This window comes from Paenibacillus sp. FW104-T2, from assembly GCF_058789975.1.
Genome location: NZ_JBYTCE010000006.1, coordinates 1 through 230686, shown reverse-complemented (window position 1 = coordinate 230686; position 230686 = coordinate 1). Strand labels below are relative to the sequence as shown.

Genomic DNA, 230686 nt, shown 5'->3' with positions numbered 1-230686 from the left:
TCTGTCCGTGGTTTGGTTGTGGGGCGGTGTGCTCGTAGGTAGTGCCGTTGTGGCATTTGCTGCCGGGATTGCCAGTTCGTTTTTTGCGTCGCATGCGAGTCTGGGGTTCGGATATGACCTGAGGGAGAAGCTGTATGACAAAGTGCAAGCGTTCTCTTACGCCGTATTTAACCGATTCGCCACGTCATCGCTGATTACCCGATTAACCGGGGACGTGACCCAGGTGCAGGATACGGTATTCATGAGTTTGCGATTCATGACCCGTGTGCCGCTGGTGGTTATCGGAAGCATGATTATGGCTGTTATCGTGAATCCAAGGCTCGGGCTGCTGCTTGTGGTGATGGTGCCTGTACTGCTCGTATTTGTCGTTTGGATGATCAAAAAGGCCGCGCTGCTGTTCCGCAATGTGCAGCGCAGACTGGATGCCGTCAACGGTGTCATCCAGGAAAATCTGACAGGCATCCGGCTCATCCGTGTCTTCGTCCGGATGGGCCATGAGATCGAGCGCTTTGCCGGATTCAGCGGCAAGCTGATGAAGGGTACAATCTCCGCGCTGCGCCTGACGGAAACCACAATGCCATTCATGCTGCTCATGATGAATGGCTGCATCATCGCCGTCCTCTGGTTTGGACGACGTGACATCTCCACCGGCAGCGCAAGCGTTGGTGAAGTGGTCGCGGTCATCAATTATTTGCTTCGCACCATTGGGGCCATGTCTGCCCTGTCCTGGATTCTGGTGACCTTCTCCCGAGCCAGTGCCTCGGCACAGCGGCTTAATGAGGTGTTTGATACGGAGGATGGTTCGGAGACTGTTCAGAATACAACTTCAGCACAAAATTCCGTGACTGGCGAGAAGGTTAAACGAGCTAACCCTGTTCAAGGTGCCGTTGAATTTCGGGGTGTAGGATTCAGCTATCCGAACAGTGATATTACGGTTTTGGAGGATATTACGTTTTCCGCCAAACGAGGGGAGCGCATCGCCATCATGGGAGCGACAGGATCAGGTAAATCCTCACTCGTACAGCTGATTCCAAGGTTGTATACCGAGGATCAGGGCAAGGTGTTCATTGATGGCAGGGATGCAGACCAACTGTCCATACCTACATTGCGGGGTGCAATCGGTTACGTGCCGCAGGAGGTGGTTCTCTTCACGGGCTCTGTGCGGGATAACATTGCCTGGGGACGGGAGGACGCAACGCTGGAAGAGATCAAGGAAGCCGCGAAGCGCGCCCAGATTCATGACACGATTGAGAAGCTTCCGAATGGGTATGATACCCAGCTGGGTCAGCGCGGGGTGAACTTGTCCGGTGGTCAGAAGCAGCGTCTGTCCATTGCACGCGCATTGATCAGACGTCCGAGCATTCTGATTTTGGATGACAGCACCAGTGCACTCGATGTGGCAACCGAAGCCAGGCTGCTGGATGCGCTGGAAGAGCTGTCATGTACAACCTTTATCATCACCCAGAAGATCAGCTCAACGACCTCTGCGGATCTGATTTTGCTGCTGGACGATGGACGGTTGATTGGACAGGGAAAACACGAAGACCTGATGGATTCGTCCGAGCTGTATCGCCGAATCTATGGATCACAATACGGGGAGGGTACACCGCATGTTCAAAGCGTTCATTGAACCTTTCCGTCAGCCTCCGCCGCCACTGGACCCCGAAGCCCTAAAAGCAGGGGGAGGTCGTAAGCCGAAGGCACGGGCCAAGAACTGGTCCGGTACACTGGGCCGGATCTGGACATATCTGGCCCGCCGCAAAGTGAAGCTGACGCTGGTGCTGCTGATGGTATTCGCCAGTTCCGCACTGGCGTTGCTTGGTCCGTACATGGTCGGTGTGGCCGTGGACAATTATATGGATGGAGAAGCGATAAGCTCCAGCTGGATGATGTTTCTGCTGGGTCTTGCTGCGGTGTATGTGCTGTTCTCGCTCACATCCTGGCTGCAAAATATATGGATGATCGAGATTGCTCAGGAGACCATTTTCCGGATGCGTTACGATCTGTTCTCCCATCTGCATAAGCTGCCGATTCCATTCTTCGGCAAACGTCAGCAGGGTGAGATCATGAGCCGGGTTACGAATGACATCGAGAATGTCAGCGGTACGCTGAACAGCTCGGCCATTCAGATTTTCTCCAGTGTGTTGACGCTGCTGGGAACGTTTGGCGTGATGCTCTGGTTAAGTCCATTGCTGACCTTGCTGACATTTATCGTCGTACCGCTGATGGCGATTGGCATGCGCTGGATTACACGTCGAACCGGACCGCTTTTCAAAGAACGTCAGCGTAATCTGGGTGAACTTAACGGGTATATTGAGGAGACCTTGTCCGGACAACGAATCATCAAAGCCTTCTCCCAGGAGGAGCGGGTGATTCGCGGATTCGAAGAGCGGAATACCCGAATCCGGGTATCCGGTTTTTGGGCGCAGACCATTTCCGGTTTTATCCCCAAACTGATGAATGGATTGAACAACCTGAGCTTTGCTATCGTTGCAGGGATCGGTGGTATTTTGGCCATCCAGGGTACGGTTACCGTTGGGGTCATTATCATCTTCGTGGAGTATGCTCGTCAGTTCACTCGTCCGCTCAATGACCTGGCGAACCAGTGGAACACACTATTGTCCGCGATTGCAGGAGCGGAGCGAGTGTTTGAAGTGTTGGACGAGGATGAGGAAGCGAAGGATGAAGGTGCTGCGGTTTCTCTGAACAAGGTGGAAGGAGCCGTGCGCTTCGATCGGGTTTCCTTCGGATATGATGAGGGACGCAACATTTTGCATGAGATCAGCTTCGAGGCGAAGCCGGGTGAGATGATTGCCCTCGTGGGGCCGACGGGAGCCGGGAAAACAACCTTGATTCAGCTGTTGTCCCGCTTCTATGATCCGACAGCGGGAATGTTGACGGTTGATGGACGGGACATTACGACCATTCGGCGTGAAAACTTGCGCTCCCACATGGCTTTTGTTCTTCAGGATTCATTTCTGTTCCAAGGGACCATACGGGAGAATATCCGTTTTGGCCGTCTGGATGCTACAGATGAAGAAGTGGAGGAAGCTTCAAGACTGGCCAATGCTCACTCATTCATTATGCGTATGAAGGATGGGTATGACAAAGTGCTTCAGGCAGACGGGAGCGGCATAAGTCAGGGACAGAAACAGCTGCTTGCCATTGCCCGGGCAATTTTGGCTGATCCGTCCATTCTGGTATTGGATGAGGCGACCAGCAGCATTGATACCGTTACAGAGATCAAGATCCAAGAAGGGCTGCAGCGGCTGATGCAGGGACGTACCAGCTTCGTCATTGCTCACAGGCTGAACACCATACGGCAGGCAGACCGGATTCTGGTGCTGAAGGACGGGCAGCTGCTGGAACAAGGCTCGCATGATGTGCTGTTGGAGCAGGGCGGCTTTTACAGTGAACTGTATTACAGCCAGCTGCGTAAGAAAGCACAATAAAGTCTATGGGACAGGGGTTCATACCATAGTAGATATTTTATTATTACAGAGAAAGAGCAGGGAGTAGGGGCATGAAGCCTTGCATTCCCTGCTCTTTGCCGATTTGTCAAAGGTGTGGAAAAGCGCGGCGCAGAGCCTGCTAAGGGCGAAGATGGAAAATATATACAGAAGACCGTATTGAATTTTCTGGAAAATACATCCGTGACGATATGTCATCTTAGGGATATACTGGAACGAGATATTTTTCAGGAGGTACTTGTTGGATGAAGAATGCAAAAGTTGCTTACTCGCTCTTCTTTTTCAATGCGGTCTATCTAATCACTTTGCTTGGATACCCGGTGGTGCTGATGCTTTGTGTGTTTATGTTTGATGCGCCGACTTCGCATGACTATGTATCCAACTATATAACCGTCTATATTATGGCTTCATATCCTGTGGCTGTTCTCTTGTCACTCAGCTGTTGGATTTTTTATCATGTACGCAAATTCAAATGGGCCCTGGTTGTCGGTAATTTATTGTTGTTCTGGGTTGCGGCAATCATATTAGTCGGCATTGCCTCCAGTATTGTTTCGTTTTAGGTCATAGCTAGAATCCAATGAAATGAGATTGTGTTTCCGGGAGGTCGTTAATTGTGAAAAATCGTACCGTAGCATACTGGCTTTTATCCATCAACGCAATCAATTTGATTACTCTGGTAGCCTATCCCTATATGCTGTTTATCAGCTTTTATATGTTTGCCAGCAGCAACACAGATGATTACATACTGGAGTACATTGCCGCAGGGGTGCTGGCTACGTATCCGGTTCCCGTCCTTGCATCATTCACTTGCTGGGCGTTCTATAAGAACTATAAGTTCAAAGCTGCATTAATAATGGCGAATTTGGTACTGGTTTGGGTGGCGGTCCTGCTGCTTGCTGCGCTTGCTTCCTCCCTGATATAGGTTAAACAAATTGGAAAGGCAGAACCTTCATACGCGAAGGTTCTGCCTTTTTTGACTATCCGCCGATTACACGCCAATTATTTACCTGTTCCACTTTCAGAGGTTGATGTCTGCGGATATGATCCTCAACCAATGCCGCCATATCTGTGGCGCCTTCATGTAGTACCTTTTTGCCAGGATACATGGCGTAATCTCCGCCACCTGCCGCACGGTAACTGTTCATCACCACGGAATACGTATCCTTCATCCCAAGCGGTTTATCTTCACGTTCCAGTCGGACTACACGATTCCCCACAGGCTTTGATATATCCAGCTCATATTCGATGCCTGCCCACATATCGTAGTTGTAATGCTGTGGTTTCGGGGTCATATACGCTGGATTAACTACCACTTTACCGGAAGCATCCACTTCAAAATAACGTGCCGTTTGCTCCAGCGCATCCCGGATGTCCTGACCGCTTAACTCCAATACAGTCAATGTATTGGGGTATATAAAGTTGGATAACACATCCCTCACCGTAATGCGACGTCCGAAGCCGCGGGCTTCTTCACTGAGCAGTGCCGTATTGGAAATTTCGGCCCCGGTTGCTTCCATCTGTACCTGATGTACAAAGGCAATAAAGGGATGGGACGAGAGCCGTAGAGCAGTGACATCGTTGATGGACAAGTCCCCGGCTACTTCGCCAATCGGCTGGTCGAGCCATGCCTGAGCTGCGGCTTCCAAGTCTTCCGTGAGCTCCATGACAACAGCATCCGGCTGTACATGGCTGTTCTCATCCAGAAGCAGCAAACGAGCTTCTTTTCCCGTAATCTTCCACATACCATCTGAATGCTGTGCTAACTGAACGGATACCTGTCCTGCACCGCTGCCGCTGAAACCCGGCTGAATGACGGTCACGCCATGAATCTCGGCGGTAAGCTGACGATGCTGATGCCCTGTAAGAAGTACATCAATGCCTTCGATGTCACGGCAGATGGCATAACCCTGGTTTTCTCCGGTTAACCGCTCAGCAGGCTCACCCGTCTCCAGATCACACTCAAACCCGCCATGATAGCTGACGACCATTACGTCCGGCCGTTCATGCTCGTGAATGTAGGCAACCCATTTCTGAATGGTCTCCAATGCGTCAAGGAACTGCAAGCCTTCGATATTCTTAGGATGCTCCCAGTTCGGGATATAGTGAGTGGTTGCACCAAGCAGAGCTACTTTCACACCCGAAGATAATGCCTTGATGAGATAAGGAGGACCATACGCGGGTACATCCGGCTGTTCGCTGCTTACAATATTGGCGGACAACCATGGGAATTGGGAGGCATCAACGGCTCCGCGCAGCAACTCCTGACCATAGTTAAATTCATGATTGCCCATTACAGCAGCATCATAGCCCAGTTCATTCAGAACCGTGACGAAGGGATGAACATGGCTACCCGCCGTATCGAAGGAAGCAGCATAGGACGCCAAGGGAGAGCCTTGCAGCAAATCGCCGTTATCCACCAGCATGAGTTCGGGTGATCGTTCACGCTCCTTGCGAATCAGCGAAGCGAGCAGAGCTAGTCCTGCCGGACGGTAAGCATTGGTATTGTAATGAATGGGACGGATGGCCCCGTGAAGATCACTGGTGAACAGGATGTCGAAGTTAGACGTGCGGGTTACGGATGTCATTTTACAATCTCCTCTAATATATAAATATGAATATATGGAATCACAGGCTGTTTTGCCAATGATTAACGAGTGAAGATCAGCCTCTGTACCTATATCTTCAACCATAATGAGCCTATTCTAACAGATGAAACTTCGTCTGACAGCCTGACAGGAAACTTTACAAAACTCCAAATTTCGTTTCACATCGCGCAAATATTTGCCAATTATAGTAGACAAGTATTGAAAAATAGAAACTCTTTGGAGGGTGTTCGCTTGAAGAAGTCCGCTTTATTTTTACCATTGTTGATTTTGGTTCTGTTTCTAAGTGCTTGTGGGTCTAGCAGTACAACGGGTTCGGCTAACGAGACGAATTCGAGCTCCAATGCTTCCGGTGCATCTACCGAAACGGCAGAAACAGACAAAGAAGCCGAAGGGTATGTACCAACCGAGTTGACTGTACAGTTCGTTCCATCCCAGAATGCAGACACGCTTGAAGCCAAAGCAAAACCGCTTGAGAAATTGCTGGGCGACAAACTGGGCATTCCGGTAAAAGTCAGCGTATCCACTGACTACAACACAATCATCGAAGCGATGGCTTCCAATAAAGTAGACGTGGGCTTCCTGCCACCAACGGCTTATGTACTGGCAAAAGAAAAAGGTGCAGCACAGGTTATTCTCCAGGCACAACGTTTTGGCGTAAATGATGAGACAGGTGCTCCAACGGAAGAACTGGCTGATTCCTATAAATCCATGTTTATCGTGAAAAAAGATTCGCCGATTCAATCCATTGAAGAGCTGAAAGGCAAAAAGATCGCTTACCAAAACGTAACTTCTTCCGCAGGTTATGTATGGCCTGCAGGTTTGCTGCTCGATAGAGGCATTGACCCATTGAAAGATGTAACTCCTGTAACGGTAAAAGGTCATGACCAAGGTGTTATTGCTGTACTGAACGGTGACGTTGATGCAGCTGCCATTTTCCAAGATGCACGTAACACGGTTTCCAAAGACTACCCAACGGTATTCGAAGATACACGTGTACTGGCGTTCACAGAGCCGATTCCTAACGATACGATCGCTGTACGTACAGATATGAATGCGGACTGGACAAGCAAAATCAAACAGGCGTTCATTGACATCGGTACAGATCCGGAAGGTCATGAAATCATCAAGGAAATCTATACGCATGAAGGTTATGTAGAGTCTGATGACAGCAAGTTTGAAATCGTTCGTCAATACGGCGAAAAAGTAAAAACCGAGTAGTCTTTGACACAAGTAGACATTTGAAATATGTAGATAGTGTCATTCGTTTCTAATGGATGTTACAGATGTATTCGCAGTGCGGACAGGCCAGTTCAGCGTGATATACGCTGCGCTGGCTTGTCCCGTTACTGCATGCAACGAAATAGAACTCTATTAATGAAAGAAGGATTAATGTCATGATTGAGCTTCGCAACGTAACCAAAACGTACGCCAATGGCACCAAAGGCCTGAATAATATCAATCTTACCTTTAAGCAGGGTGAATTCATTGCGGTTGTAGGCTTGTCCGGTGCAGGTAAATCCACGCTGCTGCGTTCCATCAATCGTCTACATGATATCAGTGAAGGAGAGATTTTGATTAACGGCAGTTCTATCACGAAGGCACAGGGCAAGAGATTGCGCATGATTCGCCGGGATATCGGGATGATCTTCCAGAGCTTTAACCTGGTTAAACGCTCGAGTGTCCTTCGTAACGTTCTGGCGGGCCGCGTCGGTTATCATTCCACGATGCGTACCATTATAGGGCGTTTTCCCAAAGAAGATACGGAACTTGCATTCGAAGCGCTCGAACGCGTGAACATTGCAGAGAAGGCTTATTCCCGTGCAGATCAGCTGTCCGGCGGACAGCAGCAGCGGGTGGCCATTGCCCGCGTACTCGCACAGGAAGCGAAAATCATTTTGGCAGATGAACCGGTTGCCTCACTAGACCCGCTCACCACGAAGCAAGTGATGGATGACTTGAAACGCATTAATCAGGATCTCGGCATTACGACCATCGTTAACCTTCACTTTATTGATCTGGCTAGAGAGTATGCGACACGTATTGTTGGTTTGCGTGCAGGTGAAGTGGTGTTTGACGGTCCTGTGGAAGAGGCAACAGATGAGCGTTTTGCGGAGATCTATGGCAGACCGATTCTCGCAGATGAATTGTTGGACAAACAGGCTGTACCCGAGCAGGGAGAAGTACTGGTATGAAGGGGCAGTCTGGCGCTTCACTTCATACACCACTGACGGGGGCAGGGAAGGAACCCGGTTCCGGCCCAGGGCAGGTTGTTAATCGTCCCAAGCCACCCGGCCGCACCAAACATCTGCTCACGCTAGTTATCATCTTGCTGCTGCTGTGGGCCAGTGCCAAACAGACGGATGCGAGCTTCAGCGAGCTGATCGAAGGATTCCCTAACATGTGGGATCTGCTGAAGGACATGTTTCCACCGAGATGGACCTATTTCGATAACATTGTTCAGGGCATGCTGGAGACCATTCGTATGGCTCTGATTGGCACCACCATCGGCGCAATTATTGCCATTCCGATTTCAATAATTTGTGCAGGCAACCTGATGCCAAGCCGCTGGATCTACTATCCGGCCCGGTTTGTACTGAACCTGATTCGTACCGTGCCCGATCTGCTGCTCGCTGCACTGTTTGTTGCTGTATTCGGTCTCGGCCCAATCCCGGGTATTCTGGCACTTGCCGTATTCTCCGTCGGACTGATTGCCAAGCTGACCTATGAAACGCTGGAAACGATTGACCAGGGGCCGCTGGAAGCGATGACCGCTGTCGGCATGAACCGGATTCAGCTGATCGTTTATGGCGTGGTGCCACAGCTGGCTGCTCAGTTTACGTCCTATGTCCTGTATGCCTTTGAGATCAATGTGCGCGCGGCTGCCATACTTGGATTGGTCGGTGCGGGAGGTATCGGGCTTTATTATGAAGCAACACTTGGATTCCTGGAGTATGACAAAACGAGCGTGATCATTCTCTTTACCCTTGCGATCGTCCTGATCATCGATTATGTAAGTACTAAGCTGCGGGAGAAATTGTTATGATGAAAAATGAAACGAGCGTCATCCGGCGCAAACCTCGAAAGAACCCGCTTCGCTGGGTCATTGTTCTGCTGCTCATCCTGGTATATGCCTGGGCACTGGCAGGCGTACCGTTTACCGGCTTCAAGGAAACAGCCGGACAGATTATGAAGGCGATCATCGCCGGGATTTTCTCGCCTGACTGGGACTTTGTCTATTTGCCGGAAGGTGAAGATTTGCTGCGAGGATTGCTGGACACGCTGGCGATCTCGATCCTGGGAACCGTTATTTCGGCCGTGCTTTGTATTCCGTTTGCTTTCTGGTCTGCCAGAAACATGAGCCGTTTCCGCGGCATATCGGGTGCAGGGAAAATGGTGCTGAGCTTCATCCGTACCTTTCCCGAGATCATTATGGCTTTGCTGTTTATCAAGGCTGTAGGGCCGGGTTCCTTTGCGGGTGTACTTGCACTTGGACTGCATTCCATCGGGATGCTGGGTAAACTATTTGCTGATGAAGTGGAAAATATCGATTATGGCCCTTCAGAAGCATTGCTCGCTTCGGGAGCGACTCGTATGCAGCAGCTGTGGTTTGCCGTGCTGCCGCAAGTATTGCCTGGATTCCTCAACTACACGTTGTATCGCTTCGAGATTAACGTACGTTCTGCAACCATTCTGGGTGTTATTGGGGCAGGGGGAATTGGTACACCACTGATCTTTGCACTCAGCACGCGGAACTGGCCGCGAGTAGGGATTATTCTGCTGGGGATCATCGTGATGATCACGATCATTGACCTGATCTCGGGGTATATCCGGAAGAAGCTGGTGTAAAGGGGCTAGAATAGGAATAAGAAGAAGATAAAGCATATTAAATAGAATAGAGACTGAATATAGGATTGGATAAAAGAATGAAGCAATATGGAAAAGGGCTATCTTGTGCCGGATGTAGTGGCAAGAGGTAGTCTTTTTCTGTTGGTTTTAAATTCACTGGCCCTAAATGAGAAGAAAAGAAATAAAGCCATTTATTAGTACTCTATAAAGGCCGCGAACCTGAGAAGCCTTACTTTGCCTCATAAGGAATCCATGGAATTCTAACGAATCGTGGTGACGCTATTTATTCAATTTAGTCTGTTTTAACTCTCGTACAATCGAAATCCAGCTAGATAGCGACGTTGAGGTTCGTTAGATTTTGTAATTAGGCAAAAAGGGCCGAATAAGGTCTGTCAGGTTCATTAGCGTCGAGAGAGTAAAGTAATTTGCGGGTGCGCAGTATCATTAGTCTCATAAGTATCTAAGTACGTAAGCGTCAAAAGTATTAAAGCGTCATGTGTACATACTTACCGTAACTGTCAGAGTATCATAGGTGCATAACTGTTTAATGCATACGTTTATGTTCTTGGTGCACTAGGGTAGCGGGCGTATTTACTTTGGATTAAAGTCTTATGTTTCGCCGGAGTCTAATTTACTTTCCAAAGTCCAACTTGGCTCATCAAAAAAACCGAAACCATGTTGCCCGGCATTGAGGCAGCGGTTGGTTTCGGTTTTTTTGTAATCTCTTAGCTAGCCAAAGGCAGTGCTTTGGTAACTTGAACCGTAATCGTTTCGGTGCTTGTCACACCGGCTGCATTCACCAGCTCAGCACGGTACGTGTACGTTCCGTTGGCACGACCGGACAGGTCTGTTGCCGCACTTTGAGCAGATGGTGTTGCAGCTTTCAAGGCTTGAGTATCAATCAATACATCATTCTCATAGAGGCGATACTCGGTTGCATTTGTACCCCACCAGAGGTTCATCGTTACTTTGTAGCTGCCATCTCCATCCCAGTTGTCCTGGGAGAGGACTGCTTTGCCTGGAGCAGCATTGGCAACTTGAACCATCAGCACTTCACTGCGAGTGGAACCGCTGGAGTTCGTCAACTCAGCCACATACGTATAGGTACCGTTGGCTTTGCCTGTAATTGTCGTTTTGGCCGATTGTGCTTGCGGAGAAGCACTGGTCAGCGTTTGCGAATCGATCAACACACCGTCTTCGTACAATTTGTAGCTTGTTGCGTTTTCACCCCACCAGAGGTTCATGCTAACAGTATAGGATCCTTCAAGAAGACCATTGGTATGGCCATTATTGGAGGAAAGCACGGGTTTACCCGGTACACCCGCCGAAGGAATCGAAGGCTCTTCACCGCCGCCTTCTTCCTCGGCAGCAGCAAAATCATTCAGGTTTCTCGGTTTCAATTGATATACATCCTTGAAGATGGCAGCTACACCGGTAACATTGATTTTGTCGCCTGCTGCGTAAGGGAAGCTCGATTCAGTTACCCCTGTGCGTGTATCGACACGTACATGAGTGCTTGTCCCGTCGGCTGCAACTGCGTCGAATTCAAACGATCCAACAGGTGTTGCGCTGACCATGTTTTCAACCGTTACGTCTTTCAGTTGGATCAATTGTCCCTGATTGTTATCCGTTACTGTCGATGCTTCAACAGGAGCAGGGATATCAGCTGTTCCTGTTTTCTCGATGGCAACAATATCAGTCAGTTCGAATTCGGAGTTATACAGCGCCGTAGCTGCAGTAACCTTAACCTTGTCTCCGGCATGGAAACCACTTGTGCTCTGGAAGACATACAGTCCACCCGTTTCATCCTGCAAGTAGAAGGATTGTCCGCCAAATGCGCCTGGTTCGGTAGTTACAATGCCTTCAACAGTTACGGTTGTTCCAGCTGTTTTGGCACGTGCTTCAGCAATGGTAATGGCTGCAGGAATCGGGCCTTCCTCTTCAGGAAGCTGCTCGGCTGGAACGTTGCCGATGGTCACGGCATTGGTGATCAGGTTGCTGCCGTTCAGGCGAAGACGCAAGTTCGCGGCACCGGATGTTCCTGGCTTGATGCGAACGTTCAGATCCTTGATTGCCCGGCCTTTGCTGTCGGAAGTTACGCTGAATGTGGAGCTGTAGCCATAGGAAGTCGGCCAAGTGCCGCTCTCATTCTGAATCATCGCTACTTGAGTTCCGCCAGTCAGATAAATTCCTGCACTGTATCCGGATACCGTTGTGTTGGCAGGCATGTTTTCCACGACAACGCGAATCTGGAAGTCCTCTGCGTTAGGCAGTGTATCCTGTTTCACGAAGCTGTAGGAGGCATTAGCGCTGGAAGCAGGTCCGCCATAGGAACCTGGTTTGAAGGTGGAGCTGTCATACCATTTGTAACCTGCAGCTGGTGCAGCCCAAGGTTCAGCCTGTGGCTCGGTGGAAGCTGCTGGTTCTTCGAATGCCAGCAATGCAGTTGGATTATCCAGTTCCAATCCGTTTACCTGGGTAAAATCGGTATAGTTTTCTTGCGTAGCGAGCCAGTTCACTGTGTTAACGAGCAGCGCAGCATCGTCAGCTTCTTTGAAACCATCATAGGTTGTTTTGCGCGCGCCCGTTTCTTCACGCAAATATTTAGGTGATGCATCTTCTACTGGGGAGGAGTCTCCGATGAAGGCTGCTTTACCTGCACCCAGCTTGGATACGGCTACGTATGGACCTTCTTCGATCCCGCCGCCGTTGTAAACGCCTTGATCCACCGCGTTATTCCATTTTGCATTGGTTTTTGGCAGGTAGACGATACCTTTTGCTTTTTCCGGATCAGTAATAGCGAGAGTAGAACCGGCATGCATGGCTACAGCCGATACTCCTTCCGTGATCCCGAAGGCTTGATCTGCCGGGACAATGATGTTTGCGTCGATATCGCCAAGTGCGTTATAGCGGAATCGTACGCCAAAATTATCGGACAACCAGTCTGTACTGGCTACATTTTGCATGGCTTCAGAGTTACGCTCATCAGTGCTCATGCCCTTGGCCGGATCTTCAAATGCACCGCGGCGATAGCCGTTGAACGCTTCCGAACCGTCCCAACGGTTTTTGTTACGGTCGGCATTGTAGTGATCTCCTATGAAGAAGATGCTGCCGCCATTTTCCACATATTCTTTCATCGCTGCCTGCTCTGACGTTTTGAATGGAACGTTAGGTTCAGCGATAACAAATACGTTATACTCTTTGAGATCGTCGTAGGTAAAAGGGGTGGTCTTGCGCAGTTCTTTTACATAATACCCGTCATTTGCAAGTGCATTACCGAAGTCCGAGAAGCCGCCATCGATAACCCAGTCTGCCGCACCAGCCGTCTGTGCATGCGTATTGTCGAACAATACCTTTTTGCCGGCATTTTCATTCACCACTTTTGCCTGGATGAACGGTGCCGGATCGGTCGGTCCTTCTGCGTGAACAGCAGCATTCCCATGCCATAATCCGACCTGAAGCGGTAAAGCCATGGACAATGCAAGGAGTGATTTCAACCATACTCCGCGCATGCTAGTCAATTTACCCAACCAAATCCCTCCCAAATATTAGTTGATTCATAAGTTCGTCCATATTTTATCACACCAAAATCTCACATAGTCATAACAATTTGTAAAAAATACCTCGAGTTTTGTAAAATTGAGCCATTAGTCATACGTCAAAAAGTGAATATTCGATAAAAGCTTACATCCTCTGTATATTGTTGCTCTTGCATATTCTGAAAAAGCCATCTCTTAGGAGATGACTTTGGCACGTATGCGATTTACAGCATGGAATACCGAAGACTTGATCATGCCTTCGCTGCGGTTAACGAGCTGAGCGGTTTCCCTGATGCTGTATCCATGAATGACGCGCAGCTCCAGGATTTTGCGATGTTCCGGATTACTGACGACAGAGAAGAGGTCGTTGACACTCTCGGTGATCTCGAGTTCGGATATGTCATAGTGGTACGTTGGCACGTCAAGCCTGCTATCCCGCTTCATGGTTCGCGTTCGTTTGCGGAAGGTGTCCAGAGCGAGGTTGTATGCAATCTTTTTGAGATAGTAGAGCAGTCGATCTTCAGGGATGTCTGCGTGAACGTTCATGAGCCGAATGAAGCATTCCTGCGTCAGATCTTCCGCATCTTGAGGCTGCTTGACGATATGGGATAAATACCGTGTGATATCCGATTTGTAGTTAACATATGCGTTGTTAATTGTTGCGCTGTTCATGTGATGGGGGTCTCCTTTGATTACCGTCTGCATATCCGTTCCGGTTGGTGCTATTCGAATGTCAGTATAGCGAGATGATGTTTCCAAATTCGCCAAACTTGTATCTAAGTTGTAACAATCGGAGCCTAGCGGCTTTTACTACCCGTATCAAGATTGAGGCTACCAATCTTAAATGAGACTTCGATGGACATGTGAAAGGTAGTGGAGGAGACGAAGTCGATTCTGGACTTTTTTGAAATGAGTCTCAATAAAACACTGAATATTGATCGTTTTGAACGGATATTTGCCTATGTCGCAGCGGAAAGGATGTCTATAATAGTACCCGTTGGGAGGGAATGCTTGCTCCGAATTCAATGAGGAATGGAAGGAGGACAGTACTCTGAAAATCCGTTAAGTGGTGGATCGACGCTAATTATGTAAGCGTAATCATTATGAGATGGCGGCCTGTTCAAAAAAAAGATAAGCATCACCTATTCTGTCTCAAGGAGAGTGAAGGTTGATGAATTCCAAAACAACAGTAAAGGTACATAAGGAAGAGTTTCCCCGTGTACAGACTAATCGCCGAAAGGTGCGTATGCCGCTTGCGGCCAAGGTGTTATCCTCGGCACTCAGCGTAGCCTTGCTTATTGCGGGAACCGCGGGGACAAGCGGCGCAGCGGCTTCCAATGGCAGCAGTGCAGCAGAGGCTAGCCTTCAATCACACAAGGGGGGCGGTTCATTGAAAGATATTCAGCTCGAATATTTGGATCGGGGGTTAGTAGCCGCATCCACGTCCGAAGGTGTTTTTCTAAGCTGGAGGTTACTTGGGGATGAGGCAACGGGGTACAGCGACAAAGGGCTGACAGGCACGAACTTCAACGTATACCGCGATGGCAAGAAGATTGCCACTATCACGGACAGTACGAACTATATTGATCCCACAGGAAAATCGTCTTCTCGTTATGAAGTGGCCGCTGTTAACAGCAAGGGAAAGGAAAGCAAGCGCAGCAGCTCCGTCAAGCCTTGGGCGAATGGCTATATGGATATTCCTCTGCAAAAACCCGCTGATGGGGTTACACCTGCTGGCGAAGCCTATACGTACTCCGCGAATGACATGAGCGTAGGTGATGTGGACGGAGACGGCCAATATGAGTTTTTCGTCAAATGGGACCCTTCCAACGCCAAGGATGTATCTCAAAAAGGCTACACCGGTAAAACGTACGTCGATTGCTACACCTTGGACGGCCAGTTGTTGTACCGGATTGATCTCGGGGTCAACATCCGTGCGGGTGCTCACTATACACAGATGCTGGTTTATGATTTTGACGGAGATGGCAAGGCAGAATTGATGTTCAAGACCGCTCCGGGAACCAAGATTATCAAATATAACAAAAAAGGAAAAGTGACATCTGAGAAGTATATAACCCTGCCAAAAGAAGACCGCAAAGCAGGGTACTCCAACGAAGATGACTATCGTTTAAGTGCTGACGGTTATTATGATCATGTGGTCGACATGTTCAAAAACTGGCACAAACACGAGGAAGTTGTGAAGGGGAACTGGCCTGCTACGCTGGAGGAGGCTTTTGGCATAGAGAAGAAGTATGCCTATCCGTTGTCCCAGCAGGATGCCGAGAGTCTGGCTGATTACTTCATTGATGTCTATGCGCCAAGCCGCAGTGACAAGAACGAGCTGCGCAAATTTGAAGGTTTTATCGTAGATGGACCTGAGTATGTGACCGTGTTTGAAGGGGAATCTGGCAAAGAGCTCGAGACCATTCCTTACGAGCCGGAGCGCCATGATGATGGTCTGATGTGGGGCGATTATGCCATGGCACGGATCGAGCCGGGTAACCGGGTGGATCGTTTCCTGGCAGGCGTGGCGTATCTGGATGGCAAGAGGCCATCGGCTGTCTTTGCACGCGGGTACTATACACGCTCGACGATGGTTGCTTATAACTGGGACGGCAAAAAGCTCAAACGCGAATGGAAAGTGGACAGTGGCTGGACACCGATGAAAAATCCGTTCAACGACGGACCACATGGTGTAGATGGCACAGATCCGGAGTACGGCTCCATTACGACTCAAGGCGCTCATTATTTCAGTGTGGCTGATGTCGATGGAGATGGTAAGCAGGAAATTATTTATGGTTCGGCCACGATTGATCATGATGGCAGTGTGCTGTACAGCTCAACGGACCTGATGCCTGCCGAAAGTGCTGCACCGGGAACGATTGCCCGCCTGGGTCATGGGGATGCACTGCATGTGGCAGATATTGATCCGGACCGTCCGGGACTTGAAATTTTCATGGTACATGAAGGCGGTCCGTGGGCTCCATATGGCTATTCCTTGCGGGATGCCAAAACGGGAGAAGTCATCTATGGCGGCTATACAGGGAAAGATACCGGGCGTGGGATGGTCGGGGATGTAGATCCTACTCGCCGGGGCTTGGAGACATGGGCCGTAGGATTGTGGACAGCCAGCGGTGAGAAAATAAGTGATAAGGCGCCTGGCACGAATATGAATATTCGCTGGGCAGCAGATATGACCACTCAGATTGTAGACGGCGCGATTGATGTTACTCCAACCATCAAGGATTGGAATCGCGGCACGCTGCTGACGGCCACAGGTACATTAACCAACAATCACACTAAAGGCACGCCTTCTCTGGTGGCAGATATCTTCGGGGATTGGCGGGAAGAGATGCTGGTGAGAACCGCGGATAGCTCGGCGATCCGCATCTATCTGAGTACGGAGAAGACGGACCGGAAGCTGTACACGCTGATGCATGACGCCATGTACCGCGTGGGTATTGCCGGACAGAACAGTGGCTATAACCAACCTTCCTATCCGTCCTTCTACATGGCATCGGATATCGACTGGTCGAAGGTAACACTGCCAAAGTTCTCCACTCCCCAATCAGGTAAGGGTGGAAAATGAATAGGCTTAGGATGATGAAAAAAGGTTTCTAATATAGAACCAAGCTCTGGAATATCCCGGTGTGTCTCGGCACATGAGGGGTTCCAGAGCTTTTTCACGTAGGAACGGAAGAAAAATGAGAACTGGATCAAAAACTCATCCAATCGAGGGCACTATATCAGAGCTATATCCTTATCTTCATGTCAAATGTTCTATGGACGCGAATGCTTCAATTGTGCGGTTTCCTTTATCATAAATTAGCTTTGTTATGGAACATTCGGGAATAAGACGGTTTTGTATGGATTTAAAATCAGGATGCCAGACGTCAAGCTCCCGCTCGTTGAACGTCTGAACTAGGAAATCAGTAATAAGTCCGCCATGTGTGACCACGATGATGTTACGGTTTGCGGGCTCTTCATTGTGCAATTCGGCCAGTAGGGAGCCCAGACGCTGACCCGCTTTTTTGGTCGAATCGCCCACAGGCGGGATGTAATCCGGATCAGACGTGCATTGATCCCACATCGCGATAAATTGCTCAAAGGTCTGATGAGGGCAATCCCCCCAATTGGCACGCTCTCGTAAGCGGGAATCTTCGGCTACAGGACAACGAGTGTACAAGGCAATCCTTTCGGCAGTTTCTTTTGCTCTTCGAAGGGGCTGGTAACGATTTTGGTGATGGGGAAAGCAGCCTGGGCCAAATGCCTTGCTGTTGACTCCGCTTGTAGGGTCCCTTCAGGAGTAAGGGAGACATCACCGATGCGCCTTTCTTTTAAACCGTGTCTCACGAGATGGAAGATGGTACTCATCATACTCGACCTCCTTATAGCATGGAAAATAGGTACGGAACGAATTAGATGTTTAGCTAATTATATAATCACCTAATAAAAATAAGCAATCTATTTGTAGCAATGGAGTTTAAAACCACTTAGCAGAATTGCTACAATGGAGAAAAGTGAGGATCGCTGCATCAATGGAGGTATGGACATGAGCACGAAACGTTTTACGGGAAGCCTGTTTCAGGAGGAACTGCTAACGGAGGATTACGGGCCGCGCTTCTACGCGTACTATTATAAGCAATGGGACAATTACAGTATGGCCTACCATCATCATGATTCGACTGAAATCATGTATATCATTTCGGGGATGTGCAGGGTGGATGTGCAGATGCCGGGTGGGGATTCGGAGCAGGCTGTGTTGAAAAAGGGGCAGTTCATTCTGCTGGATGCAGGTGTTCCGCACCGTTTGCTTGTCGAGGATGGTGTTCCTTGCCGAATGTTAAATGTGGAGTTTGGCTTTGCCGGCTCGGCGCCTGGACAACCCTCTATTCGGCAGCTCGCTCAGGAAGAGGAGGAAGTCGGTACCTTCTTAACGTACGCTTCCCCTTACATGGTACTGCCTGATCCGGAAGAGGTATATCACATTATGAAAAGCCTCGTACTGGAGCTGGATCAACGCGGTCTTATGAATCACAGCGGGTCTGCGATCCCGATGCGAATCATTCCTTCTGATGAACGATTACACCATCGCGAAGCCAGGAATCTCAAGTCACCGGAACAGGGTACGCTGGTGCGTACACTGTTTATCCAGCTGCTGGTCCGGGTTGCGCGGCTGCGTGGGGAGATGAGCCGGAGTGCACCGGATCAGTCGGAGCTATATGTTAAACGAACCATTGAGTTCATGCATCATAATATGGATTGCAGCATTCAGATGAAGGATATCGCGGCAGCGGTCAATCTGCATCCCGGCTATCTGCATCGCATCTTTCGTCAGCACACCCGGCGGACCCCAACGGATTATCTTACCATGCTTCGAATGGAGAAGGCCAAGATGCTGCTGCAGCAGACCAATATTCCGATCTCGGAAATTTCGGAGTATGTGGGCGTGGGCAGTCGTCAGTACTTCCACATGTTATTCAAAAAATATACAAGCCGGACTCCGGTTGAATATCGATCCATGATGGAGAGACATGTCAGCCAGTATCCACCAGAGGAATGAGAGGAGTATGCTATTTTTAGCCAAGTGAAATGTATTTCATTTGATAATAGAAGTTAGGATTTTTGACAACCTAATCTGGAACAGGTCATGATTTTGATAACGCTTCCTCATTTTCCGTTGATACAATGATCTCATGAAGTGAGGTCATTAACCGAAACGAATCATTTCGGATTACGGGAGGACATGCGAATGTCGTTTAAAGTGGCATTTATCGGGGCAGGAAGTATCGGTTTTACAAGGGGTTTGCTGCGGGATTTGTTGACGGTACCGGAGTTTAACAACATAGAGATTGCGTTCTGCGATATTAATCAGCACAATCTGGACATGGTGACAGAGCTATGCCAGCGGGATATTCGCGAGAATGGACTAAATATTCAGATTCAGCCTACCACGGATCGAAAAGAGGCGCTTAAGGACGCGAAGTATGTACTGTGTACAATTCGTGTTGGAGGGCTGGAGGCTTTCGCAACCGATGTGGACATTCCACTCAAATATGGGGTGGATCAATGTGTCGGCGATACGTTGTGTGCTGGAGGCATTATGTATGGGCAGCGCGGAATTGCCGAAATGCTGGACATCTGCAAAGATATTCGTGAGCAGAGTGCACCGGACGTGCTGCTCCTGAATTACTCCAATCCGATGGCCATGCTAACGTGGGCTTGCAATAAATATGGCGGCGTACGTACCATCGGATTGTGTCACGGTGTGCAGCATGGACACCATCAGATTGCGGAAGCATTCGGATTGAAGATGAATGAAGTGGATATTGTGTGCGCAGGTATCAACCATCAGACCTGGTACATCAAGGCTTCTCACGAAGGCAAAGACCTTACAGGTGATTTGCTTGAAGCTTTTGAGAAACATCCGGAGTACAGCCGTACCGAGAAAGTCCGGATCGATATGCTGCGCCGCTTCGGCTACTACAGCACGGAATCGAACGGACACCTGAGCGAATATGTGCCATGGTACCGCAAACGTCCAGAAGAGATTCAGGACTGGATTGATCTGGGCAACTGGATTAATGGAGAGACGGGCGGGTATTTACGCGTGTGTACAGAGGGCAGAAATTGGTTCGAGACTGATTTTCCCAATTGGATGAAGGATGAACCGATGCAATTTGTTCCGGAAAAACGTGGCGGAGAACATGGTTCGTACATTATAGAAAGTCTGGAAACGGGACGTGTATATCGCGGACACTTTAATACAGTGAATAACGGCGTGATCTCCAACCTGCCGAATGATGCAATTATTGAAGCACCAGGATATGTGGATCGAAACGGGATCTCGATGCCGCATGTCGGTGATCTGCCACTGGGTCCGGCTGCGGTATGTAATGTAAGCATTTCGGTCCAAAGGCTTGCGGTTGAAGCAGCTGTACACGGAGACGACAAGCTGCTTCGTCAAGCATTCATGATGGATCCGCTTGTTGGTGCCGTATGTAATCCAAAAGAAATTTGGCAAATGGTTGACGAAATGCTGGTTGCTCAGGCGCAGTGGCTGCCGCAATATGGTGAAGCCATTGCAGCCGCAGAAGCCAGACTTGCTGCCGGTAATCTTATTCCTACGAAGCAATATGAAGGGGCAGCACGTCTCAAGGTAAAAACGATTGAAGAGATGCAGCAGGATCGTGATGCAGCGAACAAAAATGCGGGTGAGTCCGATAAGGGGAAAGACCGCGAGAAAGTGCAGCAATAATCGTAAGATTCATCTGATCAGAAGATAAGGTGAACGTTAACCATGACAAGGCCCACTCCAATGTGTTGGAGGGGCCTTGTTTTTTTATTTTTTCTCCACGAGATGAACGGCAAAAGCAAATGAAGTATCCCCCAAGGAAACATTCGAATCTGTGGGAGAGGACCAGCGGGCAAACGCTCCATAATAGTGAATGCCGGTTTCCTGTGCCAGCTGGAATGATCCCGCTGTCAATGAGACGCTATGAGCTTTTCCATCCACATATTCGACTAGATTAAATTCATCCGGGGCAACGTCAGTCCCCATATCAATGGATGCATCCTCTCCCACAAGTAGAGTAACAGGTGTTATTCCTTCCAGCAGCTCCAAGATTCCTGCGTAGTCGACACACAAGCCCTCCCAGCAATAACTCCCCTGTACGGTCGGGATGGGGCTGCCGCTCACAGATTGGATGATGGGTTTAAGAAGTTCCGTTGGCAAGTTATTGTGCTGGCTCGTTCCTGAAGGAGGATTTTCCACGTTGTTCATGTTGTAGTGGTTGGTATTGCATCTGGACAATAGGAACACAGATCCAAGCAGCATAAGGGTAGTCCAAACTCTCACTGAATGTATGAAGTTAATCTCAAACACCTCCCCAATATATTCCAGACGAAAAGCAGGGGAGGAATGTTGCTCAGAAGAATGAGTGTTTACATCACAACACATATTACCTTTACACACATAGTAATATGTCTTATAGTATACAAAGGAAAGAAGAAAGTCGGTGAGTGGGGCAGATGGATGAGCAAGTCATTAACAGTGATTTAATTCGGGGTAACATTGATCCCATTATTCTAAGTGTACTTATACCGGAGGATAACTATGGATACAGCATTATCAAGGAGATCTATCGGAAGAGTGGAGAGCGGTTTGAACTCAAGGAACCTACGCTGTATTCCAGTCTGAAACGTCTAGAAAAGGGTGGTTATGTTGAATCCTATTGGGGGGGAGAGACACAGGGAGGACGGCGTAAATATTATCGGATTACCCTGGATGGACGTGAAGTTTATAAGCAGCAGGTCCAAGCTTGGCAAGCAGCCAAATCGCTTATCGACTGCATGATTATTTCCGCTCAAGAAGGAGATGAAGGAATATGACAATGGAAGCTCGTATTACGCGCCATGTGAATCGTCTTTTTGAACAAGCACAGGACACCCAGGCCAATCGCGAATTAAAAGAAGAGATTCAGAGTAATCTTACGGCTAGAATTGAAGATTATGTGGAACAGGGAATGAATGAGGACCAGGCGTTTCAGAACGCAATTCAACATGTAGCCGGCTTAGATGATATCTTTACCGGTAACCACCGGGTGCAGCGGGTTCCTTATTGGACGGCTGTTTTACAGTCGGCTTTGATCTACAGTCTGATCGCCTGGATTATTACGATTCCAATGAGAGTACTTGTGGAAGGGAATGTATTAAACAACTTGCTCATGATCCTCAGCCTATTTGTTGGTGGAACGTATGTATTTTACATGTTGAAGAACAAAAACAATCATCAAAACAGGGAAGACACCACGGTTATTCGCACGCCACTCTTATTGCAGTGGGCAAGAGGATTGTGGTGGATATGGGCTGGCTTCATCTTGGTGTTATGGGGCACACAGGCTGCAGTACGCTTTGGCAGTAACCTATGGTATAGCAGACCGATTCATGTAGAAGGACCGTACCAGTTTGCCGTAATTGCAATTGCATTCGCCATTCCCTTATTAAGTATTATTATTCCTCTAGTCGTGCACAGAGCATATCGGATCGTTAGCAAGTATGAGGTGGGTGATGTGGTATGACGATAAAGAATAAATGGATTATATCTCTCGTTGCAATTGGTATCATTGGCTTCATTATTGTAGAAGGTGTGGTTAATCCGAAATTGGAAGCCGAACAAGCGGGGTACGAAGCGGAGCAGCAGCATCCAATGACTCATGACTTTGCCGCATTGAAGAAATTTCACAGTCCATACATGGGGGATTTCTCCAATCTCAGTCATTTGAATCAGGCATTGCCTTTACATGATCAATTGAACGGGTACCAACTGTACCCGGAAACATTCACGGCTCAAGTCAACTATAGCCTGAATACGAGTGAGATGGACACGGAAGATCTTGAGCAAATACTCGTATATAATGCGACTGCCAATTTTGTGCTAATTGATAATCTGGAGCAGGTTGTATATCAGTTCGAGGATACCAGCCTTGCATTAAGCCGTGAAGCAGCTCAACAATGGGCAGGCGCGGAATTAAATACACTTCAGGACCCTGTCCAATGGGATTCCGTGGTACGTTCGAAGCTGGAGAAACCAGCAAACGTCCAAGAGGCATTTTCACAAATTGTTGACAATTGAGCTGCATGAAATCGTAGGAAATAGGCAAGACACTCGACTCTTCTCCCATGCTATGTTATTATAAGGCTCTGATAACGTGGTAACGAACTAAAGCGTTTGGGTTTTGGTTACAGACATGGAGGGGTTCTAGAGATGAGAAAAAAAGCGATATTCCTATTATTCATCAGCATATGCATGATCGTTGTAGCAGGTTGTTCCAGCTCGGGAAGCAAGGAAGACAACTCCATTATTGTGGGGATTGATGACAAGTTCGCTCCAATGGGATTCCGGGATGAACAAAATGAAATTGTCGGCTTCGATATTGATTATGCCAGAGCTGCAGCGGAGAAAATGGGTAAAGAAGTTACCTTTCAGCCGATCGACTGGTCTTCCAAAGAATCAGAGTTGAACAGCGGTCGTATTGACATGATTTGGAACGGGTACACGATTACGGACGAGCGCAAGGAGAAAGTGCTGTTCACGAAGCCGTATTTGGAAAACAGTCAGGTTGCGATTACACTGGCCGATTCCCCAATTACGAAGCTGGATGAGCTGGATGGCAAAAATGTGGGATTGCAGGCTCTGTCTTCAGCAGCAGATGCACTCGCAGCCAGTCCCCTGAAGGACAAAGTGAAGGCTTCCGAATTCAAGGATAACGTTCTTGCACTGACGGATCTGAAGACGAAACGTCTGGATGCCGTTATCATTGATGAAGTGGTGGCAAGATACTACATGTCGAAGGAAGAGGGTACGTTCAAATTGCTGGATGAATCCCTTGCACCGGAGCAATATGGTATTGGTATCAAAAAAGGCAACGAGGAACTGCTCAATCAGCTGCAAAAAGCACTGGATGAACTGAATGCAGACGGAACGGCTGCCGAGATCTCAACCAAGTGGTTGGGTGAAGACAAGGTGTTGAAATAGACAGGTTAGCGCCTGACATACGATCAGAAACCAATATGACCCCGTATTCCTCTTGGAGCATCGACTCCATTGGAGTGCGGGGTTAACAGATTAGAGGAGACAAAAAATCATGAGTTGGGATTATATATCTACTATTTTGAAGCCTATGCTTGAGGGAGCCCAGACAACGATCTTTATGTTCTTGCTCGCCATCGTGCTGTCCATACCGCTTGGATTCGTGGTCACCCTGGCGATGAGAAGCCAAATTAAACCACTGGCATGGATTGCACATACGTACGTCTATGTCATGCGGGGAACACCACTGCTTCTGCAGGTATTATTCTTCTGCTTCGGTCTTCCGCTGCTTCCTGTCATTGGCGATTACCTGGTGTTTGATCGTTTTGTTGCTGCGGCAATTGCATTTATTCTGAACTATGCGGCGTACTTTGCCGAAATTTTCAGAGGCGGGTTGCTCTCCATCGACAAAGGGCAGCATGAAGCTGCACAGGTTCTCGGTTTAACCAAGTGGCAGACGATGACCAAAGTCATCATTCCACAGATGATTCGGGTGGTACTGCCTGCAACGGCGAATGAGTCCATTACGCTGATTAAGGATACGGCTCTGCTCTATGCGGTTGCGGTTCCTGAATTGCTGTATTACGCCCAAGCCGCGGTCAACCGGGATCTGCAGCTCATCCCATTTTTCGTTGCAGCGATCATGTATCTGCTGATGACATTGGTGCTCACACTGCTGTTTAAAGCGCTGGAGAAGCGGTTTTCATTTGAATAAATTAAATCTGATTAATTAAAGGACTGTCTGCATATGACACATATTATAGAAGTGAATCAGTTAAGAAAATCATTCGGCACACTTGATGTACTGAAGCAGGTAACCTTCAATGTGACACCGGGTGAAGTCATTGCCGTGATTGGCCCTTCGGGCTCGGGCAAGAGTACGATGCTGCGCAGCCTGATTCATCTGGAGGATATCTCTGGTGGAACGATTCGTATTCAGGATCAGACACTGGTTGATAACGGCCGTTATGCGGGGACTGCCGAGATCCGCAAAATCACGGATCGGATGGGGATGGTATTTCAGCACTTTAATCTGTTCCCGCATCTGACTGTACAAGCCAATCTGGAACTGGCACCGAAGACGTTGAAAAAGGAAGGTAATGCAATTATCCGCCAGCGAAGCCTGGAACTGCTCGGTAAAGTAGGACTGTCCGATAAGGCGGACGCCTACCCGGCCAATCTGTCCGGTGGACAGAAACAGCGCGTAGCGATTGCTCGTGCATTGATGATGCAGCCGGACATTCTGCTGTTTGATGAGCCGACGTCAGCACTCGATCCCGAGTTGACTGGAGAAGTGCTGCGAGTCATTAAAGACCTCGCACAGGAGAATATGACGATGATGATCGTTACCCATGAGATGAGCTTCGCTCGCGATGTTGCGGACCGGGTTTTCTTCATGGACAATGGCGAAATTGCTGAAGAAGGCCCGCCGGAGCAAATCTTCGGCAACCCCAAGCTGAATCGCACCCGCACCTTTCTTCAGCGGGTGGAAATAGATTCTTAAATCGAATTAAAAGTGGTGCTCCAGTAAACATGGAGCACCACTTTTTTTAAGTTCATTTTATGAAATGTACCCGTCGAACAACCACTCCCGCCAGGGGGAGAGGGTATAACAAGATTGCATAATTACAAATTTATTAATATATATATTTATTTTCCATAACGACATGAATCCCCTTACTTCGACAAGGAAATGCATTTATTATGAGGTGGAGTATAGTGTTCGAATCCGGAGTTGCTATACAGCTTATCATTATGAGGGGAGGTTAATATATCCATTCATAAAGTAACAAAAGTATGTTCCACTTAAAAATGGATTGCAAAGAGAGAGAAATTATTTTTCATCATAAATATGAAAGCGCTTTACTTATTGAGTATGCAGAGAAACATATTGTTAACTCGCAATATAAGCAGCCTACTATGAAGGGAGATCAATCCAATCATGCAACGTGTATACAAGTTATGGAACAAGCTTAGCACGATGATGCTCGTATTTGTGCTATTGGCTGTCAGCATGGGCAGTGGAAATGCACTGGGGGCAGCAAGTTCATCAACAACCTCGAATACAACCCGGGTGTCTGTACATGACCCTTCCATTTATTATGATTCGTCCACAAACAAATACTACATTTACGGATCTCATCTGGCTCAAGCCAGCAGCACGGATCTCCGAAACTGGTCTTACGAGGGAACGCAGGGGTATGCCAACAATACCTTGTATGCACCCTCAACCTTCGAAGGGTATTATTACATCAAAAATAAAAACAGCAACCTCTACCTGGATGTTACCGATGGCTCATCTGCCGATGGGACAGGCATTCGGCAGTGGTCCTATAATGGTTCCGACGCACAGAAGTTCAGAATTATGCATTACGGCAACGGGGATTACTATCTCCTTACAGCCAACTCGGCCTATAAAAGTGCCATCGACGTGAATAGCGGTTCGGCTGCCGATGGAGCTCTCATTGAGCAGTGGACCTATTGGGGCGGTACGATGCAGTTGTTCCGGATTCAGCAAAATGCGGATGGTTCCGTTGCTTTCTTAACCAAGGCATCCGGATATGCTAGTGCACTGGATGTGGCGGGCGGCAGCACGACTGTTGGAGCCAATATACAGCAGTGGAATTACTGGGGTGGAGAGATGCAGAAATGGGAGCTGGTCAAGGCAGGCGGCACCGGTAATGCCTCCCGCAGCTCGGGAGCTGCCTTGACATCCGCCTTGGCTGTTTCTTATGCATGGGCTGGATATAATGACCAAGACAGCTCTGGTGGTCATGCGGTATGGGCGCCGGCATCGCCAATTTACAATGCTTCATACACATGGGCGGACGGTTCCAAGGGAGCCTACATGCTGTATTACTCCACTTCTTCCACCTATATCCGCTCAGCTATCGGATTCGGTGTATCCAAATCCGTGAAGGGGCCGTACGAATACATCGATACGATTATCTATTCTGGATTCACAAATGGGAGCAATCCAATTACGACCACGTCCTCACTTGGAACCAAAACCGTAAACACATGGTATCAGCATACCAACATTCCTGAGCTGATCGACAAAGGCAGTCTGTCCGGCACGCGGAGCGGCTGGTTCTTGAGCAATGGCGGCTTTAACAACACCCTGTTTCCGAATGCCATCGACCCTACCTTGACATACGACAGTTCCGGAAAGTTGTGGATGAGCTACGGGTCATGGTCAGGAGGAATTTATATTTTGCAAATTAATCCGGATACCGGACAGCCCATCTAACCGGGATCGGATAACGGCAATACCGACCGTTATTTTGGCAAGCGCATAGCCGGAGGTTACGGTAAAACAGGAGAAGCTCCCTATATCGTTTATGACAAGGATGCAGGATATTACTACCTCTATGTAACCTACGGTGGACTGGCTAATGAAGGTGGTTACCATATCCGCTTGTATCGTTCTAACACAATTGACGGAACGTATACCGACGCTGCGGGCAATCAGGCCGTATATGCCTCTGCTTCAGTCGATCAGTCGACTCGTGGCATAAAGCTGTTTGGTAACTATGCCTTCTCAGGCATACCGCTCGGTTACAAATCAGGCGGGCATAACTCCGCTTTTCTAGATACGGATGGTGCAAGGTATCTGATCTACCACACCCGGTTTAATAATGGAACCGAGTATCATGAGGTTCGTGCACATCAGCAATTCCTGAACGCTGACAAATGGCCGGTGACGGCCGTATACGAATTTTTGGGAAGCAGTATCTCGTCCACAGGTTATAGCGCAAGCGATATGACGGGAACGTATCAGTTCGTCAACATGGGATTGGATGCTTCCATCAGCGGTGTGGGCATGCTGCCTACCCAAAGCGTGACGCTGAATTCCAATGGTACGATCACCGGTGCAGTAACCGGTACGTGGTCCAATACCGCTGGTACGTATTACTGCACGATGGTGATTAACGGGGTGACTTACAAGGGCATATTCTTCAAACAGAAAAATGAGTCGACCAGTCATAATGAAGTCATGACCTTCTCGTTGATCGGTTCCAACAATCAATCGATCTGGGGGTCCAAATAGGATCACCACCCCATTAGACGATATAACATCGGACACATTTAAGATTCATTAAAGGTTTGTCCTCTACCATGGTTCCTATAAGCCTCAGGTGCTTAACAGAAACCAAGAAGGAGGATGTATCATTTGAATAACTTACTACAAAAATTTGCAGTAACGGCACTGTCTGTGACAATGGTAACGTCATCATTTGGCCTGATCGTTAGCCCTAACGCTGCGTATGCGGCAGAGGATACGGCGGCTACAACGACCAGCACAGACGTTACGCAAGCATACGAATCATTATTCCAGACAGATAATGTCATTGATATCAACGTTACGATTGATGATGCGGATTGGGAGAGCATGCTTGAAAGTCCGCTCGATAAGGATTATAAGAAGGTCAGTGTGGAAGTGGATGGCAACAAGCTGGATAATGTCGGTTTTTCTACCAAAGGCAATCTGACACTGAAGTCCGTGGCATCCATGGAAGATTCGGACCGCTACAGCTTCAGACTGAAGTTTGATAAATACGATAAAACGCAAACCCTGCTTGGCCTCGATAAAATGGTATTGAACAACAACTACGCGGATCCATCGTACATGCGTGAAGTTCTTCACTATGAAGCGCTGCGCAGTATTGGTATGGATGTACCGATGACGAACTACGTCAACCTGTATGTTAACGGCGAATTGGTTGGTTTCTATACGGGTGTTGAAGCGGTGGATGACAGCTACCTGGAGCGGAACTACGGTGAAGATTACGAAGACGGTGTTCTCTATGATACTGACGAGAGAAGTTATCTTCAATATGAAGAGGGCAGCGAATATAGCACACTCACTGAAGATTTGGGTACGGACGAGAATAAAACCAAACTCAAAAACTTTATCAAAACGCTGAATGACATGCCTGAAGGAGAAAAAGGCGATATCGAGAGCGTACTCGACGTTGATTCCGCACTTCAGTATATCGCGGGGAACATGGTCTTCGGCAACTATGACAGCTATAACGGCGACAAAGGGCATAACTACATGCTCTACAGCGATGCCGATGGCAAGTTCACGGTTGTACCGTGGGACTTCAACATGTCCTTCAATGGGTATTCGGGTGGAGGCGGACGTGGAACAACGACAACCGGATCAACTACGACCAACACCAATGCAACGAACGTATCCGTGGACGAGCCTGTACTTGGCATAAGCATGGAAAATGTACCGATGATTAACAACCTGCTTGCCGTGCCGGAGTATAAGGAAAAATACTTGAGCTACGTCAACGAGCTGACGGATTACCTGGAAGGTATCCAGGGCCGTATTACAGAACTTGCTGATGTCATCCGTCCTTATGTAGAAGCAGATCCAACCAAATTCTACACAACCGAACAGTTCGAATCCAATATCGCTTACTCTGCTAACTCAGATGCAGCAGGCAGTATGGGTGGAACACCACCGGAAGGATTCGAAGGCATGACTCCGCCAGAGGGCATGGAGGGAATGACACCTCCGGAAGGTTTTGAAGGAATGACACCTCCAGATGGAACGACATCACCTTCGCAGCCGGATGGCACCAGCGGAACAGAACCAACAGATGCAGCAGGGGGGACAGGAAATACACAGACACGTCCCGGCGGTAACTTCGGCGGTGGCAGAGGCATGGGCTCCATGGCAGCAGGATCGCTGACGACGTTTGCCCTGAACCGACTTGCGAACTTGCAAGAGCAGCTCGGACGCGAAGTGACACCGCTGCCTGAGACTACGGAAGATGCAGGCTCGGAAACTTCTTCTGAAACGGGAACAACAGACCCAACCATTTCCGTTACTTTGGATGGCCAAGCGATTTCGTTCCCGGATCAGGATCCGCTGGAGCAGAGTGGCCGGGTAATGGTACCTGTTAATGCCATTCTTGAAGCGCTGGGTGCAGAAGTGACTTGGGACAAAACGGCGAAGACGGTAACTGCTGTTCTGAACGACCAGACACTTGTACTCCGGATTGGAAGCAGCACGGCAACGGTTAATGGGGAGACGCTTGATATCGATGCACCAGCCATTGTCCTAAACAACCGTACACTGGTGCCTGTACGCTTTATCTCTGAAGGATTGGGACTAACTGTCGATTGGGACCAAACGGCAGCACAAGTAAGTCTTACATCCCAATAATCTAGAATGGAAAAAGGGACTCGATGCGCACATCGGGTCTCTTTTTTGTTCCTTTTTTCCATGTGTTATGTTCAGTAATCCCTATATTAAAACCGTCCTTGTATTCTTCTAGTGAGTATGAATATATGAATCCAGACATATTAATTTGATCTATTCATGACATCAGAATTTCCAACCGGAAGGACATTCGCACATGATTACGGAAAACACGGAAATGTTTTGGTTTTTTCATTGAATAATTGTGATAAATATCACTGAAAACTTATAAATAATGTGAATGTACCTACCGATAACTCTATATGTGATTATCGAAATCGATTCGAAATTCGCTTCGGTATCACCTAATTACAAAGGGAAATGGGTGGCTCAACACATGCGAAGCATGAGCATAGGTACCAAAATCAGTTTGATCGTTATCAGCATATTTATCGTATTCTCCTCAGCCGTGGCGGTAAGTGTAATTCTGGAAATGAGACAGGGAATTACGTCATTTGCAACGGAAAAGGCGAAGCGGGATTTGGAGATGGCGGATCGAATTATTACATACAAACATCCCGGCGACTGGGCCATCAAGGCTGGTGAGCTTTACAAAGGTGAAACCGCAATGGAGGGCAACTTCGAACTTGTGGATGAAATTGGGGAGGCATCGGGAGATACCGTTACCATTTTTCGCGGGGAAGAGCGCGTGGCCACCAATGTGATGATGGATGGAGAGCGTGCTGTCGGGACGAAAGTATCGGAACAGGTCGCCCAGGCTGTGTTGCAGCAGGGAGAGAAATTCTACGGTGAGGCCGTTGTCGTTGGACAGAAGGTACAGACGGCATATCAACCGATCAAGGATGCAACCGGGGAAATCATCGGGATTCTCTATGTAGGGGCATCTCAATCGCTGATTGATGTCATTATTTCTTCATTTTTGAAGACATTTCTGATCGTATTTTTGCTCGCGATGGGGGTAGCAATTACAGCCATTATTCTGTATGTCCGCAGAGTGAAATTAAGGATCGAACGGGTGTCTATGGCCATCAAGCGTGCAGGCACGGGCGACTTCACTGAGCCGGTCATCGATCACGTCCAGGACGAGATTGGCATGCTGGGTGCCGGATACAACGAGATGAGAAGCAGCCTGCAACTGATTATTCAGGGCGGTCTTCAAGCGGGGGAGAAAGCTAAGCATTCGACCGGAATACTCTTGACCATTGCGGAACGCACAGCACAAGAATCCGAACAGATTGCTTCGTCGGTAGAACAAGTCGCGAGAGGGGCAGAGAGCCAGACCATTAGTACCGAAGAGAACCTGCAGGCCATGGAAGAGGTGGCCATTGGAGTGCAGCGGATGGCAGACAAGGCCTCCAGCATCTCGGAATCTGCCCTGTACTCCCGGAAGCAAGCGGAAACCGGAGGGGAAGCAGTGCAGCTGACGGTTCAGCAAATGTCGACGATCGAATCATCCGTTACAACAACGGATGAAGTCATTCGTACGCTGGAAGAGAAGTCTGCCCAGATAAGCCAGATGGTTACCACCATTCATGAGATTGCGAATCAAACCAATCTTCTCGCTCTTAATGCATCCATTGAAGCTGCCAGAGCAGGGGAGCATGGCAGAGGCTTTGCCGTTGTATCTACCGAGGTTCGCAAATTGGCTGAACAGGCCGGGGACTCTTCGAGCCGCATTGAGGAACTGGTCAAAGCCATGGAGCAGGACATGCTGCTGTCACTAACAGCCATGTCTCGAGTGAAGGATGAGGTGCAGGAAGGGATGCGCTTGACCCGTGTAACGGAACAAAACTTCAGCCTGATCCGGGACACAAACTTAAGGATCGCAACGGAAATTGAGGACATGGCAGCGACGAGTGAGGAGATGTCCGCCGGCGTAGAACAGATCGTTGCTTCCGTGCACGAGATTGCACGCCATGCGCAGACGGCCAGTGCCAATTCGCAGCAGGCTGCCGCTTCGGTTCATGAACAGCTCAAGTCGGTGGAACAGATTAAGGCGTCCGCAGCGGTGCTGTCCGATGTTTCCTCGGAGCTTCAGGCATCGCTCAGCCCGTTTAAGATCTAATATCTGTTACAATGGTGGAAAAAGGAGGAATAAGTATGGCTCCCGATAAATCAAAACTTTTCCCCAACGAGAATATTCGCACCGTTTGTTATATTCAAAATTTGCCGCCTCGCCCCAATGTGGACATCGGTGACTATACCTACTATAGCGACAATAGTAATCCGCCTGAACATTTCTATGACCGAATTCTGCATCATTATGATTTTCTTGGGGATCGCCTGGTGATCGGCAAGTTTTGTGCGATTGCAGAAGGTGTGACCTTCATTATGAATGGTGCAAACCACCGGATGGAGGGCATGACGACCTATCCTTTCAATATTTTCGGTGGAGGATGGGAGAGAGTGACGCCCACTCTGGATCAGCTGCCATTTAAGGGCGATACCGTACTGGGTAACGACGTATGGCTTGGGCAAAATGTAACGATTATGCCAGGCGTCACGATCGGCGACGGAGCCATCGTTGCGTCCAATTCGACGGTAACACGGAACATCGAGCCGTATGTCATTGTGGGTGGCAACCCAGCCAATCCGATCAAAAAGCGCTTTGACGACGAAACGATTGAGCTGCTGCTGGAACTGAAATGGTGGGATCAGGATGAAGAGTGGCTGGATACCCATTTGGAACAATTGGTTTCCACATATGACCTGAAGACATTGAAGGAACTTTTAAATAGCAGATAGGATTGGTTTTCAAAAAAACAAGGCAACAGCTGGTTCCTGACGGAGCCGGCTGTTTTTATTTGGACACCATATGCCTACACCCTTTGGCCTAGCCGCAAAAAAATAATGTCTCGACATTGAGGAAAGAGATGGAATGTTTCATGTGATATATCTCATAGAATATCGTTAAGTAAGCGCTTCCAAATACCAATATGAATTCACGGAGGGGTTCAGGATGCGAGTCAAGAGTGCTGCAAAACCGCTCATCGCCCTGTTATTGTCGGCTGCTCTATTGGCCGGATGCCAAAGTGTTCAGCCACCGTCGGTAAGTGAACCGCAAGGAACGGTAGATCCACCAGCTGCAACGACCCAAAATGAACCGGCCCCACAAACCAATAAGGAGACTCCGCGCAACGAGACGCTGTATGTCAATGGATTGCAGTGGGGCCCCCCCACCAATTTCAATCTGCTCAGCGGCAATCCCGCCTTCCCTGTGAATTACGGAAACTCCAGGGAGCTCCTGTATGAGACCTTATTTATGGTGAACCAGCTGGATGGAGCACTTGAGCCGCTGCTCGGCAAGTCATACGAATGGACGGATGACACGACGCTGCGGATCGAGCTGAACGCGGATGCCAAGTGGAGTGACGGGAAGCCTTTTACCGCAGATGATGTGGTGTACACCTATGAACTGGGCAAGAAATACGACATTAACTGGAGCAGTTTCTGGACCTATATTCAGGAAGTGAAAGCTGATGGAACCCAGTCCGTGGAAATCAAGCTGAACCCTGATAATCCCAACAAACTGACCGTACTGGATAGCATTGAATTAATCCCGATGCTGCCGAAGCATATCTGGGAAGAGATCGAGAAGAAAAATAATAATGATCTGACAGCGATCCGCAAAGAAATCAACGATAACCCGGTGGGCACCGGAGCTTACAAGCTGCACTTCTACAATGATCAGAAAATTACCATTATTCGCGACGATAACTACTGGGGACAAAAGCTGTTCGGCAAGCTGCCAGCACCGAAGTATATCACCCATGTGATCTATAAGGATAATGCGGCAGGTGATCTGGCGTTCAAGAGTGGGCAAGTGGACGTCTCCCAACAGTTTATCCCGCAGGTGTGGAAAATGTGGGAAGGCGGCGCTCCGGTCAAAACCTATTTGAAAGATGCTCCTTACTATCTCCCTGGTTCCATGCCGAGCATATTCTTCAATCTCTCCAAAGCCGGACTGGATAACGCAGATGTCCGCCGGGCCATTGCCATGAGCATCAACTATGACAAGATCTCCGAACTGGCAATGAGCGGTTATTCTGCACCGATGCAGCCTTCGCTGACCTTGAACTCGGATGCCGAGTCCAAGTATATTGATCAGAATGCAATCAAGTCTCTGCAGTGGACCACCGATGTGGAAGGGGCCAATGCGCTGCTTGATTCGATTGGGGCTGCCAAAGGCAAAGATGGCATTCGTGTACTGAATGGTACCCGTCTCGGACCGTTTGAAATTGAGTGTCCATACGGCTGGTCTGACTGGAATGCGGCGCTGGAGATTGTTGCACAGAGCGCCAAAGCAATCGGTATTGAAATTCGAACCAAATTCCCGGAATCCCCGGTATGGACCAATGATCTGCAGACTGGCAAATTCGATATTATCATGAACACGCCTGCGGGCGGTGTGAGTCCGAGCCAGCCGTGGAACCGTGCCATGACCATCATGTATTCAAAAGGCGTCGCACCACTCGGGGAGATGGCATTCTGGAACTGGGGCCGTTACCAGAATGACCGTGCAGACGCAATCATTGAAGAGATTCCTTCCGTATCCGATGAGGCAAAACTGAAAGCACTGTACACAGAGCTTAATACGATCTGGCTGAAAGACATCCCGTCCATTCCTCTGATGTATAGACCGTGGGTTTTTGATACCGTAAATGAGTCCGTCTGGAAAGGCTTCCCTTCCGAAGGGGACGGTACCAATATTCCACCGCAGATTTCCATGGATGGCGCAGGTATCAAGGCACTTTACCAAATTCATAATTAGGAGATACAAGAGCGTTCTCACCTTAGTACAAATATGGCCTTATCCGTAAAATTCGGGGGGTGCTGGATCCAATGAATGCCTACGCCAGATATGTAGCGAAAAAAGTGTTCTGGTATGGCCTGACCCTGATCATTGCCGTCGGATTGAATTTTATTCTGCCAAGACTGATTGAAGGCAACCCGGTGAGCATGATCGCTTCCAAAATGACCGCAGGCATGACTGATTCGGACTCCATCAAGCGGGTGTATGAGACATTTACCGTTGAATTTGGTATCGATCAGCCCCTGTGGACCCAGTTTGGCATTTACCTGAAAAATCTCTTCACAGGCAATCTCGGCACGTCCTTCGGATTGTATCCGAAGCCTGTAACGGACATTCTGGCCTCCGCCGTCCCTTGGACGGTGGGGCTTCAGCTCCCAGCTATCCTGGTGGGCTGGTTGATCGGCAATTTGCTCGGTGCCATCGCGGCGTACCGGAAAGGTGTTTTTGATAAAGTGCTGTTTCCTGTAGCGCTGTTTATTAATTCCATTCCTTTTTTCACTCTGGCTATTATTATGCTGTATGTCTTTGCTTTAACACTGAAATGGTTTCCGCTGTCCGGTGGATACGACTTCCAGATGGTACCTCAGCTAAGCTTCGACTTTATCATGTCGGTCATACGCCACCATACCTTGCCGTTCCTGTCCATTGTGCTCGTAACCATTGGCGGTCAGGCGATAGGCATGCGGGAGATGTCGATCTACGAGCTGAATTCGGACTATGTGCTGTACAGCAAACTCCTTGGTATCCGGGACGGCCGCATTGCCCGCTATGTGTTCCGCAATGCCATGCTGCCGCAGATCACGGGACTGGCGCTCTCCATTGGCACCATGGTTGGTGGATCCCTGATCTGTGAAATTGTGTTCAGTTATCCGGGCATTGGCACCTGGCTGTTCACCGCCATACGTCAGCTCGATTATCCGCTCATTTCAGGATGTACACTGCTGATTGCCGTTGCCGTGCTGCTGGCCAATTTCACGATTGATGTAATCTATGGCTTCATTGATCCGCGCATCAAGGCTGCTCAAATGGAGGAACAATGACATGAAGCATTCGATCTCTATTTTGCTGAAGTCGCCCAAGTTTATGATCGGTGCGGTGACTTTTGTAGGCATGCTGCTGCTTGTTACCATCTATCCGCTCATCAATCGCAGTGATCCGCTGGAAATGATTGCGATGGCGTTCCAGCCTCCGGGGGATGGATTGCTGCTGGGATCAGACAACTTTGGGCGCGATATCTTTCTGGAATTGATGTATGGCATCCAGACATCCATACGGGTGGGGCTGATCGCGGGCGTTTTTGCAACAGTCATAGGTCTGATTATGGGCTTGGTATCCGGATATATCGGGGGCATGCTGGACAATTTCCTGACAGCAGTTACGAATATTTTCATCGTGATTCCTTCTTTTATCATTTTGATTCTCATCTCGGTCAGTATCGATTCCCGCAGTTCGCTCGTAACGGCCATTATTATTGGCATCACGAGCTGGCCCTGGACAGCCAGGGCGGTACGTGCACAGACAACATCCCTGCGGAGCCGGGATCATGTGCATATTGCGAAAATTTCAGGACATAGCACTCCGCGTATTATTATCCATGAGATTCTGCCGTATATTGCGTCTTATGTTGTCATGGCCTTTGTGCTCCAGACCGCCTCGGGCATTCTGTCCGAAGCCTCCATTTCGATGCTGGGGCTCGGTCCGTATAACACGATATCACTCGGCATTCTGATGAACTGGGCACTGGTATTTGAAGCTCCGGTAGCAGGAGCATGGTGGGCATTCATTCCTGCGGCAATGGCCATTGCCGTCATTACGTTCTCGCTCTATCTGATGAATACGGGCATGGACGAAATCTTTAATCCGAAAATAAGGAGCTAAGACCATGGACCAACCTATACTTCAGGTCAGCGGCCTCAAAACTTATTACCGTACCCGGCTTAAAGAGAATGTTTATGCGGTTGACGGGGTAGAGTTTGGATTGAAAGAAGGGCAGACGCTGGGCATTGCGGGGGAGTCCGGCTGCGGCAAGTCAACACTGGCACTCAGCCTGATGGGCTTTTATTTCCCGCCCCTGCATTATGGCAGTGGTTCGATCCGGATCAATGGCACGGACATTATGCAGCTGAACAAGGAGCAGCTGCGCTCCCGCATTCTCGGAAAGGAAATTGCCTATATTCCGCAGGCTGCGATGAATGCACTTAATCCAACGCTGCGCATTATCCGTTTCATCGAGGATATTATGAAAGAGCATCGTCCGGAGATGAAGCGTCAGGAAGTGCGGAGGATGGCAGCCGAGCGTTTCCAATCGCTGAATCTGTCCCCGGATGTGCTGGATATGTATCCAAATGAATTGTCCGGTGGCATGAAGCAGAGAACGGTCATTGCCATCTCAACCATTTTGAATCCAAAAGTGCTCATTGCGGATGAACCGACATCCGCTCTGGATGTGACTTCACAGAAGGCGGTCATCCGTCTACTGAAGGATTTGCTGAAACGCGAAGTGATCAAGTCCCTGGTGTTTATCACCCATGAGCTGCCGCTTCTGTATCACGTCACGGATGAGATTATGGTCATGTATGCCGGCGAAATTGTGGAACGGGGAACGGCGGACCAGATGATCTTCAATCCACTGCACCCCTATACCCGTAAACTGATGGGGTCCATCATTGTACCGGAAGAGGGGATGAAGGAACATAAGCTTGCAGCGATACCTGGCGCTCCGCCGAATCTGAAGCATGTGCCTGAAGGCTGTAGATTCGCTGAGCGCTGCACGCTGGTTACAGATGAATGTCGTCAGGGCAAGATTGAGAATATCCAAGTGCAAGAACGGATCTATCGCTGCCTGCTGACACCGGAGATCCTGGAGCAGATCAGGAAAGAGGAGCAGCTTGATTCATGACTCCCGGAAGGAGTGAACCCGCATGGCGATGGGAAAGGTGCTGATCAGCGGCCGTCATTTGACGAAGGTATACGGTACAGGCAACCGTAAAAAGGCGGCAGTAGACCATGTCAGCTTCGATTTTCACGAAGGCGAGATTATTTCGATTGTTGGAGAGAGCGGCAGTGGCAAGACCACACTTGCGAAGATGATTATGGGCCTGCTTAAGGAAACGAGTGGCGCCATCGAATATAACGGAAAACCGAGGCAGCTTGGACGATATCGTGAACGCAAAGCCTATTGGAAGGATATCCAGGCCATTTTCCAGGATCCGTTTTCCTCGTTCAATGTTTTTCACCGGGTAGAGAAGCTGCTCGTGGATTGCATTAAATTGCAAGGGTTGAAGCTCAGCCAGGATGAGGCGTACATCAAAATGAAGGAAGCTTGTTCCTTCGTGAATCTGAAGTTTGAGGAGTTGTACAACAAATATCCGTTTGAGCTGTCCGGTGGACAGATGCAGCGGTTAATGATTGCAAGAATTTTCATGCTGCACCCGAAAGTGCTGATCGCCGATGAGCCCACTTCCATGGTAGATGCCTGTTCGCGCTCCACCATTTTGGATATGCTGCTCAAGCTGCGTGATGAGAACCGGATGACCATTGTGTTTATCACCCATGACGTGGGTCTCGCTTATTATGTGAGCGACACGATCTGCATTATGGAAAACGGGCGGATGGTGGAGACAGGAAAAGCGGAGGAAGTCATTCACCAAGCGGAGCATCCCTATACAAGGCAGTTGATTAATGATGTCCCCAAGATACACTCCCCCTGGGTATTGGAGTAAACATAAATCAAGCCCTGGACCGTTTATAAGCGGAGCAGGGCTTTTTGTTGTCCAATATGAAAGGGTCTGTTAGCGAGTGGGTGATGATGAAGTGTGTTCAGACTCTGCTGAAGGGGCTGTTGAATGGGTGTGATCCTTTGCGTTATCCTGGTTGGTCTTCTTGTCGGAATAATAGTTAAGAATGTCATCAACCGTAGAAAATGTTGCATGTGCATTATAATTATTGTTGTTCGTTTGAATAAAAACCTTCTTTCCGATACTGTGGTGTGCTGCCTTAATTCAAAGCTTCTTTCATCATCAATCCTGCCGTGAATACAGGGACTTTCCCTGCCGGAAGCTGAATTTCCTTGCCGGTTCTTCGGCTTTTGCCCATACGTGCCTCACGCTCACGCACTTCGAATTTTCCAAACCCGACAAGCTGAACTTCTTGACCTTCCTTTAAAGCTTCCAAAATCGAATCAAGTACGACGGTGACAGCCTTTTCAGCGTTCTTTTTGGAGAATCCGCCAGACTTGGCTACTTCTGCAATCAATTGTTCCTTATCCATGTGTAATCCCTCACTTTGGTTTGATGGAGTATTCGGTTGGTCGAAAGATCTGATAGGACAGGAATCGAATAAAAATAAAAAGCTGCCTGTTAAGGCAGCTTGAATATATTAGATGACTGTAACGTTCTCAGCTTGTGGTCCACGGTTACCTTGGGTTACTTCGAATTGAACGCGTTGTCCTTCATCCAATGTTTTGAACCCGTCACTTTGGATAGCGCTGAAATGAACAAAAACGTCATTTCCTTCTTCAATTTCGATAAAACCGAAACCTTTGTCCGCGTTGAACCATTTCACTGTACCTGTTTGCATGTAATTCCTCCAGAAAATAAGTTTTTAAACGACCATTTTGATTAGGGTTAATAAGAAATTAACACTGATCAGGTATATTCAAACCACAGACTTGATGTCCGCTAATGTATCGATTAATATGATAATACCATGTCCGCTAATATAAGTCAAGATTTGGAGGTTTTTTCTAATGGATAAGGTATCTGGTATGTCGGTACATGGGGAAATGGTTGTTCAGGAATTCATACATATGCTTACCATTCAGGCTAAATTAACTCCCAAAACATTAAAGGAATATGCGAGTGATCTGAAGCATTTTCCTGAATGGTGCAAAGGAAGTACAGCATTTGGAGAAAAGGATATCAGTATTGAAAACATGGATACATCCACGTTAATGAGCTACCGTGATTATTCACACAACGTTTTGCAGCTGAAGCCAGCTACGATTAACCGCAGACTGATTACACTGAAGCGCTTATTCAAATGGGCTGCAGCAGAGTCCAAAATTAGCGTTGATCCTTCCAAAACTTTAAAGTTCATTCCGGAAGACAAGGTGAGTCCTCGCCGCATGACACCAGGAGAAGAACAAGCTTTTCTCTCTGCGATCGAACAGGGGAATTCCCTGCGTGATCAGACCATCTTGATCTTGATGTTTCATACGGGGCTGCGGACGATGGAGATATGCAATCTGGAGCCAGTCGATATTGAACTGGGCAAGCGAAGCGGGCAGCTTACGGTGCGGGCCGATAAACGAAACGGACAACGGAGAATTCCGTTGAATACGGTGTGTGTTACGATGTTGAGAAAGTATATGGAAGGTCTGAGTCCAGGTAGCCCTTACCTGTTCCCTTCGGAGAAGACTAATGATCGTTTGACCGAGAGGGCGCTTCGCCATTTGATTAAAAAAGTAATGACCGCAGCCGGATTGGAAGGATTAAGTTCACATGATCTGCGTCATCGGTTTGGCTATGCCATGGCTGAGCGTGTTCCACTGCATCGTCTGGCTGAAATGATGGGACATACGAATCCAGACCGAACGATGATATATGTAAAAGAGTTAAATGCCAATCCCGTAGAGCAGGAGAAGGAATCTCACCATTTGGATTAGATAAAAAGATATAAAGAGTTCTATGCAACCGTAATTAGTATTGCGTTGATCTTAGACTTCATACGAATGATAGCCCTGATCTGCTGTTGAGCGGATCAGGGCTTATTGATGATCTGTGCACCACTTTCAAGCCATTTGCGCGTTCCATCCTCATCTAAACGCTTCTCCATTGTTATGATTGCATACGTTCCATCATGCTTTTCCCAGAACTGAATGGCTTTAGAATGATCAGGATCCAGAAGCAGCGCAGGCATGAAATCTCCATTTTCAAGCAAGGATCTTCGGGCATCCCCGTAATAGACCTGAATGAAAGAGGAGTGCTCTTTGCGGGGAATCTGGTGTTTGGCATGCTCCCAATCATAATATAGCTTCCACTTGCTTAGGTTTTCCTTATCATTATCCTGACCCATAACCTTATGGATTGCCTCTAATCCCCCGCTCCACGAACGTGTTAATTTATTCCTTAGATCCTGAGAATAATCTTCCCACATCAATGTTTCCGTAGGCGAATGAAGCTGATCAGATCGAATGGTTTCGGTGATGGCTCCGCTACAAAGCAATACGGTGCCGATCCCTGTGGTTAACAATCCGGCTTGTAATCTGTTCATTTGAAATAACATGTTCCTTTCTCGCAATTTCTCGGACCGTCTTAACTATAATTTACCATCTTTTCAAGAAGAGTGTGATATAAATTTAATCCTTGCCCCTTTAAAAAGTAAGCGGTTACACAAATGAAATAATATTGTATAGTATGATGGCAACCTTGGATCGAAACGACATATACATGAGGCATCTTGCATTATTCCAAAGAGCTGGGGAGGAATTCGGACGTGTACCGGGTATTGCTGGTGGATGATGAAGAAGACGTACGCGAAGGATTAGTCATAGAGGTGGATTGGGAGGCCCTGGACCTGCGAATCGTTGGTTTGGCAGAGAATGGCCGTGAAGCGTTGGAGATGGCCGAGAGGGTTGAGCCCGATATTGTAGTAACCGACATCAGCATGCCGTTTATGGATGGACTGGAACTTGCGCGAAGGCTGCGGGAACGCAACCCGCTCGTGAAGGTTGTCATTTTGACAGGGTATGATGAATTCGATTATGCCAGGCAGGCCGTCTCACTGAGTGTGGATGAATATTTGCTGAAGCCGTTCTCAGCCGGGCATCTGACCGAACTGCTTACACGTCTGCGAGCGCAGATGGCATCTGAAGTAGCAGAACGTGAAGATGTCCGGCAGCTGCGGGATCATTATTATACAAGCTTGCCGCTGGTGCAGGCCGATCTGATGGCTACACTGCTGCATCGGCAGAAATCGCCGGCGTACATTCATGACAAAGCCAAACAGTGCGGTCTGGACCTATACGGTGAACGGTATGGGGTATCCGTTCTGACGCTGCACATGGAGGGTGACGGGAAGAAGAATGGCAATCAAGTTGGAGTGAATACTCAGGAATCGGTCAGGGCAGACAACGTATCGGAGAAACAGGGTAACCACGGTTCCGGGGGATCACTGCGTCACTCCGAGGATGCGGAACTGAAGCAGTTCGCTGCGCTTAACATTGCCGAAGAAGTATGGAAGGAACACGGGGCGGGACATGCTTTTATGCACCAGGAAGCCATTGTTCTGCTTTTTATTGATCGCTGGGGTCAGGGTGAAGGGGAGAAACGTCAGCAGTATGCCCTTGAAAATGTCATCCGCAGCATTAATCACTACTTGCGTATCCCGGCCACGGTGGGATCTGGGTCCATGGTCGATACCCTCTCGGATGTGAAACATGCCTATGAGGATGCATTATTGGCGCTCGACTACAGACTGGTACCGGGGACGGATTCGCTTATCTATATTGCAGACGTGGAGCGGCAGACTGCAGGCAAGCTGCGTTTTGACGAGCTAAAGCAGCAGACGCTGACCCGTACGCTCAAGGCAGGAACCAGAACAGAGCTTGAAGATGCACTGGATATCATTTTCCGGGAAATTACGGTGGAGCATGGTCGAGGGGACATCCAGCTGTACCTGATTGAAGTGTTGACGACGGTATGGAAGGCAGCGCAGGCATCTGGTGAGGATATGGAGGATATCTTCGGTTCCGGTTTCCAATTGTATGCGGATATGTTCCGATTGCCGGGACTGTCTGAGGCACAAGACAAAGTGAGGGAAGTCTGCGTGCTCGTACAGCACCGGATTGCCAGCGGGCGCCAGCATGTATACAAGGATATTGTGGAGCAGGCGCTGCGGTTTACGAAGGAACATTATGCCGATCCCGATCTGTCCATACAGAAGGTATGCGGATATCTGCATATCAGTTCAGGTTATTTTTGTGGCATTTTCAAAAAAGAAGTACAGCTTACCTTCCTGCAATATTTGATGCAGATCCGTATGGAGGCGGCCAAGGAACTGCTTCGCTCTACGGAGCTGAAGTCGTTTGAGATTGCGGAACGGGTAGGCTTCGCCGAACCGAATTATTTCAGCTTTTGCTTCAAGAAACATATCGGCGTCTCGCCCAAAGAATATCGCAAGCAGTCCGGGATGATAACGGGTGAAGGTGCAGAACGATGAGAACGATAGCCGGATGGATGGGACAGTTATGGCTCCGGCTGCGTTTCCGTCTTCGATCCTCGAAGGTCAGCAGTATTCGGTCTATTATCACGTGGTCCTTTTCCATCTTCATTGTACTTGTGCTCACCATCATGGCCCTGCTTCTGCATGACAAATTCACCCAGGCTGCCGAACGAAGCGCCGAACTGACAACGAGGCAGATTGTCGATCAGGTCAGCTACAATTTGGAGGACTATGTCCGGAGCATGTCGCATCTCTACAGAGCCATCGAGGAGCATATGCTGCGGGACGGAACCTGGGAAGGGGAACAGGTGGACAAACAGCTGGATACACTGCTTAGCAGCAGGGAGGACATTATCTCCATTACACTGCTCGACTCCAAGGGCGAACTGCTCAAGAACAGACCTTCCGCCGAGTTGAAATCAAGCGCCCATGTGACACAGCAAGGGTGGTTTCAATCTGCGCTCCGAGTGCCGGACCACCTTAGCTTTTCACTGCCTCATATTCAGAACATGTACTCAGGCCCCTATAAGTGGGTCGTATCGATGAGCAAAGGCATTACTGTACGGCAAAATGGTCAGGATCGACAGGTCATTCTGCTGGTGGATATCAATTTCAAACAGATGGATGAACTGAGTCGCAGGGTCAGTCTGGGGCAGCGGGGTTATGTCTACATCATCGACGAGAGCGCAGGCAACATTGTTTATCATCCTCAGCAGCAGCTGATGTATATGGGACTCAAAAGCGAAAATATCGAACAGGCCTTGGTGGCTACAGGCAGTTATGAAGATGAAGCGGATGGACAGAAAAGACTGAATACCGTGAAGTCTGTAGCCAATATTGGATGGAAAATTGTCGGTGTGGCCTACCTGGATGAAATCATGACAACCCGGCAGGAGGTCAATGGCTATCTTGTCCGGGTACTGCTGGTTGTGTTAATACTGGTCATTCTCGTGTCCATGCTGCTCTCTTCCAGTCTGACACGTCCGATTCGGCGGATGGAGCGGAAGATGAAAGCCGTGGAGAGAGGGGACTTCAATGTTGAGCTGCCCGTTCAGGGACCGCTTGAAGTGGAGCGGCTATCCCGTCGGTTTAACCTGATGGTGTACAAGATTCGTACCCTGATGAATGAGATCATCCATGAGCAGGAACAGAAACGGCGTCTCGAGCTGGAAGCATTGCAGGCCCAGATTAATCCTCATTTTCTCTACAATACATTGAATTCTGTCGTACGTATGGTGGGCATGAGTCGTAATGAAGAAGTAATCACCATGATCACATCGCTTTCACGCCTATTTCGCATAAGTCTCAGCCAAGGGAAAACCATTATTACCGTCCGTGAAGAGCTGGAGCATGCGCACCATTACCTGACCATTCAGCAGATGCGGTTCAAACGCAAATTCCGGTTCAGCCTGGATGCGGATGAGGATACATTGGACTGTCTGACACTGAAGCTGGTCCTTCAGCCGTTAATTGAAAATGCCATCGTGCATGGGATTGAGTATCACACGGATGAAGGCTGCATTGAGATCCGCGTCTATCGGGAGAGCGGCCAGCTGGTATTCCGCATATCAGATAATGGTGTCGGCATGACGGAGGAGCAGGTGGCAGGACTGCTTCAGGGCAGTCCCATCGTGAAGAGTGGTGCTGGATCAGGGGTAGCCGTGCGCAATGTGCATGACCGGATTCAGCTCTATTACGGGGAAGGGTGCGGTCTTGAATTTGAGAGTGAGCTGGAGGAAGGAACGACGGTCTGGATTCGGATACCGGTTCAATATGAACGGGAGGATGGCGATTTTTATGATAAAAGGTAATGAAGATAAAGCAATCATCCGGAGGATCTTTCGTCCAGACTCCATCAAGAAGTTCAGTCAGCCCCTCCTTCGTGTACGTAGATGGATGGGGATCGCTGCGGCAGGCTGCTGTTTATTTCTGAGTACGGCATGTGGCATTTCCAATGCTGATTCTGTGCTGCCGCCACCTCGTGTCGCTCTGATTACCCCTGCTGGGACAGGTGAACTTGCTGAAGCGATAAGGCTTGGGGCAGAAGCAGCAGCCAAGGAACATGGGGCTGAACTGCTGACGGTGGAGGCATTTCCATCCGAGGCAGCAACGTATGCACCATCCAATCCTGATTCGACGATCCACCGAGCCAGAGATCCGCAGGAGTTGTCCGGGCGGGATGACTCGGCTTACAGTCAGCGCGAACAGGCACAGATCCGAGCAGTGACGCAGGCATTGGAACAGGGCGCTTTCGCTCTGCTTGTTGATCCACTGAGTGAGAAGGTACTTGGCGATATTATTCAGAAGGCCGAAACGATGAATAAGAGCGGCATGAGTGTTCCGGTGGTTGTTCTCAACGATGAGTTCCCTGTAGAAGGCATTACAAGTGTCATTTCCATGGATAATGTGGAGGCTGGGCGGCAGGCAGGTGAAGCGATGGCCGAGCTTCTGGGAGGCAGAGGCAGTGTAGCCTTGCTGGGGCCCGATCCTGTGAATCCAGGGCTAATCCACCGGGAGCAGGGGGTCATGGAAGCGCTGGTACAGTATCCGGGTATCCAGGTTGAACCCAAGTCCGTATGCAGCACCCGCGAAGTCTGCTGGCAGGCAGCAAAGCAGCTCCTGGACGAGCAGCAGGTAGACGGCTTCATTGCCTTGCAGGAGCCTGCGTCTCTGGGAGCGGCGGATGAACTGCATCGCCGCAAGTTGGAGCATCAGGTCAACATTGTAGGCTTCGGGAGTGAGCAGCAGCAGCTGGAGCAGCTGCAGGAAGGGGTATTCCAGTATCTTATTGTGCAAAATGGCTTCAGCGCAGGGTACCTTGGTTTGAATCAGGCCGTGGCACGGCTGAATAATCAGCAGGTGCAAGCCAGAGTGACGCTGGAAACGAAGCTGGTCAGTACGGACAATATGTTCTGGATGGATAACCAGAAGCTGCTGTTTCCGTTTGTTCAATGAAGATAGAAGACATGAACCGAAGAGAGGAAGATTTCGATAAAACAGATGAAGATATTGTATTCGAAAATGCTGTAAACCCTTTCATAATAAAGACATCGGTGAAGCCGAATGAACTTGGGGGAGGTCATTAGGATATGAAGAAAACGTGGATGACACTGCTGCTAACCGCTTTCATGGTTGCTGCGGCTGGGTGCAGCAGCGGCGGAGACAGTGCGGGTGGAAGTACAGGAACTGACACAGGAGAGCAGGCAGCAGGCGGAACGGAGACGCCGAAAATTGGTGTTGCGATCTACAAATTCGATGATACGTTCATGACGGGCGTACGGAATGCGATGACGGCAGCAGCAGAGGGCAAAGCCACACTCGATATCGTGGATAGCCAGAACGCACAGCCGACCCAGAATGAGAAAGTGGATCTCTTCGTATCCAAGAAATACAGTGCCATGGCCGTAAATCCGGTAGACCGTACTGCAGCGGGTGTAATCATCGACAAGGCCAAGGCTGCGAGCATTCCTGTTGTTTTCCTTAACCGTGAGCCGGTTGCCGAAGACATGAATAAATGGGATAAGGTGTACTACGTCGGTGCCAAGGCGGAAGAGTCGGGTACGATCTCCGGCCAGCTGATTGTAGATTACTGGAAAGCACATCCCGAAGCGGACAAAAACGGGGACGGCAAACTGCAGTACGTCATGCTGAAAGGGGAGCCGGGGCACCAGGATGCAGAGCTGCGGACCAAATATTCCGTACAGGCGATCCAGGATGCAGGTATTGAAGTAGAGGCGCTGGCGGAAGACACGGCGATGTGGGATCGGGTCAAAGGCCAGGAGAAAATGCAGGCATTCCTCGCTTCCCACGGCGACAAGATTGAAGCTGTACTTGCCAACAACGATGACATGGCACTCGGTGCCATCGAAGCATTGAAGGCAGCAGGATACTTCAAGGACGGCAAGGCGATGCCTGTCGTTGGTGTGGATGCAACGGCTCCTGCCATTCAGGCGCTTCAGGATGGCACGATGCTGGGCACCGTATTAAATGATGCGAAGAACCAGGGCGCAGCAACAGTGGCTTTGGCTGCGGCACTCGCCAAGGGCGAGACGCCGACGAAGGAAAATACGGGGTATGACATTACGGATGGCAAATATGTCTGGATTGCCTACAAGAAAATTACGAAAGACAACATTGCCGACGCCCAATAACAGCAGCAGAGAGGGACGTCCGTCTTACCGGTGGCGTCCTTTTTTTCTGGGCATATGGAAGGGAGGAACCCAAATGGCATCACCTTATCTGCTGGAGATGGACGGAATTTCGAAGGGGTTTCCAGGTGTGCAGGCACTTAGTCAGGTTACCCTGAAGGTGAAGCCCGGATCGGTCCACGCCCTGATGGGAGAGAATGGGGCGGGCAAATCGACACTGATGAAATGTTTGTTCGGCATGTACCGACCGGATGAAGGCACGATTCGAATCGATGGAAAAGAGGTCGACATTCCGAATTCCAAAGCAGCACTGCAGCAAGGCATATCCATGATCCATCAGGAGCTGAATCCGGTGCCTCATCGTCCCGTGATGGAGAATATATGGCTGGGACGTTTCCCGATGAGAGGGTTACTGGTCGACGAGAAGAAGATGTATGCCGATACCTTGGCCTTGTTTAAAGACCTGAATCTGGATATCGACCCGAAGGCACAGGCAGGAACATTATCCGTATCCAAAATACAATCCATGGAAATCGCCAAAGCGGTCTCTTTTCAATCCAAAGTCATTGTTATGGATGAGCCGACCTCATCTCTGACAGGCAAGGAAGTAGAGCAGCTGTTCGCTATCATTAACGAGCTTCGCAGCCGAGGCGTATCGATTATCTACATCTCACACAAAATGGAGGAAATCCTCACGATTTCGGACGAAGTCACCATTATGCGTGACGGGTTTGTTGTCGGTACCTGGGATGCTGCTGATCTGACTACCGATCTGATCATCACCCGCATGGTTGGACGGGATCTGGACGAACGTTTTCCGGAGCGGACCAACGTTCCTGGCGAAGTGATTTTGAAGGCAGAAGGGTTAACATCCAGCCAGGCCCACTCTTTCAAGGACATTACGTTTGAGCTCCGAAAAGGGGAAGTACTCGGTATTGGCGGGCTCGTTGGAGCGCAGCGGACGGAACTGATCGAATCCCTGTTCGGACTGCGAGGGTTTGCTTCGGGCAGAATCTCGATTCATGGACGCAAGGTGAAGATCAACTCACCTGCCGCAGCGAAACGTCATCATATGGCGCTGCTGACCGAGGAACGGAGGGTTACGGGCATATTTCCGGTGTTGTCCGTATATGAAAATACGATCATTGCGAGTCTGGGAAGGTACCGGAACCGGGTTGGGCTGCTGGATGAAAAGAAGGGACGCGAAGAGGCAAGGGAGCAAACTCAGAAATTCAGAACTAAAACGCCTTCCGTTAACACGCTGATTCGCAACCTTTCAGGGGGGAATCAACAGAAAGTGCTTCTGGCACGGTGGCTATTGACCAGCCCAGAGATTCTGCTGCTTGATGAACCGACGCGGGGCATTGATGTGGGGGCCAAGTTTGAAATCTACACCATTATTACGGAACTGGCTCGTCAGGGCAAAAGCATTATCATGATCAGCTCGGAGATGCCTGAACTGCTCGGGATGTCCGACCGGATCATGGTGATGAGTGAAGGAAGGCTGACCGGCATTGTAGACGGAGCCGACGCCACAGAGCAGGAAATTATGAGGCTGGCCGCTCAGCAGCGGATGGCTTAGACAGGAGGAAACAGATGAATACGCAAGTCATCAATCAGGTGAAACAGTATGTAACGCAGCGAGCCATCTTTATCGTACTTATTCTGCTTGTCATCGGCATTGCCATTGCGGACCCGAACTTCCTTGCTTTCTCTACCCTACGGGATATATTGCAGCAGTCCTCCACAAGGGCCATCATTGCACTCGGGGCGGCCTTCATTCTCGTCACTGGCGGGGTCGATCTGTCTGCTGGCCGGGTGGTGGGTCTGACGGCTGTGGTATCCGCGTCCATGCTGCAAATTGACGAATATGCCAATCGCTTCTTCCCGGATCTGCCGCATTTATGGGTAGGGCTGCCTATTATTATCGGAATTGTGGCTGGTCTGATTGTCGGATTGGTTAATGGAATTATAGTCGCCAAGCTGCATGTACCTCCATTTATCGCCACACTGGGAACGATGGTAGCCGTATATGGTTTGAACTCGATTTATTTTGATACAGAGCCCAACCAGTCACAGCCGATTGGAGGACTTAGACCGGACTTCACGGTGATCGGATCAGGCTATATTGATCTGGGTGGGGGCTACTCGATCCCTTATATTGTACTGATTGCGATTGCAGTAGCCTTAATCTGTTGGGTCGTTTTTAACAAAACCCGCCTCGGTAAAAATATGTACGCCATTGGCGGCAACATCCAGGCCGCGCATGTGTCGGGAATTCATGTCGCACGTAATTTGATTGCCCTGTATTCCATTGCGGGCGCGTTGTATGGACTGGGGGGTGTGCTGGAGGCAGCGCGCACAGGCGGAGCGACGAATAACTACGGCAATATGTATGAGCTGGATGCCATTGCGGCGTGTGTTGTTGGTGGCGTTTCAACAGCAGGAGGCATCGGAACAGTGCCAGGTGTTATGGCCGGTGTGCTCATCTTCGGGGTTATCAACTACGGCCTTACCTTTATCGGTGTAAGTCCCTATTGGCAGCTGATAATTAAAGGATTAATTATAGTTGCCGCTGTTGCATTTGATATCCGCAAATATATGGCGAAGAAATAGATATGTGGAGAGGAAAGAATAAAGCCAGCGCTCTGGAACGTTAGAGCGCTGGCTTCTTTTTTCTTTATGAATTGACGATCCAATCCAACATAGTAACCAAAGGGCCTATGAAACAGATGATCAGCATAGCACCGGCCACGATTGAAGCTGTTTTTGTACCATAGTGTACGTTGTGTTTTCTTGCAATGATGATGGCAGGGATCCAGAAGATGGCAGTTATTACTGTTGGAATAATCAGTCCTTCGTCACCCTTGCTATAGATTGGCCAATTCATCTGATGAAACAGGTAATACCCGAACCTAAAATCATCAGGCCCCCATGCATAATTAAATGCAAATCCCAAAGCCACAATGAGCAGCGAAAATGTACCAATTCCGAATGGTCTTCTACGTTCCACCAAGAGAATCACCTGCAACTTCCAATTTTATTGAAAATAAATCCATTACTGTATTATAACATACCAGAAAAAGGGTGGATGATGTGCAGGAACGCTATTCAAGATGCTAAATAAATGGTATATAATCCATGAGCCCTATCCATTCCAATTTGGAGAGCTTCCATTAATCGACAACATTAGCTAATCATAATCGATATAATGCATGTAAATGAAGTGTTAGATATGAGTAGATTGTCAAGGGGGGCGAGGCTGTTTGCTAACGTACACGATGAAAAGGGTTATTTTTCCGCTGGGTTGCCTGCTTGTAATCCTGTCCTCTTATTTTCTGGGCCGCACTTCCAGCCTCACATGGATGATCCTTGCCGGAGCCTTATTTGTTGCCAGCATTTATGGAGAAAGACGATATCCTGTATTACAGAAAATTCAGTGGATCTTCCTTGGCGTATTTCACTATTTCAGTGAGTTGAACTGGTGCAACATGTTATATTACCTGCTCATCATGACCATGATTCAGAACAAACAGCGGGTAGAGCAGACCCTGCCCATTTCTCTCCTGCTCGTGCTGCAATATACAGGGATTCGGCTATCCTACGTTACGATAGATGCCTACACATTGTCGGTTTCCTTATTCGATCTACTCACGGCAATTGTTATAATCTTTCTGTACCATACATTGATTAACAGTGAAGCTGAGAAGCGCAGACTGCGTGAGAAAAATCAATTCCTCACCCTGCATGACCCGCTTACAGGGCTTCTCAACTATGAAGGATATATGAATGCACTGCAGGAAACGGCAGAGAAGCAGCACTCCTTTTTGCTTATTCTTCTGAACATCCAGAATTTCAACGGATTTAATAAGGAAGTGGAAAACAATTGGAGTTCCATCATAGCGGGGACAGGGGGGAGCATCTCCAAGCATTTTGCGGATGCTTATGGGATATCCCGTTATGCGGGAGATCGATTTTCAATCATTTTGCCCGAGGTTGCGGGTATCGAGGAACGAATGAGTACGATGCAAACTACCGATCTGAAAGGATTACAGGTTACGTATAGCATTTCGGTCTATCCGGAGACAGCAGAGACCCTCCAGCAGTTAATAACGATTGCAGAGGAGCGACTATTTCAGGCACAGCGCAGCAAGTGGATTAAGAATGAAGAAGAGATCTACCGTTCGGAAAGGCTCAGGGCTGTTGGAGAACTTGCAGCCGGCATGGCGCATGAAATCCGTAATCCGCTCACGGCGATTCGTGGATTCTTGCAGCTGTCACGTGGACAAGCCTTCAATATTGCCCCATGGTATGAAGTGATTATGGGCGAAGTGATCCGGGTCACGGACCTGACTGCAGAATTTCTGCAATTTTCCAAGCCGCAGGCTCATCTAATGAAACCGGAGAGGCTGGGTCAATGCCTTGAACGTGTTTTGTCATTAACCGAGTCAGATGCAGCATCCCGTGGACACCGGATTTCGCTTGAGCTGAAGGGAGAAGCTGTTATGGTTCATATGGATCGGGACAAAATTGTACAGGTGTTAATCAACCTGATACGCAATGCATTCGAAGCAATGAATGATCCCGGTGAAGTACATATTGTTCTTGTTCATGAAGGAGACAAAGCATATACATCCATTACGGATACGGGAAGCGGCATACCGGAGAAGGCCCTTGCCGATATATTTAATCCATTTTATACAACGAAGGAAGAAGGGACGGGGCTTGGGCTGGCGCTCTGCCAAAAGATTGCTCATGATCACCATGGAGAAATTACGGTACGGAGTGAAGTGGGAGTAGGCTCTACGTTTACACTGGAGCTCCCGGTAGTAGCCGTGGAGTAATTGCCTAAGAAGTTACCTCCTAGAACAAATGAAACGCCGCACAGGTCCCAGTACAGGGAACCTTTGTGCGGCGCTTTTCTGTTGTCGCTCAGTTAATGGATCAGTTTAGCTGACCTTGATGGAGCTGATAATAAAATCCTTTTTGCTGCATGAGTTCCTCGTGGTTACCCCGCTCGGCAATCTGGCCTGAATCAATCACCAGTATCTGATCTGCCTCCCGAATCGTGCTCAGTCTATGGGCGATGACGAAACTGGTCCGGTCTTTCATCAACGTGCGCATCGCCTCCTGAATCTGCATTTCCGTCCGGGTATCAATACTGCTCGTTGCCTCATCCAAAATGAGAATGGCCGGATCGGCGAGAATGGCCCGAGCGATCGTCAGCAATTGCCGCTGTCCTTGGCTCAGATTGCTTCCGCCCGCAATAATGGGGGTGTCGTAACCTTGGGACAGCTTGCGAATGAAGGAGTGGGCATTGGCCAGCTCAGCTGCCTGCCTGATCTGCTCATCGGTCGCATCCGGCTTGCCGTAGGCAATATTATCACGAATGGTTCCCGAGAATAGGTAGGCATCCTGCAGCACAATACCGAGTCCGCGCCGGAGGTGATCCTTCTCCAGCTTTGAGATCTCCGTGCCATCAATGGTAATGCTTCCGCCTGTAATTTCATAGAAGCGGGGGAGCAGGTTAATGATGGTTGTTTTGCCGGCACCTGTTGGCCCGACCAGAGCAATCATCTCGCCAGGCTGCGCGGTGAAGCTGACATTTTTCAGAATCTCTCTATCGGAATTGTATCCAAAGGATACATTTTCAAAAACAACTTTACCTTGAATGTGATCCAGCTGCTTCTCCTGTTTCTCTTCGTATTCACTTGGTGTATCCATAATCTGAAACACACGCTCAGCACCGGCAATGGCTGCCTGAATCAGGTTGTACTGGTTCGCAAGATCGTTAAGTGGTCGCTCAATCTGCCGGGAATAGGCGAGAAAGCTTACAATCAGTCCGATGGACGTTAAATCGTGGTAAGCCATCCATCCACCTACTGCTGCGAGAATGGCAAATCCAATGTTGTTCATGACGTTCATCGTAGGTCCAACCAGCCCGGATACGGTTTGGGCCTGCGTACTCGCTGTACGCAGCTTTTCATTCAGGTTCTCAAAATGCTGGTGCGCCTGTTCTTGACGGTTATAGGCGGCAACCACCTTTTGTCCGGCGATCGTTTCCTGTGCATAACCATTCAGCTCACCGAGCAGCTTCTGCTGGGCAGAAAAATGTTTGCGTGTTCTGGAAGCGATCAGCTTGGTCGCAATGGTGATTAACGGCACGGTCACCAGACTGAGAAGCGTCAGTCGGATATCCAGAGCAAGCATGATCGACAGCGAACCGACAAGAAGGATCGCACTGGACATCAGCTGAGTCACACTCTGATTCAGGGTAGTGGACACGTTATCGATATCATTGGTAGCCCGGCTCATCAGGTCTCCGCTTTGATTTTTGTCAAAAAAGCTGATGGGCAGCTGCTGCAGCCTGGAGAACAAAGCCTGGCGCAGATCCTTCACCGTCAATTGGGATACGCCGATCATGACATAAGACTGTCCCCACATCATGAGCGAACTCAGGACATACACCGTCAGTAACAGGAGGCAGTCCTTCAATAGGCCGTCCGTTACTTTCGGCACGATATGCTCATTGACGGCACGGCCGAGAAGGTAGGGGCCCGCCAGATTAAGCAGTGTTCCGAGAGCGGTAAGGACCAGAGCCATGATAACCCCTTTGCGATGGCGTCCCATGTAAGACCACACTCGCAGGATGGCGTGCTTGGCATTTTTGGCTCTTACTTTCGGAACAGGTCCCCGGCCCGCTCCAGGTCTTCCGATCGGAGGAACGACAGGTGGCTGTGCGGAGGAAGATGCAGGTTTAGCCAAATTGAACATCCTCCTTCCGTTGTTGGGAATCATAAATGGATTGATAGTGTGTGGAATTGGCCATGAGTTCTTCATGTGTACCACTTGCCACGATTCTCCCCTCATCCAGCACGTAAATGCAGTCCGCATCCTTCACCGAAGATATGCGCTGTGCAATTAAAAAGGTTGTACTGTCTTTCATCAGGGAAAGCAGTGCTCTCTGAATGCTTGCTTCGGTTCGCAGATCGACTGCACTCGTACTGTCATCCAAAATAAGAACATCCGGCCGCATGAGCAGGGCACGCGCAATGGAAATACGCTGTTTCTGCCCGCCGGAGAGATTGACTCCCCGCTGTCCAAGCTCCGTGTCGTATCCATCTTTAAGGTTCATGATAAATTCATCCGCTGCCGCTGCCCGCGCCGCCGCACGGATCTCGGCATCCGTGGCATCCGGTCTGCCGAAGCCGATATTATCCCGAATGCTGCCGCTGAACAGAATGGATTCCTGCAATACAATGGACACTCTGCTGCGAAGCAGCTGAAGATCCCAGTTTCGTACATTAACGCCACCAACGAGTACTTCACCGAGTGAGGCATCATATAAGCGGGGGATCAGCTGCACGAGTGATGTCTTGCCTGAACCGGTGGAACCGAGTAAAGCTACTTTTTCCCCTGCTCGCGCAGTAAGATTAACTCCCGTGAGGGCATTTTCGCCGTCATAACGGAACGAAACGTCCCGGAATTCCACCTCACCTGGTCGGCGATCAGCCCTGGATGCCGGATTGGAGCCAACCTGAGTGGCCTGATTCGGCAATGCATTCTCTCTCTGGGCTTCATGGCCTGACTGAATGTCCGGCTCTGTATGTAGAACCTCGTTGATCCGCGCAGCAGACACCTTGGCCCGGGAGTAACTCATCATCATCATGCCGATGGAGGTAAGGGAGGAGAGCACCACCGTTACATAGTTGATAAAAGCAATCAGATCCCCGGCTGCAATATCGCCTCCTACAACCTGAAACCCGCCAAACCACAATACGGCTACGATGGTCGCATTCAGCATCAGGCTGAGTACAGGTGCATTCAGCGTAACAATGCGCCAGGCTTTTACCGCTGTTCCCGTATAATCCTCATTGGATTGATTGAAACGCTTTTTCTCCGTGCCTGCACGTGCAAAAGCCTTGACGACACGAATCCCAGCTAGATTTTCCTGCAGAACGGCGTTGACTTGATCCAGCTTGTTCTGCACGCTGGCAAAAAGCGGATAGGAAGCGGATATGAGAATATACAGAATGACAAAGAGAACAGGTACGGTCATCATGAGGATCAGCGCCAGCTTGATACTGATCGTAAATGCCATAATAATACTGCCGATGATCAGCATCGGCGACCGGATGAACATTCGCAGGAGCATCTGTACAAAGGTCTGCATCTGCGTAATATCGCTCGTTAGACGCGTGATGAGCGATCCTTCCTGGAATGTGTCCAAATTACGGAAGGAAAAGGTTTGAATATGGTCGAACAGCTCCTGGCGCAGATCCGTACCATATCCTACAGACGCTTTGCTGGAAAAGAGTGTACAGCCTGCTCCGCCAACCCAGCCAATGAGGGCAAACAAAAGCATGAACAGCCCTGTGCGTACAATATGGGGCAGGTCACCGGCAAGCACGCCATCATCCACAATGCTGGACATCAGCTTCGGCTGAAGCAGGTCCATGGCTACCTCCAGCACCATGAGGAGTGGAGCGAGTATGGCGGCTGACTTATAAGGCGTCAAAAATCGTTTTAACGTCCACAATAGGGAAATCACCTCATTCAATGAAGTCTAAAAATCATGCTGCTACAATTCCATGCGTCATTCAGGATTCACGAAGGTTGTGAATCATGCGCTGTGCAAGCGCTGACATAAGCTGCGTTTCTTCTGGCGTAAATCCTTCCTGAGCCTGGAGCTCCAGTTCCTGAAATACCTCACTCAACTCCTTGAGCGCGCTGCGGCCCTGGTCGGTCAGATAGACACGCAGACTGCGCTGGTCATTCGGATCGGCTTCACGCCTTACATATCCCGATGTTTCCATGCGTTTCAGCATGACTGTAACGGTTGCAGGAGTACGGCGAAGCTTCTCGGCCAGACTTTTCTGGGTTTGACCATCTTCACGGTCAAGCTGGAACAGCAGTGGAGGTTGTCCGGGGTACAGCTCGGGGTGATTAACCAGCTTCTCATGAACTTTATAGCGATGCAGCTTCACAAGTTCGGATAATTGTCCGAGCAGCCGTTCGCTGCGGGCTGAATGCATAAGCTACCCTCCTATTAATTAGTCGACTAACTAAATCATAAGTTTGATCTTACATACCGTCAAGGCATTTGTAAGGTCAAATTAAAAATGCGAGGGCATCGTATCCCCAGCACGGAGCGATGCAGGTTTTGCTACATAACAAAAAGAGCTCCGGAACAGATCCGCAGCTCGAACTAGAAAGGGAGAAATACGGTGTTGCTCAATTCAGGGAACCATTTTGATATTACATCTGTTCAGTCCGTGACTGTGACTTGACGGCAGGAGAGATGGAGAGCTTGCGCCATAACCATTCGACCGGTCCCGATTTAAATTTGAGCAGCCATGCATGTGAGAATAACATCAATACAATACAGATGCCGGCCCACAGTAACACAATCACAAGCGAAGGGGGATAACCACCGAGCCCCAGACCCCATCCGTAAAAGATGGCGGAAGCCAGAATGTTTTGCAGAATGTAACAGCTCAATGCCATCTTGCCAATCTCTTCGAACCGCCTGAACAGACCGGCAAACCTATTTTTTTCCAGCATGTAAGCGATTAGCCCAAGATAGCCGAACGTAAGGATCGGTGCACTGATGTACCGAACAAACAAGTCCATGCTGCCTCCCGGCACCAGCAGGAGCAGGTTCAGAGGAATGCCGGCGGCAAGCCCGAAATTCATCCATTTGCGGCGTCTAAGACGTCCGGATGCCTCGTCTGAGAATAGGCCTGCACGCATGAGCATGGAACCCAGCAGGAACAGAAATATATTCAGCGGCATGATGATGATGGACTCTGTTCGAAAGAAAGCAAAGTTGTCCAGCCGGAATAGAACCTGCTCCCACCATGTTCCCGTGGCGTATAGCTTGGCAATCACGTCCATGTTATTGAAGGTGGCACCACTCTCTGTAAGGGCCAACAGTGCGGTAATTCCACCCACTCCGATGAGATGTATACCACCCATGAGCCCCATCACGATCAAAATAAAGCGGCGGGAACGGTTGATGATGAAGGACACGATGATGCCAGTAATTGCATAACTCATCAGCACATCGTATTCCAAGACCAACGTGTAGTGCAGCAATCCATCAATGAGCAGCAGCACACATGTCCATATGTAAACCCCTGGCCAGACATATCCTTTACGAAGTGCTTTTTGCCGCTTTAATTCCATTCCTGCCCCGAAGAGAAGAGTAAGAAGTCCGAGGAATTTTCCGTTCACCAGCATAAGCATCAGTGTTTGCAGTAAACGATCACCCGAGGTCCACCAGGGTTGAAGCGGATCGCCAAACATTTTGTTCAGAGAGCCTAAGTATGCAAAAAGCCAAATATTCGTCCCCAATGTACCGATAATCGCAAATCCTCTAAGAACATCCAATAATACGATTCTTTTCATTCCAGCGAAACATCCCCCTTATTAATACGAATGAATTGAAATTAATATAACACAGTTGTATTGAAAAAGATATAACACAGTTGTATTAAAATGATCGCTGCGGGTTAGCCACCAAGCCTGCCTTTCCATCTAACACTTTTACTATGCAAGCTGTGTTCGCTGTGTATACTGTATATATCAATATACACAGTATACAGACCTCCACTTCGCACCGTCAACCCTTTTTTTCCTGAATCAGGAATTTATCAGGAATTTATTTCCTTTGTCATTGAAATCAAGCAGTTTAACACCCACCGATCCCAACCAGTACAGAAGTTCTTATTTTTAAGATATGGGAAATATTGACGAAGGCTAATGGATGTGTTAACCTCTTATTATCTAATTGTTAATAACATTTTATTAATAACAGAATGGGGTTTTAAATATGACAAATGAAGGTTATTCGGAGGGCCGACCATTGGACCATCTGAATCATGCCAATATAAGCGAGCAGCAGTTTCTGGAGACATATGATGCAGGTGATTATGAGCGTCCTTCGGTGACAGTAGATATGCTTGTCTTCACGATAAGGAGCGAAGCTCAGTCCAATTATCGCAAACTTGCTGAGCCGGCACTGCAGCTGCTAATGATTCGCCGCGGTGGTCATCCCTATATGGGCAAGTGGGCATTACCGGGTGGATTCGTGTCCATGCAGGAATCCCTGGAGGATGCAGCACGCCGCGAGCTGGTTACAGAGACCGGGCTGGATGACATCTATCTGGAACAGTTGTACACGTGGGGCGATGTGCACCGTGATCCTCGTACAAGGGTAATTAGCTGCTCGTACATGGCGCTCGTTGATAGCAGCGAGCTTGAACTGGAAGCAGGCGATGATGCGAGTGATGCGGACTGGTTCAGGGTAGAACAGCGGCTCCTTGAGGAGAAACGTCATATTCATGAACGAGGTCGTACGACGGAAAGAAGAGTGCAGCTGACGTTGTCGAACGGAACAGAGGAGCTATCGGCTGTCATTGAGGTGAAGGAAGCTGTGGAAGGAAGCATTCGAAGCAGCAGTATGACAATCTTGGAAGTGAAGGGCATAGCGTTTGACCATGCTAAGATCATGGTTTATGCGCTGGAACGATTACGATCGAAAGTGGAATATACGGATATTGCTTTTAATCTGATGCCGGAGACATTTACGCTGACGGCCCTGCAGAAGGTCTATGAGATTATTGGTGGCAAAAAACTGCTGGCTGCAGCCTTCCGGCGCAAAATTGCGGATTGGGTGATCGAAACCGGAGAGTTTACGGGCAATGCAGGACATCGTCCTTCCCGCTTATACAGACTGAACCCAGAGCGTAAGACAACATAATTGTTTTATTGCAAGGAGGACATAAGGAATCATGGAGAAGTTTACTTTCTTTTGGCGTACCGCATCACCCTTTTCCCAGTGGCATCCGGCTGATTTTACGGTGAACGGAATTGGTTATACGAGTGCCGAACAATACATGATGCATCAAAAAGCACTGCTGTTTGGCGATCAGGCCATGGCGGACAAGATTTTGAAGGCAAGCTCAGCTTCAGTACAAAAAAAGCTGGGCAGACAGGTAACCGGATTCGACCAGACGATATGGGAAGCAAGCTGCAAACGCATTGTTTATGAAGGCAATCATGCCAAATTCACACAAAATGAAGAACTGCTTGCCGCATTGCTCGCCACCCGTGGAACGACCCTTGTGGAAGCAAGCCCGGATGACCGGATCTGGGGCGTTGGACTGGCAGAAGAAGATCCACGTATCCGCCATCGCAGAACATGGCGAGGAACCAACTGGCTCGGTGAGATTCTGACCCGGCTAAGAGATGAGATAGGAAGTGATTCGAATGAATGCAAACCAGCATATGAAAAATAACCAGCTAAAAAGCACGAATCAGCGCTCGGGCCGGGCTCGTATTGCCCAGGAAACACTGGCCATCCTGGAAGAGGGGCAGTACATCAACGGATATGACCGGAGGGTGTCGATTGATGAAGATTTGAAACGAGCGATTCAGGGCTCCGTTTTATACCGTCCGGATGAACTTCCGGCACTTCGGGAGCAGGTGCGCCAATTACAGGCAGCGCCTAAGTCTGCAGCTGCCCAGATTGAAGTCACCGGTGAGACGACGCTTGCCGCAGCCTCACGTCTCGTGGTGGACGAGGGGAGAACGGATGTCGTTTGCCTGAACTTTGCCTCAGCGAAAAATCCGGGTGGAGGTTTCCTGGGTGGAAGTCAGGCACAGGAAGAGAGTCTCGCCCGAGCTTCCGGGTTATATCCTTGTATTTCTCAAATGAATGAAATGTATGATCATAATCGTAAGCTGCGCACCTGTCTGTATTCCGACTATATGATCTATTCGCCGGATGTACCTGTCATACGTGATGATGAGGACCGGCTGCTAGCCCAATATTACACGACCGCCTTTATTACGGCTCCTGCCGTCAATGCTGGCGTTGTGAAGGAACGGGAGCAGGCAGATGACCAGCAGATCGAGTCGGTCATGAAGGAGCGAATTCGGTATATTTTGGACGTGGCAGCGATGAATGGTCATCGTACCCTTGTTCTGGGTGCTTATGGTTGCGGGGTGTTCCGGAATGACCCGGTGGATGTGGCTAGGTATTTCCGTGATGTCCTGGTACAGGAGAATTTCAGGCAGTCCTTTGAGCGGATTGTATTTGCTGTGTTGGACAGATCAGCTGGACAGAGAATAATCAAGGCGTTTCAAGAACAATTGCTTTGAACAGCAAGTAAGTCATTTTAAGATGTGAAGAAGGAGGATTCAGATGCAATTTCGTGAGATCCAACAGGATTTGTTTGCAATGGATGAAGCTTATACGCTCGCTCATTGTATTTCCGCTGATGCTCGTATGGGGGCGGGAATTGCAGTACAGTTTCGGGAAAGGTTCGGGCTTCAGGTTCTACAGGAGCAGGCGAAGCAGGAAGCGCTTGAGATTGGACGGTGTTACCCGGTGGGACGTACGTTGAATCTGGTAACCAAGGCGAAGTTTTCGAATAAACCGACCTATCCATCGTTTACCCAAGCGGTGCAATCGATGCGAGACGTCTGTGTAGAACAAGAAATCAACAAGCTGGCCATGCCGCAGATTGGTTGCGGACTCGACAGACTGAAGTGGGACAAAGTAAGCGGCATTATTCAGGATACGTTTGCTGACACGGATGTTGAGATTGTCGTTTGTACCTTATGAGGATGAGGAATGCCAGGCTTTCATTAATATATAGAAAAAAACCTCTGCTTCGGACGGAGGAGAACAGGACAGCAAGTCTGCCGTTCCCTCTCCAGTTCGTAAGCGAGGTTTTTTTATGATTTTTCCATTAAGGCGTTGGTTTATTTTTGGGTAAACATCTCTTTGGCTTCATCCAGAGCCATTTTATTGCCAATGGCGGAGTAGTCCAGCCAAGGCTGCGCGCCGATGGTGTACACGTGACCGGCTTTAACGGCTTTTAGCCCTTGCCAGATCGGGTTGTTTTGCAGTTCTTTGAACATGTTCTCCGCTTCCTCATCCGAGTTCACCACTACGAAGATGGCATCTGCATCGAAATCAGGCAGTACTTCACGGGAGATCACCTGGTAAGGCTTGGTGGAATCAATATCCGATATGCCTTTGGCCGGGGTCAGTCCAAGATCATCATACAAGATTGGCCCCATTGGGCGGCGTGTGCTAAACACACGCAATTCTTTGGCAGTTACACGGATGGCCATCACGGTACCATCGCCGATCTCGTCATGAATTAATGATTTTACGTCTTCGGTCTCTGCTGCATAATCCTGAATATATTGCTCTGCTTCCTTCTCGCGATCAACCAGCTTGCCAATATCCTTCAGGTGATCACGCCATGTACCGTCATCCAGATTGAATACATGCACAGGAGCAATTTTCTCGAACTTGGAAATGTCCTCACCGGAAAATTCTTCATCAAGATAGATTATATCGGGCTTCAGGGCAAGTAGGGCTTCCATGTCGGGATCTTTCACCGGACCAAGCGGTGTCGTGTTTTGCAGGCGATCTGCAACATGGGACAGGAATGCTTTGGCTTCGCCGCCAATGACGGACCCAACGGGTGTGATGCCAAGTGCCAGCAAGTCATTCGTCAGGTGGATGGACATCGACGCGATGCGTTGTTCTCCGGAAGCCGGACTGCTATCCTGCTGCTCGGAAGTACTATCCGTTGAAGTGCTGCCAGCAGCGGATGAAGAGCCAGAATTGCTGGCAGTTCCACAAGCGGCAAGCACAAATATCAGGCAAATGCTCAGGGCGAGCAATACATTTTTCTTTAACATGAATATTCACATTCTCCTTGAACATCACTTGGATGTTAATAATTAGATGAATAAAGTAGATCAACGGCTTCGATCATTTGGTTCGCACCAGCAGATATAAAAAGTAAGGTGCACCAATGGCAGCCACCACAATACCTGCGGGGATGGCATTCGGTTGGAAAATGGTTCGTCCAATCGTATCGGCGGTAACCAGGATGACCATGCCAAGGAGACCGGCCGCCGGAATCAGGTGGCGATGCATCGGACCGACAAGTCTGCGGGCGAGATGTGGTGCGGCCAGCCCGATGAATCCGATACCTCCGGCCATGGATACACTTATGGCTGACAGCGCCACTGTACATAAGAGAAGCCATATGCGCTGGGATCTGACAGGTGTACCGATGCCCGTGGCGGCTGCATCTCCAAGACCGAAAGCGTCCAGCGTTTTGGACCGGCTCCAGATGTAGGGAACACAGACTGCAATCCATGGAAGCAGAGCCTGCACGTGAATCCAGTCCCGACCCCACACACTGCCGGCGAGCCAGCGGGCAGCGAAGGAATACGTATCTTCATCCAGCCGAAGAGACAGATATAACGTTAGCGCATGAAACCCTGCGGCGACCGCGATACCGACCAGGATCAGCTTGATGGGAGATACTCCGTTATGCCGGTCATAGGCGAGCAGCATAATGATCAGTGCTGAGATGACTCCGCCTGCAAAAGTAAACAAGGGGATCAGCAGGGCAATCGAGTCATCCATGGAATAGGACAGACTTACGAAAACCATCAGCCCCAATGCGGCTCCTGCATGAAGGCCAAGAATGCCCGGATCGGCAAGCGGGTTGCGCGTAATGCCTTGAAGGGCCGCTCCCGAGATGCCAAGTCCTGCTCCAGCCAGGACGGTAATGAGAATGCGAGGCAAACGGTAATCGAACAACACAATCTGATCGTCCGGGCTGCCATGTCCAAGCAGCGTTTGCAGTACAGCGAGCGGAGAAAGACGAATTGTACCCGTATTCAGGCTAATCACGATAACCGTGCATGCAATACAGATCAGCGTAACGCTGACTGCGATGGATCGTTTTCCCCGTGAAGGCATCGTGGATCTCATGTTACAATGCCCTCCTTTCCTTGCGGGCCAGATAGAGGAAGAACGGTACACCGACAAAAGCAACCATGATGCCTACCGCCAGCTCCTCCGGTGGATTTACGATGCGTGAGCCCAGATCGGCCAATACCAGAAGGATGGCTCCGAGCAGGGAGGACATGGGAATGATCAGACGATAATTGACACCGACGAGTTTACGGGAAATATGCGGAATGACTAACCCGACGAATCCGATCGAGCCAACGGCGGATACGGACACGCCTGCCAGTATGACCACAGCCGTGAGGGCAAGGAATCGGGTCATGCGAATATGAATCCCCAGGCCCAGGGCAACTTCCTCTCCAAGCGACATGAGGGATACTCTCCGGGCAAGAGGCATAGTCAGCAGCAACGTGATCAGAAGCACAGGAACAATGAGTCTCAGATGCCGCCATTCAATACCGCCAAAGCCACCGGCATACCAAAAGGCGAGATCCTGACTTAGGTCAAAATAAATCGCGACACCTGTACTTAGCGAGCTGAGCATGGCTGCAACGACAGCACCTGCAACCGTCAGCCGCATGGAAGTCAGTCCCCCCGGCGCAGCCGACCCCAGCAGGAAAATAAATAGGGTGCTCAGCACGGCACCAATGAATGAAAGACCCATGAGCCAGGCATAAGGCAGTCCCGGCCAGATGGCAAAGCTCAACGCCACCATGAAAGTGGCACCTGCGTTAATGCCCAGGACTCCCGTATCCGCCAGCGGATTGCGCGTAATTCCCTGCATCAGTGCTCCTGCTACTGCAAAGGCCGCGCCTACGACAGCGGCAGCAACTACGCGGGGGAGACGGAGCTCATGGATGATCTGATGCGGTGTCAGAGCCGGATTGTACTGAAATATGGCAGCCCACACTGTTTCAAGTGTTAACGATTTGGCACCAAGCGATATGGCGACAAACAGGCTAATCAGCAAAATGGTGATGGCTGACAAAAACATTAGACTAATTGTCACCGGGGATTTTCTTGAATTGGACGGACGATGTGGCAGTCCCGGATGTTGAATGGGGGTCACTCCTTTTGTTGCCAGCAAGATCAGCTCTGCTGTTATTGATTATCATTATCAATTAGAGTTCATTATAAAATCTTAATTCAGGCCCGTACATGGCATAAATTAAGATTCGGGTGATGGACATTTTTTAGATTACAAAAAGGATCCTTTGTTCGTCAATAACATAACGGCCTCATCCAGCTGGATGTTGATGGAATAGGGTGCGTATACAACCCATGAATTCCAATCAATGACATGAACATGCCCGTTCCGGACGGCCGGATACTGATTCCAAAGCGGATCAGCATGGATTTGATGCAGCAGGGAGGCGCGTTCTTTCACCGAGGTCACAGCCAGCAGCAGAACATCAGCCTCCAGTCCATCCCATTCTCCTGGAGTGATGGACATCCAGTTGAAACCTACACCTGGAGGTTTGCCAGCGAGCTCGGATTGAATGCGTGCAGGTGGAGTCAGCTGCAGGCTGCGGTAGAACACATGACCGAAGTTACGGGTGCTGTACATACGCGGCCCCTTCGCAGTTAATGTGCATACCGCAACCGTTACCTGTCCAATCGAATCCCTGATCTTTTTGCGTGCACGCTCAGCCTTGCGTTCGTGCCGTTCCAGCCAGTCATTCGCTGCCTGGGTGCGATCCACGATGGATGCAATTGTATGAAGATGACCGAACATGTCGGTCTGATTCCAGGGGATGGTGATGATCGGAGCGATATCCCCGATATGTTCCATCGCTTTTGCGGCTGCATTGTCCTTGGTCAGAATCAGGTCGGGGTTCACATCCAGGAATGCCTGACGTCCTTGCTCCCAGGGCTCATAGGCATGAAAGGGCAGACGGAGTGATTTCGGGATATGGGGTAGATGTCCCTGGATCTGAGCTGCACAAGGCGTTATGCCGAGAGTCATCAGATGATCGGTGTAGGGGTATGAAAGCGAAACAATATTGCGGTGCACCTGCTTCGCATAGGACGTTGGCGCGTAGCCGGCATGGTTTCGAAAACGCCGGCTGAAATAAAATTCGTCCCGGTAACCTACACTTCGGGCCACATCGCGAACACGCATGTCCGAGGTCATCAGCAGTTCCTTGGCACGGTTCATGCGCAGATGGGTTACGTATTCAATTGGATTTTTGTACATCCGGCTCTTGAAAAGCTGCGAATAATATGATGGATGCATGCCTGCAAGTTCGGCCAGTTTCTCCAGTTTGATCTCATGCATATAGTTGTCGCGCATATATTGCATCGTTACCTGGAGCCAATGGTCCGGGGCGTCCTCTGCGCTATCGTTATTTATCTGCTCTTCCTGAGGCCAGAGCATGTGCAGCAGCTCGGTCATGAGCATTTTCTTTTTATGAGTGGTTGGTCCGTCATCCGCAGTCAACTGAGCTGCTATGCGCTGTATGCCATAATAAGGGCCCTGAATCCAGCCCTCTACCGGGAAGCTTGATTCACGCTCATAAATCATTCGTGTTTTGCTTTTCACCGCTGCCCGGAACAGATCATAATTGATGATATACAGCTCGGTCTCATGCCCCGCGTCACTGAATAATTCCAGGGCAGTGCCTGGATTACAGAGGAAGGCTGATTTGCGGGTAACGAGGTGCTCGGTATCATTCATGATCAGTTTCCCCGTAAACTTATGCATGTATATAAAGGTATGGTGGTCAATATCGGGTTTACTCCAAGTCCATTCCTTGCTCGTGAACCTGATCAGGTCTGTTTGGTGAAGTTCGAGCAGGGTATCTTCCAGGAACAGCCCCAGATCACTGGGTGATACAGCTTCCTTGCCCGTGGCCGTAATGGTACGGTTCATGTTGTCGGACGCAGAGGGATGGGCGTTCGGATGATGAACCATATCTGATTTGCTTATCATGGAGGGGCCTCCTTTCGTTCTATAGATTCAATAAATGAATTCGATTCTTTCTATAATGAGCGTAGACGCATATCTGAGGTGAACCATTGTCTGTACGTCAGTAGACTCAGTATGATGCTGGTGATGGCAGCTGAGCTGGTGAAGGCAAACACAATCAGAATCTGGTAACGGACAGCTTCGACGGGGTCAGCGCCCGCGATAATCATGCCGGTCATCATGCCGGGAAGCTGAACGAGGCCTACCGTTTTCATGCCGTCAATGGTTGGAATCATGCTGGATTTGACAGAGCGTTTCAATACATCCTGAAATGCACGTCTGGGCGCAGCACCCAGAGAGAGCAGTGTCTCAATCTCCCCTTTGGAAGCTTCAACCTCACGTTTCATCTGATTCAGGAAGAGCCCGGAGACAACCATCGCATTGCCAATCGTCATTCCGCTGAGTGGAATAATGTATTGCGGAGTTGGCTCGACAATGTGAAGACCCAGCAGGAGTCCCATCATCAATAATTCGGTCACCGTAATGGCTGCTGCGATGTACAGGGTAATTCGTCGTAGTCCCTTGCCTCGCTTGCCCGCGTTGAAGGATGCCACGGTTATCATAAAACCTACAATCGCAATGATGAGTGCAGGGTGGTCCGAGTTGAAGATAAATTGAAGTACATATCCGACCAGCAGCAGCTGAACCGCCGAACGAACGGTACCTACAGCAATATCTCTCTCCAGACCAAGCTTCTGCCAAACCGAAATAAGCATGGTCAGCATAATAAATATGATGGTAAAACTCAGTGCGAGGATGGACATGTATTCTCCTTATCTGCCTCGGGGGCAGGACGCAGAATGTATTGACGGGCCAGTTCCGAATGCGGATGGGCGAAGAAAAGGGAGGTGGGCTGGCGTTCCAGCAGGGTCTGTTCACCCATGAACCATGTTGTTGTGCTGAACGAGCGTGCCTGTTCCTGATCATGGGTGACCCATACGAGTGAAGTGCCCTCTTGCTTGCTCCATTCAGTCAATTGCTGTTCGACAAGCTTGGCATTGGTCCGGTCCAGAGAAGCGGTGACTTCATCCAGAAGCAGCACTTTGGGACGAAGCATGATGGAACGGATCAGCGCTATGCGCTGTTTTTCTCCGCCAGAAAGATCACTGGCCCGCTTATGTATATCCAATTCTTCCAGCCCCATTCCGGCCAGCAGACGGCCAGCCAGATTTGAATCATAGGGTGTCCGATGGAGGTAGTGAACGGTTTTCAAATTATCTTCAACGCTGCCTGCAAGCATAATGGGCTGTTGTGCAACATAGGACATGCGCATGCGCCAGATCCTGGGATCGGAATTGAGGTAAGAGGTGCCCTGCCAGAGGATATCTCCGCCATCGGGTACATCCAATAAGGACAGGATGCGGAGCAGCGTGCTTTTGCCCTGGCCGGACGCACCCAGTACAGCAATTCGCTCTCCTTCATCGACAGAGGCATTCACTTTCTCGAACAAGAGACGCTGCTCGGTCGCTCCAATATGTTTGGTGAGTTGTTGAATGGTTACGAGAGTAGACACAGCGGCATCTTCCTTTCATCCGTGATCTGCTGATAATCTTAGCAAAAATGCTCGAGAATTGAAATGGAAGCAGCTCTGGGCAAGCATGCGGGGCAGGAGGTGAAACCAACGTCTGACGCCAGAGGTTCTTTTTGGTAATATAGAGGAGAGTCAGAATTGGTTCTACCATTAGGGTACAAGGGAGGCTTTCATATGACAGGAGTTACGGGACAAGAGGACAAGGTAAAGTGGGGCATTATGGGCACAGGATGGATCGCATCCCAGTTTGCCAGAGATTTGGAGCATGCGGGCAATGCCGTGAAGGCAGCGGTTGGTTCGCGTACACGGGAAAGTGCGGAGAAATTTGCAGCTGAATATGGTTTTGCAAGCGGATACGGATCGTATGAAGAGCTGCTGCAGGATCCAGAGGTGGACATTATCTATGTTGCTACGCCGCATCCTTTTCATAAAGAAAATGTAATGGCTTGTCTGGAAGCGGGAAAAGCAGTGCTGTGTGAGAAGCCGTTTACGATGAACGGACGTCAGCTGGAGCAGCTGGTGGAGACGGCTCGCAGCCGTAAGCTCTTCCTGATGGAAGGCATGTGGACGCGTTTCTTGCCTCCGATTGTTCAGGCGCGGAAGTGGATTGCCGAAGGACGAATCGGTGAAGTGCGGCTTGTCAAAGCAGACTTTGGTTTCCGTATCGGCTGGGAGCCTGAAGGAAGGCTGCTGAACCCGGACCTGGGCGGGGGTGCTCTGCTGGATGCTGGTGTGTATCCTATTTCATTTGCGTCCATGATCTTTGGCGAGCAGCCGCAGCATGTCTGGAGCACGGCGAACATCGGAGAGACCGGTGTGGATGAACAGTTCTCCGTACTGCTCTCTTACTCGGAAGGACGCTCGGCATCATTGAACGGGGCAGTTCGTCTGAACCTGAGCAATGAAGCTGTCGTGTATGGTACGGAAGGGTATATCCGTTTGCCGATGTTCCTCGCTGGAAAAGAAGCATACCTGCATGTGAACGGTCAGGACGAGCCCGAGAAGTTTACGGATGATCGGACAAGCATCGGCTATGCATTTGAAGCAGAAGATGCTGGACGCTGCATCCTGGAAGGCAAAACGGAAAGTTCAATTATCCCGCTGGACGAGTCCCTTGAGATCATGAAGCTGATGGATACCATTCGTGGACAGTGGGGTTTGCGTTATAAATTTGAGTAATAGTAAACCATCATAACCGGACGGTTCTATGTAGGTAAGTATGCAGAGAAATCGTTCGGGATACGAAATGAATAGATGGGAGTGGGACTAGGATGAAAATTCTGATTTCAGGGTTTGAACCTTTTGGCGGGGATGCCGTGAATCCCACGGGAGAACTGATGGAAGCTCTCGCACAGGAAGTGGTGGAAGGAGCCGAACTGAAAACCGTGCTGCTGCCGGTACATTTCGATGAATGTGCGGATCTGCTGATTGCCGAGATGGAAGCATACGGTCCGGATGTCGTGATTGCCTGCGGTCTTGCCAAAGGCCGGACGGCTGTGACACCTGAGCGCATCGCTGTGAATGTAAAAGACATTCCGCCTGGCTCCTATGCGGATAACCAGGGACAGCGTCCTGTGGACGAGCCCATAACCGAAGGAAGTCCGGACGGCCTGTTCTCGACATTGCCCATCCGCGCGATGGTGAATCATATGACTGCGGCAGGCATTCCGGCAGCGGTATCCAATACCGCCGGAACGTATATTTGCAACAATACGATGTATCGTGTGCTGGATTACATTCGATTGCAGCACCTGCCGATCCAGGCAGGATTTGTGCATTTCCCGGCTTCAACGGAGATGTCATTGCTGCAGCCGTCGGTGGCGTCGCTGCCGATAAGCACAATGCTTGATGCCTTGCGGGTAATGATACGCACCGTAGTGGCGGAAGTGTAAATCATGTTCTTCTTGTATGTAAGGTAGTAGCTAAGTTAAGGGTGACTTTGACTTTACCTAGTGAGTAGCCTTTGTTGAAATAGGGATTGAGTGGAGTAACTAAAACGTTTTCCGGAATATGTATTGTTCTAACTTGTCATGTGCTAGGTTCGATTGTAAGTAACGAAAATGAGATAGAAGGGGCTGTCCCATGAAGTCATGCTGATGACTATGGGACAGCCCCCTTTTTTGATACATAATTAGTGGCGCCGTACAGGCAACCAGTGTCGCTGCTTAGATGAATAGAGCTGATGAGTAGAGCTAACGAACTCAGTATCTCTTATTGGAAGAGGTACCAGAGGTTCATTGATTGTAAAGCATCGTAGATGGCTTATTTCATCGTTTCACTTGGTCAGTCCCAGGTTTCTGTCCGAATAACGTGTCTAATGTTCATCAGCCTGTCCATTACGACTGAATTCTCCGAATAGGTTGCGACAGGTTCGTTAGCGACTAAAATAACTAAAACCCAAGGTAAGCAGGCTTCATTGCCATCTTAACGAAGGGCTTGCTGTTTGCGCTCAGATCAGATCCGCAGCAGATTCAGGTCGAATTCGGGAACAAGGCCCTCTTTCATCGCTCGTCCAAGCAGGGCTGTGATTGCCCCATAGCCGTCATCGCCCAGATGGGCACTGAACTCGTTCACGTACAGATCGATATGCTGTGCCGCGACATCCGGGTCCATTTCCTGTGCATGCGCCATAACGTATTCTTTGGATTCATCCGGGTGTGCCCAGGCGTATTCCACGGATGCACGTGCCCATCCAGCGAGTGCATGAGCGTCCAGATTGCGGCGTGCAATGATTGCTCCAAGCGGGATCGGCAGGCCGGTATCACTTTCCCACCAGCTTCCGAGGTCGGTCATCAGCTTCAAATTGTAGTTTTGGTACGTGAAACGTGCTTCATGGATGACCAGACCAGCATCGATTTTGCCATCCCGTACCGCCGGCATGATCTGATCGAACGGCATCACAACAATCTCGCCCACGCCTCCTGGAACATTCTGCGCTGCCCATAGACGGAACAGCAGATAAGCGGTTGAGCGTTCACTTGGCACGGCAACCCTGCGTCCGGACAGATATGCCGGATCGGTGGTGCCGTTAGCCGTAAGAACGAGTGGTCCGCATCCTCTTCCCAGCGCTCCGCCGGAAGGCAGCAGGGCATACTCGTTCAGCACGTAGGGCAATGCTGCATAGGAGATTTTCAACACATCCGGTCCGCCGGGATTGGCAGCCAGGCCATTCGTAATATCGATATCCGCATAGCGGACATCCAGTTCCGGAGCACCCGGAATCCGTCCGTGCACCCAGGCGTGAAAGATAAATGTATCGTTAGGACAAGGGGAAAATGCAATTTTCATGATGTAAGTACCTCCCGTAAAATGGAACTTGCCGCCTGGAGCGCATCCAGGGCATCCTTGATGCGCCAGGCATCGCGGTCGCGTGGACCGACCGCGTTGGATATGGCGCGCAGTTCGAGCGCAGGTACGCCGAACTGCTTGGCCGCCGTTGCCACGCCGAAGCCTTCCATGCCTTCGGCGGTGGCATCCGGCACGCGGCGCAGCAGCTCCGCGGCCGTCTCGGCTGTTCCGGTCGCCGTGGACACGGTGACCGCTGTTCCTCCGCTGACAGCGTGCCCGGCCCGCTGCAGCTCATGGCGCAGGCGAGCGGCAAGCGCTGCGTCCGCCGCCACACGGGACGAGCCGAATCCGAGCTCGTCCACAGAGAGGAAGCCGTCTGGCGTCTGCGAGCCCAGATCGGCAGCCACCATGGCGTCGGCCACCACGAGTGAGCCGACGTCCGCCCGGCCGGGGAACCCGCCGCCGATGCCGGCACTGATCACCAGCGTGTACGCTGGGGTCAGGCCTGCTCCGGCAAGGGGCCCCGTGGATGCGGCAGATGCCTGCGCCGCATCCGGTCCGTCTGGCGCGGTGGAGCCCTGCGCCAGCGCCTTCCCGCCAGCCGCTGCGGCGAATGCCAGCTTGGCTGCCGTGCTGACTGCAACGGCTGCCGGGCCCACCCCGCCAGCGATCACGTCAAACATTTCCGCGGCTTGGTCACCCAGACCGCGAAGTACGGCATCTTTTTCTGCATCCACAGCGGTTACGATTAATACGCGCGGAACTGCTTGGTTCGATGCCGAGCCGTCTGACTCTGTATGATTTAAAGCCTGATTTTGTTTGTTCATCGGAGTTCTCCCTTATAAGGTGTAAGATTCAACGCTATATTTGGCCATCTCCATCATAACGGAATGGGAAAGAGAGGAACAACCTTTCCGTGTATTTGTCTGAACATGATCCACTTACGTGTGCTGCCTCGTTAACCGGGCTTGGATGGCATATATGTCACTTCATATATATAAAGGTATCGCGTATGAAGAGTGAAGTCAAAGTTACCGTTGACAATCCAATTCAACTGTATTAATAATAATAGTACAGTTAATACACCTAATGTTTAGAAAGCATACACTTCATATACAGTCATTCAATTCGCTTATGGGGTATTACATCAATTGGGGAGAGGAGGTGCGGGATGTTCGAATTAGATGTACGCAGCCGTAAGGCGATCTACGAACAGCTAGTGGACAAAATCAAGGAAATGATCGTATACGGTGTTCTCCAACCTGATGAGCAGCTTCCTTCGGTGCGCACACTGTCAGCGCAGCTGACCGTCAATCCGAATACGATTCAGAAGGCATATCGGGAGCTTGAACGCGAAGGGTATATCTACTCTTTGCAGGGAAAAGGGAGCTTCGTATCATCGTCTGTGGAACATCCGAATGCAGCCATGAGAGATGAGATTAGAGCGGCACTGGTGAAGCTGATTGCAGAAGCAACGTATTCCGGTTTAACCAAGGCGGATATGACGCTTTTGTTCCAGGAAGCGATGGCCCGTATCGAAAAGGGGGAGCCGAATGATTGAGCTGAATCAGGTCATTAAAGCGTTTGAACATGAAAAAGCGGTGGATGGCGTTACGATGCACATACATAAGGGATCGATCTACGGTTTGCTCGGTTCCAACGGGGCAGGCAAGACTTCGCTGCTCAAAATCATCGCAGGCATCTATCGTCAGGACAGCGGATCCGTTCGCATTGACGGGGCTGAAATCTATGAAAATATGGACCTTAAGGGCCGCACGATTTTTATGGCGGATGCGCCTTACTTTTTCCCGCAATCCTCCATTACCCAGATGGCGGCCTTCTATCGCTCCGTATATCCGCGCTGGAATGAGGAGCGATTCGCACAACTGGCCACGGTGTTCAAGCTGGATGTAAAACGCAAGCTGCATCGCATGTCCAAAGGCATGCGCAGGCAGGCAGCTGTATGGCTTGGGCTGAGCTGCATGCCGGAAGTGCTGATCATGGATGAGCCGATTGACGGTCTTGATCCGGTGATGCGGCAGCAGATCAAAAATTTGCTGTTCCAGGAAGCCGCTGAGCGTCAGGTGACCATTATTATTTCGTCCCATAACTTGCGCGAAATCGAGGACCTGTGTGACCACGTCGCCATTATGCACAAGGGCCGCATGATTGTAGAGAAGGATCTCGATGATCTGAAGGCCGATACGCATAAGATTCAGGTGGCTTTCCGTCATCCTGACGATGCCAAGGCGATGGATGAGCTGAACATTTTACATGAAGAGATGCGGGGAAGTGTCTCGCTGTACATTGTCAAAGGCAGTCGCGAGGACGTGACGGAACGGTTCCGGGCCTTGAATCCTTATCTGCTGGACGTGCTGCCGCTGACGCTTGAAGAAATATTTATTTATGAAATGGAGGATGCAGGTTATGATATTCAACCGATTATTCTGTAACCGGGGCATCCTGTTCCAAAATTTCAGGCAGCACGGTTGGCTCGGAATACTATTTCTGCTCACATTGCTATTTTCGCTTCCGCTCTACATTGCAACAGAGCATAGAGGTGGTGTAACGCAGCAAATTACCAGCTTGTTTCAGGCAAATGGGGAAACCCATATTTTGTTTGCGATCACATTCCCGGTGGCGATGGGCATTTTCTTATTCCGTTATATGCAATCCGGAGCGCCGTCAGACTTGTTCCACGGTCTGCCACTGAAGCGCAAACATCTGTTAACAGTCAATCTGCTCTCCGGCTTCGGAATGATCCTGATCCCGATCTGGCTTACCACGGCGATTACAGGTTGGGTGTGGGCTGCGCAGGATCATATGGTCTTCATCTTTGACGGCAGTGAGATCTGGATGTGGGGCCTTAGCATGAGCATTTATTCGCTGTTTATGTTTATGCTGACTGTAGCTGTGGGCATGTGTATTGGCCAATCTGTACTGCAGGGACTAACGGTATATGCAATCCTGATATTGCCTGTTGTGTTCTGGTTTATCTTTACGCTGCACCTGCAGCATTATCTGTTTGGATATCCATATGGTGATATGGACAGCTACGCAGAGAAAATGTCCCTTGTCCTTCGGATGGCTTCAATTAGGAATTATCCGGTGATTGGAGCGGAACTCATAATATATGCAGCTTTGGCCATCTTGTTCATCCCACTAGCTTATGTTTTATATGCCAAGCGTAAGGTGGAATCCGCTACTCAGGCGATTACGTTTACTCTTGTAAAACCTATATTTCGCTTTGGCTTGATGTTTACGCTGGTATTGATTGGCGGAGCCTACTTCACTATGATTGCACCCCCAGAATCAACCGGGTGGACCATCTTCGGATATGTTCTTGGCGGCATAGTCGGTTACATTGTAGCCGAGATGATTATTCGCAAAACGTGGCTGATCTTGAACGTAAGATTACTGCCCAAGCTTGCCTTGTATGGCCTCCTGTCCGCGTTGATTCTGTACGTGCCTGTTGCTGACTGGAACGGTTACGCTGCCAGAGTGCCGGAAGTGAATGATGTCAAAAGCATTAAGCTTGGAGGAGATCGTTACACTTACGTTAACGGAGTGAATCAGAGGATGGATGATCATCCATTTTACTCGGATAATCCTGAATTTGTGGAGGCAGTACTTGCCCTTCATCAGAAAATCATTGATTCTGACTTGCCGTTGCTAGACCCTGTCAATCCGGATGATGATTATGATGAGTCTGTGTATATCAGCTATAAGCTTAATAACGGCAAGGTTATGAAGCGGAAATACCAAATTCCTGAAACTGAATTCCGGCAGGAATTAATGGCCTTGAAACAGTTGGAGGATTATAAAAAGGTAGCCTATGATACGTACAAACTGGATGAGGATATCCTCAGTATTGGTATCCGTTCCACCATCAGTTCGTATCGCAAAATATACATTGGCAGTCCTGACCAGGTTCGGGAGTTCAAGGAACTGTTGAAGCAGGATATTCTGGATCAAACCTATGAGGAACAACGTTCCCCTTGGCAGTCGTTTGCATACGCGGAATTAAATCAGGAATCCCATTCCAAGGATCCATATCAACCGAGGGAAATGTGGAATTATGAAATCAAACCGAGTTATGACCGGGTTATCGCGTGGCTGAAAGAGAACAAATTATATGATCAACTGCTTGTTACGGCAGACGAAATTGCTTCGGCGCAGTTCGTGAAGCAGGAGATCAACAGTCCGGGTAATCCTCAGTGGGTATATGCTCAGCCGGAATATATTGATGGAAGTCTGGGCAGCAGCAAGCAGGTCGCAACTAAAAACAAAAAAATGATTAGCGACCTGCTAGAACGTCAGCGATCAGGAGAGCGGACGGAGAAAGCCACCGTTTATCAGATCAAGCTGAATGCCATACGTGGGGAAAACATCTATATGATGCTGAAGGAAGAAGATCTAACCGAAGAGATGAAAGCTATTTTGTCCGAAAAGTAGATCGAATGGTGAGCGGGAAGGGTTCTCCCGCTGCATGATATTGTATGATGTATAGCCCATGAGGCTTGCTTGACGAAAAGATTGTATTGGAATATATTTGAAAAGGTTGAGATTCGCGCTAAAAATAAGATGAAACTGCGAATCATATAGGGAACGGTTAATGAGGGAAGCACCCGTAGAATCAGGCAATCGCCTGATTCTACGGGTGTTTTTTTTGTGTTTGTTTCGGCCGCTTCACCTTGGCTCAACTGAAGAACGAAGAAGCTGCAAAGTTGCATTACATTCGAGTAAACGAGGAGGAAGGTTCAATGAACACGGTGGAAGAACACCACAGCATGGATTGCGTTATGGGCTCAGACAGTGTTAGAGGCAGGACTAGGGAAGGGTTTATCGCTCGGTTTTGCATCGCACTGCTTCTGGTAGCCAGCATGGGTTCCATGCATCTTTTTACGTCGGCTGCCGAGGCGGCTGGCCCGGATCTTGGCGTAACTGCTCAGAAATCATGGGAAGCTCTGCTTAAGAAGGCGGATGCCCAGACGAAAGCTTCTCTTCAGCAAACGTATCAAAAAGTGGGCACATGGACGACGCAGGAGCAGAGCTGGGAGCAGAAAACCAAAACCCTTCATACAGCGAATACGGCAGAATTAGCCAGACTTCGTCAGGAAATACGAAAAACGGATGAGGCGAAACTGGCTGTACTGGCCGATACCCTGAAGCGTACCCAAACCCGCTATGAGCCGATGTTTACATTGTACACGGCGGTCAACAAGCAGCTTGCTGCAGCCAGAGCCGCCAAGAACAAGGAGTGGACTGCCGCGCTCCGTGCTCAGGCAGACACGCTAAAACCTGCTGTACAGCTGGCGAAGGCAGACATTCGCATCAAGAAACAGCAGCTGGCCGATGCCCGCAAACGCAAAAGTACAGAGGATAAGCGTCTGCGCACCATGCTTGCGGCTGCAGACCCGTTCAAGAAACAGATTCAAACCGCCAAAAAACAGGCAAGCCTGTCCAAAGAGCGATATACGAACGCATTGAAATTGTTCAAACAGAATATTAAAGATGGCCAGCCTTCACGTGTATTAAGTTCATTGAATCAGCTCTCTTCAGCTGCGGAGAAGTGGGCTGGCTCCAAACAAAATATCCATACATTGGAGCAAAAAGTTGCGGATACCTACCTGAAAGTGAAAAAAGAACTGGCCAAGAAGACGTAATAAATGGAAACCCTGCCAGTACCCCAGGCGTACACCACTTTAGATGCAGACAGACGAATGAACAGAGGTGACCCTGTTGCAGTTAAAGTTAAACACCAAAGGTACGGCAAGGCCGTGGTACAGACACAAGCCGTATTGGATTCCGGGCGTGATCGTAATGGTAACTATACTTACTCTTTATATCGGCGCACAGATTACACCCAAAATTCCTATTTTCTTTTTGAAAACACTAATCAAGCTTGCTCCATCTGATTCAGATGTCGTTATGGCTGAAGGGGTAAGCCATCTAAAGGATGTCGCCTATATTGATGGGGGACGCAGCAACAGTACGATGGATATCTACTATCCGTCAGCAGCGACTGAATTGCTGCCTGTTGTCTTGTGGGTGCATGGGGGCGGTTGGGTCTTGGGTGACAAAAAAGACATAGCCGACTATGCGATGCAGCTGGCTGAGCGAGGGTTCGTGGTCGTCAGTATGAACTATGCACTTGCACCAGATGCCACATATCCGACGCCTGTGTTCCAAACCAATCAGGCACTGACTTATATTCAGGATCATGCCACCGAATTTAAGGGAGATCCCCAAAATATTTTTCTCGCAGGCAATTCCGCGGGTGCTCAGATTGCCAGTCAGACTGCAGCAGTGGTAACCAATCAGGCCCTTGCTCAGCTCATGAACATACAACCCTCGATTCAACCGGAAGAGCTGCGAGGTGTCCTTCTATACTGTGGCCCTTATAATATGAGTACCGTTGGTGAAAGCGGGTTTCCTCTCATCCGGACATTCCTCTGGTCTTATACGGGGATCAAGGCTTTTGAGGAATTTCCCCGTCTGGATGAGATGTCGACCGTACTGCAGGTTACGCCGAATTATCCGCCTTCATTTATTACTTCAGGCAATCATGACCCGTTAACCGGGCAATCAGTTGAACTGGCACAGACGTTGAAGCGACTGGATGTTGAAACGGAAACGCTGTTTTTTACTGCCTCTACAGAAAAGCTGGGACATGACTATCAATTTCAGCTTCAGACCGATGGCGGGAAAAGGGCGCTGGAGGAGGTTGTCCGATTTTTGCAGAAGCATCGTCGATGAAGCAGCCGGACTATGGTACACTCAGGTGTAAACGATGTGCAGGAGGCTATGAATGGCTGATAAAGAAGATTTGACCCGATTCGGCGTGGCATTCCCTACTCCGCTGATTGAACAGTTTGATGAATATATCGAAGAGTGGGGCTATAAGAACCGGTCCGAGGCGTTTCGTGATCTGGTTCGCAAAACTTTACTGGAGCCTTCCCGTCTACGGTCCGAGCAGGATGTGGCAGGAACGATTGTCATGGTCTATGACCACCATATCAGCGATCTGCCTGTCCGTTTAATGGAACTCCAGCATCATGCACATCATGACATTATCTCCAACATGCACGTTCATCTGAACCACGACCAATGCCTGGAGGTTATCGCCGTAAGGGGGAACCTCGGACGCTTGCGACATCTGCATCAACAGATTCAGGTGCAAAAAGGAGTGCTCTATGCCGAGCTTTCTGTTACATATGTGGATGAGCTGAACGAACTCGCAAGCCGTCATACCCATGATCACCATCACGGCGAACATCATCATGAATGAGATCAGGGACTAAGCTAATGGAAGACGCTTTTCAATAGAATCAAAAAAACAGCCGATAGAAGTGATCGGCTGTTTTTGTTTAATTAACTGGTAGTATAATTTGAAGTTTGGGGTTTCAATAAATGGGTCTGCTACAATGCTGTTGAATTGGATAAGGGCTCGCTTTGGCCGTTCGCTTTTCGTTTATAATTTTTCTCCACAGGGATTTGGAAGCTCCAGTCTCCGGTGAGCAGATCCTGCTGAGCCTGGTCATCGGACAGGACTAACTGGTTTACATTGACACTCAACAGGAAATGGTCTGGAGGTGGCGAAGCTTCAATAAAATAATATCTGATGGTCCCGTTTCTGGCTAACGTTACACCGGAATCCGTGGCGATGCCGGGAACTGCTTTTATCGTTGAAACATCCAGAGTGAAATTAGGCTTGACCGATTGTTTCACCCACTGCGACTCTGATATCTGGTTAGTATGTTTCATGGAGTACTGGATGCTAAGGCTCTGACCGTCGAAAAAGTAATTATGAATGAGAAGTGTATAGCCTTTGTCTGTTTTACCGGTTATTAAAGCCATCTCGTTATTTCCGCTTATTGACGTCATCGCTGAATCGCCAGCTTGAGAGAAGATGGAAGGCAGCTTTAGCACGAGAGCGGAGGTGAATGAATTGTTAACGCTGAATAGTATCACCGCACATACGAGTAATACCATCATCGGTAACGCAGCAGTCCTGAAGTGTAAAATACGTCGCTGCTGCGTAAATAATTTTTGTTTCGGAGTCTGACCTTGTTTAGGGTGCACAGTCGGGATCCGCTCGATTTCATGTTCATCATGAACTTCTTCTAATGCTGTTGCATGTGTCCGATTGGGGCCGTAAACCGAGAACCGCATCTCGAATAGGGTGGCCTTTCTGCTGCTGCGCGCGGTGATGGATCCTCCGTGAACCTCGATAATACTTTTCGTGATGGCCAGACCAAGACCCGTGCCCCCGGTCTGCTTTGACCTGGAGTGCTCTACCCGATAAAAACGGTCGAAAATATAAGGCAAATCCCTTTCCGGAATGGGGGGACCATAATTTTGGATACGCACAATCAGCACATCTTCATCCTGTTCGATATCAATATCGATATATTTTCCTGTTTGCCCATACTGGATGGCATTAGCGATTATATTCTCGAACGCCCGTACCAACAATCCTCCGTCCGCTTGGGTCTTGAATTCGCCTTCTTGTATATTCAGTCTGATTTCCATACCTGCTTTCTCCGTGATCGGCACGAATTCCTCGGCAAGCTGACCGATTAACCCGGCGATATCAAGCTCTCCGAGCTCCAGAGGCATGCCGTTGTTAATACGCGTATATTCGAACAGTTCGTCGATTAATCGCCGAAGTGACAAAGATTTCTCATAGGCAATGTTAACAAAATAACGCATCTCCACTTCATCTTGATACCGATCCTTTTCGATCACTTCGAGGAAACCGAGAATCGAGGTGAGTGGAGTACGCAGATCATGGGAGACACCGGTAATCAAATCGTTTTTAGTCTTTTCTGCCTTCCGTTCCTCCGCTATAGAATGCTTCAATTGCATACTCATCTGGTTAATGCTGCGCGCGACCTCGCCCAATTTATTACCGGCAATTTCCGGAATTTGATGGTCGAACTGGCCGCTCGCAATTTCCTCCAAACCACATGTGATCTCCGCCAAGTAATGATCCCATTCGGTGCTCAAATGATTCATACTCTCAGCGATCACGCTTAGTTCATCCTTGCTACTGATCGTTACCACATTTCCGAAACGACCTGCCGATATTTCCTGCAACCCTGCATTGATCGCGCGCAAATCTCGAACCAAACGTAGGCTGGCAAGGAAAAAAGTGACGGGAAACAGAATTATACCGGTTATGATCATCACGCGAATGGATCCGGCTTGCTCGATGAACCAATTGATCGGGACAGCCGCGTAATCCATTTTTTGCAGTGCACCTGCCATGACATACCCCAAAAAAATAGCTGCACCTGTTAAAGCCAGGCTTGCAACCATGATCAGCATTAATCTCCAACGAATCGTATATAGCCACTGTGGTTGCATATTACTCACCCCTTGCTTTTTCATCACTTTCTATTTTGTATCCAATTCCCCATACGGTTTTGATGATTCGCGGTTCGCGTGGGTTAGATTCTATCTTCTCACGGAGCTTTCGGATATGTACCATAACGCTATTTTTTGACTCCATAAAGGGCTCGTTCCAGACCTCTTCATAGATACGATCCATACTAAGCACCGTCCCTCTATTAACTGCCAACATATGAAGGAGTGCGAACTGGCGGGGAGTTAACTTAATTTCCTGCTGATCGACCTTTACCGTATGGGACGCAATATTAATGGTAACATTTTCGATGTGTATTTCGTTCGCGTTAGCCGCAATGGCGTTGAACTGGTTCATCCTTCGAAGCTGTGACTTGATACGTGCGATCAGCTCGAGTGGGTTGAATGGTTTGGTTACGTAATCGTCAGCGCCGATGCTGAGACCTGATATTTTATCGATATCTTGGCCTTTAGCCGATAGCATGATGATGGGTATAGGATTCGTTTCTCGTATTTTTATACATACTTGCAACCCGTCCATCTCGGGCATCATGAGATCAAGTACAATTAAATCGATTTGTTGCGAATTCAGGATCTTCAGTGCCTCCACGCCATTCGACGCTTGCAGGAGCTTGTAGCCTTCGTTATTGAAATAGATACTCATTAATTGGATGATTTCCGCTTCGTCATCCACCATCAAAATCGTACTTTCCGCCATAGGTCCTCCTTGATTCTGTATCTACCTTACATTGGAAGGCAGCAAGATAATTATAAGCGATTTTTTTTATGCATTGAGTAACGTCAGTATTAATTAAGGAAATGATAAGAAGTACAGTAGTTCGATGATAAGCTTTCACCTCTATACTTAGTTCAACACAAGCGAATAATCGTTTGAACAAAAATGGAGTGGAGGTTTTATTTTTGAAGCACAATTTTTTACAGAAGGCCATGCTTGTTAGTCTTAGTGTTATGTTAATCGGTATTTCAGCGGGCCTTAGTACAGGTAAACAAGCTTCTGCAAATTCAGACAATGAGGCAGATACGAAACGTACTTTAAAAGTGTTGTACTGGAACGAAGACGACTTCAACCAGACGTATGGAAATTTGTTTAGTCAGAAGTACCCTAATACAGACATCGAAGTGGTTGCACCTGCAGGTATGGAAGCGATTAAGGATTATGATGGGGCTATCCAAAAGTACTCACCGGATCTTGTTATGCTGCCCCCATACCATTACAAACAACTGTCTACAGATAAGAAGCTGGTCGATTTAGAACCGTTAATTAAGCGAGATAAGTATGACACGACAACGATATACCCTGGCTTGCTTGATGAACTGAAGAAACAAGGCGGTGGCCAACTTTACGGGTTAAGCCCAAAAGCAGATTCGTACGCTCTTCTGTATAATGCTGATTTATTTAAAAAGTACAATGTTAAAGTACCAAGTGATGGAATGACATGGAAAGAGATATTGAATCTTGCTCAAAAATTCCCTACTAAAGGGGATAAGAACTCCCGTATCTGGGGCTTAAGCTCCTTTGGATCCAGCAACTTGGTTATGGATATCGCCAGAACAGAAGGGTTAACGTATATGAATCCGAATACTCTAAAGGCTAGCGCGAATACCGCTGCGTGGAAAAATGCTTATCATCTGGCGAGCGAGGCAACAAAGTCCGGAGTGCTTGACGAAAGGGTCAGTCTGTCGGGCAAAAGTTACTTGGAAAGCAGCTCGTTTATTATGGGACGATCAGCTATGATCGTAGCACCGATTAGTCAATTGCAGTCCTTAGAGGCAGCAAAAAGTGGTGTGAAGAATTATAAACCTTTTAAGCTCGGTATTGCTGCCGGTCCTGCGGCTTCTAAGAATCAAGAGTCAACAGGGAATGTTTCCATTAATGAGATATTTGCGATTCCAGCGGGAGCAGCTCATGTCGATGCCGCTTGGGATTTTATTAAATACTTCAATGGAGATGACTATGTTGCCGAATACTATAAACCCAAGAGTTCTAATAATAGTATCGGTGCTCCTCTATCTCGCATGACGAAGGAGTACTCCGGTTACAAGTTGGATGCTTTCTATAAATTAAGACCTAATCTGGATTCAGCGATAACAAGCTATGCCCTCATGGAAAAGTCACCCAATTTTGAATTAAAATTTCGTTCGATTCTATTAAAAGAACTGACACAGGTAGTAAACGGGAAGAAATCACTAGCCAAAGCAACCGCTGCTATTCAATCAGGTACTCAAGCTGCTGCTGATAAACTGAAAAAAGCTCAGACGGCAAAGAAGTAAAATAGTAAGGCCTGCCTTTCTTATGAAGGGTGGGTCGTATTTTTTTGTGCGCAAGGGCACAATTTAACCTGATCTCGCAACCATGCTGCTTAAGAATAGAGTGGAACATCCAAAATACCTATCTGCCAGTCGCCAGCTCATTTCACAATCGAAAAAAGAGCAACTCAAAAGCAGCATCACTTGCTGTCTTTGGAGTTGCTGTTCAGGCATGTGCTCAATGGGAGCGTAACTGGTTCAAAACGTTCCCGGGAATCATTTTCTCCTCTATTAAACTCCACTCTTTGGTATAGGCTCCCTTGGCAAGCACCTTGACATAGCCTTCCGGTTTCTGTTCTTTGCTTGAGGAGAAAGTGATCTTTTTCTTTTCTCCCTTGCCTGTGTACCCTGTCAGATTATATCTGTAGCGAATCCATTCATTTTTACCTTCCTTCTTGGCTGGTTCATTGATTACTGCGTATACATATTGTTCCTCGTAGAATGGATTGAACTGATCAAAATCCCGTTTGAATGTTAAATACAAGGCTGAGCAAACAATCATTGCGGTCAGAATAAAAATAACGGTTTTTTTCATGCTACATTACCTCCCCGTAGTCGTTGTTATAACATAGCGTTCTGGACGATTTTTTTGTAATACCCAAGCGTGAAGAAAGCGAACAGGAAGTAGATGGAGGCATAAGCTCCCATCGAAATCATCGCAGGGATGGTATCATCCGAAAGAGTTATGAAGTAACTTGCCTTGACTGCATAGACTGAATGCAGTATCCCAATGAACAGCGGTAGCAAAAACACCAGCATTTGCTTTCGCAAGATGCCTTTCATGATCATCTTTTCATCAAAACCAAGCTGACGCAAAGTTCTAAAGCTCTGTTTTTCCTGCTCGGCTTCGCTCATCTGTTTAAAGTAGAGAATACTGCCGGTTGAAGCAAGAAAGGCAAGTCCCAGAAAGGCAGCTATAAAAATTAATAATCCGGATTGCTGGAGCAAACTTGTGTAGCGGGAATAAAAGTCTGCCGAATAATATTCGTCCGTATTATATTTCTGATAGAGAGAGGAAGCCAGTGCAAGTTCCTTATTGTCCGGGACTAGAAATGTATCTATCTCAACCCGTTCAAAGCCGTCCATATTGGACATTCTTCTCTCGATCTCTTCCAGGGTGGCTTCAGATACTAACATTTGTCTGCCTGATATTCCGGCGTTCACGATATTCTCCAGCAATATTTCATTCAAGGGATAACTTTTGGTCTGTGTTTCTGAGCGGAGTTCAATCATAGTTGGATAACGTTTGGTGAGATCAATGTCATCATATGCGCTCAGAGCAGAAGCATTATATTCTATTACCTCGCCATAGTCAGGTATAGAGACATCTCTGCCGGATTTTTGCAACTGTTCTGCCGACAGCCATAATAGCATGCCTTCTCTAAAACCGGATTCAGTTAACGGATCCAGAACAACACCGTTAGTCCGGAACGTATTGATGGTATAGTGGTTGTAGTTAATCCCTTTGCTCTCCAGCTCGGCTGTAAATGCATCTGAATCCCGCGGGTTATTCTCAATTGCGAAATCATATGGATAATCATTGCGGGTGGTTTGCTCAACAGAGTAGTAGATAGAATACGCCATGGTAACAAGTGTAAGGGTTAAAGCCGACAGCACAGTTATTAATGTAAGCGAGTTGGCATTGGCCTTCATGCGGTGCATAAGCGGAGCAAGCGATAGACTGTTGTACAAGCCCAGATGTCCTTTTTTACGTTTGCGGAACCAGTAGAGACACCATCTGATCGTCACCCTAAATAAGATATAGGTTCCTATTATGGTAGATGCCATTACCAGCATTGCATTAAACACTAATTGTTCATCTACCATATGGCCCGATAACTGATACCCGTAGCCAATCAATATAACACCAAGTACAGCGATTATAGCCGTAAAAATAGAGGGCCGCTTGCTGATAAGATCAGGCTGTTTATCTGCCTGGAATAAGCCGAGCAGGGTTCTGCGATTGATCATTACTATCATCTGAATAGAAGTAATAACGATGACGAGAATAAACACTACGGCTGTTTCTAACGCTGCCAGTACAGAGAAGTCTATCGAAGGCAGACCGTTCAAGTTGAGCAGATTCATTAAGATCAGGACAAACAGACGGGATACGAGTGCTCCGCAGATAATCCCTGTTATCAAAGCACCCAAACCCAGCAGGATATTCTCAAGGAGCAAATAACGGATAATCCAACCTTTGGAAAGCCCTATGAGCTGATATAATCCAAATTCCCGGCTGCGTCTTCGTAAGAATATGCTGTTAGAAGAAACAGCGAAGACCCCTATGATTACCATAAGCAGGACCGCTGCAGACTGGAAGGCTGTAGTGAAGTTCACACTTGAATCCAGCATATTCTGTACCTGCTGATCATACTTGAGAGATGCAAAGATGAAGAACAGGCTCATGCTGAAAATGAGTGCGAAGAAATACAGATAGTAATGCTTCACATTTTGCCGCATACTTCGGAATGCCAGATCAAATACCGTCAATATTATCGCCCCCTAGTACAGCCTGCACATCAATGATTTCCTTGAAAAACGACTGTCTGGATTTCTCCCCCCGGTACAGTTCGGAATAAATCTTCCCGTCTTTTAGAAAGACCACGCGGTTACAATAGCTGGACGCCACCGGATCGTGTGTGACCATGATAATGGTGACCTCTCTGGTTCGGTTCACCTCATCCATTACGGACAACAGCGATGATGCGGATTTCGAATCTAGGGCCCCCGTCGGTTCGTCTGCAAAGATGATAGATGGCTGATGGATCAAAGCCCGTCCGGCTGCAGTGCGCTGTTTTTGCCCTCCTGATATCTCGAATGGGTATTTCTCCGACAATTCCCGAATGCCCAGTACGTCTGCAATCGCTGCAAATTCTCTCTCCGCCTGCTTCTTGCTTAGCTTGCTAAGTGATACCGGCAGAAGGATATTTTCCTTTACCGTCAACGTATCAAGAAGATTGTAATCCTGGAAGATGAAGCCAAGCTTGTTACGGCGGAACGCGGAAAGGGCAGCGTTTGTCATGGCGGATATATCTTCATTATCAATGAATATTGTACCGTCAGTCGTTCGATCAATTGTCGCAAGTACATTTAGCAGAGTGGTTTTACCGGAACCAGAGGGACCCATGATACCGACGAACTCTTTACGCAGTACGCGTAAATCAATGCCTCTCAAAACATGTTGGGTACTGCCCCTCGAGCCATACGCTTTTTGAACATTGCGGGCGTGCAAGACTGTATCTTGTTCATTTTTTTCATTCATGATGAACCTCCCATATGTGTTTATAGGTTAAGTTTACGTGCAAATATCCTTGGTGTCGCACGCTTTGGGTGACGAGTTGAAGCGGAAGGTGACGAATTCGTCAGGTTAACAAAAAAACAACCAAGTTTACCTTGGCTGTTCATAACGGGATATGGTCCACTTGTCCTCTTCTAACGGTCTCAAATGCATTAGAATCTGTAAAAGTCAACCGCATTGTTGTACCTTGCGACTGGCTGGAGTGGACTTGAAGTGTAATTCCTATCTTGGCTGCAACAGTTTGGGCAAGATAGAGGCCGAGTCCAGTAGCGGCATTATGAATCCTTCCATTCCCGCCGGTAAAACCTTTATCAAATATACGCGGCAAGTCATGCGGCTGAATACCCGGGCCCTCATCAATGATGTCCAGATAGACATTCTCTTGTTCCGTAACCGCTGTTCTGAACGTTATTGACGTACCGGAAGGACTATATTTGATGGCGTTGGTCAGGATCTGTCTGATGATGAAGCGGCACCATTTGCGGTCTGTAACAACAGCGGCATCATTGCCTTCCATGTTGACTGCCAGATTTTTCTCCATACACCAGGGAGCCAACTCCTGGATTTCTTCTATAGCGAGACGGTGTACAGACAGCCGTTCAAGGACGTAGTCCGATTCCAGCGCAGGAAGGCGTGTCATGTACAGCTGCCGTTCAACAAGCAGATGAATCCGCAGCCACTCTGTTTCAATTTTACTTATATCCGGGTTACTATGCGCGTCCATAATTAGCTTCATAGCGGTAAGAGGAGTCTTGATTTCATGAATCCAGGAGGCGGTAAAATCATTCTCAATCAGTTGGGCTTCTTTCACTTGAGAAAGCAGTTTTTTGAAATGGGATGAGGCCTCTCTTAATACGTTGTCCGTTATCTGATCTAATTCATTATCAGGTTGAGGGAGACTCTCAAACCAGTTAGTTTGCATGTCGTTCTGTAGTTTAGCAACTGCTTCCAGATACCTGGTTTCTTTCCTGTACCGCCAAATGAAAAATACAACAAACACAATAATATAAAGCGCATTTAAATATATGAAAGAGGTGGGTGTAACACTTACTCCCTGATCGAAAATGATAAGCAGATCAGTCACACCAAGCAAGCTGATGAACAGCAGAATCCAACTTTTTTTTGAACTAACGTAACGTACGAACATATCATGTATTTCCTCCTATAAAGTCACTGCCATATAACCCATCCCTTTCTTTGTCACAATAGCGTCTGAAAGTCCAAGCGGGTCTAACTTCTGTCGCAAACGGGTGATATTGGTTGTAAGTGTATTATCATTTACAAACTGTTCATCCTCCCATAGCTTACGAATCAGATCATGACGTGAAATGACGGAATTGTTGGACTTCACCAGCGAAATCAGCAAAAATAATTCGTTTTTGGTCAAATCTGCTTCCGCGGCTGATTTTCGGATAATCCCTCGCTTTAAATCAATTAAGGCACCGTTCCATTCGAGTGTATCCGCCTGGGTTTCCCCATAAGCGTACGTCCGTCGAAGAACCGCTTGAATCTTGGCATACAGTACATTCGTATGAAAAGGCTTCTGGATAAAATCATCCGCACCCATATTAAGCGCCATTACCATATCTAACGGGTGATCGCGGGAGGATAAGAAAATGATGGGTACTTCGGATACAGAACGAATTTCCCTACACCAATGAAAACCGTCAAATTTAGGCAGCGTGATATCCATAATTACCAGATGAGGCTCTTGATCAAGAAACGAACGCATGACCTCATTAAAATCATCCGGTTTCGTAACCCGAAACGCCCATGCTTCCAGTCCTGTTTTTAGCGCTTCGAATAATGCCTGATCATCTTCAACTATAAATATATTAAATTCCATAGAGTGAACGTTCTCCCTTTTGTAATGTATATAGTTCATACTACTACATTATATGGATGGAGTGGAGTAAGCAGCGTTTGTTGGTGCATGGGGGGCATAACTAATCGTTTGCCTTGGTGGAAGCCGAAGAAAAAGGCATTAGCTCGATATAACCAACAAGGGCAACCGGTCAAGAGGATCATTAGTTCTTATTCAACTAACGGAATCGTTTTAGATTCGACGAGGTTACATTTTTGAGATTGAAAAGTACATATGCTATCATTTACATTACTTTTATTGCTAGATTAACAGCTAAGCTCAAGCGCTCAATCATTTACACAACTATTTATAAGAGGAGTGGCTTACTTTGAGAAGCGTCAACATACATATTAGGGAAATTTCCGTCGATGATGCTGCTGGACTACTCCAGTTGCAGATAGAAAACCGTGATTTTTTTGAAAGCTACGCACCGACACGCACCGACGACTTTTATACGATGGAAGGACAGCTCAAGCGTATCCAAAAGCAGGCCGAAGATCGAAAAAATGACCAAGCATATAATTTTGGAATCTTTACAAACACCGATAATATGTTAGTGGGGACGGTAAGCCTTTTCCACGTGATGCGGGGCCCTCTTCAAAGTGCATATATCGGATACGACTTAGATCAAAAAAGTAACGGTAGAGGCTATACGACTGAGGCTGTTCGGTTAGTCGTTGACTATGGCTTCAATACATTAAAATTACATCGAATTGAAGCAGGGGCCATGACGCATAATATCGCTTCAATTCGAGTGCTGGAGAAGGCTGGCTTTCAAAAAGAAGGCATTGCTCGACAGAATGTTCATATTAATGGAAAATGGGAGGATCATCAGATTCTCGCGATTCTTAACCCATACAGTTAGTTCTGTAGAATATGAGTAGTACTGCGTCTAAATCGAGAAACAGCCGACCTTAGTGATCGGCTGCTTTTGTTTAACTAACGGGCAAGTTAATTTAACAAGAACAGTTGTTTAATCCTTGTTCATAACCTTTTCAAATCGGAAAAAGTCCTCATCCCCCAATAGGGGTTTGTTATCTTCGCATTCATTGCGATGCATGTGCGGTTCAGGGTGATACTTATTGTAGAACTCTACAATTTGGAATCCACATTTATTCACATAGAAATGGATATTTCGTTTTTCGAAATAGGGTGTTCCGGTTTCCCAACGTACAGTTTCCGGATACTTTGCTTCAATGGCTTTCCAAGCAGAAAGTCCAATTCCTTGGCTGTGATGTTCCGGAGATACGTAGAACAAATCTAGGTAATTATGGTTTGTTTTGCTGTTAATACGCAGTACGGCCCCACCGACCTTCTGATCCTCTTGAAGAATATGATATACGACTGCTCCAGGAGCATCAAAAGACTGCTGAACATCGTGATCCGATGGAATCGGCCCGTGATCAGCATCTCCAAATGCTTCAGTGACGACAATAGCAAAGGCTTCCTGCAATTTTTTTCTGAATTCTGGCAGATCCGATTTTTTGGCCAGTTCCAAAGTAACGTTTGGTTCGAGGTTTGCTTTCACAATGATCTACTCCTTCATTTGCTGAAATTCCAATTGTAGTCGTTCCGTAAAACATTCCAACTGTTCAACGAGATCCTTTCCCAAAAGCGGCTCCATCGCTTTTTCCTCCGCGGCAAAAATTGGCGTTAATATACTTGCAGCAAAAGCTTTTCCGCTGTCCGTTAAAACAATTTCTTTTTCTTTGTTCCCTTGAGAAACAAGTTGAATGTAACCCATATGTATACATTCTTTCACTATCGTGTTTAATGTCGTACGCGGGATAAGCCATTCTTCGCAGATTCGTTTCTGGGAGTGGGACATTCCATCAGAAATTGCATAGAACAATACGAATGTGTTGTCTTTAACTTTGAGTGAGCGCAGTGCCCGGTAGTAAAGCTCATCAATTCGGTTTACTGCAATCATCAAGCGGCGTATTTCATTACGACCATCGTTACTCATAACAAGTCTCCTTGGATATAATCCGAATTCGGATTGAAATTAATAAGTATTTTATTCCGAATTCGGATTAATGTCAATGAACGAGGATGTTAGTGAATAAGGTGAAAATGAATGTTTTGAAGTACTCTGCCTATATAGAAGGTTCCTTAAAAGATATAAAGAATAAAAAGGTATTCAACCAAATCTCATCTAAGCGTGGTGGCTTTGAAAAAAATAATAAAAAGGGGGAGACAACGTGACTCAGGAGGAAGTATTGAAGGGTGGGAATGTGAATCACATTATACGAAAGGAGAATATGGTTCTCCGTCCCACTGGTTATTGGAGTCCGAGTGTTCATGAGCTGCTCAAATATTTAGAGAAGCAAGGATTTGAGGGAGCACCAAGATTTCTCGGAACCGACGACTCTGACCGTGAAATATTATCATTCATTCCTGGGGAAGTCCCAGGAAACGAGTACCCTGAACTTAAACCTTACATGTGGTCAGATGAAACGCTTGTGGGTTTAGCATGTCTTTTACGCCGTTTTCATGATGCGACTGAAGGATCAACTCTCTTGGCTAATGGCGAGTGGCAGCTTAGTTATGTCGACGAGCGTGAGCACGAAGTGATATGCCATAATGACGCTGCGCTGTATAACGTTGTCTTTCGAAATGAGAATCCTGCAGCGCTGATTGATTTTGACATGGCTGGCCCCGGTCCCCGCATGTGGGACATTGCGTATACCCTTTATACATCGGTTCCACTTGCCAGCTTCCAGCCTAACCATACCTCTGAAAAAACGGTGGTATACGAAACAGATTTGCACTCTAGAGAGCGAAGTCGACGAATCCATCTGTTTTTCGAATCATATGGAATTCCCATCCCTAATGAACTATGTCAGTGGATTATCCAACGATTGACAACGATGTGTGATACGTTGAGGAATGGTGCTGCCGAAGGGAATTTGGCCTTTCAAAAAATGGTGGATGAAGGACACTTGGCTCACTATGAGAGCGAGATTCGATTTGTTGCAGATCATTTCAATGATTGGATGAAGAATTAAGTATTCTGCTAACGGGAAACTTTAGTTGAAAAGCTACGAGCAGTCTGCGAATTAGCAGGCTGCTTATTTTTTTGCGGTAATAAAAGTTAGTTTTGAAGCATTTTGAGTTGGTGTATTTGTTGATTGCTTGGAACTAGCCACAAAAGCAGGTTGGAGGGAACTGCCAAAGTTTTTTAACTATACTGTGAGTCGTTCAACTAATTTAACTGCTATTTCTTCGCATGAAAGAACTTCATCACTAATTGCCCGAAGTAATAACTTTCTTCCCATTTCCACTAGAGGTATTTCAATTGTAGTAATATTCATAATTTTAGCAATTGGTTGATTGTCAAACCCTATAACTGCCAGATCATCCGGTATTGAAATTCCCTTTTCCTTACTGCATGTAACTATTCCTGCAGCTACTTGGTCGTTTGAAACTAATAAAGCTGAGGGAGGATTATTCATATTTATTAATTTTTCAACAATCTCCTGCCCATTCTCGAAATCATAATTGTCTGAGAAAATATATTCAGTTTCAAATGGTTCGTTGAGCTTTTTAAAAAAATCCCTATAGGCTGTTATCCTTTGCACACCGTTCGTTCCCGCTTTTCTCCCCACGCAAATGCCTATATTTCTATGACCTTTAGAATACAAGTACTCTAATCCCTTGGAGAAACTTTTATAGTGATCCATATATACTGAAGAAACTTTTCTGTCTCCCGTATTTTCACAGAAGATGATTGGACCATAATCTAAATAGGTATCTATAACATCCCATTTGCAAATTCTGGAACATATGATCAAAGCGTCTATTTGCTTTTGTTTTAACATATCTAAGGCTTCAATTTCCCTATTTTCTTCATAATTAGTCTGGAACAGAACCATCTTATAGTTAGAATTCAATGCCTCGTTTGCGATACCCTCGACGATTAAAGCAAAAAATGGATGATTAAAAAATGGGATGGCAACACCGATAAGAAAGGTTTTTCCTTTACTTAAATGGACGGCATTTATGTTTTTTTCATATTTGCTTATCTCAATAGCTCGTCTAACCGCTTCTATTTTTTCTAAGCTTACATACGGCTGATTATTAATTACACGGGATACGGTTGTAATTGAGACGCCGGCCATTTTTGCGATATCTCTTATGTTTGCCATTTGTTCTCCTTTCAAATTTTTTGCGCTTGCTCTGAAACGCTTTCCATAATCTAAACTTTTATCAATATGTATAAAAAGTTTAGGAGGTACTTGTATGATTATCGTGTGGGGCTTATTGAGTTTAATCTCTATGTGTGCTTGTATCTTGATTTTAGCATCATTAGCTATATCACTACATGAAAAAAAGTCGGAAATAGATAACAAATATGACCCTTTCAGTCATTTCTTTGAAGTATATAATGAAAAAAATAAATACGTGGATTAAGTCAATTTATATTTACTAAAACTAATTTAATGAAAAGAGGAAGAAAAATGAGCGATAAACAAGTAACTCTACATGCTTTTGAAACAGATTACATTAAAGAGCTGCATCACTGGTTGAATGACTCCGTTTCGATTTCCATGGTTGGAAGAACTCCATTGACCTATGAGCAAACTGTGAATCAAGTAGAGGAAAAACGACAAGACGGAGATCTTTTATTAGCTATAAAAAATGAAGAAAAGCGTCTCATTGGATGGGTTTTTCTTCAAAATATAGAACTTGAACATGGCAGAGCAAGTATTGGTATCTTGTTAGCTCCAGAATCTCGTGGACAAGGTTATGGAGAACCTGCTATGAAGCAAATGCTTGACATTGGCTTTAAGCAGCTGCGTTTAAATAAAATCTACTTAACTACAAGAGGTGTTAATGAACGAGCTATTGGTTTGTATAAGAAAGTGGGATTTAGTGTGGAAGGGAAGTTAAGGAAACATGCTTTTTTTGAGGGAGAATTTCACGATACGTATATAATGGGGGTTTTAGCGTCGGAATGGAATTGAGTTTTTTGTGCTCTGACATGGGTACTTTAAGCTTATGTCCATTATTTGAAGTTACTCGTTGAAAGTGGACTGTATCCCAATTGTTAGACATCATCTAGCAATTGGGGTGGTCCATTACGTCATTCCCAGAACACTTCTCCGAATTAAGGCTTTTGCAGAGTAACGTTGCTCCGATCTCTCACGATGGTTTCCATGTTGATTTCCTGTTTTCCTTTCAGATATTTATCAAAGAAAGCGATCGACAGTTCATTAATGGATGTCTGTATACGTCTTGGCTCGGCCCCACTTGGCGGCAGTAGTGGAGAGAATAGATAAAAGTCCGTAAAACTCATATGGTTGGCATGGTCGAAAACGTAGAAGTAAGAATCTTTTCCCATAGCCGCTTTTTTTCGTCTTTCCTGAGACTCGGCCCAGAATCGTTCATAATGGTCCCGGTCATGATCGGAAGATGAAACGGCTTGATCCAGAGATTGTGCAAACCATTCGTAATCGATGCTTTGAGCTGCATTCATCTGCAAATACGGCTTATCGAAGCCATGCTCGGGAACGGGCTCGCCGTAAAGGACTCCGTCCATATTCATAGCCGCTTGGATTCGTGAATCCTTCATCAGCATCTGGGCTGCTGTTGCACCGCCGAACGAATGGCCGAACACCCCGATTCGATCCATATCCACTTTTCCTGAGAGAATTCCAGACTGTGCTGACGAGGACATGGCCTGGATATGATCGAGAACAAATTTGGTGTCATCCACCCAATAGCGGGTCTTCGCTTTATAATCTTCAAAGCCCGATAAACCTTCCAATTTGAGCAGAGCCGTTGATTGATCAGGATATATAACGGCTGCTGCATCGTAAGGATGATCAATGCCGACGACGATGTACCCCTGGCTGGCCAGCTCTTCCACCTGAAATGTATTTTGGTTACGAAACCCGGTTAGACCTGGAGAAAACAACAGCAGCGGAAAGCGTTCCTGCGCAGATGATATTTTGGCATCTGTATACGCATGTGTTTTTACATAGCGAAGTTGAGACAGTAAAAAAGGCGGCATAGACAGGGCTTCCCGAAGACCGGATAACATGACAGGCACATTCTCGATATAATCTGCATTTGGTGCCTCCGAAGCACTTTCAGCAGGGTACCATATCTGAACCATGAGCTTTCGATGATCATCTGGGTTGTCTGTTGCTGGTTCGCTTCTCGTTACGTCTTCCATGAAGAGCGTGGTCGTTCCTACTGGAAAGGAGCCAGTTGGTTCTGAGAAGGCAAAGACCGGCAGGATGATTGGCAAGAGGGCTGCAATGCCGGTATGGACCGCCAGGAGCAGAATGACCACAGCTTGTTTCAACGGCGATTTTGTCTTAGAGACAGATGGTTTTTGGATCGATTGATCTGATCTTCCAGCTCTATACGACTGGAGAGCCATTAAGCCGATAATTAGAGCTGATCCGTACAAGGGAATATTTTGCCAGCGGTAGCCTTCAACAAGGATCTGGATTCCTCCACATAACACCGAAATTCCGGCACCGCTCGTTTGCAGCAGGACCCTTTTGGGGAGACGAAGGAATGCACAAATGAAGAGCAGAAGTGTATTCACAATGAAAAGCAGCATTTCAATATCTCGCATAAAGCCTCCTAAATTATGTATTATAATTTAAAGATTACTACATGTAACTGTAAAGACCCTGTAGCCAATCTTACATTATCCTTACAATTGGATTGTAGAGAACCTCGACCGATATTAAGCATGTATAGTAATGGTAGGAGAAATGGTCAGCTTGGAGGAAAGGCAGAAATGAATCATAACCCAAACCTAAACATGACACGCACGATCTTGATCGTAGACGACGAAGAGGAGATTGTGGAACTGCTGAGAATTTTCCTTGAAAAGGAGAATTATGCTGTGAGGGAAGCCGGCAATGGGGAGGAAGCCTGGTCCCTCCTTCAGAAGGAGCATATAGACCTTGCACTAATCGATATCATGATGCCTAGAATGGATGGCTATCAGTTAATTAGCCGTATTCGCGAGAAGCTGAGGCTGCCAGTCATCATTGTTTCGGCCAAAACCGGGGATGTAGACAAGGTGACAGGACTTGGACTGGGCGCGGATGATTTTATAGCGAAGCCTTTTAGCCCGATTGAAGTCGTGGCGCGCATTCAAGCACAGCTGCGGAGGTATTATGACCTCCTTGGCGCTCAACCGGTTGCTGAAATCAAGCCTGCGCGAAGCATATGTGGTTCATTACAGCTGGATCATGAGTCCTGCATGCTGTACCGAGAGAATCAGAGCATTGTGCTCGGGCCGTTAGAGTATAAGCTGTTAAATCTGTTCATGAGTGCTCCGGGACGAATCTATACCAAGAAACAAATCTATGAAGCGGTATGGAACGAGCCTTACCTTGAAGATAGTAATACCGTTATGGTACAGATCAGCAGACTTAGGGACAAGCTGGAGGATGATCCCAAGCATCCGCGCTATCTCCGGACCATTAAGGGACTGGGATACAAATTGGTTAGCCAGGAGAGCAGCGTATGAGAACGCGCAGCATGCATTCGAGCCTGATGATCAATTATGTCTGGTTTACCATCATTTTTGCTCTAATCTGTTATCTGGTGTACAGCGCTATGTACGGTGCCCGGGATGAATACATGAACCGAACCTTGCCTATGGTGGAGGCGGATAATTTGGTTCGGGAGCATTGGGAGGATATTCCCTATGATACCGTAGCGTCTTTTGGTGGTTATGTGCAGGTTCTGGATGAAAATAACCGTGTCGTTTTTTATCGGGGACGTACAGATGCAGAATATCCTAAAAGTTATACGGAAGAAGAACTGCTAAGTCTGTTCTACGAGTCTTCCGATTCAGGCTATTACTCCATTGCACCTCAATTGATCAAAACGGGAGAAAAGTATCATTTGCTAGTGGCCATACCCGGTGGAATGATCATGAAGGAAAGCAGAATGGTCAGAACAGATCGGGAACAGACCGCGTATTTTGTCAAACTTATTGTGACTGGATTGGTTGTGTTTGCTGCAGCGTTTTCTCTCATTCTCTGGTTATACAGCTGGATTACCGCCAGAAAGATAACCCTTCCACTCCAAGCGGTCTCGAATAGACTGGCGGAAGTCTCTGAAGAGGAGCAAGGGGAACACCTCCAAATCAAGGCTAATAAGGAACTGATGGAAATTCAGATGAATTTCAACCGGATGACGACCAGGCTGAAGCAAGCGCACGAGGACAAGCGGCGGCTGGAAAATGACCGTACACGCATGTTTATGGATATTTCTCACGACTTGAAGACACCTGTTACCACCATTCAGGGATATGCGGAGGTCTTGCGTTTAGGACTGGAACAGGACGATCTTCAGCGCAAAAAATATGCGGGGCACATTCACCGGAAAGCCCTTTTTATTGGTGCTCTCGTTAATGACCTGTTGGAGCTGACCAAGCTCGAAAACGCATCATTCTCTTTTGAACGTATGAAAGGCGATCTTGCGGAGATATGCCGCACGGAAGCAGCCGATCTGTATGATTCCTTTGAGCGGAAAGGCATTCATTTGGATATTACGATACCTGATAAACCGGTCTTGTTTCATTTCCATGAAGGCTTAATAAGAAGAATTATTCATAATTTGCTCGCGAATGCCTTAAAGTACAATGCGCACGGAGCTCATGCCTGGCTTTCCTTGGATGAAAGGAAGGAAGGCTTGCTTCTGACCGTGGGTGATGATGGCCCAGGGATATCGGCAGACTTACTGGAAACGGTATTCGATCCGTTTGTACGCGGAGACCGGGCTCGCCGCAATGACGGAGGGTCCGGATTGGGACTTTCCATCGTGAAAGGCGCGGTTGAGAAGCATAACGGAATCGTCTGGGTGAATCGTAAGGCTAAGGGTACACTGATTTCCATTTACTTTCCTTACTGAAAAGGCCAGCACAATGAAATAAGCCCATAAGCTAGAACAGTCCTGTAGCTTCCGGGCTTATCATTTGACTTGATTATTTTGGTGTATTCTCTTGGCGAATTTCACCTAACCGCTGCTGCAGCTGGTCTGCATGGGTGGACAACTCAGGTTCGACGGACAAGTCGCGCAGCAATGCTTGAATCAGAAAGGCCCGCGGCACTTCCTTGGTCATCTCTTCCTCCAGTAATTTTGCCACTTGCTCTAATTCACTTTTTCTGGCATTCGGGACATACAGCTCAGGGATGATCGACTGTATGGTATGAAGTAATGAAGATATTCTTGCCGAGTTTGTTGGAACAAGGGATTCCAAATCTACCGCCTCATATTCCTTCATAAGCTCGGTTGTCAATATTGCCTGCGGAGAGGTCTTAACCAATCCCTCAACCAAATCATCCATACGTTCCGCGATAAAGGTGGCCAGTTTCTCGATATGGATCGGTTTGAAGGCGAATAACAGATGAAAGGTATATTCACGAACTAGACCACTGAACAGGGAGGTCACATCCCACTTCCAATGTGAGATGGCTGAACCATACTGTCTTGATAACAGGTTCTCATAATAATTGAACATCTGAATCTGGATTTGCTGAATGAGGGTATAGACATTGTCACTGCTTGCCGGGGGGAATTCAGTATAGTCCCGGGAAATGTAATAGCCGTGACGGCTAAAAAATTGAAATAAACTTGTAATCTCGGCCAGATAGGTTTCCCTACGGGGTAATGCAAGTTTTCGAATTCGCTCTACCTCATCCATCATATATTGCTGTCGTTGCTTTAAAATGCAGATAAACAAATCCTCCTTGGATCCGAAGAACTTGTACAAGGAGCCTTTGGCGATGCTGCAATCGTCAGCGATATCCTGAATGGACGTAGCTCTGTAGCCCTTCTCCATGAAAAGACGGACGGCGGATTGGATGATCTTTTCTTTCAATAAACTCATGCTAATTCTCCTTATCACTCATTACGGATATCGGGCGTTATTCCTTTCCAACCTCCTTGCATAAGTATAACCAATATTCGACGAGCAAAAAAGAAGATCCCGAGCAAAAGCAGCATGATGCCTGGAGAGGAGAATAGGCCTAACCATTTGCTAACAAACCTGTCCGCATGTCCATTCATAAAATGGATGGGAAATTCCGATGGAGAAAACCAGACTGCAGTCATGGCAGCAAGCAGCGCAAGCGCAGTTACCATAACGGGAGTTTTCGGATCGAAGAGAAATTTGATCATGTGGATGTATCCTTTCTTTGGATCTCGCTCATGGAGATATTTTCTTTCATGGGTGTCTGCGTCTTTTTCAAAAATAAACCGAGCACAAGTCCCGCTCCCGCAATGCATGCAGCCATCCAGAACGTGTCACTGAAGGCGGCGATTGAAGCTTCAGTCGTAGGTATGTTGCCTTCCATATTGGTTGTGATATGCGACGAAAGGTATCCTGTGAAGCCAGCGATGGCAAATGATGAAACCACCTTCTGGGAAGCACTCGTAAGCGGGGTAACCCGGCTGACCATTCGAGGGGGCGTTGCATTCAATACATAAGTATTGAGTGACATCATGGACAGGCCCATACCAGAACCGAGAGCAAACAGAATCATCATAATAAAGGCTGGTTCCTGCCTCGTGCCAACCAGTGCCATCGTGCACAGCCCTCCGGAAATTAGAAGCATCCCTAATGTCAGAGGCGGTCGTACTCCCGTTCGGTCGAACCATTTACCCGCAAGCGGCATGAAGATCATGGAACCGACCGCTTGAGGCAGCAGATGCAGGCCTGTATCCAGCGGACCGAGTTGTTTGAATTGCTGGAGGAGCAACGGGAACAGCAGCACGGTGCCGAATAGTGCTGTTTGCATAATCCAAGATGTCAGAATTCCGAATGTGAATGGAGCGGATCGAAATACGAGCAATTCGAGGAGAGGCTGTCGCTGTAACAAACACGAAATCACGAAAAGTACAAGCAAAACAGCACCGACAGACAAGCCTAAGAAGGCACGTGAAGGAGCGAGGCCCATGCCGGCTTCACTGAAACCGTACGTCAGGCAGGCAAAAGCAGTTGGTCCGAGAACCAATCCCACGATATCCAATGATGGATTGCCTTGGGCTTGGAAGGCGGGTAAGTGTTTCATTCCGATCCATATTCCCATTAATCCGATCGGCAGGTTGATCCAGAAAATCCAATGCCAGCTCACATACTCTACTAACCAGCCGGATAATACGGGTCCGAGGGCGGGAGCGAGCAGCATCGGAATGCCTAACATGCCAATAATAGATCCGCGTTTGTCCGGTGGTGCCAGGCGGTAAACCATAGCCATCCCAATGGGGGAAACCATGCCTCCCCCGAGCCCTTGAACGATCCGAAACAAAATCAATTGTCCAGGCGTTTGTGCGAATGCACAAAGAATGGAGCCAAGCGTAAAGAATGCGATGGAAGTGAGGAACACTCTCTTGGCACCCAGTTTGTCCGATAGCCATCCAGCCAAGGGGATGACTGCCGAGAGCGCCAAAGTGTAGGCGGTAACTGCCCATTGCATGGTCTGAAGTGATACACCGAATTCGATTACCCAGGTTGGGAGAGCTACGTTGACAGCGGTGCTATCCAAGATCACCATAAAAGTTCCTATGACAATCGCAAATAACGGCGGAAGGTAGGGAAGAAGCGAAAAGAAAGCTTCCTTGCGAGCTTCGGTACTCAAAGAACGATGAGACATATACGTAAACCTGCTTTCTTTTGAAATGTTCAGGATCAAGTTGAGCCGGCTTCAACCTGCTCCAAGGAGCAGAAGTTCCTATAAACCAAATGGTTTTATTAAAAACTAATAGGTCACAGGATCATCATAGCGTTCAGTAAGAGGGTGTGTCAATCCTTGAATCCATTATTAAATTATATTTATGAACGATAAGTTCTTTACAAAACTAACAAGTCAAACTAATATTATTGTTAAGTTTCAACCGGAAATGCTCATATACAACTAGAAAGTTTTGGATGATCAGAAAGAAGGAACCATATGAAGAACAAGAATCTAGATCCCATCTCCCTGTCTTACTTCGACGGATTGTATAATTTCAGGGATTTTGGAGGTTATGCTACAACCGATGGAAAGAGAGTAAGAAAAGGCATACTATTTCGTTCGGATGAATTGTCGAAACTTTCGAAAGGAGACATGGCAAGGTTCGAACAGCTCGGTCTCCAACTAATCTGTGATTTGAGGACTGAAACAGAGCAAAGGTCAAACAAAAGCCGCATGCTGAACAAGGGAACACCCATTGCAAATTTGACGTTGCAGGATCAGAGTCAGGCCTTCACGCGCCTTGAGTTTATGAATCATCTGATTTTTCATGGAGACAGGCTTGATTTCGAGATAACGATGAAGGACATGTACCGTCATATGGGGACGAATGCTCAGTCAACGCTCAAAGAGCTATTTGGGTTGCTAGCTAAAGAAGGAAATCTTCCTGTTCTTATTCACTGTACTGGGGGGAAGGACCGAACCGGATTTTTGGCAGCAATTATTCAGCTTCTTCTAAATGTTCCGTACGAAAACGTAATGAAAGATTACTTGTATTCCAATGTACGAATCGGGCCACGTATGAAAAAAGCAGAAAAAATGATTCGTCTGATGAGTTTATATCGTGTGCCTTCTGAAAGAATCAAGCCTATGCTGGAGGTGAGGCGTGATTATCTAGAGGATGTGCTTCAGGATATTCTCGGCAGATATGAGAGCATAGAACATTATTTAAAGCAAGAATGCGATATTCCCGACAGCCACATCGTACGTTTCAAGGCGTTTGCGCTTGAGAATGCTTAAAATCGAAATAGGAGGTGAGAGACTTGCCAAGGATATCTTACTCCAGCACAGGTGAAACCCCGTTTCAGCAATTGTTGGGTCACAATGAACAGATTCTAAAGAACTGGAACAAACTTGAACAAGCTTTCTATCAAGATGGTGAATTAGATGGTGATTTAAAAGAACAAGTTCGCCGCTCGCTCGCATTCGGTAATGGATGTAAGTACTGTCAGGCTAAAGGAAAGGCTGTATTGGACCAAAAAGATTCAAAGATTAGTCTTGCGGTGGGGTTTGCCGAGCTGTTTCTGAACCATCGCTCGTCCATTAATCAGGCGACATTTGATGTGTTAAAACAAGAGTTTTCAGAGACGGAGATTGCCGAGCTATGTTCGTTCATTTGCTTCACCACAGCATCCCAAATGTTTGGGGCGATCATGGATTTACAGCCTGAATAATGGTCTCTTATTCAATCTAAAATGAACTGGAGGAAAAGTATAATGAAAGTAACTACAAAGCAAACGTTATCTAGACTTGTTAAAACTAGTATTGCAGCAGCACTATTTTTATCGTCAGCTTCTGCATTTTATGAGATTGGCATAAGCCATGTATCAGCCGCATCAGCAGTTAGTCAAACATCTATAAATCTGAAACCGTTTTGGACCAAAACAGTAGGAAATCCGAATAAAGTAAATACGAGGGCCACATTATTGAAGAATGATCTCTATTATACCGTTGGCAATACGTATATTGCGTTTGATGCTCTTGCTGGCAAGACCCGCTGGACAGTTCAAGCTTCGGCAGTATCCCAGACGGTAACGGATGGTCAATCGGTATGGTTTACGGATGCAAAGGGACAGCTCCTGAAGCTGAATGCCAAATCAGGCAAGCTGCAATGGAAAGTCCAAACGCAAGTAAGCCTCAAAAAGGGAGAACGTTATTCGAACTTGAGCCTGCATCTGGCCAATGGAGTGATCTACGTCGGGGATGAATACGGATTGACGGCATACCATGCTTCCAACGGAAAGGTAAAGTGGAAAACAAAAAGCAACAATGACGGATTCAAGGTTCTTCAAACCGGAGATATGCTTGTGGTGTCGACTACCATCTCAGGTGCTTTGACGACGAGCGGATTACAAGGAATTGAGGCAAAGAGCGGCAAAGTAAAATGGACACTAACCGATGGGAATCATCAGGATATTCTTTACTCAGACGGTCAAACGTTATATTCACGCGATGAATCAAACGGCATTGATGCTGGCTATGCTGCAAATATTGATGAAATTCGTTTAAGCGACGGAACCGTAAAGGTCACCCGGTCGTATATCCCGGTAGATTTTGTGGAAATGCAAAGTGCATCTGATGTTGTTTCGGATGGAGATTACTTTTACGTCATTGGAAGGTACGATGACGAGCAAAAGCAAGCCGTGATTTCACGTTTTCCAGTGGATGTTCGTTCCGGTGACGAGCCTGATAAAACTTACACCTTTGATGCTCCAGTAGTGGATTGGTCATTCGCAAACCGTGATGGTGTTGCATATGTCAGTTTGAATAATGGAAAACAGATCGCTTTAGATACGAATAGCGGTAAAACTTTAGCTTCTGTACATTACAAAGGAAATCCATTAGCTACTATCGTTGGACAAGACGTGATAATCGTCCAGCACGGCGCCAATATGAGTGGTGTAAAGGTAACATCATCAGGCCATAGACAATGATGTATCATTCAACGTTCTTCTGTGATGTGTCCACGATGATACCTTTATAGAAATTGACAGTGGAGAATTAACAAAAGAGAAAATGATTGCATTGCAAAACCAATGAAATGATTCTAATGGGAAACGATAGCTCAATATAATCAAGAAAGCAGCTGATCACAGTGCTCGGCTGCTTTTGTTTAACTAACGGAGAGAATAATCATACAAATAAAATATTTGTTACTTGAAGTTCTCAATCACGAGTTTACCTGTCATACGTCCTTCTTCCAGTATGGCATGGGCTTTACGCAAATTGGCTGCATTGATGGGAGAGAGGATCTGGGCAACCGTAGTTCGTAAGCGGCCTTCATCAATCATACGGGAAACTTCGTTTAACAGGCTGTGCTGTTCAATCATATCCGAAGTCTGGAATAATGGTCTGGTGAACATCAGCTCCCAGGCAAAAGTGACGCTTTTGTTTTTCAATAAGGTCAGATCGAGCAGCTCATCCGTCTCCACAATGGAGCAGATTTTCCCTTGGGGAGCAATGGCTTCAGCCATATTGACCCAATGCTTCTCCGTACTGTTCAAGCAGAAAATATAGTCAACATATTCTAAACCTAGTGCTTTGAGCTGAGGGAGAAATGCTTCGTAATGATTGATGATGTGGTCAGCTCCCATGTTTTTAGCCCACTCAGCAGATTCCGGACGTGAAGCTGTGCCGATGACAGTCAAACCAGCGTGTTTGGCCAGTTGTGTCGCAATAGAACCAACACCACCTGCTGCCCCGATGATCAAAATGGTTTTACCTTCGTTGCGCTTGGTGGCAGCAGGCACATCCAAACGATCAAATAATCCTTCCCAAGCGGTGATGGCGGTTAACGGCAGAGCGGCAGCATGCGCAAATTCCAGTATTGCTGGTTTAAAACCGACGATTCTCTCATCAACGAGGTGAAATTCGCTATTCCCACCAGGACGGTCAATGCTGCCGGCATAATACACTTCATCGCCGGGTTTAAACAGTGAAGATTCCGGTCCGGCTTGCTCAACGATACCTGCAACATCCCAACCGAGAACCTTTGGCGTGTTTTCGGTCCGATTTTTGGGAGCGCGCACTTTGACGTCGACGGGATTAACAGAAATGGCTTTGACTCGGATCAGCAAGTCTCTCCCTGTAGGTTCAGGTACATCCATCATAACGTCCAGCAAGCTCTCGGGGTGATTAATGGGCAAATACTTCAGCAAGCCGATGGCTTTCATTTGTCGGTTTGACATGGTCGTTTCCTCCTTGAATGTACATCACTTATTGCTTTCTGGTTGTAATATAACGTATATTGACTATCGTGAATAGTACGCACAATAGTGTGATGTAGTATCAATTTGTATACTGTTAATAGAGGAGGATAAATACATGCGTGACCGCAAATCGGGATACGGCCAATGCCCGAATGAAGAAGGTTGTCCCGTCGAGTATACGTTGGATGTCATTGGCGGCAAGTGGAAGGGTGTACTTTTGTATCATATGATTGAAGGCCCTGTACGATTTAACGAGTTTCGCAGAATATGTCCGACTATTACGCAGAGAATGCTGACGCTGCAGCTTCGAGAGCTTGAAGAAGACGGGATCGTGCACCGTGAGGTGTACCCGCAAGTTCCTCCCAAAGTGGAATACTCGCTATCGGAATTCGGACGCACCTTAGTGCCGATCATTATGGAAATGAAAATCTGGGGAGAAAAACACAAAAATTTATCAAGTGCTGCTTCTGGACAGACGGAAAACGTGGTTGAATCTGTAGTGGAAACTTTAGCTTAATATAAATAGAGAGGCAGTTGGTCATTAGGATCGACTGTTTTTTTATTGAGAAACTATTTACACAGCCCCGTTGTCTCTTCCATATACCCCTTATTACTACAGAGGAACAGCTTTGACTAAGAAAAGCTAATACAAAGGGCTATTGAAAAAGTTTTTTCTTCTACTGAACCTTTTCCGGCACGGGAGCGAATTAAGATATGTATCACGTTCAGGAGGGGCCCCCATGAATGATAAAGAGTTAATTCAGTGGCTTGAAAAAGCAATACTTGGTGATGAGTCAGCTTTCCAGCTAGTCTATCAGGCGACTCACCAAGATGTCTATCGGACCGTTGCTTTTCTCGTCTACAACAAACAGGACATAGAGGAAATTGTGAATGAAGTTTACATGCACATGTGGCGGTCATATGAGAAATACGACCCTAACCGACCATTCCGGTTTTGGTTGCACGGGATCACTGTCCATCTTGTACAGGATTGGAAAAGAAAGACCTGGAGGCGAATTCGCCTTTTTGAACGAAATCGCCAGATGACTTGTGAACAACAGTTCGACTGGACGGACAAAGTAGTCTTGCAGTCCGAAACGCAGCATGAGCTCTTTAGCCTTGTCCGGCAGTTATCGTACAAACTACGTGTAGTCGTCATCCTGCGCTATTTTCACGATTATACCTTGGAAGAAATTGCGGACATGTTGCAGATCCCCGTTGGCACAGTTAAATCCAGGCATCATCTAGCACGGAAAGAACTCCGGAAACGATATGAAATGACAGGAGGAGACGTGTATGTCCATTGACAAAGAGTTGAGTGATGAACTTCGCCAGGTGGCGGATTCGATGCACTGCCCACCCGAGTTGTATGGACGTGTACGACAGTCCTATCAAAACTATTTAAATGAGAAGAGAGGTAGATCTCCAATGAAAAAACGTATACTCACAGGTATTGCTGCAGTAGCAATCCTCATTCCGTCAGCTGCATTTGCAGCCTCCTATTTGGCCGATGATATTTTTGGTTCTTCTTCGACCATTGAACAGAAAGGCGGTACACAAGAAGACTATCAAGAGATTGAAGGGATGCTTCATGCAGCAAAAGGCAAGCTCACGGAAGATGAGTTTAAAGAATATATGGAACTGACCAAGCAGTTAATGGTATTAAAGCTGAAGATTACTGATGAAAATGGGGTCAGTCATGAGGAGAAATTGACCCAAAAAGAGCAGCAGCAATTTGAGCAACTAGCCTCCAAGCTGTCCCCGTATTTCGAGAAGATTAACGAAACGGTCAAGCCGTAATAATGAAAGCAGGGACCCGTCTTGTATTTAGCATTCAACTAACGTAGAAACGAGAGCTCAATAAAACCAAGGAAGCAGCTGATCAATATGATTGGCTGCTTTTGTTCAACTAACGGGCAGGTTAGTTCAATGAGTAATGATGACCTAGACAGAAGGAAGGAAGAATTAAAGCTAGGAAATATTCTTTTCCTTAAAAAAAGTAACCGTTGTTCCTATTTAATAAGAACAACGGTTTTTTATAATACCAAGTTTATGAGTTAATAAATTTTTTAAGGGGACATTACTTATTCTTTTGATATTTTGTTTACCCACCAATAAATCACACTTATCCCTGTAACTATAGCAATACTAAAGCTAATGATGATGGCCATATTTATTTTACCTCCAAAATGTAGATGTTCGAAAAAATGTCTAATCTATTGAAGGTTTTTCAAATTCCAGTTCCTTTTTGTTTTGAACGTGAACCTGTCAAACCAATAACCAACGAAGCAATCATAAAGAGGACTGCAACACCCGCAAGTATAGCCACAAAGGACTGATCAAATGCTGTTCGGCCAGCTTCTTTTAACGCTTCAGAGGCCTGTCCAACCAACCCTTCTGCAGCCAATAGCGCTTCATCCAAGCTGTCCTTTACATTAGCTGGAACGTTTATACCTACAGGGATTTTCATAGACAGTGTATATACTAGACCTGATATACTCCCAATAATTGCGATTCCGGATGCTCCCCCAAGTTCATATGCTACCTCTTCAATAGATGCAGCCATACCAGCCTTATGAGCGGGTGCAGAGCTCATAATGGAGTGCGATGCAGCCGTCATTCCTGCTCCCAAACCTGCCCCTACTAAGGCAAGTCCGATGATTTGTGCAACCATTCCTGAGTCAAATTGAAAGATATATATAATCATTCCTACTGTTGCTATTAAAAACGAGAATATTTGGAGACGGATTACATCATAGCTATAAAGCATTTTTCCAACGAATGGACCAATTAATAGAGCAGCTAACGGTATGCTTAGTGTTATCAGGCCAGCTTGCAGTGGCCCTAAACCTTCGACTAACTGAAGTCGCTGAGTTACGATATACTGAATACCCAATTGTCCAAATAGTGCGACCAATGCTGTAATAAAACCAGTAGTGAATGGTTTTATTTTAAAGAGCGACAGGTCAAGCAAAGGATTTGAGCTTTTGAGTTGACGGCGAATGAAAATAATCAATGCAATCAAACCGATGAGGGCGCCGAGTACAGCAAGTACAGGGGAACCTTCGCGCCGAGCAAACTCCTTGATCGCATAGATAAGGGCTACCATGGCGATCAAAATCTGTATTGATCCGGTTAGATCCCACTTCTTTTTCTTGTCACCTGCATGTTTAGGTACATAGATTAGGGTCAAAATAAAAGCTGCGATGGCAATCGGAACGTTTATCAAAAATGCCGCTCCCCACCAAAAGTATTCTACAAGTAGTCCACCTATGATAGGTCCGAGCCCTGCTCCTCCAGAGGCAATGGAGCCCCATATTCCAATTGCTAATCCTAATTCACGTGGATCGGTAAATGTTACTCTGATGATTGAAAGTGTAGCAGGCATCATCATTGATGCTCCTACGGCAAGTAAAACCCTTCCAACGATCAACACAGTGGGAACTGGAGCGAAAGCGGCCACAAGAGAAGCCCCAATGAATGCGACCAAACCAATAGAAAATATCCTTTTGTGTCCGTATCGATCACCAAGAGTCCCCATTGCAGGAAGCAACCCAGCCATAACGAGCGAATATCCATTCAGAATCCACAACTTTTCCGAGGCAGAAGCACCTAGATCATGTGTTAAGCTTGGCAAAGCAGTGTAAAGAATCGTAGCATCCATCACAATGAGCATAAGTGCACTGGATACAACAGTCAGAATGATCCAACGTTTAAATTTATCCATTTCGTTTCTTCCTCCATATCTCATAAGACTAATATTCGTATATAATTAACTTTAAGGTATCGGGTAACCCTACAGTCAAGATTAGATTTGGCAGCTTGAATTGTGAATACCAGATGTTAAAAGAAGGAGTGAGAAATGATGCCGGATATTTCGAATCAGTACTTTACTACTAGCGAGCTAGCTAAAATGTGTGGAGTAACCAAACATACTCTTTTTCATTACGATGAAATTGGGCTTTTGAAGCCTGAGTTCATTAACGAAAAAGGATATCGTTATTATTCATTCCGACAATCTTACTTTTTGGATATTATTATTGTATTGAAGAAGGCGGGGAGCTCCCTGCAGGAAATTAAAGAGTTTTTCCAGAATCAAAATGTACCTCAGCTCGTTAATCTCTTTAAACAGAAAGAGATTGAACTGGGGGTAGAGCTACTTCGAATCAAGCGAATGCAAGGAATTATGGAAAGTGCTATACAAATGACGGAAACATCGATGGAAGCCATAAGGACTATTCCATCGATTGAGGAACATGAGGTGGAATACTTTATAGCGACACCTCTAATAGAGAGCGACGATAAGGAGTTTTCAATTAAATTAAGTGAACATCGGAGTTATTGTGAAGAACATGCTATTCAACACGAATTTCCGATATGGACACTAATAAGTAAGGAAAGCTTTGAATCAGGGAAGATTTCTTTGGGATATGTTGCGAACAAACTAAAGGAGCTCATTGCTGATAAAAAAGTGATCACGAAGCCCAAGGGATTTTATGCTGTTACAGATCATATGGGACCTTATGATACCGTATCAGAGACTTGTTTTATTTTAAAAAAATTTATTCAGAGTAAGGGCATGAGGGTGTGCGGGAGTGCCTATACAATGGACCTTATCAACTATTTCTCTGAACAAAATCCCGATAGCTTTGTCATTCGTATCTCGGTTGAAATTACAAATAATTAAGTTCGAAAATATACTTCATTAAACTAACGGGAAACGTTAGCTCATAACAACAAGAAAGCAGCTGATCATTGGGATTGGCTGCTTTTATTTAACTACTTAACTACTTACATTACTCTTCAATACAACTTTTCTTTGTAAATTGCGTCTTAATCTAAACAACTATTGGCTAGTTTACACAGTGATTAGAGAGGAATGGTCAGAATGAAGAAATACCTTGCTGGATTATTAATTATTTTTGTCCTATGTTTGGGCTTACCGGGACAGGCCTACATGGAGGTATCTAACCAACAGCCTTTGTCTTTTGAGGATCTCAATCTAGAACAAGCGCTTAAGTCATTATTGAATAAAAACGACGATGAATCCCTAACCAAAGAGGATTTAGAGTCACTGACCGATGTTCCTTTATCGGGTAAAGGAATTAAGAGTTTGCAGGGGTTGGAGTATGCAGTCAATGTGACGACTTTGGATCTGGGTGACAATCAAATTGAGGATATTAAGCCCCTTGGGAAGTTAACGAAGTTGACAGATTTATCTCTAGCTAGCAACCAAATCAATGATCTTTCAGCGCTAGCGGGACTAGTTAATCTGAATACGTTGTCCATAAGTTCTAACAAGATCACAGATCTAAAGCCGCTAGCAGGATTGGTTAATCTTTGGAGACTCGATGCTGCGAATAATAACATCAAAGATCTTGCTCCGTTATCTAAATTAACTAACTTACTTTCTCTGGATTTATCATCTAACCAGATCTATGATTTGGAGCCGTTAAGAAATCTTCAAAGATTGTCTTACCTCTATTTGAACAACAATCGAGTCTGGGATTTAGAGCCGCTCCAACAACGTGGTTTTTTACCGTATTATGATACGGGTGCATTCATTGAACCACTTGCACTGCAAAATAACTATTTAGATTTAAGCAAGGGATCGAAAACATATAAATTATTTGTGAAAATGGCAGGAAATGAGTTGCCTGGCGGTCAGCGTAAGACACAGCGCTTGGTGATCGGCAGCACGACTGCTTATGTTGGAGAAAGTGCTTATCGTATTACCGCAGCGCCATTTATTCAGACGGGACGTACCTATGTGCCGATCCGTTTCATCTCCGAGAAGCTTGGGGCAGCCGTGAATTGGAAACAGAGCACCAAAGAGGTAACGATTCAGAAGGATGGTAAAACGATTCGTTGGGCTGTAGGGAACAGGCAGGTAAAAGTAAACCAGCAAACGGTGATGCAAGATGCTCCTTTACTTCTGAAGAACGGCAGTGCGTTCGTTCCTGTTCGTTTTGTAGCGGAGCAGTTAAATACTTCCGTTGAATATATGGGAAGCAAGCATATGGTCGTAATTTTCAAAAATTAAGTAGCATAATTACAGAATAATTGAAGATAAGGACGCAATGACCATGCTTCAAAACAAGAGTAAAATATGCAGACCGTAAATAAACTAACGGGAAACGATATCGTTAAAACTAAGAAAGCAGCTGATCAATATGATCGGCTGCTTTGTTCAACTAACGGGCAGGTTAGTTTAATAAAAGTTAAAGGTTTTTAAAGCTTTGGGTTACTCAGATTGTTGTTCTACTTATCGACTAATTTTTGCAAAGTTGTTACAGCACTTCAAGCTCCCTATCCGCGTTCGCTCTACATCTGTATTTTTTAACACTGCACTAATCATACAATGCTGATTCTCATCAAAGTTATCGATAATTAAATCTGGGTAATATCATTAATTTTGATGATTCAATTGTCATAACCGAGAGTTCATGATAAAGTATCGGGAACTTGCAAAAGGTGAGGGATGCTCGTGGAACTAACTTATTTGAAAACCTTTCGGGAAGTGGCGAAGTGGGGAAGCTATACGCGAGCCGCGGAAACACTTGGATATGCACAGTCCAGCATCACGACTCAGATTCAGAAGCTGGAGGAAGCTTACGGGGTCGTTCTCTTAGAACGTTTTGGCAGGGGAATGAAACTAACGTTGGCTGGCGAAACGCTGTTGCAATACGCCAACGATATACACAGACTGCATGAAGAGTCCAAAGAAGTCGTATCCAAACAATCCAAGGGAAAACTGTCCATAGGAACTATCGAGACTTTGGCTGCCTTCTGCCTTCCGCCATATCTTCAAAAGTATCGTGGAGAATATCCTGGTATCAATGTGATCATCCAGCCTGGTAACGAACCTTATATTATTGAGTCAGTCAAAAGTGGCGAACTAGACATAGGGATCATTTTGGATCCTCCATTTAAGGATCCCGATCTTCACTGCAGCATTTTGAGGGAGGAAACGTTAGTTTTTATCACGAATCCTGATCATAAACTTGCTTTTCAAAGTGAAGTCCACATTGAAGATCTTGAGGGTGAATCGTTGATTATGACAGAAGATGGCTGCACTTACCGGGCTATGCTTCTCAATGTTTTGAAAGGGAATCAAGTGAATTACAGTCTTTCCTACGAATTCGGCAATCTGGAAGCAATCAAGCAGTGCGTCATTTACGATCTTGGTATTGCCTTGCTGCCGCGTATAGCGGTTACCGAAGAATTACGCAAGGGCCAAATTGTCGCTATTCCTTTCGTCCATCCAGAGTGTAGATTTTATACGCAGCTCATTTATTCTAAAAAAAAGTGGAAGTCCAAAGCTTTTCAAGGGTTCGTGGATTTGATCAGTGAAACCAATTATCTATATGATTGAAGTATCTTATAGATTTCTATCGATAACTCCATGGTTAGAGGCTGTGTTACATTGATTGCAAGAAATTAAATCAGCCCCCTTGGAGGTAACCCAAATGACAAATCAAATCCGATATTCCCTCGTTCTAGAGACGCTTGCTCCTTCGCCTGAGTACATTCACCAGCATTTCATGAACAAGCTTGCCGTAGAAACGGACGTCTCAGACGTAAAGCACGATATGACACAAGGTCTCAATGACTTTGTACTCATCGACGTAAGAAGCGCTATTGCTTATGGAGAATGCCATATCCCGGGAGCTCTTAGTCTTCCTTCCAACACGATCAGCGAAGAAACAACGGCGTCTTTACCCAGAGATAAGGTCATCGTCGTCTACTGCTGGGGACCGGCTTGCAATGGCGCCAGCAAAGGAGCAGCCCGCTTATCCCGTCTGGGTTTTCAGGTGAAAGAAATGCTTGGAGGCATGGAGTACTGGCGTAAGGAAGGAAACGAGGTAGAGGGTACGCTTGGCACTTCAGCATGCATGATCGGGTAAGCTCATGAACCAACGATCAAAATGGAAAGTTCAATTAATGGGAAACGATAACTGATAACGGGAAACGATAACTGAATTAATATGTATTAAGCAGCTGATCCATGTGATCGGCTGCTTTTGTTCAGCATACGGGCAAAATAGTCCACTTGTGTGTTCATACATAGATAGAAGCCCCCGCCATGATCGGCGAAGGGTCTCTGTATCTCATTTTAATATAAAGCTGGACTTCACGTTAAGTGATGCTAAGTCCGCCGCTTGCATATCCGGCCAACGTTGTAGCCACATCAATTCCCGCTGTTACTGATGCCGAGAACACCATAAGCAGGCGGTCACCGGCAGTTACCGGAATGCTCAGTCCAGTTGTCAATCCGCTGGATATTGTTCCGAGTGCCAAGACACCGGTCAATGAAGGCGTCAAGGTTACTACAGCACCCGGTACAGCCGTAAAGGAGTTATTTGGTGTAGTAGATCTGAATAGTTGTGCAGTTATGGTTATGGTAGATCCAACCAAGCTTAGTCCAGCTGTCGTACTGAAATAAGCGGCCAGTGAAGTAATCGTTCCTGAACGTGATGCGGAGAAAGCAAAGTTTAGCAAGGTGCCGGCAGCGCCTGTGAGATCAATGATTCCTCCGTTGACACTTACACCTGAAGCACTGTTACCAAATCCAACTAAACTGGAGGTATTCAAAAGTCCCCCTAATACGGTAGTCAGCGAAACTGGAAGTCCGGACGCATAAGGAATGATAGCTCCAGCACCTGCCGCTCCAGTAGCCCCGGTAGAACCTGGAGCACCTGTCGCTCCGGTGACTCCAGTTGTGCCCGGGGCCCCCGTCGCTCCCGTTACTCCGGTTGTGCCAGGAGCACCTGTCGCACCAGTCTCACCAGTAGAACCTGGGGCCCCCGTTGCACCTGTGACACCAGTAGCCCCTGGAGAGCCCGTCGCACCTGTGACACCAGTAGCCCCCGGAGAGCCTGTTGCGCCTGTGACACCAGTAGCCCCCGGAGAGCCTGTTGCACCCGTTACTCCGGTAGAGCCCGGAGCCCCCGTCGCACCCGTTACTCCGGTAGAGCCCGGAGCCCCCGTTGCGCCTGTGACACCAGTAGCCCCTGGAGAGCCTGTTGCACCTGTTACACCGGTGGCCCCCGGAGAGCCTGTTGCACCTGTTACACCAGTAGCCCCCGGAGAGCCTGTTGCACCTGTTATACCAGTAGCCCCCGGAGAGCCCGTCGCGCCAGTTACTCCGTTAGACCCCGGAGCCCCCGTTGCGCCTGTCACACCAGTAGACCCAGGAGCTCCGGTCGCGCCGGTTGCGCCTGTGACTCCGGTGATGTCTGGAACATCACCCAGCAATTCGGAAGAGACCAAGCGATGGGCAGTTACTAAAGAGCCTGTGCTGCTCTTGCCCCAGACGGATACCTGTACAGGATCATTAACCGTCGTGGTTGTTGTGAAGGTAAACTCGAACGCATCAAAGTTGGCAAAATAATTGTTGGTTACTACTTGATTGGGGGCGATGTTTAAAGACTCACTGACATACAAAACCCTCAATCCACCATCCATGTAGTACCCCTGTATTTGTACGGATGATGCTGTCACATCGCTGCGGTTATCGATTCTGATGGTAACTGTCTGAGTCGGTCTTACACCGTTCACAGCGTTATTTTCTATTGGCCCTGTTGATAAAAAGCTCATCGCCACATCTCCTTCTTTTGAGCAGATTTATCTGCCAGACTTTTCTTAACTGTTTTTTTCGTGGTCTACTACACGATGTGCATCAACCAATTGTCCGGAGGCTTGTTTGCCCCACACTGAAATCCCTACTTGCTCTGCACCTTCCGTGCTTGTTTCAAAAACAAACTCATAAGCATCTAAATCCGCAAAATAATTTCTGGTCAATGCTTCGTTAGGGGCGATACTGATTACTTCACTCACATACAGTGTTCTTGTTGTGCTAAGCACATATCCCTGGACAGATACAGTTAGAGAGTCCGCAGCACGACTTACCAATCTAATGGTAACCTGTTGTGTCGGTCTAATCCCGGAAACGGGATTGTTTTCTATCGGCCCAGTTGATAAAATAGCCATTTTTCCCATCCCACCTTCTATGACCTCATACTCTAGCGGTAATTTTCATTAAGCTAAATACAGTAATATTCAGACACTAAACAAGCGGTGTGGATTAAACACAGGGTCAGTTCATCCATTATCAATCTTCCTTAAGCTATTAAGCAGAATAGCTGCATGATGTGTTAGTCTAAATATTGGGGATCGGAAGGTAAGTTCGGATGATGGTAGATTGATTCTCTAATTATGGAGGTTTTTCAGCGTGACTCAAAACGGGATTGTATTGGTTGTAAGTGTTTCGATAATACATGAAGATAAGCAGCTTATGATTAAGGAAAACAAAGCAACGGTTAGGAATACGTGGAACTTCCCGTCAGGGAGAATCGAATATCATGAAGATATTCTAGAGGCGGCACGTCGAGAAGCAAAGGAAGAAACCGGGTACGATGTTAAACTTACAGCCACTACAGGCATTTACAATTTCATGAGTAGTACAAAATCATCAGGTTATTTTATTTCATTTTATTGGTGAAATCATCGGTGGTTCTCTTCAGTTAGATAAAGCGGAGATCATTGATTCGAAATGGATAGCACCTGCGGATTTGTTGATCCCAGATTTTCTGGAGCTCCGCGATACAGAGGTCATACAACGGATCACCCAAAATTTGATCTCTCAAAAGGAATACTCGTTAACCTTATTCAACAGCTCTCTGGAGAACATGGTTTAAACTAACAAGAGAATTTATATAGAGGTGGAATTACATGCCTAAAATAGACAACATGCTAGCAATTCTATGGATGCTTCGATCAGGTGAAAAAATGACTGCAAAACAAATCTCAGAAAAGTTAGAGATGAACATAAGGACTGTGTATCGTTATATCGATACAATTTCAACAAGTGGCGTACCTATCATTTCAGAACCAGGACATAACGGTGGATACACTTTAATGAACAATTTTATTGAGGCACCTCTTTTTTTTGATTTTGAGGAGCAAACTTCACTGTTACATGCAGCAGTTTTTGCAGAAGAAGCCGGATATTATGGAGGTGAAGCATTAAATAGGGCCATTTCCAAACTAAGTAAATACTCAAATCAAGAGCAGGAAACCAAGATAAACCAACATTTAACTAGTCTTGAAGTTATAAGTCGATTAAGTTCACTCTCTATGCAGCCTTTTTTGAAGGAGTTGGAGCAGGCCGTAGCTGACGGGTATTCAGTAAAAATTCTCCACTATAAAAGTGGCGGAAAGCAAATAAAGGATAGATTGGTTGATCCGTACAGACTTATCTATTGGAATAATAAATGGTATGTGATTGGATTTTGTCATCTTAGGAGTGATATCCGTAGTTTTAGAGTAGATCGAATTGAAGATCTCATGCTAACCGAAAATAAGTTTGACCGGCCAGAACATTTTTCAGCACATGCCTTTTTTATGAAAAATCTTCTTCCAACTATAGAAGATAAGGAAGAGATTATTTCTTTAGTTATTCATGGGGATAAAAGTGTATTAGCTGATATTTGCCAACATTGGTTTTTAGGACATTATTTACAAGAGCGGACTTCAAATCAAGCCGTATTTCATTTTGAGAAAGAGTTGATACATACATATGTACCTTATTTCCTTTTATCGTACGGTAAATCTATTCGAATTGTTGAGCCAGTCAGCCTCAAGAAAAAAATGATTGAAGTTTTGTCGGGGTTAATACATTTTCATCAAAATTGATAACTTCCCTGACGCTAGTTGTCAGTGAAGTCATGTTACAGTTGGCTATATCAATTGGGATTGGAGTGTTATTGGATGCAAACCAAAAAAGTTTTTCTATATGTATTTAATACAATGTCGGACTGGGAATATGGATATTTAGTTGCCGAACTAAACTCGGGAAGATATTTCAAAAAAGATGTTGTACCTTTAAAAGTAATTACAGTAGGAGCTAATAAAGAATTGATTACTACAATGGGAGGACTGAGCATAAAAGCAGAGATATCCCTTGAAGAATGTACTCTTGAGAGTGGAGATCTTTTAATTTTGCCAGGAGGGACTACCTGGAATGAAGGAATTCATCAACCTATCTTGGAAAGGATTGGCCAAGCTTTAGAGCTTGGCACTATTGTTGCTGCAATTTGTGGTGCAACGGAGGCCCTTGCGAATAGGGGATACTTAGATAATAGAAAGCATACAAGTAATAATTTGGAATACACTAAAATGGTATGTCCTAATTATAAAGGAGAAAAGTTCTATGAGATGGGATCTGCGGCGGTATCTGATACGAATCTAGTTACTGCATCAGGAATAGCTCCTCTGGAATTTGCGATGGAAGTACTGAAAAAATTAGATGTATTTGCACCAGATACATTACATTCATGGTATAACCTAAATAAGACTCATAAACCTGAATACTTCTTCCAGTTAATGAACTCAATAAATAGCTGAGCTAAAAAATCAACTTAGCAGTTTTATATTCGTTCAAATAAAAATAATGAAGTTCTACCGTAGATTATTCATACTGAATCGTTACTCCTTTATTACCAATGTGGTTAAAAAAGAGTTAAGATCAGGGAAAACGTTAGCTCAATGTTATACAAAAGCAGCTGATCCATGTGATCGGCTGCTTTTATTCAGCTAATGGGCAGGGAAGTAAAAAACTTTTCTACGAATTTGATTATTTGAGAATGTCGAGAACAAGTTAAAAATAATTATTGACCGTTTGTTCTGGAATTGGTATACTCAATTCACAAAGAGGGCATCAATGCATGATTACTGAGAGCATCATAACATCAAAGATACGTGTAATCATTTATTTTTTTACTCTTTTCAGACTGAATGGTCAAATTATAATGGAGGTTGAATTGAAATGTCTAAATTTATACCTAAACTTTCTGTGCTAGATCTAGCTCCGATATTGGCTGGCGGATCAGCCCAGGATGCTTACGGACGAACGTTGGATCTCGCTCGTCACGCTGAGAAGCTGGGCTACCATCGGTTCTGGCTCGCTGAGCACCATAACATGCCGGGAATTGCGAGTTCGGCTACTCCGCTCCTTATTGGGCATGTCGCAAACGGTACCGAGAAGATCCGAGTGGGGTCCGGCGGGGTAATGCTGCCCAATCACACGCCGCTTGTCGTAGCGGAACAGTTCGGAACATTGGAATCTTTGTTCCCGGGACGCATTGACTTGGGCTTAGGTAGAGCCTCTGGCACGGATATGCGGACAACTCAAGCGCTGCGTAGAACATTAGGAGCTAACGGAGCGGAATTTCCGGAGCTGCTGGACGAGTTGCGTACTTATCTGGATGCCGCATACCATCCGAATCATTCAGGTGTACGTGCAGTCCCTGGTGAAGGGTTGGACATTCCGATATGGCTGCTGGGTTCAAGCGATGTCAGCGCACAGTTGGCAGGACGCCTCGGCTTGCCGTTCGCATTCGCGAGCCATTTTGCCCCAGATGGATTGCATAAAGCGCTGAATGCGTATCGTAATTCCTTCATTCCATCAAAAACATTGGCAGATCCCTATGTCATGATAGGATTGACCGTCATGGCAGCTGACAACGTAGATGAAGCACGCTACCTTGCTACTTCAGAAGCGCAGCAGGTCTTAAGCCTACTGCACGGTCGACCCGATAAACTCCAGCCACCGGTAGAAAATATGGATGCATTATGGCAACCCCATGAGAAGGCGCTTATTTCCAAACAACTGGACTTCGGTATTATTGGTAATCAGACGACCATTCGAGAGAAGCTGCCTGCTATTTATGAAGCAACAGAAGCGGACGAATTCATTATCACGAGCCACATTTACGATCATCAGGCTCGTATGCGATCATTTGAGATAGTGGCTGAAACAGTGAAGGAAATCTGGTCATAAAAAAGAACGAAAATAATTATTGACCAATCGTTCCGGTAATGATATGATAATTCTAGATCAAATGGTCAACAATGAAAGGAGGTCGTAATCGAAGATGATTCGAGAAGCAAGTTTGACGCAGGAAGGTATTCGGGAAAGAGCTTCAACTTTAGTTCACCGCTCCTAAAGCCTGCGATTCGCCTTAGAGAAGTTTAAGAAAATGAATAGGTAACCAATCGCTTTAAATGATTTTATCTAGAGTCGGATGTGCTGAAGCTTCAGAGTAGTAGAGACTATTTTTTTAAATATTTTGGACTGAACGATCTATTTTTAAAACCAATTAACTGGAGGAATATAACCATGACAAACCAAATGATGACGCAAGAAGTAGAAATCGTACGTGAAAGAGCACAGCAAGCCTTCCGCAACCACCTGAAGCACCTGTCCGGCGGAGACATTAAGGCATGGGTCGATCTTTGGGAAGAGAACGGCGTGTTGGAGTTCCCGTATGGACCTGCCGGATTCCCGGATCGCAAGGAAGGCAAAGTGGAGCTGTACGACTACATGCAGAACTTCCCGAAACATTTCGAGGTCGAATTTACGGATCTTCAGTTTCTTTTGACGCTTGATCCGGAGCTGGTTGTGGCCGAGTTCAACTCAATTGGGAAGCACCGGGAAACAGGCAACCCGTACAACCAGACCTATATTAGCGTCGTAGAGACCAAAGATGGGCTGATTACACGCTACCGCGATTTCTGGAATCCACTCGTGGCCATTGAGTCGGTCGGCAGCGTGAATGATGCCGTGCGTTTTTCGGAGTAAGGGAAGAGCGATTATTTTTTTGAACAAATCAGATCGATTAGTCTAAATAAAACCAATTAACTGGAGGAATATAACCATGACAAACCAAATGATGACGCAAGAAGTAGAAATCGTACGTGAAAGAGCACAGCAAGCCTTCCGCAACCACCTGAAGCACCTGTCCGGCGGAGACATTAAGGCATGGGTCGATCTGTGGGAAGAGAACGGCGTGCTGGAGTTCCCGTATGGACCTGCCGGATTCCCGGATCGCAAGGAAGGCAAAGCGGAGCTGTACGAATACATGCAGAACTTCCCGAAACATTTTGAGGTCGAATTTACGGATCTTCAGTTTCATCTGACGCTTGATCCGGAGTTGGTTGTGGCCGAGTTCAACTCAATTGGGAAGCACCGGGAAACGGGCAACCCGTACAACCAGACCTATATCAGCGTCGTGGAGACCAAAGATGGGCTGATTACACGCTACCGGGATTTCTGGAATCCACTCGTGGCCATTGAGTCAGTCGGCAGCGTGAATGATGCCGTACGTTTCTCGGAGTAACAGCAGGAGGTCTTTCCTGGAAACCACCATTTGCCTCATCTTGACTGAACGATCTAATATCGTTAGCATAGAGGAGGAGAAAGGAGGCTTTCCATTTGGCTAGAAGCAAAGAATTTGATACGAATCTCGTGCTGCATAAGGCAATGGAGGTGTTTGGACATTATGGTTATGAAGGCACCTCCATGCACCTTCTGCTTGATGGGTTAGGTATTGCACGTCAAAGCTTGTACGATACGTATGGTACGAAGCGGGATCTGTTTTTGAAGGCAACGAAACATTACGTGGACGAGAAGTCCTCTGCAGTTGTCGCATATTTGGCAGAGACGACACCAGTGAAGCAAGCGATCACGGATATATTCAACGTCATTGGAGACACATTAAGAGATGAGCAGCGCCGCAAGGAGTGCTTTATTCTCTATAGTGCGATTGACCAAGTGCCGCATGATCCAGAGATTGCTGAACTTTTCGAACAGGACAAAATTCGATTGGAAGAGGCTTTGTACGACGCGTTGATACGCGGCCAGCAGCAGGGAGAGTTCAGTCCGAATCAGGATATGCGTGCCATGGCGAGGTACTTGTACCATTCACGATATGGGCTAACGCAAGTCGCAAAATTAACGGACGATCCGCTCGTCATTGAGCAGATCACAACCATTACACTTTCGGTATTGGAACAAGGATGAAGCGTCATACGGTGCTTCATTCCTTTTTCCTCAAATTAGATCAAATGGTCAAAAATTATTATGGGTTGCAGACCGTTGTCTGCAAGTGAAAGGAATTAAGAAGATGAATTCAACGCGATTTAAAGGTTTAGCCTTATTCATTCTAGCCATTTCACAGTTGGTTTTGGCACTGGATTACACGATTATATTTGTAGCCATGCCGTCCTTAGGTAATGAGCTTGGCTTCTCCGCCAATCACCTCCAGTGGGTGGTTAGTGCATATTCACTCGCATTCGGTGGTTTTTTACTCATCGGAGGAAGACTGTCGGACCTGATGGGCAGAAGACGCATGTTTATGATTGCTATCGGACTTTTCGGAGTAGGATCGCTGCTTGGCGGACTGGCAGAGTCCCAACTGATGTTGATCGTAGCCAGAGCCCTGCAAGGTTTGGGTGGAGCATTACTTTCGCCGGCAACGTTATCGCTAATCATGTCTAATTTCGAGGAAGGACCTGAACGAAACCGTGCCATGGGAATCTGGGCCGCGATGGGCGGAGTGGGGATGTCGCTCGGTTTGCTGCTAGGAGGGGTTCTGACAAGTTATATCGGATGGGAAGCGACCTTCCTGGTGAATGTGCCGATCGCACTTCTCGTCATCATTCTTGCACCGTTTGTTTTGAAAGAAAGCAAGGTGACCACTACCACTAAACAATATGATGCAGCCGGAACGATATCCGTTACTGCAGGTCTGCTACTTGTTGTCTATTATTTAATCCAAGCACCCGTTGAAGGCTGGGTAAGTGCTTCCACATTTCCAGTTGCCTTGATTGGGGTGCTGATGTTACTAGCTTTTGTCTTGATCGAGAAACGTACAAAAGAACCGCTGATCTCCTTCCGAATGTTTAGAAATCGTAATCTGGCGGGAGCTGCACTTATCGCATTTCTCTTCTCGGCTTCATTTGGTTCATTATATTATTTCATGACTTTGTATACCCAAGGTGTGCTTGAATTTTCAGCCATTCAATCCGGATTTAGCTTCTTGCCTTTGACGCTTAGTGCATTTGTTGGGGCTAAGCTGATTAATGGGATGTTAAGCAAGGTGGGTGTAGCCGGTACCATTGCAACGGGGATGGGACTAGGTATGATCGGATTCCTAATGCTGACGGGGCTATCGGAAACCGGTTCGGCATGGGGAATCATCCCAGGTACAGTCGTTATTGGTATTGGTCAGGCTTTGGTGTTTACGACGATGTTTATCGCAGGCAGTGCAGGAATTGAGCCGAAAGAGCAGGGCGTTGCTTCGGCATTAATCTCAACGGGCCAGCAAATTGGTGGAGCGATCGGACTTGCGGTGATTATGGCTATTATTTCAGCGAGTCTAGGAACAGGTGCGACATTGGAACATATGCTTCCGGCTGATTTAAATCATGCCATCCACACGGCGTTCTTTATCGCCGCTGCCACAACTTTACTAGGCATCGTAGTTGCCTTCCTGGCTTTGAAACAAGCCAAACCGTCGGCCGATAATCAAGTGAAAGTAGCACACTGATGAACAACACCTCAAGCTATATGGATTTGGAAAAAGTAAAAGACAGAGAATCGTTTCTCGGGGTCTTTTGCTTTTTTATTTGTAAGTAAGTACTGACATTATTTACCATTCGTTAACTCCATGATATGGTAGTAGAGGTTTTTCCTATAAAAAGGATGTAAGGGAGTGCAGGCACATGGCTGAAGAACCGTTTATCTTTCTAGCGGGTATAATATGTTTTTTTGCTCCAATCTACTTCAGAAGATTAATGATGTCTATTCAAATGATTGCAGGAGTTATTCTATTCTTCTGTATCCTAATTTTTCACGAAGATACCCAAGTTAAACTGATTTATCTACTAGCCTTTGTTTGGGTATTTGGATCAATTAGTGCATTAAGTGTATCCACAGAGAAGATAACAAAGTAGTTATTCAGTTAGACTGCTGGTTCATCACCAACAGTCTTTTTTGTTGTCACCTATTCTTACTTATTAATTTGAGAAACTCCATAATTCCAGACCGATTCTTCTGAACACCTTTATTAATGAAAAAATATGGATTTTGAAGTCAACTTTATTGACACGCAATTTTGTTATTGTGCTACAATTGCTAAAAATAGTAACACGAATATGAACTGGAACGAATCTGGTTGGAAGAAATACTGCATCTACTAGAGGAGAGCAAGTGGTCAATTTCAAAAGGGGGAAAAGGGAAACATGCACGGGATTTCATGGAGAAAACGTTCAAGTCAGGCAGGGCTTAGTCTTTTACTATTGTGTGCAGTTGGACTCGCAGGATGTACGCAAGGTGCTTCATCGGTTCAGGAGAGTCAGGCACTTGCGGCTTCTCACCCGAGGGATGAGCTGGTGCTTGCGGTAGGCACAGAGCCGGAAGGCGGGTTTGATCCGACAACGGGCTGGGGGCAGTATGGTTCGCCGCTTTTCCAGAGTACTCTGCTGAAAAGGGATGCCAAGCTGCAGCTGGTCAATGACCTGGCAACAGATTATTCCGTTAGTGAAGACGGGCTCACATGGACCGTTTCGCTGCGGGATGACGTGAAGTTCTCGGATGGTGAGCCGCTGACGGCGGAAGATGTAAAGTTCACATTTGAAACAGCGGCCAGCAGCGGATCGGTGATTGATTTGACAAATATGGCCAAAGTGCAGGCTCTCGATTCAACAACGGTTGTGTTTACATTGAAGTCTCCGCAATCCACGTTTATCAGTATCCTGACTACACTTGGAATTGTTCCTGAACATGCCTATGGCTCCGATTATGCTGAGCATCCTGTCGGCTCCGGCCCGTACAAGCTGGTGCAGTGGGATAAGGGACAACAGGCCATTGTGGAAGCAAACGAGCAATACTACGGTCAAAAGTCTGCATTCCGCAAACTGACATTTCTCTATCTGGACGAGGACGCAGCCTTCGCAGCAGCCCAAGCGGGTTCAGTCGACATTGCAGCCATTCCCGCCGCATTCAGCAAGCAGGAGGTAAGCGGCATGACGCTGGAATCGGTCAAAACCGTGGATAACCGGGGAATCATGTTCCCCATGCAGCCTGCGGGCGGTACTTCTGCTGACGGTTTCCCTGCTGGGAACGATGTGACGTCCGACCTCGCCATCCGCCAAGCGGTGAACGTAGCCATTGACCGTAATGCGTTGGTTGAAGGCGTACTGGAGGGTCATGGTCGTCCTGCATACTCAGTCAGTGATGATCTGCCATGGGGCAATCCGGACGCTGTATTCGCCGATGCGGATGTTCAAGAAGCGAAGCGGATACTGACGGCTGGCGGCTGGACAGATACAGACGGTGATGGCGTGGTGGAGAAAAACGGCATGGATGCCGAGTTCAACCTGCTCTATTTTGCAGGAGATCTGACCAGACAATCCATAGCCCTTGCTGCTGCGGATATGGCGGCCCAGGCTGGCATCAAAATCAATGTGGAAGGCAAGAGCCGTGAAGAGACGAAAAAGCAGGCTTACGCCAATGCCGTGTTATTCGGATGGGGAAGTCATGATCCGCTGGAAACCTACAATCTGTACAGCAGCACGCACAAGGGGGAGGGATACTACAATGTGGGGCTGTATTCCAACCCGGCGGTGGATAGCTGGATGCAGCAGGCCCTCCAAGCTACGAGCGAAGAAGAAGCCCTTCCGTTCTGGCAGAAGGCAGAGTGGGACGGGACGACAGGATTCAGTTATCAGGGCGACGCCCCTTGGGCATGGCTGGTCAATATTGATCACCTGTATCTGGTCAAGGATGGTCTGAACATTGGTGAACAACAGATTCACCCGCATGGTCATGGCTGGCCGGTGACATCCAATCTGGAAGAATGGTCCTGGGATGATAACTCGAAGTAGGCAATATAGTGCGAGTTCTGACCGACATTGAGGAGAGATGGTATGACAGGCATTCTTGGATGGGGAAGGTTTATTGGGGTGAAGCTGCTGCGACTCCTATCACTGCTGGCAGGAGTCAGCGTGGTGGCTTTTATATTGATGCAGTTCTCGCCTGTGGACCCGATCGAGGCCTACATCGGGGGAGACATGATCCGAGTGAGCGCCGAGCAGCGAAGTCTTATTGAAGAGCGGTGGGGATTGAATGACCCGCCTGCCCAGCGTCTGTTCACCTGGGGACAGGCACTGCTCCAGGGTGATCTGGGAACGTCGATGATCTACAGACAGCCGGTTGCGGATATTATACAGGAACGCTTCCTGAATTCTGTTGCGCTTATGGCGGTGGCATGGATTTTATCCGGTCTGATTGGTTTCAGCTTGGGTGTAGTCGCAGCGATGAAACGGGAATCCATGCTGGATCGCTTGATCTGTTGGTATTGCTATACGCTGGCTTCCACTCCGGTATTTTGGATGGCCTTGCTGCTGCTTATGGTGTTCGGCGTGTGGCTGGGCTGGCTTCCGGTTGGCCTGGGAGTTCCCGCAGGGATGGCAGCCGATCAGGTCACATGGACAGATCGTGCCGTTCATATGGTTCTTCCTGCATTAACCCTGAGTCTGACAGGTGTGGCAGCCATTGCTCTGCATACCCGCCAGAAGCTGCTGGATGTGCTGGAATCGGACTATATACTCTTCGCCAGGGCAAGGGGTGAACGGGGCATGCAGCTGTTTCGCAGGCATGGATTCAGACATGTCGTGCTGCCCGCGTTAACGCTGCAGTTTGCTTCATTCAGTGAATTGTTTGGAGGCGCTGTTCTTGCAGAACAGGTATTTTCTTATCCGGGCCTGGGACAGGCCACCGTTCAGGCTGGACTGCGAGGGGATGTGCCGCTGCTGCTAGGACTTGTACTGTGCAGTACGATCTTTGTTTTTACCGGTAATCTGCTGGCAGACATACTCTATCGATTCATTGATCCGCGGATGAAGGAGGAACTGTTAACATGAAGCAGGAAATGGAGCAGTCCTCCAGACCCATTCGTGCTGTGCCGCGGCTGCGGTCAGGTGGATCTGATGAAGCGGAGAGACGGAATCATCATGGTAAACGGTGGAGGCGTCAAGCTGGATTGTCTCCAGGGGTGTCTGGCTTCGAGAAGCATACGCGCTATGCCAACCCGCGCAAACGAGCCCTGATCTGGGGGAGTTTGGCACTCGGCTGGATTGTTATCGTATGGCTGGCAGGTTTCGTGCTCCCTGCAGAATCCACGCTAACTTCGTTGAAAGACCGGAATTTGGCCCCGTTATGGGCACATCCCTTCGGCACGGACTGGTTGGGACGGGACATGTTCATGCGCACGCTGAAGGGATTGACGACCAGCATTCAGGTTGGTTTGCTTGCTGCGTGCGGAGGAGGAATCGTGGCACTCGTGCTGGGATTGATCGCTGCTTCAGGGAAGCTTGCCGACAGGGTGGTTTCATGGCTAATTGATCTGTTCCTGAGTGTACCTCATCTGGTGTCCCTCGTGATGCTGGCCTTTGTCTTCGGTGGGGGTCTGCCTGGTGTGGCGGCTGCCATCGCCCTGACGCACTGGCCGAATCTGGCCCGGATTGTTCGTGCGGAGATGATTCAGTTGAAAACGGCAGATTATATTCATATTTCCCGCAGGCTGGGCCAATCCCGGTTCAGGATTGCTACACAGCACATGCTTCCTCACTTGGTACCACAGTTGTTCGTGGGTACATTGCTGATCTTCCCTCATGCCATTCTGCATGAGGCCGCAATTACGTTTCTGGGTCTCGGGCTGTCGCCGCAGCAGCCGGCCATTGGGATTATTTTGTCAGAGTCGATGAGATATCTGTCCGCAGGCATGTGGTGGCTTGCCTTTTTCCCGGGTCTGGCACTGTTATTGGTCGTTCGTGCCTTTGATGTGCTCGGAGGCAGCTTGAAGGTGTTAACAGGGACAGGTAGTTCAAGGGAGGGAGGATAACCATGGCTCTTCTTGAAGTAAAAGAGGTCTCCGTTTCATTCAGACGAGCTCGTGGCTGGTTTGCACATGAGGAGAGCGAGGTCATTCAGGATCTGGATCTGACCGTTAACGAAGGCGAGATTGTAGCTGTTGTAGGTGCAAGCGGATCGGGCAAAAGCGTACTGGCGCAAGCGATCATGGGCATTCTTCCTGCCAGTGCCAGGTTTGAGGGGCAGATCTGTTATGCTGGGGAGCCGCTGACGAGAGAGCGGCAGCTTCGTCTGCGCGGAGATGAACTGGTATACATCCCCCAATCCGTTACTCACCTGGACCCGCTGCTCAAGGTAGGTAAGCAGGTTCAGCCAGTTCACCGGAAGCCGGGTGAGCGCCGGGTATCCTCCAGGTTGCAGATGCATAAGGCAGAGAGGGAACTTACGGATCGTTATCAATTGCCCAAGGGAACAAGCAAGAAGTATCCATACGAGCTCTCCGGAGGCATGGCTCGGCGGGTACTCATGGCAACGGCGACTTCCGGTGAGCCCAAGCTGATTATTGCTGATGAGCCAACACCGGGAATCCATCCCGAAGTGCTGGCAGACACAATGAAGCAATTTCGGGAAATGGCTGACCGGGGGTCAGGCATCCTGTGGATCACCCACGACATTGCCTCGGCGCTGACCGCAGCAGATCGTATTGCTGTATTCTATGCGGGTTCCTGTGTGGAGATCGCGCAGGTCATTGATTTTACGGGCACAGGAGATGGATTGAGACATCCTTATACACGTGCACTGTGGAATGCTTTGCCGCAAAATGGTTTCCAGCCCATCCCGGGCTCTCAGCCACTGGCGAATCAGCGGAAGGGAAGTGGTTGTTCGTTTGCCCCCCGCTGTACTGCTGCGACCCCTGCGTGTACAGATCAACATCCTGAATTGAGGAGGCTGCGAAACGGAGAAGTGAGGTGTATTCATGCCACTTGAAGCACGGAATGTCGGCTATGGATACGACAAAAACCATTGGATATTTCGGGAGTTGAACCTGAAGCTGGAGCAGGGAGAAGTTGTGGGATTGTGGGGACCCAGTGGATCTGGCAAAACGAGCCTGGGACGCATCCTGGCAGGATATGCAGAATCTATGGCAGGAGAAGTGCTGATGGACGGGCAGCCGCTTCCCCGAGCTGGAGTCTGTCCGGTTCAACTTGTCTTTCAGCACCCGGAAAAAGCAGTCAACCCACGCTGGCGAATGCGACGTGTGTTACATGAAGCCGAGATGGCGGAGCATCCCATTCTGAATGCTCTCGGCATTCAGCCTGAGTGGCTGGATCGCAGACCGGATGAATTGTCTGGTGGAGAGCTGCAGCGCTTCTGCGTAGCCCGCGCACTGGGCAAGGAAACGCGTTACCTGATTGCGGATGAGATGACAACGATGCTGGATGCCATCACGCAAGCCCAGATCTGGCATACCGTAATGACAACGGCGCGACAGCGTAATTTGGGGCTGCTTGTGATCAGTCATGACCTTGAGCTGCTGAACAGACTCTGTGACCGAATCATTCCCATGCCTGTATCCTAGCTGTAATGATAAGAAAAGCCATTTTCCTTCGACTTTATCGAGGAAGATGGCTTATTTTATAGGCATTAGTTTGGTTTGTTCAATTGATTCACCATCTGGGATAATCTGCGCATGGCTTCTTCAACCGTGGACCGCGGGCAGGCGACATTCATCCGCATGTATCCCGTGCCTTCCGATCCGAAGACGGTACCGTCGTTAAAGGCGAGACCTGCTTCGTTCAGGAGCAGCCGTACAAGTTCTTCCTGGGGAACACCCAGCTTGCTGAAGTCCATCCAGAGCAGATAAGTTGCTTCCGGCAAATCAATGCCTACATAAGGCATGTGCTTCGCCGCATACTCCTGAACGTATTCCATGTTTCCCCGAATATAGGCAAGGCAGTCGTCCAGCCATTGTTCAGCTCCGTTGTAAGCAGCCTCGGCTGCAATGGCGCCCAGTGTGCTGATGCTGGCGAGGCCCATCGTTCTGACGCCCTGGGCAAAGGATGCACGCAAGGAGGCGTTCGGAATGATGATATTGGAGGTGCATAGGCCGGGAATATTAAATGTTTTGCTTGGTGCCGTGCAGATGATGCTCAGGTCAGCGATGGCCTCCGAGATCTGGGGCAGTGGAGTATGCGTGCCGCGTTGGTGCACAAGATCGGCATGGATTTCATCCGACACCACAAGTACATTATATTGCACGCACAGGGCAGCAAGGCCTTCTAGCTCCTCGCGAGACCATACACGTCCAACAGGATTATGAGGGCTGCAGAGGATCAGCATCTTCACCCGGCCTGTCTGCAGGCAGGATTCCAGATGTTCCAGATCCATGGAGTAATGGCCGTCTTCGAGGCGCAATGGATTAGTGATCAGCTCTCTGCCCTGACCACGTACCACCCCATAGAAGGGGGCGTAGACCGGAGTTTGAATCACAACAGCATCACCCGGTACCGTAAAACGTTGAACGGCAATGCTTAACGCAGGGACAATCCCTGGTGTAAATACAACCCAATCATCGTTGATTTTCCAGTTGTGGCGTCGTTCCATCCATCCTCTTAGTGCTTCGTGATATGCATCCGTACGCATGGTATAACCGAAAATGCCATGCTCCACCCGTGTCTGCAATGCCTCAATGACGGATGGTGGTGCGGCAAAGTCCATATCAGCCACCCACATTGGCAGCGCATCAGCCACGCCAAAGATTTCCTCAAGTGCGTCCCATTTTTCCGAACCGGTAGAGAGACGATTAATCGGCTCATCAAATGTGTTTTTTTTCATCATTAGGTTCCCCCTTCTAATCCGTTCATTCGACCACAATCGACAGATAATTATCTAATAAATTCGTTATTTTCGCAACTTTTTGACCTGCTTCTAAACTCCCTACGGTATGGTCCAAATTTCTCCGGTTTATTCACCCGAGCATTTATTCAATGCTGACCTATGTAGTCTTTTGATCTCTTTCAACTGTAACCGTTGTACAGAAGCTGCTGTTCGGCTAAAAGGTTTGGTTTACACAAATAAAAAAACCATCGCAGCGCCATCTTCCCGATGACTATCTTCCTGCGATGATTGTATCTCTACTCGGCTTGTCCCATGGAAAAAATAATTATAAGTGCTCGTTGAACCATCCGGCAATGTGCTCCAGACGTCTCACTCTCAGATGCGGGTGACCGCCTCTGGAAAGTTCATGATTAGCTCCAGGGAAACGAACGAGGCGGGTCGTTTGTCTGCGGCGCTTCAGGGCGATATACAATTGCTCTGCTTGTTCAATCGGACAACGAAGGTCCTGTTCGCCATGCAGGATCAGCAGGGGCGTTTTTACATTCCCGACATAAGCCAGAGGGGAGTGTTTCCATAACAGTTCCGTATCCTCCCACGCATTGCCGCCAATCTGATCTTCGGTGAAAAAATATCCGATGTCGCTGACACCATAAAAAGAGAGCCAGTTGGAGATGGACCGCTGCGTGACGGCTGCCTTGAACCGGTCTGTATGTCCAACAATCCAGTTGGTCATGAAGCCTCCATAGCTGCCTCCGGTGACGCCCAAACGGGTTTCATCAATAAACTCATAGGTGGATAAGACATAATCAACGGTCTCCATAAGGTCGCGGTAATCGCCACCGCCGTAGTCACCACGACAGGCATTCACAAATTGTTGTCCATAACCCAAACCACCACGCGGATTGGTATATACGACGGCGTAGCCCTGCGCAGCAAGCATTTGGAATTCATGCATAAAGGTAAAGCCATACATCATGTGAGGACCGCCATGAATCTCAAGAATGGTTGGGATTTTGACGCCTTCTACCATGCCGATGGGTTGCATGATCCATCCCTGCAGCTGAAGCCCATCCGTGGTATCAAACCAGAATGTTTCCGGTACGCTAAGCCGGATCTCTCCTTCCAGCTGGGGATTGCTGCGAGTCAGCTGAATGGACTCGGCTCCGTGATCATCCGGCTTGGGATACCAAAAGAGATCTCCTGGGCTTTGCGTGTCGGCAGCGGCGGCAACTATTTCACCATTCTCCAGTTCTGCAAACTGATAAAACTCTTTCTCCGCAGGCAATACATACTCTGCTTTACTGCCATCCAGAGCAACACGTGCGATTCGGACGCTGCCATGAACGGTAGCCAGACAGAGAATGGAAGTGCCATCACGAGCGAATAATGGCCCCGTTGTTGTCAGGTGGGCACGCATATCTCCAACGATACTATGATTCATCTGTACGTCCCAGTCACTGGTCAGGCACAGAGGTTGACCGCCCGAGATCGGGAGTGTATAGAGCTTCACCAGTGTGGCATTTCCGTAAGAGCGGTCACTGGCAAGAAGGGCGAGGGATTGTCCATCCGGTGCATAAGCCAATCGGCTGAAGGTGAACCCTTCGGGAGTCAGTTGCTGTATGTCAGACCCATCTGGTTTTGCACGATACACATGATTGGTCAGTGCATAATCATTATGCTCCTCGCCTGCTTCCGGCAGTTGGGCAATCCAGGCAATGGACGCTCCGTCAGGTGACCATGCATAATCACCGACGTCGAAATGACCCGAGGTAACTGGAGTGGCTTCACCGCCGTCAACCCAGATGCGGAAGAGGTGAGAGCGTCTGCCATTCCACATTCCTCCGCCGTCCGATTTCATGCGAATTCGGTCAACAACAAGTTCTTGTGGGAGTTTGTTGTCTGAATTGGATTCGTCTTCTGCTTCACTGTGCATATCCACAGGGGACTTCACAAGTAACGCCTGGCCATCCGGAGACCAGATGAGGGAACTTGCTCCGTGCTTCAACTGGCTGACTTGTCGTGCTTCTCCGCCATCTGCGGCAATAATCCAGACTTGTGTTTTTCCCTCATGCTCCCGTAAAAAGGCAAGCTGTGACCCGTCCGGCGACCAGGAGGGCGAGTGATCCTTGTCACCGGAGGTAAATATCCTGTCCTTCTGACTCTTTAGATGCAGGAGTCTCAGGTGAGAAGAGTAACCGTCCCGGTTGTCATTCGTCTTCCGACTTACATATACCAGCTGTTCGCCTCCAGGAGACGGGGTTGGATCATTCACCCATGTAATCTGATAAAGATCTTCCGATGTGATGCCACGCAGACTGTTCATTGATTATCCTCCCACCTTTTTTTACAAATGTAATTTCCTAACCTTTCCATTTATATTAAAGGAAAGCAGGGGGGAGGACAACATGCTTCTGCTCGAATGGAGATTGCTGCTCTGCTGATATCGAACCCAGGAGGAATTGCAGAACGTATGGCGAATCCTAATGGTTGAATTGTCATGAATGCGATGGATCAGGGCCAAGATTGTCCTGTTTGAAGTTGGTTTGTTTTGGTTAATAACCTATGTGTTTTTTGTCTGTTAACGTTTCTAATCTGATATAGAAGATATAATCATTGCCTATTTCGTTCAAATTAAAGGAGGAGCACGAGATTGTCGACATCCTATGAACAACAGCATGTGGAATATCCGAGCCGTAAACGGATGGGTTGGCTTGCGGCCGGAGCTGCACTTTTTGTGGCAGCCGGATTTTTTTTGATGTTCAGCGATTCTTCCGATACAGGGGATACTGTAATTTCCGCGGTTGTAGGCCTGGTTTCCGTCCTGTTTTTTGGACTCTGTCTTGCATACAGCTTGGTGAAGATCATCAAGAAGGAGCCTTCCTTTGTCGTCAATGAGCAAGGATTCGTGGACTCCTCCTCGTATACGTCGGGAGGGTTCATCCCCTGGGAAGATGTAGAGAACATTTTCATGTATGAGGTGATGGGGCAGTCCATGATCGGAGTTAAACTAAAGGATGAGCAAGCTTTCCTGGATCGTCAGACCGGAGTGAAGCGTAAGCTGATGACCGTGAATACACAGATGGTGGATGCTACGGTGAGCATAGCCCAGAGCAGTCTGTCGCTGCCGCTGGAACAGCTGTATATCATGATGGTGGGACGATGGAAGCGTGCGAGTGAAATATACAAGCCGGGCCAGCAAGACAAGCTATGATTTCGAAATATTCATAGGAATAGGAGGAATGCAAAATGGCAACTCATGGAGAGAAGAAGCGTACAGTTCTGCTTCCTGACGGTACATCCCTGCCTGCCATAGGACAAGGTACATGGTACATGGGAGAAGACCGTTCAGCCCGTGCACAGGAGGTAAGAGCATTGCGTAACGGGATTGAACTTGGCATGACAGTGATTGATACGGCAGAGATGTATGCTGAGGGCGGGGCAGAAGAAGTCACCGGAGAAGCGATAGCGGGCTGCCGGGATGATGTTTTTCTGGTCTCCAAGGTTTATCCGCATCATGCAGATCGCAAACAGATGGTTACAGCCTGTGAGAACAGTCTCCGGCGTCTGGGTACAGACCGGTTGGAACTATACTTGCTGCATTGGCGGGGAAGCGTCCCGCTGGAAGAGACGGTTCAAGCATTGGAAGAGCTGAAACAAGCGGGGAAAATCTTGCGCTGGGGCGTGTCCAATCTGGACACGGAGGACATGCAGGAGCTATGGGATATTCCGGCTGGCCAGCATTGTGCCGTGAATCAGGTATTGTATCATGCGGCATCGCGCGGTATTGAAAGAAATCTCCTGCCCTGGCTCCGGGAAAGGCACATTCCCGTAATGGCGTACTGCCCGCTCGCTCAGGGAGGTAGGCTGCGCACCGAGCTGCTGAAGCATCCGGTCATGCGCAGCATTGCTGCTGAACGTGGAGTGACCACATCACAGATTGCATTGTCCTGGGTTATCCGGGATGGAGATGTGCTTGCGATTCCCAAAGCAGTACAGCTGTCTCATGTGGCAGAGAATGCCGCAGCCATGGATATTGTTTTAACAAACGAAGAAGTGGGACGGTTAAATGAAGCCTTCCCGGCACCAGCAGGTAAAGTTCCTCTGGATATTGTATAAATGGGCGTAGTGGTGTGCCAGGCTAATTCACTGATTAGCTTGGTTGAAGAGAGAGCGGATCGTATATGATCTGCTCTTTTTTTATTTTGGCCCATAGTCATTGGACATCCTTATGGGATTTCTGCATAAGGTTAGAAATAAATAGGCTTTACAACAACATAGCACTAGTGTACTATTTGACTAACACACCAGTACAGAGAGGAGCGAGTGCTTTGTGGCTATGGAATTCGATAACAACTTACCTATATACCTGCAGATTATGCAGTACATCAAGAAGCAGATTGTGACAGGCACACTGAAGGCAGGCGATAAGATTCCTTCGGTCCGGGAATTGGCGGCTGAGCTGCAGATTAATCCCAACACGGTACAGCGGACATTTCAGGAATTGGAACGGGAAGAAGTGGTCGAAACGAGACGGGGGCTGGGCAGATATGTTACAAGTGAGGAGTCGAAAATAATGACGATCAAAAAAGAAATGGCGGGAGAACTGCTGGAGCGTTTTTTGACAGGCATGCAGGAACTCGGGATTGAAGAGCAGGATATTGTTACCATTGTTGCGGACGCGGTCGCTGGAGGTCAGTCATCACAGCACAATCATGAACAGAGGAAGGGAGGGGCAGGGCATGAGTAACATCCTTGAATTGAATCACATTAGTAAAATGTACGGCGGCAAGCGGGCACTAAGCGATGTCACGCTTACGGTTGCGCCAGGCAGGATTGTCGGGCTGCTTGGCAGCAATGGCAGCGGCAAGAGTACCCTGATGAAGCTTGCTGCCGGATTGCTGCATCCTTCAAGTGGGACCATTCAGATCACGGGTAAACCGGTAGGGCTTGAGACCAAGTCGCTCGTTTCCTTCATGCCGGATCGCCCCTTGACCGAGAAATGGATGAAGGTTCGTGATGCCATTGCATACTACCGGGACTTTTATGCTGATTTTGATGAGGAAAAGGCCAGGGAAATGCTTGATTTCATGAAGCTCGCCGAGGGTGACAAGGTTAGGCATTTATCCAAAGGCATGAATGAAAGACTTCAACTAACACTGGCTCTTTCCCGCAAGGCTCGTCTGTATTTGCTGGATGAACCGATCGGCGGTGTTGACCCCGTTGCCCGCGGCAAAATTCTGGATGCCATCGTAAAATTCTATGACGAAGACAGCAGTCTGATGATCTCGACACATCTGGTGACCGATATTGAACGGATTTTTGATGAAGTCATTTTCATTCGTGAGGGCGAGAAAGTGATGCAGGAAGAGGTTGAGACGCTTCGTCTGAAGTACGGTAAGAGCGTGGATGAGATGTTCAAGGAGGTCTATGCGGAATGATGACATTGTTGAAATATGATTTTAGAAGAAACTGGAATACCTTGTTGGCAGGGCTGGTTGTTTTGATCATCGTTCAGATCGGGCTGGCATTGTTCATGTCTGAGGTGACAGGGCTAATTATTGGTATTATTGCTTATGCGGGGGCAGGTGTAGCCATCTATGTGAGAATGATTAAGACGTACTGGTCCAACATCCGTGCGTACAATCGTCGTCTCGTACCCGTGACAGGACTGTCTCACCTATTGTCCCCCCTAATATTTGGTACGCTATGTGGACTGGGGCTAACAGCAGTTGCCATCATTCATTACTTCCTCTATGTTGCCACGAATGCAAGAATGCACTTTCTCAGCTACATCCATCTTTCGGGTATCCATCTTTCGGATTGGCTTACTCTGCTGTTGTTTATTTGGTGGGTTGCCATCTTTATGACCATCATCATTTTTCTCTCCATATCCATTGGAGGCAGCTTCAGGTGGAAAGCAGGTCCGTGGATTAGTATCGTCTCATTCTTCGTGCTGACCAATTTAATCAGTTGGCTGGAGAATGTCATTCTTGCTGGTCGCTTCAACCCGAATGAGTTGTTCCAGTTTACTCAAGAGAGTACAGGGATCACACTCACAGCGAATGGAGTTTTGTGGTCAGATGGAAGGCTGGGGAGTATCATATTTGAGGTTATTGTGGCTGTAATTATGGTTGGAGCTGCTGTATATCTGAATAATAAAAAGGTAGAAGTTTAGCAGCATACTGACGCACGAGCGGCTGGTTCAGTTCAGGAGCTTTTGTATTGAGTAACGAGTCCGAGCAGCTGGATACCTATGAGTTGATTGCTGTCGTTATGGGTGTGCATGCCATCAACAAAAGACGGAACTCCGCTGCCACATAGCGCACAGATGAACAACCCGAACCACATGGTTCGGGTTGTTGTTTGTTATGTGGACACCTTGGCCTCAGAAGTCAGGTCTGGCTCACCTTGAGCCTCGGGTGCTGCATAACGTGCAAGCACCTTGGCTGCTGTCTCGGACATGCGATTGCGCAGCACAACGTTGTCTACAATGCGCACCCGTTTGCCGAGAAAGCGCATTTTGGACAACACATAATCCATCTCACTCCGGGGGATCGTCAGCTCAATCCGGTATGAATGCTGAGCTTCCATATACTCTACCTGTTTCTCGAAGCAGGAGAAGGCATATAGAATGCGTGACAATTCCTGATTGAACTCCGGCAGTACTTCAATCGTGATGGTTGTCTTACGTTTCTCAGTCAAATAGCGGATTTGCTCCGTATAACGTGAGACGTTTTGCGGTTCAAGGTGCTCGGACTCTACAGTGATAATGCTGTGTAGCTTGGTCGACATCAGTTTCCCAAATCGGGGGGCGTACCAGAGCACGTACCACTCTTTTTTGACCATGGAATATTCGAGCTTGTACGGGAATCCAAATTGATCCTGAATGATTAGTCCATTGCGAACATGCCCCGTTAGTCGAAAAGCTTGATGGTTCATTATGATTTTGCGCAGTGGATGGAGCAGGGGATGGGAGACGCTATGTTCTTCGCTTTTGGCTTTCTCGGTCAAGTACTCCTGCAGGTTCATGTCCGGCTCCGCATCCAGCATTTCTTGCAGTTTATAGTAAGTGGAAGGACTTAATGCTTCCTGGGCGGCAGCATGATTCAGCATCATCCGGAGCCAGGCCCGTTCCTGTGAAGTCCAGGTGAACAGTCCAGTTTCATTCAATCTCGTCATGATCTGATAGTTGAACATCTTCTCGAACAGATTCATAATATTGCGCAATCTCCTTCCATTCCTTAATCATCTCCTGACGAAGCCTGTGAGGTGCAATGACCTCGCAGCTGGAGCCAAAGCTCCGAAGCCATGGTTTAATCTCCGTCGTACCGTTAACCCGGATCTCATACAGAAAGGTATGCTCGGTTTCGGGCGTAATCGTGCCCCACTGGCCCTGCAGACGTACCCGATCCAGAATGAAGTTGCGCTGACCGCTCTCGGGATGGAAAAAGCGGGCTTGAACCGTAACCGTCTTCGCCGTATCCACCAGCCAGCTGAACCGGCTGACTTCTGCCCATTGCTGTTTGAGATCGTGCATATACTCTGGGCTTACCGCATCCAGTTCCTCCATCTGGGTGATACCCTCCATTCGAAACTTCACGAATCCCCGGCGTCCCTGATATCCAATGACATACCACCGGCCATACTGGTGATCGTAAACGACTTCGAGCGGCAGGATCTGGTTGGAGTGTCCGCTGGCTTCGCGTTCGAATCGCGGATTCGTATTCTGCGAGCTGTAGCTGGATGGCTTTTTGGGTGAAAAATAGACAAACTGGACTCGCTTGCACTGGCGAATGGCACTAAGCAGGGTGTACAGATGTGCCTCATCCAGAATGCGGGAATAATAATGGTACTTGTATATAAACGGTTCGGTTACTTCCTGCTCGGGATAGCTTGCGGCAATTGCCTTCTTCAGGCTGTCTCTTAGCAGATATCCCTGTACAGAGGGAACTTGGGTATTCGCCATGATGTCCACAAAATCATATAACTCCAGCTGTTCCTGGGCCGTTAGTTTGGTAAGGACGTCCTGCTGCAGCATATAGCGATAAGGCCTGCCACCCGGTTCTTTCCGGATTACACCGACTTCTTCCAAATACTTCAGATCGGTGCGGATCGTTTTTTCATCAGGCAGTGCGAGTTCCTCAGGCAGATCGGCACAGCAGGCATCCAGCAGTTCCATCGCGGTCAGCGCGCTACCTTGCAGTGTATGTAAAATGACGGAAAGCCGCTGAACCTCTGTTTCTTTCATCGACTTGGCCCGAAAAAGGAACAGAAGCAGGGGTTCCGCAGATTCCCCATATTGGAAACGGACGAGCTCCGTCATTTCTTTGCTCGGCTCTGAACCGTGGCGCTGATCTGCCACAGATTGCATGATTTCTTTTAACCTGCGCGTCGTTTTATCAAAGGTATGTACGGAGATGCCCAGTCGTTCGGCATACTGTTTGCGATTGTATGCACCGCTTGTCAGAGACAACATGCGAAGAAACTGAATTTCTTTGTCAAAGCTTTCTTTGGCCATGAATCATCACTCCTTGGTGGCCTGGAGTCAGGCAAATATGGATTAAGCAATATGCAGCTCCCCACTTCTCGTATCCCTTCATTGTAACAGGAAGAGTAGCTGGTTTCATTTTAAACTTACAAAGGTCGCCATACTTTCACCATGTTCTTCTGTGGATGGGTTAGACATAATGAGGGTATGAAAAGATACGGTGGCAAGCAGCAGAAGAATAAAGGAGGCAGGTAGACATGACTCACGTTCATGAAGAAATGAGAGAAACGATCCGGCAGCAGCTTGCACAGATTGAACAGGAGGAACAGATTCGCATTATCTATGCGTGCGAGTCGGGCAGCCGGGCTTGGGGATTTCCTTCACAGGATAGTGATTATGATGTGCGTTTTCTGTACGTGAGACCGCTGGATTGGTACTTGTCGATTGAAGATAAACGGGATGTGATTGAACGCCCGATCAGTGATCAGCTGGACATCAACGGCTGGGATCTGCAAAAGGCGCTGAAGTTATTTCGAAAATCAAATCCACCCCTGCTGGAGTGGCTGCAATCGCCCATTCGCTACGACGAGCGGTACAGTGTGGCAGAGCGCATTCGTGCATGGTCTCCGCTTACGTTCTCGCCCAAGTCCTGCATGTACCATTATCTGAATATGGCCAAAGGGAACTTCCGGGATTATCTGCAAGGCGAGCAGGTGAAGATCAAAAAGTATTTCTATGTGCTCCGTCCGCTGCTCGCCTGCGGTTGGATTGAACGATATGAGACCATGCCGTCCATGGAGTTTGATGAGTTAGTCAAGGACATTATCCCTGCGGGAACGCCGCTGTATGTGGAAATTCAAGATCTTTTGAGAAGGAAGAGAGCTGGAGAAGAACTGGATCTGGAGCCGAAGCTGCCAGCTATTCATTCCTATTTGGCAGAGAACATCGAGCATTTTGGACACATAGCTGTGGATATGACGAATGAGCAGGTTGTAGGGTACGAAGAATTGAATCGAATTTTCCGATCCGCGCTGGATGAAGTATGGGCGGATGAAGAGTAGGAGCATAGAAAGAAGGAGGAGTAATCCATGCATTTGATATTAAAAGCAACTGGAGAGGGAGCAGGCAATGTATCGCATCTGCTCTCGAAGAATCCCAATAATGTGTATGACCGGACGGACAAGGGTGTGCGCGTAAGAATGGTATATACGACAGCTGCAGAACGTGAAACCGAAGTGCTGATGCACGCCGAACCTGATCCCGTTGATCTGGTTAGAGGCACACCGGATGGTTATGATATTACGCAGTATATTAATGACCGTGAATTTGTGACCAGCAGCTTGTTCTGCTCTTACATACGTTCGGCGCTGGGGACCGCGCTTAATGGCAAACCGAAGGAAGCCTATGTGCAGTGGGTAGGGCATCCGTTCAACATGGAGCTCTCGTTCGGACCGGTGGCATCGGACCTGCCTGATCGAGCGATTGAGGAGTTGTTCTCACCACTTGGTTACGCTGTAACCCTGGAGAGAGACGAGCTAGCCTATACGTTTGATCTGAAAAAGAAGAGCACTGTCCGCCGCATCATTCTTCGCGGTCAGGTCACCGTGCAAAATGCACTGCGCCAGTTATTTTTGCTCATTCCCGTGCTTGATAACTATAAACATTATTTCATCAGCGAGGATGAAATCGATAAAATCAAGCGTTACGGCGAAGGTTGGCTGGACAGCCATCCCCTGAAGGAAATGATTATCAAGCGTACGCTGCGGTTTGCCGAATTGATCCGGCAGTATGAGCGTCAGGAGGGTGTTCTGTCTGCACCTGTAGAGGCGGTAAATGCCGGGGACGATAACGTGAGTGCCTATGAAAAAGGCGATGGACCTGACGTTCCGTCTATGCAGGAGGAACCACCCGTCCGGTTAAATGAACTTCGCTATCGTGCGATTACAGATGTGGTCGCAGGTCTTCCGCTCAAGCGCCGCATTGTGGATATGGGTGCCGGTGAAGGCAAGTTATCTGCCAAACTGGCTTATATTTCGGGCGTGGAGTCCATTCTTGCTGTGGAACCTTCGGGACAGTCCCGGCTGCGGGCCATGGAACGATTCGCCAAGCTGGAAGGACGAATCGGGATCGCGGCTGTGCCAGAGCCAGTCATCGGCTCACTGTTTTATTTTGATGAGCAGATGCAGCATCAGGACGTCATGATCCTGTGCGAGGTCATCGAGCACATCGAAGCTTATCGGCTGAACGGTATCATGGATACGATCATGAACGAATACCAGCCGGAAGTACTGCTTGTGACCACTCCGAACAAGGAATACAACCAGGTATATGCAATGGAACAGGAGAGCCTCCGCCATCACGACCATCGCTTCGAATGGACCAGGGCGGAACTGGCAGCTCAGTGTGAGATGTGGACGAAGCAGGCAGAGTACACCTTTGAAATCAGGGGCATAGGGGAGTATGCAGAAGGTTTCGGGCAGCCGACTCAGCTCGTGATTTTCAGGAAGGAAAGGAGAGATTAACATGAGGGATAACCCGGGAGCTGGAGAAGAAAATGACACAGGCAGAACGCCTCATGATCCGATGGCAGGGAGGGATTATAAGAGACGCCGCAAAATACACCTGCCTCATGCAGGCATCGTCGTGCTTGTCGGTCCGTCCAATAGCGGCAAAAGCACATTGTTGGAACGACTCGTGAAGGAAGGAGTCATCAAACGTACGGAAGCCGTCTCCTCGGATCAGTTCCGCATGCTGGTCGGAGATGATGAATATGTGGACTGGAAGAATCGTCCGCGAAGCGAAGCGGATGTGATCTATGCCGAATACCAGCAGGTATCGGCCAAGGCCTTTGAAGCCATGGAAGCCATGCTGGCGACTCGCTGTAGGTTGAACAAGCTGACTTGGGTCGATGCGACCCATCTGTATACGGAAGATCGCCAGCGTCTTATTCATCTCGCGAGAAAAGCCCATGTACCTGTCATTGCGATCGTACTTGATGTTCCGGAGAAGGAACTGCTGGAGAGGGATGCTCGTCGCGATTATCCACGCGGCCGTCAGCGGGTGAAGCAGCAGGTACAGCAGTTCAAACGCACGCTGCGCTCCATCCGTGAAGATGGCTTTGATGCCAATTATGTGCTGAAGCAGCCGGATGAACTTGAATTTGTCCGCACGGCCAATCCACTGATGGTGGACATGGGCGTAGGGATTGATATCATTGGCGATATTCACGGCTGTTATGATGAAATGATCGAGTTAATTATTCGGTTGGGCTATGTGAAAGAGGGAGAAAACGGGTTGTACCGTCACCCTGAGGGAAGAAAGCTGGTCTCGGTTGGGGACGTATCCAGCCGTGGACCTGCATCGCTTCCATGTCTGCTGTTCTGGCAGCAGCATTGTGCCGCAGGGTTAGCCTACATGGTTGACAGCAACCATGGGTGGAAAATTGCCCGTTATCTGGACGGTCGCGATGTTACCCTTAGTCATGGAGATGAGTTTGTTGAGCAGGAGCTGAGCGAACTGGAACGGGAACATGGCACAGAGACAGCGCAGCAAATACGTACAGATCTAAGAGAGTTTCTGCTGAATGCCCCTTCCCATCTGGTATTCTCCCGGAACGGGGTACGTCAGGTAGTGGTGGCACACGCGGGTATTCGGGATCATTTTATCGGAAAACAATCCAAACGCATTCAGGATTACTGCCGCTATGGAGATGTGGATGGAACAGATGAGCATGGACGCCCAGTTCGGAAGGACTGGTACGTGGATCATACTTCAGGCGAATGTATCGTCTGGGGACATGACCCTCGTCCATATCCTACGATCGTTAATGATACGGTCAATATCGATCAGGGTGTTGTATTTGGAGGTATGCTGACGGCCTGGCGAATGCCGGAACGGGAGTCCGTCAGCGTTGCAGCACTGCAGGATTATGCAGGAGATCTGGATAGCCCGCTCAAACGCTGGGAACAGCGCCGGTTTGCACCGCCCAACCTTCGGAAATTCAAGGAAGGATTTACGGTGCAGACCGGATCCAGACTGGACGTAGCTATCCAGGGCGAGGTAGCCCGGACGGCCATTGATACTTTTTCCCACTTTACGGTACCGCTGGAGGAGTTGGTCTATATCCCGCCTACGATGAGCCCGCCGCCAGCAACTTCTTCGGTTGAAGGCTATCTGGAGCATCCGCGGGATGCATTCCACTATTACCGATCACAGGGGGTTACGCGCATGGTGGCTGAGAAGAAACATATGGGCAGTAGAGCCATTTTGCTCCTCTTCCGCGATCAAGAAGCTGCGAAGCAGCGAGTGGGAAGACCGATTCTGGGGAACATCGTGACCCGGACAGGACGATCTTTTTTTGACCCCACAACAGAACAGAATGTACTGACCAGGTTGCATGCGGACCTGACTGCAGACGGTTATTTTGAACGCCATCAGACGGAGTTTGTATTGCTGGATGCCGAGATTGTCCCCTGGAACCTGAAGGCCCGGGAGCTGATCGCTTCACAATATGCACATGTGGCCGAGGCTTCCCTCATGGATCGCGGAACGGTGCTGGACAAATTGCGGGAAGCGGGAGCCGCCGGACGAGATGTGGGGGAGTGGCTGCAGGAGACCGAAGTCAAACTGGCGAATGCGACTACATTCCGTGACGTATTTCAGAACTACTGCTGGGATGTGAAGGAACTCGGGGATATCCGTATAGCACCGTTCCACACCCTGGCTCACAGCACGGGAACGTTCTGGGATCAGACACATGAATGGCATATGGAGCAGAACCGCGAGTTTGCCCGGATGTCCAGTTTCATGATGGAGACGGAATATCGGGTGATTACGAGTGAGGCGGATGAAGCGGAAGTTATTCGCTGGTGGGAGGAGATGACGGCAGCAGGACATGAGGGCATTGTGATCAAGCCAGAAACCTTCCGCACGTGGAATGGGAACAAAATGATCCAACCTGCGATTAAAGTACGAGGGTGTGCATATTTGCACATCATCTATGGGATGGATTACCTGGCACCCGAGAATTTGTCCCGGCTAAGCAAACGTAAAACATCCAAGAAGGAACGCCATGCCCTAATGGAAAGCGCTCTGGGTATGGAGGGAGTTGAGCGTTTTGTCCGCAGGGAGCCTGTGGAGCGGGTTCATGAATGTGTGCTTGCAACGTTAGCCCTGGAGTCTGAGAAAGTCGATCCACGATTGTGATGGTCCATAAAATAGAGGAAAACACCTTGCATTAGACTGAGATGAAGGCAGGCTTGGACGAGATCCAGGCCTTTTTTTCATTTTATTGTAAAAACTTTACATTTAAGAACATTTGAATTAGGAGTCTTAACTTCAATATAAACGAACCAAAGCCCTATATCCTTCCATGGTTATCTGGGTAATAATGTTATATATAGCAAGTAGTCATTGGAATTTCATAACGTAACGATAGGGGGTAACCTGCATGGCATCCATGATTCTGCTGGTAAAACAGACGGAGGACGATGAAAAGGTTATTTATCGATTCGGACCCAATGAGCGGAAGATGGGACTGATTGAAATGAACAAGATCAAGGAAAGTGTGAAGGAACTGGAACCTGTTCAGGTCGAAGGGGTCAATCCCAGCTTTTACTTCAATCGGGCGGCGCAGCGGCTGGTCCGATGTTTATTCAGGGAAGGCGGCAAGTTTCCGGAACGGACGACGTTTGAATCCTAGTTTTTCTTTTTGGCTGTGCAAATAGGGGTTACTCGCATAGATCGCATATGTCTTAACCAAAAAAAGTCCAAGCTCATCCGACTTGCGGAGCGCATGGACTTTTTTAGTTGCATCAAAACGTTTTGGCAAAAGAAATGAGTGCAGTAATCGTAATAATGTTCAAGAGTGTTGAGATGAGCACCGTTTGGGCGGCAAAGTCAGGTTCGTTATCATATTCTTCGGCTAGAATGGACGCATTCACTCCTGTAGGCATCCCAGAAGCGATGATCAGTGCCTGTGCGGCAATCCCTTCCAGACCCAGAAGCAATACGATGGAGATCCCGATGGCCGGGCCAATCAGGAGACGCAGAAATGTGCTAATATACACATCAAGACGGTACAGCCGGATCGGGTATTTGACAATTTGCGCGCCGAGGGTCAACAGTGCCACAGCAACCATGCTTTGCTGCGCATACGTCAGTGGCATGGACAGAAACGTTGGCAGCGGTACCTTCCACATATGGAACAGAATCCCCAGTAAGAGAGCATAGGGAACCGGCATTTTGAGAAATCCAATAATGACTGCACGGTAGTTCCCTTTCAGCTTCGCACCCTGGATGGATAAAACGCCATACGTGAAGGTCAGCAACGACTGTAGGGACATCACGAGAGCCTGGATGGAAGATGCGAGTGGGTCTCCGCGAAACACAAGCGCATTGATCGGCAGGCCATAGTTGCCTGCGTTGTCCAGCATGACACTGTTGTTAAAGGCGGCCTTCATGCCTTTGTTCAATCGAAGTGTTCGTGCGAACACGGATCCTACGATATACAGAATAATGACATATATGGCGTAGAAGAGAGTGACAGTCCCGAGTAGTTCACCCGACATATCGGAATGGTACATGCTCATAAAGACGGCTGCGGGGGTAATACAATAGAAATTGATTTTGGCGAGGGTGTACAAGTCCAGCTTGAACACCTTTTGCATCCAGGACCCGACTCCGATCAGGAGAAAGACGGGCAGGACGACTTCAAGCATGATGTCTGCTATCATTGGTTCAGCTTCCTTTTTCATGAAAATTTCAGTCCGATTTCGTAAACACTTCAACTATTATATCATTATATACACTAGGGAGGTCATGTGAATATGATTCCAGATCATCTGGATGTTGGGTTATCGATTCTGTTTATCGGATTCAATCCCAGCATCACATCAGGCGAGACCGGCCATCATTATGCCTACAAAGGCAATCGGTTCTGGCGCATTCTGGAACGTTCCGGCTTAACTCCTCGTTTATATCATCCGGAAGAAGATCAGGATCTGCTCAAATTGGGGTATGGATTTACCAACATAGTAGCCCGGCCTACGAGAGGCGTGGAAGATATAACACGTGAAGAGTATGCGGAGGGACGTCAGATTCTGCGGCAAAAGCTGGAACAGTACCGACCAGACGTCGCCTGTTTTGTCGGGAAAGGGGTATACACCCAGTACAGCAAACGTACCAAAGTGGAATGGGGATTTCAGGATGATCCGGTTGTCCCGGAAATTCAGGAATTCGTTGCACCTTCTTCGAGCGGACTGGTGCGCATGTCGATGGATGAGATTGTTGCTATTTACGCACAGCTTAGCGATTTTATTGCGCAGAAACGTTGAGGCAGACTACAGTGGATTCGCCCAACCGGCTTTGAACCGGACTTGAGCGAATTCTTTTTTTTGAAGAAAGTGAGAAGTTTTGGAAAGTACTTCCGTCTATATAGTACAGAACCATGCATGGAAGCTGTAGAGAAGGGGGATTACATGACTCAACATATGCTGGAGGAGGAGCTCATCGAGCGTATTATTGCAGGGGATAAACAACTGTTCGCCTTGCTCGTGGATCGATATAAAAATAAAGTCTACGGCATTCTGCGCGGAATGGGCGCGAGTCATCCGGATGCGCAGGATCTTGCACAGGACACGTTTATTCGGATCTATCGCTATCTCCCGTCCCGAAGGGTAGGAAGCAGTTTTTCTTCATGGGTATATACCATCGCTGTGAATCGGATGCGGGATTTTATAAGGCAAAAGAAACCGGTTATGACGGCAGATGAACCGGTTATGGAGCGAGCCAGTGAAGAATCGCCGGAAAGGCATGTGCTGCACAAGGAGATGCAGCGGGAAATATACCGCCAGATGGAACAGCTGCCGGAATCATACCGGCTTGTACTGCTGTTGAAATATACCAATGAGCTAAGCTATGAAGAAATTTCAGATATTACCGGCATGAGTGCAGCGCAGGTCCGAAACGCGATGTACCGCGGGAAAAAGATGCTCAAGAAACAGATGGAGCGCAAAGGAGGGTTAGCCACATATGAAGCCTATTCCAAATGATGAGGACCGGTTATGGGAACAGCATTTATTCCGCGAGGAGCCTGAACCCGATTTTACGCTTCAGGTGATGAAAAAACTGGATGGTGTGTCCATGGAAAGTGAAGCAGAAGTGAATTTTCCCGTGAAAAAGTCTTCCAAAACCCGTTGGATGCGCCATATTGGGGTTACAGCAGCGGCTGTTGTAATTCTTGCAGGGGGAGCCTGGTTTGCTTGGGATTATAAAATAGGACCTAAACAACCTGTGGTCAACGCAGTGAATAATCCTCCACTTCCCAATATTCCTGTACCAGAGGAACTGAAGTACTCCTATCTGGCCGATGATTACAAACGTCTCAAGCCGCTTGGTCTTGTGGTTAATCCTAATATTCATATCGAGGATCAGGGTTACACGCTTAAGATCGAAGATGTACTTGTGGACCGTTCGCAGATTGTACTTACTGTACAGCAAAATGCACCTGATGGGAGTACGATATACTCGGTTTATCCCGCGATGGGAAGGATTCATATTACAGATGGGCAAGGAAACTCGATTGCATCCTTAGCTTCATTTGGGGATCCAATTCAGAATGGTTCAAAATATCAGAGATTTGTATACCAGCTGCAGGATGAAATCCCCGATGAGGTGGTTGTACGCGGGGAGCTGGGGTATTTGAATATAGGAAGCTATTATAATTTCGAGACACAATCGTACGAAGATAAAGATGTCACGGTGGATTGGAGTTTTCAGTTCAATATCGATATGACCAAAGCCAAATCACTGGCTGTCGAAGCTCCTATGAATAACACATATACGACGCCAGAAGGTTTGAAGTTGGATATGACACAGTTGGTGCGAACACCAAACGGAACCCGGCTTGACATGAATGTGAGTCTGAGTGATCAGTTGCGTGCCAAAGTCGGAGAGGATTGGGAGAAACAAATGGAATTGCTGTACCATCTGGAGATACCTGAAACTAATGAGTACCGTGTATTTAACGGAAACAAGACGAATGCCCGTCAAGCCAAATTCAGGTTAAGAGATACGAGTCAGTTAAGCCTGGAGGGGGGACAGATGAGATTGTCTGAGACGTGGGACCCTGCTATTGTGACAGTGAATGCGAAGAAGATTCGCTTTGTTCTGGATGGGTACACCGTCCCTGTGAGGGACGAGAAGTCCTTGGAAGTGGACCTGGAGAAAATGCGTGAGGATGCTGAATTTTACACCTACGTACTACAATTTGAACAATTTGGAGACGAGATTTTATTTTCTGATTTCAATTACAAGCCTGTGTTGGATTCTTATAACGATTCGAACGGAGATAGGGAAGACTACTCTCTTGTATTGGAGGGGTATGGGTCTTTCCAAAATGCTTTTAATGGAGATCATTGGGTGGCAGTCGATCAGGAAGGGAAAGAGTATCCCGTTGAAGTAATTGGTTTTCCAGATCAGCCGAATACTGACGGAGAATATGTTGCGGATAATCTGAAATTGATCGTCCGCGGCTATTACAAAGGAAGCGGAACGAAATTCACCTTAAAAAGAACAGCGCTAGTTAACGGAGAGTATCGCGATGTGAATTGGAAAGTAGATCTGCCATCGTTTACAAGCCTACCTTGGCAGAAATAACAAACATGAACTATTACTCAGCAGGTAAAATTCAATTAAAATGATGAAAGGCCCCGCATGTTAGTGCGGGGCCTTTTTTGCTGTGCATTAGATTGTACTGATGTTAAGGGGGGGCACACATTAAGCTAAGCCGATTCACGCGGAATAAGGGAAGTGGCAAGCATGACGGTTTCTTTCGGTGTCCCAGGACGTTCAATTCGTCTCTGTAAAGCTTCAATGGCCCGCTGCCCTAGTTCTTCCTTGCACAGGTTGACTGTTGTCAAAGGTGGGGAAGACGTTGCGGCAGAGTGGACGTTATCAATGCCAATCACGAGGCAGTCTTGAGGTGTGGAGATTCCGATCTCCTGCAATTTGTTCATCCATTGCAGGGCAATATCATCATTCACCCCAATCCAGGCATCGGGTCGTTCATGCTCCGGCATGTTTTTGATTTCGGCTGCGAGCTGGTCTACCCACTCCCCTTGCTCATAAGGAACATTCCATTCCCGGAATGTGGCAGCTTGACCGTGGCCGGTATGAAAATGATTCAATGCCAGTTCCATGCCGATCTTGCGCTGTGCGAAGCTGGCCGCACGGCCATCGTCCGTGATTAACCCGATTCTGCGGGATTGCAGGGACAGTAGATACTGCACAACGGTGATGCCTGCCTCCAGATTATCATGGCTGATCGTATCACAGTTCAGGAGCGGTTCCTGATGATCCACCAGCACGATGGGACGGCCGGTCTGAGCCAGCCGCTGCAGAACGGCATGAGGAAAGGCGCCCATAACAATGACACCCGCACATCGTTCCCAGTCCAGATGGGGAGCAATGGCCCGTTCCGGTGGCGTATGTTCGTCCCCCGTACCAAGTGAAGGAGATACAATTGCGTGATGCCATCCCCGTTCATTACAGCCTGAGATCATGCCGGACAGCACCCGCTGCCAGTAGTGAGGCTCCCCGCGGTTTAGCTGATTCATGCAGATGAGCGCGAATGGCGGTTCGGATTGGTCTGCAGCAGCGGAGACACCGGTGCTTCCGGGTGTATTTTGGCGATAACCCAGAGCTCTCGCGAGTTCAAGCACACGGGCGCGGGTAGACTCGCTGACTCCTGTCTTGCCACTGAGTGCACGGGAAACGGCATATTTTGATAATCCAAGTTGGTCAGCCAGCGTCTGAATGGATACTTTGCGGGACATGTTCATGACTCCTTCATATGTAAACAAAATATAAATTTAGAAATTGAATTCGTAACAATTATAGCAATTGCGAATTGACGACATTTACCAACTCACAGTACACTACATTTAATAACGTTATTATATATTATGATAACAAAAATAACAATAATCAAATATGCCTAAAAGGATATGCCGGATTTGGAGAGAAACAGATCAGCCATATCCAAACACCACAACCACACTTCATGTCGAAGGAGACTACGCCCATGGAACAGTTCAGATTACCGAAGATTCCCATGCCGCATCTGGAATTGCCGCAGGCAGTGCAAGATATTCTGGCGGAGGCGGACAAGAAGCTGCAGCACAGACCGAGATTGCTCGCGCAGTTCCGCAACTGCTTCCCGAGTACGCTCGAGACGACGACCAAACTGCTTGATGACGGAACAACGTTTGTCATTACAGGTGATATCCCAGCCATGTGGCTGCGTGATTCTGTGGAGCAAGTCATGCATTATGTGCCACTTGCGAAGGACGATGCAGCATTACAACGAATTATCGGCGGTCTGATCAAACGCCATATGTTCTATGCTGACATTGATGTGTATGCCAATGCATTCAACGAAACAGCCAACGGCTGGCACTGGGATGCCAATGATGAAACAGAGATGTCGCCATGGGTATGGGAACGTAAATTCGAACTGGATTCCCTCTGCTTCTCGATGAAGCTGGCCTATGCGTATTGGCGTGAGACGGAATTAACGGATATTTTTGATGAACGCTTCAAAAGGGTGATGGAGAGAGTAGTTCACCTCTGGCAAACGGAGCAGCACCATGCCGAGCAATCGCCATATCGGTTTATGCGCCGCAATTGTCCAGCCCATGATACGATGCGTAATGCGGGAATGGGAATGCCTGTGAACTACACAGGAATGATCTGGTCGGGTTTCCGTCCGAGCGATGATGCCTGTGATTTCCACTATAACATCCCCGCGAATATGTTCGCTGCGGTGACCTTACGCCAGATGGGGGAGATCGCCAAATGGGTATTCCGGGACGAACGATTGGTTAGCGAAATGGCGCGGCTTGAAGAAGAGATTCGCCATGGAATCTCTCTCTACGGCATATACAATCATCCGGTCTATGGACGAATCTATGCCTACGAAACAGACGGATACGGCAATCATTGCCTGATGGATGATGCGGGTACGCCTGGACTAATGTCTATTCCTTATTTGGAATATGCACCCGTGGAGGATACTGTGTACCAGAATACACGCAGGTTTATTCTGAGTAAGGAGAATCCGTTCTATTATGAAGGCCAAGCAGCCAAAGGGATCGGAAGCCCGCACACCCCGCCGGGATACATCTGGCATATGGCACTGTCCATGCAGGGACTGACCGCGGATAATGATGAGGAAATGCTGGAGATGATTGAACTTTTGGAAAAGACAGACGCAGGAACCGGGTTCATGCATGAAGGCTTTCATGCAGATGATCCCGATACATTTACAAGACCCTGGTTTGCCTGGTCCAACAGCCTGTTCTCGCAGCTCGTGTACAAAGCCATGCAAAAAGGAATTTTATAGAGGGGTATCAAAGGTTATACAGTTACACTCAAAAGCTCCGATTGCATTACCATTTTTCGATTGCTGCTATCCCCGGATTTTCTCATCTCCTTTTTCATTCTGTAAAGATGCTGCAAAATACTAACCAAGCCAGCTCAACTCGCTCGGATTTGCGGGTTGGGCTGGCTTGGGTGCTTATGAAGCGCTCTCTACATGTTTTGCATCAGATCAGCGATGAGCACTTTCTGTCCGGTGCGGGCACTCTCGAGGGAAGCGAGCACCATCGCCATGCTAAACTGATTGTCGCTGCAATCCGTTTCGGGCAATCTCCCGGATTCCAGCGCAGCAAACATGTCTTCGAGGCAGCCGTGATGTCCGCTTTTCTCCATGACAGGCAGCTGTCCTTCGATTCGCTCTGAAGGCTGGAAGAAGGAAGGTTTACCGCTTGCATCCTGGTGCTCTGCAGCAACGATATCTGCATAAATGTCATCATGTCCATCCCAGATGGCCGTACCTTTTTCCCCGGTTACACGCCATGATGCTTCCCACGAGGTTGGGGCGCCTTCTGCGCACCAGGACCCGCGGTAATTGAATACGGAGCCGTCGGACATTTCGAAGATACATAGCGCCATCGCATTGCCTGTGTACCAGGAGCCTGGAGGGTTGAATTCGTGACAATAGACCGATACCGGATTGGCTCCAAGAATAAGTCTGGCCTGATCAAACGTATGAATCGCCATGTCCAGCAGCAGCGGACTGTCCATCATATCCCGGAATCCGCCAAAGTGGGGTCCGAGAAAGAAGTCTGCCCCAGCATAACCGACCTTACCAATGGTGCCTCCTTCAATGAGCTCCCGAAAGGCACGGATTCGAGGGTCGAAGCGGCGATTCTGCATCACGGCCTGGATGCGGCCTGTTTTGCGAGCAGTCTGGACGATATCCCCGCACTCCGCGAAGGTTTCTGCCAGCGGCTTTTCGCCGAATACATGGCAGCCCTGCTGCAAGGCTGTCATGGCAATGCCATAATGACTTGCGGGAATCGTGACATCGAATACGATGTTGGCTTCTGTAGCTTGGATGGCCTCAGCGATATCCGTATATGTAGGACAGGAGAGACCATGGCGTGCAGCCAGGGCCATAGCATTTTGTTCTTGCAGATCGACAAGCCCTACGATCTCCGTGTCCGGTCTTTGCATGGCGTAATCGACCCAGGTGTTGGCCATGGCACCGCAGCCGGCGACAAGCACTCGATGTTGCTGACTCACTCGATCATCTCCTTATTCCGGATTGGGCACAAAATCCCCGCCGCGGCATTGTTTCAGATAGCGCAGAGCATGCACCTGCCCTGTCATTTCCAATTCATCTTTGTATACCGGATCATGCCAGCCTTCAATGTCGATCGTTCCCTGGTAACCGTTTTGCCGCAGAATGGTGATAATGTCGGACCAATTGGTATCTCCGAAGCCGGGCGTACGATGCCAGACATATTCATGCGGACCATGAACCCCATATTCCTTGACGATATCCCAGGCAATGGTTGCGTCTTTGCCATGCACGTGGAACACTTTATGCGCCCATTTGCGAAGCTGAGGTATCGGATCGATGAGGCTGGACATCTGATGGCAAGGCTCCCATTCCAGGCCGATGTTTTCTTCCGGAACAGCATTGAACATCATTTCCCAAGCTGTCGGATTATGTGCAATATTCCAGTCGCCCGTTTGCCAGGTTCCACCCATATCACAGTTTTCAAAAGCAATCCGTACTCCCCGGTCCGCCGCCCGGCGTGCCAGTTCCCCAAAGACCTCCTTGAACCGCGGGATGGACTCGTCAATGGGCTGATTCGTTAGTCGTCCCGTGAACCCCGAGACAATGTCTGCGCCGAACAGCTGGGCATGATCAATAACCCGTTCCCAGCTTGCCAGTGTGTCTGCGTTGTCTCCGGCCCCGGTGAGCGGGTTGCCGAAAACACTGAGTGCAGAAATTTTAATATCATGTTCGTCGACCAGCTCGCGTACGCGCTTGGCTGTTTCGGCAAGATCCAGTTCACCCGTGGTTTGCCAGAAGGTCAGATTGAATGACTCGAAACCGTGTTTCATGATCTGAGGGATCACGCGGACAGCATCCGCTCCACCCACGAGGGTACCGATGCGTAATTGATTTTTCATGGTTGTATTTCACTCCAATATTGGCTTATAGTACTTCGTGACACACTCATTATAGCCGCGCATCTGCTGCATGGCTCTATACAATCTTGTGCAATATTAGTCCGATTTTGTGAGGAGGGGGAAGAGGTCGTGCTGGATCTGAAAGCGCTTCACGAAAATACCCGAATTGACCATAAATCACATCCATTTCAGCTGTTTCAGAATCGCTGCTCCGATATGAAAGCGGAGGAGTGTATCATGTATTTGCACTGGCATGAACACTTTGAACTGATTGCCATGCGCAAGGGTCACGCCGTATTTCATATCGACAGCAGACCATACACGGCCGGGCCTGGCGAGGTGCTTGTTATTCCGGGAGGGACGCTTCATGTGGGTTATGCCCTGGAAGAGGGGGATGTGGAGTATGATTCGGTTGTTGTCAATGCGGCGTTATTCCATGATTTCACACATGATCCGCTGCATCTGCAGTACGTGGCTCCTTATCTGGAGGGACGGATTCGCTTTCCGGTGAAGCCGGCGGAGCAGGACAAAATCTGCCTGGACTACTACTCCCTAATCTATGATGCGATTGAGGAGATGGTTAAACAGCCACCTGCCTACCAGCTTGTGGCTAAGTCCAAGCTGCACGCCCTGTTTACCATGCTGGCTCGTACCTTTATGCCCCAGCAGCTGCCGGGAAAAACAACAGGTTCTTATTTCCCGAACCGTGAACGGTTCAAACAACTGATCGAGCAAATTGAAGCCAATGCGGCGGAGAAGATATCCGTGACCGAAGCGGCAAGTCAGGTGGGGCTGAATACATATCACTTTTGCAAAATGTTCAAGAAATTGACGGGCCGCACCTTCGTCGAATACGTGAACGGATGCCGGATGACCGAAGCAGAACACCTGCTGCGAAGCAGCAATCTGACCATTACCGAGATTGCTGCCAGAGTGGGGTGTGACAATGCCAATTATTTTACAAAACTGTATAAACAGTATAAGGGAATGACCCCTTCCGAAGGACGGTTGAACCGGAAAGGATGAAGGGAATGATTTTGGTCACAAAATAACGGCTCTAATCGTCATATGTGTATCCAATAGAAGGGATTGATATGACGTGAGATACAATGCCAATGATTTCATGTGGGACACTGTTATTATTGGAGCAGGTATCGCTGGATTAACTGCTTCTATATATCTGGCCCGGGCCGGACAAAAAGTGCTATTGCTGGAAAAAGGGGAAAATCCGGGAGGCCGTGCTGCTTCTACTGATCTGGCAGATGCCCAAGTTAACTTGGGTGCTCATGCGCTGAATAGAAGCGCACTCCCCATTTTGCGAGACATAGGTGTAATTCCTGATGGAATGGCACCCAAACCGCCGGGTAGCTTGGTTTTTGACGGAGAAAATAGTCTGGGTATGAACGTTTCATTGTTGCGTTTGTTGTTCGGTTCGCGCCTGAATAGTAGAGAAAAATATCAGCTGCTTGGCTTCTATTGGTCTCTGAATAGAGCGGATGTATCTTCTCTGAACAATGTCAGTTTGCAGGAGTATTTGGATAAAATAGTGCCTAGCCTGTGTGCGCAGCGTATTGTGCTTGCGCTTGTTCGGTTAAGCACGTATTGCGATGCCCCTGATCTGATAAGTGCTGGAGCTGTAATTAATCAGCTTAAACAGAGTCGGGTGTTGTATGTAAACGGAGGATGGCAGTCTCTTGTCAATCAATTGACTACGCGGGCTCAGCAAGCTGGCGTATCCGTCCGTAGCGGTGTCCCCGTACTAGAAGTCCATGGCACTAAGCCTCGGATTGAGATTAAACTTAAGGATGAATCCCGTCTTATTTCTCGCAATATCATCTCCACTACTGGGCCAAGGAGTACATTGGCTTTTTTGAATCCTACACTTACTATCACCGAAGAAGCAATCTACAGGCAGCTTGTTCCAGTTTATGCAGCGTGTCTGGATCTGGTTGTGACAGGGATGCCGAATCCCAAAACGACCTTTGTTCTGGGTGCCGACGCCCCTTGGTATTATTCTAATCATTCTGCTACGGCTTCATTATCCATTCACTCCGAACGTAACGTTGTACACGTCATGAAGTATTTACCAGCAACAGGGCATTCCGATCCCAAAAGGGATGAATACGAGCTGACTAGATTTCTGGATTGCATTCAATCAGGCTGGCGAGAGCATGTTGTCCGGAAGCGGCTTCTGCCACGAATGCTGGTTACCCATGCCATTCCGGCCGCTGTAACGGGCGGTCTCCCGGGGAGGCCAGGCCCGAGGGTCAAGGGTCGCCCGGGAATCTATGTTGCTGGTGATTGGGTTGGGAGTGAGGGGATGCTGGTTCATGCTTCGCTGGCCAGTGCACGTGAAGCTGCTCGGATGATATTGGCAGATACAGACATCTAAACAGAGGAGGCACAGGATGGAACTTGATGAAGTATACAGTAGATACAGAGCTCTTCTGTTTTCTATCGCTTATCGTATGCTGGGATCGGTCACCCATGCCGAGGATTTGGTGCAGGACACTTTTGTGACCTTGCAGCAGAAGGCCATACATCAGGATGAAGGACACATTCGCGATCTGAAGGCTTACTTATGCAAAATCGTTACGAACCGCTGTCTTGATTATATGAAGTCAGCCAAGGCACAGAGAGAAGTGTACATCGGTCCCTGGTTGCCGGAGCCCTTGTTGCAAGAATATACGATCATCCCAGCATCAACCCGAGCAGAGGGAATGGATCCATTTCAGACGATTGAGCTGGAAGATACGATCTCTTACGCCTTTCTTGTTATGCTTGAACGGTTGACCCCTGTCGAGCGAGCGGTATTTATTTTGCGAGAGGCATTCGTATTTGAATACGATGTTATCGCAGACTTTCTTGGTAAAACCGAGACGGGATGTCGTAAAATTTTCAGTCGTCTCAAACAAAAAATGGAGAACGAATTCGAAATTGAATGGGTTCCCAATGCGAAAACCGAGCAGTTGACACGGCGTTTTCTTCAGGCTGCGTCGACGGGCGATATGGCTGAGCTTTTCCAGCTTCTCTCAGATGATGTTGCGCTGTATAGTGATGGTGGTGGCAAAATCACGGCAGCTGTGAAGCCGATTGTATCCAGTCAACGCGTCATTGCATTCATTGGAGGTCTTGTAGCCAAGGGAGACAGCCTGGGATCGGTACGGGTGGTTAGAATCAACGGACAACATGGTCTTCTGATACAGGTCCCCAATGAGGCTTCCCCAACGGTAGTCAGCCTAGCTATAAGAAATAACCTCGTTCAAGAAATTTATATGATCCGGAATCCGGATAAGCTGCGGCATATAAGACTCAGATGATAATTTCCTTTACAATGTTGTATATTACAAATAAAACCCGGTTCTCACCCTTCGTGGGGATGACCGGGTTTTATTATGGATACCGAAGAATATGTTCCGTGAAAGTACATTGTTGTGAGAGTAACCTTTTTTATTTCATAAACCTGGCGAATAGACGATTTGCTTTCTTGGATAGGTCGTCCATCTTGAGATTGGCCTGATCCAGCTGATTGTAGCCCCATTTGATCGTTTGCAGCATACGCGGGGAAATGGGCGTGCCTTTGATTCTTGGATAAATGTTGTGATACGCCCAGACGAGATGCTCCCACCGGTTATCATTGCCTTCCTTAATGTACTCCGAGACATCCAGAACCTTCGCGCGTCCGTTCTGAAGAAGTACATTTTTGAGGTGAATATCCCGTGGGTTGAGGCCACGGCTGCGTACAGCTGACCGCGCTTCGTCCACATCTGTCATCACCTGTTCGGGAACCGGAATTCCTTTTTCCAGACACTCCAGCAGTGTATCTCCGGGTTCATAACTGATGACCAGAATATTTCGACCACAGCCGTAATAGGTGGGGAAGTAGGGTAATCCACGCAGCTGTTCATAGACCCGCTTCTCGTTCTCCAGTTTCTCCAGGGCGTGATCCGAATACACTTTGAATGCATATTGGGGCAAGCCATCGTACGTAAAAACAGCCGCATCCGTACCTGTTCCGATGCAATGGATTCCTTCTGCATGGCCGATGATATTCACCAGCTCATTTCGGTCGCTGCCAATGACCTGGATCTGTTGCAAAGCCATTTCCGCCTGGAACCAATCCGGTCGATTCATGGGTGGTGCCTCCTTTTAGGATATGCCTGTACATGATTTTCCATATAAGATGAATCGATTAGGTTACACAAGTCTACTCCGCGTTCAGAACAATCTTCCAATCGCTGTTATCCCCAGATTTCTTCTATCCCTTTCAATAAGGGGAAATCCGGTGATAAATGCGAAGTTTATGCTTTCGATGCAGCTTTCTTTCAGAAAGCTTTTAGCTCCGCTTTTCCAGATTTATTCTGCCCTCTTCGTAATCGTGTGAATTTTTTGATGCATCTTATATAACTGCAACATCCTGTCCTCTATTTAGTATATTATGCGTTTTGCTTCGCCATTTCATCTTTTGGTGATGATACTATATAAACGTTACGCTCCGAATCGGAAACGGTTGCGTTCAGTACAAAATACACAGGACAGCTTGCGGCATTTTCATCCCATCCTATATACTGTGAGCATCAAGGGATCTCATACAGATCCGGTATACAGAAAGGCAGAACAGCTTATGGCACAATACCCGCAGTGGTCGTATTCGCAGTCGCGGGCAAGCATGTTCGATGAGTGCCTGCGCAAATATTATTATCATTATTACGGAGCCCATAACGGCTGGAAGGCAGAATCGGCTGATGAGATGCAGGTCCGTCTGTACCGATTGAAACAGCTCAGCAATCTATACCTCGTTTTTGGTGACCTCGCACACCGGATGTGTGAGTCAGCAGTCCGCAGCAGGGAGGAAGGCAAAGACAAGCCGCGTGAATCTTTTCTGGAACAAACGATGCGCAAGCTGCTTAATCAGGCCTATGTGGAATCAATGGATCAGGATCAGTGGCGTCTGGACCCGAAGAATCGGGTGATGCTATCCGAGATCTACTACGGAGATGACACGCTGAATGACCGAATTGCAACGATTAAGGAGCGAGCTTCGGCGTGTGTAAGCCATATGTATCAGACTCTTACTTGGGAAGATCTGTCCCGGGCGAGTACGGATATTTTGGAGATTGAGAAATGGGACACCATGATTCTGCATGATACGCGAGTATACGTGAAGATGGACTTGTTGTATCGCCGCAGCAACGGCAACATTGTAATTGTGGACTGGAAGACGGGCAAGGAGGATGATTTTACGGACCAGCTCATGCTGTACGCCGCGTATGTCAGGGACCATTACCGGGTGCCGCTGGAGCAGATTGAGCTGCGAGTGGAGTACCTGTTGACCGGGACACATCGCGAGTTTACGCCGACCGAAGAGGAACTGCAGAAGGTCGAAGACAATGTGGGGAGATACATTGAGGAGATGCGTTCCTGCGTGGCAGATGAGTATCATAATCGTCCCAAAGACATGTCGTACTTTACTCCGATGCCTTCACGTCGTGCGTGCAGGGATTGTAACTTTCGCGAGGTGTGCAGTGAGCGGGCCGTTTGAACGTTGGAATATCTCAGAAGCCGGAACTTATAACCCTAGTAGAACTTATTTCATGCAAAATAAACCGAGAAGCGCCAGTCCGGACTACCTATGCCCGGGCTGGCGCTTCTGTTCGTTCCACAGGCGAGAAAGGCAAGGCGCCCGGTGGAACGATCATATACAGATTACTGGACAGCGGCGGGGTGCTCCAGCGCCTGTCCTGCAGGGACATAGGCATGCCCGAGATCCCGGGCCACCGCCTCATACGTGATATGTCCATTCAGCACGTTGACCGCGCTGCGAATGGATGCACTGCCGCGAATCGCGGAGGCTGCACCATGGTTGGCCAGCTGCAGCGCATAAGGCATGGTGGCGTTAGTCAGCGCCACCGTGGATGTGCGCGGCACCGCGCCAGGCATGTTCGCTACCGCGTAATGCACGACACCATGCTTCACGTAAGTCGGTTCATCGTGGGTCGTAATATGATCAATGGTCTCTACAATTCCACCCTGATCAATAGCGACATCCACAATGACCGAACCGGGTGCCATGGTCTTGACCATCTGTTCGCTGACGAGTTTCGGCGCCTTGGCGCCGGGAATCAGCACCGCGCAGATCAGCAGATCCGCTTCAGCGACCGCAGCCGCGATGTTGGATGCACTGGATACCAGCGTATGGATCTGGTTGCCGAATATGTCATCCAGCTGGCGCAGGCGATTCAGATTCAGGTCGAGGATGGTCACGTCCGCTCCGAGACCAATCGCAATTTTGGCCGCATTGGTACCGACCGTACCACCGCCGATGATGGCCACCTTGCCGCGGCTGACACCAGGCACGCCGGATAACAGAATGCCTTTGCCACCTTCGGTTTTCTCCAGCAGCTGTGCCCCGATCTGTGCCGACATCCGTCCTGCCACTTCACTCATTGGGGTCAGCAAGGGAAGGGTACCATTTACCTCCAGAGTCTCATATGCAATGGCAGTTACCCTGCTCTGAACAAGAGCCTTCGCCAGTTCCGGTTCTGCCGCCAGGTGCAGATAGGTGAAGAGAATCAGCCCTGGACGAAAATAGCTATATTCACTCGCCAGAGGTTCTTTGACCTTGATAATCATGTCAGCTTCCGACCAAACGGATTGGGCTTGAGTCTGAATGACTGCTCCGGCAGCCTCATACTCGCTGTCTGTGAATCCGCTGCCCAATCCTGCACCCTGTTCAATCATGACTTGATGCCCTGCTCTGACAAAATCAGCCGTTCCTGCAGGGGTTATGGCTACACGGTTTTCATTGTTTTTGATTTCTTTTGGGATACCGATTCTCATGCCCATGCACCTCGTCCATTTAATGGTTGTCAACTTATACTACAAGTTTATGACCTGAGTAACTGTTTTGCACCTTACTTAATGTCTATGTTTCAAGGAAATCAATCAACATTATGTCGAAAAGGGCTGTTCAGGACATTTGTCCATGAATTATAATGTAAGAAAAAATAACATTACGAGGGATCGATATTGAGAAATGATCGTGTGTTTACGATAAAGGATCTGTTGGCACGCCCTGTCTTTGCCAGAGCGCGTCTGGTTGCAGGAAGCGGGGGAACATCCCGTAAGGTTGGATGGGTTCATGTATTGGAGATTACCAATGTCTCTCCGTATGTCAGCCCCCATGATCTTATATTATCCACAGGGCTGTGGCTTCAATCGGAAGAGGGGCGTGAAGAATATTTGCTCCAGCTGATTCATAGTGACGCGGCAGGATTGTGTGTGGAGTTTGGCACCAGCATTCATGGCATTCCCGAACAATTAATTGAACTGGCGGATCAACATCAGTTTCCGCTGATTGTATTCGAACAGCCAGTAAGGTTCGTGGAGATTACGCAGGATATTCATGCTCTGCTCATTAATCATCAGCATCAGCTGCTGAAGAGTCTGGAGGCATACTCCCGTCAGCTTCAGCAGCGGACACTGCAGAGCACCGACATGTCTGCCGTACTCCATCTGCTTCATGAATACGCGGCCAAACCGGTTGTCTATATTTCGTCCATGGAGCCAGGCAGCTTTGTCCCGGGTCTTCCCCCGGAGATGGAGCAGGCCATCTATACCTGGTATGAACAGGAAGTAGAGCATTTGGATCTGAACGATTCGGATACCGAACTATGGTTTCGCATCGATGAGCAGCACATGCTGCTGTGTCATCCGGTGGTCTGCTTTGGTCAGGTGTTCTCAGCTGTAGGCATGGTGGTGCATCCCTCTGCACCAGTGGAATATCTCAAATTGCTGCTTGATTACACGGCGAAGGCGGCAGCCGCACTGACGCTTCGTTCCCAGTTTCTCGAAGAGAAGATGGTACGCAATCAGAATGAATTAATTCAGGACTTGATGAATGGTCATATCCATCAGGAAGAACAGGCACAGACCCGGATGGGGCTCCGATTGCTGGTAAAGGGACAGTACTGGTTTGCAGGAGGAGTGATTGAGATTGAGCATCAGCTGAGGGGGACCGGACGTGAACGGATGGAGGCGAATCATCAGGATATTCTTGTTTTGTTAAGATCCTTGTTGAAGAAGAACAATCTGCAGAGCTTGATCATGCTGAAAAATAACCAGGTCTACCTGTGCTGTGCCAAGGAAGAGAGTGCTGCATCCACCTCCCATAAGCTGGTTGGGTCCCTCGAAAGCATTATTGGGGATGTAAAACGCTTTGCGAGCCGTAACCTGAAGCAGGTTGCGATATATGCCGGGTTTGGCAAAATTCGCAACCGCTTGACCGGTATGCCGGACAGTCTTCAAGAAGCGTATCAGGTTATCGAGGTGTCACGTTCAGTAAGTCGGATGGAACATATTTACTTTTACGAACGTATGGGTATATATCAAATGTTGAAGGCGCTGCCTCAATCCTTCCTTCAGCCCTTCGTGGAAGATCATCTCGGTGTGCTGATCGAATACGACCGTGCACATCATCTCCAGCTTGTGGAGACGCTTGAAGCCTACTTGCGGAATTTTGGTTCCAAGCGTGACGCTGCTGCCCAATTATTTATACATCGACAGACGTTGTACAACAGATTGGAGAAGTTGGAAGAGCTGATGGGACCTGGTTATATGGACCAGGGGAGAAGAATATGCCTGGAGATGGCGCTGCTTGCTTACGCGATGATGGAGGATAAACAGACGTATCAATCTTGATAGTGGGAAGCCTCGGAGTGTGGTTTAGCAGTTTTTGTCGATTCGGCGGGATGGACGTAGCTGCGGCAGTATCGAACGACCGGACATGGAACGCCTGCCGCGAAAGAGTTTGGGTTGACCTGTTGAGGGAGCGAGTGATAATGAGGTGGGGGGTGCCAATCGGTACGGAGATGACGTTTGATCATTGCGGCCCTGAGCCTCAGCCTCATGGGTTAGAAATCCGTGTTCCTTCAACCAATCAGCCAGCTTTTCATGTTGGATTCCGAGTTGTCCGCTCAGATTACAGATGTCGAGTTTTTTTCTCACACAAATCCGCCTTTCCTGGAATCATTATGGTTTTGGAAGGGAAGCAAGAAGTTTGAGATGGGTAGGTGCTTATGTACTTCAGCATCAGGTACAGACAAATGTGACTAGATGGTTTGCTTGATTGGCGGAACAGTTAAATAAGTTTGTGCAAAGGTAAGAGATTATAGAAAATGAAGCGTATGTACCCCGTGTTAAACGTTTGCATGATGCTGTTCGGAGCCATCAATAATGTGGCTTTTTTTAAAATTTTATCATTTCATAGGTTAGTGTGCGTCTCAATATAGTCTCAATTTTGCAAGGGAATGGCGTATATGGAGCATTTGGATAATGCTTAGCGTAAAAGTACCAGTATCTAGTACGGAGGGCTCAAATGGGAAACAGTAGTGAGGTACAGAGCGATAGACACTATGACCGTGGCAAACGTTTTGTAGGACGAGTCAAGGAATTAATGATTCTGGATCGCTGGTTTAACCATCCGGAAGCACCTTTGACCATTTTTTCGGTAACGGGAATGGGAGGGATCGGGAAATCCTCCCTGCTCTCGGAGATGTTGTCGGTATCACGTAATCGGGGGGCTACGTCCATATGGATGGATGGCAGATCCTGTGGTTCAACCCCCTCGGTCTTTCTGGAGTATCTCTCCTCGACATTGGGACTGGAAACGCTGGGGAGTGAGGGCCATCTCCGCCCACTTAGCCGATTGAGTGAGACGTCGGTTCACAAGAGACTGGTCATTGCGGTGGATAACTATGAAGAACTTGCCTTGCTGGAAAGTTGGTTTATGGAGGTTTTCGTCAATAAACTCTCCTCCAGTGGAGTGCTGATCATACTGGCCTCACGATCCGAACCGGCTACGGCATGGCGCACGCATCCACGTTTGAGACAGCACTTGGTGCAGATGCCGCTTCAGCATTTCACAAATGAAGAAGTATCGGAGTACATTGCTGGTGCAGGACTCATAAATATTAGTATCGCAGGTACGATTGCACGAATGACGGACGGGCATCCGTTTGGACTTGCCCTAGCGGTGGAAGCTGCCGATCATCGGCGAAACGCACCTCTTGCGGAATGGGCCGAGCTATCCTATATGATCAGTGCACGCTTATTGCTCGAATTGACGCTTCCAAGTCTGCATCCCATGATTGAGGTGCTCACGCTGCTCGAAACCGCCAATCAGGAATTGTTATCCTCGGTTCTGCAAACGGAAGTGACGCTTGGCGAATATCTGGCGCTGAAGCGAATGTCATTCATCCGCTCCGTTCCGGATGGCCTGGCGCTGCATGATCTGGCCAGAGTACATCTGCTTCGGGACTTTCGTCAGCGTGAACCGCAGCGGCTGCAAGCCATGCGGGTACGTATCGCGAGCTTGTTACTGCCCCTGCATGCACAGGCGGGACCACATGAGCAGCGGCAGATTGCCCGGAGAATGCTCCTGCTCTGTCAGGAATCCATGCTTCAGCATCGGAAATATGCGGATGTATCCACGGAGGCCCTCTTTTCACCGCTGGAGGTCATGCGAGAGGGGGACCTGCCCTTGCTGCACAGCTTATTGGAGGAATGGTGCGAATACAGTGTGGAGCCGTGGCAGGCTGAGCCTTATCGCCCATTTCTGGATGAGCTGGCACAGCGTTACCCTGAAGGAATTGTGCTGATGCGTGATCAGAACGGGGAGCCTATTGCCATGTTTATTACGGTACTTGTCCACCGGGAGAGCAGTGAGATGCTGTTAAGATATTTTCCGGCGGAAATGAAGGAATGCTTTAGCCCGCAGGAACTCGCGTGTGACCCGGATCAGACGGATACTCATTATGCCGTGCTGGCTGCTGCCCGTGATAACGTACCCGGATACAGACGTGAAGAGCTCGTGGGCTACATGTCGCTGGACAGGCTATCCCTTCTGGGTGATGGAGCAAGAGTTATGCTGGTGGCGACCAATCCGAATCTGAAGCTGTTTTTACAGAGCATCGGTTTTCGAATGAGAAGAACGCGTACACGTATCTGTGACCGATATGAGGATCAGGCTGATGTCATGGACCTGGATTTGCGAAATGGATTATTTGGAGAATGGGTGATGTCCTTGCTGGATCCCGAGAAACAAGGGAGCAGGCTGCCATATGAAGCAACGAGTGAGGGGGCGGATGGGGTTCCGTGGTCTGAGTCAGATTTGCGAAAAATGCTGGCGCATTTACACTCCCCGGGTGAACTGCAAACGTATGCTGCGCGGGTGAGTGGTGTGAGAGACGGGATACAGCTGCAGATGCATGTGCTGGATCTTCTGGAGGGGCGTGCACACGGAATTTCCCAGCAGGATCAGATGCTCCTCTATGCAGCTTACTGGACTCATGCGGGTAATCCAACGGCCGCAGCTCAGGCCTGCTCTATGAGCCGGGCCACGTTTTACCGCCATTTGCGAACCGCGTTGATTCGTCTTGCACGAGTGTTATAAACGATATGGATCATGAAATACAGAAGAGGCTGGTCATAGACCAAGCCTCTTCATTCGGTTATAGAGCGTGGCTCTGGAGATGCCTAGCTGCCTGGCGAGTGTACGCTTATTGCCACCTGCCGAGATCAGACACTGACGCAGGAGATTCGCTTCATATGAATCCAGCCTTTCCTGATAAGACAGGGGGCAGACTTTGAAGGATTCGCTCTCGTTTCCTTTTGCAATGGTATCCGGAGATTCGCCGGTTGATGAGAGCGTAGGTTGTACCGGTATGACATGCAGCAATGCAGTCTCATCCGCCGTGGAGGAGCGGGGCTGTACCAATGAGGTAAGGGATTCCGGCAAATATTCCGCCTTGACCTCACCATCCGTTGTAAGAATGGTAATGCGTTCTATCACATTGCGAAGCTCCCGCACATTACCTGGCCATTCGTAGCTGAACAGCAGCTTGAATACTTCGGGAGGAACGAGTTCAATGTGACGGTTATAGAGCAGGGAGAACTCCTGAAGGAACGTCTGGGTCAGTTCATATATATCTTCCTTGCGCATGCGCAGAGGAGGGATGATGAGATTGATGACATTCAGGCGATAGTATAGATCTTCCCGAAACTGGTTTTTGGCAATCATGCCCAGCAGATTCTGGTTGGTTGCAGCGATAATTCGGCAATTCGCCTGTTTCAAGCGTGTTCCGCCAACAGGGAAGTAGCTTTTTTCCTGAAGGACCCGCAGCAGCTTCACCTGCAATTCCAGCGGCATTTCGCCGATCTCATCCAGGAAGAGCGTACCGCCTTCGGCCAGTTCAATTTTCCCCTTTTTCCCTTTGGGATCAGCACCGGAAAATGCCCCTTTTTCATAACCAAACAATTCACTTTCGAACAATGAAGCGGGAATCGCACCGCAGTTGATGGCGATAAAAGGCGCGGATGGCGACTCGCGCAGGTCATGAATGGCTTTGGCAAATAACTCCTTGCCTGTTCCGCTTTCACCCAGTATGAGCACGGTGGCTGAAGTACTACTAATCTTGCGTATGGTCTCGAGACACTGCTTAATGACCGGACTACTCCCTTTGATTCCCGCGAACGGGTCGGAATCCGGACGAAGCCGCGCCACGGCCTTCTCCAGGTGCTGGACTTTCGATGTCATATGTAATAGTTCCTGATGCAGGCGGATTTCGGTTGTTATGTCCACTTCGGCAGCTACTGCACCCACGATACGTCCATCAAGAACCACTGGACGTGCATTGATGAGAGCGAACAGATCCGGACGGGGCTGGTGCTGTTTACGGTAGACCGTATCGCCGGTGTATAACGTTTTGAGCGATTGAAGCCGATCAGGCGGGAAGAAGTCTGCTGCCGGCTGTCCGATAATGTCTTCTTTGTTAATGGAGAAAACACGCTCTGCATCCGTAGTCCAGTAAGCCACCTTCGCTTCTTCATTAATTAGGGTAAGGGCTGTACCTGCCGTTTCAATGGTGGTTTCAAAATAAGCCTCCATGAGGCGATAGGCTTGCAGCATGTGCTGCAAAACATCAGTTACTTCAATATATCCAACAGGGGAGCCTTCATCCTGGATCAACAGGTGGGGGCTTTCGCTAAAATAGGAAATGGCCTCGGGGAGTGCAGTAGACGAAGAAATAACAGGCAAGTGCGTACTATCCTTTAACGTACTCAGGTCTGTCCGCAGCAGGGACATTACATCTGGAAGCAAATGTTTCATCCGTTTCACCTCGGGTTCGAGCATGATAATCAGAAACGACACTTGTGTGCCATGACTTGCAATGCGAATCGTTGAGCAGCAATAAAGTGATCTTAACGATAAAGAATGGTTAGCCCTATTATAGCGACACAAATAAGTTGTGTATATATTTTTTGACATGAGGTGTAGTAGGTGTTATAGGGAGGATTAAATAATAAATAAAGCAATTAGATTAGTATACGCTTACATACGGATAGGTTGCTTCTCTACGCAACTGTCCCTAAATAGTCTGAGCATTTGAAGTCATAGGGAGGTGAAGTTATGTGACACCGAACTGATGGTGGTCAATATTTATTGAACAATCATTAGTGTCTTAAATATTGGACATTTCAATTTGGGGTTTCTTATTTTTTAGACATTAGCAGTGTGGAAGGGGGCATGACAGAGGGGATAAAAAAACCATGCGACCTGAGAAAACAGGGCTCACATGGCTCCATATATTTGCTTCACTCCGGTCAATCGAACCAGGAAAGGGAAAGTCTGATTATCTAAACATGTTTTTGACAACCATCCAGAGATTGGCCGGCTTCTCGGCAAGGCGGCGAGTGTAATACGGATACCACATCGTTCCATAGGGTACATAACAACGAATGCGATAACCTTCCCGTGCAAGTCGTTCCTGTTCGCTCATGCGCAGCCCGTACAGCATCTGGAATTCAAACGCATCTGGGGATATGCCACGGTCCTTGGCATACTGTTTAGTCCACGAGATAATGTGATCATCATGCGAAGCGACCGCTGTGTAAACACCCTGATCCAGATGCTGGCGGATCATGGATTTGAATTGATCAATGACTTCGGAAGCATTCTGATATGCCACGGCTGCGGGCTCTTTGTAAGCGCCTTTGACGAGGCGAAGCCGAATGCCTTCACGAATCATGTGCCGTGTATCCTGTTCGGTACGATGAAGATAGGCTTGCAGTACAGTTCCCGTGTTATCAAGTCCTTCTGCATGCAAGCGGCGGACAATATCCAGCGTAGCCTGGGTGAATGGGCTGTCCTCCATATCAATTCGGACAAACAGATCATGCAGCTTCGCCTGTGCCGCTACGGATCGGATATTCCGGTAACCCTCCTCCGGATCGAGCGCAAGGCCCATCTGGGTTGGCTTCAGGGATACGTTGGAATCTGCTCCTTGGCGAGCTATGCCTTCCACGAGTCTTATATATTCATCACGATAGAGGGCAGCTTCGCTCAACCTTGTGATGCCTTCCCCGAGATGATCCAGTGTGGCCATAATGCCTTTGTTGTTAAGGACCCGAATCTCCTCCAGTGCCTCTTCCAGAGTGCTGCCAGCGATAAACTTGCCTGCCAGCTTTTTACCGTATTTGATGGACAGATTCTCCACAGCTTTATTACCTGCAACGGTCAGCAGTGTTTTACGATACATTTCCGTTCCAATACTCACGCCAGTTTCCTCCTTAGGGATCAATGCTTCTTATAGCCGTTTAATAAAGCAAAAATCGTGCCAGATCATTTATTTTATTAAAATATTCATTCTTCATCGGAGTTGGCACGGATCTTGCTACATATATTGGCTGAGAGTGAAATAGCATGGTAAATCAGGCGAGCAGCCAGTGATTCCAACATCCTGAAGGAGGAATTATTCATGAATATCCCTTTTGTTAACGAACCATTTACGCCCTTTGCTGTACCAGCGAACAAGGAAGCCTTTGAGAGCGCACTTCGCAAGGTGGAATCTGAGCTCGGACAGGAATATTCCATTATTATCGGCGGGCAGAACATAACGAGCAGCCGCACGTTAACCTCCGTTAACCCGGCGGCTAAGAATCAGGTGATCGGAACGATTTTTCAGGCAGATCAGGAGCTGGCAGAGCAGGCGATTCAGACAGCAGCAGAAACATTCCGTACCTGGAAACATACAGATCCAAATGAACGCGCACGATATCTGTACAAAGCAGCTGCGCTTATGCGCCTGCGCAAGCATGAATTCTCTGCATGGATGGTGTATGAAGCAGGCAAAACTTGGCCGGAGGCAGATGCAGATACAGCGGAAGCTATTGATTTTATGGAGTTCTACGCAAGAGAAATGCAGCGTCTCAGTGAACCTCAGCCCCTGACCCGGATTGCAGGCGAGGATAATGAACTGACCTATATCCCGCTTGGCGTGGGGGTTGTCATTCCACCTTGGAACTTCCCGCTGGCCATTATGGCTGGCATGACTTCTGCCGCGCTCGTATCGGGTAATACAGTTGTCTTGAAGCCGGCCAGCACGACACCGGTGATCGCAGCCAAGTTCATGGAACTGCTCACTGAAGCAGGATTGCCGGATGGCGTAGTGAACTACTTGCCAGGCCCGGGCAGCGAAGTGGGCGATTATCTGGTGGATCATGCGCTGACTCGCTTTATCAGCTTCACCGGTTCGAGAGATGTGGGTCTGCGGATCAACGAACGGGCTGCTCGCACAGCTCCAGGGCAAAAGTGGATCAAACGGGTAATTGCAGAAATGGGCGGTAAAGATTCGATCGTTGTGGACAGCGAAAGTGATCTGGAACTGGCTGCGGACTCCATTACCGCTTCGGCATTCGGATTCTCTGGACAGAAATGTTCCGCGTGTTCCCGCGCCATTATTCATAAGGATGTATATGATGAGGTATTACAAAAGGTCATTGAGCGCACGAAGAAGCTCACGATGGGCAGTCCGCTCGAGGTAAGCAGTCATGTAGGACCAGTTATTGATGACAAGGCTTATGCCAAGATTAATGAATATATCGAAGTGGGCAAGGGCGAAGGCAGGCTTGTGTTGGGCGGTGGTACAGGGGATGCCCAAGGCTATTTCATTGAACCGACGATTATCGCGGATGTTGACCCGCTGGCACGCATTGCACAGGAAGAGATTTTTGGACCTGTACTCGCGTTTATCAAGGCAGATACGTTTGAGGAAGCTCTTCATATTGCAAACAACACGGATTATGGCTTAACAGGTGCAGTCATTTCACGGAATCGTGCGCATCTGGAACTGGCGAGACGAGAGTTTTTTGCTGGCAATTTGTATTTTAACCGGAAATGCACAGGTGCTTTGGTTGGCACGCATCCGTTTGGCGGATTCAACATGTCAGGTACGGACTCCAAAGCGGGCGGAAGAGACTATCTGCTGCTCTTTACACAAGCGAAGCTGGTTTCCGAAAAGTATTGAGGCGTACAGCGGCTGATGCTTGTAGTAAAGCATTTACTTTTGTACTCTTTTTCCGGAAAATATAAATCAAATTCCAATCCGCGCAGAAGGAGGGAGAATCATGCTGGAGATGCAGCTGGTTCAGGAACAGCGTGTTCGGCTGTCCATGACGCCAGAGATGAAACAGTCCATTCATTTGCTGACGTTGTCCGGTCAGGACTTGAACCGTTATCTTCAGGAAGCAGCCGAAGAGAATCCGGTACTTGAAGTGGAGGAGCACGCTGCACCGCTGGTCCGCCTCCCGCGGAAAGGAAATCAGAGAACGTTCGCTTCCTACGACCCGTTGCTGCAGGTGAAAAGTGATGAGCCAACGCTTGAACAGCTGCTGTCTGCTCAGATTCGCTTGCTGGATCTCCCGCCTATGGTGAAGGGAACAGCTGAATATTTGGCGGGATGTGTCAATAGTGACGGTTATCTGACGATAGATTTCGCCGAATTGTCATCGATATCCGGCTTCTCTGTGGATGGGCTGCAAGCAGGATTGGATATTCTTCAGTCGCTGGATCCTGCAGGCGTTGGGGCACGCAGCTTGCATGAGTGCTTGCTGCTTCAGATCCGCCGGGATTCGTCAGCCGCTCTCCATGCCGAGCAAATGGTTCAGGCCGGACTGGGGGAACTCGTGCCCTTCCATCCGGGGAAAGCGGGAACCAGGCTAGGTATATCCTCACGTGAGGCACAGGCTGCGTATAATTACATTACGCAGCTCGACCCCAAACCCTGTCGTTCCATTGGGTGCCAAGAGCGTCCTCATTACATTATTCCGGATGGCATGGTGGAACTTCGGCATGGCGAGATTTATATCGGGCTCCATTCGGCAGGGAACCTTCGTGTATCCATGAATGAAGCATGTTCCCACTGGATCAGGCATGGAGCTCCAGACGAAGTCTGGTCGGCGCGGGCAGCGGAGGCGAGAGCCATTGTCCGCAGTGTGCAGCTGCGGCGCAGGACCTTGATGCGTGTTCTCACGGCAGTGATGAGTGAGCAGGTACATTTTTTGCATGAAGGACTCGCTGGTCTGAAACCGCTTAGTCTGGCTAACGTTGCCGAGAGGATTGACATGCATGAGTCCACGGTGAGCCGTGCCGTTAGCGGGAAATATATTCAGACACCCCATGGGGTATTCGAATTGAAGTCCTTTTTTACGACAGGCATTGAGACAGCAAGCGGAGATCCCGCTTCTGCATCAGTGGTTAAACTTCGATTGAAGGAACTCATCCGTTCGGAGCAGGTTAGCCGGCCGTATTCGGACAGTCAATTGGCAGCGCTGCTCGCCGGGGAGGGCATCAGGATCTCCCGCAGAACGGTGGCAAAGTACAGGGAGGAGCTGCAGATCCTGTCTTCGCTTGAGCGCAAGCGCTGGAGTTAAAATAAACCTTCATGCCTTAATCTCTTCATTCTTATAGCATCAGCGTTATAACACCATAAAGCCCCTGCTCACCCGAATTAACGGTGTGCAGGGGCCTTCTGTTTGGATTCATAATCATGATGAATTCGAGTCAGTCAAACCTCATTACATATTGTGCAGGAAACGCTCACCAGCAATACCTGGTGTAGTCATCTGTTCCGGATGCATGATTTCTTCGAGCTCCTCTATCGTGAGCAATCCACGTTCCAGAATGATCTCTTGGAGCGAAGCACCCGTTTTCAGAGCTTCCTTCACAATGGATGCTGCCACGTCATAACCCAGATGTGGGTTGAGGGCCGTAATAACGCTGAAGCTTTGCTTCATGATCAGTGCACAGCGTTCACGGTTGGCTTCCATTTCCTCCACAGCATAACGGGTGAACACGTCAATGCCGTTATTCATGATTTTCAGGGATTGCAGCAGGTTGAACGCGATGACAGGACCCATGACATTCAATTCAAATTGTCCGGCTTCACACGCCATGCAGATGGTATGATCGTTCCCCATGACCTGGAAGGAGACCTGGTTGATCACTTCGGCCATAACCGGATTGACCTTACCTGGCATGATGGAAGAACCGGGCTGACGGGCCGGAAGACGAAGCTCATTGAATCCTGCACGCGGTCCGGAAGCCATCATTCGAATATCGTTACAGATCTTGGACAGGTTGACCGCGCATACCTTGAGGGCAGCAGACAGCTCCATATAAGCATCCGTATTTTGAGTGGCATCAACTAGATCATCAGCTGTCTGCAGCTTCAGTCCGGTAACATCGGACAAATGTTCCGTGACCTTAACGATGTACTCCGGTTTGGCATTGAGCCCAGTTCCTACTGCCGTAGCTCCGAGGTTGATCGTCAGCAGGCGGCGATTCGCAAATTCAAGACGCTCCATGTCGCGTCCCAGCACCCGCGCATAGGCACCGAATTCTTGTCCCAAACGGATCGGCACGGCATCCTGGAGATGGGTGCGTCCTACTTTGACGACATCATTGAACTCCAGTTCTTTTTTTAGAAAAGCATCTTTCAGACGCTGCATGGTATCAAGGAGTGTTTCAGACAACCGATACGCCGCGATCCGCAGTGCCGTTGGAATGACATCATTGGTCGATTGGGACATATTCACATGGTTGTTGGGATTGCAATGGAAGTAGTCCCCTTTGTTTTGCAGCAGCAGTTCCAGTCCGCGATTGGCCAAAATTTCATTCATATTCATATTCATGGAGGTGCCTGCACCGCCCTGAATGGAGTCAACTATAAAATGATCCAGATGATGACCTTTCATCATTTCTTCAGCGGCCATCACGATGACATCGCCGATTTTCGGCGGCAGCATCTTCAGCTCCATATTCGTGATTGCGGCAGCCTTCTTCACGGCAGCGAGGGCTGTAATTAGCTCCCGGTGCACAGGTACGCCGGTAATCGGGAAGTTTTCCACGGCCCGCACCGTCTGTATACCGTAATAGGCATAAGCAGGAATTTCTTTTTCACCAATAAAATCTTTCTCCGTCCGTGTGGACATTGTAGACATTTCTTTCGCCTCCAGTGGCATCCAAAAATAGGTCAGCTCCGGCGATGCCGAAGCGCACTCAGTATATCATTTAAGCAAAATGGATGCCAGGCTAAATGATTTTTCCCAAGTTGCCGATAATAATTAAAATTAGGGGGTTTAACCTGGCGTGGTACTGGGTGAATCGAAGTGTAACAAACTTATCTTATAAATTATGCACCACAAGGATGAAAAGGTATTCGTGCGGGACAAGATGGGTTCCTGATTCAGCGTTTTCAGTGATGTAGATCACATGTTTTTTGGTCGATGATTGGTAAAATAGGAAAAAAGGACTACGAGGTGTGAACATGAAATGGACTTTAGGCGCAAAGACAGTCGCAGGTCTGGTAATCATTTCGATTATTACATACGGGACTAGCGGCTTTTTTATATTCTTCCTCCAGGACTGGCTCTCTTTCTCCATGCCAAGCTGGTTGTATATCACCTTAGTACTCATACTAGGGGTGTGCTGGAACGGAATTCTGGGATGGTTTGCCTCACGCTGGCTGACACGCCCAATTGTTCACCTGTCCAAGGCAGCTCAGCAAGTTTCCTCAGGGGATTTAACAGCTGAAATTCCGGAGCGCCGTACACAGGACGAGCTTGCCGTTTTATATGACGCATTTCGCGCGATGGTCGTTAATCTAAGAAGTATTGTAAACGATATTTCGGATAGTACGCGTACCACCTCACAGAATGCGCAATCGCTGAGTGAAGCCATCACCCAGGCAGCCGAACAGATCGAAATGATGTCGGAAGCGGTGGATCACATTGCCGTAGGGGTAGAGGAACAAAAAGTGACCTCACAGCAATCACTGATTACCGCAGATGAGATGTTGAATGATTTTCAGCGCATGCATACCCAATCGATCGGAATGACAGAGATGTCAGGGCAGATGGAACGGTCGGTTGATCAAACGAAGCAGACTTTCTCGTATCTGATGAAAGGCATGGACGAGTTGACCGTATCGCATAATCGTTCCCGTGACATCATGGTGCTTCTGGAGAAGGAAGCTTCGGATATTGAAGCCATTACGCAATCGGTCAAAAACATCGCCGAGGAGACAGCGCTTCTTGCCCTTAATGCATCCATCGAGGCAGCGCGTGCAGGGGAAGAGGGAGCTGGTTTTGCTGTAGTTGCCCAGCAGATTCGCAAGCTGTCGGACGAGAGTACACAATCGGTTCACCGGATTAACGAATTGATCAGTCGTGTTCAGCAGCGTATCCGCGATACAGCACAGCTGATTCATGAGCAGCACGGGCTTGTCGTGAATGAGTCCCAGCGCACCATTAACGTCGATCAGACGCTGCAGGAGCTGACGGGAACGGTTGAGGTGTTCATGAAGGGCGCTCATGAGATCGGCTCCAAAATTGCAGAGCAGACCGTTCGGGTTGAACGGACGCATGGTCATGTGAAACAAATTCAAGGAAAAGCCGGCTCGTTCTCGGACGAGGCCAGACGGATTATGGATGCCGCTCATGAGGAGACGGCAATTATGGAGGAAATCTCCTCTTCCGCTGAAGAGTTGAGAGAATTAACGAATCGTTTGATGGATAAAACTAAAGCATTTCGGATGCAGCCATAAGCTGTGTCCGGAGTGTTTTTTTCTTTATATGGATAAACCCGAACATTCTTTCGCAAATTTTGAGGTTTGTAAAGTTTTTTTTATGAAACATTAACAAATTCGCAACGACTGGGCGATAAATGACGATATAATAGTTGTAGTATTCCATTTTTAAAAGAAGGAGCCCAGAATATTGAAAACTTGGACAGGTATCCTGCTGATGATCGTTTTGGCGGTTGTTACGATTAGTACAACTTCAGCTGCCAGAACATCCAATGAACAAAAACAGCTTAACATAGATGATCAATCCAGCCAGACCGATGGGGTCGTGGCATCCAATATAGAAACCGATGAAACATCCTTTATCTCAATAGAGAGAGCTCCTGTAAAAAAAGAGAACGTTTCCGTTGCTCCGGAAAACGAAAAGGTGAAATTATACCCGATGCAAGTGGAGGGTTCGGGTTATATATATAACGGCATGATTCTTGAAGTGAATGGACAGACACGTGAATTCAGCAAGTGGCAGGGAGAAGGCGGGTCTTACAAACCCGAAGTGCACGAACTGGATTTGAATGGAGATGGCAAAAAGGAAATTATCGTGCTTTTCACTGCCGGACACGGGACGGGTATTTATTTGGGTCAGGCACACATCATAGACCCGGATACGCTGGAAGAGATGAACATGCAGCCTTTGGATGAGATTGTGAAGCAGCACATGAAGTCCAAAGTAAACGTAACCCCTGGAAAAGTGACCATTGACGTAGCGGTGGATGGGGTGAAGTTAGAACCTTCTCAGAGCGAGGAAGAAACGAATGGCATAGCTTATCATGATGAACTTCAATTCGGTGATGTCGTGTATTACAGTGTGGAGAACGGCAAGTTGGAAGTCACAGCGTCCGGTGCTTATGGACCGGCTGGGTACGACGGAGATCTGACTTTTGCCTATGCATATCAGGATGGCGAATGGAAGGCCGAGAACGTGGAATACCGTACAGAAGCGTATGAAGATGAGTATTATGAATCGTTTGATTGAATTCTCGGAGTAGAAGAGTTATTAGGTCGATGCTTGTCATAAAAGAATAACTTATGTTTCTGCCTGATTAGGCAGGGGCAGGAATGGTGGGGCTGAAAAAAACGGGGATACTCAGCCTCACTTTGTGCTGCTCTTATACAGAATTATTCCCAAAATATTGAACTGGAATGTCTGGCATTGCCACATTAGTTGTTTAGGTATAAAGGAAAACTTGTTTGATATATATAACTGATGGGTTATAGAAAAAACGATTATTGCCTTTGCGTTGGGCGGGTCAGTTGAACCACGGGCGCATGCAATAATCGTTTTTAGGTTTCTGAGAAATATCCTAAAGTTATGAGCTGCTTAACGAATTACGGTATCCAGTGGTTTGAGATTGGCTTCGATCTCTGCCCGGCGGCCTTCCAGGAATGGAGGCAAAGCGAGCGATTCACCCAGATGAGCAAGTTCCTCGTCCGTATCAAAACCAGGACCATCCGTTGCGAGTTCAAACAGGATACCATTCGCTTCACGGAAGTACAGGGACCGGAAGTAAAAGCGATCGACGAAGCCGGAATTAGGGAAGCTGAAGTTGCGAACACGTTCTACCCATTGTTTCAATTCTTCCTCATTATCCACCCGGAAGGCCACATGGTGTACGCTGCCACGTCCTGGTCTCTCAATTGGCAAGTCATTACGCTCCTCGACATGGACCTCGGAACCACTGCCTCCTTCACCGGATTCGAATACAAGTACATCCGGTTGTCCTGCAACAAAAGCAGGGTAGGTTCCTATTTGACGGAATCCAAGCAGCTCCGTGAGAACAGCTGCCGTCAACGAGGCATCCTGAACGGTGAGGTGTACAGGACCAAGACCGACAATACCATATTCAGCCGGTACCGGGCTCTGATCCCATGGTTTGCCCCCAGGAACACCTGTGTTGTTCTCGTCAGACACCAAGATCAGACGCTGGTTCTCAAAATCAGTAAATGAGAGTGTTGCGCGGCCTCCACGATTCGTAATTTCACCATGAGGTACTTCGTATTCGTCAAAACGTTTGATCCAATACTGGAGAGCAGCATCACTCGGAACGCGCAGCGAAGTAGCAGAGATGCTGTTCACGCCTTCACGCGTCTGTCCGGCCATCGGAATTTCGAAGAAGGTTAGCTCGGTGCCAGGATTACCTTTTTCATCTCCATAGAAAAGGTGGTACACGGAAACGTCATCCTGGTTTACTGTTTTTTTGATTAGGCGAAGGCCCATGACATCAGTATAAAAGCGATAGTTTTCAGCGGCATGTGCGGTCAGTGCGGATACGTGGTGAAGTCCTTTGATTTGCATTGTTAATTCCTCCTGAGTAATTGGGGTTGGTTATTCTTGATTATGTGTAAGTTGTTATTTAACTTTTATTAAGTGACTAACTTTTTGTTTGTTTTGTTCTGAATTTATCTTAACATAAAGATAATTAGAACGCAATACATATCTGCAAACAATCAACGGATAGACTTTCGCTTCAATTAATGCCAAAATGAAAAATATTACATTTCAAGGGATCACTGTTTGTGATGGGAAGGAGAAGAACATGGGATATCCCCAGTGGCTTGACCCTTATGATGAACGGCCCTTTATCATGTTTTCGAATCCACATCTATGGGCGATAGCCTGCACAGCGATAGTGATTATCTTGCTGTACCTGTTTAGAAATCAGTTGAGAGCCTGGCCAGAACGCACACGTAGGGTGCTGCGAATCACTTTAGCCATCTTTATGATAGGTTGTGAAGTGCTGCTTCAGTTATGGTATGTCTACGGCGGGGTGTGGAGTGTGAGGACATCGCTTCCGCTGGAGCTGTGCAGTCTGTCCCTGTTGTTATCGGCCGTGCTGCTGTTAACACGCAGTCGTATGCTGCATTCAGCATTATTATTTGCAGGGATTGCAGGTGCGCTGATGGCGATCGTAACTCCAAACCTCGGTTATACCGTTCCACATTTTCGTTTTATTCAATTTTTTACGGCTCATGCCTGTATTATACTTGCCTTGCTCTATATGACCTGGGTAGAACAGCTTCGTCCAAGCTGGAGATCAGTTGTGGGTTCGATGGTTTTTGTTAATGTGGCAGCGCTGATTGTATATGGAATGGATGTGCTTTTGGAAGCCAACTATATGTTTCTTCGTCATAAACCGGAGACGGCATCCGTACTGGATCTTCTGGGACCGTACCCGTTATACATTTTGGGGGAAGAAGTACTGGCAGCCGTATTGTTTTCGCTCATGTACGTGCTGTTCTTCGCCATTCCGGAGCGAGTGAAGAACCGGGTGAAGAAGGAGAGAAGTTCCGCAGTGTGATTGGCAAAAGGAGAACAATGAAAATCCCGCAGTATCCTGAAGCTCAGGAGACATGCGGGATGATTGGTTTATTGAGCTCGATGCGATGGGGCGGATAACTTATCCTCGAAGGAGGGATTCTGCACCATCCACGTAGATTCGTGTACCCGTGACATGGGAAGATTCGTCGGAAGCCAGGAAAAGCACCAGGTTGGCTACCTGTTCTGATGTACCAGGTTCACCCTTGAGCGGATGCTCATGGCCTTCCGGGAATTCCACGGGGATCTGTACATCCTTCAGATCATCTGATGGATAGGTGTTGTCATCGATATTGGTGTCGATGGCACCAGGACATACGGCGTTGACACGAATCTTGTAACGGGCAAGTTCGAGTGCAGCCATCTTCGTAAAAGCGGTTTGCCCGGCTTTGCTGGAAGCGTATGCAGAGAATCCGATACCTGAGAATACCCGGTTACCGTTAATCGAACTGGTGATGATGATGCTGCCTCCACGGTCTTTCAGATGGGGGATGGCGTATTTGACGGTTGCAAACGTGCCGCGCATATTAATCTCCATCGTTTGGTCCCAGTCTTCCGGTTCCATCGTTTCAATTGGAGCCATTGTGCCGTTGATCCCGGCATTGGCGAATACAATATCCAGTTTGCCGGCTTCAGCCGCAGCCTGATTAATGGCTTTTTGCACATGGTCCGGTTTGGAGATATCGCATTCGATCACATAAGCTTCGCCGCCAGCCTTCTCAATGGTCTGCTTCGTTTCTTCCGCTTTCTCTGGCGTACGGTCCAGCATGTAGACTTTGGCTCCATGCTCTGCAAAACGAATCGCGGTAGCCTGCCCAATACCGGAACCACCGCCGGTTACAATCGCCACTTTTCCATTCAAACGCTGTTCACTCATCCTGATCCCTCCACGTCCATAAGATTTCACTGTTACTCTCTATCTCTACATACCCGGCATAAGGGAGGTGAATCAGAATCCTTCATACTTGTCCAACCAAAAAAACAGGACCGATAATCGGTCCTGCATCTACATCTGAAATGACGTCTAATATGCGAATCGCTTGCTGAAATGTTATTTATGCTTCTTCCAGTCGAGCGAGCTGTTATTCAATAAATACTCGAAGTCATTATCCCGACGCTTCTGTTCCGCTTTGCGAGCTTCTTCTGCCTGCTGGCGTTCCTCTTCCTTGCGCTGGGCTTCGGCAGCCTTGGCTTCATCAGCTTGAGCCTTCAGCTTCTCCAGCACGTCGCTGCTGAGCAGATCCTTCAGCGTCGTTGGTTTATCCTGAGCTGCTTTGGGGGCAGCAGGTTGTTTTTTGGATTTTGCCATGGAAAATTCTCCTCTCCAACGTAAATCAGGTTCCCTGTTTCGATCCGTAGTCATAGTATATCAGGTTCCGGGTATGCATTCCATGAAACGAGTCAAGAAAAGAAGGAAATCTGCTGTTCCGTGACGAATGAAAACGGGTATAAAATCATATAGTATTACCGATACTGCGACTATTCCCTGGAGAAAGGAGTCGTTGTTCGTGGAAGTTGACCGCAGCATGTTGAAAGGGCTTGCATGGGGGATTGCCTTCAGCTGCCCGCTATGGATTGCGATTATTGGCTGGTTCCGTTTGTTGGGGTGGATGTTGTGAGATCAGCGGGTTGCAGAGCTGCTGCATATATAATGCGTAGAGGGCTTTTTTTTAAGCCTCATATGTAAACGCTATCATTAAATAAAGCTCTGCCTTGCGTATTTATCGCAAGACAGAGCTTTTGTTTGTTTGGAATGTGCCTGAAGGCTTATTCCTCAGGCATTTTAACAGGTTCAGGATATTCCAGTCCATGCGTGTCTACGGTCACTTTTTTCATGACTTGATCGGTAACCGGTTTGTCGTTCTGGCCCACTTCCTGAGCAGCAATCTCATCGACTACGTCCATTCCCTCTGTGACTTTGCCAAAGGAAGCGAACGCGTTGTCCAGATGGTCTGCATCTGCCAGCATAATGAAAAATTGTGACCCGGCAGAATCCAGGCTGTCTCCACGCGCCATGGAGATAACACCACGTGTGTGCTTCAGATTATTTTTGTGGCCGTTGGATGTGAATTCACCCTTAATGGCATATCCGGGGCCGCCTGTCCCATTACCATTTGGATCTCCACCTTGAATCATGAAGCCCGGAACAACGCGGTGAAAGATGAGGCCATCATAGAAACCCTGATTGGCCAGCGAGATGAAATTGTATACCGTGTTGGGCGCAATGTCCGGATAGAGCTCAATCACGATTTTTTGCCCGTCCTGCATTTCAATCGTGGCTACCGGATTTTGACCTTCAGGCGGTGCCGGAACGGGTTCCGTAGCGCTGCTCGAAGGGCGTCCGCAGCCGCTAATAACAATAAGCAGCAGCGCCATGATCAGCGATGCAGCAGTTGTTTTTTTCCATCGTAAAGACATGAGAATGTTCCCCCTTGCATCTCTGCTTAATGTATTTCAACGGAATTATTTTGGGATAATCCATCAACTATCATACCGTTTTTTGGGACAGGAAGGCAATCCAAGCTTTGCTTTTGCAGGTGCAGGGATGGTCTTCATGGCAGCATAGGTGTAAAATAAGGAAAATGCTTCCGCAGCAGGGACGTACGGGTCTGTTCCGTCCGCTCCAAACCACGGCAGTCCCGGGCGTCAGTAACGGAAAGGGCGTGTGGGTATATGGACTTCTCGTGGAAGCGTAATCTGGTGATTTTGTGGATTGGTGTATTTTTTTGCAGCACCGCGTATTCGATCTCCATCCCGTTTTTGCCCTTGTTTCTGAGCGGCGATCTTGGCGTTCGTGATCACCTGGAGTTTTGGTCAGGGCTGGCCTTTGGCATCACATTTCTGGCCAGTGCACTGGTGTCTCCGTTCTGGGGTTCCCTGGCAGACAAATACGGACGCAAGCCGATGCTGATCCGGTCGGGATACAGCCTTGCGGTTTTGTATTTAATCAATTATTTTGTACAGGACCCATATTCACTCATCGTAGTCCGGCTGTTTCAGGGATTGCTGGCTGGTTTCGTTCCGGCTGCGATTGCCCTTGTAGGTACGAATACCCCGGAAGCGAAGACCGGATACGCACTCGGTATCATGTCCACCGCCGGAGCTACGGGCGGGATCATTGGTCCGCTGATTGGCGGTGTGGTAAGCCACTACTATGGTAATCGAAATGCTTTTTTATTTTCAGCCATTGTGGTACTCGTCTCTGCGGTAATCGCGACCTTCTGGGTAAAAGAGGAGAATTTCAATCGCAATAAGCCGCGTTCCCATGTCATGGATGATATCCGTGAAGCCAGAGCGAATCGTCTGTTTATTACGGTGTTAGGCATGATGGGCATCTGTACCTTTTCCGTCATGATTCTTGAGCCGCTACTTACGGTCTATGTCATGGAGATGGGGATTCAGCCCGACCGGGCATCACTCAGCTCAGGTATTATTTTCTCAGCGGTAGGTATAGCTACCGTCATTATGGCACCGAGATGGGGGAAGATTGGTCAGCGCATCGGTTACGGCAAAGTGTTGATTATTGGACTCGTCGGTGGGGCAGTGGGGAATCTGCTGCAATTTTTTACGACAGGTTATATTGGTTTTGGTGTTTTGCGGTTTGTCTACGGGTTGTTCTTCGCGGCCGTGTTCCCGGCCATCAATGCCATGATTGTGCAGGCGACGGACCCGGGCTTCCGAGGAAGGGCCTTTAGCCTGAATCAGTCGGCGTCCCAGATCGGTACGATGGCAGGACCTATCATTGGTGGTATTCTCGGTGGATGGCTGCCTATTCGCTGGATTTTTATCATCAATGGACTGGCGCTGTTAATCACAGCGATTGTAGCCAAATGGTCTGGCTTGGAGCATAAGCTTCCGGGTTCAGGAAAATCAGCATCGAAGAAAGCGGTAACAGCAGATCGATAGATGGATATTACGGAGAGAGATGGCGCTGTAGCAATACAGCAGCCATCTTTTTGACATGACTATATATGTGGGCAAGTAATATACATTTAAAAAGGGAAACCTCTTCATGAGAGATTTCCCTATTGTTCAGCCTGATTCATTTCATAGAAAAGGTGTATCATTCTTCAGAATCGGATTTCTCCTTCGGAATGGCATGCTCAACAGCATCACGCTGATCCTCTTTTTCCAGAGCGTCCGGAAATGAATCTTCCGTAAATAGTCCGAAATCAGGATCGATGTCCCGTTCGGTTACCAAATTATCCGGCGTCTCGACATGCTTATGGTGATCATCCTTCATTATGCTGCACCTCCTTATTCACGACGCAAGGGAGTTTGCCAATCTTAACCTCGTGGAAGAATGTCGTCCTGCGGTTTGGCACCCGCCCCCGCGCCATTGAGAAGATCAGTACCATGAAGGGCGTCCGGATCAGGTGCAGCCGGGTCAACCGGGCTATTTGGCTGCAGCAGATCAGCATCAGGTACAGATTCCAGTGCAGGCTCTGCCAAACGTGATTCGAGCTCCTCATCCTCTACTGTCGTTGCAGCTGCAGGAGGAAGCTCCGTCTCATCGGTTTCAATCCGTCTTCCGGACACTTCGTCAAATGTATCCATATCGCCCTCGGGTACTTCCGTTTCGGGCGGAATATCGCGGGACCTCTGATATCGGTCATAATAACGGTCGCTTTCGTCATTACTAATCGGTCTGTCTGTCATAAGTAGCAGCTCCTTTCAGGAATTAAATGTGATTGACAGCATGTATTATTGTGCTGATATTTTCTAAGGTTCTTACCCGGTAGTTACCCAAACCCTAAACGTTGTAATCCTGCACGTGTTAGCATTCCCTGGGTTGACCCGAATATGAATGATTAAAATTTAGGGAATACATATTTGACGAGAAAGTACAGGAAGCCGAAAAAAATGAGTACATAAGCCGCATATTTAATAAAAGTGGAGGCGACCATGCTGGAATCCGATTTTTGCTGGATATCTTTCCGTTCTACTTCTACCGTTTTGTGTGGCTCGTTCATTTAAATCATCTCCTTAATAGGTGAATGGTTGCTTTGAGGAACCATTACACCCATAGAAGCGAATTGAATCGCAGAGCAGCTGGTACAGCTTTCGAGCAAGGCCTATGTTATGATGGAGCATGATGAAATAGGGAGGGATTCCAGTTGGAATGGTTTACACTTGGCAATATGATCACTCGAATCCGAATTGGACAAAAGGCATCTACGCCCGGCTTTTCGCGTACAGTCATTCGCAGACCGGACGGTTTGTTCTGGGTCGGTGGCATATGGGCCGGACAAGTTGTCCAGTTGCGTGATTTTCTTTTTTCGGATATATGGACGATTTATGAGGATGAGGAAACGGAGCAGTGGCTGAAGTTTCGGAATGCCTATGAACGAACGGAACGGGAAATGATTGAGAACCAGTTCGAAGATTTGCGCGGGTAAGACAAAGGATAACTGGATTCCCTCGTTATAAAATGGAAATAAATATATAGTTGGACTAAAATGTGATTTTTTTCGTTTGCCATTAGAAGGTGACACGTTAAATCATGGCGAATCATAAATGATAGAGTTAGGGGATAGATGCAGCATTTTGCATCATTCGAATATTGCTAAATGCTCAAAATATGAACTTTGAGGTGCTGTGAATGAAAAATGTGCCCAAAGCTATCATCGTCCTATGGATCAGCCTGTTATTCATCATGTATTGGCCGCAGGGAGTAGGCGCTGCAGGTGTACAGGAAGATAACAGTCCTGTCCCCATTACGACATGGGAAGTAAAATGGGGAAATGAACACGATCAGGGGTTTATCAGCGAAGTGGGAAGACCCGATGAGGTCTGGGAGCGGCAAGGGCTGGAGAAGCCGGATTATACTACGGTAAATCCTTCTACGGAGTCACTATGGACTCGCTTGACCATTCCGCAACTGAGTGAGGATAATTCTGCCATTCGTTTTGAAAATATTAAAGGTCAACATATTGTGATCTATCTTAAGGATCGCAAGGTGTATGAGAACTATCATTATAACTATGACAACAATGCGGCACTGCTGCCCCTATCTATCGAAAATTCAGGTGAGCAGCTGTATATATGGACTGAAAATACCAACGGTCGACTCGGAATCTTCGGGACGGTGGAGGTAGGCAGATACACCAATCTGCAGGAGAGATATATTCATAATGGCTTGTTGGATGTCATCTTAGGGGCAACCTTTCTGTTTACAGCCATGACCATGCTCAGCTGTACATTCTTCTTTGGCAAATTCCATAAGGGATTATGGATCTCGCTATGTGTTGTCATGGGTTCCATCGGAACGATGATCATTACGTATTCACAATTTCTGTATACGTTCTACCAGATTTACGGGGATCTCTACTCCATATTGTTCGATATGGCGATGCTGGCGGGAATGCCTGCACTATGTTATTTTTTCGAACAGATTATTGGGGCGGGGCCTTATGGGATCTTCACGAAGTTAAGAAAATTCCAGCTCGTGTATTCCGGTATTGCAATCATCGCACTGCTCGTGTATTTCATCTCGAGCGGTCAATGGGACGTACTATATGTATTTCTGGTTCAAAAGGCAATCGGCGTCATTTTGGTAATCCTGCTGACATTACTGATGATAGGCACCATATCCCAGGCACTAAGAAGAAACAAGGAAGCAATACTGCTGGCTGCAGGATACAGTACGTTTGCGCTCATCAGTGTAGCTGAGTTGTTATGGTACTACCAGCGGAATGGCACGTATCATCTCATATGGTGGAAGTGGTCGATGGTTGCTTTTATCATAGCGCTTATTGCCATTCTGGGCAGTCGTTTTGCGGAAAAGCATAGACAGGTCATTGAATACTCCAAGGAACTGGAGCTGTTCAACAATGAATTGCAGCGATCCGAGAAGATGGAGATTATTAGTGAGCTGGCCGCTTCAGTTGCGCATGAAGTTCGCAATCCTCTACAGGTGACCAGAGGTTTTCTACAGCTGATGACCGAACAGGAAGACAACAAAAACAAGGGGTATGTGCGAATTGCCCTTGAGGAGCTTGACCGAGCATCAGGGATCATTACGGACTTTCTGACGTTTGCCAAACCGGAGTTCGATCATATTGCTTCTCTGAATATTGCTGATGAGTTCACACATATAGAAGGGATTCTGGTGCCGATGGCCAATCTGGAGGGCGGCAAAATAACGACTGATATCCCGCCAGATCTCTGGATTCGAGGCAACTCTTCCAAGTTCAAACAAGCCTTTATTAATATTATTAAAAACAGTATCGAAGCTTTGCAGGGTCAAGGCCAGATTGATATATGGGCCTATGCCCAGGATGGAATGATTAAAGTTCACGTGAGGGATAATGGGGAAGGCATGGATGAGGAAGCTTTGGTCCGCCTGGGTGAACCCTACTTCTCCAACAAAATCAAGGGAACAGGGCTTGGCATGATGGTAACCTTTCGAATTGTGGAAGCGATGCATGGCGAGATCTCATTTACAAGCACAAAAGGGGTAGGAACGGAAGCTGTCGTATCTTTTGCCGAGTTCGTCGATTGACGGACTGGCAGAAGATAGACAGCTTTTTGGTTCTCTACCCCTTTACCTGTAATGTTGGCCCAGAGCCGTTAAGTTGGGTGCTTAGGTTCTCCAAGGTCCGCAATTTACGTCATAATTCACTTTGGAGGGATTGGGCGGAATGACAAGAACATAATCATTCTGCTGTTCTTCTACGGTACGGATCTTGACGTTGTCCGGAATATCAATACCGAATGCATCGCGAAGTGCCTGTTTTGGATTGGAATGCAGCTGCTGTCTGAAATGTTCATCGGTCCAGGCCTTTTCAATAATATCCTCATGCATTGTTCTCTCAGATACCATCATCGTTCAACAATCCCTTCTTCATATAGAATATGAACTGTCACAGTTTCATGACTTCCCTTGTGGGTTTAAGGCATGTTCACTGATCCAGTAATGAAACCCGCCTTGATGAAGCATTTTTTTGTGCTGCTTGATTGCCTCGACAGCTTGTACAAGTGTTTGGCATAAATGCGTATTAAAGGACAAAAGGTGCGGAATTCCTGAGTTAGACGATGCCAATATGTCGTGATATCGGTAAGCAATGTCTACATAAGAGTTCATGATTGATGTGCTGTACATATTATCCTGGATACGCTCGCTTAGCGGCTGTTCAGGATAAGTTAGTTGTAGAGCAGAAGAAATATGAGAAAGGAAACTATTATAATTTCCCTGCGCAGCATCTTGATCCATGTCATTGAAATCGTCTGTCATCTGGAGGGTCATGAGTGCGATGTTAACAGCAGAACATACAGCATTAATTCGGTCTTTTTGTTCAAGTAAAAGAAGAGCACCTGCAGCTCCAAGTTGAAGGGGGGCTGCCTTTTGGGCAATCAGAAGCGGGTTTTCTTTGAAGTAATCCAGCGACTTCTCGCCGTTAACACTAACAGCCCAGTCCGTTACATATTGTCTGAAATAGGTCCAAAACAGGGAAGACGGGCTAAATAAATCCGAGTAAATACGTAAAGCATCCATGTAGTATAAATTACCCAAGGATAACTTCAATGTGCTGTCGTCAGGACGTTCATCCATCACTTCATCCTGATTGAAAAAATACAACATATGAATCAGACAGGCCGTGCTTAACTTATGTGCAGTCTGTGGGGGGAGTCCGTCTGAAATCTGCATCCAGAGCGGAATAATGTAGCCAATATAGCTGTGACCTGAATCGCGTAACAGGGGATTAATCAAATGAAGTTGTTTCAGTGCATGTTCTGACAGGGATTCAGGATAGTTCTGAACCAGCTGCTCGGCAGCAGCGAACACCACCTCCAAATCGGATCTAAACGGATCAAGCCATTCTCTCCGCATCATTTGCTTACGCCCTTCCCGCAATAAAATAATTAAGGACTATTCGACTAGATCATGGAGTTATACCCAGTATAGCGGATATGAATTGAAAAAAATAGGATCTTTTGTGATGAATTGTGAAATGTTTGATGACTTTTTGTATTTTTATGGGATAAAAATGGGTGGATTAGGCTCAAACTAGGTGTAGACCACAGTATTTCGACATACGAAAGGCGGAAAACAAATATGAAGCACCCATGGAAAACATGGCTTGTAAGCAGTTTGGCAGCCATGCTCATAGTAGCAGCAACGGGAAATGCTGCCTCAGCCAGTGCGGCAGAAAAGCCGGACAGCACCGGAATGACAACTCCGGCAGCTTCCCAGCATGACAAACAACCTTGTATGCAGGCAAGCCATGGATTATTTATGATTGGTGAAACTGCCGATCTGCTCGGCATTGGACTCCGAGATCTGAAGGAGCAGATGGAGTTAGGCAAGACACTGAGCCAGATTGCCAAGGAGCGCAAAGGTCTAAGCGAAGAGCAGCTGTTACAGAAGCTCAAACCATCCCTTGTGAAACGTCTGGATCAAGCTGCTGCAGAAGGTTGCCTAACCAAGGAGCAGGTCTCGGCAGCCAAGGCTGGCATGGATGAAAAGCTGAAAAAGGTGATCAATACTCCCCTCAGAGAGCTGCGTAGGGAGTTTGCAGGTCATGGTAGAAAACATGCTTCCTTGAACCACAAGGCGATTGCTCAATTTATCGGCATTACGCCGGAACAGCTTCATGAGCAGTTGAAAAGTGGAAAGTCTCTTGCTGAAGTTGCTAAAGCACATGGAATTAGTGAAACACAGCTTATTGACAAGCTGAAGGAGCAGTTAACGGGGGATTTGCAGCGGCTCGTGAACCATAAGGGCGGGGCACATTCTATTCCACGGGAGCATGCACCGGGGCACCCGGCTTCGACCGAGTCAGATTAATGTATGTATATGCAGGGCGCCTGGTCTTCTTCGGAAGACAGGCGCCCTGTTTCTCGTCAACATAGGTGTATAACGAGGTTGACTGAGTTTTACTTTTACTAGACTATGTTATGTGATCAGCTCTTCTATCTTGTTTCGGAAGAATGGCCTGCACTTGCACTCAGCGGTGTAACTGATCCGGCTTTAAGCCGAGGCTCTACAGGATCGGAGCTTTGAACAGGCGAGTTCCTGCTCCGCTTACGCTGTAACCCGACCGTATAACGTGAACCTGGTAATCGGGATAGTCCATAGCTGATGGCCAGCGCTAAGACAGCTGTCACCAGAAATGACAGCAAGGTTACGGGCAAATGCCAGCCGCCAAGCTGGAGTGGTCTGGTGAAGTAGGCGATTGCATAGATAACCAGAGCATGCACAAGATATCCCCCGAACGAATAGCGGCCGATCCAGGTGAGCGCGCCCAGAAACTTCGTTGTTTTACCTCGTAATAGGACAAGGAATCCATATAACATGAACATCTGCGCCATAATAATAATGAACGTTGTCGGCTTCAGATATGTCGATATATTAAGATTAACAACATCCCCAGAACCTCTGAGCACATCGTAACCCAGCCAGAAGTACATGCCAGTGAAAAGACTGATCATCCATGGGAGTGCACGAATGGTCCAGTTTCTCCAAGTGTCTACAGCCCAAGCGCAAACTGCCCCAAGTAAAAAATAGAACCAGTACATTACCCAGGAATAGGAACGATACTCCAGCAATGTCGACCAGGGCTTCGTAAGTGCCGCTGTCCAGCTGGCCATGTCGTAATAGGACCACTTCATCAGCAAGCTATACATTCCCGCTGCAAGCAGAACAAGCAACAGAACGGAATGCATGCGCGTTATTCTGGTGATTTTGGTAAGCTGGCTGTTCACGAATTGAACCACGAGCCGGAACAAGGGAAATAACACATAAAACTGAAAAATCATAATGACAAACCAGAGATGATATCCTGTCTGAGGGATGAAAAGCTCGCGGATTAGGCTGCGTACATCAGGCGTGCCCGAGAGCCAAAATGCAGGTGTGAACATGCGAACAGACAGCCAGTAGATCAGTGTCCAGAGAACAAAAGGGACATAAATATCCCCAAATCGTTTTCGGATAAATGGACGGTATTCCGGCTTGACCTGACGATAATGATAAAAAAGCATCACACCGGACAAAAAGACAAAGGTCGGCGTTCCGAACCGGGTGAGATGATAGATCATGGTCAGCATGACGGAATCCGGCTGTTCAATATCTGAACGATAGATATATTCCGCAATATTATGCTGCATGACGATGGCGAGAAACGCGATCCCGCGCAGCTGCGTCCACTCTTCTATACGCGGTTTACCCAAGATGGCCCGCCTCCTTCCAATACACAACATCATTAAAGGGTACTATCTCAACATTAAGAGGAGATTAAATGGTGAAAAAAGGATAAAAAAACGGCGGCCCAAATGGCCGCCGCTTTTCTATTATTGTTGCTCTGCCTGAGCATCTTCCTCAAACAGATTTTGAATGAATGCCTGGAGTTTATTTTTGTCCACGCCCAGAACCTGGGCAGAACCTGCAAGCTCGTTGGTTAACAATTTATTAGGTGGAATCTGCTGTTTGTCCACTTCATTGACATTAATATCAAAACCGAGCGAGGCCAGCTTCAGCATCTGCGTAGGGCTGAGGTCTGTTTCGATATAAGGGGCAACCGCCTCCAGGATCTCCGGAATTTTGAAGAGAGAGGTAGTGGTTTGCAGCTTCTTGGCAAGCTCGGTCATGAAAATTCGCTGCCGTTCAGTGCGCGTGAAGTCCGATGTGGCATCATGCCGAAAACGAACATATTGGAGGGCCGTTTTGCCGTCCATGTGCTGAAGTCCTTTTTTGAGATCAATGTCATACATATGTTTGTCAGCTTTGCTGGTGTAGTACATGTCTTTTTCCACATCAATATCAATGCCGCCTACGGCATCGACAAGAGCCATAAAGCCGATGAAGTCCGTGTATACGTAATGCTGAATCGGAATGCCCAGCAGATTGCTTACCGTTTGTTTGGTCAATTCAGCGCCTCCGTATGAAAAAGCTGCGTTAAGCCGGCTTTTGCCATGTCCGGGTATTTCCACATATGTATCTCGCAGGACAGAGAATAAATGCGCTCGTTTGGACACCGGATCAATGGAAGCCACCATGACCGAATCGGAGCGCCCTGCATCATCACCTCTGGAGTCACCCCCGAGAAGCAGGATGTTTACGCGTTCCTTGCCTTCCCACTTGGGAATTGGTGTTGTTGTAGTGTCCGTACCAAGGTCTGTCTGAGGATTGGATGTAGACGATGAGGAAGTACCTGAAGCGGTTGAGATACTATTAGCAAAATGTACAATGGAATATCCGTAATATACGAGGACACCTGTTACGGCAAGTGCCAGGGTTAGGGTTGTCCCCCATAACCATTTTTTAAGCATAATCTTCACCTTTCTATTGTTGAACTGATATGTAACCCAGACTATTTTAACAAAAAGTAAGGAAAATGTCCCCTTTGATTTCGAATATTCGGTCAGCTGGTGCATTGTTTGACAAATCGTTGGTGGGTATTATAGTGTAAAACGAATCACGTTTTATGTCATGGAGGTATGAACGCAATTATGAATCAATCTGTTTTTAACTGGATCAACCAGTTTGCGGACCGGGCTCCGCTTCTGGACTGGTTTATGATCACTGCAGCAGAATATGCCGTGTGGATTATGATTGCCCTTCTGGTTATTGTCTGGTTCCTGGGTAATCCGGCCAAGCAGCGTATTGTCTTTTATGCATGTGTAGCATCTATTGTAGCTCTTGTTCTTGCCAAATGGGGCATTTCTCCAGCCGTTGGTCATCCAAGACCCTTTGTGGAAGGGAATGTACATCAGCTGGTGCCGCATGTACCGGATCCATCTTTTCCAAGCAAGCATGCTTTCTTTGTCTTTGCCCTTGCTGCCGCTTCATTTTTCATCGGACGTCGTTTCGGATGGTGGATGCTGCTGCTTGCCGTGCTGACTGGGGTATCGCGTGTATATGTAGGTGTGCATTATCCGGGAGATATCCTTGGCGGATTTGTTCTGGGCAGTCTGGTCAGTGTCATTCTGATCACAACGCGTAACTATACGAAGTCGGTTCCTGATTTCTTTATCCATATCCATCGGAGAGTTTTCCGTTAGAATAGCGTTTATGATGTGGGGACAAGGATTGGGGGATATATACATTGAAGTCTTGAGTTTTGGCTGTGCCAAAGACTTGAGGCTTTTTTGTTTTTAGGAAGTTACATGAAATTGATGAAAATTAAATTTCGAATATCTACAATTCATGTCGATAGATGTCGATATACTATTCATACTTTTTGGTTTATGGCCAAGTTGGGAGTGGGAAACATGAAAAGCACGCGGGGAAACGCGTTAGGGAAAATGAGATTGACCATTCGGATGAAATTGTTGGCTGGGTTTCTGGTGGTAGTTGCACTGTTTGCCTTTGTAACTACGTATGCCTTGACGCAGATTCAGGGGATGGCCGATACTTCTGAAGAGATCGATCAGACGTGGATGCCAAGCGTCAGGCTGCTTGGGATGATGAACGGCGATGTTTCAGACGTAGAGCGTCAGGCTCTTGCAGCCATTGTTGAGACGGATGAGAATTCAATCGCAGAGATAAGTGAATCTTTAGAGCAGCTCCAAGTCAAGATTGAGGATGAGCGAAAACAGCTGCTTGAGCTCATTAAGGGCAATGCCGAAGCGATGGCGCTATATGATACGTTCAGTACGAACTATGATGCCTACTTGGGCAAAATGCCTGGATTTGTCGAACGGGGTATGGCTAACGACTATGGTGAAGCCAGCAGGCTGCATTCAGAGGCATTTCCATTATGGGATACAGCCAATGATTCAATTGTTCAGCTAATTACGATGAGTAATGAATTAGCGGGACAAGCTACAGCTGACTCGTTGGATGAAGCCAATAGTGCTTTTATTATCATTTTGGTAGTAACCATTATTGCCTTTCTGATTGCACTCTTTATCGCTTTCTTCATTGCAAGTATCATCTCGAGACCAATTCAGAAGATGAACGAATCGGCAATGCGTATTGCAAACGGTGATCTAACCGGTGAAGCGATTACGCTTAAAAATAAGGATGAGCTTGGCACGCTGGCTGCTTCCTTCAATACAATGACAGGCAACTTGCGTGCGATGATTCAGTCCGTTTCCATGACATCCGAGCAGGTAGCTGCTTCGTCGGAAGAACTGCTTGCGAGTGCAGAGCAAAATACGCAGGCATCCGAGCAAATCTCTGCCACGGTTGAACAGCTGGCTGTAGGCACATCGGATCAGGTAAACATGGTGAAACGTTCTTCCCAGGCGATGAGCGAGATGGCCATCGGTTCTGAACAGATTGCAGAGCTTGCTCAGAGCGTATCCGTATCGGCTGTAGATGCAGCGAATCAATCGGCTGAAGGGAATATGATTATCCAGCAGGCCGTGGATCAAATGGGATCGGTACGTACGTCCATTGCTTCACTTACAGAGCTCGTAACCGGGCTTGGAGAACGTTCTGCAGAGATTGGCAGCATCACAGAGGTCATCAACAATATCGCCCGTCAAACCAACCTTCTCGCATTGAATGCTGCGATTGAGGCCGCACGTGCAGGGGAGCACGGACGAGGTTTCGCCGTTGTTGCCGGAGAAGTTCGTAAATTGGCCGAAGAATCATCGGAGTCTGCACAGAAAATTACGGACCTGGTTCAGCTCATTCAGAATGACACGAACCATGCGGTACAGGCCGTAAAAGTGAACAGCAGTGAAACAGAAGCCGGAATAGAGATGGTAACTGCGGCAGGACAAGCCTTCGAGCAAATCTCAGAAGCAGTGAACAAGGTCGCTGGTGAAATTCAGGAAGTATCTGCCGGATCCGAAGAAATGTCAGCAAGTACGGATGAAGTGGTTCGATATGTGGATCAAATCTCCAATATTGCTGAAGAAGCATCAGGCGGGGTACACAATGTATCTGCAGCAACTGAAGAACAGCTGGCTTCCATGGAAGAGATTGCGTCATCGGCTGGTTCTCTCTCCAAAATGGCAGAAGAATTGCAAGAACAGATCAATAAATTCAAAGTATAGAAAATATCAGAGAAGGTTACTTCATGCGCGCAGACCTGCGTCATGAGTAACCGTCTTTTTTTGCTCTAAAGCAATATGGGCCTATCTACTTTTCGAGAAGGGAAGGAATTCCTGAAACAGCTTGTAGGAATTTGAATCAATAAAACGGCAGTTTTTGCTGATTTTAGACGTAGTAATGTTTACCACTTATGGAATTTGCAAATGTGATGGTGGGTATATGGACCTATATGCTGTTTTAGTTGAAATAACCTATCCGTAGAAGCTGGAAACGAAGTGGTATCAAATAGTTACAATATTTTAACCTTTAGAAATTGCTTAATATTCATGCAGTAATTCATGTGGATGCCTGTTCAACTCCTGATTCTTAGTGCTCAATGCGCCTGAGGTGAATACAGGACTTTGGTCTGATGATCACGATGGACAGCCCGTTTACAATGGGGCAAGCCCGGAGAGAACGAAGCCAGGTTAAAATTCTGTAACATCAGGGGGAACACGACATCATGAACTGGAAAAGTAAAATGATTACCGCGAGTCTAACAGCAACGATGCTGATGGGAAGTCTGACGACAGGAGCACTAACGGCACCGGTATCCGCAGCAACGGCCGAAAATGCCAAACTGAAAGTGATCTGGGGAGTTAACATGCGTACTTCACCATCATCTTCTGCGAGTGTTGTTCGTATGGTGGGTAAAGGGGAAACCATTACCGTACTTCAACAATCCGGATCCGCATGGTATAAAGTAAAAGATTCCAGCAACCGGACAGGATACATATCCTCTTCATCTAAATACACCAAAGCCGTTAGCGGCAGCACAACGACATCGGGTTCCAGCAGCACTTCTGTAACAGGCAGCGCAGCTGTGGAGAAAGTTATTGCTGCTGGCATGAAATATTGGGGCACGCCTTATGAATTCGGAGCGAGCAGAAACAGTACGGCTACGTTCGACTGCTCCAGCTTTGTTCGCCAGGCATTTATCGATGCACTTGGAGTCAAGCTTCCTGCAGATTCACGTCAGCAGGGGACTTATGTAAAAGGCAAAGGTAACGTTCAGACGGATTGGAAAAAACTCAAGCGTGGGGATTTGATGTTCTTTATGTCTTATAAAGGCACGAAAGCTTCCTCATATGCTGGGGTGAACAAGTCTACGGCAAGAATTACGCATGTCGGAATCTATCTTGGCGACGGAAAAATACTGCACACCTATTCCAATGCTGGTGGCGGAGTAACGACCAGTGACATCTCCGGCAAGCACTGGGAACATCGCTTCCTCTATGGCGGAAGTGCACTGTAAAGCTAGTTGTTATTGATACTTCCAAGGCTCACTTTGAATTCGAATGAACTGAGTGACGGAAAAAGGATACAGCAAAAAGGACCTTCCATCATCGCCGAATAGGCAGATGGAAGGTTTTTTGGTTTTTCTTTTCAAGCCTCTAATCCTGGTAGTAGAGACGGAACAGTATATCCTGATTATAGTTGCCGAATCCCTCACCGTATAAGGTAAGACCTCCTACATGCTGGGCATCTTCTTCTACCGACAATCGCAATGTCCATTGATTGCGCTCGACCGGAATATCCGAGAGTGTTACTCCAGAGACGCGCTGTCCATCAATAAAAGTACCTTCCTGCGTGATCCGCAGCACTTTCAGCATGCCATACTGATTGACACTTTCACTCCACCAGTCAGGCGTGAATACGCCGCGGCCATTCCCTGAATCACCTGGGCTAGTCCATTCACCGACCTGTATTCCGTTGAGCATAAAGGTAATATCCGAGGGCCAATTGGGATTGACCGAAGGCGCTTCTGAACCGATCTCCAGCGATAATTCAATCGAGTTGATCTGCTGTCCCGGTAAGAGGTAGTTTGGAATTTTGTATTCCACAAATCCACGTCCGAACCAGAGAATATTGGCGTGCATCCGCTCGGGATCCAGGAAATATCGCGGGTCATCATATTGCCCGATCACATGATTGACTGTAGCCAGGCCGCAGGTGGGATAAACGTCAAAATGGGTATAATGCCCGACGGGTACAGCAACCTCATGCACCTTGTTCGACATACCGGTATCCTGCGGCATGGAGATGCCGATCCAGTCGATCGCAAGGCTGTTCATTTTGTGGGTACCGCCGTCCTTGCGGACCATCTTGGATTGAATGATTCCGACATCCTGCAGCTTGCGAACGTGCATCGTTACGATGGCGCTGCTTAGTCCAAGTGAGGCAGCAATATCTTTTACGTTCATTGGGTTCTCGGCAACAAGTCGTATAATCTGCAAGCGCACTTCACTGGCAAGTGCTTCGTATAAGGGCAGCCATTCGGCATCCGTATTTGCTCTAATCATGGGGTTCCTCCATTATTGGATATAGAATTAAGTTAAACATAAATCCATCAAAAAGAATAACATTTTTAAAAATTCAGGTTGAAATTAGGGTTATAATCGATTTTAATATAAATATGAACGTTGATCCATAGATTATCAATTAATTTTTTTATTAATCTTAAGGAGCTGAACTTCACGATGGTAAAAGCAAAAATGACGGTAGACAAGGATTTCACGATTGGTGCAGTCGATAAACGTTTATACGGTTCATTCATTGAGCATCTCGGACGCGCCGTATATGGTGGTATTTATGAGCCGGGGCATTCCTCTGCGAACGAAGCGGGATTCCGTACGGATGTGCTGGAGATGGTCAAGGAGCTGCAGGTGCCGATTGTACGCTATCCTGGGGGTAACTTTGTATCCGGTTACAATTGGGAAGACTCCGTAGGACCCGTTGCAGAACGCAAACGCAGACTTGAGCTGGCTTGGAGAACCATTGAGACCAATGAATTCGGTTTCAACGAGTTCGTGGATTGGTCCAAACTTGCGAATTCCGAAGTCATGATGGCCGTCAATTTGGGCACACGGGGCGTAGATGCAGCCCGGAACATCGTGGAGTACAGCAACCATCCAGAAGGTTCATATTATAGTGATCTGCGGATCAAGCATGGTTACAAGGAGCCGCATGCGGTCAAGACCTGGTGCTTGGGTAACGAGATGGACGGCCCATGGCAGATCGGTCACAAAACGGCAGAAGAATATGGACGGGTTGCGCTTGAAGCAGCGAAAGTCATGAAATGGACTGATCCAACGATTGAGCTGGTTGCCTGCGGAAGTTCTTCACTGGGCATGCCAACGTTCCCGGAATGGGAAGCAACTGTGCTGGATCATACCTATGATCATGTGGAATACTTGTCACTCCATCAGTATTATGGTAACGCGGATGATGATACGCCTACCTTCCTGGCGCGTTCGCTGGAGATGGATCGGTTTATTGAGACCGTCATGGCAACCTGTGATTACATCAAGGCGAAGAAGCGCAGCAAGAAAACGATGTATCTGTCTTTCGATGAGTGGAACGTGTGGTACCATTCCAATGAAAGTGACAGGAAGCTAGATCCGTGGCAGATTGCACCTCCGCAGCTGGAGGATGTATACAACCATGAAGATGCGCTGCTTGTGGGCTGTATGCTGATTAGCATGCTTAAGCATGCGGATCGCGTGAAGATGGCCTGCCTCGCACAATTGGTCAACGTTATCGCGCCGATCATGACGGACACAGGTGGTGCTGCCTGGAGACAGACCATTTTCTATCCGTTTATGCACGCTTCCGTCTTTGGACGTGGAACAGCACTTGTGCCATTGATTCAATCAGCGAAGTACGATACGAAACAAATTACGGATGTACCGTACCTGGAAGGGATTGCGGTGCATAATGAAGAGCAGGGTGAAGTAACTGTATTTGCCGTGAACCGTCACCTGGAAGATTCTCTTCAGCTTGAAGTCGATCTGCGCAGCTTCGGACAATGCAGCCTGCTGGAGCATATCGTACTGGAAAGTGACGACCTCAAAGCCGTGAATACGGCTGCACAGCCGAATCGGGTGGCTCCACATAACCGCGGCGGGGCAGAAGTGTCGGGCACGCTGGTTACTGCAAGTCTGGCGAAGGCTTCCTGGAACGTGATCCGTTTGAAGATTCAATAAAAATAAGTGTAATTGAAGAAAAGGATGTTTCCGTCATGACGTGACGGGAACATCCTTTTTACTATTCAATTTAACGGTCTTTACCCAGCTCTGATTTTGAATCAAATACGAAACTTTCGCCATCCCGGGGAATGAGAACCTGCCCGTCCAGCTGTTCGGAAGCCAGATAACTGGCGAGATCCAACCGGGTCATCATGCAATGGTTAATGGCATCCATATGAACGGCGATAACATGTGCATCCGGTGCATGCCGCTTCACAGCAGCTACATCGGGTCCGTCCATGGTGATTGGGTCACCCTGGGTAAAACGGGCACCTCCCGCGTTCACAACGATCACTTCCGGTTGGTATCGCTCTATGGCCTCGGCCGGTTCTTCGCACCAGATTGTGTCTCCGGCAATATACGATACGGGTTCGGCGTCGGCCTCAAGCACAAAACCGGATACGTTGCCCATCCGCTCCGCGATTTCCCCTGTGCCATGCTGGCCTGAAGTTCGTGCAAAACGCACGGAATGGAACTCATATTTCTCATCCACCGGTTGAACGCTCGTAAAACCGGCTTCGATAAATATGTTCTCATCACCAGGCTGACACAGCAAAGGCACATCCTTCCGGAGCCGTTCCGCTGCAACTGCATCCCAGTGATCGATGTGGGTATGGGTAACAATCACCAAGTCCGGATTGGTGTAATCGGTCTCTGTTTCTGGCAAGGCAACTCTCGGATTACGTAGATCATTAGGTGTGTTGGGAAAGGCAGGCATCTCTTCAGGATTCATCAACATCGGATCAACCAGAATATTTAGACCGGCATATTCAAGCCACAGGGTGGCATGACGAATCAATTGAATTTTCATTGCAGCTGCACTCCTTCATGATAGGTATATATTCTCCTGTATGGTATACAACCCGTTTTTGCGGTAAATAACACGCATAACCAAGATCTGAGTCGGAGAAGTAAGCTTCAAGTATCTCGTTGTTGCTTTTCGCGCAGGTTTAACTGAAGCAGAATCTCGGCACGGAGCAATTCTTTGGCGGTAAGTAAATGGCCGGTGCGGATGTAAAGCCGTTTACCGTCCTTCAGATGCAGGGCGAGCATGGGCGCGGCGGATAACATCCAACTGCTGGCCCCGGATGATGTAAGTTCTACATGACGTATTGTATGCCAAGGAACAGTCCTTCCTTGGGTAACAAGTGCTTCATCATTCCAAGAGAATAACACGGTGGATCGTCTGGTTAAGCCCGACAAAAAAATGAAAAACAGTGGACCTACGATCCACATGCCAATAATGGCAGCAATCGTGTAGGGCAATGTCTCCCATTTTTCCGCGTATTCAACATCATTAATCCAGAGTAGAGCAGCACATAACAGTAAAAATATAAGACACAATGCGCTCCTCCAGAGCACAGTACTCCGGCGATAGCCTAAATGCTGATCACCAAACTCAGCTGTTTCATGTTGCAGAAGCCACTCCTCCTTATTATCTTTGCCCCATAAGCAAACTATGCCGCACTGCAGCGCAGGCGGCACAGATTGGCATTCATTACCCCGGAATTGCCGTGTCACCATCGGTCTCCCGTGCATGGGCGTATAGATCAGCGTAGATGCCTTCGGCTTCGATCAGATGCTGATGCGAGCCTTCCTCGACAATTTCGCCATGCTCCATGACCAGAATCCGGTCTGCGTGCATGACGGTAGACAGCCGATGTGCAATGACAATCGTCGTTCGACCCTGAGATACCGTTTCCAGTGCCTGCTGCACCAGCTGCTCGGTATGGGAATCCAGATTGGCGGTTGCCTCATCGAGAATGAGTATACGGGGCTGGAATACGACAATGCGGGCAAAAGAGATTAACTGACGTTCCCCGGCAGACAGACCGCTACCTCGTTCCGAGAGGCGGGTATCGTATCCTTGCGGCAGCCGTGAGATCATGGCGTGTGCCCCGACAAAACGGCAGGCTTCGATTGCCTGTTCTCTCGTAATATCCTCCCGAAACATGCGGACATTGTCAATAATGGAGCCTGAGAATAGAAAGGGTTCCTGCTGAATAAGCCCCACAATACGGTGCAGCTTGGCCTGAGGCAGCTGCCTGATATCCGTGCCGTCGATTTCAATGCTGCCCTGATCGACATCATAGAACCGATTGAGCAGGGAGATCAGTGTGCTCTTGCCAGCTCCCGTTGTACCCACAATGCCAACCATTTCTCCTGGATAGAGATGCAGATTCAGATGCTGAATGAGTGGGCGGTCTGCCCGGTAGCCGAATGACACATCGTTAAAATCAATTTGTCCCATCACGTCCCGGGGGTCCAGTGAGGAAGCGGTCTCTGCTTTTGGATCTGCGACCTCGGGTTTGGTATTCAGAATGTTCCAGATCCGATCCATGGATACGGTAGTGGACTGGAACGTATTCCATTGCATCGTAATCTGGTTGATCGGCTGGAAGAACTGGCGGATGTAGCTGATAAATGCATAAAGCACACCGACCTGCAGCGATTCGCCCAGCACGGCGCGTCCACCAAGCCATACCATCATCACCAGAGCGGCATTGCCCAGAATGTCAAACGTCCGGTTGAAGATGACATTGGAACGGGCCTGCGTAATGTTGGCCTTCAAGTGTAACTTGTTTTGCTCTGTGAAGCGTTTCTTCTGTTCCTCCTCCTGGTGAAAGGCCTGAATCAGAAACATGCCGGACAGGTTCTCCGCTGTAAAAGCAATCAGGCGGGAGAGACGGGTACGGGCATTTTGATAGGCCTGGCGCAGCTTGCTGCGAAACAGGATGGCCACAATGGCGATAACGGGCAGTACAATCAGCGAGTAACCTGCGAGCACCGGATCAAGCTGGAACATGAAGAAGATAATAAGCACCAGCATCATGCCATCCCGAATCAGGCTGAGCAGTACCTGGGTGAAGAAACTGCTGATTGTCTCCGTATCGCTGGACACATTCGTGACCAGACTTCCGATATGGAAGCGGTCGAAGAAGGACATGGACATTTTGGAAATGTGCCGAAAGAGATCTTTGCGAATGCGGGAGACGATGTTCTGACCGACATGCTGCAGCAGGTTGTTTTGTATATAGGTAAAAATAAAGCTGATTACAGCCAGTGCCAGATAGACGGCAGCCAGTTTTATAAGAAATCCCACGCTGGTCTGGCCGATTGCCAGATGATCATCAATGGCGATTTTGACCAGATACGGTTGGAGTAGATCGGCGGAGATCCCGAGCAAGGAGCATAAAAAGATGCCCAAAAACGCAAATCGATGAGGTTTGGCGTAGCTCATCATCGCTTTAAAGGATGAACGCTTGCTGAGTTCTTTCTCTGTGCCCGTATCCGTATGGTTCCCGGATGAGGTATGAGGTACAGGGTTCGCTTCGGTATGGGCGCCAGTCTTATGATCCTTCATGATGCAATCCCTCCTCCTGCAAACGGTAGGTCGCAGCATAGAGGCCCTCTGCGGCCATCAATTGCGAGTGCGTGCCTTGTTCAGCGATGTGTCCCTCATCCAGCACAATAATTTCATCCGCATGACGGACGGCGCTGATGCGATGGGAGATAATCAGGGTAGTTTTGCCTTTGCCAATTTCCTTCAGGCTGCGCAGAATGCCACTTTCCGTTACTGCATCAACGGCACTCATACTGTCGTCGAGAATGAGGATCTGAGCCTTTTTGATCAATCCCCGAGCCAGGCTGGTTCGCTGACGCTGACCGCCGGACAATGTTAGTCCACGTTCACCGAGCAGGGTGTCGAACTGATCCGGGAAGCGAATAATGTTGTCGTAGATCATGGCCTGCCTTGCACTGCGTTCCACGGTGTCCAGCGGTACCTCCCGGTCACTGAATGCGATATTGTCACGAATGGTGGTGCTGAACAGGAAACCATCCTGCGGGACATAAGCAATGCGGGAACGAAGACTTTCCAGCGACAGCTGCCGAATGTCTGTGCCATTCATACGAATCGTGCCTTCAGGCGGTTCATATGTACGAAGCAGCAGTTTGACCAGGGTGCTTTTGCCAGAGCCGGTCTTGCCCACAATGCCCACGGTCTGTCCTGCGGCAATCTTCAGACTGATGTGCTTAAGAGCAGAAGCTGAGCTCCCCGGGTAGGAGAAGGACAAGTCTTCAATGGTGATGTCATTCACGGCATTCAGGGTTTTGGCCCCGGAGACTTCCCGGACATCCGGTTTTTCTGTCAGCAGATCGTTAACCCGTTCAAGGGACGCTCCCGATCGCTGCATGGTATTGATCACATTGCCAATCTGCTGAAGCGGTCCCATAATGATCCGCAAATATAGCGTCAACGCGACAAAGCTTCCAAGTGTAATGGAATTTTGCATTGTCAGAATACCGCCGACAAGCAGGGAAACAACGAGCGAGATGGCCCCAAGCAGTGGCAGCAGCGCTTGAAACAGGGAAGAGAGGCGAACGAGTCGCAATTGTTTTTCCTTAATGGCATCTACAGTTGCGCCGAATCGTGCACGGGCACCGTCTTCAATGGCGAACGTCTTCGTCACGCGAATTCCGCCGAGCTGCTCTTCCGCAGATTCGGTCATGTTCGCAAGGGCATCCTGCACATCGCGAGAACGCTTGCGGATGCGGGGGCCAAAGAACACAACCAGAAAGGGTATGGCCAGCAAGGGAAGGATACTGATCAGAATAAGGCTCATTGGAATGCCGCTAAGCAGCATCATGACGATACAGGAGATCAGCAGAAATGTAGCATTTGTCATCATCGTCACCCCATTGGAAATGGCTTCGCGCACGGAGGTAACGTCATTCATGACATAGCTGAGCAGTTTTCCGTTTCCTTGCTTGGAAAAGTAGTGCTCGCTCAATTCGGAAAACTTGCCGAAAATGCGTTCGCGTGTCATGAATTCGAAGCGGCGTCCCAGTCGCATAATCATGAACTGTCCTGTTCCGAAGAGAAGGTTGTAGGCGATGGCGATGGCCAGAAGCCACAGGCTGTAACGGATGACCGTATTCATTTGAAGCGTATTCTGCATGAGCTGGTCCGTGAAACTGCCCAGAATACGGGGCAAAGAGGCCTGACCGACATTGGAGGCAATGATCAGCACAACGGCAGTCAGATACACGGGCCAGTTGGAGACGACATAGCTTCGAAGCAATCCTGTCTTGGACATATCTCGGGTTCTCCTTTGTTCAGGTGAAAGTTAGGTAAGGTACGGAGGCAAGAAAAGGGCCGACACCTATAATTAGCGCGTCGTGCCCTCTTACTTTATGCGATCCAGTTTGCTATTTATCCGTTAACGAATGATTTCTTCTTTTCTTATTTTTGCGCTAATTCGTATCATTGTCAACGAAGCCGGGAAGAAGGGCATGAAAGTGAAAATTCGCAGGCCATGCAGACATGTATATGTAGTTTTTTGCACAGGATTACCCTAATGTCGAATTCTCTGAAACATTTTCTGAAGGTGTCCCGTCTGTAGGATTGAAGAAGTCAAAAATAGGGTTTACTAATCTTAGGAGGTGCCAGGAAATGAAACATAAAAAAGGATTGGCTGCAACACTTGCGCTTTGCGTTTCTCTGACGGCAGGAGGTGCGTCTGTGCTCGCCTTTTCAGACGTGCAGGATGAAGGACAAAAAACCATTGTGGATTCCCTGAAATCCAAAGGGATTGTCAGCGGAGTAACGGCGGATCTGTTCCGTCCGGATGCTGCGTTGTCCGAGCCGCAGGGTGTTCAATTGATTGTAAAGGCATTTGGATTGAAGAATGAATATGCTGCGGCATCCGCGCAAAACAAAATTAGTCCGGATACCTGGTATGCAGATGCTGTACAGGCTGCAACCCAGAATGGTCTGTCGATCCCGGTAGAATTGAATCCACAAGGCAAGATGACACGCGAGCAATTTGTTATTTTGCTTCATGAAGGCATTAACACAACCGGGAACTATCCGGTCGTTATGAAGTATAATTTTGTTAAGGACGAAAATAAAATTGGTAAGGACGCCATATCTGCAGTCCAGAACCTGCTGAACATGAACATCATTGAACTGGATAAGGACGGTAACTTCCGTCCAGATCAGTCGCTTACCCGTATGGAGGCTGCAAGCATGATCTTCAATGCACTTGAATTTGTGGATAAGCATGGCAATGGCGGCTCAGCTGAGCCAGCTCCAGAGACTCCGGGGGAAGGCCAGCAAGCCATCGTACCTGAAGTGACTACAACCAAGGTTGATGACAAAACAACCAAGGTGAAGCTCACTGCTGAAATGCCTCATCCTGGCTACGGCTTGAAGATTGATGACGTCAAACTGGAGAAGGATGGACGTGCGATTGTGCTGTATTCCATCGTTCAGCCTGATCCGGACATGATGTATCCGATGGTTATCACGGAAGTTACGGCAGAGACGGATATTCCAGCCGGGTATACTGCTGAAGTACAGCCTTCCGGCAAGTAAAACCCATTGTATTGGGAATGAGCATTGTTAGATTGATGATGTGAGGAATAACTTCATCGCTAGAAGATACTTAAAACCCACCGCGGCCAGATCAACATGAACGGTGGGTTTTTTGGTGTGTCTGGATTAGCTTCTATCCATGATTAGTCCTGTGTTTCCTCTTGCGGTTCATAGTCGAACCAATCGAATTGAGCTGATGTACCAGTTGTAACCAGAATCCTTTTTCAACGTATACAATCCATAGCTGAAAGAATTAATCGAACATACAGGAGGATCACCTATGGATTCACGTGAAACATTGGATCAGGAGCTTGAGCAGATCTTAAAGTGGGAAAAGGAACAGAAGGATTTGTTTATTTGGGATAAAATCGGGCGTTTGCCATTTGCGATGCTGGATAAAGTCATGCCAAAAGCAATCAAACAGAAAATTGGTGATGCACTGAACGAAGTTGGGCAGTATGTACAGAACGGCGGCAAATTTCTCGTTCAGAAAAAGAAGGTAGCCAAGCTGCTTCAGGAAGAAGCGGAGAGATCGGGTTACTCCATGAAGGACCATACCTATCGTCTGGAAGAGGATGCCCAAGCAGAAGGGACTGCAAAAATTCATAGTGTAGAAAATCTGCCGCTTGAAGTGTTGGACCGCGTTGCCGACAACATTACGGAGAGCAGAACCAAATTTGCCGCAGCACAAGGTGCCGCAACAGGAATTGGCGGTATCGTAACGATCGCAGCGGATATCCCGATGGTGATGGGGCTTTCCCTGAAGGTACTGCAAGAGATGGCGTTATGTTACGGATATGATCCCGACGATCCCCAGGAACGGATATTCATTGTGAAGTGCCTGCAGTTCTCCTCTGCCGACATCGTAGGCAAGAAGGCAATTATTGATGAACTGGCCGAGTATGACAATCCGGACAAGCAAGTACAGGTCGTTTCACAAATGCAGGGCTGGCGTGAGGTTTTCAATTCCTATAGTGAATCCTTTGGCTGGAAAAAGCTGTTCCAGCTTATCCCGATTGCCGGCATGGTGTTTGGTTCGGTAAGCAACAAAAATACGATTAGCGATGTTGCCGAAGCAGGTAAAATGTTATACAAAAAAAGGCTGATTCTTCAGCGCTTGAAGTAATAAACGATGTAATAAATCAAAGGGCTCCCGTCAATCTGTATACCAGATCGACGGGAGCCCTTTTGGCGTTTATGAAGCTTATAGAAGTGTAGTAACAGTATCAGTATCCTTGTTTATTCCTCACTGCCGTTTTCATCCGCCCAGCGTTTCAATACCTTATCCGAAGGCAGCAGGAAGGTGAATATGCCGATCAGCGGCAGGAAGCTGCACATCTGCATGACTGGAGATACACCGAACACATCGATCCAGTTTCCCAGGACAAGTGCACCGAGTCCTCCCATACCGAATGCGAGCCCAGTGATTAATCCGGAGACGGTTCCGATTTTGCCCGGAATGAGCATTTGGGCATAAACGACAGTCACCGAGAAGCTGGATAGCATGATGAATCCGATAATGGTCAGCAGTACCCCGGTCCAGAACAGATTGGCATAAGGCAGCAGCAGCGCAAGTGGAGCGGCTCCGGCCATCGACAGGAAAATCATGTTGCGTTTGCCGAAGCGATCTGCCAGTGGACCTCCGAAGAACGTGCCGAGTGCGCCAGCGGCCAGGAACAGGAAGATGTAGATCTGTGCATCCTCTGTGGAGAGGCTGAACAATTCCTTCAGATTAAACGCATAGAAGCTGCCGATGGAAGCGACATACCATGAACGAACAAAGACCAGCATAATCAGAATCGTGATGGCAGCAGCTATCTTTTTGCGAAGTGCGGGATTTGGAGCACGACGGGCAGCTGCCTGTTTGCGAAGATAACCTCCGGATTGCAGCATGCGGCCGTACCAGCGGGCAATATAGATCTGTACGGCAATCCCCATGGCTGCAATGCCGGTGAATCCGATGGCACCGAATAAACCGAACGGGATGAAGATCCATCTCGTCAAGAGCGGAGCAAGAGACTGTCCGGCGTTGCCACCCACCTGGAAGATGGATTGAGCGAGACCCCGACGAGGCCCTGCGGCCATATGGGATACCCGGGAACCTTCCGGGTGAAAAGCTGCCGAACCAAGCCCGACAAAGATAACGGAAATCAGGACAGCCATATAACTGTCAGCAAACGCAAGCAAAAGCATGCCGGTGAACGTGAATCCCATGCCGATCGGCAATATCGAAGGCGTCGGCTTCTTATCTGCAAACCAGCCTACAACAGGCTGCATAATGGATGCGGTAAAGTTGATCGCGAAGGATATCCATCCGATCTGTGTATATGTAAGATGCATGGAGTCTTTCAGGATTGGAAAAATAGCCGGTATGACAGACTGGATCGAATCGTTAAACAAGTGAACCAGACTGATGGCAATCAAGATCCGGTAAACGGTGCTCTGGGCATCCAATCCGGGTTGGTTTTTCGAACGCATGGCAGCGTCCTTGGATAATGAAGTTTGCATGGACATGTACTTTTCTCCTTTGGTCGCGGTCACGAAGGATCAGCGCCTGATAATGTAGTGTGCCTAAGCATATTGTTACATAATAGGATAGATTGTTGGAAGCGACAAGGGGAACAGGCGAAATAATGACATTCCATAGAATATATTAACCGCTCTTGAAAAGAGTTCTATCACACCTTTGAGCGATTGAGGGACTACATAAAATAAAAGCCGAATTTCTTCGGAGTGAAGAGTTCGGCTTTTAAGTATTCAATTATTTTCGATATAGTGCACAGCGGAACAGGAGTGCCCGAAAATTAACGGTTATCAATCGTTTCCGGATACATGTCATGATTCATCATGCGGTGTTCAGCCATCTGTTCATACTTGGTTCCTGGTTTACCATAGTTCGTATACGGATCAATGGAAATGCCGCCGCGCGGCGTAAATTTGCCCCAAACCTCAATAAAACGCGGATCCATCAGCTTGATCAGGTCGTTCATGATAATGTTCACACAATCCTCGTGGAAATCCCCATGGTTGCGGAAGCTGAACAGATACAGTTTAAGCGATTTGCTCTCTACCATTTTTACATCGGGAATATAACTGATATAAATGGTGGCAAAATCAGGCTGACCCGTGATTGGGCACAGACTCGTGAATTCCGGGCAGTTGAATTTTACAAAATAATCGCGGTAAGGATGCTTGTTATCAAAGCTTTCCAAAATGCCGGGATCATACTCGAACGTATACTTCACGCCCTGGTTACCCAGCAGCGTTACATCTTTCATTTCATCAGGTTGTCTTGTCAATGGGTTAACTCTCCTTGTTCCGTTCAAGCGCGAAGCGCTCCGGTATATATGATAGGGATTCCAAGTTATAAATATGAAGCCACTGGTTGTTTACGAAAAATTACATCATGCCGCCCATTCCACGAAGCTGTCCATGGAGCCGATCAAACGCCGCGTTTGTTTCCCCACACCAAGGTGTGCAGCTGTGGTAGCACGCGAACATCGTTCAGGTCATCTGATGCACTTACCTGATCAATCAGCCACTCATAACGGGCGAGCAGCGACGAAGCCAGATCTGGCGTCTCGGTAGAAGTGACGTCGGGGTTTCCGGTCTGCAAAAACAAATCGGTAGCCGGATACCGTTCATGCACGCGACGGGCATAATCCAAGTCTGCTTCATCGAAGATGACAATTTTCAGGCTGTGGCTGCGTCCTGCTGGGCCTGTGGACAATCGCTTAATGAGGTCATCCAGCACGTCCCAGTTAGTGTCCATGCCCGAGCTAGGCGGCTTGGGAGAGACGGTGACTTCGTCAATGTCAGCCAGCCAAGACTGCCAGCGGGAGCCCTGCGTCTCCACCGCAGTGCGGATGCCATTCTGCCGGAGCAAAGAAACCAACCCGCCCAGCGAAGCCAGCAGGGCAGGGTTCCCACCCGAGATGGTGACATGGGAGAATCGCGAACCGCCAACACGGCGCAGTTCAGCCCATACTTCCTCTGGTGTATTCATCTGGATCTGGTCCTTGCCACTGCCGTCCCAGGTAAATGCAGAATCGCACCAGGAGCAGCGATAATCGCAGCCTGCGGTGCGAACAAACATGGTTTTCTGTCCGATGACCATGCCTTCGCCTTGAACGGTCGGACCGAAAATTTCCATAACCGGGATGCGAGCTTCTTTGCTTTGTACGGAGGAAGCAGCGCTCACGTTTTCTTGCACACTACTCATCGATCATCCACTCCCGTCTAGCCTCGGCGTAGCTGGTTGGTGTCTCGTAGAGACGCACAAATTCGGTTCGGCCGCCTTCCGTAAGTCCTGCATAGGGTTCAGTCTGAAGCGCGTGTTCCATTTGTTCGAACAACCAGACGACCATGTTTTCAGCCGTGGTATTCATGAGGGGGAGCGTCTCGTTCAGATACTGATGATCCAGATATCCTTCAATTTGTGTTTTCCATATATCCTTGATGTGTCCAAAATCAACTGTCAGTCCGGTCTCGCCCGGATAACCGCTGATGCCAAAAACGACTTTATACGTATGGCCGTGCAAGTTCTTGCACTTGCCTTCATAACAATGCAGGTGGTGCGCAGCATCGAAGGTGAACTCTTTGCTGACCAGCACACGTTTGCGATGATAACGCAGCTGTGAAGGCAGAATATCCTCCCCAATCCGCTGCAAATGATCAACTATGCGGAATGTTCCTGGCTCTCTCATCGTCCATCTGCTCCTACAGATGCCCTAGCAGAGCGCTGCTCCACGTAGCGATCCAATCCTGCTTTGCGCAGTTTGCATGCAGGGCATTCACCGCATCCATCTCCAATAACCCCGTTATAGCAGGTCAGTGTCCGCTCGCGTACATAATCGAAGGCACCAAGGTCATCAGCCATCTTCCACGTTTGGGCCTTATCCAGCCACATTAGCGGAGTATGAATGACAAACGGGTAGTCCATCGACAGGTTAAGCGTCACATTCATGGATTTAACAAACGAATCCCGGCAATCCGGATATCCGCTGAAATCTGTCTCACATACGCCAGTGACCAGATGACGCGCTCCTTTTTGCTTCGCGAGAATGGCGGCAAAACTGAGGAAAAGCAGGTTGCGGCCATCTACAAATGTGCTGGGCAGCTCGCCTTCTTCATGCGTAATTTCCACATCTGTACGGGTCAATGCATTAGGTGCGAGCTGGTTAAGCAGACTCATGTCCAGCACGGTTTGCTGTACATTGAGATCGTGTGCAATCGCAGCGGCGCATTCGATCTCCAGCTTATGACGCTGTCCATAATCGAAGGTCACCACCTCAACTTCAGCAAATTGCTGTTTGGCCCAGAACAAACATGTGGTACTATCCTGACCACCGCTAAATACGACGACCGCTTTTTCTTCGTTCAACATAAAAAAACCTCTCCATCTTCTTAAGATCAATCCATGCACGTAGGCATAGAGTGTCGGAAGAACAGAGAAGTTCATGAACTGGCATCCATCAAAAAACACACCTTTCCTTACGCTGCTAAAAAAACAGCACGGTAAAAGTGTCCTTAGTTTTTTACGTACGTCATACACGGTGTACGCAAGACTTGTAATGACCTGCGAAAGGTCAAGTCTTATAGAGGGAGTTCGCGAACCTCTCCCATGCCAGGAGGCATGGATTTTCTTCTTCAATTGTCTGAACCATTATAACACGAAACCGCCCGGTGACTACCCCGCATGTGTAATAAATGCGGAGAGCACCGGGCGGTTCATTTAATGATTACATTGCCGAAAGGGATGACTTCCTTAAGGATGCGTTTGAATAGTCCTTCATCATTCAGGTCCCGTTCGAGTCTGCTATTCTCCCGTCCTGCCTGGAAGAGTACCGAGCCCTGTCCCGTCATTTTCCAGTGGTAGTTCATATGCTGACTGGCGAGATTATTTCCATACACGGTGAGTTCCAGCTTGGCATTCTCGGGATAGGCTATGATGCTGCCTGCATCTACGTAAAGCGGGGCAGTAGGATGTAATTCCTGCTGGCAGACCTGGCCTTGGGTTAACAGTCCAATCTTGCCTTTGCCTGAGAATTTCATTTTGACAGCATCCTGCGTGATCAGCATGTTCTTGATCTTCTGGATCTTGGTATGCATGCTGACTCCGTCTGAGTAAAAGAAGAGATGCCGAAAGTCGTACAGCAAATCACTCTCCTCGGTGAGCTCCACTTCCTTCATGGTAAAACCGGGAGGGAGTGCAGCCACAAATTGGCAGGGGCCAGTGATTTCGGATTTGATCAGCTTTTTTTTGCGGACCATGCCTGAGATGTTCATGAACTTGTCATTGCGACTGCCGCTCGATCCGCGAAAGGCTACGATTTGCTGCGGGTGCAAAATATGAAGCCGGTCATTCTGGACCAGCGAGAAGGTTACCACTTGTCCAGCTCCGCCGGCCTCGGCAGTGTTCAGGTGTATGTGCATGTGCTTGCTCCTGTTCTTTTAGGCTCGGCCCGAACGACGACGCATTCCCCAGCGCATCACGCGAATCAGAACAAAATAGCCTAATATGAGGACAATGACGGTAATAATCATCGTTTGAATTCGCTTGGTCGTGGCATTTTTGGCATCTTGATCTTCCTGCAGTTTCGTGACCATATCGGTCAGCTTCTGGTTCTGTTCTATTAACTGCTCATTCTGAGCCTTGAATGCTTCAACATTGGCCTGGGCTTGTCCCAGTTGAGCAGAGGTTTCATTCAGTTGGTTCAGCGTCTGCTGGTAGCTTTCCTGCAGGGCGTTCACTTCACCGGGGAGCTCGGAAACGCGTTCCCACCCGCTGTATATGTCAGAGAATATATTGGCACTAGCTGCACTTACTGTAGATGAAAGTGAAACGGTAAATAAAATGCATGTGGTGAATAACACCCGAATGAAATGACCCTTCATGGGTTGTGGCATCATTGGCACCTTCTTTCGGTGAGGTTTTTCGTCTGCCGAATTCGTCGTCATTTGTTGAAATACGGCTCTTACATTATACGCCAAAAGCGGCGTGTTGGGTTCAGTACATTGCAAATTTTCAGGAAGGATCATTTGTTTAATTCAATGTGCAACAGGGTAATATACGTTCAAGGCAGCGCGCGGACAGTTTAAACATAATATCATTACCCCGGTTCCGGGTGCTTCCATTCACAATGACGAAAATAATAAAAATAATAATATATCCGATTTTTAGAATAAGATCGTGAATAAAGGAGAAGAAATATATGTACACAACAGAGCAAACAACACCAACCAAAACGATTATGATTACCGTAAATGGAGAGCCAATCGGGCGTAAACTAATCATTGATAGTGTGACTTACGCACCTGTGAGAGAACCGGAATGGGCAGCATCCATGACAGAGATGGGAATGAATCAGCCTACCGTGTAAGTTGGGACTTGTCATAAATATGAAGCGGGGAAGCTTGGCATAATGCCAGGCTTTTTCGTCGTTTTATGTCGGATTTAGGCGGATTTAGGGATGTGAAAACATTTTAATGTAAAAATATTACGGGAACATATGTTCCGTGACAATATAGTGTCCATTCACCCTGATAACTTATAAGATAATACACATAAATCGGGGGAGAGACTACCAGTGAACTCAGTCTTTGAAGTATGTTATTCGTGGAACAGAGAGGCCATACCGACAGGGGGGGCCGACCCCGTATATATGATGGTGGAATGGCGTTACGGGGCCCCTGCCAAAAGACTTAGGAAAGTAGCACCTAAAATTGTGTCAAGAGACATGGAACTTTTGCTCAAACCGGAATTTGGAATTGAACTCAAAGGGATTTATGGTTGCCGATCAAAGGAGACCGACATCGGCTGGATTCTGCGGCTCGGCGATGTATACAAAGGGGAGAGTAAACAAATTCTCCTCGAATTTGCCATGGGCCCTCGTGTGTCTGGAAAAGCAGCCATATGCTCTGCCTACTGGAGCACACGTAAAGTGAAGCAGAGTCAGAGAGTGCTGCTGCGCCGTGAGCAATTGTATATTCAATATACAAGCCACCTGGGGATGTTAAGGCAGCCGGAGGACCCGAAGGTGGAGAAGACGATTAAACTAAGCGAGACCGTGCCGTTGATTAAACAAGCCCTGCGGGCCTATGAAAGAGGTCGTGCACAAGAGGGAAGCAATCTGCTTCGCAGGCATGCAGATGCCTTGTTGATTGAGGCAGCACGAAAACAGGATCTGGATTATTACCAAGAAGCCGAAATTGTGGAGAAGCTGCGTTACCACTACGGAATCACGTATGGTGGAGCGTATAATAGCCACGAAAAAACCATGTTATGTGAGTAGGAACAAAGGACTATTGAGAATGATATGAAAATGAATGTTTCTACATAGAATTTAAAGGTGAAAATAAAGAGTGAGTCGAATGTACTATATATCATGATTAACAATTGGATGGAGTTGTATCGATTTTTTTGACAACTTAGTGGAGGGTCCGGCAAAATGACAGACCGACTGATCCGATTAATGCGCATTATAACTCTCGTGCAGGCGAAACCGGGAATTCTGGCCCGGGAGCTGGCCGAGCGATGCGAGACAACGGAAAGGACGATATATCGCGACATGGAGGCCCTCAGCGCAATGCATATTCCGATCGCCAATATGGGACACGGGAGAGGTTACATGTTTATCAGCAACTTTGCCATGTATCCGCTCAACTGGTCTGATGAGGAGGCTCACGCTTTTGCTCATTTGGCGGAGGTTATGGATGATATTCGTCCTTATCTGAAGCCTGCCTTCGAGAGCGCCTATGAGAAAGTGGTTGCATCGAATCAGAAGAACAAAACGGAGCGGGTAGAGTGGTCAGAGCAGATTGGCGGTTTATTTAAAACAGGGCTGCCTGCCTGGCAGAATGACGGCGATGAATGGAAAAGCAGTTCACTGGTGACTTTACTTCAAGCTGGCATGTCACAAAACACAATTGAGGCAGAATATCTCACTCAAAACATGAAGAAAGTGGTGCGGCTCGATCCGTATTGCTTGATTCCACGTGAGTACCGTTTTGATTTGTTGGCATACTGTCATCTTACGGAGACGCTAAGGATTTTTGAAGTAGAGAATCTGCAAAAAGTAAGGATTCTGCCTCGTACATTCCGCAAAGACGACTTTCTGTTGCAATCTCATTTCCGCAAGTCGGGAGCCTGTCAAGAACAAGAATGGATTGCGTTCAAGATCCGTTTCTCCCGCGATGCTGTTGAGCATGTGATGCAGCAAAAATTTTTGGTGCGTCCCATTCTCACGATGGAACCAGAAGGAACATTACTGCTGGAGACCATTTTGGCTGAAGATCAGGAATTTTTGAGATGGCTTAGTCAATATGGGCCAGAGGCAGAGATTCTTGAACCCGAGGGATACCGGAGCGTAATGAAAGAACGCCTGAGACGCTGGCAGCAGTTGTATAGCTAATGCCCAGCGTGGACAGGCGTTCTTTTGCATGATTAAGAGGAAAGATAACACAGCTTATTCATTGGTTTTGAACAGATGAGCCAGATTACCGAAGGGTGAATCCTTCACATCGTCTTCTGTGCTGCTGGAATAGACAACCTTGGAAGCAACGCCTTCATCATCCGCGGCACAGTTGGTTTCCAGATTGAAGCGGTCGAATTGATGCATGAATACTTTGGCAGTATTGATGGCGTCATCCAGTGCACGATGCTGGGTGCCATCGAACTCGATTCCGCATAGTTCGAGTGCTTGAGCTAGTCCAAGCTGACGGAATTTGCCTTCCTTGCGAACGGTTCGCGACCACTGCTGCTGCAGGTCATTATGATTCGTGATCCAGGCAACATCAAGCTGGTGTGTGCGACAATGGGAGATCAGCTTGCTGCGGTCATCAGGTCCCCAGGAACACATGTAATAAACTTCGCTTCCCATCCAGGCGATAAAGTTTTGGAGTGCTTCAGGAAAAAGAGGAGCAGCATCAATATCTTTTTGCGTAATTCCGGTAAATTGAATGGTGTCTGTGGACAGCACCGACTTATTCGAAGGACGAACGTAAGTATGAAACGTGTCGGATACATATAATCCGTCAGGTCCTTCCGTAACTTTTACCGCACCGATATCGATAATTTCAGAAGAGTAACGAGCGTTACGGCTAACCGTAAATTCAAGATCATAGATAATATATGGCATAGGACAAGCTCCTTTATCAATAATACATGTTCTCTATCTCTCTATATTACAGGGAAGCCAGCGGGATGTCAGCATCACCCGCGGAATTCTTCCTGCCCGTTATCTGCATGTAACACAGTAGTTGACAATTGCTTGCAAATGCACTAATGTGATCAAAAATGATAACAGCGATTAGTGAGGACATAATTGCGCCAGCCAGCTTCAATCAGAGAGGGAACCGATTGGTGAGAGGTTTCTGCTGCTGCTTCGTCATTCCCACCTCACGAGCTGCGGAAGAGAATGCCAGCAGGCTGCAACCTCCGCCGGACTGGGCCCGTTACGCCTCAGAGGACTGTATGATTCCGGATTGCCTATTAGGGAAACGGGACGTTTGTTCAGCATGCCCGGGGGAACCCGAGACGTGTTAGTGAACGTAACCATGCAGTTAAATAAGGGTGGTACCACGACACATTCGTCCCTTGACGGATGTGTCTTTTTGCGGTTTATCCACTCATTTTGCAAAAATGATCAGGAAGATGAGGAGTGTGGAATGGATGCGTCAAAGTGAAATGCTTGTTCCAACATTACGTGAAGCGCCGGCAGAAGCGGATGCAGCTGGACATCGCTGGCTGCTTCGTTCAGGCATGATTCGCCAGCTGGCAGCAGGGATATACAGTTATTTGCCGCTGGGGCGGCGTATACTGCTTAATGTCGAGCGGATCGTTCGGGAAGAGATGGATCGTGCCGGTTGTCAGGAAGTACTGCTGCCTATTATGCAGCCGGCAGAGCTGTGGGAGGAATCGGGAAGATACAGCCAGTACGGCCCTGAGCTAATGCGTTTGCAGGATCGCCACGATCGAGAGTTCGCCCTTGGACCAACCCATGAGGAAGTGGTGACTGCTCTTGCGCGTGATGAGGTCAATTCCTACAGGAAATTGCCCTTCACGTTATATCAGATTGGAACCAAGTTCCGGGATGAACGGCGTCCAAGATTCGGCTTGCTGCGTGGCCGCGAGTTTATTATGAAGGATGCGTATTCTTTTGCTTCCGACTGGGAAGAGCTGGATCACACGTATCAGGCGATGAATAAGGCATATTCACGCATTTTGGAGCGCTGCGGTCTGGAATATATTCGTGTAGAAGCAGATGCAGGTACAATCGGTGGTCAGGGAGAAACACACGAATTCATGGCACTGGCTGATGTGGGAGAGGATACAATTGTATCCTGTAGGCAGTGTGGGTATGCTGCGAATCTCGAGAAGGCCGGATACCAGACAAATGGAGCTGTAACCCAGCATACAGCTGAAGACCAGTCCAATGCCGCGGACCAATCGCTAATCCGAATCCATACACCCGCCATTCGTACCATTTCCGAGCTCAGTTCCTACGTCGGTGAGGGACCCGAGCACATCATCAAAACACTGCTCTATCAAGCGGATGGTCAACTGATTGCTGCACTTGTTCGCGGGGACCATGAAGTGAATGATATTGCGCTCAAGCATGTATTGGGTGCCGAGGAACTCATTTTGGCTGACGAAGAAGCGCTGGCAAAACGTTCGGATTTGAAGGTTGGTTTCCTGGGACCTGTTGGTCTGGATCTGCCACTTATCGTGGACACGGATGTGGCTGCAATGGGGAGTGCTATTACTGGCGGCAACGAAGTCGATATGCATTTGTCGGGTGTTCGCCCGGGGGTGGATTTTGCTTTTGACAAAGCCCGGCAAATTCGCTTCGCGGCTGACGGGGATAACTGCCCTACATGTGGGGCCAAGCTTGTATTCACCAAAGGCATTGAAGTAGGCCACATTTTCAAACTGGGCACCAAATATAGTGATGCCATGAACGCTTCATTCTTGGACCGGAATGGTCGCCAGTGTGCCCCGGTGATGGGATGTTACGGTATTGGAGTGTCCCGTCTGATGGCTGCCATTGCCGAGCAATATGCTGGAGAGGACGGAATAAGGTGGCCGGCAGCTGTTGCGCCATATCAGATTCACCTGATCCCCGTAAACTGGAAAGATGAGCAGCAGCGTCAGCTTGTCCTGGAGCTTGAACAGCAGCTAGGGGATGCGGGATACACGGTGCTGACAGATGATCGGGATGAACGTCCCGGGGTGAAGTTCAAGGATGCGGAACTTATTGGTCTGCCGGTGCAGATCGTGGTTGGCCGGGGCGCTGCAGAACGGAATGTCGAATTAGGGTCCCACGCTCTTGCCAGTAAAGGGGAAACCAAGCGGATTGGCATGAGTGTTGAAGAGGCACTGACTCATGCCAAGGAAGTGCTCTAGTCCGTAGATAATCTAATTTGTCCGAATGTCAGTGCACTGTAAATTCGTGTCATAAAGAGACATATTTATAGGTCCGCATATTATGAAACATTCCATTTTTGTGGGATATTTTGAAATAAAGCATCAAAACAAGGCCTATAGACATATGAATTAACAGAATCATATGCATGATGCCGTACAAAATGACTACTCTCTACGAATGTGTACGATGCATTTTAACTTTTTTGAAAAGTACACGTTCCGCTGATTGGATTGAAGTGTGGAAAGACGTGCAAATATGCAAAGTGTTTTTGTATATTTTATTCGTCTGGAACACGAACAAATCGCGCAACAGTGGCGATTATGCGCATATTTTCTATAGTTCACGATTAGGGACTCAGAGAGTGTGTGTACGATAGAGCAGGTTTGAGGATTTATTTTTGCCGCAAAGGTATTTCAATCGTTTTTGCCTGTAAAACTCATAAAGGAAAGACAAAGTGTTGCTTTCTCATGAGAAGCAGAAAGGGTGCTCCTTCAGCCAGGTTGGCTTGAGGAACACCCTTTTTCTGTTACTGCTATCATCACGTCTGATTCAATCGATCTGTGGAGCAGGTCACACTATTCGAATATTGGTTTGCTGCTTAAGAAGCAGCAGGCAGCTTCAGTTGTTGACCAGGATAAATCCAGTGAGGATTTTTGATGCTGTTCAACTTTTGCAGCGCTTGCCAGGTTGTGTTGTATTTTTTGGAGATGGAGTACAGGGAGTCTCCGGATTTTACAACATATACTTTGGCAGGAGCTGGTTTGTTTGGTGTCGGTTTTGAAGGTTTTTCTGGCTTTGGTGTTACTGGTTTTGGTGTTTCTGGCTTCGGTGTAGCTGGAGCCGGTGTCTCTGTCTCTGGAGCTTCCGGTTCAACTACAGGTGTTTTTGCTTCCTTGATTCGGCCATCTGTTTTGATGTCCACAGCGCCAAGCTTCTGCATGTATTCAATCAGTGCTTCGTCCATTGCACCGTACATGCCGGAGATGGTGTATTTGTTGAACATGGTGTACTCGTCACCGCCAACGGCAGTGAAATCGTTTGTAGCCAGTGTATACGTGGCTTCCGGATCAAGAGCTTTGCCGCCAATCATCACGGAATGTACACGGCTGCCTTCAGCAGCTGAAGTATCGATACTGAACGTCATGCCAGATACTTGCGGGAAACCACCGCTTGGTTCCGGATAGGAGGCTACCCCGTTTTCAAGGGCTGCCAGAACATCAGAGCCTTTTACATCCAGCGTTACAACCTGATTACCAAAAGGAAGTACAGTGATAATGTCGCCTTTGGTTACGATACCTTTTTCAATGGAAGCACGGATACCGCCGCCGTTCGTAAGTGCAATATCTGCATTGCTGACATCACGAAGGGCATCTGCGAGCAGGTCACCCAGGTTTGTCTCGCCAGCACGGACTTGTTCGCGTTTACCATCAAGCAGGATCGCTGTATTGGCCACTTCTTCTTTAAGAATAGGTTCTTGTTCTTTTTGAATGGAGTTCACGAGTGCTGCTACTTTCTCATTCGGTTTAATATCTTTGGCTTCTGTTTCATCAATCAATGTAGCTTGTTTCTTCGTTACCTTGCCGCCGTCTACCCACAGATCGATGACACCTACGAAGTTGGTGTACTCTCCGGCACTCGCGATCAATGTTCCGTTGTCGGATACGAGACCATCCTGCAGAATGGTGTGGCTGTGTCCGTCGATGAATACGTCAATACCCGGAACTTCTTTTACCACTTTGAAGCTAGTGTCTGTACTGGAAGCATCTTGTCCAAGGTGTCCCAGAACAACAACGACATCCACTTTGCTGCGGATTTCGCTCACCAGAATTTTGGCTTCCGCAGCTGGGTCAGTAATATCAAGACCTTCAACATTTTTTGGATTGGTTTTGTACATGGTTTCAGGTGTAGTCAAGGCGATGATTCCGATTTTGACACCGTCAACTTCTTTGATGAGGTAGGGATCAAAAAGACGAGTTCCGTCTTTTTTCTTCACGTTCGCACTAATCATTGGGAAATTCATCATATCCGCAAGCTCAACAAGGTGCTTGGAACCGTAGTTAAATTCGTGGTTACCCGGAACCATGGCCTGGTAGCCCATTTCATTCATGACTTTGACGATACTCTCTCCATTCACGAGTGTTGCAAAGGTAGTACCATGCACAGCATCCCCTGCATCAAGCAAAAGGGTATTTGGATTCTCGCTGCGGTATTGGTCAGCAATCCCTGCCACTTTCGCATAGCCCATTGCAGGCGAAGCTTCAACTGCACGTGCATGTGTGTCATTCGTATGTAGAATCGTAATGTGTGTACCCGTGCCCGGAGTTGTATCCGTTGCAGCGGCCGCAATTCCTACACTGCCAAACAGTAAGCAAGCCGTTAGCAGAAGTGAAACGTAAGTCTTCCAGATTTTCATATGAATCTGTACCCTCCCAAAAATATGATCTGCCTGAGCTCTCGCACAGCTCAAATTGTATTTTAGCAGACTATGATTAGGAAATCTCGTGGTTTACGTAAAAATAGGTAACCTGAAAGTGACATCTGATCGACTGATTGGGAAATAAAGTTTAACACTCAGATTAATGAAACGTATGTTCTTATATCGAGTAAAAAAAATGCTGCGCTTCGCGCGGCAGTCCTGTACGTAAACAGAATTTCTCCAGGGATTCATCAGGTTCCGGCATGACTCCTGAGGTCAATAATTGAATGGCAAAACGATTGGCCTGTCTTTCGAGCTTGCCGGGAGCAAAATAGGAGTGTTCCTCCAAAAAGAAACGATTGATGCCTTTGTGCAATCGGTCGTGTCCAAGTTCATGAGCGCATACAAACCGCTGCCATTCCAGCGGAAGTTCACTGTGAATGACAATAAATCTGCGGCGGAGCTTACGGAAATACAGCCCTTTGGTAGACTTGCCCAAATTGGTGAAACGGATCTGTATTCCAATGGCTCTGGCAATGCTGAAGGGGCAGTTGGTCCGGTGTTTTCGAATCAGCTTTGTTACCATCTCGTCCATATCATCTCACCTGCTGCTTCATTGTAATCAGCTTTCCATGCCTCATTGGCGGCTGTCCGGTTCATCGTTTTTCTTGCGTTTGTTCATCTGCTTGGCTTCCCAGAACAGTCCGGTGAGCACATCCTTGATACGTTTTTTGTCTTCGTCATCCAGGGGAATTCCGTCAAACATCAGATCGTCTTCGTCCTCGAGCATTTTCTTGAAATCACGCCGGTCTTTGTACGTTGCCCATTCGGGAATGTCTTGAGCTTCGCTTGCTGCATTTGCTGCTTCAATATACCCTGCCTGTTTCATCATGTCGGCATAGGGAACGGAGAGGGCATCTGCCAATTTGCGGATCGTGGCTGGTTTCGGAACACCGCGGACTCCATTTTCAATGCGTGAAATTTGTGAGTTGCTGATTCCTGCTGCTTCGGCGAGCTGATTGATGCTATAGCTCTGCTGTTCTCGCAGTTGTTTCAGATAAGGACCAAAAGCGTGCTCCACAATTCATGCCAACTCCTTTAATTCGTATAAGTAACTGAATGATAGATTAAGAAATCTATTTACACCGGGGCACTCCGCAGGCAGAACAACCTTCCGATCACTGTTATCCCCAGATTTCCTTAATCCCTTTTCTAAAGGGAGAAATCCGGTGATAAACGTGACAGCTAACGCTTCTTCAGGTTATTTCTGCCCTCTCCGTTAACGGTGAAATGGTAACCATCTTAAGCTATAAAAATTCATTCTCATACGAGGGATCTGTAATTATCTGTACTATAACGTATATATACCATTAGGTAAAGGGAATTGAAACAATTATGCCAAAAGGTATAGAAAATAGGAGCGAAGGTTTTATTTTATCGTCAAAATGACCCAAAATGAAGGTTTACTCTAATCTCCAATAAGTGGTATCCTCAAATAGAAATACGAACAAAATACGAACATGACCTTAAATTTGAACGATTTGTATGCACTGGAAACCGGAAGTCTCGAGGTATGAAGCTCATCGGAAGTGATTCCAAAAGGCAACGCAAGAGACCTGGACAATGGACGTTATTTCTCTGAGAAGACTGTATAACACTCATAAAAGAAGTGAAGCTTAGCGTGTTTCATTTTAGACCAAACCCTTAAGGAGGAGAATGAATATGGAATTATTGCTGCCTGAACTGGATCGACGCAAAACGCAAACGGCCGTGGAGGCTGCGCTGGAGAAATACCGAATTTATAAAACGATTGCCTTTGAAGAACGTGAGGTCATGGTCACGGCGAGTTACACGGAGCGTTTCCATGGGCCTACTAATGTCACAGGGGATTCAACCGCCAGAACGGCGATCTACAATGTGGATGTACAGCGTGCACGTCAGGCGTATTGCGATACAATTGATTATATCGTGTCTCGTCTGAGTGAGAAGGAACGGATACTGGTTTGTGAACGGTACCTGAAAGATGATGACGTGTTTGATTACAAGGTGTACAACCATGTATTTGATCCGCCTGTGAGCAAGGATACGTATACCAAAATCAGAACCCGTGCCTTCTATAAAATGGCCCTTGCCTTATCCGATCGGGGACTGATCAATGTGGAGCCGCTGTCCATATCCCGCAAGAGCCGCCAAAAGCTCGGTTAAAACGATTGGAAGTTCGTCCTTTAAACTCCTGAAATGATTGTATACAATAATGAAACAACAACACTTCGATGGAACAAAGGAGAGAAATCCGCATGCCGCAAGATTCCGGAATGCAGGAAATGTACACGCTGAAAACCATTGCGGAGACGCTGAACACATCCAATGATCTGAGCCCGATGCTGGATACGGTAGTAGGCAAGCTGCTGGAGCTGACGGGACTTACGACAGGCTGGGTGTTTCTCATTCGTGAGGGCGGAGAATATTCATGTGTATCGGACTATAACCTGCCACCGGCTCTGCTTCATCAAGACAAGGAGCCCATGCGCTGTGGAGCATGCTGGTGTGTAAACCGTTTCCGGGATGGTAGACTCGATAATGCCGTCAACATTATTAACTGCAAACGGCTTGAGGATGCCACGGAGCATCAGTGGGAGATACGCGTGACATCACCCATCATGCAACGGTTCCGCTGCGATCGGGTGAGAAAATGATAGGATTGCTCAACGTTGCCGCACCAGGCAAAGAGCATTTTAGTGAAGGGGAGCTGGCGCTTCTGCAGGCCGTAGCCTATCAAATTGGAAGTGCCATGGAGCGCATGCGATTATATCGCGGTGAGCAGAGAAGAGCGGATCAGTATGCCAGGCTGGGGGAGTTCAGCAGAGCGCTGGGGCTGGAACTGAACGAGTGCAGCAATGCTGACGATATGGCCAGGACGGTGGTCAAGCTGCTTGGACAGCATTACGAATGGCCATTTGTCGCTCTGATAGCTCAAAAAAATGGAACTCTAAGCATACAAACGGCGCATGCCAGTGCCTTGGAAGACTCAGTGCTAGTTAGCGAGATACCGCCGGAGACGGATCGCCTACTACAACGTGTGATTCAATCACATCGCGCCGAAATATTGTCAGCAGCCGAGATGGTAGAATTGTCTCAGGTTTGCGGCACAAGGCCTCCTGATTCCGTTATGTCGTCAGGTCTGGCTGCTGCCATACCACTCAGCCCTCCCGGGGAAACAGCCGTGCTGGTCGCCCAGCTTGGTTCAGAAGTGGATTATCTTCTGTCAGACCGCGAGGTTATGGATGCGCTGGCAGAACATATTACAGCTTCTTGGGAAAGTCTGAGACTCGTCGAGAAGAGCCGTGAATTAACCCGTCTGGAGGAGCGAAACCGATTGGCTCGGGATCTGCATGATTCGGTAAACCAAATATTGTTCTCGCTCTCGTTGACCGCCAAGGGAGCAGAGAGCATGTTGTCCGGTACGGCAGCTGAAGCCATGAGAGATATCCGTTCGTTATCCCAAGAAGCTCTGAAGGAAATGCGAGCGCTGATCATGCAGCTTCGTCCCGCCGGACTCGAATCCGGTCTGCTAAGTGCACTGCAGGAGTATGGTACGAGCCAGGGGCTGCAGGTCGTCGTCAACCGAACCGGCATGCGCAGCCTGCCTCGCAGTATAGAAGAGGGGTTATGGCGAATTGGACAGGAAGCCCTGAATAATGTACGCAAACATGCGGAAGTTACAGCGGCAGATATTACTCTCCAGCTAGGGGATACCGAAGCCGTGTTTATTGTTAAGGATCGGGGAAAAGGTGGAGCCAAAAGAAAGCAACCCCTGCCTGCCCGTTCGCTCGGTCTGTCCATTATGAAAGAGCGGGCGCAGTCGCTGGGAGGCAAGCTGGAGCTTATAAGTTCATCCCGTACGGGAACATCGGTAACGGTAGTTATTCCACTCCCGTCCGAATTGGGTTAATGTCAGGGGGAGACAGCATGCCGATTACAATTTTGCTCGCAGATGATCATGCCATGGTAAGACGTGGACTTCACGTGTTTTTGTCCACACAGACGGATATGAAAGTGGTAGGGGAAGCCTCCAATGGGCAGGAGGCGATTGAACAGGCAGAGAAGCTGCAGCCCGATGTGGTGCTCATGGATCTGCATATGCCTGTGCTGGACGGGATCGAAACCGCCAGACGCCTGCGTACGCTTTTGCCTGGAATTCGCGTTATTGTGCTTACGTCGTTTTCGGATCAGGATCACGTTATACCTGCCGTGCGGGCTGGGGTCAAAGGGTATCTGATGAAGGATATTGAACCCGAGGATCTTGCCGTTGCGATAAGGAATGTGCATGCAGGACAGGCCCAGCTTCATCCTGCCGCGGCTGGTCAGTTAATGCATGTGATGGCTTCATCTGACATACCATTAAAAGCGCAGGATACTGTACGCACAGATTCAGCAGCACACGGGAAAGTTCAGAATTATGAGAAGCTTAAGCAGCCTTTACCTTTACAAAGCGAAGAAACTTCGCCGAGTCTGGATGCGCTGACCCGCCGCGAGCAAGAGGTCTTGGCCCTTATTGCACAGGGACTCAGCAACAAGGAGATTGCGGTTCAGCTCGTAATAACAGAGAAAACGGTAAAAACACATGTCAGTCATCTGCTGGATAAATTGGGATTGGCCGATCGTACGCAAGCAGCCATCCATGCCGTGAAGAACGGCTGGGTCTGATTGATTCGATCCCCTTCTCAGCCTAAAGTCGTAGAAACTCAACCGAAAGGTTGGGTTTTTTTGTGCTGCAAGTTAAGTCTATCTGCTGACGATATGGAAGAAGAAGCAAGGTAAGATAGAGACAGAAGAGATGAAGGTTGATCATGGAATACCAACCCAAAAAAGGGAGGAGCGTGACATAGATGAAGATCATCGTATTGGCAGGAAGCAACCGAAAGAATGCAACCAGTACACGTTTGGGGGAATATGCGGTCGAAGTCATGCGCAACCAGGGTCATGAGGCGAGCCTGTTTGATCTGTATCAGACACCCGTTCCATTCTACGCACCGGATGAGAAGCAGGCAGAGGATCACAACCTGGCAGAACTCAACTCGCGCATGCTCGCGGCGGACGCCATTATTTTATCAACGCCAGAGTATCACGGCAGCATCAGCGGGGTGCTCAAAAATGCGCTGGATCATCTGAGCCAGGCTCACTTTAGTGGCAAACCGGTCTTGTCGATCAGCTCAGCGGGAGGAGCGGTGGGGGTTAGTTCTCTTTTGCAGCTGCAGGCCATCGTTCGCAATCTGCACGGGATTAATGCACAGGAATGGATCTCCATTGGGGGTGCGCAGCGCAGGCGGTTTGAAGCAACCTTTGACGGATATGAGGAATATGAAGGCAGCCAGGACATCGAGGATCGGATTCAGCGAGTGATTGGTTCGTTCCTGAGCCTGGCCCAGACATTGACATCTGCACGGAAATCATCCGAAAGCTGAGAAAGAGGTAATGAACATGATTAAAGGCATATTTGAAACACATCTGAACGTCACGAATCTGGAGAGATCACATCACTTTTATGAACAGATTCTCGGTTTGCCGCATGCTTATGGGCAGAAGGATCGCGGTAACTCATTTTACTGGATTGGTGGAGCGGGGAATGCCATGCTGGGGCTGTGGGAAAAAGAACCGGAGCTGGTGCAGCGGCAGCATTTTGCCTTTCACGTATCGCTGGAGGACATGAAGCATGCTGTCACATATCTTGAGGGTAAAGGGATTACGACGCACAACTTCCTTGATGATGATATCGGTGAGCTGTATGTATTCGGCTGGATGCCGGCTGTATCGGTATATTTCACGGACCCGGATGGTCATTCTCTTGAATTCATATCCATGCTTCCGGATGAAGCGAAGCCGGAGCTGGGTATGGTGCCATGGAGTACATGGGAGAAGCTGCACGGACGGGCGTGATCGAGAGGAGGCAGTCAGATGCTATTTAAAGAAGTGAAGCTGCACACCACTCGTTTGGCTGAGATTAAACATTTCTATAGAGATACGCTCGGACTGAAAGTGGCCGATGACTCCGATTCTTCATTCACATTGCAGATCGGATGCACAAAAATGATATTTTTACACAGTGAAATGGAGCACGAGCCCTTCTATCACTTTGCCTGGATGATTCCTAAGAATCGTTTTCAGGAGGCCAAAGCCTGGGCAGCGGCACGGGTAGAGCTCAGTACGCAGGATGGAGAGGATGAAACCTTTTCAGAGAACTGGAATTCCCATTCGCTCTATTTCGAGGATCCCGCTGGTAACATTCTGGAGCTGATTGCTCATCACAATACCCATCATAAGAGTGAACGTCCTTTCTCGGCGGACGATCTGCTGCAAGTGTGCGAGGTGGGGCTTGTATCAGAGGACGTATTGTCCACGGTAGGAGAATTGGAGCAAATGGGCTTAAACCAATGGGCAGCGATAAGTGAAACCTTTGCCCCGATCGGAGACGTGAATGGTCTGTTTATTGTCGTGAAAAAGGAACGGATCTGGTTCTTCTCGGAGCAAAAAGCACAACGATTCCCGCTCGAAGTTGTCGTACAAGGTGTCGGCAGACTACAGTTTGGGTAAATGATTGAATCTGGGAAGCGAAACGGGCATATATGCACGATTTGATTCATTTTATAGAAGTAAACACAATGTAAACATGGTGTAATACATTTAAATTCGGTGAAGGAGTGATGACGTTATGGATCGACGTTTGTTGGAAGAGGGTCTGAGGGTCATCGTTTCGAGTCGGGAGCGCACAGGTGACCTCTGGCATGCCCACTATGGAGCAGGAGCAATAGCCGCTTATTTCTGGGTTCGGGAAAATCGTCTGTCTTCCCTTGCGGCAGGCAGCGTTACCGCAGAGGCGAAAGCCATGCTTCGCAAACACGGAGTAGATCAGAAGCCACAATCTGCCCATGGTGAAATACTCGAACGGGAAGAAGCCGAGGCGCGGATCACAGAAGCGCTGGATCGTACGATTGGAGAACTTCACTGGGTTGGACACCAAGCAATCTATGGCGCCCTTACGCTGAAAGCCATTCGCGAGCTGGATGGCTGGGGCACTGAGCAGGATATCGAACGGATGGTGGAGCTAATCGATTCATTTGAGAAGACCATACCGGGCAGATCGTGGCTGAACACAACGGTTAAGGAAATCCGCAGTCTGAAGATAGATGATACGGATGAATTTCCTCGTATTGAAGGACCGGAGCAGCTGTCCCGGTTGATTCTGGATGAGCTAGGGGCTTTCCCGGCGATCTATCAGGCCGAGTCCCATCATGATCTGATCGGTCATATGCTGACCTACGGCCATGCACTCAATATCTTGCATGAGCTGGGTTATCCGGCACTGTTCCACAAAGGAATCCCACCGTTTCTGACGATGATAAAGGCCCTACGATTGAGCCGGGAAGCGGTGAGTGAAGATGGACAGTGGACATTGCAATCTCCGGTTGACGTGCTGCCGCTGGTTCCTGCCGAACGTTCGACGGCTCTGCCGCACGAGCTGGAATACTGGCACACCGACCGTCGATCCCGCGATTGGAACGCAGGCCATGTGTTCAAATTTCCGTTCAGCTTCTATCATCATACAAGAAACGGGAATTCGTTCCCGGAGAGCTGGGAGAATTTCCGGTATATTATTGCTTAAATATAAAATGTTAAAAGACGCTCGCTCATGGCATTAAAGGATGCATAGTGAACGATGGCAAACATATAAATGATGAAGAGCACTGCCTGAAATGGCGGTGCTCTTTTTTGGTTTTAACGAGGCTAGAATTCAAGGATAAACAGGATAAGAAAGACACCGGAGAAGAGTAGGAAGGGACGTTTAATGGAAGGTTTGTGAGCAGCCCAGACACCCCAGGAACTCATAACTGAGATACTTTCCCAGAACACTAATAATGGGATGCCTTCAGGTGTAAACGGAAAGGAAAGTCCTGGCAGCCGGGAAGTTCCTGAACCCATAAGAACAGCAGTCATATACACGGGGATGAGGGATAGGAGCATATAGAGCAGGGTTTGCAGCCAAAAGAAATAGATCTTCAGCACACGTAAGAGGATAACTGTAAGCAAATAAAACAGTATAACAACGGACGAAAATGTTGCAGCAGTCCATCCAAGAAGGGGGACGGTCAATACGTTCGTTTCCTGATAGAGAATGTACATCGTCATGGTGTACATAACGGGTCCTGCCATATAACAGGGGATGGCTATCCACAAATAGAACCAATCCGATGTTTTCATAATATCCATCCTTTTCACGGTCTTGTTTATATGTACTAAACGTACAATATAAGCATAAAGTTTGATGATCGTAACAGAGATTACTTGGAACCGACTTTTCACCTCCCGGAGGGCGACGACAATCAGACGGAAACCGTACCTTTCACCGTCAGCAGAGCCGGAAAAAGGGTGTAAGATTGTATTATCGGATTAGCAGCAAGGGACACAGCCGATAGCACATACGCTAATGTACAGCCGGCCTGGGGGCCGGTTTTTTGATGCGGTGATGGTGAGCCTGCTCTAATCGGGTACTTATGTAAGACTGAATTTAATAAACAGGAGGTTACGTGATATGAAAACCGTATTGTATGTTCCACTGGATGACCGCCCAGCTAACTTGGATGACGTCATTGTTCAAGGGAAGGCAGCAGGCATCCATATCGTTACGCCGAACCTGGGTGATATTCAAAACCGACTCGATGCGGAAAAAACGACAGAAGGCACAACACTGCTCGGCACATCTGCACCTACGTATGGTATTCCGACCAATATCTATACGTTTATTCTGCAGCATGCTGCCCAAGTCGATGGATTCATTATCTCATCTGATATGCTGGCCTATGGCGGTTTGATTGGCAGTCGTCAGCTACGGGAAGACGGGGGAGACGCTTATCCTTACTACGATGAAGAAACGACGCGTCTGCTCAATGTGATTCAAGTGATCAAGGAGAAATATCCGCGTAAACCGGTGTATGTCATGGATACGGTAATGCGGCTGGCGACCACTTCATTTGCAGACGGTCTTGCGCTCGACGCCTACAACGAGTCCCGTGCACTCATGCAGCAGCCGCGTCAGGTCTATACCGAGTTTGAGGACATTATTAACGGCTACAACCTGTCGCCAGATGGTGCGGAGTATGGTGAAACGACTTTTTTCAATAAAGAGCAATACTACAACACCAGACAGCACAAGTTCAAAACAAACCTATACATTCTGGATCAGCTGGCCCGCAAAGGGTACATTGATTTCCTCGCTGTAGGTGTCGACGATGCAAATACACAGGGGGTTCAGATTAACGAGATTAACTATGTTGAAGCACGAATTAACGAATGGCTGGGGGGAACTGACGGACAAAATCCCGAACGGGCCATCATCCTTCCGGACGCGGACGGTCTCGGTCATGCCCTTGTGGCGCGGATGGCGAATCAGCTGCTGCGAGGCGGCGCGAAAACACGCTACGCTGTGAATTATTACGGCCCTCACGGCTCCACAATTATTAATACCTATGAATATATGGACGTTCACGAGAATGTAGCTCGTCACATTGATATTGTAGGCGGGGTGCTGGTAGCAGATGCGGCTTACCCAGGAGATGCTGAGGGAACCACTTCGCTTGACATGTCCTCGGAACTGGATCGCATGACCAACGGGCCTTCAGGAAAGCCGGGACCAAAGCCAGGTGTGGATATCGAGATTATTGCGATTACGGCGCTGGATCAGGTCCAAGCCGCGGTTGAACGGCTGACGAGTATTAGTGAGCAAGGATTGCCGGCGGTGCTGATTGATTTTGTCGGAAAAGGACCAGCGAATGTGGATGTAGCGGAAGCGCTGCTGAACAGTCCATATACCGGCCGGGTTCTGGGTTATAGCGCCTGGAATACACCGGGGAACAAGATTGGCCTTGCCGTAGGCATGGGACAATCCCGATATGCTTTTGTTACCACAGAAAAGCGCGCTTCTGCTCTTCACGATGCTGTTGATGCGCATGGATCATTGCTGTTCAAACGGTTCCTGAAAGATTACTACTATAAAGCTGTAGCGATCGCGGATATCCGCACGTACTCCAGAGCACACGCGCTCTATACCAATGTGGCTACCCTTGCGGACCAGAATATGGTGCTGTTCAATTCCGAGGAAGATTATGCTCACCTGCAGACGCTGCTTCGGGATCTGATGCAGACGTACACCGCGGGTCTCGCAAGCAAAACGGCCTTTGCTCAAGGTAATGTGGCGATCAACCAAATCCGCAACTGCGATGTGTTGTATGCGAAATATTGCCATGCTGTACTCGACTATGCAAATCCGGATTTCATCTGGGGACGTGCATTTGAAATTACATTGAGTCCGCAAGTTACGTTGAGATAATGTGAACCTATAAACTTTACACTAAACCGTTACGATTGCAGAATCATCTTACGATCACTGTTATCCCCGGATTTTTGTGATTCTCTTCTCTGAAGGGAAAAATTCGGTGATAAACGCGACCGCTCTGCTTCTCCAGACTGATTCTGCACTCTTTGTTCTCGTGTAAATGTTTCAGTTCATCTTATAACCTGAGAAACGAGGACTCGTCTTTTTTCCGCCGAAGACACGCCTTAAACCACACTGAAGTCATCCGATTCACCGTCCGCACTAAGAAGAAAAGGGTGTAAGATTGTATTATCGGATCAATCGCAAACGGACACACACCGAAAGCTCATACGCTTATGTACAGATCGGCCAAGAGGCCGGTCTTTTTGATGCGGTGATTCGTGTCCGGCCATTGATCTCGGTATTTATCATTTACTCAGTCACTGAGAACAAGGGGGAGTCCGGCGCTGCCGCATGGCATCTGCATCATGCGAGCAGATGACAAGAGTGCAGCTGAAGGGGGCGAAATGAATGTGTCTATCCAAAGTAAAACAAACGTTACAGCTATAGGGGCAAATCAAATGAGTGTGGCTGTTAGACAGACGCTGAAGCAAAAGCTTGCAGCACTCGTTCCGGCATGGGAAGGCCGGGTGCTGGATGTGCCTGCACAGGGTGAGGCTCTAACAGGGCCTTGTGCGGTCGTTGCTTTTGCTGAAGAAGTACCCAAGTCTGCTTGGGCGGGGTACCGACGAATTATTAAAATCTCTCCGTACGTTCGCCCGGAAGATGGAGGAGCAGAGCAGCTGGAAACCTGGTCCGCGGAGCTGGTAAAAGGACTTCATCAGGTACGGCTGGAGGACGAGAAGGGTGCAGCGTTTACCTGTATCTATTTCGGTTCATCTGACTGCGACCGGGTGGACGCCGGATCAGGTATGATGACACGAAGTCTGCGGTTCGGGATGTATATTCCTGAATCCACCGATGACCATGTTGTTCCAGGTACACCGGATTCCTGGATGGCTGCGCTTCAGGACTGGACACAGTCAGCGCTTGGTTCCGAATGGTCCGTGTATGGTGACGTCTGGCCCGGAGGTTATGAGACGCCTTCCGTGCTGTGGAGATTGACGGGTTACAGCTCAGCTGCAGCGGGCACTTCGGCGCTGGAGATGCGAAAGCAGTGGACGGGACATATCGTTGCTGCAGGTGAAGGGGTCACCCGTCATACCGTTACACGTCTGGTCGAACAACTGGCTGTACAGACCCGTATTGCTCTGGCAAATACAGAGGATACCCGGTACCTGACGGTGGAGGAGGTTTCAGCTGATTTGCAGGCAGATGCCTACCTGAACGGGCAGATTCGTCTGACCCTGCAGCAGCGAATTCGTCGTCCGGGGACGGATGTGCCGTTGATCCGCGAGATTCATCACAGTAAGGGAATCGAATAGTCAGGAATGGCAAGGAATTGTCCCTAGGTTGGAAAAGTATCCGTAATTTAAAGATGAGGTGAAGTGGCAATGGCAAGCACCGTGAAAAAAAGCAAACAGCCTGACCCGCAATATACGCGGGCGGAACTGATGAATCATGCGGAAGCCCTCTTTGCCGTTAAGGCAGAGGTGCTGCATGGTGCGCTGTACGAAGCAGCGGAGCAGACGTTTTCCATTGAGGAAACGCAAGTAAGAATCAACCAATTTATGAAAGCGAAGGTGAAGGGATAATGGCAGGCGGAACATGGGAGCAAACGAATCGTCCGGTCCTTCCGGGCTTATATATGAATTTTCAGGCGGCAGCATCTTCAGCCATTCAGGCTGGCAATCGGGGAACGGTTGTCGTTCCGGTCAAGGCGAACTGGGGTCCAGTGGGAACCTTCGTAGAAGTCGGAAGCGAAGCGGCGATTGAACGTATTTTCTCCGCACATGCGCTGGATAATGGGACAGCGTATACTTCTTTGAAGCTCGCTCTGCTGGGTGGTCCGAAAAAGCTGCTCGCCTATCGGGTAGCGGGAGCCACGGCAAAAGCAGCCAGTCTAACGTTGAAGGACAGCAGCGATGCGGACGTATTACAGTTGGATGCCAAGTATCCGGGAGATCGTGCGAACGGATTCTATGTCACCATTCAGCCGGGTGTAATTGATAACACGAAGCATGAAGTGCGTCTGTTTGAAGGCAACCGGATGCTGTATGCACTCCTGACCGCGGATATCTCGGCAGCATCTCTAGCCAAACAGATGAATGAGGACGAGCGCAATGAGTGGGTAACGGCTCAGGCGATTGGCGATGGTACGGGTGTCGTTGCCACCGTGTCGGGTGCGGCTTTCAAAGGTGGTGCCAGCGGTAATGATGACCTGACCAACGCGGAATATATTGCGGTTCAGGGTGCACTGGAAGGCGAGCAATTCGACGTATTGGCACTGGATCATGCGGCGGATGTACCAATGTTGGCAAGCTTCGCGGCCTGGGTGAAACGTGTACGCAGCGAAGGAAAACCGGTGATGGCCGTATTTGGCGGTTCCATTGCAGATGATACGTCTGCAACCGCTGCACAGAAGGCAGCCGCCCGTTCACTGACTTTGAATCACGAAGGTGTGATCAATGTGGGTACCGGTGTGCGTCTAGGGGATGCGTACTACAGTTCGGCGGAAACATCCGCTTATGTCGCGGGTCTCATCGCTGGACAACGTCTGAATGAATCGACAACGTACGCTCCTTCACCGTTCGATGACGTCACACGTCGCTGGACTCGTGCGGAACAGGAGCAGGCAGTACAGAATGGCGTATTTATTTTCTTCCATGATGGCCGCCAGGTAAAGGCGCTTCGCGGTGTAAATACACTCGTGACGCCTGCTGCCGGACAAAATAACGCATGGAAAAAAATCCGTTCCATTCGTGTGATGGATGCGATTAACACAGACTTGCAGCGTTCTGCGGAAGATACGTATATCGGGAAAGTAAACAATACCGAAGAGGGGCGCCAGGCGCTGATCGGTGCAATGAAGGCCTATCTTGCGCTGCTCGCACAGAGCAATGTGATTGAGGCTGAGGGATATGATGTCATTCTCGACCCAGCCTATTATGGCGCAGCCCCGATCCTGAAACCGGAGGCAGATCAGGTGTTCCTGCAGTGGAATGTGAAGCTGACCGATGTGATGGAGCAGTTGTTTGGTACATTTTACGTGCAATAAGTAGTGTAGAAGAGCGGGACGAGAGCTTTGCTTAGTTATTAGTCAGATTCAGGATTTCGAACCATTTGTTCAACTTATATACATTTGAAAAGATCCCAAGGAGGAATTGTACATGTTGGATGCATCAAGAGTTATTCTCGGTACCCATGGTCAGCTGCATATGGATGGGGTGTGGCAGACGAATATTAACAAGCTGGAAGCTAGTGTGGAAATTGAAAAACGTGAGCTGAATCTGGTCGGCAATGACTGGAAAGTTCACAAAAATGGCGCGAAAAAAGGAACAGGCACAATGACAGGTTACAAAGTTACTTCGGACATGATCCAGCGCGGGTTCACCAAGTTCCAAATCATCTCGAAGCTCGACGATCCAGAGTCCTATGGACATGAGAGTGTTCTGCTGAAGGGCTGCATGGTGGACAAAATCCAGCTCGCAAACTGGACAGCGGGTGAGGAAGTACCGGAGGAAACGGGCTTTACGTTTGAAGGGTTTGAACTGTTGAATCCGATTGTTGCCAATTAAGATCAGGACTGAATCCATAATGAAATTTGTCTGATCAAGCATATGAACAAGTGACTTAACAAAATAGGGGCACACATGCAGGCTGAGAACTCTCGGTCTATTTGTTGTCCCTGATTGTTGAGATGTAGTGATGTAATACCCCAATTGTGAAATGAGAAGGAGATTGTGCCCTATGAGTATGAATGAAAACATGTCCGAAGAACAGATTCTGGATCAGCTGTTTGAAGCAGCAGAACGTTTGCCGGAAGAAAATGTGCGCATTCAGCGCCTGGATCTGCTGTTGACCCTGCGTGGACTGACCTCCTCCAAAGTGGATCAGATTCGCGAACGCTGTACCATCCGTAAAACAACCAAGGGTCGTACCGAGGAGAAGGTAGATACCGAAACCTTTAACGCGCTACTGATCTCCGAAGCCACGGTGAAAATGAATGTCCGCGGTCTGGAACTGTCCGGATGGGGAGATAACCGTATCACAGGTCGCATGAAGCTGTCCGGTGGAGAACAGGCAGTTCGTCGCATGCTACTTGCGGGTGAACTGGATGCCGTAGGCGACAAGGTGCTGGAGCTATCCGGCTTCGGTGTGGAGATTGAAGACCTAAAAAACTGATTCACTCCGGCGGGATGACCACGTTCCTGTATCACATGTGGGTTCGTCACCATCTTCGTCCCGGAGAGTTTTGGGCTTTACCACGCGGGGAACGCTCGCTGTTGATTGCGTTCTCGGAAGAGGAATTAGAAGGTGCTCTAGAAGAATAAAGGCCAATGGAGGTGATCTAGTTTGTTTGAAAATATAGTTAGTGATGGTATTAAATCATTTAGCAGGTTGAGGAATTATATGGGGAAATCCAATAAAAAGAAAGTTTTTAGCTCACCTGCTATAAGTACAATTCATAAAATTGTTTCTAAGAATACGAAATTTAAAAATGATAATACAA

At 48.1% G+C, this 230686-nt stretch carries 210 protein-coding genes and 2 pseudogenes (1 of these 212 cut by a window edge); 131 read left to right on the top strand and 81 right to left on the bottom strand.

The features are described from left to right. The 4 genes from AC3WQ3_RS10435 to AC3WQ3_RS10420 form a co-directional block, all read left to right on the top strand. Window positions 1–1630: the 3' portion of an ABC transporter ATP-binding protein gene (locus AC3WQ3_RS10435; RefSeq protein WP_492472207.1), read on the top strand. Its footprint begins 143 nt before the window's first position; 1630 of the gene's 1773 nt are visible here — the last part of the coding sequence; the start codon falls outside the window, past its left edge; it ends in the stop codon at window positions 1628–1630. Continuing rightward, a complete protein-coding gene (locus AC3WQ3_RS10430) occupies window positions 1611–3452 on the top strand; it encodes an ABC transporter ATP-binding protein (RefSeq protein WP_492472206.1) in 1842 nt (613 codons plus the stop codon). Before AC3WQ3_RS10435 ends, AC3WQ3_RS10430 begins: the two co-directional genes overlap by 20 nt. 263 nt (window positions 3453–3715) lie before the next feature. Beyond that, window positions 3716–4030, top strand: coding sequence for a hypothetical protein (locus AC3WQ3_RS10425; protein ID WP_336781306.1), 315 nt, complete (start codon window positions 3716–3718; stop codon window positions 4028–4030). Window positions 4031–4083: 53 nt separating this feature from the next. Next, window positions 4084–4392: a hypothetical protein gene (locus tag AC3WQ3_RS10420; RefSeq protein WP_336781305.1), complete on the top strand. Its 309-nt coding sequence runs from the start codon at window positions 4084–4086 to the stop codon at window positions 4390–4392. Window positions 4393–4447: 55 nt separating this feature from the next. Here AC3WQ3_RS10420 and AC3WQ3_RS10415 read toward each other — a convergent pair whose 3' ends face one another. Further along, window positions 4448–6055: a bifunctional metallophosphatase/5'-nucleotidase gene (locus tag AC3WQ3_RS10415; RefSeq protein WP_492472205.1), complete on the bottom strand. Its 1608-nt coding sequence runs from the start codon at window positions 6053–6055 to the stop codon at window positions 4448–4450. A 252-nt stretch (window positions 6056–6307) separates the two neighbouring features. Between AC3WQ3_RS10415 and AC3WQ3_RS10410 the strand changes: the two genes are divergently transcribed. From AC3WQ3_RS10410 to phnE (AC3WQ3_RS10395), 4 genes are all read left to right on the top strand, one after another. Beyond that, window positions 6308–7294 carry a phosphate/phosphite/phosphonate ABC transporter substrate-binding protein gene (locus tag AC3WQ3_RS10410; protein ID WP_183522456.1) on the top strand — a complete coding sequence of 329 codons (987 nt, stop codon included), beginning with the start codon at window positions 6308–6310 and terminating at the stop codon, window positions 7292–7294. 176 nt (window positions 7295–7470) lie between these two features. Continuing rightward, window positions 7471–8268 carry a phosphonate ABC transporter ATP-binding protein gene (gene phnC, locus AC3WQ3_RS10405; RefSeq protein ID WP_492472204.1) on the top strand — a complete coding sequence of 266 codons (798 nt, stop codon included), beginning with the start codon at window positions 7471–7473 and terminating at the stop codon, window positions 8266–8268. After that, window positions 8265–9119 (top strand): phosphonate ABC transporter, permease protein PhnE, encoded by an 855-nt coding sequence (phnE, locus tag AC3WQ3_RS10400; RefSeq protein ID WP_492472203.1) that lies wholly within the window; start codon window positions 8265–8267, stop codon window positions 9117–9119. Before phnC ends, phnE (AC3WQ3_RS10400) begins: the two co-directional genes overlap by 4 nt. Beyond that, window positions 9116–9922 (top strand): phosphonate ABC transporter, permease protein PhnE, encoded by an 807-nt coding sequence (gene phnE, locus AC3WQ3_RS10395; protein ID WP_127538513.1) that lies wholly within the window; start codon window positions 9116–9118, stop codon window positions 9920–9922. The genes phnE (AC3WQ3_RS10400) and phnE (AC3WQ3_RS10395) overlap by 4 nt, the downstream gene beginning before the upstream one ends. 725 nt (window positions 9923–10647) lie before the next feature. On the opposite strand, the gene AC3WQ3_RS10390 is transcribed toward phnE (AC3WQ3_RS10395), so the two are convergent. Next, window positions 10648–13434 carry a chitinase N-terminal domain-containing protein gene (locus AC3WQ3_RS10390; protein ID WP_492472240.1) on the bottom strand — a complete coding sequence of 929 codons (2787 nt, stop codon included), beginning with the start codon at window positions 13432–13434 and terminating at the stop codon, window positions 10648–10650. 222 nt (window positions 13435–13656) lie between these two features. Beyond that, on the bottom strand, window positions 13657–14133 hold the full coding sequence (locus tag AC3WQ3_RS10385) for an RNA polymerase sigma factor (RefSeq protein WP_336781300.1): 477 nt from the start codon (window positions 14131–14133) through the stop codon (window positions 13657–13659). 574 nt (window positions 14134–14707) lie between these two features. On the opposite strand from AC3WQ3_RS10385, the gene AC3WQ3_RS10380 reads away from it, so the two are divergent. Continuing rightward, window positions 14708–17050, top strand: coding sequence for a rhamnogalacturonan lyase (locus AC3WQ3_RS10380; protein ID WP_492472239.1), 2343 nt, complete (start codon window positions 14708–14710; stop codon window positions 17048–17050). 177 nt (window positions 17051–17227) lie between these two features. Here AC3WQ3_RS10380 and AC3WQ3_RS10375 read toward each other — a convergent pair. Further along, a pseudogene (locus tag AC3WQ3_RS10375) lies at window positions 17228–17835 on the bottom strand (histidine phosphatase family protein). A 178-nt stretch (window positions 17836–18013) separates the two neighbouring features. On the opposite strand from AC3WQ3_RS10375, the gene AC3WQ3_RS10370 reads away from it, so the two are divergent. Continuing rightward, complete coding sequence (locus tag AC3WQ3_RS10370; RefSeq protein WP_492472202.1) at window positions 18014–19024, top strand: helix-turn-helix domain-containing protein; 1011 nt, start codon at window positions 18014–18016, stop codon at window positions 19022–19024. A gap of 189 nt (window positions 19025–19213) precedes the next feature. After that, entirely contained in the window at window positions 19214–20719 is a 1506-nt protein-coding gene (locus AC3WQ3_RS10365; protein WP_492472201.1) for an alpha-glucosidase/alpha-galactosidase, read from the top strand. An 84-nt stretch (window positions 20720–20803) separates the two neighbouring features. Here the strand turns inward: AC3WQ3_RS10365 and AC3WQ3_RS10360 are convergent, their stop codons facing one another. Further along, a complete protein-coding gene (locus tag AC3WQ3_RS10360) occupies window positions 20804–21319 on the bottom strand; it encodes a hypothetical protein (protein ID WP_492472200.1) in 516 nt (171 codons plus the stop codon). 173 nt (window positions 21320–21492) lie between these two features. Here AC3WQ3_RS10360 and AC3WQ3_RS10355 point away from each other — a divergent pair, with 173 nt between their 5' ends. The 16 genes from AC3WQ3_RS10355 (at window position 21493) to AC3WQ3_RS10280 (ending at window position 38768) form a co-directional block, all read left to right on the top strand. After that, window positions 21493–21852: a PadR family transcriptional regulator gene (locus AC3WQ3_RS10355; protein ID WP_336781532.1), complete on the top strand. Its 360-nt coding sequence runs from the start codon at window positions 21493–21495 to the stop codon at window positions 21850–21852. Continuing rightward, the gene (locus AC3WQ3_RS10350; protein ID WP_492472199.1) at window positions 21849–22541 is read left to right on the top strand and encodes a permease prefix domain 1-containing protein; all 693 of its coding nucleotides are present in this window, start codon (window positions 21849–21851) and stop codon (window positions 22539–22541) included. Before AC3WQ3_RS10355 ends, AC3WQ3_RS10350 begins: the two co-directional genes overlap by 4 nt. Further along, window positions 22538–23095 carry a DUF4825 domain-containing protein gene (locus AC3WQ3_RS10345; RefSeq protein WP_336781294.1) on the top strand — a complete coding sequence of 186 codons (558 nt, stop codon included), beginning with the start codon at window positions 22538–22540 and terminating at the stop codon, window positions 23093–23095. The genes AC3WQ3_RS10350 and AC3WQ3_RS10345 overlap by 4 nt, the downstream gene beginning before the upstream one ends. Before the next feature lie 132 nt (window positions 23096–23227). Then, entirely contained in the window at window positions 23228–23998 is a 771-nt protein-coding gene (locus AC3WQ3_RS10340) for an amino acid ABC transporter substrate-binding protein (RefSeq protein WP_492472198.1), read from the top strand. A 109-nt stretch (window positions 23999–24107) separates the two neighbouring features. Then, complete coding sequence (locus AC3WQ3_RS10335) at window positions 24108–24767, top strand: amino acid ABC transporter permease (RefSeq protein ID WP_095288749.1); 660 nt, start codon at window positions 24108–24110, stop codon at window positions 24765–24767. A gap of 33 nt (window positions 24768–24800) precedes the next feature. Then, the gene (locus AC3WQ3_RS10330; RefSeq protein ID WP_492472197.1) at window positions 24801–25556 is read left to right on the top strand and encodes an amino acid ABC transporter ATP-binding protein; all 756 of its coding nucleotides are present in this window, start codon (window positions 24801–24803) and stop codon (window positions 25554–25556) included. Between the two features lie 438 nt (window positions 25557–25994). After that, window positions 25995–27302 (top strand): RICIN domain-containing protein, encoded by a 1308-nt coding sequence (locus AC3WQ3_RS10325; protein ID WP_492472196.1) that lies wholly within the window; start codon window positions 25995–25997, stop codon window positions 27300–27302. Between the two features lie 168 nt (window positions 27303–27470). Next, a complete protein-coding gene (locus AC3WQ3_RS10320; RefSeq protein ID WP_492472195.1) occupies window positions 27471–28103 on the top strand; it encodes a lipocalin-like domain-containing protein in 633 nt (210 codons plus the stop codon). 123 nt (window positions 28104–28226) lie between these two features. Beyond that, a complete protein-coding gene (locus AC3WQ3_RS10315) occupies window positions 28227–30236 on the top strand; it encodes a CotH kinase family protein (protein WP_492472194.1) in 2010 nt (669 codons plus the stop codon). A 382-nt stretch (window positions 30237–30618) separates the two neighbouring features. Beyond that, window positions 30619–32298 carry a methyl-accepting chemotaxis protein gene (locus tag AC3WQ3_RS10310; RefSeq protein WP_492472193.1) on the top strand — a complete coding sequence of 560 codons (1680 nt, stop codon included), beginning with the start codon at window positions 30619–30621 and terminating at the stop codon, window positions 32296–32298. A 35-nt stretch (window positions 32299–32333) separates the two neighbouring features. Beyond that, window positions 32334–32978 (top strand): Vat family streptogramin A O-acetyltransferase, encoded by a 645-nt coding sequence (locus AC3WQ3_RS10305; protein ID WP_492472192.1) that lies wholly within the window; start codon window positions 32334–32336, stop codon window positions 32976–32978. A 214-nt stretch (window positions 32979–33192) separates the two neighbouring features. Then, window positions 33193–35004: an ABC transporter substrate-binding protein gene (locus AC3WQ3_RS10300; protein WP_492472191.1), complete on the top strand. Its 1812-nt coding sequence runs from the start codon at window positions 33193–33195 to the stop codon at window positions 35002–35004. Between the two features lie 71 nt (window positions 35005–35075). Then, window positions 35076–36086 (top strand): ABC transporter permease, encoded by a 1011-nt coding sequence (locus tag AC3WQ3_RS10295; RefSeq protein ID WP_095288759.1) that lies wholly within the window; start codon window positions 35076–35078, stop codon window positions 36084–36086. 1 nt (window position 36087) lies between these two features. Continuing rightward, window positions 36088–36924, top strand: a complete 837-nt coding sequence (locus AC3WQ3_RS10290) for an ABC transporter permease (protein ID WP_095288760.1) — start codon at window positions 36088–36090, stop codon at window positions 36922–36924. 4 nt (window positions 36925–36928) lie between these two features. After that, complete coding sequence (locus AC3WQ3_RS10285; RefSeq protein WP_095288761.1) at window positions 36929–37945, top strand: ABC transporter ATP-binding protein; 1017 nt, start codon at window positions 36929–36931, stop codon at window positions 37943–37945. Between the two features lie 22 nt (window positions 37946–37967). After that, complete coding sequence (locus AC3WQ3_RS10280) at window positions 37968–38768, top strand: ABC transporter ATP-binding protein (protein ID WP_492472190.1); 801 nt, start codon at window positions 37968–37970, stop codon at window positions 38766–38768. A gap of 274 nt (window positions 38769–39042) precedes the next feature. On the opposite strand, the gene AC3WQ3_RS10275 is transcribed toward AC3WQ3_RS10280, so the two are convergent. Together AC3WQ3_RS10275 and AC3WQ3_RS10270 are read right to left on the bottom strand one after the other, a co-directional pair. Further along, on the bottom strand, window positions 39043–39315 hold the full coding sequence (locus AC3WQ3_RS10275) for an HU family DNA-binding protein (RefSeq protein ID WP_127538529.1): 273 nt from the start codon (window positions 39313–39315) through the stop codon (window positions 39043–39045). 108 nt (window positions 39316–39423) lie between these two features. Further along, the gene (locus AC3WQ3_RS10270; protein WP_095288763.1) at window positions 39424–39624 is read right to left on the bottom strand and encodes a cold-shock protein; all 201 of its coding nucleotides are present in this window, start codon (window positions 39622–39624) and stop codon (window positions 39424–39426) included. A 169-nt stretch (window positions 39625–39793) separates the two neighbouring features. Between AC3WQ3_RS10270 and AC3WQ3_RS10265 the strand changes: the two genes are divergently transcribed. After that, the gene (locus tag AC3WQ3_RS10265; protein WP_492472189.1) at window positions 39794–40711 is read left to right on the top strand and encodes a tyrosine-type recombinase/integrase; all 918 of its coding nucleotides are present in this window, start codon (window positions 39794–39796) and stop codon (window positions 40709–40711) included. 95 nt (window positions 40712–40806) lie between these two features. On the opposite strand, the gene AC3WQ3_RS10260 is transcribed toward AC3WQ3_RS10265, so the two are convergent. After that, the gene (locus AC3WQ3_RS10260; protein ID WP_492472188.1) at window positions 40807–41319 is read right to left on the bottom strand and encodes a hypothetical protein; all 513 of its coding nucleotides are present in this window, start codon (window positions 41317–41319) and stop codon (window positions 40807–40809) included. A gap of 222 nt (window positions 41320–41541) precedes the next feature. Here AC3WQ3_RS10260 and AC3WQ3_RS10255 point away from each other — a divergent pair, with 222 nt between their 5' ends. From AC3WQ3_RS10255 to mglC, 6 genes are all read left to right on the top strand, one after another. Next, entirely contained in the window at window positions 41542–43266 is a 1725-nt protein-coding gene (locus tag AC3WQ3_RS10255) for a response regulator transcription factor (protein WP_492472187.1), read from the top strand. Continuing rightward, a complete protein-coding gene (locus AC3WQ3_RS10250) occupies window positions 43263–45080 on the top strand; it encodes a cache domain-containing sensor histidine kinase (RefSeq protein ID WP_492472186.1) in 1818 nt (605 codons plus the stop codon). The genes AC3WQ3_RS10255 and AC3WQ3_RS10250 overlap by 4 nt, the downstream gene beginning before the upstream one ends. Continuing rightward, on the top strand, window positions 45067–46224 hold the full coding sequence (locus tag AC3WQ3_RS10245; protein WP_492472185.1) for a substrate-binding domain-containing protein: 1158 nt from the start codon (window positions 45067–45069) through the stop codon (window positions 46222–46224). Before AC3WQ3_RS10250 ends, AC3WQ3_RS10245 begins: the two co-directional genes overlap by 14 nt. A gap of 134 nt (window positions 46225–46358) precedes the next feature. Then, window positions 46359–47420 carry a galactose ABC transporter substrate-binding protein gene (locus AC3WQ3_RS10240; RefSeq protein WP_492472184.1) on the top strand — a complete coding sequence of 354 codons (1062 nt, stop codon included), beginning with the start codon at window positions 46359–46361 and terminating at the stop codon, window positions 47418–47420. A 73-nt stretch (window positions 47421–47493) separates the two neighbouring features. Then, window positions 47494–48999, top strand: a complete 1506-nt coding sequence (locus AC3WQ3_RS10235; RefSeq protein ID WP_492472183.1) for a sugar ABC transporter ATP-binding protein — start codon at window positions 47494–47496, stop codon at window positions 48997–48999. A 14-nt stretch (window positions 49000–49013) separates the two neighbouring features. Then, complete coding sequence (gene mglC, locus AC3WQ3_RS10230) at window positions 49014–50033, top strand: galactose/methyl galactoside ABC transporter permease MglC (RefSeq protein ID WP_492472182.1); 1020 nt, start codon at window positions 49014–49016, stop codon at window positions 50031–50033. Window positions 50034–50097: 64 nt separating this feature from the next. On the opposite strand, the gene AC3WQ3_RS10225 is transcribed toward mglC, so the two are convergent. Continuing rightward, the gene (locus AC3WQ3_RS10225; protein WP_154892788.1) at window positions 50098–50430 is read right to left on the bottom strand and encodes a hypothetical protein; all 333 of its coding nucleotides are present in this window, start codon (window positions 50428–50430) and stop codon (window positions 50098–50100) included. 268 nt (window positions 50431–50698) lie between these two features. Between AC3WQ3_RS10225 and AC3WQ3_RS10220 the strand changes: the two genes are divergently transcribed. Next, window positions 50699–52261, top strand: a complete 1563-nt coding sequence (locus AC3WQ3_RS10220; protein ID WP_492472181.1) for a sensor histidine kinase — start codon at window positions 50699–50701, stop codon at window positions 52259–52261. Window positions 52262–52361: 100 nt separating this feature from the next. Here AC3WQ3_RS10220 and AC3WQ3_RS10215 read toward each other — a convergent pair whose 3' ends face one another. The 4 genes from AC3WQ3_RS10215 to AC3WQ3_RS10200 form a co-directional block, all read right to left on the bottom strand. Further along, window positions 52362–54182, bottom strand: a complete 1821-nt coding sequence (locus AC3WQ3_RS10215) for an ABC transporter ATP-binding protein (RefSeq protein ID WP_492472180.1) — start codon at window positions 54180–54182, stop codon at window positions 52362–52364. Next, window positions 54175–55956: an ABC transporter ATP-binding protein gene (locus AC3WQ3_RS10210; RefSeq protein WP_492472179.1), complete on the bottom strand. Its 1782-nt coding sequence runs from the start codon at window positions 55954–55956 to the stop codon at window positions 54175–54177. Before AC3WQ3_RS10210 ends, AC3WQ3_RS10215 begins: the two co-directional genes overlap by 8 nt. A 61-nt stretch (window positions 55957–56017) precedes the next feature. Continuing rightward, the gene (locus tag AC3WQ3_RS10205) at window positions 56018–56452 is read right to left on the bottom strand and encodes a MarR family winged helix-turn-helix transcriptional regulator (protein ID WP_492472178.1); all 435 of its coding nucleotides are present in this window, start codon (window positions 56450–56452) and stop codon (window positions 56018–56020) included. 223 nt (window positions 56453–56675) lie between these two features. After that, window positions 56676–57827 (bottom strand): DUF418 domain-containing protein, encoded by a 1152-nt coding sequence (locus AC3WQ3_RS10200; protein WP_492472177.1) that lies wholly within the window; start codon window positions 57825–57827, stop codon window positions 56676–56678. 424 nt (window positions 57828–58251) lie between these two features. On the opposite strand from AC3WQ3_RS10200, the gene AC3WQ3_RS10195 reads away from it, so the two are divergent. From AC3WQ3_RS10195 to AC3WQ3_RS10180, 4 genes are read left to right on the top strand one after another with little or no spacing between them, the layout of a single operon-like run. Further along, window positions 58252–59181 carry an NUDIX hydrolase gene (locus tag AC3WQ3_RS10195; RefSeq protein WP_492472176.1) on the top strand — a complete coding sequence of 310 codons (930 nt, stop codon included), beginning with the start codon at window positions 58252–58254 and terminating at the stop codon, window positions 59179–59181. Between the two features lie 31 nt (window positions 59182–59212). Then, a complete protein-coding gene (gene ybiA, locus AC3WQ3_RS10190) occupies window positions 59213–59719 on the top strand; it encodes a riboflavin biosynthesis intermediates N-glycosidase (protein WP_336781266.1) in 507 nt (168 codons plus the stop codon). Next, window positions 59691–60584 carry a TIGR02452 family protein gene (locus tag AC3WQ3_RS10185; RefSeq protein WP_419720007.1) on the top strand — a complete coding sequence of 298 codons (894 nt, stop codon included), beginning with the start codon at window positions 59691–59693 and terminating at the stop codon, window positions 60582–60584. Before ybiA ends, AC3WQ3_RS10185 begins: the two co-directional genes overlap by 29 nt. 43 nt (window positions 60585–60627) lie before the next feature. Beyond that, entirely contained in the window at window positions 60628–61050 is a 423-nt protein-coding gene (locus AC3WQ3_RS10180) for a macro domain-containing protein (RefSeq protein ID WP_336781265.1), read from the top strand. Window positions 61051–61190: 140 nt separating this feature from the next. Here AC3WQ3_RS10180 and AC3WQ3_RS10175 read toward each other — a convergent pair whose 3' ends face one another. The 6 genes from AC3WQ3_RS10175 to AC3WQ3_RS10150 form a co-directional block, all read right to left on the bottom strand. Beyond that, a complete protein-coding gene (locus tag AC3WQ3_RS10175) occupies window positions 61191–62144 on the bottom strand; it encodes an iron-hydroxamate ABC transporter substrate-binding protein (protein WP_336781264.1) in 954 nt (317 codons plus the stop codon). Between the two features lie 73 nt (window positions 62145–62217). Beyond that, window positions 62218–63234 carry a FecCD family ABC transporter permease gene (locus AC3WQ3_RS10170; protein WP_419720006.1) on the bottom strand — a complete coding sequence of 339 codons (1017 nt, stop codon included), beginning with the start codon at window positions 63232–63234 and terminating at the stop codon, window positions 62218–62220. A 1-nt stretch (window position 63235) separates the two neighbouring features. Further along, the gene (locus tag AC3WQ3_RS10165; RefSeq protein ID WP_419720017.1) at window positions 63236–64258 is read right to left on the bottom strand and encodes a FecCD family ABC transporter permease; all 1023 of its coding nucleotides are present in this window, start codon (window positions 64256–64258) and stop codon (window positions 63236–63238) included. Window positions 64259–64411: 153 nt separating this feature from the next. Next, window positions 64412–66145, bottom strand: coding sequence for a helix-turn-helix domain-containing protein (locus AC3WQ3_RS10160; RefSeq protein WP_336781263.1), 1734 nt, complete (start codon window positions 66143–66145; stop codon window positions 64412–64414). A gap of 50 nt (window positions 66146–66195) precedes the next feature. Then, window positions 66196–66945 (bottom strand): ABC transporter permease, encoded by a 750-nt coding sequence (locus AC3WQ3_RS10155; RefSeq protein WP_095288786.1) that lies wholly within the window; start codon window positions 66943–66945, stop codon window positions 66196–66198. Further along, window positions 66927–67694, bottom strand: coding sequence for an ABC transporter ATP-binding protein (locus AC3WQ3_RS10150; RefSeq protein ID WP_492472175.1), 768 nt, complete (start codon window positions 67692–67694; stop codon window positions 66927–66929). Before AC3WQ3_RS10150 ends, AC3WQ3_RS10155 begins: the two co-directional genes overlap by 19 nt. Window positions 67695–67886: 192 nt before the next feature. Between AC3WQ3_RS10150 and AC3WQ3_RS10145 the strand changes: the two genes are divergently transcribed. Together AC3WQ3_RS10145 and AC3WQ3_RS10140 are read left to right on the top strand one after the other, a co-directional pair. Further along, complete coding sequence (locus AC3WQ3_RS10145; RefSeq protein WP_492472174.1) at window positions 67887–68891, top strand: Gfo/Idh/MocA family protein; 1005 nt, start codon at window positions 67887–67889, stop codon at window positions 68889–68891. A gap of 92 nt (window positions 68892–68983) precedes the next feature. Next, window positions 68984–69604 carry a pyroglutamyl-peptidase I gene (locus tag AC3WQ3_RS10140; RefSeq protein ID WP_492472173.1) on the top strand — a complete coding sequence of 207 codons (621 nt, stop codon included), beginning with the start codon at window positions 68984–68986 and terminating at the stop codon, window positions 69602–69604. Window positions 69605–70166: 562 nt separating this feature from the next. Here the strand turns inward: AC3WQ3_RS10140 and AC3WQ3_RS10135 are convergent. Both AC3WQ3_RS10135 and AC3WQ3_RS10130 read right to left on the bottom strand, forming a co-directional pair. After that, window positions 70167–71000: a 1,4-dihydroxy-6-naphtoate synthase gene (locus tag AC3WQ3_RS10135; protein WP_492472172.1), complete on the bottom strand. Its 834-nt coding sequence runs from the start codon at window positions 70998–71000 to the stop codon at window positions 70167–70169. Next, window positions 70997–71827, bottom strand: a complete 831-nt coding sequence (locus tag AC3WQ3_RS10130; protein ID WP_492472171.1) for a futalosine hydrolase — start codon at window positions 71825–71827, stop codon at window positions 70997–70999. The genes AC3WQ3_RS10135 and AC3WQ3_RS10130 overlap by 4 nt, the downstream gene beginning before the upstream one ends. Window positions 71828–72171: 344 nt before the next feature. Between AC3WQ3_RS10130 and AC3WQ3_RS10125 the strand changes: the two genes are divergently transcribed. From AC3WQ3_RS10125 to nikR, 6 genes are all read left to right on the top strand, one after another. After that, window positions 72172–72561, top strand: coding sequence for a GntR family transcriptional regulator (locus AC3WQ3_RS10125; RefSeq protein ID WP_095288792.1), 390 nt, complete (start codon window positions 72172–72174; stop codon window positions 72559–72561). After that, window positions 72554–73453, top strand: a complete 900-nt coding sequence (locus AC3WQ3_RS10120) for an ABC transporter ATP-binding protein (RefSeq protein ID WP_492472170.1) — start codon at window positions 72554–72556, stop codon at window positions 73451–73453. Before AC3WQ3_RS10125 ends, AC3WQ3_RS10120 begins: the two co-directional genes overlap by 8 nt. Continuing rightward, window positions 73428–75455, top strand: coding sequence for a hypothetical protein (locus AC3WQ3_RS10115; RefSeq protein ID WP_492472169.1), 2028 nt, complete (start codon window positions 73428–73430; stop codon window positions 75453–75455). Before AC3WQ3_RS10120 ends, AC3WQ3_RS10115 begins: the two co-directional genes overlap by 26 nt. Before the next feature lie 308 nt (window positions 75456–75763). Continuing rightward, complete coding sequence (locus tag AC3WQ3_RS10110; RefSeq protein WP_492472168.1) at window positions 75764–76666, top strand: hypothetical protein; 903 nt, start codon at window positions 75764–75766, stop codon at window positions 76664–76666. Window positions 76667–76742: 76 nt separating this feature from the next. Next, window positions 76743–77759 carry an alpha/beta hydrolase gene (locus AC3WQ3_RS10105; RefSeq protein ID WP_492472167.1) on the top strand — a complete coding sequence of 339 codons (1017 nt, stop codon included), beginning with the start codon at window positions 76743–76745 and terminating at the stop codon, window positions 77757–77759. 52 nt (window positions 77760–77811) lie between these two features. Next, the gene (nikR, locus tag AC3WQ3_RS10100; protein WP_492472166.1) at window positions 77812–78291 is read left to right on the top strand and encodes a nickel-responsive transcriptional regulator NikR; all 480 of its coding nucleotides are present in this window, start codon (window positions 77812–77814) and stop codon (window positions 78289–78291) included. Window positions 78292–78422: 131 nt separating this feature from the next. On the opposite strand, the gene AC3WQ3_RS10095 is transcribed toward nikR, so the two are convergent. Together AC3WQ3_RS10095 and AC3WQ3_RS10090 are read right to left on the bottom strand one after the other, a co-directional pair. After that, window positions 78423–80372 (bottom strand): ATP-binding protein, encoded by a 1950-nt coding sequence (locus AC3WQ3_RS10095; RefSeq protein WP_492472165.1) that lies wholly within the window; start codon window positions 80370–80372, stop codon window positions 78423–78425. 1 nt (window position 80373) lies between these two features. Continuing rightward, complete coding sequence (locus AC3WQ3_RS10090) at window positions 80374–81087, bottom strand: response regulator transcription factor (RefSeq protein ID WP_492472164.1); 714 nt, start codon at window positions 81085–81087, stop codon at window positions 80374–80376. Between the two features lie 203 nt (window positions 81088–81290). On the opposite strand from AC3WQ3_RS10090, the gene AC3WQ3_RS10085 reads away from it, so the two are divergent. Continuing rightward, window positions 81291–82661: an ABC transporter substrate-binding protein gene (locus AC3WQ3_RS10085; protein WP_492472163.1), complete on the top strand. Its 1371-nt coding sequence runs from the start codon at window positions 81291–81293 to the stop codon at window positions 82659–82661. A gap of 214 nt (window positions 82662–82875) precedes the next feature. Here the strand turns inward: AC3WQ3_RS10085 and AC3WQ3_RS10080 are convergent, their stop codons facing one another. The 5 genes from AC3WQ3_RS10080 to AC3WQ3_RS10060 all read right to left on the bottom strand — a co-directional run bounded on the left by AC3WQ3_RS10080 (window position 82876) and on the right by AC3WQ3_RS10060 (window position 87844). Beyond that, window positions 82876–83232, bottom strand: a complete 357-nt coding sequence (locus tag AC3WQ3_RS10080) for a YxeA family protein (RefSeq protein WP_127538564.1) — start codon at window positions 83230–83232, stop codon at window positions 82876–82878. Window positions 83233–83258: 26 nt separating this feature from the next. Continuing rightward, window positions 83259–85190, bottom strand: coding sequence for an FtsX-like permease family protein (locus AC3WQ3_RS10075; RefSeq protein ID WP_492472162.1), 1932 nt, complete (start codon window positions 85188–85190; stop codon window positions 83259–83261). Continuing rightward, a complete protein-coding gene (locus tag AC3WQ3_RS10070; protein WP_154892764.1) occupies window positions 85177–85962 on the bottom strand; it encodes an ATP-binding cassette domain-containing protein in 786 nt (261 codons plus the stop codon). The genes AC3WQ3_RS10075 and AC3WQ3_RS10070 overlap by 14 nt, the downstream gene beginning before the upstream one ends. 139 nt (window positions 85963–86101) lie before the next feature. Next, entirely contained in the window at window positions 86102–87145 is a 1044-nt protein-coding gene (locus tag AC3WQ3_RS10065; protein ID WP_492472161.1) for a sensor histidine kinase, read from the bottom strand. Window positions 87146–87160: 15 nt separating this feature from the next. Beyond that, entirely contained in the window at window positions 87161–87844 is a 684-nt protein-coding gene (locus tag AC3WQ3_RS10060) for a response regulator transcription factor (protein WP_336781247.1), read from the bottom strand. A gap of 346 nt (window positions 87845–88190) precedes the next feature. Between AC3WQ3_RS10060 and AC3WQ3_RS10055 the strand changes: the two genes are divergently transcribed. After that, a complete protein-coding gene (locus AC3WQ3_RS10055) occupies window positions 88191–88727 on the top strand; it encodes a GNAT family N-acetyltransferase (protein ID WP_336781246.1) in 537 nt (178 codons plus the stop codon). 108 nt (window positions 88728–88835) lie between these two features. Here AC3WQ3_RS10055 and AC3WQ3_RS10050 read toward each other — a convergent pair whose 3' ends face one another. Together AC3WQ3_RS10050 and AC3WQ3_RS10045 are read right to left on the bottom strand one after the other, a co-directional pair. Further along, on the bottom strand, window positions 88836–89390 hold the full coding sequence (locus AC3WQ3_RS10050) for a GNAT family N-acetyltransferase (protein ID WP_492472160.1): 555 nt from the start codon (window positions 89388–89390) through the stop codon (window positions 88836–88838). A 6-nt stretch (window positions 89391–89396) separates the two neighbouring features. Further along, window positions 89397–89828, bottom strand: a complete 432-nt coding sequence (locus tag AC3WQ3_RS10045; RefSeq protein ID WP_492472159.1) for a hypothetical protein — start codon at window positions 89826–89828, stop codon at window positions 89397–89399. A gap of 235 nt (window positions 89829–90063) precedes the next feature. On the opposite strand from AC3WQ3_RS10045, the gene AC3WQ3_RS10040 reads away from it, so the two are divergent. After that, entirely contained in the window at window positions 90064–90870 is an 807-nt protein-coding gene (locus AC3WQ3_RS10040) for an aminoglycoside phosphotransferase family protein (protein WP_492472158.1), read from the top strand. A 177-nt stretch (window positions 90871–91047) separates the two neighbouring features. Here AC3WQ3_RS10040 and AC3WQ3_RS10035 read toward each other — a convergent pair whose 3' ends face one another. Beyond that, entirely contained in the window at window positions 91048–92010 is a 963-nt protein-coding gene (locus AC3WQ3_RS10035; RefSeq protein WP_492472238.1) for a LacI family DNA-binding transcriptional regulator, read from the bottom strand. A 94-nt stretch (window positions 92011–92104) separates the two neighbouring features. On the opposite strand from AC3WQ3_RS10035, the gene AC3WQ3_RS10030 reads away from it, so the two are divergent. Both AC3WQ3_RS10030 and AC3WQ3_RS10025 read left to right on the top strand, forming a co-directional pair. Further along, window positions 92105–92275: a hypothetical protein gene (locus AC3WQ3_RS10030; protein ID WP_492472157.1), complete on the top strand. Its 171-nt coding sequence runs from the start codon at window positions 92105–92107 to the stop codon at window positions 92273–92275. Between the two features lie 47 nt (window positions 92276–92322). Continuing rightward, entirely contained in the window at window positions 92323–92829 is a 507-nt protein-coding gene (locus AC3WQ3_RS10025) for a GNAT family N-acetyltransferase (protein ID WP_492472156.1), read from the top strand. Window positions 92830–92972: 143 nt separating this feature from the next. On the opposite strand, the gene AC3WQ3_RS10020 is transcribed toward AC3WQ3_RS10025, so the two are convergent. Further along, complete coding sequence (locus tag AC3WQ3_RS10020) at window positions 92973–94454, bottom strand: alpha/beta hydrolase family protein (RefSeq protein WP_492472155.1); 1482 nt, start codon at window positions 94452–94454, stop codon at window positions 92973–92975. 192 nt (window positions 94455–94646) lie between these two features. On the opposite strand from AC3WQ3_RS10020, the gene AC3WQ3_RS10015 reads away from it, so the two are divergent. Together AC3WQ3_RS10015 and AC3WQ3_RS10010 are read left to right on the top strand one after the other, a co-directional pair. Beyond that, entirely contained in the window at window positions 94647–95363 is a 717-nt protein-coding gene (locus tag AC3WQ3_RS10015) for a response regulator transcription factor (protein ID WP_492472154.1), read from the top strand. Further along, window positions 95360–96754, top strand: a complete 1395-nt coding sequence (locus tag AC3WQ3_RS10010; RefSeq protein WP_492472153.1) for a sensor histidine kinase — start codon at window positions 95360–95362, stop codon at window positions 96752–96754. The genes AC3WQ3_RS10015 and AC3WQ3_RS10010 overlap by 4 nt, the downstream gene beginning before the upstream one ends. Window positions 96755–96827: 73 nt before the next feature. Here AC3WQ3_RS10010 and AC3WQ3_RS10005 read toward each other — a convergent pair whose 3' ends face one another. The 3 genes from AC3WQ3_RS10005 to AC3WQ3_RS09995 are packed head-to-tail and all read right to left on the bottom strand — an operon-like array spanning window position 96828 to window position 99498. Further along, entirely contained in the window at window positions 96828–97733 is a 906-nt protein-coding gene (locus tag AC3WQ3_RS10005; RefSeq protein WP_492472152.1) for a TetR/AcrR family transcriptional regulator, read from the bottom strand. A 14-nt stretch (window positions 97734–97747) separates the two neighbouring features. Then, entirely contained in the window at window positions 97748–98023 is a 276-nt protein-coding gene (locus AC3WQ3_RS10000) for a DUF1648 domain-containing protein (RefSeq protein WP_492472151.1), read from the bottom strand. Further along, window positions 98020–99498, bottom strand: coding sequence for an MDR family MFS transporter (locus tag AC3WQ3_RS09995; RefSeq protein ID WP_492472150.1), 1479 nt, complete (start codon window positions 99496–99498; stop codon window positions 98020–98022). Before AC3WQ3_RS09995 ends, AC3WQ3_RS10000 begins: the two co-directional genes overlap by 4 nt. 297 nt (window positions 99499–99795) lie before the next feature. Here AC3WQ3_RS09995 and AC3WQ3_RS09990 point away from each other — a divergent pair, with 297 nt between their 5' ends. The 3 genes from AC3WQ3_RS09990 to AC3WQ3_RS09980 are packed head-to-tail and all read left to right on the top strand — an operon-like array spanning window position 99796 to window position 102290. Next, window positions 99796–100596 carry a tyrosine-protein phosphatase gene (locus tag AC3WQ3_RS09990; protein ID WP_492472149.1) on the top strand — a complete coding sequence of 267 codons (801 nt, stop codon included), beginning with the start codon at window positions 99796–99798 and terminating at the stop codon, window positions 100594–100596. 23 nt (window positions 100597–100619) lie between these two features. Next, window positions 100620–101030 carry a carboxymuconolactone decarboxylase family protein gene (locus AC3WQ3_RS09985; RefSeq protein WP_492472148.1) on the top strand — a complete coding sequence of 137 codons (411 nt, stop codon included), beginning with the start codon at window positions 100620–100622 and terminating at the stop codon, window positions 101028–101030. A 42-nt stretch (window positions 101031–101072) separates the two neighbouring features. Then, window positions 101073–102290 carry an outer membrane protein assembly factor BamB family protein gene (locus tag AC3WQ3_RS09980; protein WP_492472147.1) on the top strand — a complete coding sequence of 406 codons (1218 nt, stop codon included), beginning with the start codon at window positions 101073–101075 and terminating at the stop codon, window positions 102288–102290. Between the two features lie 219 nt (window positions 102291–102509). Here AC3WQ3_RS09980 and AC3WQ3_RS09975 read toward each other — a convergent pair whose 3' ends face one another. Next, window positions 102510–103544: a zinc-binding alcohol dehydrogenase family protein gene (locus AC3WQ3_RS09975; protein ID WP_492472146.1), complete on the bottom strand. Its 1035-nt coding sequence runs from the start codon at window positions 103542–103544 to the stop codon at window positions 102510–102512. Between the two features lie 136 nt (window positions 103545–103680). On the opposite strand from AC3WQ3_RS09975, the gene AC3WQ3_RS09970 reads away from it, so the two are divergent. From AC3WQ3_RS09970 to AC3WQ3_RS09960, 3 genes are all read left to right on the top strand, one after another. Further along, window positions 103681–104082 carry a winged helix-turn-helix transcriptional regulator gene (locus tag AC3WQ3_RS09970; protein ID WP_492472145.1) on the top strand — a complete coding sequence of 134 codons (402 nt, stop codon included), beginning with the start codon at window positions 103681–103683 and terminating at the stop codon, window positions 104080–104082. Window positions 104083–104305: 223 nt separating this feature from the next. Continuing rightward, entirely contained in the window at window positions 104306–104872 is a 567-nt protein-coding gene (locus tag AC3WQ3_RS09965) for a sigma-70 family RNA polymerase sigma factor (protein ID WP_492472144.1), read from the top strand. Next, complete coding sequence (locus tag AC3WQ3_RS09960) at window positions 104862–105365, top strand: DUF3600 domain-containing protein (protein WP_492472143.1); 504 nt, start codon at window positions 104862–104864, stop codon at window positions 105363–105365. Before AC3WQ3_RS09965 ends, AC3WQ3_RS09960 begins: the two co-directional genes overlap by 11 nt. Before the next feature lie 430 nt (window positions 105366–105795). Here AC3WQ3_RS09960 and AC3WQ3_RS09955 read toward each other — a convergent pair whose 3' ends face one another. Next, on the bottom strand, window positions 105796–107292 hold the full coding sequence (locus AC3WQ3_RS09955) for an MFS transporter (protein ID WP_492472142.1): 1497 nt from the start codon (window positions 107290–107292) through the stop codon (window positions 105796–105798). Window positions 107293–107430: 138 nt separating this feature from the next. On the opposite strand from AC3WQ3_RS09955, the gene AC3WQ3_RS09950 reads away from it, so the two are divergent. From AC3WQ3_RS09950 to AC3WQ3_RS09935, 4 genes are all read left to right on the top strand, one after another. Further along, window positions 107431–108252, top strand: a complete 822-nt coding sequence (locus AC3WQ3_RS09950) for a MerR family transcriptional regulator (RefSeq protein ID WP_492472141.1) — start codon at window positions 107431–107433, stop codon at window positions 108250–108252. A 201-nt stretch (window positions 108253–108453) separates the two neighbouring features. Then, window positions 108454–109608, top strand: coding sequence for a stalk domain-containing protein (locus tag AC3WQ3_RS09945; protein WP_492472140.1), 1155 nt, complete (start codon window positions 108454–108456; stop codon window positions 109606–109608). A gap of 459 nt (window positions 109609–110067) precedes the next feature. Continuing rightward, complete coding sequence (locus AC3WQ3_RS09940; RefSeq protein WP_492472139.1) at window positions 110068–110940, top strand: LysR family transcriptional regulator; 873 nt, start codon at window positions 110068–110070, stop codon at window positions 110938–110940. Window positions 110941–111034: 94 nt separating this feature from the next. Beyond that, window positions 111035–111472: a rhodanese-like domain-containing protein gene (locus tag AC3WQ3_RS09935; RefSeq protein WP_492472138.1), complete on the top strand. Its 438-nt coding sequence runs from the start codon at window positions 111035–111037 to the stop codon at window positions 111470–111472. A 232-nt stretch (window positions 111473–111704) separates the two neighbouring features. Here the strand turns inward: AC3WQ3_RS09935 and AC3WQ3_RS09930 are convergent, their stop codons facing one another. Both AC3WQ3_RS09930 and AC3WQ3_RS09925 read right to left on the bottom strand, forming a co-directional pair. Continuing rightward, window positions 111705–113165, bottom strand: a complete 1461-nt coding sequence (locus AC3WQ3_RS09930) for an exosporium glycoprotein BclB-related protein (protein WP_492472137.1) — start codon at window positions 113163–113165, stop codon at window positions 111705–111707. A 45-nt stretch (window positions 113166–113210) separates the two neighbouring features. Continuing rightward, window positions 113211–113558, bottom strand: coding sequence for a hypothetical protein (locus AC3WQ3_RS09925; protein ID WP_492472136.1), 348 nt, complete (start codon window positions 113556–113558; stop codon window positions 113211–113213). Between the two features lie 241 nt (window positions 113559–113799). Between AC3WQ3_RS09925 and AC3WQ3_RS09920 the strand changes: the two are divergent. The 14 genes and pseudogenes from AC3WQ3_RS09920 (at window position 113800) to AC3WQ3_RS09855 (ending at window position 126862) form a co-directional block, all read left to right on the top strand. Further along, window positions 113800–114265 (top strand): annotated as a pseudogene (locus AC3WQ3_RS09920) (NUDIX hydrolase). A gap of 34 nt (window positions 114266–114299) precedes the next feature. Further along, window positions 114300–115262: a helix-turn-helix transcriptional regulator gene (locus AC3WQ3_RS09915; protein WP_492472135.1), complete on the top strand. Its 963-nt coding sequence runs from the start codon at window positions 114300–114302 to the stop codon at window positions 115260–115262. Between the two features lie 75 nt (window positions 115263–115337). Beyond that, entirely contained in the window at window positions 115338–115973 is a 636-nt protein-coding gene (locus AC3WQ3_RS09910) for a type 1 glutamine amidotransferase family protein (protein ID WP_492472134.1), read from the top strand. 421 nt (window positions 115974–116394) lie between these two features. After that, window positions 116395–117408 (top strand): LLM class flavin-dependent oxidoreductase, encoded by a 1014-nt coding sequence (locus tag AC3WQ3_RS09905; protein ID WP_492472133.1) that lies wholly within the window; start codon window positions 116395–116397, stop codon window positions 117406–117408. Between the two features lie 339 nt (window positions 117409–117747). Then, complete coding sequence (locus tag AC3WQ3_RS09900) at window positions 117748–118209, top strand: nuclear transport factor 2 family protein (protein WP_492472132.1); 462 nt, start codon at window positions 117748–117750, stop codon at window positions 118207–118209. Window positions 118210–118285: 76 nt separating this feature from the next. After that, the gene (locus AC3WQ3_RS09895) at window positions 118286–118747 is read left to right on the top strand and encodes a nuclear transport factor 2 family protein (RefSeq protein ID WP_492472131.1); all 462 of its coding nucleotides are present in this window, start codon (window positions 118286–118288) and stop codon (window positions 118745–118747) included. 95 nt (window positions 118748–118842) lie between these two features. Further along, window positions 118843–119430, top strand: coding sequence for a TetR/AcrR family transcriptional regulator (locus tag AC3WQ3_RS09890; RefSeq protein WP_127538004.1), 588 nt, complete (start codon window positions 118843–118845; stop codon window positions 119428–119430). 103 nt (window positions 119431–119533) lie between these two features. Continuing rightward, a complete protein-coding gene (locus AC3WQ3_RS09885; protein WP_492472130.1) occupies window positions 119534–120958 on the top strand; it encodes an MFS transporter in 1425 nt (474 codons plus the stop codon). Between the two features lie 175 nt (window positions 120959–121133). Then, window positions 121134–121364, top strand: coding sequence for a hypothetical protein (locus tag AC3WQ3_RS09880; protein WP_492472129.1), 231 nt, complete (start codon window positions 121134–121136; stop codon window positions 121362–121364). Window positions 121365–121652: 288 nt separating this feature from the next. Further along, window positions 121653–123296, top strand: a complete 1644-nt coding sequence (locus AC3WQ3_RS09875; RefSeq protein WP_336781228.1) for an ABC transporter substrate-binding protein — start codon at window positions 121653–121655, stop codon at window positions 123294–123296. Between the two features lie 42 nt (window positions 123297–123338). Then, window positions 123339–124334: an ABC transporter permease gene (locus AC3WQ3_RS09870; protein WP_492472128.1), complete on the top strand. Its 996-nt coding sequence runs from the start codon at window positions 123339–123341 to the stop codon at window positions 124332–124334. Then, entirely contained in the window at window positions 124331–125314 is a 984-nt protein-coding gene (locus AC3WQ3_RS09865) for an ABC transporter permease (protein ID WP_336781226.1), read from the top strand. Before AC3WQ3_RS09870 ends, AC3WQ3_RS09865 begins: the two co-directional genes overlap by 4 nt. A gap of 2 nt (window positions 125315–125316) precedes the next feature. Beyond that, window positions 125317–126270 (top strand): ABC transporter ATP-binding protein, encoded by a 954-nt coding sequence (locus tag AC3WQ3_RS09860; protein ID WP_336781225.1) that lies wholly within the window; start codon window positions 125317–125319, stop codon window positions 126268–126270. After that, window positions 126260–126862: an ABC transporter ATP-binding protein gene (locus tag AC3WQ3_RS09855; protein ID WP_336781224.1), complete on the top strand. Its 603-nt coding sequence runs from the start codon at window positions 126260–126262 to the stop codon at window positions 126860–126862. Before AC3WQ3_RS09860 ends, AC3WQ3_RS09855 begins: the two co-directional genes overlap by 11 nt. Window positions 126863–126927: 65 nt before the next feature. Here the strand turns inward: AC3WQ3_RS09855 and AC3WQ3_RS09850 are convergent, their stop codons facing one another. Then, window positions 126928–128118: a MalY/PatB family protein gene (locus AC3WQ3_RS09850; RefSeq protein ID WP_492472127.1), complete on the bottom strand. Its 1191-nt coding sequence runs from the start codon at window positions 128116–128118 to the stop codon at window positions 126928–126930. 328 nt (window positions 128119–128446) lie between these two features. Beyond that, the gene (locus AC3WQ3_RS09845) at window positions 128447–130444 is read right to left on the bottom strand and encodes a prolyl oligopeptidase family serine peptidase (RefSeq protein WP_336781222.1); all 1998 of its coding nucleotides are present in this window, start codon (window positions 130442–130444) and stop codon (window positions 128447–128449) included. A gap of 327 nt (window positions 130445–130771) precedes the next feature. On the opposite strand from AC3WQ3_RS09845, the gene AC3WQ3_RS09840 reads away from it, so the two are divergent. From AC3WQ3_RS09840 to AC3WQ3_RS09820, 5 genes are all read left to right on the top strand, one after another. Then, window positions 130772–131332, top strand: coding sequence for an STM3941 family protein (locus tag AC3WQ3_RS09840; RefSeq protein WP_336781221.1), 561 nt, complete (start codon window positions 130772–130774; stop codon window positions 131330–131332). Window positions 131333–131367: 35 nt separating this feature from the next. Beyond that, on the top strand, window positions 131368–132237 hold the full coding sequence (locus AC3WQ3_RS09835) for an aldo/keto reductase (RefSeq protein WP_336781220.1): 870 nt from the start codon (window positions 131368–131370) through the stop codon (window positions 132235–132237). A gap of 214 nt (window positions 132238–132451) precedes the next feature. Beyond that, window positions 132452–132868 (top strand): GntR family transcriptional regulator, encoded by a 417-nt coding sequence (locus AC3WQ3_RS09830; protein ID WP_336781219.1) that lies wholly within the window; start codon window positions 132452–132454, stop codon window positions 132866–132868. After that, the gene (locus tag AC3WQ3_RS09825; protein WP_492472126.1) at window positions 132861–133559 is read left to right on the top strand and encodes an ABC transporter ATP-binding protein; all 699 of its coding nucleotides are present in this window, start codon (window positions 132861–132863) and stop codon (window positions 133557–133559) included. The genes AC3WQ3_RS09830 and AC3WQ3_RS09825 overlap by 8 nt, the downstream gene beginning before the upstream one ends. Then, the gene (locus AC3WQ3_RS09820; RefSeq protein WP_492472125.1) at window positions 133556–134296 is read left to right on the top strand and encodes a hypothetical protein; all 741 of its coding nucleotides are present in this window, start codon (window positions 133556–133558) and stop codon (window positions 134294–134296) included. Before AC3WQ3_RS09825 ends, AC3WQ3_RS09820 begins: the two co-directional genes overlap by 4 nt. A 191-nt stretch (window positions 134297–134487) precedes the next feature. On the opposite strand, the gene AC3WQ3_RS09815 is transcribed toward AC3WQ3_RS09820, so the two are convergent. Then, complete coding sequence (locus AC3WQ3_RS09815; RefSeq protein ID WP_492472124.1) at window positions 134488–135336, bottom strand: WYL domain-containing protein; 849 nt, start codon at window positions 135334–135336, stop codon at window positions 134488–134490. Next, entirely contained in the window at window positions 135284–136639 is a 1356-nt protein-coding gene (locus AC3WQ3_RS09810; RefSeq protein ID WP_492472123.1) for a helix-turn-helix transcriptional regulator, read from the bottom strand. Before AC3WQ3_RS09810 ends, AC3WQ3_RS09815 begins: the two co-directional genes overlap by 53 nt. A 227-nt stretch (window positions 136640–136866) precedes the next feature. Here AC3WQ3_RS09810 and AC3WQ3_RS09805 point away from each other — a divergent pair, with 227 nt between their 5' ends. From AC3WQ3_RS09805 to AC3WQ3_RS09790, 4 genes are all read left to right on the top strand, one after another. Further along, complete coding sequence (locus tag AC3WQ3_RS09805; RefSeq protein ID WP_492472122.1) at window positions 136867–137670, top strand: nucleotidyltransferase domain-containing protein; 804 nt, start codon at window positions 136867–136869, stop codon at window positions 137668–137670. 27 nt (window positions 137671–137697) lie between these two features. Beyond that, window positions 137698–139131, top strand: coding sequence for a 3' terminal RNA ribose 2'-O-methyltransferase Hen1 (locus AC3WQ3_RS09800; RefSeq protein WP_492472121.1), 1434 nt, complete (start codon window positions 137698–137700; stop codon window positions 139129–139131). 61 nt (window positions 139132–139192) lie between these two features. Continuing rightward, a complete protein-coding gene (locus AC3WQ3_RS09795; RefSeq protein WP_492472237.1) occupies window positions 139193–141814 on the top strand; it encodes a polynucleotide kinase-phosphatase in 2622 nt (873 codons plus the stop codon). Between the two features lie 244 nt (window positions 141815–142058). After that, window positions 142059–142310 carry an RNA-binding protein gene (locus tag AC3WQ3_RS09790; protein WP_095360818.1) on the top strand — a complete coding sequence of 84 codons (252 nt, stop codon included), beginning with the start codon at window positions 142059–142061 and terminating at the stop codon, window positions 142308–142310. A gap of 112 nt (window positions 142311–142422) precedes the next feature. Here the strand turns inward: AC3WQ3_RS09790 and AC3WQ3_RS09785 are convergent, their stop codons facing one another. Continuing rightward, on the bottom strand, window positions 142423–143343 hold the full coding sequence (locus AC3WQ3_RS09785; RefSeq protein WP_095288865.1) for an AEC family transporter: 921 nt from the start codon (window positions 143341–143343) through the stop codon (window positions 142423–142425). Window positions 143344–143436: 93 nt separating this feature from the next. On the opposite strand from AC3WQ3_RS09785, the gene AC3WQ3_RS09780 reads away from it, so the two are divergent. The 3 genes from AC3WQ3_RS09780 (at window position 143437) to AC3WQ3_RS09770 (ending at window position 146266) form a co-directional block, all read left to right on the top strand. After that, window positions 143437–143943, top strand: coding sequence for a mismatch-specific DNA-glycosylase (locus AC3WQ3_RS09780; RefSeq protein ID WP_336781209.1), 507 nt, complete (start codon window positions 143437–143439; stop codon window positions 143941–143943). Between the two features lie 144 nt (window positions 143944–144087). Continuing rightward, window positions 144088–144660 (top strand): RNA polymerase sigma factor, encoded by a 573-nt coding sequence (locus AC3WQ3_RS09775; protein ID WP_492472120.1) that lies wholly within the window; start codon window positions 144088–144090, stop codon window positions 144658–144660. Further along, on the top strand, window positions 144641–146266 hold the full coding sequence (locus tag AC3WQ3_RS09770; RefSeq protein WP_492472119.1) for a DUF4179 domain-containing protein: 1626 nt from the start codon (window positions 144641–144643) through the stop codon (window positions 146264–146266). The genes AC3WQ3_RS09775 and AC3WQ3_RS09770 overlap by 20 nt, the downstream gene beginning before the upstream one ends. A 125-nt stretch (window positions 146267–146391) precedes the next feature. Here the strand turns inward: AC3WQ3_RS09770 and AC3WQ3_RS09765 are convergent, their stop codons facing one another. Further along, the gene (locus tag AC3WQ3_RS09765; RefSeq protein ID WP_492472118.1) at window positions 146392–147444 is read right to left on the bottom strand and encodes a LacI family DNA-binding transcriptional regulator; all 1053 of its coding nucleotides are present in this window, start codon (window positions 147442–147444) and stop codon (window positions 146392–146394) included. A 248-nt stretch (window positions 147445–147692) separates the two neighbouring features. Between AC3WQ3_RS09765 and AC3WQ3_RS09760 the strand changes: the two genes are divergently transcribed. Further along, on the top strand, window positions 147693–149012 hold the full coding sequence (locus AC3WQ3_RS09760; protein ID WP_492472117.1) for a glycoside hydrolase family 125 protein: 1320 nt from the start codon (window positions 147693–147695) through the stop codon (window positions 149010–149012). A gap of 188 nt (window positions 149013–149200) precedes the next feature. On the opposite strand, the gene AC3WQ3_RS09755 is transcribed toward AC3WQ3_RS09760, so the two are convergent. Then, window positions 149201–150256, bottom strand: coding sequence for a Gfo/Idh/MocA family protein (locus tag AC3WQ3_RS09755; protein ID WP_492472116.1), 1056 nt, complete (start codon window positions 150254–150256; stop codon window positions 149201–149203). Between the two features lie 12 nt (window positions 150257–150268). Next, window positions 150269–151156 carry a TIM barrel protein gene (locus AC3WQ3_RS09750; protein WP_154892723.1) on the bottom strand — a complete coding sequence of 296 codons (888 nt, stop codon included), beginning with the start codon at window positions 151154–151156 and terminating at the stop codon, window positions 150269–150271. A 129-nt stretch (window positions 151157–151285) separates the two neighbouring features. Here AC3WQ3_RS09750 and AC3WQ3_RS09745 point away from each other — a divergent pair, with 129 nt between their 5' ends. The 3 genes from AC3WQ3_RS09745 (at window position 151286) to AC3WQ3_RS09735 (ending at window position 154476) form a co-directional block, all read left to right on the top strand. Then, complete coding sequence (locus AC3WQ3_RS09745) at window positions 151286–152182, top strand: AraC family transcriptional regulator (RefSeq protein ID WP_154892722.1); 897 nt, start codon at window positions 151286–151288, stop codon at window positions 152180–152182. A gap of 97 nt (window positions 152183–152279) precedes the next feature. After that, a complete protein-coding gene (locus AC3WQ3_RS09740) occupies window positions 152280–153548 on the top strand; it encodes a phytoene desaturase family protein (protein WP_492472115.1) in 1269 nt (422 codons plus the stop codon). A gap of 16 nt (window positions 153549–153564) precedes the next feature. Beyond that, window positions 153565–154476: an RNA polymerase sigma-70 factor gene (locus tag AC3WQ3_RS09735; protein WP_492472114.1), complete on the top strand. Its 912-nt coding sequence runs from the start codon at window positions 153565–153567 to the stop codon at window positions 154474–154476. 130 nt (window positions 154477–154606) lie between these two features. Here the strand turns inward: AC3WQ3_RS09735 and AC3WQ3_RS09730 are convergent, their stop codons facing one another. Continuing rightward, entirely contained in the window at window positions 154607–155290 is a 684-nt protein-coding gene (locus tag AC3WQ3_RS09730) for a serine/threonine-protein kinase (RefSeq protein ID WP_153977197.1), read from the bottom strand. 490 nt (window positions 155291–155780) lie between these two features. Between AC3WQ3_RS09730 and AC3WQ3_RS09725 the strand changes: the two genes are divergently transcribed. Continuing rightward, entirely contained in the window at window positions 155781–156698 is a 918-nt protein-coding gene (locus tag AC3WQ3_RS09725) for a PD-(D/E)XK nuclease family protein (RefSeq protein ID WP_336781200.1), read from the top strand. 164 nt (window positions 156699–156862) lie between these two features. Here the strand turns inward: AC3WQ3_RS09725 and ald are convergent, their stop codons facing one another. Further along, window positions 156863–157996, bottom strand: a complete 1134-nt coding sequence (gene ald / locus AC3WQ3_RS09720) for an alanine dehydrogenase (protein ID WP_492472113.1) — start codon at window positions 157994–157996, stop codon at window positions 156863–156865. Between the two features lie 189 nt (window positions 157997–158185). Between ald and AC3WQ3_RS09715 the strand changes: the two genes are divergently transcribed. Then, entirely contained in the window at window positions 158186–159856 is a 1671-nt protein-coding gene (locus AC3WQ3_RS09715) for a PucR family transcriptional regulator (RefSeq protein WP_492472112.1), read from the top strand. Between the two features lie 24 nt (window positions 159857–159880). On the opposite strand, the gene AC3WQ3_RS09710 is transcribed toward AC3WQ3_RS09715, so the two are convergent. Continuing rightward, complete coding sequence (locus tag AC3WQ3_RS09710) at window positions 159881–160162, bottom strand: hypothetical protein (protein ID WP_492472111.1); 282 nt, start codon at window positions 160160–160162, stop codon at window positions 159881–159883. Window positions 160163–160532: 370 nt separating this feature from the next. On the opposite strand from AC3WQ3_RS09710, the gene AC3WQ3_RS09705 reads away from it, so the two are divergent. Then, complete coding sequence (locus AC3WQ3_RS09705) at window positions 160533–162608, top strand: nSTAND1 domain-containing NTPase (protein ID WP_492472110.1); 2076 nt, start codon at window positions 160533–160535, stop codon at window positions 162606–162608. Window positions 162609–162641: 33 nt separating this feature from the next. Here AC3WQ3_RS09705 and AC3WQ3_RS09700 read toward each other — a convergent pair whose 3' ends face one another. Both AC3WQ3_RS09700 and AC3WQ3_RS09695 read right to left on the bottom strand, forming a co-directional pair. Next, the gene (locus AC3WQ3_RS09700; RefSeq protein WP_492472109.1) at window positions 162642–164348 is read right to left on the bottom strand and encodes a sigma-54 interaction domain-containing protein; all 1707 of its coding nucleotides are present in this window, start codon (window positions 164346–164348) and stop codon (window positions 162642–162644) included. A 499-nt stretch (window positions 164349–164847) separates the two neighbouring features. Further along, window positions 164848–165771 (bottom strand): proline dehydrogenase family protein, encoded by a 924-nt coding sequence (locus AC3WQ3_RS09695; protein ID WP_492472108.1) that lies wholly within the window; start codon window positions 165769–165771, stop codon window positions 164848–164850. Between the two features lie 201 nt (window positions 165772–165972). Between AC3WQ3_RS09695 and pruA the strand changes: the two genes are divergently transcribed. Then, window positions 165973–167520, top strand: coding sequence for an L-glutamate gamma-semialdehyde dehydrogenase (gene pruA, locus AC3WQ3_RS09690; protein WP_492472107.1), 1548 nt, complete (start codon window positions 165973–165975; stop codon window positions 167518–167520). 100 nt (window positions 167521–167620) lie between these two features. Continuing rightward, complete coding sequence (gene rpoN / locus AC3WQ3_RS09685; RefSeq protein WP_492472106.1) at window positions 167621–168925, top strand: RNA polymerase factor sigma-54; 1305 nt, start codon at window positions 167621–167623, stop codon at window positions 168923–168925. Between the two features lie 144 nt (window positions 168926–169069). Here rpoN and AC3WQ3_RS09680 read toward each other — a convergent pair whose 3' ends face one another. After that, window positions 169070–170494, bottom strand: a complete 1425-nt coding sequence (locus tag AC3WQ3_RS09680; RefSeq protein WP_095288886.1) for an aspartate ammonia-lyase — start codon at window positions 170492–170494, stop codon at window positions 169070–169072. A 326-nt stretch (window positions 170495–170820) separates the two neighbouring features. Here AC3WQ3_RS09680 and AC3WQ3_RS09675 point away from each other — a divergent pair, with 326 nt between their 5' ends. Together AC3WQ3_RS09675 and AC3WQ3_RS09670 are read left to right on the top strand one after the other, a co-directional pair. After that, complete coding sequence (locus AC3WQ3_RS09675) at window positions 170821–172098, top strand: methyl-accepting chemotaxis protein (protein WP_336781190.1); 1278 nt, start codon at window positions 170821–170823, stop codon at window positions 172096–172098. 172 nt (window positions 172099–172270) lie between these two features. Beyond that, window positions 172271–173110, top strand: coding sequence for a hypothetical protein (locus tag AC3WQ3_RS09670; RefSeq protein WP_492472105.1), 840 nt, complete (start codon window positions 172271–172273; stop codon window positions 173108–173110). 345 nt (window positions 173111–173455) lie between these two features. Here AC3WQ3_RS09670 and AC3WQ3_RS09665 read toward each other — a convergent pair whose 3' ends face one another. Next, window positions 173456–174430, bottom strand: a complete 975-nt coding sequence (locus tag AC3WQ3_RS09665) for a ring-cleaving dioxygenase (protein WP_492472104.1) — start codon at window positions 174428–174430, stop codon at window positions 173456–173458. A gap of 241 nt (window positions 174431–174671) precedes the next feature. Between AC3WQ3_RS09665 and AC3WQ3_RS09660 the strand changes: the two genes are divergently transcribed. Next, the gene (locus AC3WQ3_RS09660) at window positions 174672–175433 is read left to right on the top strand and encodes a YwaF family protein (RefSeq protein WP_492472103.1); all 762 of its coding nucleotides are present in this window, start codon (window positions 174672–174674) and stop codon (window positions 175431–175433) included. A 99-nt stretch (window positions 175434–175532) separates the two neighbouring features. Here the strand turns inward: AC3WQ3_RS09660 and AC3WQ3_RS09655 are convergent, their stop codons facing one another. The 3 genes from AC3WQ3_RS09655 to AC3WQ3_RS09645 all read right to left on the bottom strand — a co-directional run bounded on the left by AC3WQ3_RS09655 (window position 175533) and on the right by AC3WQ3_RS09645 (window position 177868). Beyond that, window positions 175533–176327 (bottom strand): 3-oxoacyl-ACP reductase FabG, encoded by a 795-nt coding sequence (locus AC3WQ3_RS09655; protein ID WP_154892707.1) that lies wholly within the window; start codon window positions 176325–176327, stop codon window positions 175533–175535. 174 nt (window positions 176328–176501) lie between these two features. Further along, window positions 176502–176759: a YqkE family protein gene (locus AC3WQ3_RS09650; protein WP_110821486.1), complete on the bottom strand. Its 258-nt coding sequence runs from the start codon at window positions 176757–176759 to the stop codon at window positions 176502–176504. 458 nt (window positions 176760–177217) lie between these two features. Further along, window positions 177218–177868, bottom strand: a complete 651-nt coding sequence (locus AC3WQ3_RS09645) for a peptidylprolyl isomerase (protein WP_492472102.1) — start codon at window positions 177866–177868, stop codon at window positions 177218–177220. 255 nt (window positions 177869–178123) lie between these two features. Here AC3WQ3_RS09645 and AC3WQ3_RS09640 point away from each other — a divergent pair, with 255 nt between their 5' ends. Next, window positions 178124–179356, top strand: a complete 1233-nt coding sequence (locus AC3WQ3_RS09640; protein WP_193723119.1) for an MFS transporter — start codon at window positions 178124–178126, stop codon at window positions 179354–179356. A gap of 157 nt (window positions 179357–179513) precedes the next feature. Here the strand turns inward: AC3WQ3_RS09640 and AC3WQ3_RS09635 are convergent, their stop codons facing one another. From AC3WQ3_RS09635 to AC3WQ3_RS09625, 3 genes are all read right to left on the bottom strand, one after another. Then, window positions 179514–179693 (bottom strand): hypothetical protein, encoded by a 180-nt coding sequence (locus tag AC3WQ3_RS09635; protein ID WP_183522581.1) that lies wholly within the window; start codon window positions 179691–179693, stop codon window positions 179514–179516. Between the two features lie 44 nt (window positions 179694–179737). After that, window positions 179738–180109 (bottom strand): hypothetical protein, encoded by a 372-nt coding sequence (locus tag AC3WQ3_RS09630; RefSeq protein WP_492472101.1) that lies wholly within the window; start codon window positions 180107–180109, stop codon window positions 179738–179740. Window positions 180110–180261: 152 nt separating this feature from the next. Further along, a complete protein-coding gene (locus tag AC3WQ3_RS09625) occupies window positions 180262–180423 on the bottom strand; it encodes a hypothetical protein (protein WP_164764231.1) in 162 nt (53 codons plus the stop codon). Between the two features lie 144 nt (window positions 180424–180567). On the opposite strand from AC3WQ3_RS09625, the gene AC3WQ3_RS09620 reads away from it, so the two are divergent. Together AC3WQ3_RS09620 and AC3WQ3_RS09615 are read left to right on the top strand one after the other, a co-directional pair. Further along, the gene (locus tag AC3WQ3_RS09620; protein ID WP_095288897.1) at window positions 180568–180849 is read left to right on the top strand and encodes a hypothetical protein; all 282 of its coding nucleotides are present in this window, start codon (window positions 180568–180570) and stop codon (window positions 180847–180849) included. Between the two features lie 203 nt (window positions 180850–181052). After that, entirely contained in the window at window positions 181053–182954 is a 1902-nt protein-coding gene (locus tag AC3WQ3_RS09615; protein WP_127538052.1) for a sensor histidine kinase, read from the top strand. Window positions 182955–183035: 81 nt separating this feature from the next. Here the strand turns inward: AC3WQ3_RS09615 and AC3WQ3_RS09610 are convergent, their stop codons facing one another. After that, window positions 183036–183278 (bottom strand): NHLP leader peptide family RiPP precursor, encoded by a 243-nt coding sequence (locus tag AC3WQ3_RS09610; protein ID WP_095288899.1) that lies wholly within the window; start codon window positions 183276–183278, stop codon window positions 183036–183038. A 45-nt stretch (window positions 183279–183323) separates the two neighbouring features. Then, on the bottom strand, window positions 183324–184286 hold the full coding sequence (locus AC3WQ3_RS09605) for a hypothetical protein (RefSeq protein WP_492472100.1): 963 nt from the start codon (window positions 184284–184286) through the stop codon (window positions 183324–183326). A gap of 222 nt (window positions 184287–184508) precedes the next feature. Between AC3WQ3_RS09605 and AC3WQ3_RS09600 the strand changes: the two genes are divergently transcribed. Then, window positions 184509–185240, top strand: a complete 732-nt coding sequence (locus tag AC3WQ3_RS09600; RefSeq protein WP_492472099.1) for a hypothetical protein — start codon at window positions 184509–184511, stop codon at window positions 185238–185240. 125 nt (window positions 185241–185365) lie between these two features. Here the strand turns inward: AC3WQ3_RS09600 and AC3WQ3_RS09595 are convergent, their stop codons facing one another. Continuing rightward, window positions 185366–186622 carry an acyltransferase gene (locus AC3WQ3_RS09595; protein ID WP_492472098.1) on the bottom strand — a complete coding sequence of 419 codons (1257 nt, stop codon included), beginning with the start codon at window positions 186620–186622 and terminating at the stop codon, window positions 185366–185368. A 120-nt stretch (window positions 186623–186742) separates the two neighbouring features. After that, complete coding sequence (locus AC3WQ3_RS09590) at window positions 186743–187720, bottom strand: LCP family protein (RefSeq protein ID WP_154892700.1); 978 nt, start codon at window positions 187718–187720, stop codon at window positions 186743–186745. Between the two features lie 180 nt (window positions 187721–187900). Here AC3WQ3_RS09590 and AC3WQ3_RS09585 point away from each other — a divergent pair, with 180 nt between their 5' ends. The 3 genes from AC3WQ3_RS09585 (at window position 187901) to AC3WQ3_RS09575 (ending at window position 191691) form a co-directional block, all read left to right on the top strand. Next, on the top strand, window positions 187901–188452 hold the full coding sequence (locus AC3WQ3_RS09585; protein ID WP_492472097.1) for an undecaprenyl-diphosphatase: 552 nt from the start codon (window positions 187901–187903) through the stop codon (window positions 188450–188452). 210 nt (window positions 188453–188662) lie between these two features. Beyond that, a complete protein-coding gene (locus AC3WQ3_RS09580; RefSeq protein WP_492472096.1) occupies window positions 188663–190399 on the top strand; it encodes a methyl-accepting chemotaxis protein in 1737 nt (578 codons plus the stop codon). 500 nt (window positions 190400–190899) lie between these two features. Continuing rightward, window positions 190900–191691 carry a C40 family peptidase gene (locus AC3WQ3_RS09575; protein ID WP_492472095.1) on the top strand — a complete coding sequence of 264 codons (792 nt, stop codon included), beginning with the start codon at window positions 190900–190902 and terminating at the stop codon, window positions 191689–191691. A gap of 139 nt (window positions 191692–191830) precedes the next feature. On the opposite strand, the gene AC3WQ3_RS09570 is transcribed toward AC3WQ3_RS09575, so the two are convergent. After that, window positions 191831–192739 (bottom strand): ArsR/SmtB family transcription factor, encoded by a 909-nt coding sequence (locus AC3WQ3_RS09570; protein ID WP_492472094.1) that lies wholly within the window; start codon window positions 192737–192739, stop codon window positions 191831–191833. A gap of 177 nt (window positions 192740–192916) precedes the next feature. Between AC3WQ3_RS09570 and arfA the strand changes: the two genes are divergently transcribed. After that, window positions 192917–194422 (top strand): arabinosylfuranosidase ArfA, encoded by a 1506-nt coding sequence (arfA, locus tag AC3WQ3_RS09565; RefSeq protein WP_095288907.1) that lies wholly within the window; start codon window positions 192917–192919, stop codon window positions 194420–194422. 70 nt (window positions 194423–194492) lie between these two features. On the opposite strand, the gene AC3WQ3_RS09560 is transcribed toward arfA, so the two are convergent. The 4 genes from AC3WQ3_RS09560 to AC3WQ3_RS09545 all read right to left on the bottom strand — a co-directional run bounded on the left by AC3WQ3_RS09560 (window position 194493) and on the right by AC3WQ3_RS09545 (window position 199563). Further along, window positions 194493–195275, bottom strand: a complete 783-nt coding sequence (locus AC3WQ3_RS09560; protein ID WP_492472093.1) for an MBL fold metallo-hydrolase — start codon at window positions 195273–195275, stop codon at window positions 194493–194495. A 107-nt stretch (window positions 195276–195382) separates the two neighbouring features. Next, on the bottom strand, window positions 195383–195988 hold the full coding sequence (locus AC3WQ3_RS09555) for a DUF5381 family protein (RefSeq protein WP_492472092.1): 606 nt from the start codon (window positions 195986–195988) through the stop codon (window positions 195383–195385). After that, complete coding sequence (locus AC3WQ3_RS09550; RefSeq protein ID WP_492472236.1) at window positions 195963–197708, bottom strand: ABC transporter ATP-binding protein; 1746 nt, start codon at window positions 197706–197708, stop codon at window positions 195963–195965. The genes AC3WQ3_RS09555 and AC3WQ3_RS09550 overlap by 26 nt, the downstream gene beginning before the upstream one ends. Before the next feature lie 106 nt (window positions 197709–197814). After that, complete coding sequence (locus AC3WQ3_RS09545) at window positions 197815–199563, bottom strand: ABC transporter ATP-binding protein (RefSeq protein WP_154892694.1); 1749 nt, start codon at window positions 199561–199563, stop codon at window positions 197815–197817. 356 nt (window positions 199564–199919) lie between these two features. Between AC3WQ3_RS09545 and AC3WQ3_RS09540 the strand changes: the two genes are divergently transcribed. Together AC3WQ3_RS09540 and AC3WQ3_RS09535 are read left to right on the top strand one after the other, a co-directional pair. Continuing rightward, the gene (locus AC3WQ3_RS09540) at window positions 199920–200843 is read left to right on the top strand and encodes an S-layer homology domain-containing protein (protein ID WP_492472091.1); all 924 of its coding nucleotides are present in this window, start codon (window positions 199920–199922) and stop codon (window positions 200841–200843) included. A gap of 280 nt (window positions 200844–201123) precedes the next feature. After that, window positions 201124–201969, top strand: coding sequence for an EcsC family protein (locus AC3WQ3_RS09535; RefSeq protein ID WP_430198388.1), 846 nt, complete (start codon window positions 201124–201126; stop codon window positions 201967–201969). 113 nt (window positions 201970–202082) lie between these two features. Here AC3WQ3_RS09535 and AC3WQ3_RS09530 read toward each other — a convergent pair whose 3' ends face one another. From AC3WQ3_RS09530 to AC3WQ3_RS09500, 7 genes are all read right to left on the bottom strand, one after another. Next, on the bottom strand, window positions 202083–203357 hold the full coding sequence (locus AC3WQ3_RS09530; protein WP_095288916.1) for an MFS transporter: 1275 nt from the start codon (window positions 203355–203357) through the stop codon (window positions 202083–202085). Between the two features lie 290 nt (window positions 203358–203647). Beyond that, window positions 203648–204121 (bottom strand): preQ(1) synthase, encoded by a 474-nt coding sequence (queF, locus tag AC3WQ3_RS09525; RefSeq protein WP_183523012.1) that lies wholly within the window; start codon window positions 204119–204121, stop codon window positions 203648–203650. Between the two features lie 164 nt (window positions 204122–204285). Next, a complete protein-coding gene (gene queE / locus AC3WQ3_RS09520) occupies window positions 204286–205065 on the bottom strand; it encodes a 7-carboxy-7-deazaguanine synthase QueE (RefSeq protein ID WP_336781172.1) in 780 nt (259 codons plus the stop codon). Further along, entirely contained in the window at window positions 205058–205549 is a 492-nt protein-coding gene (gene queD / locus AC3WQ3_RS09515) for a 6-carboxytetrahydropterin synthase QueD (protein ID WP_492472090.1), read from the bottom strand. The genes queE and queD overlap by 8 nt, the downstream gene beginning before the upstream one ends. Next, a complete protein-coding gene (gene queC, locus AC3WQ3_RS09510; RefSeq protein ID WP_492472235.1) occupies window positions 205546–206226 on the bottom strand; it encodes a 7-cyano-7-deazaguanine synthase QueC in 681 nt (226 codons plus the stop codon). Before queC ends, queD begins: the two co-directional genes overlap by 4 nt. Before the next feature lie 347 nt (window positions 206227–206573). After that, window positions 206574–207278 (bottom strand): AIM24 family protein, encoded by a 705-nt coding sequence (locus tag AC3WQ3_RS09505; protein ID WP_127538070.1) that lies wholly within the window; start codon window positions 207276–207278, stop codon window positions 206574–206576. Window positions 207279–207296: 18 nt separating this feature from the next. After that, window positions 207297–207752, bottom strand: a complete 456-nt coding sequence (locus AC3WQ3_RS09500) for a hypothetical protein (RefSeq protein ID WP_492472089.1) — start codon at window positions 207750–207752, stop codon at window positions 207297–207299. Between the two features lie 305 nt (window positions 207753–208057). On the opposite strand from AC3WQ3_RS09500, the gene AC3WQ3_RS09495 reads away from it, so the two are divergent. The 3 genes from AC3WQ3_RS09495 (at window position 208058) to AC3WQ3_RS09485 (ending at window position 210256) form a co-directional block, all read left to right on the top strand. Then, window positions 208058–208225 (top strand): hypothetical protein, encoded by a 168-nt coding sequence (locus AC3WQ3_RS09495; protein ID WP_170948122.1) that lies wholly within the window; start codon window positions 208058–208060, stop codon window positions 208223–208225. A gap of 207 nt (window positions 208226–208432) precedes the next feature. After that, window positions 208433–209137 carry a hypothetical protein gene (locus AC3WQ3_RS09490; protein WP_492472088.1) on the top strand — a complete coding sequence of 235 codons (705 nt, stop codon included), beginning with the start codon at window positions 208433–208435 and terminating at the stop codon, window positions 209135–209137. A gap of 156 nt (window positions 209138–209293) precedes the next feature. Further along, a complete protein-coding gene (locus AC3WQ3_RS09485) occupies window positions 209294–210256 on the top strand; it encodes a helix-turn-helix transcriptional regulator (RefSeq protein ID WP_336781169.1) in 963 nt (320 codons plus the stop codon). A gap of 54 nt (window positions 210257–210310) precedes the next feature. Here AC3WQ3_RS09485 and AC3WQ3_RS09480 read toward each other — a convergent pair whose 3' ends face one another. Continuing rightward, window positions 210311–210982 (bottom strand): 3'-5' exonuclease, encoded by a 672-nt coding sequence (locus AC3WQ3_RS09480; RefSeq protein WP_127538074.1) that lies wholly within the window; start codon window positions 210980–210982, stop codon window positions 210311–210313. A gap of 533 nt (window positions 210983–211515) precedes the next feature. Between AC3WQ3_RS09480 and AC3WQ3_RS09475 the strand changes: the two genes are divergently transcribed. Beyond that, complete coding sequence (locus AC3WQ3_RS09475) at window positions 211516–213249, top strand: proline--tRNA ligase (RefSeq protein ID WP_492472087.1); 1734 nt, start codon at window positions 211516–211518, stop codon at window positions 213247–213249. Window positions 213250–213869: 620 nt separating this feature from the next. Here AC3WQ3_RS09475 and AC3WQ3_RS09470 read toward each other — a convergent pair. The 3 genes from AC3WQ3_RS09470 to AC3WQ3_RS09460 all read right to left on the bottom strand — a co-directional run bounded on the left by AC3WQ3_RS09470 (window position 213870) and on the right by AC3WQ3_RS09460 (window position 216771). Further along, complete coding sequence (locus tag AC3WQ3_RS09470) at window positions 213870–215684, bottom strand: 5'-nucleotidase C-terminal domain-containing protein (RefSeq protein ID WP_492472086.1); 1815 nt, start codon at window positions 215682–215684, stop codon at window positions 213870–213872. Between the two features lie 181 nt (window positions 215685–215865). Beyond that, complete coding sequence (locus AC3WQ3_RS09465) at window positions 215866–216282, bottom strand: ImmA/IrrE family metallo-endopeptidase (protein ID WP_492472085.1); 417 nt, start codon at window positions 216280–216282, stop codon at window positions 215866–215868. 42 nt (window positions 216283–216324) lie between these two features. Further along, window positions 216325–216771, bottom strand: coding sequence for a helix-turn-helix domain-containing protein (locus tag AC3WQ3_RS09460; RefSeq protein ID WP_127538077.1), 447 nt, complete (start codon window positions 216769–216771; stop codon window positions 216325–216327). 638 nt (window positions 216772–217409) lie between these two features. On the opposite strand from AC3WQ3_RS09460, the gene AC3WQ3_RS09455 reads away from it, so the two are divergent. The 8 genes from AC3WQ3_RS09455 to AC3WQ3_RS09420 all read left to right on the top strand — a co-directional run bounded on the left by AC3WQ3_RS09455 (window position 217410) and on the right by AC3WQ3_RS09420 (window position 223347). Continuing rightward, the gene (locus AC3WQ3_RS09455; RefSeq protein ID WP_154892681.1) at window positions 217410–217892 is read left to right on the top strand and encodes an ArpU family phage packaging/lysis transcriptional regulator; all 483 of its coding nucleotides are present in this window, start codon (window positions 217410–217412) and stop codon (window positions 217890–217892) included. Between the two features lie 92 nt (window positions 217893–217984). Next, window positions 217985–218383 (top strand): GAF domain-containing protein, encoded by a 399-nt coding sequence (locus AC3WQ3_RS09450; RefSeq protein WP_492472084.1) that lies wholly within the window; start codon window positions 217985–217987, stop codon window positions 218381–218383. Beyond that, entirely contained in the window at window positions 218320–219639 is a 1320-nt protein-coding gene (locus AC3WQ3_RS09445; RefSeq protein WP_492472083.1) for a GAF domain-containing sensor histidine kinase, read from the top strand. Before AC3WQ3_RS09450 ends, AC3WQ3_RS09445 begins: the two co-directional genes overlap by 64 nt. A gap of 17 nt (window positions 219640–219656) precedes the next feature. Then, entirely contained in the window at window positions 219657–220394 is a 738-nt protein-coding gene (locus tag AC3WQ3_RS09440) for a response regulator (protein WP_492472082.1), read from the top strand. Between the two features lie 182 nt (window positions 220395–220576). Then, a complete protein-coding gene (locus AC3WQ3_RS09435; RefSeq protein WP_127538081.1) occupies window positions 220577–221152 on the top strand; it encodes an NADPH-dependent FMN reductase in 576 nt (191 codons plus the stop codon). A gap of 16 nt (window positions 221153–221168) precedes the next feature. Continuing rightward, the gene (locus AC3WQ3_RS09430) at window positions 221169–221624 is read left to right on the top strand and encodes a VOC family protein (RefSeq protein ID WP_492472081.1); all 456 of its coding nucleotides are present in this window, start codon (window positions 221169–221171) and stop codon (window positions 221622–221624) included. A gap of 18 nt (window positions 221625–221642) precedes the next feature. After that, window positions 221643–222278, top strand: coding sequence for a VOC family protein (locus AC3WQ3_RS09425; protein ID WP_492472080.1), 636 nt, complete (start codon window positions 221643–221645; stop codon window positions 222276–222278). 118 nt (window positions 222279–222396) lie between these two features. Further along, window positions 222397–223347, top strand: coding sequence for a hypothetical protein (locus AC3WQ3_RS09420; protein ID WP_492472079.1), 951 nt, complete (start codon window positions 222397–222399; stop codon window positions 223345–223347). Between the two features lie 122 nt (window positions 223348–223469). Here the strand turns inward: AC3WQ3_RS09420 and AC3WQ3_RS09415 are convergent, their stop codons facing one another. Further along, the gene (locus tag AC3WQ3_RS09415) at window positions 223470–223943 is read right to left on the bottom strand and encodes a hypothetical protein (protein ID WP_492472078.1); all 474 of its coding nucleotides are present in this window, start codon (window positions 223941–223943) and stop codon (window positions 223470–223472) included. Between the two features lie 331 nt (window positions 223944–224274). On the opposite strand from AC3WQ3_RS09415, the gene AC3WQ3_RS09410 reads away from it, so the two are divergent. The 7 genes from AC3WQ3_RS09410 (at window position 224275) to AC3WQ3_RS09380 (ending at window position 230358) form a co-directional block, all read left to right on the top strand. Then, window positions 224275–226068 (top strand): DUF4127 family protein, encoded by a 1794-nt coding sequence (locus AC3WQ3_RS09410; RefSeq protein ID WP_492472077.1) that lies wholly within the window; start codon window positions 224275–224277, stop codon window positions 226066–226068. A gap of 289 nt (window positions 226069–226357) precedes the next feature. Then, on the top strand, window positions 226358–226555 hold the full coding sequence (locus tag AC3WQ3_RS09405) for a hypothetical protein (protein WP_492472076.1): 198 nt from the start codon (window positions 226358–226360) through the stop codon (window positions 226553–226555). Continuing rightward, window positions 226542–227498 (top strand): hypothetical protein, encoded by a 957-nt coding sequence (locus tag AC3WQ3_RS09400; RefSeq protein WP_492472075.1) that lies wholly within the window; start codon window positions 226542–226544, stop codon window positions 227496–227498. Before AC3WQ3_RS09405 ends, AC3WQ3_RS09400 begins: the two co-directional genes overlap by 14 nt. A gap of 81 nt (window positions 227499–227579) precedes the next feature. Further along, entirely contained in the window at window positions 227580–227768 is a 189-nt protein-coding gene (locus AC3WQ3_RS09395) for a YqzN/YkzM domain-containing protein (protein ID WP_492472074.1), read from the top strand. After that, on the top strand, window positions 227768–229231 hold the full coding sequence (locus AC3WQ3_RS09390; RefSeq protein ID WP_492472073.1) for a phage tail sheath family protein: 1464 nt from the start codon (window positions 227768–227770) through the stop codon (window positions 229229–229231). The genes AC3WQ3_RS09395 and AC3WQ3_RS09390 overlap by 1 nt, the downstream gene beginning before the upstream one ends. 112 nt (window positions 229232–229343) lie before the next feature. Then, window positions 229344–229751, top strand: a complete 408-nt coding sequence (locus tag AC3WQ3_RS09385) for a phage tail tube protein (protein ID WP_095288940.1) — start codon at window positions 229344–229346, stop codon at window positions 229749–229751. Between the two features lie 172 nt (window positions 229752–229923). Then, a complete protein-coding gene (locus AC3WQ3_RS09380) occupies window positions 229924–230358 on the top strand; it encodes a phage tail assembly chaperone (protein WP_095288941.1) in 435 nt (144 codons plus the stop codon). The last annotated feature ends 328 nt before the right edge of the window (window positions 230359–230686 follow it).

Bases quoted from the DNA above. Each gene is read 5' to 3' on its own strand.
- AC3WQ3_RS10430 (WP_492472206.1), top strand. From the start codon at position 1,611: ATGTTCAAAGCGTTCATTGAACCTTTCCGTCAGCCTCCGCCGCCACTG.
- AC3WQ3_RS10425 (WP_336781306.1), top strand. From the start codon at position 3,716: ATGAAGAATGCAAAAGTTGCTTACTCGCTCTTCTTTTTCAATGCGGTC.
- AC3WQ3_RS10415 (WP_492472205.1), bottom strand. From the start codon at position 6,055: ATGACATCCGTAACCCGCACGTCTAACTTCGACATCCTGTTCACCAGT.
- phnC (WP_492472204.1), top strand. From the start codon at position 7,471: ATGATTGAGCTTCGCAACGTAACCAAAACGTACGCCAATGGCACCAAA.
- phnE (WP_492472203.1), top strand. From the start codon at position 8,265: ATGAAGGGGCAGTCTGGCGCTTCACTTCATACACCACTGACGGGGGCA.
- phnE (WP_127538513.1), top strand. From the start codon at position 9,116: ATGATGAAAAATGAAACGAGCGTCATCCGGCGCAAACCTCGAAAGAAC.
- AC3WQ3_RS10390 (WP_492472240.1), bottom strand. From the start codon at position 13,434: ATGCGCGGAGTATGGTTGAAATCACTCCTTGCATTGTCCATGGCTTTA.
- AC3WQ3_RS10385 (WP_336781300.1), bottom strand. From the start codon at position 14,133: ATGAACAGCGCAACAATTAACAACGCATATGTTAACTACAAATCGGAT.
- AC3WQ3_RS10380 (WP_492472239.1), top strand. From the start codon at position 14,708: ATGCCGCTTGCGGCCAAGGTGTTATCCTCGGCACTCAGCGTAGCCTTG.
- AC3WQ3_RS10370 (WP_492472202.1), top strand. From the start codon at position 18,014: ATGAGCACGAAACGTTTTACGGGAAGCCTGTTTCAGGAGGAACTGCTA.
- AC3WQ3_RS10365 (WP_492472201.1), top strand. From the start codon at position 19,214: ATGTCGTTTAAAGTGGCATTTATCGGGGCAGGAAGTATCGGTTTTACA.
- AC3WQ3_RS10355 (WP_336781532.1), top strand. From the start codon at position 21,493: ATGGATGAGCAAGTCATTAACAGTGATTTAATTCGGGGTAACATTGAT.
- AC3WQ3_RS10350 (WP_492472199.1), top strand. From the start codon at position 21,849: ATGACAATGGAAGCTCGTATTACGCGCCATGTGAATCGTCTTTTTGAA.
- AC3WQ3_RS10345 (WP_336781294.1), top strand. From the start codon at position 22,538: ATGACGATAAAGAATAAATGGATTATATCTCTCGTTGCAATTGGTATC.
- AC3WQ3_RS10340 (WP_492472198.1), top strand. From the start codon at position 23,228: ATGAGAAAAAAAGCGATATTCCTATTATTCATCAGCATATGCATGATC.
- AC3WQ3_RS10335 (WP_095288749.1), top strand. From the start codon at position 24,108: ATGAGTTGGGATTATATATCTACTATTTTGAAGCCTATGCTTGAGGGA.
- AC3WQ3_RS10330 (WP_492472197.1), top strand. From the start codon at position 24,801: ATGACACATATTATAGAAGTGAATCAGTTAAGAAAATCATTCGGCACA.
- AC3WQ3_RS10325 (WP_492472196.1), top strand. From the start codon at position 25,995: ATGCAACGTGTATACAAGTTATGGAACAAGCTTAGCACGATGATGCTC.
- AC3WQ3_RS10310 (WP_492472193.1), top strand. From the start codon at position 30,619: ATGAGCATAGGTACCAAAATCAGTTTGATCGTTATCAGCATATTTATC.
- AC3WQ3_RS10305 (WP_492472192.1), top strand. From the start codon at position 32,334: ATGGCTCCCGATAAATCAAAACTTTTCCCCAACGAGAATATTCGCACC.
- AC3WQ3_RS10300 (WP_492472191.1), top strand. From the start codon at position 33,193: ATGCGAGTCAAGAGTGCTGCAAAACCGCTCATCGCCCTGTTATTGTCG.
- AC3WQ3_RS10295 (WP_095288759.1), top strand. From the start codon at position 35,076: ATGAATGCCTACGCCAGATATGTAGCGAAAAAAGTGTTCTGGTATGGC.
- AC3WQ3_RS10290 (WP_095288760.1), top strand. From the start codon at position 36,088: ATGAAGCATTCGATCTCTATTTTGCTGAAGTCGCCCAAGTTTATGATC.
- AC3WQ3_RS10285 (WP_095288761.1), top strand. From the start codon at position 36,929: ATGGACCAACCTATACTTCAGGTCAGCGGCCTCAAAACTTATTACCGT.
- AC3WQ3_RS10280 (WP_492472190.1), top strand. From the start codon at position 37,968: ATGGCGATGGGAAAGGTGCTGATCAGCGGCCGTCATTTGACGAAGGTA.
- AC3WQ3_RS10275 (WP_127538529.1), bottom strand. From the start codon at position 39,315: ATGGATAAGGAACAATTGATTGCAGAAGTAGCCAAGTCTGGCGGATTC.
- AC3WQ3_RS10270 (WP_095288763.1), bottom strand. From the start codon at position 39,624: ATGCAAACAGGTACAGTGAAATGGTTCAACGCGGACAAAGGTTTCGGT.
- AC3WQ3_RS10265 (WP_492472189.1), top strand. From the start codon at position 39,794: ATGGATAAGGTATCTGGTATGTCGGTACATGGGGAAATGGTTGTTCAG.
- AC3WQ3_RS10260 (WP_492472188.1), bottom strand. From the start codon at position 41,319: ATGAACAGATTACAAGCCGGATTGTTAACCACAGGGATCGGCACCGTA.
- AC3WQ3_RS10250 (WP_492472186.1), top strand. From the start codon at position 43,263: ATGAGAACGATAGCCGGATGGATGGGACAGTTATGGCTCCGGCTGCGT.
- AC3WQ3_RS10245 (WP_492472185.1), top strand. From the start codon at position 45,067: ATGATAAAAGGTAATGAAGATAAAGCAATCATCCGGAGGATCTTTCGT.
- AC3WQ3_RS10240 (WP_492472184.1), top strand. From the start codon at position 46,359: ATGAAGAAAACGTGGATGACACTGCTGCTAACCGCTTTCATGGTTGCT.
- AC3WQ3_RS10235 (WP_492472183.1), top strand. From the start codon at position 47,494: ATGGCATCACCTTATCTGCTGGAGATGGACGGAATTTCGAAGGGGTTT.
- mglC (WP_492472182.1), top strand. From the start codon at position 49,014: ATGAATACGCAAGTCATCAATCAGGTGAAACAGTATGTAACGCAGCGA.
- AC3WQ3_RS10220 (WP_492472181.1), top strand. From the start codon at position 50,699: ATGAAAAGGGTTATTTTTCCGCTGGGTTGCCTGCTTGTAATCCTGTCC.
- AC3WQ3_RS10205 (WP_492472178.1), bottom strand. From the start codon at position 56,452: ATGCATTCAGCCCGCAGCGAACGGCTGCTCGGACAATTATCCGAACTT.
- AC3WQ3_RS10200 (WP_492472177.1), bottom strand. From the start codon at position 57,827: ATGAAAAGAATCGTATTATTGGATGTTCTTAGAGGATTTGCGATTATC.
- AC3WQ3_RS10195 (WP_492472176.1), top strand. From the start codon at position 58,252: ATGACAAATGAAGGTTATTCGGAGGGCCGACCATTGGACCATCTGAAT.
- ybiA (WP_336781266.1), top strand. From the start codon at position 59,213: ATGGAGAAGTTTACTTTCTTTTGGCGTACCGCATCACCCTTTTCCCAG.
- AC3WQ3_RS10185 (WP_419720007.1), top strand. From the start codon at position 59,691: ATGAATGCAAACCAGCATATGAAAAATAACCAGCTAAAAAGCACGAAT.
- AC3WQ3_RS10180 (WP_336781265.1), top strand. From the start codon at position 60,628: ATGCAATTTCGTGAGATCCAACAGGATTTGTTTGCAATGGATGAAGCT.
- AC3WQ3_RS10175 (WP_336781264.1), bottom strand. From the start codon at position 62,144: ATGTTAAAGAAAAATGTATTGCTCGCCCTGAGCATTTGCCTGATATTT.
- AC3WQ3_RS10170 (WP_419720006.1), bottom strand. From the start codon at position 63,234: ATGAGATCCACGATGCCTTCACGGGGAAAACGATCCATCGCAGTCAGC.
- AC3WQ3_RS10160 (WP_336781263.1), bottom strand. From the start codon at position 66,145: ATGATAAGCAAATCAGATATGGTTCATCATCCGAACGCCCATCCCTCT.
- AC3WQ3_RS10155 (WP_095288786.1), bottom strand. From the start codon at position 66,945: ATGTCCATCCTCGCACTGAGTTTTACCATCATATTTATTATGCTGACC.
- AC3WQ3_RS10145 (WP_492472174.1), top strand. From the start codon at position 67,887: ATGACAGGAGTTACGGGACAAGAGGACAAGGTAAAGTGGGGCATTATG.
- AC3WQ3_RS10140 (WP_492472173.1), top strand. From the start codon at position 68,984: ATGAAAATTCTGATTTCAGGGTTTGAACCTTTTGGCGGGGATGCCGTG.
- AC3WQ3_RS10135 (WP_492472172.1), bottom strand. From the start codon at position 71,000: ATGAAAATTGCATTTTCCCCTTGTCCTAACGATACATTTATCTTTCAC.
- AC3WQ3_RS10130 (WP_492472171.1), bottom strand. From the start codon at position 71,827: ATGAACAAACAAAATCAGGCTTTAAATCATACAGAGTCAGACGGCTCG.
- AC3WQ3_RS10125 (WP_095288792.1), top strand. From the start codon at position 72,172: ATGTTCGAATTAGATGTACGCAGCCGTAAGGCGATCTACGAACAGCTA.
- AC3WQ3_RS10120 (WP_492472170.1), top strand. From the start codon at position 72,554: ATGATTGAGCTGAATCAGGTCATTAAAGCGTTTGAACATGAAAAAGCG.
- AC3WQ3_RS10115 (WP_492472169.1), top strand. From the start codon at position 73,428: ATGATATTCAACCGATTATTCTGTAACCGGGGCATCCTGTTCCAAAAT.
- AC3WQ3_RS10110 (WP_492472168.1), top strand. From the start codon at position 75,764: ATGAACACGGTGGAAGAACACCACAGCATGGATTGCGTTATGGGCTCA.
- nikR (WP_492472166.1), top strand. From the start codon at position 77,812: ATGGCTGATAAAGAAGATTTGACCCGATTCGGCGTGGCATTCCCTACT.
- AC3WQ3_RS10095 (WP_492472165.1), bottom strand. From the start codon at position 80,372: ATGCAACCACAGTGGCTATATACGATTCGTTGGAGATTAATGCTGATC.
- AC3WQ3_RS10090 (WP_492472164.1), bottom strand. From the start codon at position 81,087: ATGGCGGAAAGTACGATTTTGATGGTGGATGACGAAGCGGAAATCATC.
- AC3WQ3_RS10080 (WP_127538564.1), bottom strand. From the start codon at position 83,232: ATGAAAAAAACCGTTATTTTTATTCTGACCGCAATGATTGTTTGCTCA.
- AC3WQ3_RS10070 (WP_154892764.1), bottom strand. From the start codon at position 85,962: ATGAATGAAAAAAATGAACAAGATACAGTCTTGCACGCCCGCAATGTT.
- AC3WQ3_RS10065 (WP_492472161.1), bottom strand. From the start codon at position 87,145: ATGTTCGTACGTTACGTTAGTTCAAAAAAAAGTTGGATTCTGCTGTTC.
- AC3WQ3_RS10060 (WP_336781247.1), bottom strand. From the start codon at position 87,844: ATGGAATTTAATATATTTATAGTTGAAGATGATCAGGCATTATTCGAA.
- AC3WQ3_RS10045 (WP_492472159.1), bottom strand. From the start codon at position 89,828: ATGAGTAACGATGGTCGTAATGAAATACGCCGCTTGATGATTGCAGTA.
- AC3WQ3_RS10035 (WP_492472238.1), bottom strand. From the start codon at position 92,010: ATGGCAAACATAAGAGATATCGCAAAAATGGCCGGCGTCTCAATTACA.
- AC3WQ3_RS10030 (WP_492472157.1), top strand. From the start codon at position 92,105: ATGATTATCGTGTGGGGCTTATTGAGTTTAATCTCTATGTGTGCTTGT.
- AC3WQ3_RS10025 (WP_492472156.1), top strand. From the start codon at position 92,323: ATGAGCGATAAACAAGTAACTCTACATGCTTTTGAAACAGATTACATT.
- AC3WQ3_RS10020 (WP_492472155.1), bottom strand. From the start codon at position 94,454: ATGCGAGATATTGAAATGCTGCTTTTCATTGTGAATACACTTCTGCTC.
- AC3WQ3_RS10015 (WP_492472154.1), top strand. From the start codon at position 94,647: ATGACACGCACGATCTTGATCGTAGACGACGAAGAGGAGATTGTGGAA.
- AC3WQ3_RS10010 (WP_492472153.1), top strand. From the start codon at position 95,360: ATGAGAACGCGCAGCATGCATTCGAGCCTGATGATCAATTATGTCTGG.
- AC3WQ3_RS10005 (WP_492472152.1), bottom strand. From the start codon at position 97,733: ATGAGTTTATTGAAAGAAAAGATCATCCAATCCGCCGTCCGTCTTTTC.
- AC3WQ3_RS10000 (WP_492472151.1), bottom strand. From the start codon at position 98,023: ATGATCAAATTTCTCTTCGATCCGAAAACTCCCGTTATGGTAACTGCG.
- AC3WQ3_RS09995 (WP_492472150.1), bottom strand. From the start codon at position 99,498: ATGTCTCATCGTTCTTTGAGTACCGAAGCTCGCAAGGAAGCTTTCTTT.
- AC3WQ3_RS09990 (WP_492472149.1), top strand. From the start codon at position 99,796: ATGAAGAACAAGAATCTAGATCCCATCTCCCTGTCTTACTTCGACGGA.
- AC3WQ3_RS09980 (WP_492472147.1), top strand. From the start codon at position 101,073: ATGAAAGTAACTACAAAGCAAACGTTATCTAGACTTGTTAAAACTAGT.
- AC3WQ3_RS09975 (WP_492472146.1), bottom strand. From the start codon at position 103,544: ATGTCAAACCGACAAATGAAAGCCATCGGCTTGCTGAAGTATTTGCCC.
- AC3WQ3_RS09970 (WP_492472145.1), top strand. From the start codon at position 103,681: ATGCGTGACCGCAAATCGGGATACGGCCAATGCCCGAATGAAGAAGGT.
- AC3WQ3_RS09965 (WP_492472144.1), top strand. From the start codon at position 104,306: ATGAATGATAAAGAGTTAATTCAGTGGCTTGAAAAAGCAATACTTGGT.
- AC3WQ3_RS09960 (WP_492472143.1), top strand. From the start codon at position 104,862: ATGTCCATTGACAAAGAGTTGAGTGATGAACTTCGCCAGGTGGCGGAT.
- AC3WQ3_RS09955 (WP_492472142.1), bottom strand. From the start codon at position 107,292: ATGGATAAATTTAAACGTTGGATCATTCTGACTGTTGTATCCAGTGCA.
- AC3WQ3_RS09950 (WP_492472141.1), top strand. From the start codon at position 107,431: ATGCCGGATATTTCGAATCAGTACTTTACTACTAGCGAGCTAGCTAAA.
- AC3WQ3_RS09945 (WP_492472140.1), top strand. From the start codon at position 108,454: ATGAAGAAATACCTTGCTGGATTATTAATTATTTTTGTCCTATGTTTG.
- AC3WQ3_RS09935 (WP_492472138.1), top strand. From the start codon at position 111,035: ATGACAAATCAAATCCGATATTCCCTCGTTCTAGAGACGCTTGCTCCT.
- AC3WQ3_RS09930 (WP_492472137.1), bottom strand. From the start codon at position 113,165: ATGAGCTTTTTATCAACAGGGCCAATAGAAAATAACGCTGTGAACGGT.
- AC3WQ3_RS09925 (WP_492472136.1), bottom strand. From the start codon at position 113,558: ATGGCTATTTTATCAACTGGGCCGATAGAAAACAATCCCGTTTCCGGG.
- AC3WQ3_RS09915 (WP_492472135.1), top strand. From the start codon at position 114,300: ATGCCTAAAATAGACAACATGCTAGCAATTCTATGGATGCTTCGATCA.
- AC3WQ3_RS09910 (WP_492472134.1), top strand. From the start codon at position 115,338: ATGCAAACCAAAAAAGTTTTTCTATATGTATTTAATACAATGTCGGAC.
- AC3WQ3_RS09905 (WP_492472133.1), top strand. From the start codon at position 116,395: ATGTCTAAATTTATACCTAAACTTTCTGTGCTAGATCTAGCTCCGATA.
- AC3WQ3_RS09900 (WP_492472132.1), top strand. From the start codon at position 117,748: ATGACAAACCAAATGATGACGCAAGAAGTAGAAATCGTACGTGAAAGA.
- AC3WQ3_RS09895 (WP_492472131.1), top strand. From the start codon at position 118,286: ATGACAAACCAAATGATGACGCAAGAAGTAGAAATCGTACGTGAAAGA.
- AC3WQ3_RS09885 (WP_492472130.1), top strand. From the start codon at position 119,534: ATGAATTCAACGCGATTTAAAGGTTTAGCCTTATTCATTCTAGCCATT.
- AC3WQ3_RS09880 (WP_492472129.1), top strand. From the start codon at position 121,134: ATGGCTGAAGAACCGTTTATCTTTCTAGCGGGTATAATATGTTTTTTT.
- AC3WQ3_RS09875 (WP_336781228.1), top strand. From the start codon at position 121,653: ATGCACGGGATTTCATGGAGAAAACGTTCAAGTCAGGCAGGGCTTAGT.
- AC3WQ3_RS09870 (WP_492472128.1), top strand. From the start codon at position 123,339: ATGACAGGCATTCTTGGATGGGGAAGGTTTATTGGGGTGAAGCTGCTG.
- AC3WQ3_RS09865 (WP_336781226.1), top strand. From the start codon at position 124,331: ATGAAGCAGGAAATGGAGCAGTCCTCCAGACCCATTCGTGCTGTGCCG.
- AC3WQ3_RS09860 (WP_336781225.1), top strand. From the start codon at position 125,317: ATGGCTCTTCTTGAAGTAAAAGAGGTCTCCGTTTCATTCAGACGAGCT.
- AC3WQ3_RS09855 (WP_336781224.1), top strand. From the start codon at position 126,260: ATGCCACTTGAAGCACGGAATGTCGGCTATGGATACGACAAAAACCAT.
- AC3WQ3_RS09850 (WP_492472127.1), bottom strand. From the start codon at position 128,118: ATGAAAAAAAACACATTTGATGAGCCGATTAATCGTCTCTCTACCGGT.
- AC3WQ3_RS09845 (WP_336781222.1), bottom strand. From the start codon at position 130,444: ATGAACAGTCTGCGTGGCATCACATCGGAAGATCTTTATCAGATTACA.
- AC3WQ3_RS09835 (WP_336781220.1), top strand. From the start codon at position 131,368: ATGGCAACTCATGGAGAGAAGAAGCGTACAGTTCTGCTTCCTGACGGT.
- AC3WQ3_RS09825 (WP_492472126.1), top strand. From the start codon at position 132,861: ATGAGTAACATCCTTGAATTGAATCACATTAGTAAAATGTACGGCGGC.
- AC3WQ3_RS09820 (WP_492472125.1), top strand. From the start codon at position 133,556: ATGATGACATTGTTGAAATATGATTTTAGAAGAAACTGGAATACCTTG.
- AC3WQ3_RS09815 (WP_492472124.1), bottom strand. From the start codon at position 135,336: ATGAATCTGTTCGAGAAGATGTTCAACTATCAGATCATGACGAGATTG.
- AC3WQ3_RS09810 (WP_492472123.1), bottom strand. From the start codon at position 136,639: ATGGCCAAAGAAAGCTTTGACAAAGAAATTCAGTTTCTTCGCATGTTG.
- AC3WQ3_RS09805 (WP_492472122.1), top strand. From the start codon at position 136,867: ATGACTCACGTTCATGAAGAAATGAGAGAAACGATCCGGCAGCAGCTT.
- AC3WQ3_RS09800 (WP_492472121.1), top strand. From the start codon at position 137,698: ATGCATTTGATATTAAAAGCAACTGGAGAGGGAGCAGGCAATGTATCG.
- AC3WQ3_RS09795 (WP_492472237.1), top strand. From the start codon at position 139,193: ATGGCAGGGAGGGATTATAAGAGACGCCGCAAAATACACCTGCCTCAT.
- AC3WQ3_RS09790 (WP_095360818.1), top strand. From the start codon at position 142,059: ATGGCATCCATGATTCTGCTGGTAAAACAGACGGAGGACGATGAAAAG.
- AC3WQ3_RS09785 (WP_095288865.1), bottom strand. From the start codon at position 143,343: ATGATAGCAGACATCATGCTTGAAGTCGTCCTGCCCGTCTTTCTCCTG.
- AC3WQ3_RS09780 (WP_336781209.1), top strand. From the start codon at position 143,437: ATGATTCCAGATCATCTGGATGTTGGGTTATCGATTCTGTTTATCGGA.
- AC3WQ3_RS09775 (WP_492472120.1), top strand. From the start codon at position 144,088: ATGACTCAACATATGCTGGAGGAGGAGCTCATCGAGCGTATTATTGCA.
- AC3WQ3_RS09770 (WP_492472119.1), top strand. From the start codon at position 144,641: ATGAAGCCTATTCCAAATGATGAGGACCGGTTATGGGAACAGCATTTA.
- AC3WQ3_RS09765 (WP_492472118.1), bottom strand. From the start codon at position 147,444: ATGTCCCGCAAAGTATCCATTCAGACGCTGGCTGACCAACTTGGATTA.
- AC3WQ3_RS09760 (WP_492472117.1), top strand. From the start codon at position 147,693: ATGGAACAGTTCAGATTACCGAAGATTCCCATGCCGCATCTGGAATTG.
- AC3WQ3_RS09750 (WP_154892723.1), bottom strand. From the start codon at position 151,156: ATGAAAAATCAATTACGCATCGGTACCCTCGTGGGTGGAGCGGATGCT.
- AC3WQ3_RS09740 (WP_492472115.1), top strand. From the start codon at position 152,280: ATGTGGGACACTGTTATTATTGGAGCAGGTATCGCTGGATTAACTGCT.
- AC3WQ3_RS09735 (WP_492472114.1), top strand. From the start codon at position 153,565: ATGGAACTTGATGAAGTATACAGTAGATACAGAGCTCTTCTGTTTTCT.
- AC3WQ3_RS09730 (WP_153977197.1), bottom strand. From the start codon at position 155,290: ATGAATCGACCGGATTGGTTCCAGGCGGAAATGGCTTTGCAACAGATC.
- AC3WQ3_RS09725 (WP_336781200.1), top strand. From the start codon at position 155,781: ATGGCACAATACCCGCAGTGGTCGTATTCGCAGTCGCGGGCAAGCATG.
- ald (WP_492472113.1), bottom strand. From the start codon at position 157,996: ATGAGAATCGGTATCCCAAAAGAAATCAAAAACAATGAAAACCGTGTA.
- AC3WQ3_RS09705 (WP_492472110.1), top strand. From the start codon at position 160,533: ATGGGAAACAGTAGTGAGGTACAGAGCGATAGACACTATGACCGTGGC.
- AC3WQ3_RS09700 (WP_492472109.1), bottom strand. From the start codon at position 164,348: ATGCTCGAACCCGAGGTGAAACGGATGAAACATTTGCTTCCAGATGTA.
- pruA (WP_492472107.1), top strand. From the start codon at position 165,973: ATGAATATCCCTTTTGTTAACGAACCATTTACGCCCTTTGCTGTACCA.
- rpoN (WP_492472106.1), top strand. From the start codon at position 167,621: ATGCTGGAGATGCAGCTGGTTCAGGAACAGCGTGTTCGGCTGTCCATG.
- AC3WQ3_RS09680 (WP_095288886.1), bottom strand. From the start codon at position 170,494: ATGTCTACAATGTCCACACGGACGGAGAAAGATTTTATTGGTGAAAAA.
- AC3WQ3_RS09675 (WP_336781190.1), top strand. From the start codon at position 170,821: ATGAAATGGACTTTAGGCGCAAAGACAGTCGCAGGTCTGGTAATCATT.
- AC3WQ3_RS09665 (WP_492472104.1), bottom strand. From the start codon at position 174,430: ATGCAAATCAAAGGACTTCACCACGTATCCGCACTGACCGCACATGCC.
- AC3WQ3_RS09660 (WP_492472103.1), top strand. From the start codon at position 174,672: ATGGGATATCCCCAGTGGCTTGACCCTTATGATGAACGGCCCTTTATC.
- AC3WQ3_RS09655 (WP_154892707.1), bottom strand. From the start codon at position 176,327: ATGAGTGAACAGCGTTTGAATGGAAAAGTGGCGATTGTAACCGGCGGT.
- AC3WQ3_RS09650 (WP_110821486.1), bottom strand. From the start codon at position 176,759: ATGGCAAAATCCAAAAAACAACCTGCTGCCCCCAAAGCAGCTCAGGAT.
- AC3WQ3_RS09645 (WP_492472102.1), bottom strand. From the start codon at position 177,868: ATGTCTTTACGATGGAAAAAAACAACTGCTGCATCGCTGATCATGGCG.
- AC3WQ3_RS09640 (WP_193723119.1), top strand. From the start codon at position 178,124: ATGGACTTCTCGTGGAAGCGTAATCTGGTGATTTTGTGGATTGGTGTA.
- AC3WQ3_RS09635 (WP_183522581.1), bottom strand. From the start codon at position 179,693: ATGAAGGATGATCACCATAAGCATGTCGAGACGCCGGATAATTTGGTA.
- AC3WQ3_RS09630 (WP_492472101.1), bottom strand. From the start codon at position 180,109: ATGACAGACAGACCGATTAGTAATGACGAAAGCGACCGTTATTATGAC.
- AC3WQ3_RS09625 (WP_164764231.1), bottom strand. From the start codon at position 180,423: ATGAACGAGCCACACAAAACGGTAGAAGTAGAACGGAAAGATATCCAG.
- AC3WQ3_RS09615 (WP_127538052.1), top strand. From the start codon at position 181,053: ATGAAAAATGTGCCCAAAGCTATCATCGTCCTATGGATCAGCCTGTTA.
- AC3WQ3_RS09610 (WP_095288899.1), bottom strand. From the start codon at position 183,278: ATGATGGTATCTGAGAGAACAATGCATGAGGATATTATTGAAAAGGCC.
- AC3WQ3_RS09605 (WP_492472100.1), bottom strand. From the start codon at position 184,286: ATGATGCGGAGAGAATGGCTTGATCCGTTTAGATCCGATTTGGAGGTG.
- AC3WQ3_RS09600 (WP_492472099.1), top strand. From the start codon at position 184,509: ATGAAGCACCCATGGAAAACATGGCTTGTAAGCAGTTTGGCAGCCATG.
- AC3WQ3_RS09590 (WP_154892700.1), bottom strand. From the start codon at position 187,720: ATGCTTAAAAAATGGTTATGGGGGACAACCCTAACCCTGGCACTTGCC.
- AC3WQ3_RS09585 (WP_492472097.1), top strand. From the start codon at position 187,901: ATGAATCAATCTGTTTTTAACTGGATCAACCAGTTTGCGGACCGGGCT.
- AC3WQ3_RS09580 (WP_492472096.1), top strand. From the start codon at position 188,663: ATGAAAAGCACGCGGGGAAACGCGTTAGGGAAAATGAGATTGACCATT.
- AC3WQ3_RS09575 (WP_492472095.1), top strand. From the start codon at position 190,900: ATGAACTGGAAAAGTAAAATGATTACCGCGAGTCTAACAGCAACGATG.
- AC3WQ3_RS09570 (WP_492472094.1), bottom strand. From the start codon at position 192,739: ATGATTAGAGCAAATACGGATGCCGAATGGCTGCCCTTATACGAAGCA.
- arfA (WP_095288907.1), top strand. From the start codon at position 192,917: ATGGTAAAAGCAAAAATGACGGTAGACAAGGATTTCACGATTGGTGCA.
- AC3WQ3_RS09560 (WP_492472093.1), bottom strand. From the start codon at position 195,275: ATGAAAATTCAATTGATTCGTCATGCCACCCTGTGGCTTGAATATGCC.
- AC3WQ3_RS09555 (WP_492472092.1), bottom strand. From the start codon at position 195,988: ATGGTGACACGGCAATTCCGGGGTAATGAATGCCAATCTGTGCCGCCT.
- AC3WQ3_RS09550 (WP_492472236.1), bottom strand. From the start codon at position 197,708: ATGATGAGCTACGCCAAACCTCATCGATTTGCGTTTTTGGGCATCTTT.
- AC3WQ3_RS09545 (WP_154892694.1), bottom strand. From the start codon at position 199,563: ATGTCCAAGACAGGATTGCTTCGAAGCTATGTCGTCTCCAACTGGCCC.
- AC3WQ3_RS09540 (WP_492472091.1), top strand. From the start codon at position 199,920: ATGAAACATAAAAAAGGATTGGCTGCAACACTTGCGCTTTGCGTTTCT.
- AC3WQ3_RS09535 (WP_430198388.1), top strand. From the start codon at position 201,124: ATGGATTCACGTGAAACATTGGATCAGGAGCTTGAGCAGATCTTAAAG.
- AC3WQ3_RS09530 (WP_095288916.1), bottom strand. From the start codon at position 203,357: ATGTCCATGCAAACTTCATTATCCAAGGACGCTGCCATGCGTTCGAAA.
- queF (WP_183523012.1), bottom strand. From the start codon at position 204,121: ATGAAAGATGTAACGCTGCTGGGTAACCAGGGCGTGAAGTATACGTTC.
- queE (WP_336781172.1), bottom strand. From the start codon at position 205,065: ATGAGTAGTGTGCAAGAAAACGTGAGCGCTGCTTCCTCCGTACAAAGC.
- queD (WP_492472090.1), bottom strand. From the start codon at position 205,549: ATGAGAGAGCCAGGAACATTCCGCATAGTTGATCATTTGCAGCGGATT.
- AC3WQ3_RS09505 (WP_127538070.1), bottom strand. From the start codon at position 207,278: ATGCACATACACCTGAACACTGCCGAGGCCGGCGGAGCTGGACAAGTG.
- AC3WQ3_RS09500 (WP_492472089.1), bottom strand. From the start codon at position 207,752: ATGCCACAACCCATGAAGGGTCATTTCATTCGGGTGTTATTCACCACA.
- AC3WQ3_RS09495 (WP_170948122.1), top strand. From the start codon at position 208,058: ATGTACACAACAGAGCAAACAACACCAACCAAAACGATTATGATTACC.
- AC3WQ3_RS09485 (WP_336781169.1), top strand. From the start codon at position 209,294: ATGACAGACCGACTGATCCGATTAATGCGCATTATAACTCTCGTGCAG.
- AC3WQ3_RS09480 (WP_127538074.1), bottom strand. From the start codon at position 210,982: ATGCCATATATTATCTATGATCTTGAATTTACGGTTAGCCGTAACGCT.
- AC3WQ3_RS09475 (WP_492472087.1), top strand. From the start codon at position 211,516: ATGCGTCAAAGTGAAATGCTTGTTCCAACATTACGTGAAGCGCCGGCA.
- AC3WQ3_RS09470 (WP_492472086.1), bottom strand. From the start codon at position 215,684: ATGAAAATCTGGAAGACTTACGTTTCACTTCTGCTAACGGCTTGCTTA.
- AC3WQ3_RS09465 (WP_492472085.1), bottom strand. From the start codon at position 216,282: ATGGACGAGATGGTAACAAAGCTGATTCGAAAACACCGGACCAACTGC.
- AC3WQ3_RS09455 (WP_154892681.1), top strand. From the start codon at position 217,410: ATGGAATTATTGCTGCCTGAACTGGATCGACGCAAAACGCAAACGGCC.
- AC3WQ3_RS09450 (WP_492472084.1), top strand. From the start codon at position 217,985: ATGCCGCAAGATTCCGGAATGCAGGAAATGTACACGCTGAAAACCATT.
- AC3WQ3_RS09440 (WP_492472082.1), top strand. From the start codon at position 219,657: ATGCCGATTACAATTTTGCTCGCAGATGATCATGCCATGGTAAGACGT.
- AC3WQ3_RS09435 (WP_127538081.1), top strand. From the start codon at position 220,577: ATGAAGATCATCGTATTGGCAGGAAGCAACCGAAAGAATGCAACCAGT.
- AC3WQ3_RS09430 (WP_492472081.1), top strand. From the start codon at position 221,169: ATGATTAAAGGCATATTTGAAACACATCTGAACGTCACGAATCTGGAG.
- AC3WQ3_RS09425 (WP_492472080.1), top strand. From the start codon at position 221,643: ATGCTATTTAAAGAAGTGAAGCTGCACACCACTCGTTTGGCTGAGATT.
- AC3WQ3_RS09420 (WP_492472079.1), top strand. From the start codon at position 222,397: ATGGATCGACGTTTGTTGGAAGAGGGTCTGAGGGTCATCGTTTCGAGT.
- AC3WQ3_RS09415 (WP_492472078.1), bottom strand. From the start codon at position 223,943: ATGAAAACATCGGATTGGTTCTATTTGTGGATAGCCATCCCCTGTTAT.
- AC3WQ3_RS09410 (WP_492472077.1), top strand. From the start codon at position 224,275: ATGAAAACCGTATTGTATGTTCCACTGGATGACCGCCCAGCTAACTTG.
- AC3WQ3_RS09400 (WP_492472075.1), top strand. From the start codon at position 226,542: ATGCGAGCAGATGACAAGAGTGCAGCTGAAGGGGGCGAAATGAATGTG.
- AC3WQ3_RS09390 (WP_492472073.1), top strand. From the start codon at position 227,768: ATGGCAGGCGGAACATGGGAGCAAACGAATCGTCCGGTCCTTCCGGGC.
- AC3WQ3_RS09385 (WP_095288940.1), top strand. From the start codon at position 229,344: ATGTTGGATGCATCAAGAGTTATTCTCGGTACCCATGGTCAGCTGCAT.
- AC3WQ3_RS09380 (WP_095288941.1), top strand. From the start codon at position 229,924: ATGAGTATGAATGAAAACATGTCCGAAGAACAGATTCTGGATCAGCTG.